Annotated in this window: 215 protein-coding genes, 4 tRNA genes and 1 other RNA gene (2 of these 220 only partly in view); 114 read left to right on the forward strand and 106 right to left on the reverse strand. The window is 59.7% G+C overall.

What is annotated here, in order from left to right; all coding sequences use genetic code 11:
• Positions 1-164, reverse strand: the beginning of a protein-coding gene (locus GbCGDNIH6_RS01510; RefSeq protein ID WP_072562608.1) for a biliverdin-producing heme oxygenase. It extends 388 nt beyond the left edge of the window; 164 of the gene's 552 nt are visible here — the first part of the coding sequence; it begins with the start codon at positions 162-164; its stop codon lies off the left edge, out of view.
• A gap of 189 nt (positions 165-353) precedes the next feature.
• On the opposite strand from GbCGDNIH6_RS01510, the gene GbCGDNIH6_RS12550 reads away from it, so the two are divergent.
• Complete coding sequence (locus tag GbCGDNIH6_RS12550) at positions 354-662, forward strand: hypothetical protein (RefSeq protein ID WP_072562609.1); 309 nt, start codon at positions 354-356, stop codon at positions 660-662.
• Between the two features lie 41 nt (positions 663-703).
• Here GbCGDNIH6_RS12550 and GbCGDNIH6_RS01520 read toward each other — a convergent pair whose 3' ends face one another.
• Positions 704-949: a hypothetical protein gene (locus GbCGDNIH6_RS01520; protein WP_011630994.1), complete on the reverse strand. Its 246-nt coding sequence runs from the start codon at positions 947-949 to the stop codon at positions 704-706.
• Positions 950-1,102: 153 nt separating this feature from the next.
• On the opposite strand from GbCGDNIH6_RS01520, the gene GbCGDNIH6_RS01525 reads away from it, so the two are divergent.
• The 7 genes from GbCGDNIH6_RS01525 to GbCGDNIH6_RS01555 all read left to right on the forward strand — a co-directional run bounded on the left by GbCGDNIH6_RS01525 (position 1,103) and on the right by GbCGDNIH6_RS01555 (position 7,691).
• Positions 1,103-3,211, forward strand: coding sequence for an NAD(+) synthase (locus GbCGDNIH6_RS01525; RefSeq protein WP_408874819.1), 2,109 nt, complete (start codon positions 1,103-1,105; stop codon positions 3,209-3,211).
• A gap of 65 nt (positions 3,212-3,276) precedes the next feature.
• A complete protein-coding gene (locus tag GbCGDNIH6_RS01530; protein ID WP_072548095.1) occupies positions 3,277-3,678 on the forward strand; it encodes a VOC family protein in 402 nt (133 codons plus the stop codon).
• A 63-nt stretch (positions 3,679-3,741) separates the two neighbouring features.
• Complete coding sequence (queA, locus tag GbCGDNIH6_RS01535) at positions 3,742-4,812, forward strand: tRNA preQ1(34) S-adenosylmethionine ribosyltransferase-isomerase QueA (protein WP_072562610.1); 1,071 nt, start codon at positions 3,742-3,744, stop codon at positions 4,810-4,812.
• Between the two features lie 18 nt (positions 4,813-4,830).
• A complete protein-coding gene (tgt, locus tag GbCGDNIH6_RS01540; RefSeq protein ID WP_072562611.1) occupies positions 4,831-5,958 on the forward strand; it encodes a tRNA guanosine(34) transglycosylase Tgt in 1,128 nt (375 codons plus the stop codon).
• The gene (queF, locus tag GbCGDNIH6_RS01545) at positions 5,951-6,412 is read left to right on the forward strand and encodes a preQ(1) synthase (RefSeq protein ID WP_025318100.1); all 462 of its coding nucleotides are present in this window, start codon (positions 5,951-5,953) and stop codon (positions 6,410-6,412) included. Before tgt ends, queF begins: the two co-directional genes overlap by 8 nt.
• Before the next feature lie 5 nt (positions 6,413-6,417).
• Complete coding sequence (locus GbCGDNIH6_RS01550; protein WP_072562612.1) at positions 6,418-7,209, forward strand: fumarylacetoacetate hydrolase family protein; 792 nt, start codon at positions 6,418-6,420, stop codon at positions 7,207-7,209.
• Between the two features lie 2 nt (positions 7,210-7,211).
• The gene (locus tag GbCGDNIH6_RS01555; RefSeq protein WP_081369904.1) at positions 7,212-7,691 is read left to right on the forward strand and encodes an acyl-CoA thioesterase; all 480 of its coding nucleotides are present in this window, start codon (positions 7,212-7,214) and stop codon (positions 7,689-7,691) included.
• Here GbCGDNIH6_RS01555 and wrbA read toward each other — a convergent pair.
• Positions 7,655-8,254 carry an NAD(P)H:quinone oxidoreductase gene (gene wrbA / locus GbCGDNIH6_RS01560; RefSeq protein ID WP_072562613.1) on the reverse strand — a complete coding sequence of 200 codons (600 nt, stop codon included), beginning with the start codon at positions 8,252-8,254 and terminating at the stop codon, positions 7,655-7,657. The two genes, GbCGDNIH6_RS01555 and wrbA, sit on opposite strands and share 37 nt — an antisense overlap.
• Positions 8,255-8,359: 105 nt before the next feature.
• Between wrbA and GbCGDNIH6_RS01565 the strand changes: the two genes are divergently transcribed.
• From GbCGDNIH6_RS01565 to GbCGDNIH6_RS01580, 4 genes are all read left to right on the forward strand, one after another.
• A complete protein-coding gene (locus tag GbCGDNIH6_RS01565) occupies positions 8,360-9,286 on the forward strand; it encodes a LysR family transcriptional regulator (protein ID WP_072562614.1) in 927 nt (308 codons plus the stop codon).
• A 28-nt stretch (positions 9,287-9,314) separates the two neighbouring features.
• Entirely contained in the window at positions 9,315-10,364 is a 1,050-nt protein-coding gene (gene queG / locus GbCGDNIH6_RS01570) for a tRNA epoxyqueuosine(34) reductase QueG (RefSeq protein WP_072562615.1), read from the forward strand.
• Positions 10,361-10,600, forward strand: coding sequence for a ribbon-helix-helix domain-containing protein (locus tag GbCGDNIH6_RS01575; protein ID WP_072562616.1), 240 nt, complete (start codon positions 10,361-10,363; stop codon positions 10,598-10,600). The genes queG and GbCGDNIH6_RS01575 overlap by 4 nt, the downstream gene beginning before the upstream one ends.
• A gap of 78 nt (positions 10,601-10,678) precedes the next feature.
• Complete coding sequence (locus GbCGDNIH6_RS01580) at positions 10,679-11,488, forward strand: nucleotidyltransferase domain-containing protein (protein ID WP_081369905.1); 810 nt, start codon at positions 10,679-10,681, stop codon at positions 11,486-11,488.
• A 7-nt stretch (positions 11,489-11,495) separates the two neighbouring features.
• On the opposite strand, the gene GbCGDNIH6_RS01585 is transcribed toward GbCGDNIH6_RS01580, so the two are convergent.
• On the reverse strand, positions 11,496-12,302 hold the full coding sequence (locus tag GbCGDNIH6_RS01585) for an AraC family transcriptional regulator (protein ID WP_072562617.1): 807 nt from the start codon (positions 12,300-12,302) through the stop codon (positions 11,496-11,498).
• A 118-nt stretch (positions 12,303-12,420) separates the two neighbouring features.
• Here GbCGDNIH6_RS01585 and GbCGDNIH6_RS01590 point away from each other — a divergent pair, with 118 nt between their 5' ends.
• On the forward strand, positions 12,421-13,206 hold the full coding sequence (locus GbCGDNIH6_RS01590) for a class I SAM-dependent methyltransferase (protein ID WP_072562618.1): 786 nt from the start codon (positions 12,421-12,423) through the stop codon (positions 13,204-13,206).
• 20 nt (positions 13,207-13,226) lie between these two features.
• Here GbCGDNIH6_RS01590 and thiM read toward each other — a convergent pair whose 3' ends face one another.
• Positions 13,227-14,051, reverse strand: a complete 825-nt coding sequence (gene thiM / locus GbCGDNIH6_RS01595) for a hydroxyethylthiazole kinase (protein ID WP_072562619.1) — start codon at positions 14,049-14,051, stop codon at positions 13,227-13,229.
• A gap of 162 nt (positions 14,052-14,213) precedes the next feature.
• Here thiM and GbCGDNIH6_RS12625 point away from each other — a divergent pair, with 162 nt between their 5' ends.
• A complete protein-coding gene (locus GbCGDNIH6_RS12625) occupies positions 14,214-14,687 on the forward strand; it encodes a CsbD family protein (RefSeq protein WP_081369906.1) in 474 nt (157 codons plus the stop codon).
• 161 nt (positions 14,688-14,848) lie between these two features.
• Positions 14,849-15,994: an AI-2E family transporter gene (locus tag GbCGDNIH6_RS01610; protein WP_072562621.1), complete on the forward strand. Its 1,146-nt coding sequence runs from the start codon at positions 14,849-14,851 to the stop codon at positions 15,992-15,994.
• Positions 15,995-15,999: 5 nt separating this feature from the next.
• On the opposite strand, the gene GbCGDNIH6_RS01615 is transcribed toward GbCGDNIH6_RS01610, so the two are convergent.
• Together GbCGDNIH6_RS01615 and GbCGDNIH6_RS01620 are read right to left on the reverse strand one after the other, a co-directional pair.
• Positions 16,000-16,389, reverse strand: a complete 390-nt coding sequence (locus tag GbCGDNIH6_RS01615) for a hypothetical protein (protein WP_072562622.1) — start codon at positions 16,387-16,389, stop codon at positions 16,000-16,002.
• Between the two features lie 7 nt (positions 16,390-16,396).
• Entirely contained in the window at positions 16,397-16,684 is a 288-nt protein-coding gene (locus tag GbCGDNIH6_RS01620) for a hypothetical protein (protein ID WP_072562623.1), read from the reverse strand.
• A gap of 271 nt (positions 16,685-16,955) precedes the next feature.
• Here GbCGDNIH6_RS01620 and GbCGDNIH6_RS01625 point away from each other — a divergent pair, with 271 nt between their 5' ends.
• Positions 16,956-17,342 (forward strand): DUF6481 family protein, encoded by a 387-nt coding sequence (locus tag GbCGDNIH6_RS01625; protein WP_011631013.1) that lies wholly within the window; start codon positions 16,956-16,958, stop codon positions 17,340-17,342.
• Positions 17,343-17,429: 87 nt separating this feature from the next.
• On the opposite strand, the gene GbCGDNIH6_RS01630 is transcribed toward GbCGDNIH6_RS01625, so the two are convergent.
• From GbCGDNIH6_RS01630 to GbCGDNIH6_RS01645, 4 genes are all read right to left on the reverse strand, one after another.
• Entirely contained in the window at positions 17,430-17,816 is a 387-nt protein-coding gene (locus tag GbCGDNIH6_RS01630; protein ID WP_072562624.1) for a helix-turn-helix domain-containing protein, read from the reverse strand.
• Between the two features lie 131 nt (positions 17,817-17,947).
• Entirely contained in the window at positions 17,948-18,286 is a 339-nt protein-coding gene (locus GbCGDNIH6_RS01635) for a hypothetical protein (RefSeq protein ID WP_072562625.1), read from the reverse strand.
• Positions 18,287-18,534: 248 nt separating this feature from the next.
• Complete coding sequence (hemA, locus tag GbCGDNIH6_RS01640; protein ID WP_072562626.1) at positions 18,535-19,788, reverse strand: 5-aminolevulinate synthase; 1,254 nt, start codon at positions 19,786-19,788, stop codon at positions 18,535-18,537.
• A gap of 237 nt (positions 19,789-20,025) precedes the next feature.
• Positions 20,026-20,535 carry a hypothetical protein gene (locus tag GbCGDNIH6_RS01645; protein ID WP_072562627.1) on the reverse strand — a complete coding sequence of 170 codons (510 nt, stop codon included), beginning with the start codon at positions 20,533-20,535 and terminating at the stop codon, positions 20,026-20,028.
• 98 nt (positions 20,536-20,633) lie between these two features.
• On the opposite strand from GbCGDNIH6_RS01645, the gene GbCGDNIH6_RS01650 reads away from it, so the two are divergent.
• The 3 genes from GbCGDNIH6_RS01650 (at position 20,634) to GbCGDNIH6_RS01660 (ending at position 24,309) form a co-directional block, all read left to right on the forward strand.
• The gene (locus GbCGDNIH6_RS01650; RefSeq protein ID WP_072562628.1) at positions 20,634-21,872 is read left to right on the forward strand and encodes a Zn-dependent hydrolase; all 1,239 of its coding nucleotides are present in this window, start codon (positions 20,634-20,636) and stop codon (positions 21,870-21,872) included.
• 216 nt (positions 21,873-22,088) lie between these two features.
• Complete coding sequence (gene gap / locus GbCGDNIH6_RS01655) at positions 22,089-23,102, forward strand: type I glyceraldehyde-3-phosphate dehydrogenase (RefSeq protein ID WP_072562629.1); 1,014 nt, start codon at positions 22,089-22,091, stop codon at positions 23,100-23,102.
• 16 nt (positions 23,103-23,118) lie between these two features.
• A complete protein-coding gene (locus tag GbCGDNIH6_RS01660; RefSeq protein WP_072562630.1) occupies positions 23,119-24,309 on the forward strand; it encodes a phosphoglycerate kinase in 1,191 nt (396 codons plus the stop codon).
• Positions 24,310-24,418: 109 nt separating this feature from the next.
• On the opposite strand, the gene GbCGDNIH6_RS12560 is transcribed toward GbCGDNIH6_RS01660, so the two are convergent.
• From GbCGDNIH6_RS12560 to GbCGDNIH6_RS01680, 4 genes are all read right to left on the reverse strand, one after another.
• Positions 24,419-24,706, reverse strand: a complete 288-nt coding sequence (locus tag GbCGDNIH6_RS12560; protein ID WP_198355789.1) for a DUF2165 family protein — start codon at positions 24,704-24,706, stop codon at positions 24,419-24,421.
• 327 nt (positions 24,707-25,033) lie between these two features.
• The gene (fdxA, locus tag GbCGDNIH6_RS01670; protein ID WP_025319559.1) at positions 25,034-25,366 is read right to left on the reverse strand and encodes a ferredoxin FdxA; all 333 of its coding nucleotides are present in this window, start codon (positions 25,364-25,366) and stop codon (positions 25,034-25,036) included.
• Positions 25,367-25,468: 102 nt separating this feature from the next.
• A complete protein-coding gene (locus tag GbCGDNIH6_RS01675) occupies positions 25,469-25,882 on the reverse strand; it encodes an RNA-binding S4 domain-containing protein (protein WP_081369908.1) in 414 nt (137 codons plus the stop codon).
• 22 nt (positions 25,883-25,904) lie between these two features.
• Positions 25,905-28,463, reverse strand: a complete 2,559-nt coding sequence (locus tag GbCGDNIH6_RS01680; RefSeq protein ID WP_072564240.1) for a helicase-related protein — start codon at positions 28,461-28,463, stop codon at positions 25,905-25,907.
• 166 nt (positions 28,464-28,629) lie between these two features.
• Between GbCGDNIH6_RS01680 and htpG the strand changes: the two genes are divergently transcribed.
• The 7 genes from htpG (at position 28,630) to GbCGDNIH6_RS01715 (ending at position 38,412) form a co-directional block, all read left to right on the forward strand.
• Positions 28,630-30,570, forward strand: coding sequence for a molecular chaperone HtpG (gene htpG / locus GbCGDNIH6_RS01685; protein ID WP_072564239.1), 1,941 nt, complete (start codon positions 28,630-28,632; stop codon positions 30,568-30,570).
• Entirely contained in the window at positions 30,567-32,015 is a 1,449-nt protein-coding gene (locus tag GbCGDNIH6_RS01690; protein ID WP_198355790.1) for a leucyl aminopeptidase family protein, read from the forward strand. Before htpG ends, GbCGDNIH6_RS01690 begins: the two co-directional genes overlap by 4 nt.
• A gap of 203 nt (positions 32,016-32,218) precedes the next feature.
• Complete coding sequence (locus GbCGDNIH6_RS01695; protein WP_011631026.1) at positions 32,219-32,602, forward strand: MarR family transcriptional regulator; 384 nt, start codon at positions 32,219-32,221, stop codon at positions 32,600-32,602.
• A 214-nt stretch (positions 32,603-32,816) separates the two neighbouring features.
• Positions 32,817-33,944, forward strand: a complete 1,128-nt coding sequence (gene dnaN / locus GbCGDNIH6_RS01700; protein WP_072562631.1) for a DNA polymerase III subunit beta — start codon at positions 32,817-32,819, stop codon at positions 33,942-33,944.
• 67 nt (positions 33,945-34,011) lie between these two features.
• Complete coding sequence (gene recF, locus GbCGDNIH6_RS01705) at positions 34,012-35,121, forward strand: DNA replication/repair protein RecF (protein ID WP_232449897.1); 1,110 nt, start codon at positions 34,012-34,014, stop codon at positions 35,119-35,121.
• A 128-nt stretch (positions 35,122-35,249) separates the two neighbouring features.
• Positions 35,250-37,682: a DNA topoisomerase (ATP-hydrolyzing) subunit B gene (gene gyrB, locus GbCGDNIH6_RS01710; RefSeq protein ID WP_072562633.1), complete on the forward strand. Its 2,433-nt coding sequence runs from the start codon at positions 35,250-35,252 to the stop codon at positions 37,680-37,682.
• Positions 37,675-38,412 (forward strand): YoaK family protein, encoded by a 738-nt coding sequence (locus GbCGDNIH6_RS01715; RefSeq protein WP_081369909.1) that lies wholly within the window; start codon positions 37,675-37,677, stop codon positions 38,410-38,412. The genes gyrB and GbCGDNIH6_RS01715 overlap by 8 nt, the downstream gene beginning before the upstream one ends.
• Positions 38,413-38,445: 33 nt before the next feature.
• Here GbCGDNIH6_RS01715 and GbCGDNIH6_RS01720 read toward each other — a convergent pair whose 3' ends face one another.
• The gene (locus GbCGDNIH6_RS01720; RefSeq protein WP_072562634.1) at positions 38,446-40,212 is read right to left on the reverse strand and encodes a hypothetical protein; all 1,767 of its coding nucleotides are present in this window, start codon (positions 40,210-40,212) and stop codon (positions 38,446-38,448) included.
• 318 nt (positions 40,213-40,530) lie between these two features.
• Here GbCGDNIH6_RS01720 and GbCGDNIH6_RS01725 point away from each other — a divergent pair, with 318 nt between their 5' ends.
• Positions 40,531-41,496, forward strand: coding sequence for a glycosyltransferase family 2 protein (locus GbCGDNIH6_RS01725; protein WP_072562635.1), 966 nt, complete (start codon positions 40,531-40,533; stop codon positions 41,494-41,496).
• A gap of 18 nt (positions 41,497-41,514) precedes the next feature.
• On the opposite strand, the gene GbCGDNIH6_RS01730 is transcribed toward GbCGDNIH6_RS01725, so the two are convergent.
• Both GbCGDNIH6_RS01730 and radA read right to left on the reverse strand, forming a co-directional pair.
• Entirely contained in the window at positions 41,515-42,489 is a 975-nt protein-coding gene (locus tag GbCGDNIH6_RS01730; RefSeq protein ID WP_072562636.1) for a retroviral-like aspartic protease family protein, read from the reverse strand.
• Between the two features lie 2 nt (positions 42,490-42,491).
• A complete protein-coding gene (gene radA, locus GbCGDNIH6_RS01735; RefSeq protein ID WP_072562637.1) occupies positions 42,492-43,874 on the reverse strand; it encodes a DNA repair protein RadA in 1,383 nt (460 codons plus the stop codon).
• Between the two features lie 88 nt (positions 43,875-43,962).
• On the opposite strand from radA, the gene GbCGDNIH6_RS01740 reads away from it, so the two are divergent.
• Positions 43,963-45,108: a glycosyltransferase family 4 protein gene (locus GbCGDNIH6_RS01740; RefSeq protein ID WP_081369910.1), complete on the forward strand. Its 1,146-nt coding sequence runs from the start codon at positions 43,963-43,965 to the stop codon at positions 45,106-45,108.
• A gap of 6 nt (positions 45,109-45,114) precedes the next feature.
• On the opposite strand, the gene GbCGDNIH6_RS01745 is transcribed toward GbCGDNIH6_RS01740, so the two are convergent.
• The 14 genes from GbCGDNIH6_RS01745 to GbCGDNIH6_RS01805 form a co-directional block, all read right to left on the reverse strand.
• Positions 45,115-46,044, reverse strand: coding sequence for a glycosyltransferase family 9 protein (locus GbCGDNIH6_RS01745; RefSeq protein WP_072562638.1), 930 nt, complete (start codon positions 46,042-46,044; stop codon positions 45,115-45,117).
• Between the two features lie 15 nt (positions 46,045-46,059).
• Positions 46,060-46,863, reverse strand: coding sequence for an NAD kinase (locus tag GbCGDNIH6_RS01750; RefSeq protein ID WP_269765630.1), 804 nt, complete (start codon positions 46,861-46,863; stop codon positions 46,060-46,062).
• Between the two features lie 29 nt (positions 46,864-46,892).
• Positions 46,893-47,738 carry a carbon-nitrogen hydrolase family protein gene (locus GbCGDNIH6_RS01755; RefSeq protein ID WP_072562639.1) on the reverse strand — a complete coding sequence of 282 codons (846 nt, stop codon included), beginning with the start codon at positions 47,736-47,738 and terminating at the stop codon, positions 46,893-46,895.
• 61 nt (positions 47,739-47,799) lie between these two features.
• Positions 47,800-48,309: a hypothetical protein gene (locus tag GbCGDNIH6_RS01760; protein ID WP_072562640.1), complete on the reverse strand. Its 510-nt coding sequence runs from the start codon at positions 48,307-48,309 to the stop codon at positions 47,800-47,802.
• Positions 48,310-48,399: 90 nt separating this feature from the next.
• The gene (locus GbCGDNIH6_RS12665; RefSeq protein ID WP_257786266.1) at positions 48,400-48,522 is read right to left on the reverse strand and encodes a hypothetical protein; all 123 of its coding nucleotides are present in this window, start codon (positions 48,520-48,522) and stop codon (positions 48,400-48,402) included.
• Positions 48,523-48,693: 171 nt separating this feature from the next.
• Positions 48,694-49,587 carry a hypothetical protein gene (locus tag GbCGDNIH6_RS01765; RefSeq protein WP_072562641.1) on the reverse strand — a complete coding sequence of 298 codons (894 nt, stop codon included), beginning with the start codon at positions 49,585-49,587 and terminating at the stop codon, positions 48,694-48,696.
• Positions 49,587-50,768, reverse strand: a complete 1,182-nt coding sequence (locus GbCGDNIH6_RS01770) for an OpgC domain-containing protein (RefSeq protein WP_157692291.1) — start codon at positions 50,766-50,768, stop codon at positions 49,587-49,589. Before GbCGDNIH6_RS01770 ends, GbCGDNIH6_RS01765 begins: the two co-directional genes overlap by 1 nt.
• 35 nt (positions 50,769-50,803) lie before the next feature.
• The gene (locus GbCGDNIH6_RS01775) at positions 50,804-51,946 is read right to left on the reverse strand and encodes a hypothetical protein (protein ID WP_072562643.1); all 1,143 of its coding nucleotides are present in this window, start codon (positions 51,944-51,946) and stop codon (positions 50,804-50,806) included.
• A 217-nt stretch (positions 51,947-52,163) separates the two neighbouring features.
• Positions 52,164-52,679 (reverse strand): adenine phosphoribosyltransferase, encoded by a 516-nt coding sequence (locus tag GbCGDNIH6_RS01780; protein ID WP_011631044.1) that lies wholly within the window; start codon positions 52,677-52,679, stop codon positions 52,164-52,166.
• A gap of 146 nt (positions 52,680-52,825) precedes the next feature.
• On the reverse strand, positions 52,826-53,254 hold the full coding sequence (locus GbCGDNIH6_RS12305) for a hypothetical protein (RefSeq protein ID WP_157692292.1): 429 nt from the start codon (positions 53,252-53,254) through the stop codon (positions 52,826-52,828).
• A gap of 99 nt (positions 53,255-53,353) precedes the next feature.
• A tRNA-Pro gene (locus GbCGDNIH6_RS01790) sits at positions 53,354-53,430 on the reverse strand.
• A gap of 221 nt (positions 53,431-53,651) precedes the next feature.
• A complete protein-coding gene (locus GbCGDNIH6_RS01795) occupies positions 53,652-54,992 on the reverse strand; it encodes a hypothetical protein (RefSeq protein WP_072562645.1) in 1,341 nt (446 codons plus the stop codon).
• A gap of 28 nt (positions 54,993-55,020) precedes the next feature.
• Entirely contained in the window at positions 55,021-55,632 is a 612-nt protein-coding gene (locus GbCGDNIH6_RS01800) for an LOG family protein (RefSeq protein WP_072562646.1), read from the reverse strand.
• 66 nt (positions 55,633-55,698) lie between these two features.
• Positions 55,699-56,397 carry a cytochrome b/b6 domain-containing protein gene (locus GbCGDNIH6_RS01805; RefSeq protein WP_081369911.1) on the reverse strand — a complete coding sequence of 233 codons (699 nt, stop codon included), beginning with the start codon at positions 56,395-56,397 and terminating at the stop codon, positions 55,699-55,701.
• 121 nt (positions 56,398-56,518) lie between these two features.
• Between GbCGDNIH6_RS01805 and GbCGDNIH6_RS01810 the strand changes: the two genes are divergently transcribed.
• From GbCGDNIH6_RS01810 to GbCGDNIH6_RS01820, 3 genes are all read left to right on the forward strand, one after another.
• Complete coding sequence (locus GbCGDNIH6_RS01810) at positions 56,519-57,568, forward strand: hypothetical protein (RefSeq protein WP_072562648.1); 1,050 nt, start codon at positions 56,519-56,521, stop codon at positions 57,566-57,568.
• A 66-nt stretch (positions 57,569-57,634) separates the two neighbouring features.
• Positions 57,635-58,330: a phosphatidylserine decarboxylase gene (locus GbCGDNIH6_RS01815; RefSeq protein WP_269765631.1), complete on the forward strand. Its 696-nt coding sequence runs from the start codon at positions 57,635-57,637 to the stop codon at positions 58,328-58,330.
• Positions 58,327-59,268 (forward strand): CDP-alcohol phosphatidyltransferase family protein, encoded by a 942-nt coding sequence (locus tag GbCGDNIH6_RS01820; RefSeq protein WP_408874825.1) that lies wholly within the window; start codon positions 58,327-58,329, stop codon positions 59,266-59,268. The genes GbCGDNIH6_RS01815 and GbCGDNIH6_RS01820 overlap by 4 nt, the downstream gene beginning before the upstream one ends.
• Here GbCGDNIH6_RS01820 and GbCGDNIH6_RS01825 read toward each other — a convergent pair.
• Together GbCGDNIH6_RS01825 and GbCGDNIH6_RS01830 are read right to left on the reverse strand one after the other, a co-directional pair.
• Positions 59,211-59,804, reverse strand: coding sequence for a DUF1643 domain-containing protein (locus tag GbCGDNIH6_RS01825; RefSeq protein ID WP_072562650.1), 594 nt, complete (start codon positions 59,802-59,804; stop codon positions 59,211-59,213). The genes GbCGDNIH6_RS01820 and GbCGDNIH6_RS01825 overlap by 58 nt on opposite strands.
• 67 nt (positions 59,805-59,871) lie before the next feature.
• A complete protein-coding gene (locus GbCGDNIH6_RS01830; protein WP_072562651.1) occupies positions 59,872-60,414 on the reverse strand; it encodes an SRPBCC family protein in 543 nt (180 codons plus the stop codon).
• 280 nt (positions 60,415-60,694) lie between these two features.
• Here GbCGDNIH6_RS01830 and GbCGDNIH6_RS01835 point away from each other — a divergent pair, with 280 nt between their 5' ends.
• From GbCGDNIH6_RS01835 to GbCGDNIH6_RS01890, 12 genes are all read left to right on the forward strand, one after another.
• Positions 60,695-62,572 carry a methanol/ethanol family PQQ-dependent dehydrogenase gene (locus GbCGDNIH6_RS01835; RefSeq protein ID WP_025285909.1) on the forward strand — a complete coding sequence of 626 codons (1,878 nt, stop codon included), beginning with the start codon at positions 60,695-60,697 and terminating at the stop codon, positions 62,570-62,572.
• Positions 62,573-62,653: 81 nt separating this feature from the next.
• On the forward strand, positions 62,654-63,547 hold the full coding sequence (gene moxJ, locus GbCGDNIH6_RS01840; protein WP_072562652.1) for a methanol oxidation system protein MoxJ: 894 nt from the start codon (positions 62,654-62,656) through the stop codon (positions 63,545-63,547).
• A 66-nt stretch (positions 63,548-63,613) separates the two neighbouring features.
• Complete coding sequence (moxG, locus tag GbCGDNIH6_RS01845) at positions 63,614-64,231, forward strand: cytochrome c(L), periplasmic (protein WP_081369912.1); 618 nt, start codon at positions 63,614-63,616, stop codon at positions 64,229-64,231.
• Positions 64,232-64,260: 29 nt separating this feature from the next.
• Positions 64,261-64,572: a methanol dehydrogenase [cytochrome c] subunit gene (locus GbCGDNIH6_RS01850; protein ID WP_011631055.1), complete on the forward strand. Its 312-nt coding sequence runs from the start codon at positions 64,261-64,263 to the stop codon at positions 64,570-64,572.
• A 26-nt stretch (positions 64,573-64,598) separates the two neighbouring features.
• Positions 64,599-65,630, forward strand: coding sequence for an AAA family ATPase (locus GbCGDNIH6_RS01855; RefSeq protein ID WP_072562653.1), 1,032 nt, complete (start codon positions 64,599-64,601; stop codon positions 65,628-65,630).
• Between the two features lie 8 nt (positions 65,631-65,638).
• Positions 65,639-66,502 (forward strand): DUF58 domain-containing protein, encoded by an 864-nt coding sequence (locus tag GbCGDNIH6_RS01860; protein WP_072562654.1) that lies wholly within the window; start codon positions 65,639-65,641, stop codon positions 66,500-66,502.
• Positions 66,503-66,596: 94 nt separating this feature from the next.
• Positions 66,597-67,472 (forward strand): nonribosomal peptide synthetase MxaA, encoded by an 876-nt coding sequence (locus tag GbCGDNIH6_RS01865; RefSeq protein ID WP_157692293.1) that lies wholly within the window; start codon positions 66,597-66,599, stop codon positions 67,470-67,472.
• Positions 67,469-68,458 carry a vWA domain-containing protein gene (locus GbCGDNIH6_RS01870; RefSeq protein ID WP_081369913.1) on the forward strand — a complete coding sequence of 330 codons (990 nt, stop codon included), beginning with the start codon at positions 67,469-67,471 and terminating at the stop codon, positions 68,456-68,458. The genes GbCGDNIH6_RS01865 and GbCGDNIH6_RS01870 overlap by 4 nt, the downstream gene beginning before the upstream one ends.
• Entirely contained in the window at positions 68,455-69,030 is a 576-nt protein-coding gene (locus GbCGDNIH6_RS01875; RefSeq protein WP_072562656.1) for a tetratricopeptide repeat protein, read from the forward strand. Before GbCGDNIH6_RS01870 ends, GbCGDNIH6_RS01875 begins: the two co-directional genes overlap by 4 nt.
• Complete coding sequence (locus GbCGDNIH6_RS12310) at positions 69,030-70,115, forward strand: VWA domain-containing protein (RefSeq protein ID WP_072562657.1); 1,086 nt, start codon at positions 69,030-69,032, stop codon at positions 70,113-70,115. The genes GbCGDNIH6_RS01875 and GbCGDNIH6_RS12310 overlap by 1 nt, the downstream gene beginning before the upstream one ends.
• Positions 70,042-71,478: an ATP-binding protein gene (locus GbCGDNIH6_RS01885; RefSeq protein WP_157692294.1), complete on the forward strand. Its 1,437-nt coding sequence runs from the start codon at positions 70,042-70,044 to the stop codon at positions 71,476-71,478. Before GbCGDNIH6_RS12310 ends, GbCGDNIH6_RS01885 begins: the two co-directional genes overlap by 74 nt.
• Entirely contained in the window at positions 71,475-72,119 is a 645-nt protein-coding gene (locus tag GbCGDNIH6_RS01890; protein WP_011631063.1) for a response regulator transcription factor, read from the forward strand. Before GbCGDNIH6_RS01885 ends, GbCGDNIH6_RS01890 begins: the two co-directional genes overlap by 4 nt.
• Positions 72,120-72,153: 34 nt before the next feature.
• On the opposite strand, the gene GbCGDNIH6_RS01895 is transcribed toward GbCGDNIH6_RS01890, so the two are convergent.
• Both GbCGDNIH6_RS01895 and GbCGDNIH6_RS01900 read right to left on the reverse strand, forming a co-directional pair.
• Entirely contained in the window at positions 72,154-73,641 is a 1,488-nt protein-coding gene (locus GbCGDNIH6_RS01895; protein ID WP_232449899.1) for a mannose-1-phosphate guanylyltransferase/mannose-6-phosphate isomerase, read from the reverse strand.
• Positions 73,642-73,759: 118 nt separating this feature from the next.
• Positions 73,760-74,026, reverse strand: coding sequence for a hypothetical protein (locus GbCGDNIH6_RS01900; RefSeq protein ID WP_232449901.1), 267 nt, complete (start codon positions 74,024-74,026; stop codon positions 73,760-73,762).
• A gap of 195 nt (positions 74,027-74,221) precedes the next feature.
• On the opposite strand from GbCGDNIH6_RS01900, the gene GbCGDNIH6_RS01905 reads away from it, so the two are divergent.
• The 4 genes from GbCGDNIH6_RS01905 to GbCGDNIH6_RS01920 all read left to right on the forward strand — a co-directional run bounded on the left by GbCGDNIH6_RS01905 (position 74,222) and on the right by GbCGDNIH6_RS01920 (position 78,726).
• A complete protein-coding gene (locus tag GbCGDNIH6_RS01905) occupies positions 74,222-74,635 on the forward strand; it encodes a DUF1491 family protein (RefSeq protein WP_408874826.1) in 414 nt (137 codons plus the stop codon).
• A gap of 216 nt (positions 74,636-74,851) precedes the next feature.
• The gene (locus GbCGDNIH6_RS01910; RefSeq protein ID WP_025319590.1) at positions 74,852-75,937 is read left to right on the forward strand and encodes an OmpA family protein; all 1,086 of its coding nucleotides are present in this window, start codon (positions 74,852-74,854) and stop codon (positions 75,935-75,937) included.
• A gap of 169 nt (positions 75,938-76,106) precedes the next feature.
• Complete coding sequence (locus tag GbCGDNIH6_RS01915; RefSeq protein ID WP_072562658.1) at positions 76,107-77,684, forward strand: circularly permuted type 2 ATP-grasp protein; 1,578 nt, start codon at positions 76,107-76,109, stop codon at positions 77,682-77,684.
• Between the two features lie 16 nt (positions 77,685-77,700).
• Positions 77,701-78,726: an alpha-E domain-containing protein gene (locus GbCGDNIH6_RS01920; protein WP_072562659.1), complete on the forward strand. Its 1,026-nt coding sequence runs from the start codon at positions 77,701-77,703 to the stop codon at positions 78,724-78,726.
• Positions 78,727-78,735: 9 nt separating this feature from the next.
• Here GbCGDNIH6_RS01920 and GbCGDNIH6_RS01925 read toward each other — a convergent pair whose 3' ends face one another.
• The 3 genes from GbCGDNIH6_RS01925 to GbCGDNIH6_RS01935 form a co-directional block, all read right to left on the reverse strand.
• Positions 78,736-79,857, reverse strand: a complete 1,122-nt coding sequence (locus tag GbCGDNIH6_RS01925) for a hypothetical protein (protein ID WP_081369915.1) — start codon at positions 79,855-79,857, stop codon at positions 78,736-78,738.
• A gap of 32 nt (positions 79,858-79,889) precedes the next feature.
• Complete coding sequence (gene pyk, locus GbCGDNIH6_RS01930; RefSeq protein WP_172822999.1) at positions 79,890-81,323, reverse strand: pyruvate kinase; 1,434 nt, start codon at positions 81,321-81,323, stop codon at positions 79,890-79,892.
• An 80-nt stretch (positions 81,324-81,403) separates the two neighbouring features.
• Positions 81,404-82,672: a glycerate kinase type-2 family protein gene (locus GbCGDNIH6_RS01935; protein ID WP_072562660.1), complete on the reverse strand. Its 1,269-nt coding sequence runs from the start codon at positions 82,670-82,672 to the stop codon at positions 81,404-81,406.
• A gap of 170 nt (positions 82,673-82,842) precedes the next feature.
• Here GbCGDNIH6_RS01935 and GbCGDNIH6_RS01940 point away from each other — a divergent pair, with 170 nt between their 5' ends.
• The 4 genes from GbCGDNIH6_RS01940 to GbCGDNIH6_RS01955 all read left to right on the forward strand — a co-directional run bounded on the left by GbCGDNIH6_RS01940 (position 82,843) and on the right by GbCGDNIH6_RS01955 (position 86,850).
• The gene (locus GbCGDNIH6_RS01940; protein WP_072562661.1) at positions 82,843-83,154 is read left to right on the forward strand and encodes a DUF1244 domain-containing protein; all 312 of its coding nucleotides are present in this window, start codon (positions 82,843-82,845) and stop codon (positions 83,152-83,154) included.
• Between the two features lie 141 nt (positions 83,155-83,295).
• Positions 83,296-83,571, forward strand: coding sequence for a DUF2312 domain-containing protein (locus tag GbCGDNIH6_RS01945; protein ID WP_025285929.1), 276 nt, complete (start codon positions 83,296-83,298; stop codon positions 83,569-83,571).
• 88 nt (positions 83,572-83,659) lie between these two features.
• Positions 83,660-85,495: a M3 family oligoendopeptidase gene (locus GbCGDNIH6_RS01950; RefSeq protein ID WP_072562662.1), complete on the forward strand. Its 1,836-nt coding sequence runs from the start codon at positions 83,660-83,662 to the stop codon at positions 85,493-85,495.
• Positions 85,495-86,850: an ABC1 kinase family protein gene (locus tag GbCGDNIH6_RS01955; protein WP_072562663.1), complete on the forward strand. Its 1,356-nt coding sequence runs from the start codon at positions 85,495-85,497 to the stop codon at positions 86,848-86,850. Before GbCGDNIH6_RS01950 ends, GbCGDNIH6_RS01955 begins: the two co-directional genes overlap by 1 nt.
• A 15-nt stretch (positions 86,851-86,865) precedes the next feature.
• On the opposite strand, the gene GbCGDNIH6_RS01960 is transcribed toward GbCGDNIH6_RS01955, so the two are convergent.
• Entirely contained in the window at positions 86,866-88,914 is a 2,049-nt protein-coding gene (locus GbCGDNIH6_RS01960; protein WP_232449904.1) for a transglycosylase domain-containing protein, read from the reverse strand.
• Between GbCGDNIH6_RS01960 and GbCGDNIH6_RS01965 the strand changes: the two genes are divergently transcribed.
• The 4 genes from GbCGDNIH6_RS01965 (at position 88,913) to GbCGDNIH6_RS01980 (ending at position 92,477) form a co-directional block, all read left to right on the forward strand.
• On the forward strand, positions 88,913-89,527 hold the full coding sequence (locus tag GbCGDNIH6_RS01965) for a hypothetical protein (RefSeq protein ID WP_198355844.1): 615 nt from the start codon (positions 88,913-88,915) through the stop codon (positions 89,525-89,527). The genes GbCGDNIH6_RS01960 and GbCGDNIH6_RS01965 overlap by 2 nt on opposite strands.
• A gap of 56 nt (positions 89,528-89,583) precedes the next feature.
• Entirely contained in the window at positions 89,584-91,824 is a 2,241-nt protein-coding gene (locus tag GbCGDNIH6_RS01970) for a TonB-dependent receptor (RefSeq protein ID WP_072562666.1), read from the forward strand.
• A gap of 111 nt (positions 91,825-91,935) precedes the next feature.
• Positions 91,936-92,020 (forward strand) — tRNA-Leu (locus tag GbCGDNIH6_RS01975).
• A gap of 40 nt (positions 92,021-92,060) precedes the next feature.
• Positions 92,061-92,477, forward strand: a complete 417-nt coding sequence (locus GbCGDNIH6_RS01980) for a metallopeptidase family protein (protein ID WP_072562667.1) — start codon at positions 92,061-92,063, stop codon at positions 92,475-92,477.
• A gap of 6 nt (positions 92,478-92,483) precedes the next feature.
• Here GbCGDNIH6_RS01980 and GbCGDNIH6_RS01985 read toward each other — a convergent pair whose 3' ends face one another.
• Both GbCGDNIH6_RS01985 and thpR read right to left on the reverse strand, forming a co-directional pair.
• Positions 92,484-92,822: an ArsR/SmtB family transcription factor gene (locus GbCGDNIH6_RS01985; RefSeq protein ID WP_072562668.1), complete on the reverse strand. Its 339-nt coding sequence runs from the start codon at positions 92,820-92,822 to the stop codon at positions 92,484-92,486.
• Positions 92,823-92,904: 82 nt separating this feature from the next.
• Positions 92,905-93,435, reverse strand: coding sequence for an RNA 2',3'-cyclic phosphodiesterase (thpR, locus tag GbCGDNIH6_RS01990; RefSeq protein WP_072562669.1), 531 nt, complete (start codon positions 93,433-93,435; stop codon positions 92,905-92,907).
• A gap of 286 nt (positions 93,436-93,721) precedes the next feature.
• Here thpR and GbCGDNIH6_RS01995 point away from each other — a divergent pair, with 286 nt between their 5' ends.
• Positions 93,722-94,495 (forward strand): Bax inhibitor-1/YccA family protein, encoded by a 774-nt coding sequence (locus GbCGDNIH6_RS01995; RefSeq protein ID WP_072562670.1) that lies wholly within the window; start codon positions 93,722-93,724, stop codon positions 94,493-94,495.
• 91 nt (positions 94,496-94,586) lie between these two features.
• Here the strand turns inward: GbCGDNIH6_RS01995 and GbCGDNIH6_RS02000 are convergent, their stop codons facing one another.
• Complete coding sequence (locus tag GbCGDNIH6_RS02000) at positions 94,587-95,366, reverse strand: DsbA family protein (protein WP_081369917.1); 780 nt, start codon at positions 95,364-95,366, stop codon at positions 94,587-94,589.
• A 297-nt stretch (positions 95,367-95,663) separates the two neighbouring features.
• Here GbCGDNIH6_RS02000 and GbCGDNIH6_RS02005 point away from each other — a divergent pair, with 297 nt between their 5' ends.
• Entirely contained in the window at positions 95,664-97,085 is a 1,422-nt protein-coding gene (locus tag GbCGDNIH6_RS02005; RefSeq protein ID WP_081369918.1) for a gamma-glutamyltransferase, read from the forward strand.
• Positions 97,085-98,245, forward strand: coding sequence for a pyridoxal phosphate-dependent aminotransferase (locus tag GbCGDNIH6_RS02010; protein ID WP_072562671.1), 1,161 nt, complete (start codon positions 97,085-97,087; stop codon positions 98,243-98,245). Before GbCGDNIH6_RS02005 ends, GbCGDNIH6_RS02010 begins: the two co-directional genes overlap by 1 nt.
• Before the next feature lie 18 nt (positions 98,246-98,263).
• Here the strand turns inward: GbCGDNIH6_RS02010 and GbCGDNIH6_RS02015 are convergent, their stop codons facing one another.
• Entirely contained in the window at positions 98,264-98,770 is a 507-nt protein-coding gene (locus GbCGDNIH6_RS02015; RefSeq protein WP_072562672.1) for a flavin reductase, read from the reverse strand.
• Between the two features lie 352 nt (positions 98,771-99,122).
• Here GbCGDNIH6_RS02015 and GbCGDNIH6_RS02020 point away from each other — a divergent pair, with 352 nt between their 5' ends.
• Entirely contained in the window at positions 99,123-100,685 is a 1,563-nt protein-coding gene (locus GbCGDNIH6_RS02020) for a trypsin-like peptidase domain-containing protein (RefSeq protein ID WP_232449906.1), read from the forward strand.
• A gap of 82 nt (positions 100,686-100,767) precedes the next feature.
• Here the strand turns inward: GbCGDNIH6_RS02020 and GbCGDNIH6_RS12710 are convergent, their stop codons facing one another.
• Entirely contained in the window at positions 100,768-102,090 is a 1,323-nt protein-coding gene (locus GbCGDNIH6_RS12710) for a TrmH family RNA methyltransferase (protein WP_081369920.1), read from the reverse strand.
• Between the two features lie 101 nt (positions 102,091-102,191).
• On the opposite strand from GbCGDNIH6_RS12710, the gene GbCGDNIH6_RS02030 reads away from it, so the two are divergent.
• Together GbCGDNIH6_RS02030 and GbCGDNIH6_RS02035 are read left to right on the forward strand one after the other, a co-directional pair.
• A tRNA-Tyr gene (locus GbCGDNIH6_RS02030) sits at positions 102,192-102,277 on the forward strand.
• Positions 102,278-102,381: 104 nt separating this feature from the next.
• Positions 102,382-102,455: transfer RNA gene (locus GbCGDNIH6_RS02035), tRNA-Gly, on the forward strand.
• Positions 102,456-102,536: 81 nt separating this feature from the next.
• Here the strand turns inward: GbCGDNIH6_RS02035 and GbCGDNIH6_RS02040 are convergent.
• Entirely contained in the window at positions 102,537-103,445 is a 909-nt protein-coding gene (locus GbCGDNIH6_RS02040) for a LysR family transcriptional regulator (RefSeq protein ID WP_072562673.1), read from the reverse strand.
• Between the two features lie 108 nt (positions 103,446-103,553).
• Here GbCGDNIH6_RS02040 and GbCGDNIH6_RS02045 point away from each other — a divergent pair, with 108 nt between their 5' ends.
• Genes GbCGDNIH6_RS02045 through rimI form a run of 3 tightly spaced genes read left to right on the forward strand, consistent with a single transcriptional unit; the run spans position 103,554 to position 105,229 of the window.
• Complete coding sequence (locus tag GbCGDNIH6_RS02045; RefSeq protein ID WP_232449908.1) at positions 103,554-104,003, forward strand: PACE efflux transporter; 450 nt, start codon at positions 103,554-103,556, stop codon at positions 104,001-104,003.
• A 45-nt stretch (positions 104,004-104,048) separates the two neighbouring features.
• Positions 104,049-104,720 (forward strand): tRNA threonylcarbamoyladenosine biosynthesis protein TsaB, encoded by a 672-nt coding sequence (locus GbCGDNIH6_RS02050; RefSeq protein ID WP_072562674.1) that lies wholly within the window; start codon positions 104,049-104,051, stop codon positions 104,718-104,720.
• Complete coding sequence (gene rimI / locus GbCGDNIH6_RS02055; RefSeq protein ID WP_072562675.1) at positions 104,717-105,229, forward strand: ribosomal protein S18-alanine N-acetyltransferase; 513 nt, start codon at positions 104,717-104,719, stop codon at positions 105,227-105,229. Before GbCGDNIH6_RS02050 ends, rimI begins: the two co-directional genes overlap by 4 nt.
• Here the strand turns inward: rimI and GbCGDNIH6_RS02060 are convergent.
• Positions 105,213-105,398 (reverse strand): sulfurtransferase TusA family protein, encoded by a 186-nt coding sequence (locus tag GbCGDNIH6_RS02060; protein ID WP_232449441.1) that lies wholly within the window; start codon positions 105,396-105,398, stop codon positions 105,213-105,215. The two genes, rimI and GbCGDNIH6_RS02060, sit on opposite strands and share 17 nt — an antisense overlap.
• A 186-nt stretch (positions 105,399-105,584) precedes the next feature.
• Here GbCGDNIH6_RS02060 and GbCGDNIH6_RS02065 point away from each other — a divergent pair, with 186 nt between their 5' ends.
• The 11 genes from GbCGDNIH6_RS02065 to GbCGDNIH6_RS02115 all read left to right on the forward strand — a co-directional run bounded on the left by GbCGDNIH6_RS02065 (position 105,585) and on the right by GbCGDNIH6_RS02115 (position 114,827).
• Positions 105,585-105,998 carry a Ros/MucR family transcriptional regulator gene (locus GbCGDNIH6_RS02065; protein ID WP_025285950.1) on the forward strand — a complete coding sequence of 138 codons (414 nt, stop codon included), beginning with the start codon at positions 105,585-105,587 and terminating at the stop codon, positions 105,996-105,998.
• 332 nt (positions 105,999-106,330) lie between these two features.
• Positions 106,331-106,771, forward strand: coding sequence for a Fur family transcriptional regulator (locus GbCGDNIH6_RS02070; RefSeq protein ID WP_025318155.1), 441 nt, complete (start codon positions 106,331-106,333; stop codon positions 106,769-106,771).
• Positions 106,768-107,604, forward strand: coding sequence for a GNAT family N-acetyltransferase (locus GbCGDNIH6_RS02075; protein ID WP_072562676.1), 837 nt, complete (start codon positions 106,768-106,770; stop codon positions 107,602-107,604). The genes GbCGDNIH6_RS02070 and GbCGDNIH6_RS02075 overlap by 4 nt, the downstream gene beginning before the upstream one ends.
• Before the next feature lie 65 nt (positions 107,605-107,669).
• Positions 107,670-109,181 (forward strand): apolipoprotein N-acyltransferase, encoded by a 1,512-nt coding sequence (gene lnt / locus GbCGDNIH6_RS02080; RefSeq protein WP_157692296.1) that lies wholly within the window; start codon positions 107,670-107,672, stop codon positions 109,179-109,181.
• A gap of 145 nt (positions 109,182-109,326) precedes the next feature.
• The gene (locus GbCGDNIH6_RS02085; protein WP_072562678.1) at positions 109,327-109,785 is read left to right on the forward strand and encodes a helix-turn-helix domain-containing protein; all 459 of its coding nucleotides are present in this window, start codon (positions 109,327-109,329) and stop codon (positions 109,783-109,785) included.
• A gap of 138 nt (positions 109,786-109,923) precedes the next feature.
• Positions 109,924-110,340 carry an HPr kinase/phosphorylase gene (locus GbCGDNIH6_RS02090; protein ID WP_232449910.1) on the forward strand — a complete coding sequence of 139 codons (417 nt, stop codon included), beginning with the start codon at positions 109,924-109,926 and terminating at the stop codon, positions 110,338-110,340.
• Positions 110,337-111,311 (forward strand): RNase adapter RapZ, encoded by a 975-nt coding sequence (gene rapZ, locus GbCGDNIH6_RS02095; protein ID WP_072562680.1) that lies wholly within the window; start codon positions 110,337-110,339, stop codon positions 111,309-111,311. The genes GbCGDNIH6_RS02090 and rapZ overlap by 4 nt, the downstream gene beginning before the upstream one ends.
• Before the next feature lie 13 nt (positions 111,312-111,324).
• Entirely contained in the window at positions 111,325-111,729 is a 405-nt protein-coding gene (locus GbCGDNIH6_RS02100; protein WP_072562681.1) for a PTS sugar transporter subunit IIA, read from the forward strand.
• A 24-nt stretch (positions 111,730-111,753) separates the two neighbouring features.
• The gene (locus GbCGDNIH6_RS02105; protein WP_011631105.1) at positions 111,754-112,035 is read left to right on the forward strand and encodes an HPr family phosphocarrier protein; all 282 of its coding nucleotides are present in this window, start codon (positions 111,754-111,756) and stop codon (positions 112,033-112,035) included.
• Complete coding sequence (gene ptsP / locus GbCGDNIH6_RS02110; protein WP_072562682.1) at positions 112,022-113,836, forward strand: phosphoenolpyruvate--protein phosphotransferase; 1,815 nt, start codon at positions 112,022-112,024, stop codon at positions 113,834-113,836. The genes GbCGDNIH6_RS02105 and ptsP (GbCGDNIH6_RS02110) overlap by 14 nt, the downstream gene beginning before the upstream one ends.
• A 58-nt stretch (positions 113,837-113,894) precedes the next feature.
• Positions 113,895-114,827: a hypothetical protein gene (locus GbCGDNIH6_RS02115; RefSeq protein WP_072562683.1), complete on the forward strand. Its 933-nt coding sequence runs from the start codon at positions 113,895-113,897 to the stop codon at positions 114,825-114,827.
• A gap of 33 nt (positions 114,828-114,860) precedes the next feature.
• Here GbCGDNIH6_RS02115 and GbCGDNIH6_RS02120 read toward each other — a convergent pair whose 3' ends face one another.
• Entirely contained in the window at positions 114,861-115,817 is a 957-nt protein-coding gene (locus GbCGDNIH6_RS02120; RefSeq protein ID WP_072564257.1) for an adenosine kinase, read from the reverse strand.
• Between the two features lie 134 nt (positions 115,818-115,951).
• Between GbCGDNIH6_RS02120 and GbCGDNIH6_RS02125 the strand changes: the two genes are divergently transcribed.
• Both GbCGDNIH6_RS02125 and GbCGDNIH6_RS02130 read left to right on the forward strand, forming a co-directional pair.
• Positions 115,952-116,680 (forward strand): EI24 domain-containing protein, encoded by a 729-nt coding sequence (locus GbCGDNIH6_RS02125; protein WP_072562684.1) that lies wholly within the window; start codon positions 115,952-115,954, stop codon positions 116,678-116,680.
• Between the two features lie 132 nt (positions 116,681-116,812).
• Positions 116,813-117,541, forward strand: a complete 729-nt coding sequence (locus tag GbCGDNIH6_RS02130) for a bactofilin family protein (protein ID WP_232449911.1) — start codon at positions 116,813-116,815, stop codon at positions 117,539-117,541.
• Positions 117,542-117,545: 4 nt separating this feature from the next.
• On the opposite strand, the gene GbCGDNIH6_RS02135 is transcribed toward GbCGDNIH6_RS02130, so the two are convergent.
• Positions 117,546-119,810: an FUSC family protein gene (locus GbCGDNIH6_RS02135; protein ID WP_072562685.1), complete on the reverse strand. Its 2,265-nt coding sequence runs from the start codon at positions 119,808-119,810 to the stop codon at positions 117,546-117,548.
• Positions 119,811-119,894: 84 nt separating this feature from the next.
• The gene (acnA, locus tag GbCGDNIH6_RS02140) at positions 119,895-122,588 is read right to left on the reverse strand and encodes an aconitate hydratase AcnA (protein WP_072562686.1); all 2,694 of its coding nucleotides are present in this window, start codon (positions 122,586-122,588) and stop codon (positions 119,895-119,897) included.
• Between the two features lie 155 nt (positions 122,589-122,743).
• Between acnA and ccmA the strand changes: the two genes are divergently transcribed.
• The 3 genes from ccmA to GbCGDNIH6_RS02155 are packed head-to-tail and all read left to right on the forward strand — an operon-like array spanning position 122,744 to position 125,314.
• On the forward strand, positions 122,744-123,469 hold the full coding sequence (gene ccmA, locus GbCGDNIH6_RS02145; protein ID WP_081370148.1) for a heme ABC exporter ATP-binding protein CcmA: 726 nt from the start codon (positions 122,744-122,746) through the stop codon (positions 123,467-123,469).
• A complete protein-coding gene (gene ccmB / locus GbCGDNIH6_RS02150; protein WP_072562688.1) occupies positions 123,466-124,125 on the forward strand; it encodes a heme exporter protein CcmB in 660 nt (219 codons plus the stop codon). Before ccmA ends, ccmB begins: the two co-directional genes overlap by 4 nt.
• 52 nt (positions 124,126-124,177) lie before the next feature.
• Complete coding sequence (locus tag GbCGDNIH6_RS02155; RefSeq protein ID WP_081369922.1) at positions 124,178-125,314, forward strand: AI-2E family transporter; 1,137 nt, start codon at positions 124,178-124,180, stop codon at positions 125,312-125,314.
• A gap of 32 nt (positions 125,315-125,346) precedes the next feature.
• Here the strand turns inward: GbCGDNIH6_RS02155 and GbCGDNIH6_RS02160 are convergent, their stop codons facing one another.
• From GbCGDNIH6_RS02160 to ptsP (GbCGDNIH6_RS02175), 4 genes are read right to left on the reverse strand one after another with little or no spacing between them, the layout of a single operon-like run.
• Positions 125,347-126,783 carry a carbohydrate porin gene (locus GbCGDNIH6_RS02160; protein WP_232449913.1) on the reverse strand — a complete coding sequence of 479 codons (1,437 nt, stop codon included), beginning with the start codon at positions 126,781-126,783 and terminating at the stop codon, positions 125,347-125,349.
• 35 nt (positions 126,784-126,818) lie between these two features.
• On the reverse strand, positions 126,819-128,564 hold the full coding sequence (locus tag GbCGDNIH6_RS02165; protein WP_072562689.1) for a PTS fructose transporter subunit IIC: 1,746 nt from the start codon (positions 128,562-128,564) through the stop codon (positions 126,819-126,821).
• Positions 128,561-129,580 carry a 1-phosphofructokinase family hexose kinase gene (locus GbCGDNIH6_RS02170; RefSeq protein WP_072562690.1) on the reverse strand — a complete coding sequence of 340 codons (1,020 nt, stop codon included), beginning with the start codon at positions 129,578-129,580 and terminating at the stop codon, positions 128,561-128,563. Before GbCGDNIH6_RS02170 ends, GbCGDNIH6_RS02165 begins: the two co-directional genes overlap by 4 nt.
• Positions 129,577-132,159: a phosphoenolpyruvate--protein phosphotransferase gene (gene ptsP, locus GbCGDNIH6_RS02175; RefSeq protein ID WP_072564261.1), complete on the reverse strand. Its 2,583-nt coding sequence runs from the start codon at positions 132,157-132,159 to the stop codon at positions 129,577-129,579. Before ptsP (GbCGDNIH6_RS02175) ends, GbCGDNIH6_RS02170 begins: the two co-directional genes overlap by 4 nt.
• A 243-nt stretch (positions 132,160-132,402) precedes the next feature.
• Between ptsP (GbCGDNIH6_RS02175) and GbCGDNIH6_RS02180 the strand changes: the two genes are divergently transcribed.
• Positions 132,403-133,428, forward strand: a complete 1,026-nt coding sequence (locus GbCGDNIH6_RS02180; protein ID WP_475689865.1) for a LacI family DNA-binding transcriptional regulator — start codon at positions 132,403-132,405, stop codon at positions 133,426-133,428.
• Between the two features lie 3 nt (positions 133,429-133,431).
• On the opposite strand, the gene GbCGDNIH6_RS02185 is transcribed toward GbCGDNIH6_RS02180, so the two are convergent.
• Genes GbCGDNIH6_RS02185 through mutS form a run of 3 tightly spaced genes read right to left on the reverse strand, consistent with a single transcriptional unit; the run spans position 133,432 to position 139,673 of the window.
• Complete coding sequence (locus GbCGDNIH6_RS02185) at positions 133,432-133,959, reverse strand: asparaginase domain-containing protein (protein WP_072564262.1); 528 nt, start codon at positions 133,957-133,959, stop codon at positions 133,432-133,434.
• A gap of 48 nt (positions 133,960-134,007) precedes the next feature.
• A complete protein-coding gene (locus tag GbCGDNIH6_RS02190) occupies positions 134,008-136,899 on the reverse strand; it encodes a [protein-PII] uridylyltransferase (RefSeq protein WP_072562692.1) in 2,892 nt (963 codons plus the stop codon).
• Complete coding sequence (gene mutS / locus GbCGDNIH6_RS02195) at positions 136,893-139,673, reverse strand: DNA mismatch repair protein MutS (RefSeq protein ID WP_232449915.1); 2,781 nt, start codon at positions 139,671-139,673, stop codon at positions 136,893-136,895. The genes GbCGDNIH6_RS02190 and mutS overlap by 7 nt, the downstream gene beginning before the upstream one ends.
• Positions 139,674-139,891: 218 nt before the next feature.
• On the opposite strand from mutS, the gene GbCGDNIH6_RS02200 reads away from it, so the two are divergent.
• Both GbCGDNIH6_RS02200 and puuE read left to right on the forward strand, forming a co-directional pair.
• Positions 139,892-140,326, forward strand: coding sequence for a hypothetical protein (locus GbCGDNIH6_RS02200; protein WP_072562693.1), 435 nt, complete (start codon positions 139,892-139,894; stop codon positions 140,324-140,326).
• Positions 140,327-140,351: 25 nt separating this feature from the next.
• Positions 140,352-141,287 carry an allantoinase PuuE gene (gene puuE, locus GbCGDNIH6_RS02205; RefSeq protein ID WP_072562694.1) on the forward strand — a complete coding sequence of 312 codons (936 nt, stop codon included), beginning with the start codon at positions 140,352-140,354 and terminating at the stop codon, positions 141,285-141,287.
• A gap of 15 nt (positions 141,288-141,302) precedes the next feature.
• Here the strand turns inward: puuE and ligA are convergent, their stop codons facing one another.
• From ligA to GbCGDNIH6_RS02330, 25 genes are all read right to left on the reverse strand, one after another.
• On the reverse strand, positions 141,303-143,405 hold the full coding sequence (gene ligA, locus GbCGDNIH6_RS02210; protein WP_072562695.1) for an NAD-dependent DNA ligase LigA: 2,103 nt from the start codon (positions 143,403-143,405) through the stop codon (positions 141,303-141,305).
• On the reverse strand, positions 143,402-145,099 hold the full coding sequence (gene recN / locus GbCGDNIH6_RS02215; RefSeq protein ID WP_072562696.1) for a DNA repair protein RecN: 1,698 nt from the start codon (positions 145,097-145,099) through the stop codon (positions 143,402-143,404). The genes ligA and recN overlap by 4 nt, the downstream gene beginning before the upstream one ends.
• Positions 145,100-145,139: 40 nt before the next feature.
• Positions 145,140-146,012: an outer membrane protein assembly factor BamD gene (locus GbCGDNIH6_RS02220; protein WP_072562697.1), complete on the reverse strand. Its 873-nt coding sequence runs from the start codon at positions 146,010-146,012 to the stop codon at positions 145,140-145,142.
• Between the two features lie 99 nt (positions 146,013-146,111).
• Positions 146,112-147,068 carry a UDP-3-O-acyl-N-acetylglucosamine deacetylase gene (gene lpxC, locus GbCGDNIH6_RS02225; RefSeq protein ID WP_408874853.1) on the reverse strand — a complete coding sequence of 319 codons (957 nt, stop codon included), beginning with the start codon at positions 147,066-147,068 and terminating at the stop codon, positions 146,112-146,114.
• A 227-nt stretch (positions 147,069-147,295) separates the two neighbouring features.
• Positions 147,296-148,939, reverse strand: coding sequence for a cell division protein FtsZ (gene ftsZ / locus GbCGDNIH6_RS02230; protein ID WP_072562698.1), 1,644 nt, complete (start codon positions 148,937-148,939; stop codon positions 147,296-147,298).
• A 55-nt stretch (positions 148,940-148,994) separates the two neighbouring features.
• Positions 148,995-150,293: a cell division protein FtsA gene (ftsA, locus tag GbCGDNIH6_RS02235; protein WP_072562699.1), complete on the reverse strand. Its 1,299-nt coding sequence runs from the start codon at positions 150,291-150,293 to the stop codon at positions 148,995-148,997.
• On the reverse strand, positions 150,290-151,204 hold the full coding sequence (locus tag GbCGDNIH6_RS02240) for a cell division protein FtsQ/DivIB (protein ID WP_232449918.1): 915 nt from the start codon (positions 151,202-151,204) through the stop codon (positions 150,290-150,292). The genes ftsA and GbCGDNIH6_RS02240 overlap by 4 nt, the downstream gene beginning before the upstream one ends.
• The gene (locus GbCGDNIH6_RS02245; RefSeq protein ID WP_072562700.1) at positions 151,192-152,115 is read right to left on the reverse strand and encodes a D-alanine--D-alanine ligase; all 924 of its coding nucleotides are present in this window, start codon (positions 152,113-152,115) and stop codon (positions 151,192-151,194) included. The genes GbCGDNIH6_RS02240 and GbCGDNIH6_RS02245 overlap by 13 nt, the downstream gene beginning before the upstream one ends.
• Complete coding sequence (murB, locus tag GbCGDNIH6_RS02250) at positions 152,112-153,038, reverse strand: UDP-N-acetylmuramate dehydrogenase (protein WP_072564265.1); 927 nt, start codon at positions 153,036-153,038, stop codon at positions 152,112-152,114. The genes GbCGDNIH6_RS02245 and murB overlap by 4 nt, the downstream gene beginning before the upstream one ends.
• Positions 153,038-154,483, reverse strand: a complete 1,446-nt coding sequence (murC, locus tag GbCGDNIH6_RS02255; RefSeq protein WP_072562701.1) for a UDP-N-acetylmuramate--L-alanine ligase — start codon at positions 154,481-154,483, stop codon at positions 153,038-153,040. The genes murB and murC overlap by 1 nt, the downstream gene beginning before the upstream one ends.
• The gene (murG, locus tag GbCGDNIH6_RS02260; RefSeq protein ID WP_072562702.1) at positions 154,480-155,634 is read right to left on the reverse strand and encodes an undecaprenyldiphospho-muramoylpentapeptide beta-N-acetylglucosaminyltransferase; all 1,155 of its coding nucleotides are present in this window, start codon (positions 155,632-155,634) and stop codon (positions 154,480-154,482) included. Before murG ends, murC begins: the two co-directional genes overlap by 4 nt.
• Positions 155,631-156,752, reverse strand: coding sequence for an FtsW/RodA/SpoVE family cell cycle protein (locus GbCGDNIH6_RS02265; protein ID WP_072562703.1), 1,122 nt, complete (start codon positions 156,750-156,752; stop codon positions 155,631-155,633). Before GbCGDNIH6_RS02265 ends, murG begins: the two co-directional genes overlap by 4 nt.
• Positions 156,752-158,140 carry a UDP-N-acetylmuramoyl-L-alanine--D-glutamate ligase gene (gene murD / locus GbCGDNIH6_RS02270; protein WP_072562704.1) on the reverse strand — a complete coding sequence of 463 codons (1,389 nt, stop codon included), beginning with the start codon at positions 158,138-158,140 and terminating at the stop codon, positions 156,752-156,754. Before murD ends, GbCGDNIH6_RS02265 begins: the two co-directional genes overlap by 1 nt.
• Positions 158,137-159,225, reverse strand: coding sequence for a phospho-N-acetylmuramoyl-pentapeptide-transferase (gene mraY, locus GbCGDNIH6_RS02275; protein ID WP_072562705.1), 1,089 nt, complete (start codon positions 159,223-159,225; stop codon positions 158,137-158,139). Before mraY ends, murD begins: the two co-directional genes overlap by 4 nt.
• Positions 159,225-160,604 (reverse strand): UDP-N-acetylmuramoyl-tripeptide--D-alanyl-D-alanine ligase, encoded by a 1,380-nt coding sequence (locus GbCGDNIH6_RS02280; RefSeq protein ID WP_072562706.1) that lies wholly within the window; start codon positions 160,602-160,604, stop codon positions 159,225-159,227. Before GbCGDNIH6_RS02280 ends, mraY begins: the two co-directional genes overlap by 1 nt.
• Positions 160,601-162,073, reverse strand: a complete 1,473-nt coding sequence (locus GbCGDNIH6_RS02285) for a UDP-N-acetylmuramoyl-L-alanyl-D-glutamate--2,6-diaminopimelate ligase (RefSeq protein ID WP_081370151.1) — start codon at positions 162,071-162,073, stop codon at positions 160,601-160,603. Before GbCGDNIH6_RS02285 ends, GbCGDNIH6_RS02280 begins: the two co-directional genes overlap by 4 nt.
• On the reverse strand, positions 162,060-164,099 hold the full coding sequence (locus tag GbCGDNIH6_RS02290) for a peptidoglycan D,D-transpeptidase FtsI family protein (protein ID WP_072562707.1): 2,040 nt from the start codon (positions 164,097-164,099) through the stop codon (positions 162,060-162,062). The genes GbCGDNIH6_RS02285 and GbCGDNIH6_RS02290 overlap by 14 nt, the downstream gene beginning before the upstream one ends.
• 4 nt (positions 164,100-164,103) lie before the next feature.
• On the reverse strand, positions 164,104-165,033 hold the full coding sequence (ftsL, locus tag GbCGDNIH6_RS02295) for a cell division protein FtsL (RefSeq protein ID WP_072562708.1): 930 nt from the start codon (positions 165,031-165,033) through the stop codon (positions 164,104-164,106).
• Complete coding sequence (gene rsmH, locus GbCGDNIH6_RS02300; RefSeq protein WP_408874832.1) at positions 165,030-166,034, reverse strand: 16S rRNA (cytosine(1402)-N(4))-methyltransferase RsmH; 1,005 nt, start codon at positions 166,032-166,034, stop codon at positions 165,030-165,032. Before rsmH ends, ftsL begins: the two co-directional genes overlap by 4 nt.
• The gene (gene mraZ / locus GbCGDNIH6_RS02305) at positions 166,031-166,501 is read right to left on the reverse strand and encodes a division/cell wall cluster transcriptional repressor MraZ (protein ID WP_025285991.1); all 471 of its coding nucleotides are present in this window, start codon (positions 166,499-166,501) and stop codon (positions 166,031-166,033) included. Before mraZ ends, rsmH begins: the two co-directional genes overlap by 4 nt.
• Before the next feature lie 391 nt (positions 166,502-166,892).
• Positions 166,893-167,344, reverse strand: an RNA gene (rnpB, locus tag GbCGDNIH6_RS02310) — RNase P RNA component class A.
• A 32-nt stretch (positions 167,345-167,376) separates the two neighbouring features.
• On the reverse strand, positions 167,377-168,129 hold the full coding sequence (locus GbCGDNIH6_RS02315) for an N-acetylmuramoyl-L-alanine amidase (protein WP_072562710.1): 753 nt from the start codon (positions 168,127-168,129) through the stop codon (positions 167,377-167,379).
• A 2-nt stretch (positions 168,130-168,131) separates the two neighbouring features.
• Positions 168,132-168,962, reverse strand: coding sequence for a TerB family tellurite resistance protein (locus tag GbCGDNIH6_RS02320; protein ID WP_072562711.1), 831 nt, complete (start codon positions 168,960-168,962; stop codon positions 168,132-168,134).
• 18 nt (positions 168,963-168,980) lie between these two features.
• Positions 168,981-169,532: a YdcF family protein gene (locus GbCGDNIH6_RS02325; protein ID WP_072562712.1), complete on the reverse strand. Its 552-nt coding sequence runs from the start codon at positions 169,530-169,532 to the stop codon at positions 168,981-168,983.
• Between the two features lie 11 nt (positions 169,533-169,543).
• A complete protein-coding gene (locus GbCGDNIH6_RS02330) occupies positions 169,544-170,782 on the reverse strand; it encodes a class I SAM-dependent methyltransferase (RefSeq protein WP_072562713.1) in 1,239 nt (412 codons plus the stop codon).
• A 134-nt stretch (positions 170,783-170,916) separates the two neighbouring features.
• Here GbCGDNIH6_RS02330 and GbCGDNIH6_RS02335 point away from each other — a divergent pair, with 134 nt between their 5' ends.
• The 7 genes from GbCGDNIH6_RS02335 to GbCGDNIH6_RS02370 all read left to right on the forward strand — a co-directional run bounded on the left by GbCGDNIH6_RS02335 (position 170,917) and on the right by GbCGDNIH6_RS02370 (position 180,142).
• The gene (locus GbCGDNIH6_RS02335) at positions 170,917-171,495 is read left to right on the forward strand and encodes an RNA methyltransferase (protein ID WP_232449920.1); all 579 of its coding nucleotides are present in this window, start codon (positions 170,917-170,919) and stop codon (positions 171,493-171,495) included.
• A gap of 97 nt (positions 171,496-171,592) precedes the next feature.
• Positions 171,593-172,132, forward strand: a complete 540-nt coding sequence (locus GbCGDNIH6_RS02340) for an invasion associated locus B family protein (protein WP_072562715.1) — start codon at positions 171,593-171,595, stop codon at positions 172,130-172,132.
• Positions 172,129-173,322, forward strand: coding sequence for a dual-specificity RNA methyltransferase RlmN (gene rlmN / locus GbCGDNIH6_RS02345; protein WP_072562716.1), 1,194 nt, complete (start codon positions 172,129-172,131; stop codon positions 173,320-173,322). The genes GbCGDNIH6_RS02340 and rlmN overlap by 4 nt, the downstream gene beginning before the upstream one ends.
• Positions 173,323-173,395: 73 nt before the next feature.
• Complete coding sequence (locus tag GbCGDNIH6_RS02350) at positions 173,396-174,577, forward strand: acetyl-CoA C-acetyltransferase (protein WP_072562717.1); 1,182 nt, start codon at positions 173,396-173,398, stop codon at positions 174,575-174,577.
• A gap of 239 nt (positions 174,578-174,816) precedes the next feature.
• Positions 174,817-177,435, forward strand: coding sequence for a cation:proton antiporter (locus GbCGDNIH6_RS02355; protein WP_072562718.1), 2,619 nt, complete (start codon positions 174,817-174,819; stop codon positions 177,433-177,435).
• Positions 177,436-177,568: 133 nt separating this feature from the next.
• Positions 177,569-178,291 (forward strand): acetoacetyl-CoA reductase, encoded by a 723-nt coding sequence (phbB, locus tag GbCGDNIH6_RS02360; RefSeq protein ID WP_072564267.1) that lies wholly within the window; start codon positions 177,569-177,571, stop codon positions 178,289-178,291.
• A 189-nt stretch (positions 178,292-178,480) separates the two neighbouring features.
• A complete protein-coding gene (locus tag GbCGDNIH6_RS02370; protein ID WP_081369925.1) occupies positions 178,481-180,142 on the forward strand; it encodes an OprO/OprP family phosphate-selective porin in 1,662 nt (553 codons plus the stop codon).
• Between the two features lie 60 nt (positions 180,143-180,202).
• Here the strand turns inward: GbCGDNIH6_RS02370 and GbCGDNIH6_RS02375 are convergent, their stop codons facing one another.
• From GbCGDNIH6_RS02375 to gloB, 3 genes are read right to left on the reverse strand one after another with little or no spacing between them, the layout of a single operon-like run.
• Positions 180,203-180,670, reverse strand: coding sequence for a cupin domain-containing protein (locus tag GbCGDNIH6_RS02375; protein ID WP_408874833.1), 468 nt, complete (start codon positions 180,668-180,670; stop codon positions 180,203-180,205).
• Positions 180,667-181,272: a glutathione S-transferase family protein gene (locus GbCGDNIH6_RS02380; RefSeq protein WP_072562720.1), complete on the reverse strand. Its 606-nt coding sequence runs from the start codon at positions 181,270-181,272 to the stop codon at positions 180,667-180,669. Before GbCGDNIH6_RS02380 ends, GbCGDNIH6_RS02375 begins: the two co-directional genes overlap by 4 nt.
• A gap of 27 nt (positions 181,273-181,299) precedes the next feature.
• On the reverse strand, positions 181,300-182,028 hold the full coding sequence (gene gloB, locus GbCGDNIH6_RS02385; protein ID WP_072562721.1) for a hydroxyacylglutathione hydrolase: 729 nt from the start codon (positions 182,026-182,028) through the stop codon (positions 181,300-181,302).
• Between the two features lie 115 nt (positions 182,029-182,143).
• On the opposite strand from gloB, the gene GbCGDNIH6_RS02390 reads away from it, so the two are divergent.
• From GbCGDNIH6_RS02390 to GbCGDNIH6_RS02400, 3 genes are all read left to right on the forward strand, one after another.
• Positions 182,144-182,971 (forward strand): methyltransferase domain-containing protein, encoded by an 828-nt coding sequence (locus GbCGDNIH6_RS02390; RefSeq protein ID WP_232449921.1) that lies wholly within the window; start codon positions 182,144-182,146, stop codon positions 182,969-182,971.
• A 68-nt stretch (positions 182,972-183,039) separates the two neighbouring features.
• The gene (locus tag GbCGDNIH6_RS02395) at positions 183,040-183,450 is read left to right on the forward strand and encodes a hypothetical protein (protein ID WP_157692297.1); all 411 of its coding nucleotides are present in this window, start codon (positions 183,040-183,042) and stop codon (positions 183,448-183,450) included.
• A 356-nt stretch (positions 183,451-183,806) separates the two neighbouring features.
• Entirely contained in the window at positions 183,807-185,213 is a 1,407-nt protein-coding gene (locus GbCGDNIH6_RS02400) for an autotransporter strand-loop-strand O-heptosyltransferase (RefSeq protein ID WP_072562724.1), read from the forward strand.
• A gap of 77 nt (positions 185,214-185,290) precedes the next feature.
• On the opposite strand, the gene GbCGDNIH6_RS02405 is transcribed toward GbCGDNIH6_RS02400, so the two are convergent.
• Complete coding sequence (locus GbCGDNIH6_RS02405; protein ID WP_072562725.1) at positions 185,291-185,773, reverse strand: nucleoside deaminase; 483 nt, start codon at positions 185,771-185,773, stop codon at positions 185,291-185,293.
• Positions 185,774-185,846: 73 nt separating this feature from the next.
• Between GbCGDNIH6_RS02405 and GbCGDNIH6_RS02410 the strand changes: the two genes are divergently transcribed.
• The 4 genes from GbCGDNIH6_RS02410 to GbCGDNIH6_RS12315 all read left to right on the forward strand — a co-directional run bounded on the left by GbCGDNIH6_RS02410 (position 185,847) and on the right by GbCGDNIH6_RS12315 (position 188,299).
• Positions 185,847-186,569 carry a gamma-glutamyl-gamma-aminobutyrate hydrolase family protein gene (locus tag GbCGDNIH6_RS02410; RefSeq protein WP_072562726.1) on the forward strand — a complete coding sequence of 241 codons (723 nt, stop codon included), beginning with the start codon at positions 185,847-185,849 and terminating at the stop codon, positions 186,567-186,569.
• A complete protein-coding gene (locus tag GbCGDNIH6_RS02415; protein WP_072562727.1) occupies positions 186,566-187,321 on the forward strand; it encodes a pseudouridine synthase in 756 nt (251 codons plus the stop codon). Before GbCGDNIH6_RS02410 ends, GbCGDNIH6_RS02415 begins: the two co-directional genes overlap by 4 nt.
• Before the next feature lie 9 nt (positions 187,322-187,330).
• Positions 187,331-187,879 (forward strand): 16S rRNA (guanine(966)-N(2))-methyltransferase RsmD, encoded by a 549-nt coding sequence (rsmD, locus tag GbCGDNIH6_RS02420; RefSeq protein ID WP_072562728.1) that lies wholly within the window; start codon positions 187,331-187,333, stop codon positions 187,877-187,879.
• A 258-nt stretch (positions 187,880-188,137) separates the two neighbouring features.
• Complete coding sequence (locus tag GbCGDNIH6_RS12315; protein ID WP_157692298.1) at positions 188,138-188,299, forward strand: hypothetical protein; 162 nt, start codon at positions 188,138-188,140, stop codon at positions 188,297-188,299.
• Between the two features lie 342 nt (positions 188,300-188,641).
• On the opposite strand, the gene GbCGDNIH6_RS12320 is transcribed toward GbCGDNIH6_RS12315, so the two are convergent.
• The 6 genes from GbCGDNIH6_RS12320 to ileS all read right to left on the reverse strand — a co-directional run bounded on the left by GbCGDNIH6_RS12320 (position 188,642) and on the right by ileS (position 196,502).
• Positions 188,642-188,809: a hypothetical protein gene (locus tag GbCGDNIH6_RS12320; RefSeq protein WP_157692299.1), complete on the reverse strand. Its 168-nt coding sequence runs from the start codon at positions 188,807-188,809 to the stop codon at positions 188,642-188,644.
• Positions 188,810-188,955: 146 nt separating this feature from the next.
• Positions 188,956-190,440: an ArnT family glycosyltransferase gene (locus GbCGDNIH6_RS02425; RefSeq protein WP_157692300.1), complete on the reverse strand. Its 1,485-nt coding sequence runs from the start codon at positions 190,438-190,440 to the stop codon at positions 188,956-188,958.
• A 4-nt stretch (positions 190,441-190,444) separates the two neighbouring features.
• Positions 190,445-192,304, reverse strand: a complete 1,860-nt coding sequence (gene mutL / locus GbCGDNIH6_RS02430) for a DNA mismatch repair endonuclease MutL (RefSeq protein ID WP_072562730.1) — start codon at positions 192,302-192,304, stop codon at positions 190,445-190,447.
• 45 nt (positions 192,305-192,349) lie between these two features.
• Positions 192,350-192,925 (reverse strand): DUF3035 domain-containing protein, encoded by a 576-nt coding sequence (locus GbCGDNIH6_RS02435; protein WP_157692301.1) that lies wholly within the window; start codon positions 192,923-192,925, stop codon positions 192,350-192,352.
• 127 nt (positions 192,926-193,052) lie between these two features.
• Positions 193,053-193,607 carry a signal peptidase II gene (gene lspA / locus GbCGDNIH6_RS02440; protein WP_232449922.1) on the reverse strand — a complete coding sequence of 185 codons (555 nt, stop codon included), beginning with the start codon at positions 193,605-193,607 and terminating at the stop codon, positions 193,053-193,055.
• A 36-nt stretch (positions 193,608-193,643) separates the two neighbouring features.
• Entirely contained in the window at positions 193,644-196,502 is a 2,859-nt protein-coding gene (gene ileS, locus GbCGDNIH6_RS02445; RefSeq protein ID WP_072562732.1) for an isoleucine--tRNA ligase, read from the reverse strand.
• Here ileS and GbCGDNIH6_RS12325 point away from each other — a divergent pair.
• The gene (locus tag GbCGDNIH6_RS12325) at positions 196,488-196,661 is read left to right on the forward strand and encodes a hypothetical protein (protein WP_157692302.1); all 174 of its coding nucleotides are present in this window, start codon (positions 196,488-196,490) and stop codon (positions 196,659-196,661) included. The genes ileS and GbCGDNIH6_RS12325 overlap by 15 nt on opposite strands.
• Before the next feature lie 43 nt (positions 196,662-196,704).
• Here GbCGDNIH6_RS12325 and GbCGDNIH6_RS02450 read toward each other — a convergent pair whose 3' ends face one another.
• A complete protein-coding gene (locus GbCGDNIH6_RS02450; protein ID WP_072564271.1) occupies positions 196,705-197,646 on the reverse strand; it encodes a bifunctional riboflavin kinase/FAD synthetase in 942 nt (313 codons plus the stop codon).
• Between the two features lie 158 nt (positions 197,647-197,804).
• Here GbCGDNIH6_RS02450 and GbCGDNIH6_RS02455 point away from each other — a divergent pair, with 158 nt between their 5' ends.
• Together GbCGDNIH6_RS02455 and GbCGDNIH6_RS02460 are read left to right on the forward strand one after the other, a co-directional pair.
• The gene (locus tag GbCGDNIH6_RS02455) at positions 197,805-199,523 is read left to right on the forward strand and encodes a M3 family oligoendopeptidase (RefSeq protein WP_072564272.1); all 1,719 of its coding nucleotides are present in this window, start codon (positions 197,805-197,807) and stop codon (positions 199,521-199,523) included.
• Between the two features lie 95 nt (positions 199,524-199,618).
• Positions 199,619-200,308 carry a phosphatase PAP2 family protein gene (locus tag GbCGDNIH6_RS02460; RefSeq protein WP_072562733.1) on the forward strand — a complete coding sequence of 230 codons (690 nt, stop codon included), beginning with the start codon at positions 199,619-199,621 and terminating at the stop codon, positions 200,306-200,308.
• Between the two features lie 338 nt (positions 200,309-200,646).
• Here the strand turns inward: GbCGDNIH6_RS02460 and purF are convergent, their stop codons facing one another.
• On the reverse strand, positions 200,647-202,125 hold the full coding sequence (gene purF, locus GbCGDNIH6_RS02465) for an amidophosphoribosyltransferase (protein ID WP_025319660.1): 1,479 nt from the start codon (positions 202,123-202,125) through the stop codon (positions 200,647-200,649).
• 66 nt (positions 202,126-202,191) lie between these two features.
• Positions 202,192-202,782, reverse strand: coding sequence for a CvpA family protein (locus tag GbCGDNIH6_RS02470; RefSeq protein WP_072562734.1), 591 nt, complete (start codon positions 202,780-202,782; stop codon positions 202,192-202,194).
• Between the two features lie 228 nt (positions 202,783-203,010).
• Here GbCGDNIH6_RS02470 and GbCGDNIH6_RS02480 point away from each other — a divergent pair, with 228 nt between their 5' ends.
• From GbCGDNIH6_RS02480 to GbCGDNIH6_RS02505, 5 genes are all read left to right on the forward strand, one after another.
• The gene (locus GbCGDNIH6_RS02480) at positions 203,011-204,717 is read left to right on the forward strand and encodes a Na/Pi cotransporter family protein (RefSeq protein ID WP_232449925.1); all 1,707 of its coding nucleotides are present in this window, start codon (positions 203,011-203,013) and stop codon (positions 204,715-204,717) included.
• A 48-nt stretch (positions 204,718-204,765) separates the two neighbouring features.
• Positions 204,766-205,476 (forward strand): septum site-determining protein MinC, encoded by a 711-nt coding sequence (minC, locus tag GbCGDNIH6_RS02485; RefSeq protein ID WP_198355792.1) that lies wholly within the window; start codon positions 204,766-204,768, stop codon positions 205,474-205,476.
• Between the two features lie 162 nt (positions 205,477-205,638).
• A complete protein-coding gene (gene minD / locus GbCGDNIH6_RS02490) occupies positions 205,639-206,454 on the forward strand; it encodes a septum site-determining protein MinD (protein ID WP_072562736.1) in 816 nt (271 codons plus the stop codon).
• A complete protein-coding gene (gene minE / locus GbCGDNIH6_RS02495) occupies positions 206,451-206,705 on the forward strand; it encodes a cell division topological specificity factor MinE (protein WP_072548186.1) in 255 nt (84 codons plus the stop codon). The genes minD and minE overlap by 4 nt, the downstream gene beginning before the upstream one ends.
• 367 nt (positions 206,706-207,072) lie before the next feature.
• Entirely contained in the window at positions 207,073-207,378 is a 306-nt protein-coding gene (locus GbCGDNIH6_RS02505; protein ID WP_072562738.1) for a hypothetical protein, read from the forward strand.
• Positions 207,379-207,402: 24 nt separating this feature from the next.
• On the opposite strand, the gene hmuQ is transcribed toward GbCGDNIH6_RS02505, so the two are convergent.
• A complete protein-coding gene (gene hmuQ, locus GbCGDNIH6_RS02510; protein ID WP_072562739.1) occupies positions 207,403-207,723 on the reverse strand; it encodes a heme-degrading protein HmuQ in 321 nt (106 codons plus the stop codon).
• 113 nt (positions 207,724-207,836) lie between these two features.
• A complete protein-coding gene (locus tag GbCGDNIH6_RS02515) occupies positions 207,837-208,889 on the reverse strand; it encodes a glycosyltransferase family 4 protein (protein WP_072564275.1) in 1,053 nt (350 codons plus the stop codon).
• A 469-nt stretch (positions 208,890-209,358) separates the two neighbouring features.
• On the opposite strand from GbCGDNIH6_RS02515, the gene GbCGDNIH6_RS02520 reads away from it, so the two are divergent.
• Positions 209,359-211,224 carry an ABC transporter ATP-binding protein gene (locus tag GbCGDNIH6_RS02520; protein WP_095413371.1) on the forward strand — a complete coding sequence of 622 codons (1,866 nt, stop codon included), beginning with the start codon at positions 209,359-209,361 and terminating at the stop codon, positions 211,222-211,224.
• Positions 211,225-211,515: 291 nt separating this feature from the next.
• On the opposite strand, the gene rpsU is transcribed toward GbCGDNIH6_RS02520, so the two are convergent.
• Positions 211,516-211,719, reverse strand: a complete 204-nt coding sequence (gene rpsU, locus GbCGDNIH6_RS02525; protein ID WP_043455061.1) for a 30S ribosomal protein S21 — start codon at positions 211,717-211,719, stop codon at positions 211,516-211,518.
• A gap of 265 nt (positions 211,720-211,984) precedes the next feature.
• Between rpsU and def the strand changes: the two genes are divergently transcribed.
• The 4 genes from def to GbCGDNIH6_RS02545 are packed head-to-tail and all read left to right on the forward strand — an operon-like array spanning position 211,985 to position 214,604.
• Positions 211,985-212,530, forward strand: a complete 546-nt coding sequence (def, locus tag GbCGDNIH6_RS02530; RefSeq protein WP_072562740.1) for a peptide deformylase — start codon at positions 211,985-211,987, stop codon at positions 212,528-212,530.
• The gene (locus GbCGDNIH6_RS02535; protein WP_072562741.1) at positions 212,527-213,174 is read left to right on the forward strand and encodes a COQ9 family protein; all 648 of its coding nucleotides are present in this window, start codon (positions 212,527-212,529) and stop codon (positions 213,172-213,174) included. The genes def and GbCGDNIH6_RS02535 overlap by 4 nt, the downstream gene beginning before the upstream one ends.
• 48 nt (positions 213,175-213,222) lie before the next feature.
• Entirely contained in the window at positions 213,223-214,101 is an 879-nt protein-coding gene (locus GbCGDNIH6_RS02540) for a transglutaminase family protein (protein ID WP_072562742.1), read from the forward strand.
• 5 nt (positions 214,102-214,106) lie between these two features.
• A complete protein-coding gene (locus GbCGDNIH6_RS02545) occupies positions 214,107-214,604 on the forward strand; it encodes an OsmC family protein (RefSeq protein ID WP_232450031.1) in 498 nt (165 codons plus the stop codon).
• 267 nt (positions 214,605-214,871) lie between these two features.
• Here the strand turns inward: GbCGDNIH6_RS02545 and aceA are convergent, their stop codons facing one another.
• A complete protein-coding gene (aceA, locus tag GbCGDNIH6_RS02550) occupies positions 214,872-216,176 on the reverse strand; it encodes an isocitrate lyase (RefSeq protein WP_072562744.1) in 1,305 nt (434 codons plus the stop codon).
• A gap of 167 nt (positions 216,177-216,343) precedes the next feature.
• On the opposite strand from aceA, the gene GbCGDNIH6_RS02555 reads away from it, so the two are divergent.
• Together GbCGDNIH6_RS02555 and GbCGDNIH6_RS02560 are read left to right on the forward strand one after the other, a co-directional pair.
• Complete coding sequence (locus GbCGDNIH6_RS02555; RefSeq protein ID WP_072562745.1) at positions 216,344-217,738, forward strand: helix-turn-helix domain-containing protein; 1,395 nt, start codon at positions 216,344-216,346, stop codon at positions 217,736-217,738.
• Between the two features lie 289 nt (positions 217,739-218,027).
• Entirely contained in the window at positions 218,028-218,345 is a 318-nt protein-coding gene (locus GbCGDNIH6_RS02560; RefSeq protein ID WP_072562746.1) for a hypothetical protein, read from the forward strand.
• A 5-nt stretch (positions 218,346-218,350) separates the two neighbouring features.
• Here the strand turns inward: GbCGDNIH6_RS02560 and GbCGDNIH6_RS02565 are convergent, their stop codons facing one another.
• The 5 genes from GbCGDNIH6_RS02565 to egtB are packed head-to-tail and all read right to left on the reverse strand — an operon-like array spanning position 218,351 to position 223,583.
• Positions 218,351-219,403: an aromatic ring-hydroxylating oxygenase subunit alpha gene (locus GbCGDNIH6_RS02565; protein WP_072562747.1), complete on the reverse strand. Its 1,053-nt coding sequence runs from the start codon at positions 219,401-219,403 to the stop codon at positions 218,351-218,353.
• A 4-nt stretch (positions 219,404-219,407) separates the two neighbouring features.
• Positions 219,408-221,168, reverse strand: coding sequence for an OPT/YSL family transporter (locus GbCGDNIH6_RS02570; protein ID WP_072562748.1), 1,761 nt, complete (start codon positions 221,166-221,168; stop codon positions 219,408-219,410).
• 51 nt (positions 221,169-221,219) lie between these two features.
• Positions 221,220-221,342 carry a hypothetical protein gene (locus GbCGDNIH6_RS12670; protein ID WP_269765627.1) on the reverse strand — a complete coding sequence of 41 codons (123 nt, stop codon included), beginning with the start codon at positions 221,340-221,342 and terminating at the stop codon, positions 221,220-221,222.
• Position 221,343: 1 nt separating this feature from the next.
• On the reverse strand, positions 221,344-222,327 hold the full coding sequence (gene egtD, locus GbCGDNIH6_RS02575; RefSeq protein WP_072562749.1) for an L-histidine N(alpha)-methyltransferase: 984 nt from the start codon (positions 222,325-222,327) through the stop codon (positions 221,344-221,346).
• A 20-nt stretch (positions 222,328-222,347) separates the two neighbouring features.
• A complete protein-coding gene (egtB, locus tag GbCGDNIH6_RS02580; protein WP_072562750.1) occupies positions 222,348-223,583 on the reverse strand; it encodes an ergothioneine biosynthesis protein EgtB in 1,236 nt (411 codons plus the stop codon).
• Positions 223,584-223,729: 146 nt separating this feature from the next.
• On the opposite strand from egtB, the gene GbCGDNIH6_RS02590 reads away from it, so the two are divergent.
• Together GbCGDNIH6_RS02590 and GbCGDNIH6_RS02595 are read left to right on the forward strand one after the other, a co-directional pair.
• Positions 223,730-224,026, forward strand: a complete 297-nt coding sequence (locus GbCGDNIH6_RS02590) for a phosphopantetheine-binding protein (protein ID WP_072562752.1) — start codon at positions 223,730-223,732, stop codon at positions 224,024-224,026.
• 6 nt (positions 224,027-224,032) lie between these two features.
• The gene (locus tag GbCGDNIH6_RS02595) at positions 224,033-225,316 is read left to right on the forward strand and encodes a hypothetical protein (protein WP_072562753.1); all 1,284 of its coding nucleotides are present in this window, start codon (positions 224,033-224,035) and stop codon (positions 225,314-225,316) included.
• A gap of 6 nt (positions 225,317-225,322) precedes the next feature.
• On the opposite strand, the gene bioD is transcribed toward GbCGDNIH6_RS02595, so the two are convergent.
• A complete protein-coding gene (bioD, locus tag GbCGDNIH6_RS02600) occupies positions 225,323-226,006 on the reverse strand; it encodes a dethiobiotin synthase (RefSeq protein ID WP_072564277.1) in 684 nt (227 codons plus the stop codon).
• Positions 225,999-226,198: the 3' portion of a cation diffusion facilitator family transporter gene (locus GbCGDNIH6_RS02605; protein ID WP_072562754.1), read on the reverse strand. Its footprint extends 835 nt past the window's final position; 200 of the gene's 1,035 nt are visible here — the last part of the coding sequence; the start codon falls outside the window, past its right edge; the stop codon is at positions 225,999-226,001. Before GbCGDNIH6_RS02605 ends, bioD begins: the two co-directional genes overlap by 8 nt.

Below are 226,198 nucleotides of genomic sequence, written 5' to 3' on the forward strand. Positions count from 1 at the left end.
TTCTTCTGATAGAGCGGAACGATATCCCTGTGAAAACAATACTGTGCTGTCAGAAAATGCCTGTATCCATCAAGGGTAATCAGAAGTTTTCTGACAATCCGGTCCAGCCTGTCGTGATAGGAATATGTCTGTTGTTTCAGTGTGATTGATAAATTGTCTTGCATTGCGAAAACTGAAAGAAAATATTTTTATCAATAACGATCTACCAACAACATGGTTTCTGACAGCCTTTCCCTGCATCCCTGTTGCAATTCGTCACGTTTGTGACGCCGGCCTGTTACGCAACCGGTGTTTCCTGTGGTTGTTGCCGCCTGTCGGGTGGTAATGGCCAGAATTCAGGAGGATAATTCACAATGCGCAGGATCATACTAACAGGTGCGGGCTTGCTGGCTTTTGGTGTGGCTGGTGCTGTCTATGCTCAGGGAGCCCCTCCGGTTCCAGAGGGGCCAGCGCATGGGGCTGCTGCCCCTATGCTGCCACCGGATCACCATCATCCGTTCGGGCCTCCTCCTCCGCCCCCGTCAAAGGCCGCATTTTTCAGGCTCCATCGCGGCGATCTGAGTGTCGCCGTCAAATGTGCCGAAGGAGAGAATACGAAAACATGTGTCGATGAGGCGAGCCGACTGATCGATCATTTCGCCTCGGTCGCGAATACGCATTGAGTTAAGATGCACTGGCCGGCATCCCCCACGCGCCGCAGGTTTCAGGCGTGTGGCAGGGAGGTCAGCAAGGTTTCGGCCAGATGGGACAGCGGGCCGTTTTTTCTGGCGCCGTTCATGCGATCATTGCGGCGCAGTGTCAGCAGACGCTCGTGCAGGGCGCTGCGTCCGTCATCAGCCAGATGCCGGTCGAGCAGGATCACCAGCTCCCTCAGCATGTCCGTGGCGGCATTCAGCTCATTGCTCAGGGCCAGAATGCGTGCGTCAGGCGTATGATGGCTGAATGGCATGGCAGCTCCGGTATGATTCTGATGGTCTGTTCAGGAACAAGACTGTTTGCATAAACCTGAATGATCCTCGGGAGATACGGAGAACTGTTCGCTGCTTTTTTCAACTTTTGAGCACCTGTCCGGCTGTTGCTGCTGCCGGAAACATAGCTGACCATGGAGATGGCCGTTACTTCATGCGATAATGGTGGGATGTCCCATGTCGAGCAGCGTCCGTTTGCCCCTTTCTCCTCCCTTTACAGCCATGGCCTGGTGAGGGTGGCGGCATGTGTGCCGCCTGTTCACATCGCCAATCCGGCCCGGAACGAGGACGAGATTGCGGCTTTGGCGATGCGTGCCGATGCGCAGGGCGTGGCGGTTGCGGTATTCCCTGAACTCTGCCTGAGCGGATATGCGATTGACGATCTGGTGCAGCAGGATGTTCTGCTGGATGCGGTGGATGCGGCGATAGGCACGTTGCTACGTCGTAGCGCGGGCTGGATGAGTGTGATCGTTGTTGGTGCACCGGTTCGGCAGGGCGGGCGTCTGTTTAATGCTGCCATTGTGCTGCATCGCGGACGCGTGCTGGGGGTGGTACCGAAATCCTACCTGCCGAATTACCGCGAATTTTACGAGCGCCGTCATTTCACGCCCGGGCTTTCGGTGCAGGGGCAGAGCATTCGCATCGGTGATGAGGATGCGCCTTTCGGCACAGACCTTCTGTTTGCAGCCGAGGATGTGGAGGGACTGATCCTGCATGTCGAGATCTGCGAAGACATGTGGATGCCGGTGTCACCGGCCACTCTGGGTGCGTTGAACGGGGCGACGGTGCTGGCCAATCTTTCCGGCAGCCCGATCACGATAGGGCGTGCCGACAGTCGTGCATTGCTGAGCCGTTCTGCCTCCATGCGCTGTATCGCAGCCACGGTCTATGCGGCGGCGGGTTGGGGGGAGAGCACGACTGATCTTGCCTGGGACGGGCAGGCGACGATTTATGAGAACGGAACCCTGCTGGCCGAAACCCCCCGCTTCGCGCAGGAAGCCACGATGGCGGTGGCCGATATCGATCCGGGCCTGCTGATGCAGGAGCGGATGCGGGTGCATGGGTTCGAGGAAAACCGGCGGGAAATGGTGGGCGCAGACATCCGCCGGATCGGTTTCCGGCTGGATCCGCCCTCCTGTGATCTGGGGCTGCGCCGTCGGGTAGAGCGTTTTCCCTTCGTGCCTGCCGATCCTGCCCGTCTGGCTCAGGATTGCTATGAGGCCTACAATATTCAGGTGCGCGGTCTGGCGCAGCGCCTGTCTGCGGCCAAAATCGGCAAGCTGGTCATTGGGGTGTCGGGCGGGCTGGATTCAACCCATGCCCTGATCGTGGCAGCGCGGGCGATGGATGTACTGCAGCGGCCACGCTCCGACATTCTGGCCTACACCATGCCCGGTTTCGCGACCGGGGATGAAACACGCAACAACGCGCTGGCGCTGATGCGGGTGCTCGGCGTGTCCGCGCATGAGCTGGATATCCGGCCGGCCGCGCGGCAGATGCTGGCCGATCTGGAGCACCCTTTTGCCGGAGGGGAACAGGTCTATGACATTACGTTCGAGAACGTGCAGGCTGGGCTGCGCACCGATTACCTGTTCCGGCTCGCCAATCAGCATAACGGGATTGTGCTCGGCACCGGTGACCTGTCTGAGTTGGCGCTGGGCTGGTGCACCTATGGCGTCGGCGACCAGATGTCGCACTACAACGTCAATGCCGGAGTGCCCAAGACCCTGATCCAGCATCTGATCCGCTGGGCCGGGGGCAGCGGCGATTTTTCCGATGAGGCAAGCGTGATTTTCGAGGCGATTCTGAACACCGAAATCTCACCGGAGTTGATCCCGGTTGCGGAAGGGGAGAAGCCGCAGAGCACGGAAGGCACCATCGGCCCCTATGCGCTGCATGATTTCACCTTGTTCCATGTCCTGCGCTACGGATTCCGTCCATCGAAGATTGCTTTTCTGGCCTGGCACGCCTGGCATGATGCACAGCAGGGCATATGGCCGCCCAACTATCCGTCAGATCAGCAGCGCTCCTACGATCTGGCCGATATCAGACAGTGGATGCAGGTATTCCTGAAGCGTTTCTTCGGCTTCAGCCAGTTCAAACGATCCGCCCTTCCGAACGGTCCGAAAATCTCTGCCGGGGGAGCATTGTCCCCGCGCGGTGACTGGCGGGCTCCGTCCGATGGCAGTGCGGAGATATGGCTGCAAGAGCTGGCTGCTCATGTGCCGGATGATTTTTCCTGACCAACCGCGTTCTGCCGGCACAGCTTCGGCTTGATTAGCGGCCCGTTTTCACGTCATCTGTCACAATGCGATTCACCATCGACCGCCTTGATCATCTCGTTATGAACGTCCGTGATGTGGAAATATCCGCATCCTGGTATCAGCGTGTGCTGGGAATGGAGCGGGAGGAATTCGGAACAGAGCGCCGTACCGCGCTGCGTTTCGGCGGCCAGAAAATCAATCTGCGTCCGTTCGATAATGAAACCCGTAGCTGGTCCACCGCGGCTCATCCGCAGATCGGCAGCGACGATCTGTGTTTCATCACGGCGGTCGGGCCGGATCAGGTGATCGAACATCTGCACGATTGCGGTGTCACGGTCGAGGAAGGGCCGGTGCGCAAACATGGTGCGCTGGGTCAGATTCATTCCATCTACTGCCGTGACCCTGATGGTAATCTGGTGGAGATCGCTTCCTACCTTGCTGAATAATCTGTCCTGCCTGGGCGCAGGCAGAGCTTGAAGCGCGGAGGCAGGCCCGGCAGATAGAGGGCCATGAGTACAGCCCCTCTCGATATTGCCGATTTCACTTTTGATCTGCCGCCGGAGCAAATCGCCCATGAACCGGCTCGTCCGCGCGAATCCGCCCGTCTGCTGCATGTGCCGGCAGGGGAGGAGGGGTTCCATGATCATCATATCCGCGATCTGCCCGACCTGCTGAGGCCGGGTGATGTGCTGGTGGCCAATGATACGCGGGTGATCCCGGCGCAACTCACGGCATGGCGCGGACAGGCGCGGATCGGCCTGACGCTCAACCGGCCTCTGCCGGATGGAAGCTGGCATGTGTTGGCCCGCAATGCGCGTCGCCTGCGCGCCGGGGACAGGCTGCGCTTTACCGAGGACGACACGCAGCCAACCGGCTTGCTGGCGGCCGAGGTGGTGGCCCGTGACGAAGATGGGGGTGCTATCCTGCGCTTTGTCGCGGAGGATTTCGATGCGGCGCTGGCGCAGTACGGGGCGCTGGCCTTGCCGCCTTATATCGATCGTCCGCAAGGGCCGACCGATCAGGATGCAGAAGACTACCAGACTGTCTTTGCCCGTCATCGCGGCGCGGTGGCGGCGCCGACGGCGGGGCTGCATTTTACTCCGGCCTTGCTGGACAGGCTGGCGGCAAAGGGGATCGAACGTGTCACGATCACCCTGCATGTCGGCGCCGGTACTTTCCTGCCGATGCGTGATGATACGATCGAGGCCCATCGTCTGCATGCAGAGCGCGGCGTCATCACGCCGGAGGCTGCCTCACGGATCAATGCGGCCAAACGGGTCATTGCGGTCGGCACTACCAGCCTGCGCCTGCTGGAAAGCGCGGCTGATGCTGAGGGAGGTGTGCGTCCTTTCGATGCCGAGACCGATATTTTCATCAAGCCGGGCCACCGGTTCCGCACCGCGCATGCGTTGCTGACGAATTTTCATTTGCCGCGTTCGACCCTGTTCATGCTGGTCTGTGCCTTTGCCGGAACAGCGCGGATGCGGGCGGCCTATGCGTATGCCATCGCTGAGGCTTACCGTTTCTACTCCTACGGCGATGCCTGTCTGATCGAGCGGGACTTGCGCGACAGGCATTAAGGCGGCACAGCGTTGCTCATGTCCCTTACCCTGTCTCTTCAGGCCGAGGATGGCCGGGCGCGAGCCGCCACACTGCATACTGCGCATGGTGACGTGCCGACCCCGACTTTCATGCCGGTCGGTACGGCGGCCACCGTCAAGGCCATGATGATGGATTCCGTCCGCGCCACCGGCGCCGGGATCGTGCTTGGCAATACCTACCATCTGATGCTGCGCCCCGGAGCTGACCGGGTGGAGGCGCTGGGTGGGTTGCACCGTTTCATGGACTGGCCCGGCCCCATCCTGACCGATAGCGGCGGGTTTCAGGTCATGTCCCTGTCCTCCCTGCGCAAGCTGGATAAGGATGGCGTGACGTTCCAGTCCCATATTGATGGCTCTCGTCATCGTCTGACGCCGGAAAGCTCGATCGGGATCCAGCACAAGCTGGATGCAACGATCACCATGGCATTCGATGAATGCACCAAATTCCCCGCCACGCATGCGGAGGCGGCTGCTTCCATGGAGCTGTCGATGCGCTGGGCGGCAAGGTGCCGGGATGCGTTCGTGCCGCGTGACGGGTACGGTCTGTTCGGGATCGTGCAGGGCAGCGTCTATAACGATCTGCGCACGCAATCCGTGACGGCGCTGGGCGATGATTTCCATGGCTATGCGGTGGGTGGTCTGGCGGTAGGAGAGGGGCAGGAGGCTATGTTCGCCACGCTCGACCATACCCTGCCGTTGCTGCCGCGTGGCAAGCCGCGTTACCTGATGGGGGTCGGCACACCAGATGATATTCTGGGTGCGGTCATGCGGGGTGTGGATATGTTTGACTGCGTGATGCCCACACGCGCTGGACGGACGGCCCGCGCCTACACCTCGCAGGGGGTGATGAACATGCGCAATGCCCGTTATGCGGATGATGGCCGCCCGATCGATCCGGCCTGCGACTGTCCTGCCTGCACACGTCACAGCCGGGCCTATCTGCATCATCTGTTCCGGGCCGGCGAGATGCTGGGACCGATGCTGCTGACATGGCATAATCTCAATTACTACCAGTCCCTGATGCGTGGCCTGCGCAGCGCGATCATGGAGGGACGGCTGGAGCAGCATGCCGTCAGGCTGCGCGCTGCCTGGGCGGCGGGAGATCAGGAGAAACAGGATGGCTGAAAATTATGCGGGCCTGACCCAGCTCGGCCAGACCGTTTCCCAGCCCGCCAGCCCTGATCAGGCGGTGCTGGAGAAAGTGCCTAATCCGACACCGGGCAAGGCGTATATGATCCGTTTTACCGCGCCGGAATTCACCTCTCTCTGCCCGCTGACCGGCCAGCCGGATTTCGCGCATATCGTGCTGGATTACGTGCCGCGTGACTGGATCGTCGAGAGCAAATCCCTGAAGCTGTTTCTGACCAGTTTCCGCAATGTCGGCAGTTTTCATGAAGCCTGCTCGATGAAAATCGCGGAGCGTGTGGTCAGCCTGCTTGATCCTGTCTGGCTGAGGATCGGTGCTTACTGGTACCCGCGCGGGGGTATTCCCATCGACGTGTTCTGGCAGACCGGCGCACCACCGGATGGCGTATGGATTCCGGCGCAGGATGTGCCGGGTTATCGGGGAAGAGGTTAAAGCATATGGCTCTGTGGGTCCGTTTTGCGCGGGATGGGGAAACCGGTTTCGGAACGTTGGCGGATGGGTTGATCACGGCCCATACCGGCACCATGTTCGGCGACAATGTACCCTCTGGCGAGGTCGTTCCGCTGGAGACGGTGCGTCTGCTGGCACCCGTTATGCCGCGTAAATTCATCGGGCTGTGGAACAATTTTCATGAGCTGGCGGCCAAGCTGGGCACCTCTGTTCCCGACCAGCCGCTCTGGTTCCTGAAATCGCCGGACAGCGTGGTGGGCCCGGATGCGGAAATCGTGCCGCCTGAATCCTGTCAGGGGAAAGTGCTCTACGAAGGCGAGCTGGGCATTGTGATCGGGCAGGACATCCATAACGGCGATGAGGCCGCCGCTGAGGCCGCAATTTTCGGCTATACAGCGGTGAATGACGTGACGGCGCTGGATATTCTCAATGCCGATCCATCTTTCCCGCAATGGGCGAGGGCCAAAAGCTGCGACACGTTCGGGCCGATCGGTCCCGCCATTGCTACCGGCCTGAACTGGCAAGAAGCGAGTATCCGTGTGGCCCTGAACGGGCGGGAACGCCAGAACTACCCGGCCGGCGACATGATTCTGTCTCCCGCACGGATCGTCAGCTTGCTATCGCGTGAAATGACGCTCCGTGCCGGGGATGTCATTGCCTGTGGCACCTCGGTGGGTGTGCTGCCGATGCGGCCCGGTATGGTGGTGGAGGTCACGATCGACGGGATCGGCACGCTGCGTAATACGGTCGCGCAAAAGGCCGATGCGGTCGCAGCCTGATCATGACGCAACGGGATCCTGCCTCCTCGGTCTGCTCTCCCGATGAATTTCATGCGTGGATCGAGGATGCGGTTCGTTTTGGGGATACGGATGCGCAGGGTCACGTCAATAACGTGACCTTCGCCCGTTACGCCGAGACCGGCTATGTGCCGTTCATGCGGGCGGCCGGGTTGCTGAGCGATCCGGGTCGCATGGCGGTTGCGGCCCGGATCGAGATTGATTTCCGCTCCGAGATTTTCTACCCGGCTGTGGTGCGAATCGGAACTGCACTGGACCGGATCGGGCGCAGCAGCATCACGCTGCGGCAAGGCCTGTTTGTCGAGACGCTCTGCGTGGCGACGGTGCGGCTGGTTCTGGTGCTGATCGACCGGAACACGCGCCGCCCGGTGGTGGTGGATGATGCCCTCATTGCGCGGCTGAGGGCGTTGTCCGAAGGTCTATCCGATCAGGAAACGAGTTTGGCCGCCAGCCGGGCGACGTGATCGCCCAGGAAGCGCGCGCCATCCAGCTCATTGGTGCTCGGCTGACGTGACCCATCGCCGCTGGCGATGGTGGAGGCCCCATAAGGCGTGCCGCCGGAGACTTCATCCAATCTGGTCTGCCCCTGAAAGGAATAGGGCAGGCCGGTAATCACCATGCCGTGATGAAGCAGATTGGTCAGCAGGGAGAACTGCGTGGTCTCCTGCCCGCCATGCTGGCTGGCGGTGGAGGTGAACGAAGCGCCGAGCTTGCCAATCAGGGCGCCTTTAGCCCATAGCCCGCCGGTCTGGTCCCAGAACTGAGCCATCTGAGATGGCAGACGGCCAAACCTTGTGCCTGCACCGACGATGATGGCGTCATAATTCGGCAGTTCCTCCGTTCTGGCAATCGGGGCAGCCTGATCGAGCTTGAAATGATTGGCGCGGGCGACCTCTTCCGGGACCAGCTCGGCAACGCGGCGGATATCGACCTCGGCCCCGGCGGCGCGCGCGCCTTCAGCGACGGCTTCCGCCATGGTTTCGATATGTCCGTAGGTGGAGTAGTAGAGAACCAGAACTTTGGCCATTCGTACGTTCCTTTGCTGTCAGATCGGCTTTCCGGCTTTAATGATCGGGCAGGCCGTAGAGTTCAGAAAGAGAAACAATGGAAATGCATCTTTTCCGGATCTGTGATGCCGTTTCTTCCTGATCTTGAAGGCTGGGCGGTCTTTGCCCGTGTGGCCGACAGTGGTTCTTTCGCCGGTGCGGCGGAGGAGCTGGGCCTGTCCAGAGCCACCATCTCCAAGATCATCGCCCGGCTGGAGGGGCGGATCGGCGCGGCGCTGTTCAACCGTACCTCCCGCCGCTTATCCCTGACCGAAGTGGGCCGTGCCTCTCATGAGCGCGCTCTGAGTATGCTGGAGCAGGCACAGGGGCTGGAGGAAAATGCACGTTCTTCTTCTGCCGCGCCGCGTGGGCTGGTCAGGATCTCGGCCCCGGTCAGTTTCGGGCTGATGCATGTGAGGCCGCTGATGCGCCAACTTCTGGCCGAGCATCCGGGGATTGATATTGATTTACGGTTGGATGATGCGATCGTTGATCTGGTGGCAGGGGGCTACGACATGGCGATCCGGATTGCGCAGATGCCGGATTCCGGTCTGCGGGTGCGCCGGATCGCCCAGATGCAGATGAAGATCGTGGCCGCGCCATCCTTGCTGGAACGTGGGCGCCCAGAGCATCCTCGTGATCTGGATATGGCCCTGTGTCTTGGCTACGGTCACGGCACCATGGCCGGGCGTTGGCGTTTGCGCCGTGAAAGCACGGGCGAAGAAGCCTCGCTGCTGCCTGCGGGCCGTTTGCGCACCAATAACGGTGAAGTCATGCTGGAGGCGGCACGGAGCGGTCAGGGGTTTGCGCTGGCGCCTGATTTTCTAATTTGGGATGATCTGACGGCAGGCACTCTGGTTCCGGTTCTGACGGACTGGTCACTGCCATTGTTGGAGCTGAATATCGTTTTACCACCTTCGCTTTTGCGCCCGGCCCGTATCGCGGCTGTAGCCAGTTTCCTGACCGGGCAATTGTCGAAATGCTGCTGGATTGTTCGTGACAAAGCCAGCTGAGCCTTCGCTGTCAGCGTCGAAGCTGACGATGCAGGAAAAAGCCAAACGGGATATTGCCGTCTATGCACGGGCGCTGGGCTTTGCCTCGGTCGGGTTTTCGTCAGCCACCCTGACGCAGACGGCGCAGGCCGGGTTGACGGCGTTTCTGGAGGCTGGTTTTCACGGCACCATGGGCTGGATGGCGGAGCGCAGCGATCAGCGCGCCGATCCCAAGGTATTATGGCCTGAAACTGGGACGGTTATCGCGTTGGGCATGTCGTATGCGCCGGTGGAAAACCCGCTTGCCAACCTTGATCGGCCTCAGATCGGCAATATCTCGGTTTATGCAAGAAACAGGGATTATCATGATATTATCAAGGGAAAATTAAAACAGATCGCACAGAGGATCGTCTCTCGACATGGGGGGATGGTGAAGGTTTTCGTCGATACCGCGCCGGTGATGGAAAAGCCGCTGGCACGGCAGGCGGGGTTGGGCTGGCAAGGCAAGCACAGTAATCTTGTCTCCCGCCAGCACGGATCATGGTTACTGCTGGGTGAGATTTTTACTACGCTGGTTCTGCCGGAAGATGATCCACACCCGGACCGGTGCGGCAGCTGCCGTCGCTGTCTGGATGCCTGCCCGACCAACGCCTTTCCCGCGCCATACCGTCTGGATGCAACACGATGCGTGTCATACTACACCATCGAATTCCATGGTCCGGTGCCGGAACCATTCCGGCGTGCCATGGGAAACCGTATTTATGGCTGTGATGATTGTCTGGCCGTATGCCCGTGGAACCGCTTCGCCGCACAGGCATCGGAGGCAAAGTTAAAGGCCCGCCCGGAACTGGTGTCGCCTCAACTTGATCAGCTTGTACAACTGGATGATGCGGGTTTTCGGCTGTTGTTTTCTGGATCGCCGGTGAAGCGCATCGGGCGGGATCGTTTTATCCGCAATGTATTATATGCGATCGGCAATAGCGGTGATTCGTCCCTGTTGCCAAAGGCACAGGCATTGACTGACGATGCATCAGCCATCGTTGCTGACGCGGCGCGTTGGGCTGTTGCCAGACTGGCAGAGGCACAGAGTCCGTCATGAGTCTGGTCAAACGCAGCTTCTCCTTATCCGGTCATCGCACCAGCGTGGCGCTGGAGCCGGAATTCTGGACGATGCTGACGAATATTGCTTCCAGTCAGTCGCAGACATTGGCGCAGCTGATTGCCATGGTCGATACGTCCCGCGATCCGGATCGTCCTTTGGCTTCGGCATTGCGGGTGCTGGCTTTGGAAGCAGCGCTGAGGATGGCAGGTGTCAAACAGGCAGAGCAGAGCTGAATTGTCTGGTCCAGAGATTGAATATCAAGCCATCCCGCGATGATGATGCGATATGTTGCTGTTTGATGAACAGGGTGTGTGACCGAAGTGCAAAATGAGGCCTTTATTCCCTCTCCTATCCGAAGCGTCATTCAGGAACGCCTTGAACAGATTGTGGCAGAAAATCATGTGCGTATTCTGCTGGCCGTTGAATCCGGCTCCCGCGCATGGGGGTTTCCTTCACCTGACAGCGATTATGATGTGCGTTTCGTTTATGTCAGGAACAGGGATGAGTATCTGCGTCTGCACGCGCCTCGTGATGTGATTGAAACACCTCTGCTCGACGAAATTGACCTGAATGGGTGGGATATTCGCAAGGCGTTGGGATTGTTGCTGAAATCGAATGCTGTGATTGGTGAATGGATGGTATCTCCTATCCAGTATTGCACCGCGCATCCGGTGATCGAACGGTTGAACGATCTGGCCGGCAAGGTTCTGAACCGGCATCATCTGGCCTGGCACTATCACAGCATCGGCCGCAAATCAGCGGAACGCTGGCTGACGAGGGATGAGCCGGTACCGGTCAAGCGATATTTTTACGCTCTGAGACCTGCCCTTGCTCTGCGCTATCTGCGGCTGCATCCGGGAAAGCGCCTGCCGATGCATGTCAGTGCCCTGATGGAAGCCTCCGAATTATCGCGGCCTCTGCTGGAACAGATTAACACTCTGATCGCGGCGAAACGGCTTACCAACGAACAGACGAACGGCGCACGCTATCCTGACCTTGATGCGCTGATCAGGCAGGAACTCGCAATCCTACCGGCATCGGAGCAGACACGTCCACATATGCTGGATAGACACCGCAGAGAGGCAGATCAGCTTTTTCTGGATCTGATCAATGCGTTATAAGGGAGAATTATGATTGCGTCTGGCGTGCCCTGAAAACCGAAGGATTTTCCCCTGCAACAGCGGCGAAGGCTTTTGCAAAGGCACTGAGCGAGGCATAGCCGCATTCGGCAGCCACTATGGTAACTTGTTGGCCTTCCATCAGCAGACTCATGGCGTGCAGCATACGTGCCTGCGTCAGCCAGGCCTGCCAGTTCATGCCTGCTTCCCGCTGAAAACTGCGCCGGAAACTGCGTTCCGACAAAGCTGCGGCGGCCATCGCTCCGGCCTGCGTGGCTTTTCCGGGTGCGGCCAGAGCGTAATCTATGGCGCGGGTAATGCGTGTACTGCGGGCACCAGGCAGAAACAAAGGCAATTCGTCCTCCAGCCATTCCCCGCAGAGCATTGCCAGAGACTGGAAAAAACAGCGCGCCAGAGGATCCTGTTCTGATGCGCCAACCGGCCAGCGGGTGGCGTAAAGGATCATTTCACGCATCAACGGATTTGCATGAAGAACACGGACCCGCTCTGCTCCACTGATTACACAGTCCGGTGAAAAATAGAGCGATGCACTGTCCATATCCATGATCGTGGTGCGATGACGGATGCTGGCCGGTATCCACACCGCCTGCCCAAGCGGCAGGATATGCTGCCCGGCTTCGGTTTCAATCCGCATGGCCCCGGAGGCAGCGTAAATCAGTTGATGATACGGATGGGTGTGCCAGTCATAGGTGGTGTTGCGTGCATGGTCCCGGAACGCAAAACCCGCTCCGTATGGTTTGTCGATACCGTAACGGTGGAGAATATCGGCTGTTTCGTCTGGGGTCAGGAGCTTCATGACGGCCCTTTCATGGTCGTGAGATGTGGCCGTTGTTCATTGAAATCTGGCCTGAAAGCGTTAGCCGGTCAATGATGTCTTTGCCTATCTTTTCCGCCCAAGCAGGAGAGAGAGAGCCATGACCCCATCAGACACCAAACACGACGGAGCTCGGCAGAGTCATGATCATGCGGTGATCGCACAATTTACACGATGGGCCGGGACTTTTGCCGCATTGCCCGTGCATGCGGAACACTCTGCCATGGTCCGTACGCTGGCCGCCTGTGCCCTGACCCCGACTTCCCGTGTGCTGGATGTGGCCTGCGGTCCGGGCATTCTGACATGCGCCATGGCAGAGCAGGCACAGCATGTATCCGGGATTGATCTGACCGAGGCGATGATCGGACAGGCAAGACGGCGGCAGAATGCAGCCAGTCTGCACAATCTGGAATGGCATGTCGGACATGCCGGATCACTGCCGTTTGAGGATAGGTCTTTCGACTGTGTGACCACGCGCTACAGCCTGCATCACATGACCGATCCGGGGCGCATCCTGGCGGAAATGAAACGGGTCTGCTGTGAAGGTGGCCGGGTGGTGGTGATCGATGCGACCCCTGCACCAGAGAGTCAGGCTGCTTATGACAGGATGGAACGGATACGCGATCCGTCACATACCTCTGCTCTCACTTTGATGCAGTTGCGGGAGGCCGGGCGGCAATGCGGCCTGATTGAACAATTGATTGACGGCTACCGTCTGGAAGCGAAACTGGAGGAGTTGGCCGATCCGGAGGCTATGCCCGCCCTGACGGAGATGTTCGAGGCAGATATCCGCTCCGGTGACGATCGCCTGGGTGTGCAGGCTTACCGTGCCGTCGATGGTCTGCGGCTGTTTTTCCCCATCTCGATTATCGCATGGCAGGTCTAGGGCCACGAGATAAGGAGTGATCAGGGCAGAACCCAGCGTGCGGCATCACGCAGAATGGCACTGTCCAGCGCATACAACGCATCCAGCAGTTCCACCTGCAACGATCCGGGGCCATCGGCGCGGATAGCGGCCAGTTCTCCGGCCAGACCGGTGGCGCATAAGCCGGCACAGGCGGCAATCAGCGGGTCTGGCTCCACCGCCGCAAAAGCGCCGATCAGCGCAGTGGCGGTGCAGCCGAGGCCGGTGACGCGGGTCATCATCGGGTGCCCGTTGGCGATGCCGATCAGGCGCGTGCCATCGGTCACGTAATCTGTGGCCCCCGTCACGGCCACCGCTCCACCGGTACGGCGGGCGAGTATAGAAGCTGCCTCCAGCGCCGCTGTGGAGGAGACGAGGCTGTCTACGCCGCGCCCACCGCCGCCATCTCCGGCCAGGGCAATGATCTCCGAGGCATTGCCGCGCACAATATGCGGCTTTGCCTCCAGCAGATCACGGGCCAGTTCGGTGCGATAACGCAGGGCACCGACCGCTACCGGATCAAGCACCACCGGCTTTCCGGCCTGGCGTGCAGCCGCCATGGCCAACCTCATGGCAGCGGCACGGGGGGAGGACATGGTGCCGAGATTGATAACCAGACTGTCGGCCATACGCGCAAAGGAGTCCACTTCCTCCACCCCCTCAACCATGGCGGGCGAGGCTCCCAATGCCAGCAATGCGTTGGCGGTGGTATTGGTCACCACCAGATTGGTGATGTTGTGCACAAGCGGTCGTTTTTCTCTCAGAAGAGTGAGCAGATAAATGGTCCGCTCTGTCAGCCAGGCAGCAGATAAAGGCTCGTCTGTCATCGCATGCGCTCCATCCTGTGCAACATATTCCCCCGGCAGAAGAAGGGAAACCCGATCCCGGCTGGGACGTAAAGACCAGAGACGGTCCCGCCATCGGTATGACGGTCCGAGATACGAAATGCGCGCCAGTCCGCGCGCCTCGCAGATCAAGGAGGATGTTGCATGGGTAATCGTGATATTGACGCTGCAGTCACCGATCTGAAGGGTAAGGTTAAAGACGCTGCTGGCGGCTTGACCGGTGATACCGGGCTGCAGGCCGAAGGCAAGCTGGATCAGGGCATCAGCAAGGCAAAGCAGTTTGCGCACGATGCTACAGATGCGGTTCAGGACGGTGTCGAGCATCTGCGGGATAAAGCGAACAGCGCTGAGGAGCATGCGCGCCAGCATGCGGAAAGCGTGACTGCCCGGCTGCGTGATCTTGCCGAGACAGCGTGGGAAAAAGCCGCCGATGCGGGTGGCAAGGTTTATGAATCCGGTGTGCGCGGCGGACAGAAACTCGGGGAAAGTCTTGAGCAGAAGCCGGTTCTTTCTGTCGCACTGGCCGGTGTGGTTGGGTATCTTGCGGCTTTCATGATCCATTCTCCCTCAAGCCCGCTGGCTCCGGAGCCTCCGCCGAAACGCCGTTGGCCGTTTTGATGATAGAGGCTTGATGGTGAGGATCTGTTTCTTTCCTGCCGTCATCCATCTGTGGACGGCAGGCGGAGGTGCAGTATAGTCGCAGACCCACCAGAGAAAGCGGAAACAGGGCTTTGAGCCAGTCAACACACTCTGCCGGGGATGGGATATCCCCGGCTTTCATGCATGATGTGTCTTATTCTGATCGTGAATCGACCCTGAAAATTTCGGGATCCGCCACGGATACCAATAATGGAGCAGGGATGCGGCAGGCTCGGGCTCTGGAGCGTATCGCACGTATTCTGGCCTGGGTGGCGGGTACTATTCTCGTTATTGCCGTGCTCAGCTTGCTCTCTGACGTGCTGCTGCTGCTGTTCGCGGCCATTCTGGCGGCCTGTCTGTTGCGTGGCGCAGCCAATGCTGCCGCCAGCCGGCTGGGCGGAACGCCGGGGTTGTGGCTGTCCCTGATCTTGTTGTTGTTCGTCGGGATCATCGCCGGTGCCATCTGGCTCCGCGGACCAACGCTGATCACGGAAATCGAGGCACTGGGTGGCAGGCTGAATGATCAGTTCAGTGCAGTCTGGGACCGGCTAGGCTCGCTCGATTATGCGCAGCAGGTGGTGCACAAGGCGCGTGCCTACCTGTCATCCGCAGGGGAGAAGATCGCCGGTCTTGCGGCGGGCGCGGCAACCAGTACGCTTGGTGGCATCGGCAGTCTGGCGGTGATCCTGATCGTCGCAATATATCTGGCCGCCTCGCCGGGCATCTACGTGCGTGGCACTTTACGGTGTCTGCCAAAATCATGGCGGCCGCGGGGGGCTGAAGTGATGCATGAAACGGCCCATGCGCTGCAATGGTGGTTTGTCGGGCAGGTGGTCGATATGGTGATGATCGGCGTCCTGACCTGGATTGGCCTGTCCCTTTTGGGAGTGAAACTGGCCGGCACGCTCGCCCTGATCGCGGCGCTGTGTAATTTCGTACCCTATGTCGGTGCTATTGCAGGCGCTGTTCCTGCTGTGCTGGTTGCGTTCGGTGAGGGACCGCAGACGGCGCTTTATGTGGGAATGATGTTCGCAGGCGTGCAGGCGCTGGAGGGCAACGTGATTGCGCCGATCGTGCAGAAGAGCACGGTCGATCTGCCGCCGGTGTTGACGATCCTGTCCCAGACCGTGCTGGGCACGATTTTCGGGCCCGTGGGCCTGATTTTGGCGACACCTATTTTCGCGGTTGGCATGGTCGCGGTCAGAATGATCTATGTCGAGAGCATTCTCGGTGACCACGATGGCGCCCTGCTGCCTCCGCTTGAGCAGACCCCGGATGGTCAGTAATAAGGTCAGTAATAGCGGGGCGCAGGAATGGTGCGGAGGATCTGGCACGCCTGCATCTGCTCAGGCGGTAAAGTGTCCGCTGTGTCACAGATCGCCTCTGCACCGGCCCGGCATGATCGTTCTGCGATCAGCCGGTTGCCTTCCATGATATCGACCGACACAGGGTCGGCCTTGCTGACGGTCTGGTTATTGATCACGAGATCAGCCGACGCATTGAAATCCTTCATAGCCTTGAGACAGTCGTTGCTGGCCTGGCCCTTATGAGCCTGCAACAGGTTAAGCTCCGCTGTCAGCCTGGCGGTGGCCGGATCCTTGGGGGCCGGGGCATCACACCCAGCCAGAACGGCGGGAAGGATCAATGAAGCTGCTGCCAGCCTGATCAGTCTGATATCCATCGTACTCTCAGGAATTCGTATTGCGGGTGGGTGTGATCGTGCAATGCTGGCTGCGATTGACGGTCAGGGAGCCGGTTCTGGTGCTGTCTACCGGATCGGGATAGGTCAGAATAATAGTTCCGTTTTTTGGCTCGGCGGCCATTTCAACGCGCGTGGCTCCCACCAGCACGACATTGCTGTCGCAGGTGATCGAGACCGTGTCGGCGGCCTTTGGCGTGTCACTTCCACAGGCACTCAAGGATACCAGCAACGGGGCTGCAATCATCAGGGCGCCATAGAGTGTTCTGGCCTGCATCAATTTTCTCCGTTGATTGCGAATCGGTCTGTGCCAACACAGACAGGAAAAATGCAATGCTCCGTGCTGGCAAGAGTGGACAGGGGCTCGTGCCGAATGTTTCCGCTTTTCGACTGATCTTCGGATTCTGGCCGTGGGGAGCAGATCGGGGCTGTTTTTGGTATGGCTGCCAAGGAGGAAGCGGCGGTGGTGTATCTCGTCAGTGGGTTCTATACGGGCGCACCATGCCTATTCCGGCCTGCAATGTGGATACTGCTAAGAGAAAGCGAGAATGAGCGCGTTTAAATTCAACGCCTTTAACGATCGACGTGAGGCTGCCGCAAAAGCAAAGGCAGCCATGCTGGACCGCTTCAAAAGTGCGCCGAGCCTTGATGATCCCGACATCAAGCAGAAGCTGGAGGAGCAGCGTATCGCCTATGAAGCGCGTGAGGCCCGTCTGGCCGAACGCAAGCGCCTGAAAGCGGAAGAGGCTGCTCGGATTGCCGCGGAAAAAGCCGCTGCCGAAAAGGCCCGTATCGAGGAAGAGCGTGCGCATGAAGCCGCCAAGGCGGCGGCGGCTGTTGAGGAAAAAGCCCGTGCCCTGGCTCTGCTGGCAGAACAGAAGGCCGAGCGGGACCGCCGCTATGCTGCGCGTAAGGCCCGCACCGGCCGTAAATAACCGACGGTCGCGAAAAGGATAGGCGGGACTATTCCCGCAACAGGAAGCGGCGCGAGGGGGGTATCCCTGCGCGCCGCTTTTTTCGCTTCAGCGTTTCGCCGCCGAATCGGCATGTGCCTTCAGCAGTGCTTCCAGCGGTAGATCAAGTGCGGGGCAAAGGGCCTCGATATGCGATGTCTGAAGGGGGATGTCCTTGCGCAGGATGGCGCTCAGCTCTTCTTCCGGCAGCCGGGTAATAGCGGATAGAAGGCGTGGCGGAATGGAGCGTTCAGCCATGGCATTGCGGATCAGAGCAATCGGATCAGTGCTTTTGGGATCAGCCTGAGAAGCGAGGTAGTGCCCGGTCAGGATGGCCCAGACACCCAGCATCTCATGTTCACGGCTACCTGGTTCCGGGTTGTTGTTCATCAGGCGATGCATTTCTACACGCGCCGCTTGCAGATCGGCTTCATCGCGGATCGGTTTGAAATCCATGCCCGACAGGCTCCCCAAAGATGATGACTATGTCTCGGGGGCGTTCTTAAAGCAGATGGGACAGTGAAGAAAAGCGGTCTGGACTGTTATGATGAGGTGAGGGCGATGCTTGAGTGAAAGAAAGGGCGGGATCAGTTATCGTCGCCGTGCAGGGGAACCTTGACCAGCATGGTAGGGGTCGGTTGGAGGTTACGCTCCATCACCACTTGCGACGAGTCTTTCCAGGTATAGCCATCCCCCCTGAACTCGTCCCTCGGCTGGTAAAGAGTGGCCGAAACATACGGTTTTGCGGGTTGGACCGGCTTGGTGGGCTCACCGACATCAAGATTAGGCATCGGGGCCGCGGTATAGTTTTCCTGGTGGGTGGCACTGATGGTTGTCTGTTCGGAAGGAGAAGCGGCAAAAGCTCCTGTGAAGGACGGGATACAAAGCACCGCCACCACCAGTCCTGCCGTGAATACCGGCTTCATGACTTTATTCTGCCTCCCAGCGCCAAAGCGCGTCTCCCGTCCTCATCTGTCTGTCGGACGGTTATCCGATATGCTTTGTAACTGTTCCAGAATTTGCTTGTCTTGCCGGACAATCAAGTAAAACCTGCAACCGCATTGATAAAAAAACGTTATGTTGCCCGTTCGCCGCATTCCGCGCCTGTCATGGAACGGAAGGGCAGAATATTGCAGCCATGAAAAAGGGCTGCCCTATTCTCCTTATTGTCTGATCAGCCGCCGGCACCGGTCCAGGCGGGTTGAGGACGATAGAGCCTGCTCTTGCATTCACTGGGTGGCAGGACGATCTGAAGTGCTTCTACCAGCCGGTCGATCATCTCATCCGTATGCTTCGGTGTCGCGGTCAGACGCAGCCGTTCAGCCCCTTTGGGTACAGTCGGGTAGTTGATCGGGGTAGCATAGATCCCGAATTCATCCAGCAGGCGTGCGCTGATGTCACGGCACAGCGCGGCATCGCCTACGAAAACCGGAACGATATGGCTTTCGGACTGCATACGGGGTAGCTGAGCCTCATCTAGCTTGCGCTTGAGCGTATCAGCCCGTTCGAACAGCTGGATACGTCTGGTGGGATCACTGCGAAGATGACGGATGCTGGCCAGCGCTGCTGCCACGACCATGGGCGGCAGAGCGGTGGTGAAGATGAATCCGGCCGCAGTGGAGCGCAGGAAATCAACGATTTCTGTGTTGCCGGTGATATAGCCGCCATGCACGCCGAAGCCCTTGGCCAGCGTGCCTTCGATGATGTCCACGCGATGGGCGACATCATCCCGTTCTGACACACCGCCACCGGTCGGGCCATACATCCCCACGGCATGCACTTCGTCCAGATAGGTCATGGCGCCGTATTTCTGGGCCAGATCGCAGATCGCGCTGATCGGGGCGATGTCGCCATCCATCGAATAGACGCTTTCAAAGGCGATCAGCTTGGGCGTTCCGGTGGGGGCGGCAGCCAGCAATTCTTCCAGATGCTCCATGTCGTTATGGCGGAAGATCTGCCGTTTCGCATTGGCGGCGGCCCGCATGCCGACGATCATGGAGTTGTGGTTCTTCTCGTCGGAGAAGACATGCCAGTCGGGCAGACTGTTCAGAATAGTACCCAGCGCTGCCTGATTGGAGACATAGCCGGAGGTAAACAGCAACGCAGCCTGCTTACCATGCAGGGCGGCCAGTTCGGCTTCCAGCGCATCATGCAGGGGATTGGTGCCGCTGATATTACGTGTGCCGCCCGCGCCTGCGCCCATCTCATGCGCGGCGGCAATGGCAGCCTGAATAGTGATCTCGGACGTGCCCATCGCCAGATAATCGTTGGACGACCAGACAGTGACTTCCTGCACGCGTCCTTCGTGTTCCCGATGGTAGACGGGGAATTTGTCGGCCTGCTTTACCAGAGGGGTGAACGTGCGATACCGGCCCTGTGCCTTGATGTCGTCGAGCGACCGGCGACAGAGATCATTGAAAGCGTGCATGATGTGGTCGTCTACTTCCTGCTAGCTCACGCCATGGCGTGCCGGTTTCAACCTGGTCCTGAGTAAGCGACGCTTCGCTGCCGATACGCCAATCCCTGGATCGCCCCTCGCTTAATCTTACCGGATATCTGATGGAGCGGGAACACACAATTGTTCTTTGGGGATGGAGACGTCAAGTTTTAGTAATCGTCACAAATGGATAGGGTGCATGGCGGAATTATCATGACCATGCCGGATTTAATCCTGGCCCCGTTTGACGAAGATTCTGATTTCCGAGGTCTGAATGGCGGGGTCTGTCATAGCGGCCAGACTGATCTGGTCGGCGTCGACTCCCATCAGCATCATGTCTTCGGCAACGGTGATGGCTTTCATGCGGGCGGCTTTGGCGCGTCCTATCTGCCGCGTGGGGTTGCCTGTCGCGGGTACGACGGTCGTCACGACATAGACAATCCCGGGATGAGAGATATTGGCCTGTTGCACAGCCGTTCTCAACGCATCCGTATAGCTGCGATCCGCATCGTCATAACCATCATAGCGGATGGTCAGCAGCGGAATGCGCCCTTCGGAGTTCAGGGCAGATATGAGCGCGGAGGGCGGCGGTTTGGCAGGGACCGCGCCGAAAGTGGTGCGATCCACCAGCTTGCACCCGCCAAGGCCGGGGGCCGCAGCAAGCATCAGAACCAGCAGGGATCCCGGCTTCACCCATGGATGCAGCGAGGAGGGTAATAATCTGTGCAGGAAAGGCATTGTGCTCCGGCTCCGCGATGCCCGCAGGCTTGCAGGGTTTGGCGGGCAGGGCAAGATCATCGCCGCACAGGACGCGCAGCAGACAGGAAGAGGGCAGCATGAGCGGCAGTAATCGGCGGATCAACGGTGAGCGTCTGTGGGACAGCCTGATGGAGATGGCGCAGATCGGGGCAACGCCGAAAGGGGGCGTGCGGCGTCTGGCCCTGAGCGCAGATGACCGGATGGGGCGAGACCGCCTGGCGGCGCTTGGCCAGGCGGCAGGCTATGCCGTCAGGACCGATGCGATCGGCAACATGTTCTTGCGGCGCGAGGGGCAGACTCCAGACAGGAAACCGGTTTTGTTCGGCAGCCATCTGGACAGCCAGCCAAGCGGCGGAAAATTTGACGGTGCGCTGGGGGTCATGGCCGGGTTGGAAGTGCTGCGCGCACTGGATGAGCATGGAATCGTCACGGAGGCCCCGGTCGAGCTGGTCAACTGGACCGATGAGGAAGGCAGCCGCTTTGGCCGGGGATTGCTGGGGTCTGGAGTCTGGGCAGGTGTGAACAAGCTGGAGGAGACTCTGGCCCTGCGTGACCATGCCGGTACCAGTGTGGCCGAGGCTCTGGAGGGGATTGCCGGAGATGCCCCGGCAGAGGCTTTCCCGGCGGATAGCTATTTTGAACTGCATATCGAGCAAGGGCCGATTCTCGAGGCAGAGAATGCCGATATCGGAATCGTTACCGGCGCACAGGCCCAGATCTGGTGGGATGTCACCGTCACCGGTCAGGATGCACATGCTGGCACTACCCCGCCTTCTGTGCGCAAGGATGCGCTGCTTTGCGCGGCCCGGATCATTGATCTGGTGGATCGGATGATGCGCGCACGGGGGGAGGCCGGGCGTGGCACGGTGGGGGAACTGCATGTGCTGCCTAACAGCCGCAATGTGATTCCGGGTGAGGTGCGCTTTACCGTGGAGTTCCGGCATCCCGATGATGCCGAGATTGCTCGCATTGCCGCCCAGTTCCCGCGAGAGGCTGGGTTCATTGCCCGGGACTGCGATGTCTCGCTGGCCTTGGAACCGGTGCTGAGGCTGGCATCCCAGCCCTTCGACCCGTCCTGCGTGGCATTGGTGGCGGAGGCCGCGGCGCGTCATGGCTATATAGCGCGCGAGATTGTCTCCGGGGCCGGTCATGATGCCATTTACGTGGCACGCAAGGTGCCGGTGGCGATGATTTTCGTGCCCTGCCTGAATGGCCTGTCGCATAATGAGGCCGAAAGCATCACCAGGGCTCAGGCGGAGGCCGGAACGCAGGTTCTGTTCGATGCGGTTCTGGCGCGGGCCGGGATCGCAGGATGAGCGTGGCGTGCATGGCTGAGCCCAGACTGTCGATTCTTCGCTGTTTCTGCCGGGTTCGCGGCTTCCGCACTTCGTAGGGGCCTGTATAACGAATGATCGCGAGAACCGGCGCGGAAGGCGCGCTGGAGAAAAAATGTTACGCCAGCCTGCCTGTTGCGCGAGATATTCTTGCGTTTCGGTAAGCTGGTGGAGCGCTTGAGGAAAAGGAAGAACGCCATGGCGGTCAAAATCGCGATCAATGGTTTCGGGCGCATCGGACGGCTGGTCCTGCGCGCCATCGTGGAAAGTGGACGCGAGGATGTCGTCCCCGTCGTCATCAACGATCTGGGCAGTGTCGAGGCGAACGCCCACCTGTTCCGCTATGACAGCGTCCATGGCCGCTTCCCCGGCGAGGTGCAGGTGGACGGTGACAGCATCATCATCCACCATAACGGTCGCACCTTCGGCCCGATCCGCGTGACGGCCGAGCGCGATCCTGCGAAGGTGCCGTTGCAGGGCGTGGATGTAGCGATGGAGTGCACCGGCCTGTTCACGAAGAAGGATACGGCAGGGCAGCTGATCACTGCCGGTGCCCGCAAGGTGCTGATTTCCGCGCCGGGCGACGGGGTTGATGCCACCATCGTCTATGGCGTGAATCACAACACGATCACCCCGGATATGACGGTGATCTCCAACGCGTCCTGCACCACCAACTGCCTCGCGCCGATGGCCAAGGTGTTGCATGACCGCTTCCGCATTCTGCGCGGCTACATGGTGACGATCCATGCCTATACTGGCGATCAGCGCACCGTGGACACGCTGCACAAGGATCTGCATCGCGCCCGTGCTGCCGCTATGTCCACCATTCCAACCAGCACCGGCGCGGCCAAGGCCGTCGGCCTTGTGCTGCCGGATCTGAAGGGCAAGCTGGATGGCACTGCGATCCGCGTACCGGTACCGAATGTCTCGCTGGTGTCGCTGGATGTGAACCTCGAAAAGACCGCGACCGTCGAAGACGTGAATGCTGCCATGAAAGCCGCCGCTGAGGGCGAGTTGAAGGGCATCCTCGATTACAACACGGAAAAGTTGGTCAGCATCGATTTCAACCATGCCCCGGCATCCTGCTCCTTCGATGCGACGCAGACGGCGGTGGTGGATGGCCAGATGGTGCGTGTGATGGGCTGGTATGACAACGAATGGGGTTTCTCCAACCGTATGTCCGACACCGCCGCGCTGTTCGGCAGCCTGTAAGAGACGGTCGCACAATATGTCGTTTCGCACATTGGACGGGCTTGATGTCCGTGGACGCCGGGTGCTGGTCCGGCTTGATTTGAACGTGCCGATGCGTAACGGGCGGGTGAGTGATCTCACACGCATCGAGCGTCAGGCCCCGACGGTGCGGGAACTGGCTGAAGGCGGCGCCCGTGTCATCGTCATGAGCCATTTTGACCGTCCGAAGGGGAAGCGGGTGCAGGAAATGTCCCTGCGTCCGATCGCCGAGGCGCTGGGTGAGGCACTGGGTCAACCGGTCGCTTTCGTGGATGACTGCATTGGCGGCGCGGTGGAAGAAGCTGTGGCCGGGATGAAAGATGGTGACGTTCTGGTGCTGGAAAACACCCGGTTCCACGCTGCGGAAGAAAAGAACGATCCTGAATTTTCCCGTCTGCTGGCCTCTCTGGCCGAAGTGTATGTCAACGATGCGTTCTCTGCCGCGCATCGTGCCCATGCCAGCACGCATGGCGTGACCGCGCATCTGCCCGCCTATGCGGGGCGGCTGATGCAGCGGGAGGTCGAGGCGCTGGAACTGGCGCTCGGCTCGCCCAGCCGCCCGGTGGCGGCGATTGTAGGTGGGGCGAAAGTATCCACCAAGCTCGATCTGCTGGGCAATCTGTCCACCAAGGTGGATGTGCTGGTGATCGGCGGGGCGATGGCCAACACCTTCCTGGCTGCGCAGGGCATCAAGGTTGGCAAGTCGCTTCAGGAAGCGGAGATGCATGATACCGCACGCGCCATTCTGGAGACGGCGAAAAAGGCCGGTTGCGAGATTTTGCTGCCGGTCGATGCGGTGACGGCTACCGAGTTCCGGGCCGATCCGCCGACCCGCACCGTCAGCATCAACGAAATTCCGGATGATGCGATGATGCTGGATGTGGGGCCGGAAACGGTGCGTCTTCTGACGGAACGCCTGTGCGGTGTCAAAACACTGGTCTGGAATGGCCCGCTTGGCGCGTTTGAGATCAGCCCGTTCGACAAGGCGACCGTTGCTTTGGCCCAGTCCGTTGCAGGGCTGACGGAAACGGCTGGGCTGGTCAGTGTGGCGGGTGGTGGTGACACTGTCGCGGCGCTGAAACATGCCAGTGTGGTTGAGCGTCTGACCTATGTTTCTGCCGCGGGAGGTGCCTTCCTGGAGTGGATGGAAGGCAAGGAACTGCCGGGTGTCGCGGTGTTGCGCGCCTGATAAATGCCGCTCTCCTGCCTGTTCCAATCGGGACAGGCAGGAGAACGAAGCATTTCTGGGCTAGTGAGGCCGAATTTCAGGATTTTTCCGTTGCAGCAGGCTGATGATATCAGGGGTCGAGCGCATCTTCGCGTTGCCCCAGCCAAAGCAGCATTGCCAGCAATAGAGCGGTGAAACGGAACGCACTGGCAATGCCGTTCCATTGGCTGGACATCCACATGCCGAACCACTCGCCGCCAATCACTATAAAGCCGCCCAGCCAGAGCAAGACGCCACCACTCAGCCCGAGCACGGCAAGGTGTTTGGCGTTGTGAAAAGCAGCTGCCGTCGCGTGACGTGCTTGCCATAAGCGCCCTATACCCAGCCAGCATAGCGTGGCAGCCAGCACCTCCACCATAATGATCAGAGCATAGGCTGCGTGTTACAGTAGCAGCGATTGAATGGCGCGATAATGGAACTGTGTGCATCCGGAAAAATCGTATCCATCATCAGCACGTGCTGCACGAATGCCAGTTAGTGCCGCTGTCAGTCAGATTATCGAAGGCGGCCAGCGTGATCCATAATGCGTCGATGCCAGCACTGCGATTTTGCACAGACATATGGTCATTGCATCACGCCCAGACCGCTCTTGACGCATGTCATGTCAGTCTTCAGGGATCAAACGCAAAAGACCTGATCGCTCAGGTCTTTTTGTTATCGATCCTGGAAGATGGAGGGCGAATTCTTACGCCTCACCCGGCTCGGTGGAGAACAGTTCGGCTTTGCCCGGCTTGTCCTTCCATTCCTCGGCATCCGCCGGAGGCTCGCCCTTGCGGGTGATGTTCGGCCAGACGCTGGCATAGGTACGGTTTTTTTCCGCCCAGGCGGTGGCGCGGTCGTCGCTGTCGGGGAAAATCGCTTCCGCCGGGCATTCCGGCTCGCACACGCCGCAGTCGATGCACTCATCCGGATGGATGACGAGCATGTTTTCACCGACATAGAAGCAGTCCACGGGACAGACTTCCACGCAGTCCATGAATTTGCAGCGGATGCAGTTCTCGGTGACCACGTAGGCCATAAAGTCACTCCCGATCGCCCAAAGCGGCATCGTCTTCTGATGCCGCGCTGAATATGTGGCGGGCATATGCCGGGCTTTCCACCCCGATGCAAGGATTGCCGCTCAGTTTTCGTCCGTTTCGGGCGGGATGCCGCTTTCCGCTGTCGGCATGGCCGGCAAGGAAGGCGGGGAGGCAGCCGTGTTGCCCCCGCCCGGAATATCCTCATACAGCCTGCGTGCCTCGCTGGGTGGCCCCCGGCGGGTCGCCAGTGAAAGCACCCGCAGCACCCGCACAGTCTGCCGCTCCGGCTGATCGCCGAGCGGGATGACCAGCACATCACCGATGCGGAGTCTGGCGTGCGGCTTGTTGGTGGCCTGTCCGTTCAGCCGGATCAAGCCGTGCTCGATCAACCTTGCGCACAGGGAACGGCTTTTCAGAAAGCGCGCGCACCACAACCAGCTATCCAGTCGCTGCCAATTCTGGGAGCTACCGGAATTGTGTGCGGAGATCTCGGGGAAGGCAGGCTTGCCGCTCATCGGTCCTGTGATCGTATGAAAGCTAGCGCCGCAGGGCGGCCAGCGCGGAGAAAGGATGGTCCGGCGCAACCGGTGTTGGCCTTTTTGGGGGCGGCGGTCGTCGGCTGGTCTCGCGACTGGTCTCCCGGTTTGAATCCCGCCGTGGCAGCGGCGCCAGCATAGGCGGGGAGGGTGGTCCATAGAAGGACGGTTCCAGTCCTTTGCTGGCAATTCGCAGGCCCAGCGCTTTCAGAACCATTGGCAGGATGGCGGTTGGAACGGACAGGCGTCCGGCCAGGCCGGCAGGCAGAGGCACTGGGCCGCGTCTTGCGGCGAACTTAAGCTCGGCGGCGATGCGTTCGGCAATGTCCAGCCGCAGATAGACCGGGCCTGTCCGGACCCATCCCATCGCTTCCGCAAAATCGGGTGGCCATCCAAGGCGGCTGGCCTCGGCCAGCGGCATCGATACCAGCGCCGGATGGGGCAGGGAGGGAACGGCATTCAGCCCACGGGCAATGCTCAGTAATCTGGCGCGTACCATGACGCAGGCAGCGTGGCGTAAAGCGGGAATGCTCAGGCCGAATCGTCCGGCCCGGACCCCGATCTGTTTCAGGGCGCTGCGTTCCGCCGGGGGAATGGCATCCTCGGTCGCGCCGGGCACCAGACCACCGTTTTCCATCAGACGGTGCAGATGTCCGCGCAGCATCGCATGGGGCCGGGCGGCTTCCTGCGCCTGAAACAGCGGTGCCATGGTGGTGGCAATTGTTTTGTCCAACCAGGCTTGCAGCCGCAGCCGGATACGTTCACGCAGGCTGCCGTCGAGAAACTCGCTGTCCGCCACCGCGATCATGGGGTTCAGAAAGCCAGGGCCGGGCCGCAACCGTGCGATCGGGTGGCCTTCCCACAGAATCTCCAGCCGGTCGGAGATGGACAGGGCCTGATCCGGTGTGGCTTCCAGACTGATGACCCGCCGCGGCATGGATTCGCGCAGGGCCCGCCTTGCGGCGCGCATGACCAGTTTTCTTTCTTCTCCGGCGATACCGGCTTCCGGTTCAAACCCGAAGCCCGTGATGTGACCGACCGCGTGGCCCTCCACGATTACCTGTCCCGCCTGCGTGACGGCAGAGAGCAGCGGGGTGTCATTCTGATCTTCCAGCCGTCGCAGCAAATGTGTGGCGCGGCGATCCACGAAGCGGGCGGTGAGTTTTTCATGCAACGCGTCGGAGAGCAGGTCTTCCACCTCTCTGGTCCGGCCCTGCCAGAACGGAGCATCATTGACCCAGTCCTGATGCGCGGCGATATAGCTCCAGACCCGGATGCCGGACAGGCGCTGCATCAGCGTGTCGATATCCCCATCGGCGCGGGCCAGATGGTCGATCTGACTGGCCAGCCAGTCAGCTTGCAGGGTTCGGCGCTGCAAGACCTGCAAAAAGACCCGGCCGCAGAGCTTGGTATGGGTGTCGTCTGCCAATTTGCGGAAATCGGGGATCTGGCAGGTCTCCCATAGCAGCCTCACCCGGCTGCGTCTGGTGCTGTGGCCGCAGACCAGTGTGCGGATCTCCTGATCCCGTAACAGCGCATCGAGGGTTTCGACATCGCTGGCATCATGCCCGCGCACCAGCCCGGTGCGGGGTGGCGGCGCATTGAGGCTGGCCAGCAGGGCATCGCCATCACTGAAATCGAGATCGGCATTGCGCCAGGCCAATTGGCCGATCGCCTCGAAACGATGGGTCTCCACCGCTTCGACCAGTTCTTCCGGCAGCGGTGGACAGTCGGCGGTGGTGCCGAAGGTGCCGTCCCGCATACCGCGACCGGCGCGCCCGGCAATCTGGGCGATCTCCGGCGCGGCCAGACGACGGGCGCGGTGGCCGTCGAATTTCGACAGGCGGGCAAAGGCGACATGGTCGACATCCATGTTCAGCCCCATGCCGATCGCGTCGGTGGCGACCAGAAAATCGACCTCTTTATCCTGATACAGCGCCACCTGAGCATTTCGGGTGCGGGGGGAGAGGCGTCCCATCACCACGGCGCAGCCGCCTTTACGGCGGCGGATCAGCTCGGCGATGGCATAGACGTCGCCAGCGCTGAACGCGACGATTGCACTGCGGGGCGGCAGGCGGCCGAGCTTGGCTGCCCCTGCATGACGCAGTTCGGACAGGCGGGGACGGGTCTCGATCTCGGCCTGCGGCACCAGGCTTTTCAGCAGCGGCCGGATTGTCTCCGCACCCAGAAACATGGTCTCGACCATCCCGCGCGCATGCAGCAGCCGGTCGGTAAAGACATGCCCGCGATCCGGGTCGGCGCAGAGCTGAATTTCATCCACCCCGATCCATTCGACCGCCCGGTCCAGTGGCATGGCCTCTACGGTGCAGGCAAACCACCGTGCTCCGGGCGGAATGATTTTTTCTTCCCCTGTTATCAGGGCGACGCGATCGGCGCCTTTGGAGGCCACCATACGGTCGTAATTCTCGCGGGCGAGCAGACGCAGGGGAAAACCGATGATGCCGCTTGCATGCGCCAGCATCCTGTCCATCGCCAAATGCGTCTTCCCGGTATTGGTGGGGCCGAGCACGGCCTTCACCCGGGGGAGTAACTGCGTCATGGATATATAGTCTGTGTGCAGGGAGACGGATTGCAAGCGGGCATCATGTGCGCCATCTCCATGACTGAAACGGAAGGGAATGCAAGAGGAGGTCCGTCCGCCGTCAGGGGCCGGTTCCTGTTCCCGCCGTGTTTGAGCATTTCTAACGATGGAGCGTACTCAGATCATGAGCGACCAGACAACAACCGGACAGGCTACCGCCGGAGAAACCGGGACCAGCGGTTCGGAGCAGCATCGTTTTGGGGCCGAAGTGGACCGGCTGCTGCACCTCGTCATTCATTCCCTGTACACCGAGCGCGAGATTTTCCTGCGCGAACTGGTTGCCAACGCTGCCGACGCCATTGAGCGCCGCAGATTCGAGGCTTTGTCCGACACCACCCTACTGGCTGGCGCGGATGAGGCGAAGATCCGTCTTTCCGCCGACAAGGCTGCCCGCACCCTGACCATTGCCGATGGTGGTATCGGCATGACGCGAGATGATCTGATCACCCATCTCGGCACCATCGCCAAATCAGGCACCCGCGCCTTTGGTGAGGCCCTGAAAGCCCGCGAGGAGCAAAAGGAAGGAGCTGAAAAGCCCACCACGATCGGCCAGTTCGGTGTCGGTTTCTATGCTGCTTTCATGGTGGCCGACCGGGTGGAGGTGACATCTCGCCGCGCCGGGACGGAGGATGCCTGGACATGGTCGTCTGAGGGAAACGGCACGTTCGCCATCGCGCCGGGCAGCCGGGATGCAGCAGGCACGACCATCGTGATGCATATCAAGGCTGATGCTGACGAATTCCTCGATTCCTGGCGTCTTGAAAACATTATCCGCAAATGGGCCGATTTTATCGCCGTTCCGGTACTGGTGGCACAGGAAGATGGCGAGGACAGGGCCGCCAATGATGGGGCCGCGCTGTGGCGCAAGAGCAAGTCGGAGGTGACGGAGGAGGACTATGAAGCCTTCTACCGTCATGTCGGCAGCTTTTTCGATCAGCCGTGGGCGACCCTGCACTGGCGGGCAGAAGGGGCGATTGATTTCTCCGCCCTGCTGTTCATCCCCGGCAGTCCCGGCTTTACGCCGATGGATGAGGAACGTGAAAGCCGCGTCCGCCTGCATGTGAAGCGGATGTTCATCACCGATCGTGCCGAGATCCTGCCTGCCTGGCTGCGTTTCGTGCATGGTGTGGTCGATACGGATGATCTGCCGCTGAATGTCAGCCGCGAGATGTTGCAGGCCACCCCGGTGCTGGCGCGTATCCGCAAGGCGGTGACGAATCGTGTGCTGACAGAGCTGAAAACCCGTGCCAAGGACGAGGAAAGCTACCGGACCTTCTGGCAGAATTTCGGCCGTGTGCTGAAGGAAGGCGTGTGGGACGATTCCGAGCATCGCAAGGATCTGCTGCCTTTGCTGCGTTTCGCATCCTCTGCCATTCCGGCGGATCAGGATGGCGGCCTGACCTCGCTGGATGCTTATGTCTCGCGTATGAAGGAAGGGCAGAAGGCGATCTACTACCTCGCCGGAGACCGGGTGGAGACGCTGCGCAACTCACCCCAGCTCGAAGGCTTCCGGGCGCAGGGCTACGAAGTGCTGCTGCTGGAAGACCCGATCGACGCATTCTGGCCGGAGCGTGCCGGGTCGTTCGCGGATAAGCCGATCCGTTCGGTGGCGCGCTCGGCGGAGGATCTGGCGGCACCGGAAGGCGACGTGCCGGATGTGTCGGCGCTGACCTCCGCCCTGAAAGCCGCGTTGGGCGAGCGCGTGTCGGAGGTGCGTGCCAGCACCCGTCTGGTCTCCAGTGCTGTTATTCTTTCCTCTGCGGGCGTGGGGCCTGACCTTCAGATGCAGCGTCTGCTGGCGCGTGCCGGACGTGGCTTGCCGCCCGCTCCGCCGGTGCTGGAAATCAACCCGCGCCACAAGCTGATCGCCTCTCTCGCCAGCGCTGCCGCGCAGGGTGAGGGCGAGGCACGCGGTATGGAAAGTGTCGCGGAAACCCTGCTCGATCTCGCGCGGATTCAGGAAGGCGAGGCCCCGGCCGACCCGACCGCCTTTGCAGGGCGGGTCATGAGCTGGATCGAGCAGGGTCTGCCCGGTCATCAGGCTGCGGAAAAGGCCTCCGCGTGAGCGGCGCTCCGGAGTGCCGCTCACGGGTGGTTGCTTCCCCGCATGAAATTGTCTGGGGGCGGCCTCTGGAGTGTTTCGTGGAGGGGGAGAGTCGTTCTCTCCCCATCTTTCCGTTGCGGCCGAAGGGTCTGGAGGCTTTTCTCGCCGGAGACGGGGCGCATGCTGCCGGGTTCCTGCGGGGGGCCGGGCTGACGGCGAAAGAGGGGCAGCTTCTGCTGTATCCGGCAGCGGATGGAACTGGTCCGGGCGGCGCGGTGCTGGGTCTTGGCGCCAGCCGTGATCCGTGGAGTTTTGGTGATTTGTCCAGTCGCCTGCCTGCCGATACGGTGTGGCATCTGGAGCCGGGGGATTATGCCCCCGATCAGGCGGCGCTTGGTTTCGCGCTGGGCGCTTATCGGTTCGACCTGTTCAAGGGGCGACAGGCTGCTCCGGTGCCGGCCCGTCTGGTTGTGCCGGCGGAAAGTGCAGGGGCGCTGGAAGAAGCCCGTGCCGTGTGGCTGGCGCGTGATCTCATCAACACGCCTCCTAACCGGCTGGGACCGCAGGAGCTGGCGGAAGCCGTGCGCCGGATTGGCCATGAGGCAGGCGCGGCAGTGGAAATCGTGACCGGTCCGGCGCTGGAGACAGCCTATCCGGCCATTGCCGCAGTGGGGGCAGGATCAGACCGGCCTCCCGCTGTGGCCATTCTGCGTTGGCAGGGTAGCCGTGCGGATGAGACTTCTCCGCTGATCGCGCTGTGCGGCAAGGGGGTGGTATTCGACACGGGCGGGTATGATCTGAAGCCCTCCGCCGCCATGCTGCGGATGAAGAAAGATATGGGCGGTGCTGCGGTGATGTTGGCGGCGGCGCGGCTGATCATGCAGCGCAATCTGCCGATCCGGCTGGTGCTGCGGATCGGATGCGTTGAAAATAGCGTCTCCGGTCGCGCTATGCGCCCATCCGATGTTTTGCGCACGCGCAGCGGACTGACGGTCGAGGTCGGCAATACGGATGCTGAAGGCCGTTTGGTCCTGTGTGATCTTCTGGCAGAAGCTGCTGAAGAATCGCCTTCCCTGTTGGTGGATGCCGCCACCCTGACCGGGGCGGCTCGTGTCGCAGCCGGTCCTGATCTGCCAGTGCTGTTTTCCAACGATCCGCTCTGGGCGGAGCGACTGGAACGGGCGGGCGGTAACGTCTCCGATCCGGTCTGCCGGCTGCCTCTATGGGACGGGTATGATTCATGGCTGTCCAGCGATGTGGCAGATCTGAATAGCGTGTCCAGCCGTCCGTTTGCCGGCGCGATTATTGCAGCCCTGTTTCTGCGCCGTTTCGTTCCGCCTGAGACTGCATGGGTGCATTATGACCTCTATGCATGGAACGATGAGAATAGGCCGGGTCGTCCGCGTGGTGGTGAAGGCCAGATATTGCGCGGCTTTGTAGGTTCATTGTCTTATTATTACAAATAATTCATTACGAGAAGTTTTAAGAACGCGATCGTCAATTTGATAGTATTTTCCTTTTAGCACAGACCATGCTGCATCGCAGATGTAGGGTCGGCTGCCATATAATCAGATAATATATGGCGGTTGCTGGATAAAACATTTTGTAACTCGGCTGTTGAAACGATTTCTGCGATTGTCGCGTTACAAGCAGGGAAAGGATCATTATTATGGCTAGTGTTAGCAATACGGATCAAATGGTCGGCATTCTGCGCGACACGGTTGTTGCAATGGTGCGTCGTGACGGTCCCGATCTCTCCGCCCGGCAGCTTGGCGTTTTTCTGACATGCTACATGCAGGATGGCGCTCATACGGTGCGTGGACTGGCGCAGGAACTGAATGTTTCCAAGCCCGCCATTACCCGTGCGCTCGATCGGCTGGGTGAGTTGGATTTGGCCCGTCGCAAAGTGGACCCGATGGATCGCCGCAGTGTGCTGGTGCAGCGAACCATGAAAGGCAACGCTTTCCTGCGCGATCTGCGTTCGATTATGGCCGAGGCAGCTGCCCCGCAGCGTCGCGGCAGCAACGAAGGACGACGCGTTGCGAATGGCTGATTTCTGCCCGCTACCTGTTTCCGACCGCTGCCATCAATTCTGACCCGATGGTATGCGGGGCGGGTGTCTGCCCGCTCATAAAGACATGAAAGCGGACTGATATAGGCGATCTGGGCAAGGCGGCCTTTTCCATCGGGAAAAGCGTTGCTAGTCTCGTCGCCCCCGCAGCCGGGCGCTCATGCATGGTGCTGTGGGCGCTGGCAGGATTGAAGCAATGAAGTTCAAGGCCGAACGCGCTGTGCTCCTTAAGGCGCTGGCGCATGTTCAAAGCGTGGTCGAGAAGCGGAACACCATTCCGATTCTGGCCAATGTGCTTCTTGAGGTGAAAGACGGTTCCCTTCGGTTCACCGCAACCGATATGGAAATTGCCATTGTCGAGGATGTTCCCGCAGAGGGCTTTCGTGATGGTGCTGTAACGGCTCCGGCTGGTACGCTCTACGAAATTGTCCGCAAGCTGCCTGACGGGGCGGATGTGGAGCTCGATCATCAAGCCGGTGATCAGCAATTGATGCTGAAATCCGGCCGCTATGCCACAAAGTTGGTGGTGTTGCCGACCGATGATTTCCCCAGCATGACCACGGGTGCACTGCCGCATCAATTCAAGCTGGCAGGCAATGTGCTGAGGGGGTTGATAGACCGCACACGCTTTGCCATCAGCACTGAAGAAACCCGTTATTATCTGAACGGTATTTATTTTCATGCGGCCCAGGGTGGCCCGGATGGAGCCGCCCTTCGTGCCGTTGCGACGGATGGCCATCGTCTGGCGCGCGTCGAGGAGCCTTTGCCGGAAGGCGCGCTCGGTATGCCGGGAGTGATAGTGCCACGTAAAACGGTCGCGGAATTGCGCAAGCTTCTGGATGAAGTAACGGATACGGTCGATGTCGCCCTTTCCGATACCCGTATTCAGTTTGTGGCGGGACCAGTCACCCTGACCAGCAAACTGATCGACGGTACGTTCCCGGAATATGAGCGTGTGATCCCCAAAGATAACGACAAGATTCTGCGGGTGGGGAAAAATGATTTCTCCGCTGCTGTGGCCCGTGTCGCGGCTATTTCTTCCGAGCGCTCCCGTCCAGTGAAAATGGCGCTCGACCGCAATCTGCTGGTATTGTCTGCCTCCAGCCCGGATCAGGGAACCGCGACGGAGGAACTGGATGGTGACCGCATCCAGTATGAAGCCGGGGCGCTGGAGATTGGTTTCCAGGCGCGTTATCTGAACGACATTACCGATCAGATCGCCGAGGAAGTTGAGTTCCGCTTTGCCGATGGCTCAGCTCCGACCGTGGTGCAGGATGCGGCGGATTCCAGTGCGCTTTATGTGCTGATGCCGATGCGCGTCTGAGGGGTCACCGCTGGCTATCTCTCTTCCCGCAGCTGCAGCGGCGGCTTTCTCCAGCGTGGAGGGGCCTTTGCCCCATATCCTGACGCTGACACTGACCAGCTTCCGAAATTATGCATCGCTGGCATGGTCTCCGCCGCCGGGGCTGGTGGGGGTTGTCGGCCCTAATGGCAGCGGCAAGACCAATTTGCTGGAGGCGATTTCCCTGCTTTCCCCCGGTCGCGGGCTGCGCAATGCCCGCACGGACCAGCTTGCAAGGCAGGGGGAGGGGGGAGATGGCAGTTGGGCAGTGCATGCCCGGATTCTGTCCCCGACAGGGCCGGTAGAACTGGCAACCGGCGTCCTCCCCGGCAATGAGCGTCGTCAGGTGCGGATTGATGGCGATGTCATGCGTGGTCAGGCCGAACTGGGCGAACATATCACCACAGTCTGGCTGACCCCGCAGATGGATCGGCTGTTTCAGGAGGGCCCTGCCGGACGTCGGCGCTTTCTCGATCGTCTGGTTTATGGGCTGGAACCGGCGCATGCACGGGAAGTCGCGGCTCAGGCGGCGAGTCTCACGGAACGGGCGCGGCTGCTGGCTATGTGGGCCGATCCGGCCTGGCTGGCAGCGGTTGAGGATTCCATTGCCCGTCATGCGACGGCGGTGACGGCTTCACGCCTTGCTTATGTCACACGGTTGAATGATGTTCTGGCTCAGGGAGGCGCAGGAGGTTTTCCGTCTGCAAGGCTGGATCTGAACTGCGCCATTGCCACCCGTCTTTCCCGCCATCCGGCGGTCGAGGTTGAGGACTGGCTGCGTGCCGCCTTGCGTGACAGCCGCGAGACTGATGGAAAGAGTGGCACGCAGGGAATAGGTGCCCATCGCAGTGATCTGCTGATGAAGGATGCGGCAACCGGCCGCTCGGCGTCGATTGCCAGTACCGGGCAGCAGAAAGCCCTGCTGATCGGGGTGACTTTGGGTCATGCCGTCCTGTTGCGGGCGGTGAGAGGGCGGCCGCCTGTGATGCTGCTGGATGAGCCTATGACCCATCTGGATGCCGAACGCCGGAAGCTTTTGCTGACGGCATTGAGGGGGCTGGGTGGACAAGGTTTTCTGACAGCGACAGACCGCGATGCGTTCGATGCGAATTTATCCTGTGTGACCTGTCTGGAAGGATGCCTGCACCCGGTATCCTAGAGGATAGACTCCTCTTTTCAGCCCGATGGGGCAGCTTGATGGGGCAAGCCTCGGTTAGGGCTGTCCCTCGGGGGGATAGTCGAGTATAAATAGGTGATTCCCGCGCTGTCCTGGAGCTTTTTGCCGGCATGTCCGATCCTACGCCGCTGCCGCCTGATTCTGATGCTTATGATGCGTCTTCGATTTCCGTACTCCGGGGGCTTGATGCAGTCAGAAAGCGCCCGGGCATGTATATCGGCGACACTGATGATGGCTCCGGCCTGCATCACATGGCGTTTGAAATTATCGATAATGCAGTGGATGAGGCTCAGGCCGGGTTCGCGAGCGAAGTCACTCTGACCCTGAATGGGGATGGCAGCGTGACTGTAACCGATGATGGGCGCGGTATCCCTACGGACATTCACGCCGAGGAAGGCATTTCCGCGGCGGAGGTCGTGCTGACCCGCCTGCATGCGGGCGGTAAGTTCAACCAGAATTCCTACAAGGTCTCCGGCGGTCTGCATGGCGTGGGAGCGGCCGTGGTCAACGCTCTGTCCGAATGGATGGAAGTGCGCATCTGGAGAGAGGGGCGTGAACATTTCATCCGCTTCCGTCATGGCGATGCGGAGGCTCCGTTGGTCGAGATCGGCCCTTCACCACGTGGTTCCGGCACGCAGGTCACGTTCAAGCCGAGCAACCTGACTTTTACCAGGGTCGAATTTGAATTTGCCACTTTGGAACGTCGCTTGCGGGAGCTGGCATTTCTGAATTCTGGCCTGAAGATCGTACTGCGTGACGAACGTCATGTTCCGGCTCAGGAAAGCGTGTTCTGCTATGAAGGTGGGCTGACCGCTTTCGTTGAATGGCTTGATCGCGGCAAGGTGGCGCTGTTTGATCCGCCGATCAGTGCGGGTGGCTCCGCCAGTGCCGACCAGGGAGACATCAAGGTTGAGTTTTCGCTGGTCTGGAACGACAGTTTCCATGAGACCATGCTGTGTTTCACCAACAATATTCCCCAGCGTGATGGTGGCACGCATCTGGCCGGTTTCCGTCAGGCGCTGACCCGCGTTGTTTCCAAATATGCTGAAGGGCTGGGTAAGAAAGAGCAGCTGGCTCTGGTCGGCGAGGATATGCGCGAAGGCATGACCGCCGTTTTGTCGGTCAAGGTTCCGGACCCGAAATTTTCTTCGCAGACCAAGGAAAAGCTTGTCAGCTCTGAAGTGCAGCCGGTGGTTCATGCGGCCGTCGCCGATGCGATCGGGCACTGGTTTGAAACGCATCCCAAGGAAACCCGCTCCATCATCCAGAAGGCGATGGATGCGGCCTCGGCCCGTGAAGCTGCCCGGCGGGCGCGTGAACTGACCCGGCGCAAGGGGGTGCTGGATATTTCTTCGCTGCCTGGCAAGCTTGCCGATTGTCAGGAGCGCGATCCTTCTAAATGCGAAATTTTCATCGTCGAGGGTGACAGCGCCGGTGGCTCTGCCAAGCAGGGCCGTGATCGTAAATTTCAGGCAATCCTGCCGCTCAAGGGCAAAATCCTTAATGTGGAGCGGGCACGTTTCGATCGTATGCTTGGGAGTGCCGAAATCGGTACGCTGATTACTGCGCTCGGTACCGGTATCGGTCGTGGAGAGCCTGAGCAGGGTGGATTCGATATTGCCAAGCTGCGTTACCATCGCATCGTCATCATGACAGACGCTGATGTGGATGGTAGCCATATCCGCACTCTGTTGCTGACTTTCTTCTTCCGCCAGATGCCGCAGCTTTTCACCAATGGACATTTGTACATCGCCCAGCCGCCTCTGTTTAAAGCCACACGCGGCAAGGATGAGCGCTATCTGAAAGATGAACGTGCTCTGGAAGAGTATCTTCTTTCCAAGGCGCTGAACGAGGCGCAACTGACTCTGGCGGATGGACGGGTGTTTGCCGGTGATGAACTGGCCGAGGAAGTCAACCATCTGCGTGATGTTGTTGCCCGGATGCGCAGGCTGGCCGGTGGTATTCCTCTGGCGCTGCTGGAACAGGCAGTGGTGGCGGGGGCGCTGCGTCCTGATGCTACGCCGGATACCCTGCAAACACTCAGCGCGCGGCTGAATGCTATTTCTCCCGCGTCTGAACGTGGTTGGATCGTCGCTTCGGAAGGTGAGGGGCTGACCATGCGCCGCACAGTACGGGGTGTCGCGGAGCGTCATACGCTGGAAGCCACTGCTCTGCGGAGTGCGGAAGCCCGCTGGCTGGCGGAGCGGACAGACCAGCTGGCAGCCCGCTATACGCAGCCGGTGAGTCTGGCGCTGGATGCAGCCCGGCTGGAGCTTGCCGGCCCGGCCTCGGTTCTGGAGCGTATTCTGGCCCATGGGCGCAAGGGTCTCTCCTTCCAGCGCTTCAAAGGGCTGGGCGAAATGAATCCCGAGCAGCTCTGGAGCACCACGCTCGATCCGGCGACCCGCACCCTGTTGCAGGTGAAGGTCGGCGATATCGAAGATGCAGGGCAGATTTTCAGCACGCTGATGGGCGACGTTGTCGAGCCACGGCGCGATTTCATCGTCGGTAATGCATTGAAAGTGGCTAATCTGGATGTATGACCGTGCAAAGGCGATCCTGTCAGCACTGGAACGCGTTGTTACGGAGCCGGAATCTCAATTGGGATTGACGCTGACTGCTGTCGCGGCGGCGGCGAATGCCTGTGGCTTCCTGGCGGTCGGCCGCTTTCTGTCGCATATGTCCGGCGTGGTCTCGACCATGGCCTTTCATGCAGCAGCCGGTGAGGTCGAGATTCTTCTGCTGATGGCAGGGGTGTTCACGTTGTTCGTGGCCGGCGCGGCCTGCTCTGCCATGATTGTGAATGAAGCTGTCCGTAGACGCTATCGGAATGTCTATATCTGGCCGCTGATTCTGGAAGCAATCCTGCTTGCAGCATACGGGATCGGTTCGACCATGGCGCTGCCGGAGTGGCGTTATGATGTCGTGATCGGTTTCAGCTTCCTGATGGGGCTGCAAAACGCGACGATCACCACAATCTCTGGCGCGCGGATGCGCACCACACATATTACCGGGGTGGTCACGGATATCGGCACTGAAATCGGTCGACTGCTCTATGAGCGGTCAGGGCGCCGCGTGATCCCCAGCCTGACCTCCAACCCTTACAAGCTCGTTCTGCTGCTCTGTCTGGTGACTTCGTTTTTTCTAGGTGGTGTGCTCGGTGTACTGAGTTTTACCCAGATCGGGTTACTAACCTGTGTGCCGCTGGCTCTGATCCTTGCCGTCGTGATCATGATCATGCACCGGTATTATCCTAACCGGCCGGAGAAATAAGACACAGGATCGACAGCAGCGGTTTTTTCCAAGCTACTGCATCAGCACGGCGTGGATCAGATTATCTCCTGACGCAAGCTTGGTTCCGTCCGATGTATAGATGTCGAGATATTTGCCGCTGTTGAGAAGATATCGCGTTGTCGTATCGCTTGTGGGATAGGTACGGGTGATGCCTTCCTGCTGACCGATCAGCGCAATACGATCGTGATTCGGGTCAAAATTGTTAATCGTCAGTGGCCCGGATGCCAGGCTGTTGACCCAGACGGTATCATCTCCTGCGCCCATCACGATGGAAACGGTACCCCCACCGAGAGCCGGTCTGGTGGCTCCAAAACCGATCGAGACAAAATCCCCGGCACTTCCCAGTTGCAGGCTGGCATCCTCGTGACCAAGGAAAATAGCGCTTTTCACGCCGCCCCCGACGAAATTCAGAGTCTGATCCTGGTTAAGACCATCGCCAATCACCCAATGGCGATATGTGCTGTCTCCCGCGGGCTGAAGAGTTGAGGCTTCCGTGCGATAGGAAAGCGTCCCGGCTGATCCCAGAAACACAAGCTGCTGACCGGTTCCTCCCGTCACGGTGTCATTCCCCGTGGACAGAACCGGCACGCTATAACCGCTGCCTCCGACCAGTTTCATGCCGGGACCATTGGCAAAAATGAAACCATCCGCCGATCCTGCGTAAACAGTATCGTTGTTGCTGATGACGACATTGGTATGAAGTGTCTGACCATTCATATCAATGGATGTGTTGCCGGATGGGGATGCAAACCACCACTGGGTTTTTGCCGTGCTGGCAAGCCCGGTATCGTACACTGTCTGATAGTTGTTGGAGAGGGTGACAAATTTTGAATTTGCCATGGAAGGGTCAAAATTCTGGTCGGTGTCACGGGAAATGACTGGATCGGCGATGTCGAAAGTCGCTCCTGAGCCATCAAGGGACTCACCGCCGTAGAAATATGAACCAAGATTCCAGAGAGACATGTTCATCAGGGATGATGAATACGATGAGTGTTCCAAAGCAAGATTTCTGGCCAGATCTACGACAGCGGAATTCAGATCAATTGTAATATGATGCAAGGCCCCCTGATCTTCTCCCCATTTCAGATAATCCCCGCCTGCATCAGAGGAAAGTGCATTCCAGGCAAAATTGGTGCCTGCAAAATAAAGGCGCCCCCATGAAGGTGGGGCACCACGGGAATCTGCCAGTGGAAACTGCAGAAAACCGTTCAAAGTCGGCAGAGTAGCATTATAATTCGGGTTGGACTGACTGTTAAAAGCAATCGTAAACGAATTCAGTCCAAAGGTTGCACCTTGTCCGCGGCCAGTCTGGAAAATCTCTGACAGGCGTTGTTGAGAAGAAAAAGTAATTTGTTTGTCGAAGGTGTAGTTTGATGCCGCATTAAGCGAGGTCGACAAAAACAGATTGCGGCCTCCGGGGGATGTATCGCCCATATTGGCGGAAGAACCGTCCTGCCCATCTATCGTCGTAATACGATACGTCCATTGACCAGGCGAACCATAGACGGACAAAGCCATTGTCGAGGCTTCGTTGGTCCATGTGTAATCAGCGGTCCCCAGAACATTGTCGGCATAAAGTGGGTTTCCAGCGGTATAGATCGAAGGATTCAGAAAACTTTCGGAGTGCCATTGGATGATGTCCCACTGAGAATTCACAGTATAGGGAAGCGCAGGAGGACGCGCATAATATTCTGCTCTGCCATTATCGACAGAGCCAGTATTAAACCTGAAGCGGGGAGAAAGGAGGCTTGGATTATTGAAAGCCGATATTTTGGGCATAAAAAATAAGGCTTTCTTTGAAAGGTAGGAATATTACGGATCAATCATCATTTTGTTGATGATTTTATTATATATATAAACTTATAGTTGAAAAACAACCAATTATTTTTAGAAATTTAAAGAATAGATTCATTTATTTATGAAAAAAATCTTTAAACTATAATTTATAGTATAAAAATGGAAATTTATAGTGTATGAAAATATTATTATGGTTTTTATTGTAAAAATATTTACTAAACTTAATTAAAATATTATTTTTTTGAAGCAGTCGTTAAACTGTCATATAAGCAGTGATATCTATAAAAATTTGTGGACAGTATGAATATTATTGGAATAACAAGAGTATTTAATGAAGATGATATTATTGAATCATTTGTCCGTCATCATTCTATTTTCTTTAATTCCCATATATTCATTGACAATGGAAGTTCAGATCAAACAGTTGATATATTAATAAAATTAAAAAATGAGGGATTTAATATTATTCTTTTTGAAAATAAATCTATTATTTTTCAGGAAATGCAAATCAATACAGAATTTTATAAATTTGCAAATAATATGAGTCCGGATTGGATTATGTATATTGATGCAGATGAATTTATAGACATAAGAAATAGTGAAAATCTGTTTTATGAAACGCTCAAAATTCAGAAAGAAGACATTGAAAGCGTTTTGTTTGAGCTGAACAATTATCAAAATACTTTTGAAGATGATCGTGATGAAATTGCAGTGCCTGTCAGAATTACCCATCGTCTGCCATATGGATCCAATGTCTGGAAAACCGCTGTCAGGGGACAAATCCGGTCAAATGTGGTTATCGAAGCTGGTAATCACGGGGTTATCATAGATGAGCGTTATGCTCGAGATTGCAAAAGCCATCAGGTAAAACTTGCCCATTTCAATAGACGCTCTGTCTGGCAGGAATTAACAAAGATTATTATCGGTCATCTGAAAGCAATCAGTACAGGAAAAGAAGCAAAAGAAAGAAACTGGTCTGCTCATTATAAACCATTTTACGAAAAAATTAAAAACAACCCGTGGGAAATATTTAAAAGTGATTATCTTTTATCGAAAGACAATAAAAATGGACAATATTTTTATGATCCCATGAACTATTTGGGCGGTGATTTGAGATATACGAATAAAACTGACTATGATATGAGAAGTATTATATCAATAATAAATTATTTTGAAAATCTTTCACAAAGCCATGGAGATATCGTTGATCTGTTAAGAGAAAATAATATTGAGAGCATGCATTCTGTCATCAGAAGAATATTTTAATTAAACAGCAGATCATAGCTATTTTTTACTTTCCTGCTGCTGAACAAAAATGGCTTTGTGCATGAAGGAAATCCATACTCGTCGGGTAGCCAGATAATCGGTTCCCAGCAGCATATCGCCCCCTGGTAATGTGATATCGCCGACAGCGATGGGCTGGTTCAGGAATTCCTCCCTACCGACGGTCAGTCTGTCAAAGGCATGGCGATAGATGGAAACTGGATGCATATCCATGCCTGATCCATGATTCAGCACGTCATCCGGGTGGAGGGTTTCTCCAGCCTTATGGGTGCTGGCCAGGGTGATGACGGATATCGAGGCTCCACTATCAAGAATAGCTGTCAGAGAGGTGTTATCAACGTACACCGGCAGTCGAACCAGCGCGTTCCGCCAGTCGGTATGCAGGGGTAAGGCGGCATATTGACCTTTCCATGGCAGAAAAGCACCGCTGCATGCTTCGCTGTCGTAAAGATCCAGCGTGCGATGAGGAATATCGAGCGCAATGTCATATTGGCCCAGTATATCGAGGCCGAGCAGGCCCACTGCCGGAGAGGCAGTACCCTCGATCTCCGGAACACCTGCGACCGCCAGGCTGATATCATGGATGCTGGCCTGACCGAGTTGCAACGTATGCAGCTGAACATTGGCATGGCTGTACAAACCACCGATGCCCTGGATGATGGAGGACTGGGTCGGATCAGGCGCCAGATGCAGTTTCTGAATGGCATTGACGGCAATGACAGTTGCGGCTGCACCCGTATCCACGATCATCGTTGCTGGCTGATCGTCAATGATGACTGGTACGGCGAAAAGATGTCCATACGGGATCAGCGTCAGATGGGCATGGCGCGTCAGTTCGCAACGGGATCCAGCTGAGGCATCGCAGGCGGACAGTAACAAGGGCAGCCACCACCACCCACCACGCCGCATGCCGATAGCTTTCAGCAAGGATCTGATCAGGCTCTGTGCTGTATAACGCAGGGTGTGGCTCCACATGATCAGGGCTGGTCGGGAACAAAACGCCTGACCAGATCAGACAGATGCCCGATTTCCTCCAGCTTCAGCCCTTCTGGCGGGGAGGGGCGATTCTTGCCGCGTGCCACCCGACGCGGTCGGCAGGCCGCTTCGAAGCCAAGCTTGGCGGCTTCTTTCAGCCGTGCTTCCGTTTGCGGTACTTGTCTGATTTCGCCGGACAGGCCGACTTCCCCAAAAAAGACTTCATTGGCGGCAACGGGCTGTTCTGTTGCGGCTGAGATCAGCGCGGCGGCAACGGCCAGGTCGGCGGCTGGTTCAGTGATGCGCAGCCCCCCTGCGATATTCAGATAAACGTCGTTCTGCGCCAATTTCAGTCCACAGCGCGTTTCCAGAACCGCCAGCAGCATGCCCAGCCTTGCACTGTCCCAGCCGACTACAGCCCGACGTGGCGATCCGCCTGCATTGGGAGCCAGCAGGGCCTGCACTTCCAGCAGGACCGGGCGGGAGCCTTCCATCCCTGCGAAAACCGCGCTGCCGGCGATATTACCGCGTCGTTCGGCCAGAAACAGGGCGGATGGGTTGGCGACTTCGGACAGACCCAGATCGGTCATCTCGAACACGCCAATTTCGTCCGTGGCACCAAAGCGGTTTTTGACGCCGCGCAGAATGCGGAACTGATGACCCCGGTCACCTTCGAAATACAGCACGGCATCCACCATGTGCTCCAGCACGCGCGGCCCGGCGATGGCGCCTTCCTTGGTGACGTGACCAACCAGCACCAGCGCGAAGCCGACGCTTTTGGCCAGCCGGATCAGCTCGAAACCGCAGGCACGGACCTGCGCGACTGTGCCGGGGGCGCTGTCCAGACTGTCCAGCCACATGGTCTGGATCGAATCGATCACTACCAGTGCCGCATCACGGGCCGTTTCCAGCGTGGCGGCGATGTCGCGCACATGGCCGCTGGCGGCGAGTTCCAGTGGAGCATCGGCCAGATGCAGGCGGCGCGCCCGCAGGCGTACCTGCTCCACCGCTTCCTCACCGGAGACATAAAGCGCCCTGCCGCCTGCCCGGGCCAGCGCCGCCGCGGCCTGCAACATGAGGGTGGATTTGCCGATGCCGGGATCACCCCCCACCAGAATGACAGAGCCAGGCACCAGACCGCCCCCTAACACACGATCCAGCTCCTCAATCCCGGTTGCAATGCGAGGGGGAGGGGCGGCATCCGCGCCACTGGCGGGCAGGCTGACGAAAGCCAGCCTGCGACCCGGCGTGACCCGCACCGGAGCAGAGGAGGGCGCTTCCTCGACAATGCTGTTCCATTCGCCACAGGCTTCGCAGCGGCCGGCCCATTTGGGATAAACGGCTCCGCAGGCCTGACATACATAGCGGGCGCGATCTTTGACCATCCCCGATCAGAAACAGGTGGATGGCGTCATCGTCAAGCCGCCATTCTGAAAGCTGGAGGTCGGTGCAGGGTCTTGCTATGTCCAGGCTGTGCCCCAGATCCGATCGAATGCCTCCCGTTCTGCCCGCGGTCCGCTCGTTGCCGTCGTCCTGCCGGGCAATGAGCGTTTCCAGCCGTCAGCGGCAGGAGCCATTGCCTTGCTACAGGCTCAGCTGGCCCCGCACGCTTATCATACACGCCCGATTATTTTCGCGACGGAACCAAAGAAAGAGGCAGCTTTTCCCGGCATTCCGTTCTGGCCGATCAGACCTTTGCCTCTGCCCATTCCTCGCTCCGCGCGCTATTTTCAGGCCCTGAAAGCGGCTCTGGCGCAGGCACAGCCCGATCTGATCGAGGTGCATAACAGGCCACGCCTTGCAATTGACCTGGCAAGGCGCTTTCCGGGCTGTCCGGTAAGCCTGTTCCTGCATAACGATCCTATTGCCATGAAAGACGCGCGGACAGTCGAAAAGCGGATCAGGCTCAGCCGGGTACTGGCCGGTGTGACGGTGGTCTCCGCTTTTCTGCGGGATCGCTATACGGGTGGTCACGAGGATATTACCGCCCCGGAGGTTCAGCCCAACTGTCTTGATCTGGCGGCCTTGCCACCTTCTTTGCCGCCGGAGCAGCGGGAGAAGCTGATCCTGTTTGCCGGCAGGCTGGTGGAGGAAAAAGGTGCCGACCGTTTTGTGGCGGCGTGCCGCGCAGTCTTGCCGCAGAGGCCGGGATGGAGGGCAATGATGATCGGCGCGTCACGTCTGCGACCCGGCAAGGATCTTCCCTATGCATGTAGCGTGCGGGCGGAGGCAGAGGCGGCAGGCATCATGGTCGATGGTTATCAGCCGCATGGTGCCGTGCTGGCGGCCATGGCGCGGGCTGCCATTCTGGTTGTACCGAGCATCTGGGAAGAACCGTTCGGTCTGGTGGCGCTGGAGGGTATGGCCTGTGGGGCTGCTGTCCTGTCCAGTAACCGGGGGGGGCTGCCGGAAGTCACGGGCGATGCCGCGATCCTGATCGACCCGGAACAGCCGGAGCAATTTGCGTCTTCTCTCCTGGCTCTGACCAGTGATGACACGCGCCGGGCTGCCGTGTCGGAAGCCGGACGGGTGCAGGCAGCGGGATTTGACGCACCATTGGCCGCGGCCCGGCTGGATGCGTTGCGCCTGAAAACTATCCGCACTTGGGGGCAGCGCTGAGATTGGTCAGCGCGGCCTGATGGCAGGCAGAGCGGCCAGGACCTCTTCCGGCGGCAGCGTGGAAAGATCGTCGCGCTTGATCCAGCGGGCGTCTTTTCCCCATGGCGCGGAAATCACCGGGTCGGTATGCGCGGACATCAGCATCAGGGTTGGGGTGCCAAGGGCAGAGGCAAGGAAAGTCGCACCGGTATCGTTGCCGACAGCTAGGGTGCTGCGTCGCGCTACCGCCGCCAGAGCAGGCAGGGACGTGCGGCCAGCCAGATCGATCAGAGCGGGAAATTGCTGACGGATAGCATGAATGGCATCCCGATCCGCCTCTGTTCCTACCGTGACGGAAGCCAGTCCCTGTTGCTCCAGGGCCTTGGCCAGCGCGGCATAGCCCGGTGCAGGCCAGCGTTTCCAGGGCAGATGTGGAGAGCAGCCGGGAATCAGCAGGGCAAAGCGCGATGGCAGTGCCAGCGCATCAATATTCGCATCCAGCCAGTCCATCGGTGCGGGTGCAGACGGGGGCAATCCGGCGGTGCGGAGCTGTGCCGCCATTTTAGCCCGGTTGGAAAAGGTGCCGATGGAAAAATCCGGATTGGGATGAGACGCTCCCCGTGCCGCACCGATCCATTCTGGCCGCTCGCGATGAGGGATCAGCGCGAAGTAGCGCGCCGTCCGGCTTGAGCACTGTAAATCATACACGCGCTGAAACCGCATCCGGCGGAACCATTGCCGCCGTGATAGCAGGGCATCCAGCCGCCACCATGCCGGGCGCGGATCAAAGACGACGTCATCGAACCATGGAATCAGGCTGGTCAGCCCGCGATAGGCTGGTGCAGTCAGCAAGGTGATCCTGGCGGCGGGATGATGAAGCCGAATGGCATGAAATGCATCCAGCGCCTGCACCAGATCGCCGAACGCACCATGCTTGATGACCAGAATCCGTTCCATCACTGTCGCGGGTGGCTAGACGGTGAATTGCTCGGCGATGATCCGCTCGGACAGGTTGTGATCCGGATCGAACAGGACGGTCAGCGACATGGAGCGATCTTCGCTGACTGTGACGGAGACGACATCCCGTACTTCGCGTGAATCGGCAACCGCGGCCACGGGGCGCTTTTCGGCCTCCAGCACCTCGAACACGACATGGGCATCGCAGGGCAGCAGCGCACCGCGCCAGCGGCGGGGTCGAAACGCGCTGATCGGCGTTAAGGGCAGTAAATTGGCCGACAGCGGCACGATGGGCCCGTGGGCTGACAGATTATAGGCGGTGGAGCCAGCCGGGGTGGAAACCAGCACGCCATCGCAGATCAGCTCCTCCAGACGGACCCGATCATCGACCAGAATGCGGATTTTTGCGGTCTGGCTGCGTTGCCGCAACAGGGAGACTTCATTGATCGCCACAGCTTCCTCTACGGTGCCATCCTGCGTGACGGCCCGCATGCGCAGCGGATGCAGATGGGCCGCATGAGATTTCCGCAGGTGCTCCGGCAGGTGGGAGGCCACCGTCGGGTTCATCAGAAACCCGACCGACCCGCAATTCATGCCGTAAACCGGCAGATCCTTGCCCATGACATGATGGAGTGTCTCCAGCATAAAGCCATCACCGCCCAGTGCTACCACACAGACGGCATCTTCCAGCGGGCAATCCCCATACTGGGCGACCAGCCGGGCGCGGAATTCCTCCGCCAGCAAGGTCGGTGCAGCCATAAAAGCGATCCGCCCGGGGGCTGCCTCGGCTGCACGGCAGCTGAAAGCGGCTTCCGGTATCAGCGGGGCGGAAGGGAGCGGATGGGGACTCAAGCCAGAACCCGATGAGTCAGGACCGGCATGGATTGGCGGACTCGCGCGCTCAGGGCGGTGTCGATCCGCGTGGTGGCCCAACCCGTGCCATCAGACACGCGGGCCACCACCATGCCCCACGGATCGGCGATCATGGAATTGCCATAGGTAAAGCGTGACTCTCCTTTTTCTTCATGCCGGCCATAGGTACCGGATGCGGCCAGCCAGCACTGGGTTTCAATAGCGCGGGCACGGATCAGGGTTTCCCAGTGATCCTTGCCAGTCAGCAGGGTAAAGGCGGCTGGCAGCATGATCAGATCCGCGCCCTGTCGTCGCAAGGCCAGAAACAGTTCTGGAAAACGCACATCATAGCAGATCGCACATCCCACGGTCAGCGGACCAGCGCGATAGGTGACAATCTCCCGTCCTGCGCCATAGGTGGCGCTTTCCAGATATCCCACCCCGTCCGAAGTCTGGACGTCGAACAGATGAATCTTGCGGTAGCGGGCCAGTTCGCGCCCCTCTGGATCAAAGGCGAGTGTGGTGTTGAACAGGCGTTCTTCCGATCCTGCCGGATCACGCTCACCGATGGAGCCGCCATGCAGATAGATGCCATGGCGACGGGCCGTATCACGCAGAAAAGCATAGGCAGGGCCGGTCTCCGCATTGCTGCCGGGGGCCGGCAGATATTCTGCCTGAGCGAATTTATCGGCCCGTTCTCCGCCCAGACAGGCCCACATTTCCGGCAGCACCACCATTTCCGGCCGTTCTGCTGCGACGGCAGCCTCGATCAATGTGGCCGCCTGTGCGATATTCGCAGCCCGATCATGGCCGGGATTCATCTGGATGACGGTGATGCGCATGGGCAGCTTTCTTCCCGGCTCTGTATAAGAGATGCCTTCTATAGCGGCAAACAGTTCAGGCTCACTCCCGGTCGAAGCGCGGCTCTGATCTGCTGAAACGGGTTGCCCCGTCCCGTGGCCGGCTGTTCTGGCGGGGTGTCCGCATATCATCCGCCCGTCGCCTGGACTCTCCACGCATCTGGCCATGCATCTGGGGCAGGTCATTCTCATAGCTGGGCGTGTCATAGGCCGATGGAGGAGGAAAATACTCCGCTTCCTGTGGGGCTGGCGGAATTGGCGGACGCGTGTATGCAGGGCGATCCTGCTCCTTTCGGGTCACGGGAGGAGACAGATAGTTCAGCGCCATGTCGTCATATTGTCCGCGTATCGGCTCGGGCAGGCGCAGGGTCAGAGCACGAATTTCCCCCTGTATCTCGTCCAGCCGGGCTTCCAGATTATCCAGTCGGCTTTTGACGCCGAAAACGCTGAACGGCATCAGCAGAAAAACCAGCATATACAACAGCGCCGGGACCAGAACCGCGAAGGTCAGCCAGGGAGGAGCCCAGTCGGGCAGGGAGAAAGGTATCGTCATGCGGTTGAATGTATCTGGAAATCAACCGTCTTTGCACCTCGTTTCAGAGGAACCGACAGGTTTTTACGCTCTTGATGAGTGCCGCGCCGGTTACTGGTGGGTCAGTTTCTCTACAAGCTGACGCAATTCATCGGGAAGCGGCTCTTCCAGAACACTGGCCAGACTGCCCTTGAGAGAGCGGCTGACCCATAGATCAAGGACATCCTGAGCCATTTTCGGTTTCCTGACACCACCCGAGGGGCGGGCAGTGCCTCCTTGCTGTAAAGGGTAGTGCGCCATCATAGGGTGATAAGTGCTGCCGATACAGTCGGTTGCACCCGACACTTTATTTCCTTGGCACGTTACATCAATCACATGATTAACCCGCCGAGGATGACAGATGCTTCATTTTCCGGGGGGCTGATAGGGTGTTGAGGGGTTTTCCGGTTTGATGCCGGCCCCCTGCAGGATGAAATGCATCAGGCTGCGGGCAAGGCATACACGATGTTGCAGGGCGATGTCCTTGATACGCATATTACCCTCAGTATGCCGAGACATCGCCCCTGTCGTGACCCATCGCCGCATGATGTCGAAGCGCGGATACAGCGCGACACCATCCGGCACGGCGGCCTGCTCCAGCGCGTCCTCGTAAAGGGCAGGATCGGCATAGGTGTTCAGCAGGTGGCTGTAGGGCAGGTCAATCAGCACAATATCGGTATTGGCAGACAACAGACGACTAACCCCGTCCTTCAGCGCATCATAATAGGCTGAAGGCGGCATATTCCGTTCCGCTTCCACAGTGCCGCTCTGCCACAGTGCAAGATCGTAATGGGCATCCTTCAGGATACTGGGTAGCCGGTCAGCGGTCGTCTGTGCCTGTTCGCCGCGTGCGCCTTGCGGGCTGAGAAAAATCGTAACCTGCGGCAGGGCCTGTTTCAACATGACCGCCGTCAGCCATGGGACGGCAGGCATGGCCTTGCCGGTCCGGCTGGCTGGTGTCCCCCATGGTCCCAGCGTGACGATACGAAGAAGATGGCCGGTCTGTATGGCCTGCCGCACATGGGCAAGTTCATCCGGATATTCTGCCCCGGCATCCGGGGGGCATTCGGCCGGTCCAGAGGGCAACAGGGCCACATCCTGCGGGGTGATTTCCACTATGGTGGCCGGAAGACCTGCCCCGTGCGGAGCATCGTTCCCGCCCAGAGCAAGGGGCATCGTGAAGAGCAGACTGCTACCGGTGGCCAGCAGCAGCACTGTCCAGCGTGCGGCCGGGAAGGAGAGAGAGAAAGCCTGTTTCATCACCGGATTCCTTCAGCTTCCTGCGCGGGTTTGGCAGCCTGGGCATTGCGGGTGGAGCGATTGCGGCTTTTGGCCTGATACCAGGCGGCGACCATCGCAATTCCCGCCAGAATCAGGGTGCCGGAGGCATTGACCCAGATCTGACGCCACAGGCCGCTTTCCTGCTCCATCAGCAGGCGCCCCATGAAAGACAGGAAAATACCGCTACAGAAGACCGGCAGGGAATGCTGCCCTGCCAGAATGAACGGTGCGGCGATCCCTCCCCGCAGCCAGTTGGCCGAGGCCGGAATCAGACGCGCCGCCAGCCATGCCATAGCGAGAATGGAGGCGAGGCGCAGCGGATGCAGGCTTTCCTTGTCAATGGAGAAGAGCAGATGTGGCAGCGTGGCAGAAAGATCGTGGACCGTATCCGGCCAACGGGAAAGAATTTGCAGGCCTAACCCCAGAATCAGCATGATGGCAGCCAGCGCATCAAGGCCGATTTGAAGGCTCCGCTGCCGGGGATGCGGAATAGTGGAGGGCGCATAGGCGACGATTGCGCCAATCATGAACAGCACCTGCCATGCCAGCGGATTGAAATACCACCCCCCACCGGTCCAGTTCGGCAGGATCAACCCATCAAGGCGGGTGGCAGCATACAGCGTCAGAGACAACCCGCCCAGCAGCCAGGGTCGTCTCAGAAGAGGCATCAGAACTGAAAAAGCCAGTAGTAGAACCACATAGACCGGCAGGATATTCATGTAGGCAGGCTGATAGTGCAGCAGCAGCACATGCAGCAGCGCCCCGTAAGGGTCTGCCCCCAGCACATCCAGATTGATCTCATCCAGATAATCGGTACGGTCCATGAACTGGGCGGCATAGGTGACCTGCGCCGCGAAGACCACGAACAGGAAGATATGGGCGATATAAAGCGTCCAGGCCCGCCGGGCGCACTCGGCGGCGGCATAAAGCCAGCCGCTGCGATCCATTGCCTTTCCGTACGCCAGTCCGGCTCCGTATCCGGCCAGCATGACAAAGACTTCCATCGCGTCGGACAGAGCGATGTTTTTCAACGTCAACTCGCCCAGCACATTGCCTGGCATGTGATCGACAAAGATCATCCAGAGTGCCACCCCCCGGAAAAAGTCGATCCTGAGGTCACGATTGAAGCGGATCAGATCCATGGCGGTGTCTTGTTCCACATGGCGGGGGCCTCAGAAATGTTGGCCCATCCGTGTCAGGCGGGCCGCCAGTTCATCCGGCGGCCCAACCACTGACGAAGCTGTAGCAACGCTTCCGTGGTGGGAATGGTGGCCAGTGTATTGCTGGTGGCGGCCCCATGGGCCAGCAGGCTGATGGCTCTGGTATCTGCGAAAGTGGCCAGATCGGTCGCTGTGACGGCCTCCCCGGAGGCCCTACGCCACAAGGCAATCGTTGCTGCCGGGGAAAGATGAGGCAGAACCAGCGTAAAGCTGAGGCGTGATGCCGCCATGGCGGCATTCAACGCGAGCAGCAAGGCCGGGCTCGAAACTCCCCTGACACCGTATTGCGCCAGAATTTCGCCGCATCGTGGAATACCTGCCAGAGCCGGATCGCGTTCTGGCGCGCCATCCTCGGTCACGCAGTCGAGCGTAAAAAGAGGCTGCGCGACATTGCTCAGGGCTGGTAGAGACTTATGGATCGCCGGCCCACGTAACAGAATGGCATCCACTGAACCATTGGCCAGAACCGAACTGGCGGCTGCTGTATCCGTGATGCCCAGCACCGGCACGGGGTCAAGACCGAGCAGATCCAGCGCAAGCACAACCGGCATTTCCGGCCCGACAGAACCGGAAACGGCAATACGGGGGCGGCTGCCGGATTTCAGCGAGAAACTGTCGCGCCGGCAGAGGACAACACCGGATACCGTTCCAGCCATAACCGGAACCCAGCGTGATGCATCGAAGTGAACCCGTGTATCGCCGGCAAGCCATGCGAGGGCGGCGGCACCGGGTGCCAGCAGAGCGGTCTGCCCATCCGGTGCGGTGCGGGCTTCAAATTGATTGGCGCCCGTTACGCCATCGGCTGCGCCTTGAAACACAATGGCGGGTCGTGTCGATCCGTTCAGATGCCCGCCAAGAGCATCCGCGACAGCATGCGCCAGCGGGGCCAGTGCACCGTTTTCGGTTCCGGCAACCAGAATGGCCTGAGGATTTGAAAGCGTGCCCTGGGCACGGCCATAGCGGGGAATGGCGAGCACAGACCCCGGAATCGCCCCCATAGCGGCGCAGGAAAAAAGCTTGATCAGGAAGGAGCGGCGGGCCTGCTCGGTCAGCAGGGAGTCAGGAGATCCTTCCCTGTTTCTGATGCCTGACAATAACGGCTGATTGGTCTGTGGCACAGGGTTCCCCTACCTTCATGCCTGAGGTGGAGGAGGGCCGGCCCAGCCCGGTCTCCTCACGGCCCGAAGTATTTGCCTTAACCGAGTTGGGTGGTGACAGCAAACGCTCCGGGGAACGCGAAAGATATTTTTATCCGTTTTCAGGCGAAAACACGGCGCATATGCCATGAATTTGCCTGAAATCGGGATATAAATGACACATCATCAGAAAGTGGGATCAGTCCTGATAATCAACCAGCGTTTCGCATGGAACGTTCAGCCGCTCGCGGCCTTTCAGGAAACTGAGTTCGATGATGGTGGCGGCAGCGGCGACGTCAGCGCCGATTTTGTGTAGCAGGTCGATGCCGGCAGCGAGTGTCCCGCCTGTTGCCAGCAGATCATCCACAATGACTACGCGCTGTCCCGGCTTGATCGCACCTTCCTGAATTTCCAGACGGTCGGTACCATATTCCAGCGCGTAATCCAGACCGATGGTCTTGCCCGGGAGTTTGCCGCGTTTGCGCAGCATGACGAAGCCGCAACCCAGTTTCAGCGCCAACGGGGCGGCCAGCAGGAAGCCACGGCTTTCAACCCCGGCCAGTATATCAGGATGATGAACGCGCACTCGGTTGGCGAGTCGGCCCATGGTGACCTGCCAGGCATCGGCATCTGCCAGCAGGGTGGAGATGTCGTGGAACAGAATGCCGGGCTTTGGAAAGTCCGGAATATCCCGAATATACTTCTTGAGATCCATGCGCGCGGGTCCTGCTTTCGTCCAAAATTTTACCTGCCCGGACGGTCGCATGGCGCGGATGCGCCTCTCTAGCGGTAACCACGGGCGCGCTTCTATAGCGGTAACTGTCAGGCGTTTAAATGCAGGATGTGATCCTGTCAGACCAGTTATTGCTCTCCGATCAGTCGGCAATGAACAGGAATGGTCTGCCCGTTCTGTCTGGGCAGCGGACCCTCGTGGCTGGGGCAGTCGAGAAGATTGTCGGGGCCTGCTCGTCTGGCCGAATAGACGTTGATCAAAATCCTGGCAGAGTCCGGCATGATCTTGTCGAGATCTTTCTGCCTGAAGCCGCTTCGGGAAATGGTAGTGCGCCCGCCAGTTGCAGGGAGGGTCGTTTTTTCCTGACCCAGAGCAATTTCCCCTTCCGTGGCTTCTTTTTGAGTCGCTGGGGTGGGGAGGCCATCATAAAAGACGGCAACGGTGATAACTTCATGGCGCTTGAGCAGCATTTGCCGCGCCAATGGCGAAAGGGTGACATCAACCGCAAAGGGAACAAGAGGCTCAGGGCCCTTTGCATTGGCCAAGCTACCGGCCATCAGGCACAGCAACGTCATAGCTTTGATGGGATATATTATCATAGGAGAAGCCCGAACCATGTGATGGGGTTCATCAGACATGCGGGAAAGAAAATCGGCTGGTCGGAGTGAGAGGATTCGAACCTCCGGCCCCTGCGTCCCGAACACAGTGCTCTACCAGGCTGAGCTACACTCCGGCCGAGGCCGGGCGTATAACCAACCTCCTGTGATCATGCAAGATGCCTGAGCATAAAAGGTGATCGTAAATCTCTCTTGTCCTGCCCCTTTCTGGATGTCGTTGCTATGCGAGTTTAAAGACAAGCCTCCGCTATGGGCATTCACATGCGGCGGTGGATATCACGGCGAACAAGGGAGGCACCATCACTGGCCCTGACCAGTGATGGTGCTGCCATTGAGATCAATGATGGTTCAGGTTGGCTCGCAGGTCTGGTATCCACTTTGATACATCCCCGGCATGCTGGCACATCTTGGGTACAAAATGTACTGTTTCATCATAGATGTAACCGTAATCATCAAGAATGCTCAGCCGGAGTAGATCCTTGCGGGGAATAGCTATGCCTGAGCAGTTAGCTGCTGCTGCGCGGTTGGAGAGAACACGCATTTCTACTGATCGAGCATGTCCCCAGGACGCCCCCGTGATAAGTGGAACGATTATGAAAGCCGACGCTACAGAAGGCGCAAATTGTCCGGGAAGGCAGTCCAATGCATATATTGCGATGCCGATAAAGAAAGGCACCAACATAGGTGCTTCGTGAAAATCGTCAAATGCCCATGCGACTCCCAGGTTTTCTCTGCCAACGGTAAATTCTGCCGTCCACAATAACGGTATTACGGTTAATACAGCACCAAGGCGTTTTTCTATTGTGTTAAAGCTCAGGGAAAGGGTGAATAGAAACGCCCAGATTATAAGTGAGATTGCTCCTGCAATGAGGGCAAACGACTCATTTTGATTTCCAAATCCACCCCCGATCATTTTGGTGAAATAAATCAGGTGTTCAAAAATGCTGGTAACCTTTTCTGATTTTGTAATATGTATATTAGGCACAAGCATAGTCAGCCATACAGCAACAAGAAAAAGAATGGCATGTAACAAGCCAATCAACAGGCCCTTGCGTATTTCTTTGGAGCGTAGCGAGATCATGATAAAATGTGCGCCACTTGCAAGCCACAGAGCGCCGCCCTGAGCTTCAGATCCTGTTGCAAGCAGGCATATAATGAAAATGGCAGGGTAGGCGCGGAAACCATAGCGTTCGATCAATAGAAGCGAGCATGCCAGCATAGCTAGATCTAGATACCACCATATCTGGAAGCTCCATAGCAGGTAGCTTGTCTGTGATGGATTGAGAAGTGGCAGGGTAACGGTCAGAATGGTCAGGAATGGATAGGTCTTTATGATGGTTGATTGACGAAGTGCAAACCAAAGCATGATACCACTCGACAGCAGAAGAATAGCATTTTCATAAATAAGGGCTTTCATCCAAATTCCAGTCGCTTTCAAAGTTGCTAAAGCGACAAATAGATGAAAAGCAATGAGATGTTCGTTGCTGCGGGCCTTGATAAGATCAATTATGGTTCCATTTTCATTAGAAAAGAAATTTATATATCGCAGAAAACCATAAGAATCATTTGATGGCCATATCGGCCCATAATGATAAACCCATGCAAATAAAATAATTCCGGTGATAGAAAAAGAACTTAAAAATATTATTTTATGGAATTTATTTTCTATTTGATTCATTTTCTATGCCTTCCTAATTCTAAAAAAGTCATAAACGGCCTGAAGGACCATTTTCTTTTTCTGGAAGTTGTTTCAATGCTTCTAGCAAAGTGGTCACATCTGGCACGACCTCATATAATCGCTGGCAACTGGCATCGGCGAAGCCGTCTTCTATGGCGGTGTCCAGCACCTTAATCAGGGCATCGGCCCAGCCATCAATGTTACAGATCAGGATCGGCTTATCGTGGAGGCCCAGCTGCCTCCAGGTCACGATCTCGAACGTCTCATCGAATGTACCGAGGCCGCCGGGCATGGTGACGAACGCATCCGCCAGATCGAACATGTGGCGCTTGCGTGTATGCATGCTGTCAGTCACGATCATGTCCATGACCTTTTCATGCATGACCTCCTTCTGACGCAGGAAGTCGGGGATCACGCCCGTCACTCTGCCGCCTTCTGCCAGCACGCCATTCGTGACGGCCCCCATCAGACCGATCTTGCCGCCGCCATAAATCAGCGTGATCCCGGCCTTGGCCAGTCCACGTCCCAGCGCCAGGGAGGCTTCGTACCAGACCGGACGATTGCCAGTGCGGGAGCCGCAGAAAACGGCGACCGCTTTCGCAGTGGGGTACGGAGTGGCGGTAAGAGGAAGCCCGTTCATTCCGGCGTCTTTCAAGAGTGGCTCCTGTATTGCGCGATGCCCAAAAGGAATAAATCGAAGGATCAATCAGGCCCCGAATTGCCGCAAGAGCAGCAGGGTGAGCAGCAGGGCGCACAGAAGCACCAGCGCTGCCATGCCTGGTCCGGCAAGTTTTGGTGTTCTGGTGGCGGCGGGCAGGCGTTTTTTACCGCTGATGAACTGCCGTAGCGGGCTTTCCCCGGAGATACGCCCGGCGATCAGGAGCAGGAGCAGATGCAGCGCAAACAGTGCACCAAGCACCATCAAGGCAACACTATGCGCAAAAGCGGCGTTGGCCGCTGCCTCCGACGGGAGCAGATGGAAAAAAGGATCCGATGGTGAGGCACATAATCCCGTCAGGCAGGCCCCTGACAGGGCTAGCAATATCACCAATATGAGCCATCCCCCTGCAGCACCATGGCCGAAATCGGGGCGTGTGGCCTGACCGGGTCGCGGAGCTGTGAGGCGGGTTGTTGTGTGGCGTTTTGCATCCCGCTTTTCCACCCCGCTCAGTGGCGCGACGAGGAATGCACTGAATCGGGAGGTCTCGCTTCCCGCGAATCCCCAGCCAAGACGGAACAGCAGAAGAAGAAGCAGCGTCTCTGCGGTCCAGCGGTGAATATCAGGCCAGCCCTCGACCCAGCTCAATGCCAGCAAGGCCGCCAGCAGGGTGGAGGCCCCATGAAACAGGCGCAGAGGCGCATCCCAAACCCGCATCGATAACCGAATGCCACTCGCCGATTTCATGCTCTATCCGTTTGTTCAAGCCGATTATTCAGGGTCGAAGCCGCGGCACCTTGACGCAAGGCAGCGCATCACGCGATCCCCTTTTGCGACAAGTTGACCGTTTTGTGGAGGCCAGCACCGCATGGCAATCGCGGCATCCCAACCGCCGGGCCTGCTTCAGACGATACCGGGTGGTCCGGTGCCCTATGCGCTGGTTCTGGCGGCCCTGATACCATGGTTGTTGAGGCGGGGGGCAGCATGGTCCGGCCTGAACGGTCTGGCGACGATCAGGGGTGGTGCCGCCATGCTGGCGGGCTGGCTGCTGTTGGCACCCGTACCGGCGCCTTCTCATGCAGGTGGCAAAGCGGTTTCATTATTCGAGTCGCTGCTGCTGTTGGCGGTTGTGTCTACTCTGCTGTTGCCATGGCGATTACCCTCCTTTCTGTCCCGTGCTGTGACCGCTGTCAGTGCAGGGAAAAGCGGGGTGCCGCTTATTTCCTGTGTGCTTCTCCTGCTGGCAGCAGGCTGGTGGCTGACCCGCGTGACCGGGATTCCTGTGGGTATCCCCAGATGGGTGACGTTTGCATTGGCTGGTACTGGCGCCGTTCTGTTGCTTGACCGCTCCATGCGTCAGAGGACAGCGGGGCTGGTAACGGCAGCGTCCTGTCTGGCTCTGACGCTGGACGCATGTCATGTGACAAGCCCGGTGGGGCTGCGATGGTCCGGTCTGGCATGGGTCGTGGCGGCGGCCGCGCTTGGAACATGGTTCGGCGGGGGAGGGGAGCGGCCTGCCGTCGTCAAACGCCCGGCTACGGGCAAAAAAACGTCGGGCGCTTCTCATCGCACCGGGAAAAAAATCGTGCCGACCAAACAGCCTGCCTTGTCCCTTGGGGCGGATCGGGCGGAGCAGGCCGATCATCCTCTGCTGCCGCTTCAATATGCCGCGGCGACACTGATACTGGCCGTGGCGCTGGTCGCCCTGCATCCGGGCGGGGCATCTGTTTCTTCGCTTTCCCGAGCCGGATATGCAACTGGGCTGATCTGGTTGCCTCCCTGGATAGGCCTGTCCTTATACAGCCGTTTCCAGCGGAGAGGACGGCTGCTGAAGCCGGAGCCGGTTGCAGCCACCATAGCTGTCCTGCTGACTGCGTTGGCAACCTATTCAGCTGCAGCCCTGACCGGATTGCGATAGGCCGGAGCAAGGTGAAACCTCTCTCGCTTGCCCCTCTATTCAGAAGGTTTCATAACCGCATGTTCCATCCCCAAAGGGAAGTCTGCCCAGATGTCCATGGTTCAATCTGTCAAAATGGTCCTTGCCCCTCCGCATCCGGCGGCGCGGCCATTCCTGATCGGCGGTGTGGGTGTCGCGCTGGTCGGACTATTTCTGTCTCATTGGATTGTCTGGCTGGGTGTGGCCTTCACCCTGTTCTGCCTGTTCTTCTTTCGCGATCCGGAGCGTGTGCCACCGGGCCGGACGGGGCTGGCGCTGGCACCGGCCGATGGTCATGTCGTATCCGTGGCCCCCGCCGTTCCTCCGCCTGAGCTTGGACTGGGGGATACGCCGCGCTGGCGGGTGGCGACCTTCCTGTCTGTGCTGGATGTGCATGTAAACCGTATGCCGGTGGATGGGACGGTCACGAAAATCGCCTATCGACCCGGCAAATTTCTCAATGCGAGCCTCGACAAGGCCAGTGAGGATAATGAGCGCAATGCGCTGGCGATCCGCATGCCGGATGGGCGCAAAGTGGCGGTGGTGCAGATTGCGGGGCTGATTGCCCGCCGTATCCTGTGCGATGCGCGGGAGGGCGATATGGTGAATGCCGGAGCACGTTTCGGCATCATCCGCTTCGGCAGCCGTACGGATCTGTATCTGCCTGAGGGCGTATTACCGCTGGTCACGGAAGGCCAGACCATGATCGGGGGCGAGACCGTGATCGCCGATCTGACGCCATGAGCGGCGACGAAACACCAGCGACCCCGCATGGAGACGCACCAAGGCATCCGCGTTTTGCCAAATCGCTTGGCATGCGCCGCCGCCGTCGGTTGCGTCGTCGCCCGCGTTTCGCGGGGCCTTCTTTCAACCGGATCATTCCCAATCTGCTGACCCTGCTCGGGTTGTGTGCCGGGTTGACCTCGATGCGGCTGGCGCTGGAGGGGCGGTTCGGATGGGCGGCGGTGGCCATCTGTGTCGCTGCCTGTATTGATGGTCTGGATGGCAGGTTGGCCCGGCTGCTGCGGGCCACCACGCGCTTTGGGGCTGAATTCGACAGCCTGTCCGACTTTCTGTGCTTCGGGGTGGCTCCGTCTTTCGTGATGTATCTGTGGTCGTTACGCCCGGTTCATGGATTCGGCTTTGTGCCGTGCCTGATGTTTGCGGTCTGCATGGCTCTCCGTCTGGCACGGTTTAATGCTGCGCTGGATGAGCCGAAGGACTCCAGCGTCAGCAAACCGGCCTATGTGCAGAATTTCTTCACCGGTGTGCCGGCTCCGATGGGGGCTGCACTCGTGTTGTTCCCGCTGTTCATCGGGCTGGAAGCGCGGGAAATGGAGTGGCCGGCCCTGCTGGCATTGTCTCATTCCCCGTTGTTCTGCGCCCTGATCCTGATCGGCACGGCGTTGCTGCTGGTGTCTACGCTGCCGGTCTGGAGTTTCAAGAACTTCAAGGTGCCGTCGCAGTATGTGCTGCCGCTTTTGCTCGGCCTGACGGTCTATATTGCTTTCCTTGTGGCGGATCCATGGGCTGCACTGGCCGCGTTTGGAGTGCTCTATGCCGCCATGCTGCCCTTCAGCGCCCGCAGCTTCCGACGTTTACAGAACGAGGCGCTGCTGGAGGATCAGGAGGTGACGGAGGCGGACGGGCAGGGGAACGGCGTCAGCGATTCAGGCAGATAAAGCGGATGGTGGGGGCAGCCATCGGCTGACAGGCGCAGGACATGGGGCACGATTCCCGCATCACGCAGCAGGCGCATGACGGCAGGCCCACGTGACTGGAGCGGTTTCAGCTTTGGCCGACCATAAGCGAGAACGACCAGATCGGCTTCATCGGCCATGCGCAGCAAGGCTTCATCATTGCCGGGCCCGACAGGATCATTGACCGCGGCCAGTTGAAGCTGATCGGTCGCACGATAACCGAATGTATTGCCCACCAGCAGCGTTCCATATCCCCAGCGCCGGGCATAGCGGCCGCATTTGGCGACACTCGGGTCATCATGGGTGGGAATGGCGGTGGAGGGGTTCATCATAATGAACATGACCGCAGGTGCAGCCTTGTCCCAGCACCGTCGCAATTCGTAACGATAGCAATTGCCGGGGCCATCAAAAACAGCATTGCCGATGGTGCCGGATGGCAGGGGCAGCAAACGTTTCCCGCCTGGATCATGCTCCGGCAGGGAAGAAGAGGCTGGAAGACGGCGAGCGGTGATAGTCATGGCCCTGTTCTGCCATGCAAAGCGGCCGTAAAAAAGGGGGCTGTGCGCCCCCCTTTACCGTTATGTTTTATTTTACATTTTTACTGATATAATCTTTGAGATTACCAAGACCGGCCTTGATCATCGAGGTCATGGCACTGACGGCGGCGGCATCGTTCAGATTATCCGGCGGCTCATTGCCGGTATCGCCACGGTAGAAGCGGCCATCCCAGGTGATTTTCGATCCGTTGCCATCCGGCGTGACCGTCAGCTTCACGTTATAGGAGCTGACCGGCAGAGCGGTAACATCGTCATCGACGCGCCGCCAGCCGATCTGTTTGGCATTCTCGTCAATGAAATCCAGACCTTCGACAATCTTTTTGCCGGATTTCAGGGTCAGGGTGCGCTCCTGCCCCTGATCCTTGTCGTTTTTGAAAGTGACTGCGGTGAACTGGGAATCCCATTTACCGACTCCACCGAAGTCCTTGACGATCGCCCACACCTTGTCAGGCGGGGCCGACACGGTGACGGATTCGTCCACCTTTTGCGGCGTGGGGCCGTGCGCATGCGTGGTGAGGGGCGAAATCAGGGAAACGCCGAGAATCGCGCCCATAAAAAGCCGTCTTTTCATCGAATAACCCTCTTGCGAAGCATGTGAGCAACACGGCTGTACGCAAGCTCGAAGAGCCCGCAAACCTCATGAAGAGGGTTGTTATTGAAAAGCAGAATAAATCGGTGTTTTTTCTATTATTTTATGCATATTATGCAATTATGTGTTCTTATTTATAACTTGTTAAAAACACTATATGCTTGATTTAGACAATAAGTCCTTAATTGAATTTTGCCTCTAGGAAGTCGACGAAACCCGTTCATACGATCCGCCCAACGAAACGGGAGGAGACGAAAAGTCGATGCGCAAATCCAAAACAGGACTGCTCGCGTCTGCATCGCTCTGTGCGGTGTTGGGCGTTGCCGCTGGCGCTACGTCCGCCATGGCCGAGGACAAGCTGATCGAGCTGTCCAAGAGCAACGAAAACTGGCTGATGCCGGGCCGTACGTATGAGGCCCAGAACTACAGCCCGCTGAAGCAGATTACCACGAAGAACGTGAAGGATCTGAAAGTCGCGTGGACTTTCTCTGATGGCGTTCTGAACGGCCATGAAGGTGCGCCGCTGATCGTCAACAATACGATGTATGTCACGGGTCCGTTCCCCAACCGCACTTTTGCGCTGGGTCTGGACAATCCTGGCCGCATCATCTGGGAAAACAACCCGAAGCAGAGCGCCAATGCCCGTTCTGTAGCATGTTGTGACGTTGTCAATCGTGGCATGGCTTACTGGCCGGGTGACAGCAAGACCCCTGCTCTGATCTTCAAGAACCTGCTCGATGGTCGCCTGACGGCGATGAACGCCAAAACCGGCGATGTCGTTTGGCAGATGGAAAATGGCGATATCAAGGTGGGTCAGACCGAGACCCAGGCTCCTTATGTCGTGAAAGATCTCGTGATCACGGGTAGCTCCGGCGCTGAGTTGGGTGTTCGTGGTTACATCACCGCCTATGATGTGCACACCGGTGCGCAGAAATGGCGCGCTTATGAAACTGGACCGGACTCTGATCTACTGCTGGCGAAGGATTTCAACATCCACAACCCGCAATACGGTCAATTCGGCCTCGGCACAGAGACCTGGCAGGAAGAAACCTGGAAGATCGGTGGCGGCACAAACTGGGGCTGGTATGCATATGACCCCGGCACCAACCTGATCTACTACGGCAGCGGCAACCCGGCTCCGTGGAACGCGACGATGCGCCCGGGTGACAACAAGTGGACGATGACCATCTTCGGTCGCGATGTTGACACCGGTGAAGCCAAGTTCGGCTATCAGAAGACCCCGCACGATGAGTGGGATTATGCCGGCGTCAACGTGATGATGCTGTCCGAACAGAAGGATAAGGACGGTAAGCTGCGCAAGCTTCTGACCCATCCTGACCGTAACGGTATTGTCTACACCCTCGACCGTACAAACGGCGATCTGGTTTCCGCCAACAAGATCGACGACACCGTCAACTGGGTGAAGCATGTCGATCTGAAGACCGGTATCCCGGTTCGCGATCCTGAATACGCGACCTATATGGATCACAAGGGTCGTGACATCTGCCCGTCCGCGATGGGCTATCACAACCAGGGCTTCGACAGCTATTCTCCGGAAAAGCAGCAGTTCTTCCTGGGCGTGAACCATATTTGCATGGACTGGGAACCGTTCATGCTGCCGTATCGCGCTGGTCAGTTCTTCGTCGGTGCGACGCTGAACATGTATCCGGGTCCGAAGGGTAATCGTCAGACCTACGAAGGTCTGGGTCAGATCAAGTCCTACAACGCGATCACCGGTCAGTTCAAATGGCAGAAGATGGAACGCTTCGCTGTTTGGGGCGGCACGATGGCTACGGCCGGCAACCTGGTATTCTATGGAACGCTTGATGGTTTCATTAAGGCTCGTAATCAGGATACCGGTGAGCTGCTGTGGAAGTTCAAGCTGCCGTCCGGCGTGATCGGTTACCCGATCACCTATGAACACAAGGGCACGCAGTATGTCGCCATCTACTACGGTGTTGGTGGCTGGCCCGGTGTTGGTATGGTGTTCGACCTGAACGATCCGTCTGCCGGTCTCGGTGCGGTTGGCGCCTTCAAGGAACTGGCACACTATACCCAGCAGGGTGGTGGCGTGTTCGTGTTCTCCCTGGGTGGCAAAGGCCCGTATGACGATCCGAAGGTTGGCGAGTACGCCAACTAATCGGGTTCGCCTGTGAAGAAAGACCCGCCATGATATTCTTCGTGGCGGGTCTCACAGCTTCAGCAATCGAATGGTTTTACGATGCGCTATCGTCCTATGAACAACCGGCGTCGCTACGTTGCGGCAGCAGCTTTTGGTGCATTGTTTGCAATGTCTGCCACAGCGCGGCCCGCATGGTCTGATACGACTGGAAGCGCGTCTTCCGGCCAGGATACGCAGAAGACCTTGCGCATCTGTGCCTCTACCAAACAGGCTCCGTTCTCCGAACCTGGAGCAACAGGTATTGAGAACAAGATTATGACTGCGGTTGCGGAGGCAATGGGCCGCAAACCGGTTTTTGTCTGGACTGATCGGCCTGCTATTTATGCTGTGCGTGACCAGCTTTACAAAAATACCTGCGATGTGGTTGCGGGCCTGGATGAAGGCGATGATCGTGTTCTGACGACGAAGCCCTATTATCGGTCCAGCTATGTTTTTATCACTCGTGAGGATGGTAAGGCGCAGCCCAAGGACTGGAAGGATCCAGCGTTCGAGCATATCTCCAAAATTGCCGTTGCGTTTGGCTCGCCCGGCGAGCTGATGCTGCGTCAGATCGGTAAATACGAAGATAATCTCAGCTATCAGCAGTCTTTGGTTGGTTTTAAATCTCCTAGAAACCAGTATATTCAGGTTCCATCCGACAAAATCGTTTCCGAGGTTGCATCCGGTCATGCTGATCTCGGAGTTGCGTTTGATCCGGAGGTAGCACGCTACGTCAAGGCGTCTCCGGTAAAGCTGCGCGTGACTGTCATTCCCGATAATGCCACTCGCTCTGATGGCCAGAAAGTGCCGATGCATTATAGCGAGGTCATGGGCGTGCGCCGGGATGATGCGGCGTTGCAGGCAGAGCTCGATGGTGCTCTGGAAAAGGCGAAGCCACAGATCGCCAATATTCTCAAGGACGAGAATATTCAGACTCTCGCGCCTAATTCCTGAGAACTCTTAAAGACCGATAGCTGTGTAATATCGAGACGCACAGCCGAGAAGAAATGGAACGAACCCTTGACGTTTAAACATATCCTGAATGGAACTCTGGCTGCCTCCCTGTTAGCGGCTGCTATTGCGGTTTCTGTGCCTGCGCATGCGGGTGATACGCCTGTTCCGCCCAGCGCCCTCAAATTCACCAACACAGTCAGTGGTGATCCACTAGATTTGAACGACTCCTTGCCAGATGGGCGTGATACGCCTGCCGTCAAGCAATTCCTTCAGACCGGGCATAACCCGTATAATCTGATTGAATCCTGCCTTCCCAATGGCAAAAGCCTGTGGCTTTCTGCCTGTTCCGGTTGTCATGGTGGAGAGATGGAGGGCAAGGTTGGTCCCTCTCTGGCTGATGACTACTGGACTTATGAGACGAACAAGACCGACCAGGGCTTGTTCTCCACGATCTTCGGTGGTGCGAACGGTATGATGGGTCCGCATAATCAGGATCTGACCATGGATCAGATTCTGCGCGTGATGGCCTGGATTCGTTTCCACTATGAAGGCCCGAAGCACACGGATGAAGACATGCCGTGGCTGACGGACGCTCAGCGCAAGAGCTTCAAGCTCTTCAAGAAGGAAGATGAGGCCAAGTTCCCCGCGAGCGAGGACGCAAAAGCCTGCAAGCTTCCCGGCTAACCATCCAAACCAAATCAGGAGGAAGTCATATGTTCAAGAGAATCATCCAGGGAACCCTGGCAGCGGCCCTGATCGCCGGTGCGGCTGGTGCTTCCGTTGCTCATGCCGCTTATGACGGCACGCATTGCAAGGCGCCGGGCGTGTGCTGGGAGCCGGAACCCGGTTATCCGGCAATCCTGAAAGGGTCCAAATATGACCCGCATCATGATCCGAAAGAACTGGCGAAACAGCAGGCTGCTCTGGACGCTCAGGAAGCCCGCAACAAGTTGCGTGTCGAAAACTTTGTCAAGACCGGCAAGTTCGAGTTCGATGTGAACAAGCTACAGGGTCAGGGTAACTGAGGTCTCTGACTTTTATGTCAGGATCAATGGCCGACGCCAGCGCCGAGGCTTTTAGCCTCGGTGGTTGGCGGGAGCGTGCGATTGCGTTCGAAGCGGCAGTGTCTGGTGCCGTTCTGGGGCAGCAACGTGTCGTTCGTCTTATGACCATCGCTATTTTGGCACGGGGCCACGTGCTGCTCGAAGGCGATGTGGGTGTCGGTAAAACCACTCTTTTAAGAGCCGTTGCAAGAGCGATTGGCGGTCCATACGAGCGTGTCGAAGGCACGATCGATCTGATGCCTGGCGATCTGATTTACCATGCCGCCATTGGCGATGACGGTAAGCCCAGGCTGGAGCCGGGGCCGGTGTTGCATCATGGTGAAGATCTTGCCGTTTTTTTCTTCAATGAAATCAATCGTGCCCGTCCGCAGGTGCATTCCCTGCTGCTGCGTCTGATGGCTGAGCGAAGTGTAACGGCTTTTAATCGCGAAATTCTGTTGCCTCATCTTCTGGTTTTTGCAGACAGAAACCGTCTGGAGCGTGAAGAAACCTATGAGCTGCCTGCCGCGGCCCGCGATCGTTTCTTTATGGAAATTCCAGTTGAAACCCCTGCCGATGATACCATTCGGCGACAATTGATCTTCGATCGTCGTTTCCATGATGTGGACAATCTGATCGGTTCGGTTGAGACCAATATTCTGCCTCATACCACACTGGATGGGGTGGCAAGGGCTATTCAGGCCCGTATCCATTCTTCAGATGCGTTCGAAGCGTATGTGGTACGGCTCTGGAATGCTCTGCGTTATCCTGGTCAGCATGGCATCATGCTGGAGGGTGTCGATATAGATCGTCTGGTGCAGGGAGGCGCCAGCCCGCGTGGTCTCAGCTATCTGGTGCGTGCGGCCAGGGTCAATGCTTTCCTCAATGGGCGCGATATGGTCGTGCCGGAAGATCTGCGTGCCGTGTTTATGGAATCGATGGCGCATCGCATCTTCCTTGATCCACTCTATGAACTTCGACGGGAGACTCTGGTGCCGGCGCTGTGCCGCCAGGTGCTAGAGCGCGTGCCGGCCCCGTGAGCGACGCAATGCCGGCGTTCGATGACGCCGCGTTGCCTGATCTGGCCTATAAAGTGCGTTGGCGAGTGCCGGGGGCTAGACCCGGCAGTCACCGGGGCCGCCAGAATGGCAGCGGAGGGGAGTTGAGGGGATATGTTCCCTTCTGGTCCTCCCCGGACACACGGCGTATCGACTTTGCCCGCTCGGCGAAGGAGCCGGATGGCACGCTTATGGTCCGCCAGATTGAGCAGCGCAGCGCCATTGATGTCTACGTTATAGCCGATCTGTCGGCGTCGATGGATCCGACCGAGGATGGTGCACGCCGCGCCGAAATTGCCAAACTGGTGAAGGTTCTGTCACAATCAGCCCGCAGAAGCGGGGATGCGTTCGGCTTTATCGGTTTCGGAGAAACTGTAATGCGGGACGGCCTTCTCAAGGCTTCCCGCGTCAGGGGAGCAGAGCAGGCTGTTCTTGAGCGTTTGCAGACGGAGCCGCTGACGGCACGCAACATCAATGGCCTGAAGGATGTCGCTGCCTACCTGGGTACCCGTCGGCGTCTGGTGTTGCTGGTGTCTGATTTTCATGCCCCCCGATCAGTGCTGGAACCGTCATTGGCGGCGTTGGGGCGTCATGACATCGTCCCCATTGTTTTGCGGGATCGGCGCGAGCACGAATTGCCATCGGGTTTTGGCTTTATCCATGTGCGGGACGTGGAAACCGGGCAGCCGCGCAGTCTGCTGTTGCGTCCGGCTTTGCGTCGACGATGGTCGCAGGCGGCAGCCGAGAATATGCGGATGCTGGGACAGTTGTTGTCTACATATGGCCGGCCTCCTTTCTTCGCTTGGGACCGGATCAATTATGAACGCTTGAGCGAACATTTGCTGGCAGGCTGAGATGAATGCATTTTCGCACAGATCGGCGGTTGCGTTGCTGTTGGCAATAACAGCTGCGACCGTACATCCATCCTGTTCCGTCGGGGCCGCCGACATGGCGCATCATGATGCCGCCATAAAAGGTGCCTCTCTGGCATTTCATCCACCTGGCCGTCTGTTCGGCTATTATATTGGGGATGTTCTGGACAGTACGGTCGATATAACCCTTGCAAAGGGTGAGATACTCGACCCGTCTACTGTGCCGACACCCGGTGATATCAATTACTGGCTGACACTGCGCAGGGTCGATGTCATCCGGCATAAGCTTGCAGATGGTGGAGAACAGGTTCGGCTGACTCTACAATATCAGACGTTTTACGATCCGTTGGAACCAAAGAAGTTGCCGGTTCCCGGCTTTACGCTCGTGATCCATGGGGCGGGAGCGGACAGAAAACTCAGCACGCCGACATGGCAGTTCTTAAGTTCACCTATCCGCGAAGTCAGCCCTGGCGAAGATGTCGATGCAAGTTTTCTCCAGCCGGACCACTGGCCGCCATTGCCGGATGTCACCATCCCACGCAGGGCTACGCTGGCGGCGCTGGGTGTGGCGCTGCTGTCTCTGATCTGGCTCGGCTGGCTCTCGGGCTGGTTCGGCACGGTGTTGCGTCGACGGTCACGGCCTTTTGGATTTGCGGTCCATCAGATTCGCCGGGAGCGTGGTCGGGAGGAAAGCGAAGCGTATCGCAACAGCCTAAAAGCCTTGCACGAAGCTTTCGACCGTACCGAAGGCGGTCTCGTTCTGGCCGAGGATGTGCCGGGTTTCGTCACCCGTCATCAGCGTTTTGTCGGATTGAAAGCAGAGATCGAGCAATTTTTTGAGGCATCAAGATGCTGCTTTTATGCCTCCGATGTTGTGCAGGCGATGCAATCTTTTCCACCGCAAGCGGTCCTGGCACTGGCGCGTCAACTCAGCCGGTCTGAACGCGCATGATGCATCTCGCCATTGATAGACCATGGGTCTTGCTGGCGGGATTGCTGGCATTGTGGCCGTTATTGGGCGCTGGCTTCCGCCGGGTCGCTTTTCCATCTGTCATGGTGGTTCCGGCGGATCGTCTCTCTGCTGTGGTGGCCTGGGTTCTGCGGGTGCTGGGGGCGATTGCGATCATTGCGGTGGTATTGGGGCTGGCAGGTCTGCATCGGGAAAAGCTGACGATCCAGAAAGTCGGCCAGGGTGCACAGATCATGCTGTTGATTGATCGCAGCATCAGCATGGACCAGACCTTCGATAATCAGACACCGAATGCAGCCAAGGAATCGAAGACGGATGCGGCCATTCGGCTGGTGAAAGATTTTTTCCGTCAACGCCAGCATGACCGTTTTGGTGTTGTCGCTTTTTCAACGTCTCCTATTCTGGCAATGCCTTTGACCGAGCATCGTGCAGCGGTAGAGGCTTCTCTGGATGCCATGCGGCGTCCGGCCATTGCCCGCACCAATATCGGTCGTGGCCTGTCGCTAGCTTTCGCGCAGCTTCAGAACAGTTCTCCAGATGCGGCGCGTGTGGTTCTGTTCGTATCAGACGGCGCAGGTGTCATCGATGGAGAATTGGAGCCTCGGCTTCATGCCGAGGCCGTAAAGCTCGGCGTACATATCTATTATTTATATCTCCGCACGGAAGGCGATCCAGGCTTGCATGCGACAGGCGAAACGGCGGATGCCGATGCCCCTGCCGCGTTGGATGCATGGTTTTCCGGTCTGGGTGTGCCATACAAAGCGTTCGAGGCTGATAATCCGAATGCCCTGAAATCCGCTGTTGATACCATCAATCGACTGGAAGCAGCGCCTATCGTCTACAATGAATATGTGCCGCGTGAGGATTACAACCGCTTCTGCTACGGTATTGCAGCGCTGGTTCTCGCGGTTTTATGCATGGCACGATTTCTGGAACGCGATCTGTATCGCGGCAGGAGGGCGGCATGACAAGCAGAATACAATGGTTGACGCCCGGCAGAATCAGAATCGCTTTGGCATGGCTGGTGTTCGGCGGAGCTTTAGGGGTTACTGGATGGCAGGGGATGCACTGGCAGCGTGCCCTGCGTGATACGCATCTTATGAAGCAGTTGCGGTATCGCAATGATGTGACCATTCCCGCCAATGCGGCTCCCGAGGTGTATGTAGCCCGGGGACACTATCTGCTGGAAATGGGCAAATACGAGGATGCGCGGTCGGTACTGGAGCATATGCAGCATGCTCCCCCGCATCTGCGTGCGATGCTGTCTTATGATATTGCCAATACCATGATGCGACGGGCTATCGACGAGATTGACAATGATGCTCTGGAGAAAAGCATTCCGCTGGTGATCAGTGCCAAGCAGGATTATCGTCGCGCGTTGAAAGATGATCCCCTGAACTGGGATATGAAGTACAATCTGGATGTGGCCATGCGGATGGTGCGGGATTTCCCCGCTGCCGAGCAGGAAGAAGGTGATTCCTTGCCTGCGACCAAAAAATTGTGGCCCAACATGCCGGGTCAGCCGCAGGGATTACCCTGATGGGAAGGGCGCGCATTCTTTCCTGGCCGGCCGCACGTGATCCACGGTTCTGGTTGAGCGCGGGTGCTATTTTTCTGTTGGTGTTGGCAGTCATTTTGCCGCGGGTTTACCATACAGGCCCGTCTTACCGCATGGTTGCCGTGGTCGATATCACGGGCAGTATGAATACGCGGGATCAGATGCTGAATGGTCAAGTCGTCAGCCGTCTGGACAAGGTGCGGCATGATCTGAGTGATTTTGTCGGGCGACTGCCGTGTGGATCCCAGTTCGGGCTGGCGATTTTTACCGAGCGTCGCCCCTATCTGGTGGTTGAACCCGTTGAAACCTGCGCGAATTTTCCAGCCCTGGACGATGAGATCACGCATTTGGACTGGCGCATGGCGTGGGAAGGAGACAGCCATATTACAGAGGGGCTGTACCGCTCGCTCGTTCTTGCGCATGATCTGAATGCCGATCTGATGTTCATGACGGATGGGCAGGAAGCCCCCCCTCTGCCATGGACTGGGCCGCCGCCTTTCGACGGAAAGAAAAGCATTGTCAAAGGGCTGATCGTCGGTGTCGGGGGGCTGACGCCTACACCGATTCCCAAATACGACGACCATGGCCGTCAGGTCGGATTCTGGAGACCGCAGGATATTCCGGCAGAAAACGAGGCGGCACCGCCGCCGCCGGATGCGGAAAACCGTGAAGGATACAACCCCCGTAATGCGCCTTTTGGCAATGTTGGCGGTAATGCATCCGGCTCATTATCAGCGGTGGATGAAAAACACTTGCAATCACTGGGAACAATTACCGGCCTCGACTATTTTCACCTCGGCGCAGGTGATCTGAATGGTGTCGCCGAAAAGTGGATGACGAAACGTCCGGTCAGGCAACTGGTGGAAATTTCGTGGATTCCTGCCCTGCTGTCGCTTGTGGCGTTGGGTTTATGTTATCTTGTCCTTCCCGTATGGGGCGTGGTCGCAGTCTGGCGATCCCGTGCGCAGGCCCGGCGGCGGCTGGAGGACAGAAATGCAGGACGAGACAGCAATAAGGCGTCCTCTGTGGCGGTCAATCCTGCTCCCCAGGCCCTTTACCGCGCTTAAGCATTCTATCAAGGCCCGTCTGATCGTGCTGCCGCTGGTTATTCTCGCGGCAGCAATCCTGTTTGTCATCGGCGTGGTCCTGTTCGATTCCAACCAGCGGATCGAGCAGGAAATTCAGTCCGGCACAGAATTGGGCGACATGCTGATTCACTATGCGTTGCGTAGCCTGGGCCATTCTGGCGATCAGGATGCTGAGATCGAGCATTTGATTTCTGATCTCTCGAACATTCGCCATGTGATTTTTATCTATGTGCCTTCCGGTGCTACGCCGCCTCATGCGGCTCCACCGCTTGTGGGGAGCGGGGCACCCGCATGGTTTGCGGGGTGGTTTCATGTTCCACGTCCCGTTCGTTCCTTCCCGGTGCAGATTGAAGGCGTATTTCGTGGCGATATCGTTATGGTCGGCGATCCTCACAACGAAATTGCCGAAATCTGGGAGGAGCTTAAATTTCTGCTCGGATTACTGGCGTGTGTATCCTTGATGATCATGGCGGCCATGTTCTGGACCGCCCGCTATGCGCTGAGGCCGATCAGCACGCTGGCGGAGGGGTTGCAGCGTATGCGAGCCGGGCAGTTCGACGCGCTTCCACCTCTTTATGTGACGGAGCTGAAGCCGATTGGGGAGCGCTTCAATCAGCTTGCCGAAACGCTCCGTGCGGTGCGCGGCGATAATGAGCGTCTGCTGGAACAGATGGTTTCGTTGCAGGAAACGGAACGTCGTGAACTGGCTCGTGAACTGCACGATGATTTTGGCGCTACCTTGTTTGGCGCTCGTGCAGAGCTGGCTACCTTGTTGCTGGAAGCCCGCAGGCAGGGCGAGGCAGGGCAACTCATTATCGAGCGCGCTCATGCTGTCGCAAGATTGATCGATCAGATTCAACAGCAGAATGGCCGTATTCTGGAACGGCTGCGCCCGATGGCGCTGGATCACATGGGGATTGCCGATGCTATTCGGGATCTGATGACCCAATGGCAGGATCGCTATCCAGAGATGGAGTGGTGGCTTTCCATGCCACGTGATCTCAGGATAGAAAATGATCAGATCAACCTGGTTCTCTACCGGACTGTGCAGGAATGCCTGACCAATGCGGTGCGGCATTCCTCTGCCGAGCAGGTCAATGTCACTCTGTCATGGCATGATGGAGTGTCAGGACAGGGCTCATCGCGCCGTCTGCAGCTTCTGGTAACAGATGATGGCACTGGCCTGCCGGAGCATTTCCGGATGGGATTTGGATTGTTGGGAATGACGGAGCGGTTGCGGCAATGCGGGGGCGAGTTGAAAGTGCGGAACAATCATCCGCATGGCACCGTGGTGGAAGCAGTTATGCCGGTTGCAGCCGTGCAGAAGGAAACAGCGGAATGACGCAGCCGATGATCAAGGTTCTGGTTGTGGAGGATCATCCGCTGGTGCGTGCCGGATGCCATCGCGTGCTGAGCCGCCGGGACACGCTGGAAGTGCTGGAGGCCAGTTCCGGTCAGGATGGTGTTGCCATCAATGCTGCACAGAAACCGCATGTCATCATCCTCGACATTAACCTGCCGGATAGCAATGGCTTCGATCTGCTTGATGATCTGCTGAGTGATAATCCTGATGTGCGTATTATCGTTCTCAGCATGTATGGCGATACGCATTTCGTGCGCCGTGCCCTTGATCGGGGCGTCAAGGGATATGTCACCAAGAACGACGATCCGGAGACAATCCTGCTGGCCATTGATCAGGTGATGAATAACGGCGTCTATCTGGGGCAGGTGGTGGCGCAGTCTCTGGCTCTGGGAAGGCTGATGCCGGATTCCAATGTTGCAGCTGAGCTGTCTGTCAAAGAAAAGCGTGTGCTGGAACTGCTCGGCGATGGGTTGAGCCTGTCGGAAATCGCTTACGAGCTGGGCGTCAGCTACAAGACAGTGGCCAATATGAGTGGCGCTCTGCGCACCCGGCTTAAAATTCGCACCGGGGCTGCGCTGGTCAAGTTCGCAGTGGAATGGAAGGCGCGTACCCAGCCGTAAAGGCAACGGTGTTGCGCCTGCCTGACATGGAAAATTATTGCCGCCCGTATGTGTCTTCCAGGCGGACGATATCATCTTCACCCAGATAGGCGCCGGACTGTACCTCGATCAGGGCCAGCGGGATATGACCGGGATTGGACAGGCGATGCACAGTGCCGAGCGGCAGATAGATGCTTTCGTTCTCCCGCACCAGAATGTCTTCCTCATCGCGGGTCACGATGGCTGTGCCTGCGACAACGACCCAATGTTCGGCCCGATGGTAATGTTTCTGAAGGCTTAGACGATGACCGGGGGAAACGACAATACGCTTCACCTGGAAACGGTCACTCTGGATCAGGCTCTCATAAAAGCCCCAGGGGCGATAGATACGGTTATGGCTGGCTGCTTCGGGTTTGCCTGAGCGTTTCAGGCGATCGACGATCTTTTTCACATCCTGCGCATGATCGCGATGCATGGCCAGCACGGCATCTTTTGTCGTGACGATCACCGCATCTTTCAGCCCGATCACGGCGGTGACGATGCCGTCAGACCGCACATAGCAGTTGCTGGCGCTTTCCAGCATGGCATCGCCCTGAACGACATTGCCGTGATCATCCTTATCGCCCAGTTCCCATAATGCGCTCCAGCTGCCAACATCGGACCAGCCGATATCGGCCGGAACCACGGCAGCACGGCTGGTTTTCTCGGCGACGGCATAATCAAGGCTGATATCCGGGCATGCCATGAACGGTTCCCGGGCCAGTCGCAGGAAATCGAGATCCTGCGTACGCCCGGCCACGGCGGCGGTCACGGCTTCCAGTACGGCGGGGGCGTGCTGGCGCATTTCTTCGATCAGTGTGCGGGCCGTAAAGACGAACATCCCTGAATTCCACAGATGCTGGCCGGAACTGACCAGTGCCTGAGCGGTGGTGGTATCGGGCTTTTCCAGAAAGCGGCGCAGGCGATGCACACCGGAAAGGTCAGTGATCGAATCGCCGACTTCGATATAGCCATATCCGGTTTCCGGAGCGGTAGGCTGCATGCCGAATGTGACGAAATATCCGGCCTTCGCCGCAGCCACGGCCTTGCCAAGCGCCGCAAGCAGAGCATCCGGCCGGGTGACGGAGTGATCGGCTGCCAGCATCCACAGCACCGAATCGGGATTGGTTTCAGCGGCAAGCAAGGCAGCTGCCAAAATCGCCGGTGCACTATTGCGCCCGCATGGCTCCAGAACGATGCGTACGTTCTCGACTCCGGCCGATCGCGCCTGCTCGGCAATCAGAAAGCGATGATCCTGATTACACACCAGAATGGGAGGGGCGAATTGCGGTCCTTGCGCCCGGTGCATGGTGTCCTGGATCAGGGAATGGTCCCCTGTCAGATTCCAGTATTGCTTGGGAAACGACTCGCGGGAGACGGGCCACAGACGGGTTCCTGTGCCTCCCGACAGGATCACCGGGATAATGGCTTCCGGCGGAGAGAGCGGCTGGAAAGGCGCTTTGAGGGAGTCCGGGCCGCTTTCAGTCTGATCCATGGGAACCATTATCCTGCATCAATAAAGGCTTGGGCCGGAAAAAGCGGGTGCAGGCCGATGGCCTTTGGGGCGGTTATTCCGACAATCACGGGATTACCGTTGGCATAGTCCGGGAGCAACGTTTCTCTCACAGCGGCCGACGTGCACGTTCCAGCAGGCGTCCCAGAAAACCGGGTTTACGCGGTTCCGTTGGAGCGTACGCAGGTTGGGCTGCTTGCTGACGGGCGGCCTCGGCTTCTGCCCGTTTTACTGTCAGCCATTTGTCCAGTGACATACCGGCCTTGGCGGCGCGCCGCTCCTCATAGGCACGCTGGCCTGCGGACAGGGACTGCGCTGCCTGCGGGGATCCGCTGGCGGTCGTTCTGGTAGAGGAAGCAGAAGAAGATCTGGTCATGCGGTTCCCGGTGCATACTGAAATAAGGAGGCGTGGTCTGGCTTGCCTGTTGAAAGGCAATTTTATCCGAACCTCCACGATTCTCCTGCTTGTGCCAAAGCCGCTGAAGGCCAGCAAGCCAGGGTATAGGCAGGTAAAGGAGAGAAGCCGGAGGAAAACCCATCGGGATTGTCTGGTTGGCGGGAGCGTGGTTTCATGACGCAATCACAATCAAGTGATGTCGACCATCAGTCGACCATCAATTGGCATGATCGGATTGGAATGGCTGCCATGAGTGAGGCAAGGATCAAGGCCAGACTTTGGGTGCAGGCTGCACTTCGTCAGGCTGATCTGACAGGCCGCCCGGGGATGGTTCTGCGTCATGGCGATGATGATGCCGGTGGAATCGCAGCTGTTCTGCGGGGGCGCGATGGATTTTGCGTGCTGATGCAGACGCGGGCGGCGGATGGAAGTCCCGCCTGGATGCGTGCGGGAGGAGGAGCAGGTTCCCTCACACAGGATCAGGTCGATCAATATCTGACCCGCCAGACCTCCATAGACTCCGACCTGTGGGTGGTTGAATTCGATTCCCCCGATCTGACTCCACCATTCGAGGCAAAAATATTGTAGGAAACAGACGCTTTTATCGTGAGAAGCTGACAAACTTCCCAGTGGCAGAAGGAATCTGTGTCCGTGCTGCCACAGTGATGGATAAAGGCATCATCCCCACCTGCAACTGTGCGACTAACCTGCTACGTTCTCGTTTACCGAGCACAGGCGAACGGGCAAGCCCAGCCCCGTGCCTTGGCTGCGCAAAAGCGCAGGTTTTGAACGAGGAGAGATAGAATGAAGCTCCGGAGTGCGCTCCTGGCTGCGACCGTGCTTGCAGCACCTGTCGCTGCGAAGGCTCAGCCCGTCACCGGCCTGTATGTCAGCGGCGGCGTTGGTGTTAATCTTCAACAGAACCAGACCGTCAATGCCGGCGGCATCTTTTCCGGCGCCGGTTTCAACACCCGCTCTGAACCCGGTGTGACCGGTCAGGCCAGTGTTGGTTACGGTCTCGGCAATGGTCTGCGCGCAGAACTCGAAGGGTTCTACAGCTGGAACGACCTCCGCTCTATCAAGAGCAGCGGCCCGACCAGCAGCAGCGGCAAGAACGAGAAGGCTGGCGCTTTCGTCAACCTGCTCTATGACTTCGACCTGGGTCTGCCGGTCTACCCGTATGTCGGCGTTGGCGCCGGCTACGTTTGGAACCACAACGTGATCAACTCCGTGGGTGCCGGTGGCAATGATGCTCTGCACTACGACAAGAGCACCGACAATTTCGGTTACCAGGGTATCGCTGGTCTGTCCTACCCGCTGCCGGTTCCCGGCCTGTCTCTGACGGCTGAATACCGCTTCATGGGCCTTCTGGACCCGCAGCCTGCCGCTGGCGGTGCTGTTTACGGCCTGACGAACGGTGCTGTCACCAGCCAGGCGCGTGGCAACATGAAGTTCGGCAACGACTTCAACCACCAGATCCTGATCGGCGTTCGTTATGCGTTCGGCGTTACCCCGCCGCCGCCGCCGCCGGCCCCGATCGTGGCGCCGAAGCCCACCGCCGCCCGTACCTATCTGGTGTTCTTCGATTGGGATCGTGCCGATCTGACCGCCCGTGCGCGTGAGATCGTTGCCGAAGCCGCCCGCGCTTCCACGCAGGTTCAGGCAACCCGCATCGAAGTCAACGGCTACACCGACAAGTCCGGCACGCCGCAGTACAACCAGCGTCTGTCCGTCCGTCGCGCCCAGAGCGTTGCGGCCGAGCTGGTCAAGGACGGCGTTCCGCGTAACGTCATCTTCATCCATGGTTTCGGTGAAACCCACCCCCTCGTGCCGACGGCACAGGGCGTGCGTGAGCCGCAGAACCGCCGCGTGGAAATCATCCTCCACTAAGCGTTTCGCACTCTGGATGGAAAGGGAGGGGCATTTCGGTGCCCCTCTTTTTTTGCTTATTTTCCGCAATGCGACATTTTAAGGGGACTTGCCCGTTGCGTTTTTGTCGTAAAGCAGCCGGAATAGCTTCCTGACATCGTATGATACGTCTGTCCGTCACGGAGCGCCCATGCAGGTTCCTCTCGCTGTTTCAGTCGACTCCGCACCCCATCCGGATCCGTTCCTTGGATACGATCCAGGACAGTATTTCTGCGAACTGACTACGCACAGGGAGGGCGGTAGTCAGGCCGGTGAGAAAGTGCGTCAGCGTCTGGCGAAGATTGGCCTGGATAATCTTCGTCAAAGGGCGGCAGCGGCGGAGAATGATCTTATCAATCTGGGGATCACTTTTACAGTCTATTCAGAGGCGACGGCGATAGACCGAATCCTGCCGTTCGACTGCATTCCCCGTATTATCACCAGTGCCGAATGGGCCCAGCTTGAGGCAGGCGTGAAACAGCGTGTCACAGCGTTGAATGCCTTCCTGCACGATGTTTATCACGAGCAGCACATCCTGAATGACGGCACCATTCCGCGTGATCTGGTGCTGGGCAACAGCAATTACCGTCCCGAAATGGAGCATTTCCCGATTCGTTTCGGCACCTATGCCCATATCTGCGGGATCGACATTGTGCGTGATGAAAGCGGTGCGTTTCGTGTTCTGGAGGATAATGCGCGCACGCCGTCCGGGGTGTCCTATGTGATTGAAAACCGTCATCTGATGCTGCGGGCCTTCCCTGATCTGATGTCGGGTATGCGCTTGCGTCCGGTGGATGATTACGGACACCGGCTGAGGGAGGCGATGGCGGAAATCGCGCCGGAGGGTGTGGATGATCCGCAGGTCGTGCTGCTGTCACCCGGAATTTATAATTCAGCCTATTTCGAGCATGTGTTTCTGGCCCGCGAGATGGGCGTGCCGCTGGTCGAGGGTGCTGATCTGACGGTCGAGAATGACCGCGTCTATATGCGCACGACTGCCGGACTGAAGACGGTGCATACGATCTATCGCCGCATCGGTGACGATTTTCTGGATCCGACCGTGTTCCGTCCAGAAAGTCTGCTGGGTGTTGCCGGTCTGATCGGCGCATGGCGGAAGGGCAATGTCACTCTGGCCAATGCAGTCGGTACCGGCGTTGCCGATGACAAGGCGATCTATGCCTACATGCCCCGGATCATCCGTTATTATTTGAACGAGGATCCGATCCTGTCGAATGTGGATACCCATATCTGCCGGGAAAAAGACGGGCTGGCCTACACGCTGGATAATCTGGACAGGCTGGTCGTCAAACCGGTTGGTGAATCAGGCGGCTATGGCATCACCATCGGCCCGCGGGCTACGCGGGAGGAACTGGATCATGCGCGTGCCGCCTTGCTCGCGGATCCGGCCAATTGGATCAGCCAGCCGGTGGTCAATCTCTCGGTTGCGCCGACCCTGACACCGGCGGGTATTCAGCCCCGCCACCTCGATCTACGCCCCTTTGCAGTGACTGGCAGGGATACCTGGGTTCTGCCGGGTGGTCTGTCCCGGGTGGCGATGAAAGCAGGCAGTCTGGTGGTCAATTCTTCCCAGGGCGGTGGGTCGAAGGATACCTGGGTGCTGGAGGATCCAGTGACGGCCCCCCCATCCTCTTCCGGTCTTGTGGAGCCCGGGGCCATTGGTAGCGATGCTCAGCCAATGGGCGAAACCAAACCTGTTACACTGATCTGACGAGAAAGGTTTTCTCATGCCCTCCCGTCACGTGCCGCTGCTTGCCCGTTATGCCGAATCCCTGTTCTGGATGGCCCGTTATCTGGAACGTGTGGAAAATCTGGCCCGTCTGATTGATGTCATCCAGAACTTCGAAAGTCCGGGACGGGAAACGGAATCCTGGTACAGCCTGATCTGCATCAATGGGGACGAGGCCAATTTCCGCGAGAGCGGTTTGCAATCCGATGCTGAAGGCATCAAGCGTTTCTACCTTTTATCACCTGATAATCCGACCAGCATGCAGGCCAGCATCGAGGCAGCCCGGACCAATGCGCGGGCTTTGAGGCCATTGATCAGCACGGAAATGTGGCTTCAGCTCAATATGTTCCATCGCGACGTCATGGCGATCCGTGACAGTGACCTGGAGGGGGATCATCTCTCACGTCTTTGCACCCGTCTGAAGGAAGGAGTGCAGGCACATACGGGAATTACCGAAGGCACGTTCTTTCGTGATGAAGGATGGCATTTCTATCAGTTGGGACGGCAGATCGAACGGGCTGACCAGTCTACCCGCCTGCTGGATATTAAATATAATCTGTTGATGCCCAAAAACCTGGAGGAGCGGCGGGTTAAGGAACTGACGCAGTGGATGGCTATATTGCGTGCTGCAGCCGGGTATCATGCATTCCGGCGCATTTCTTCGCCTTCATTTCTGCCGGGTGATATTGTCGCCTTTCTGCTGAATGACACGTCTTTTCCGCGTAGCGTTGCGGTCTGTGTTTTGCAGATCGAATGGCATGTGACCCAGCTTCGTCGCCAATATGGGTTGAAGGGGACAGCACCTGCATTGGAACAGGTCGAGACCCTGCGTGATTGCGTGATGGTGCCATCCATCGCTGATATTCTGGCCAGCGGACTGCATGATTTTCTGGATGGATTACAGGATGGGCTGAGCAACCTTTCCTTCGAGATCGGGCAGGCATTTTTCCGGGATTGGCCGCCCCGTTTAACCGAGGAGCCGACCGTGCCTGCTTCGCAGAGCCAGATGCAGACTCAAAAATAGTCCCCGCGTTTACCTCCGATGTGGGCGGAAACCTGCCCAGCCATTGGCGGCGTCGTATAGATAGTCATATCCGTTGAGGAAGTGCACACCGGTATTGACAAAGATCGGTCGCTGCTCATGTCCGTCGGTGCGGCCTTCAACCAGTATCACGGCAGAGGGGGTCATCAGGCCGGGATCCCCGGTGATGAAGCTGTATTGTGCGGCTGAGTCTCCTGCTGTGATCGTGACAGGGGTTCCGGTGGCCAACTCTTCCCCGTTGCGGGAGAGATCAGACAGCCAACTGACGGGAACCGTCGCGAACATGCGTGTGACGCCGGTATCCATCAGCAGGGTGCCGCCGCATGCAGGCGAATGAGAGGCGACGCCGATACAGGCCGGGATTGGTCCCCACTCGCCCTCAATATTGGAATGGGGCAGTCTGACCAGGGAAAATCCCCTTTTAGCCAGGGTCATCTCACCACCAGACGGCAAGCCTATCCGAACCGAACGGAAGGTGATGACGTAGCCGGGCGTGCCTGTATCGCCCACCATCCCGGGGGAGGGATTGAGGAATGGATTGTGAGAGGGGCCACTCTGTTGCTGGTGGTCGCCTTCGCGGGCAAATCCGATTCCCAGCATGGCGACGTGGCGAGGATGATCGCTTGGCGTACAGCTGCGGGCTGTCGGCTGACAGGCGATGTGCGTGACGGCCAACACGGGGATCGGGGAGGAGATAAATTGATGCCCGTGTGCGCCGGTTACGGTCACGCGCGTCAGTACCCACCGCCCGATCATGATGCGGCCTGAGCTGCTGTAGGTCAGTTCGGCTGGCCCCAGATCGCGCACTGTTGCATTCTCCGGCAGGGCTGTCGCACTGATCACGACGCCGGTCGACCCGGTATCCATGACGGCCTGCATCCGGACACCCCCCACCGAGACAAACAGAGAGGGCGACTCTCTCCGTGCCTCTCCCGGTGGTGGATTGTTCAGGAATGTCAGCTCTACACTGCCATCGTTATTGTTTGTGAAGCGTTCGGAATGGCCTGTATGAGGTGCGCAGGAGGCCGCAATGAGCGCTGTGCAGGCAGTTGTCACGCGTGCCAGCCATAATAAAGCAGCCTGCCTGCTTGCGTGGTGCTGATCGATCGACATGGACCGTGACCTTGCGCTGAAGAAACCGATCCTCAAATAACGGAGGCAACCCGTATTGCGTTGGTGCCGCCTTTCAGACCCAGCGGAATACCGGCGGTCACCACGATTTCCTCGCCAACGGAGGCAAATCCTTCCGACTGTGCATGTCGTATGGCGCGGCTGACCGTATCGGTCATGGATTGGGTGGGTGGTGTGACCACTGCATGTACTCCCCAGGCCACGGCGAGACGACGGGCCGTGTTTTCCTCGGTCGTCAGGCCGATCACCGGGCATTCCGGGCGTTCCCGGGCTACGCGCAGGGCGGTGCGTCCACTGGCGGTGTAGGCGGCGATGGCGCGGGCCTGAATGGTCTGTGCAATCTGCCGGGCCGCGGTGGCAATGGCATCGGCGGTTTTCGGCTCGGGCGCGGGGCGGTTGGAGTCGGTAATGGCGCGCCAGCCCGCATCGCGCTCTACGCGGGCAACGATTCGGTCCATGATGTTGACGGCTTCATACGGAAATTGCCCGGCGGCGGTCTCCGCCGAGAGCATCACCGCATCCGCGCCATCAAACACGGCGGTGGCGACGTCGGAGGCTTCGGCGCGGGTCGGGGCGGGCGCATTGATCATGCTTTCCAGCATCTGTGTTGCCACGACCACGGGCAGACCCAGTTTCCGGGCGGCGCGGATGATGTTTTTCTGCGCCAGCGGCACTTCTTCCGGCGGGAGTTCAACGCCCAGATCGCCACGCGCCACCATCACTGCGTCGGAGGCTTCCAGAATGCCTTCGAGGTTTTCCAGCGCCTGCGGCTTTTCCATTTTTGTCATGATCCAGGCGCGGTCGCCAATCAGGGCACGCGCTTCCAGCACATCCTCGACCCGCTGCACAAAGGAGAGGCCGATATAGTCGACTCCATGGTCCAGTGCGAAAGCAAGATCGGCGCGGTCTTTCTCGGTCAGGGCGGGAATCGGCAGCACCACATCCGGTACGTTCACACCCTTGCGGTCTGAGAGCGGACCACCGACCAGCACGGTGCATTCCAGATGATCACCCCGGTTGCGGTCCACATGCAGCCGCAGCTTGCCGTCATCCAGTAGCAGGGTGGTGCCGTAGGTCGCAGCCTCGATAATTTCCTTGTGGGGCAGCTGCACCCGTTCGCGATCCCCGGGGGTCGGACTGAGATCGAGACGGAATTTCTGTCCTGTCTGAAGATGCGCCCTTCCACCGCCGAACATGCCGACACGAAGCTTTGGCCCCTGTACGTCTGCCAGAATGCCGATGGGGCGGCGCATTTCGGCCTCCAGCTCCCGGATCGCACGAATGCGCTCGGCGTGATCGCTGTGGGAGCCGTGGCTGAAATTGATGCGGAACACATCGGCCCCGGCCTGAAACAGGCGGGCCAGCATCTCGGGCGAGGAGCTGGCCGGTCCAATGGTCGCGACGATCTTGGTACGCCGCTGGCGGCGGAGACGGGAACGAATGGCCATTGATTTGATCCGGCGTAGTTTTTTGCAATGGTGGTTGGCGGGACCGGTGGTGACTGAGTTTGTCACCACCGGTCTGATACTCAAAGGATAACGATGGCCCGAATGTCGTTGACGTTGGTCAGGGTGGCGCCGGTTTTGATCAGATCACCGACCGCATCGAACAGCGAGTAGCTGTCATGGCCATCGAGGAAGGCGCGGGGATCGAGTCCTTTCGCCTGGGCGCGGGCGAGCGTATCGGGGGTCACGATGGCCCCGGCGGCATCCTCGGTTCCGTCGATACCGTCCGTATCGCCTGCCACGGCATAGATGTTGCTGGCGCCGTTCAGGGTCAGCGCCAGGCTCAGCAGGAATTCGGTATTGCGTCCACCGCGTCCGGCGCTTTGTCCCTTGGCGATAGTCACGGTGGTTTCACCACCGGATAGGAGCACGGCAGGGGCTTTGAGTGGATAGCCATGTTGACGGACGCTCTGGGCGATTCCGGCCAGCAGGGTACCGGCGACATGGCTTTCACCTTCCAGACTGTCGCCGAGGATCAGCGGGGTCAGCCCTTCGGCACGGGCGGCGGCGGCGGCGGCCTCCAGCGCCATCAGCGGTGCTGCGATCATGCGGAAATCGCCTTTCGGCTGAGCCGGTTTGGCTGCTGCGGCACGGTCCAGCAGCGCGGAGACTTCCGGAGGAACCTCGATCCTGTAACGCTTCAGAATAGCCTTGGCATCCTCGGCGGTGGTTGGATCGGGGACGGTCGGTCCGCTGGCGATCACGGCGGGCTCGTCGCCCGGGACGTCGCTGATGCCCAGTGTGATGACCCGCGCCGGAGCTGCGGCCGCAGCCAGACGGCCACCCTTGATACCGGAAAGCTGACGGCGCACCGCGTTCATTTCGCTGATCGTAGCGCCGGAGCGCAGCAGGGCACGGTTGATATCCTGCTTGTGGGCGATGGTCAGCCCTTCACCCGGCAGCACCATCAGGGAGGAGCCGCCTCCGGAAATCAGCGCGATCACCATATCATCTTCGGTCAGCCCGGACACGGTCTCCAGAATACGGCGTGCAGCGGCTTCGCTGCGTGCGTCGGGAACGGGGTGGGAGGCTTCCAGAACGTCGATACGCTGTGTCGGGCAGGTATGTCCGTCCCGCGTGACCACGACGCCGGACAGGTCCACATCGGGCCATGCGTTTTCAAGCGCTGCCGCCATCGCTGCCGCCGACTTGCCGGCACCGACAACGATGCAGCGCCCGCGCGGCTTTTCGGGCAGATGCGCGGCCAGAACCTGATGCGGATCGGCAGCCTTCACCGCGGCGGTAAAAATTGTGTTCAGCGCACGGCGGGCGCGGTCCTCGGTCCATTCCATCGTTGCTCTCCCCCTCCCGGATACCTGTATTGATCAGGTGGCCGGTGTCATGGCGTCCTGGCAGTTCTAGTCCGTCGGGTATGGCGCAGTGACCGGGGCGATGCCATCTCTGTCAGCCTGCCATAGCACCATCTGTGCCGTCCTTCTGGACTGCATGAGGAGAAAAGCCAATGCCCGTTCCCGATTTCGATGCACAAACCCGCCTTGAACTGGAAGCAGCCGCCTTTCGCAGGCTGCGTGATCATCTGCGCGAACGCAGCGATGTGCAGAATATCGATCTGATGATTCTGGCCGGATTCTGCCGCAACTGTCTCTCCCGCTGGTACAGGGAGGCCGCAGAGGAGAAAGGACTGACGCTGGCGGATGCCGATGCGCGGGAGATCGTTTACGGGATGCCTTACAAGGAATGGCAAGCCCTGCATCAGAAACCGGTGACCCCGGAGCAACAGGTCGCGTTCGAGAAGGCGCAGAAAGCACACTGACTGCAAGCCCATCTGGATGTACCGGGCTTGATCCGGTGGCCTGCGCGGGCGTATGCCCGCCGGCCTGACGGCGTGGTGCATCCGTGGGCAGCCTGCGGGATAATGACGCGCAACAGGTATCTAAGGAAGGAGCCGGGGATCATGGCCTTGGACGATACGGACAGAAAGCCGGATGACGTGAACAGTGGCGGCATCGCCGCAGACCGTCTGCGCAGCATTATTGAGCGTATCGAGCGGCTGGAAGAGGAGCGCAAAGCCCTCGGCAGTGACATCAAGGATATTTATTCCGAAGCGAAATCCGCCGGATTCGACGTCAAGGTGATTCGCCAGCTGATCCGCATTCGCAAGCAGGAACCTGCGGAAGTGGAGGAGATGGAAAGCCTGCTGGACGTTTATCGCCGCGCTCTGGGCATGTGAGACATACGCGCCTGGTGTGGGAACGGTTTGACGCCGCCGCCCGGGCGCTTAAATGCTGGAGCCTGACGAATGACAAGGATGGCTCCGCATGCGTTATCGACTTCAGTGTGTCCATACACCGGACGGGCAGGCTGTCACCGCCGGGTCCGGCAGTGATGCGGGTGGACAGCTTCCGGCATGGGATCTGTCCGATCTGTATCCCGGTCCGGACAGTCCGGCGCTGGAGGCTGATATTGCCGCGGCGACCCGCGACTCGGTCCGGTTCGCGGAGCGCTATGCCGGTCAGCTGGCCAGTCTGGACGGGGCGGGGCTGGATGAGGCCCTGCGCGACTATGAGCGGATCGAGGAAATTCTCGGACGCCTGATGTCCTACGCCCAGCTTCGCTTCAGCGAAGACAGTTCCGATCCTGAAATTGGCCGATTCTACCAGTCGATGAACGAGCGTGTGACGGGGATCAGCAGCCACCTGATCTTTTTCACGCTGGAACTGAACCGGCTGGATGACGCAACACTGGAACGGCAACTGTCCGATCCAAAGGCGGCACGGTGGCGGCCCTTCCTGCGTGATCTGCGTGTGTTCCGTCCGCATCAGCTTTCCGACGACGTCGAGAAAGCCCTGCATGAAAAGGATGTGACCGGCCATTCCGCCTGGACCCGTCTGTTCGATGAGACCATCGCCGCCATGCGCGTCACGGTGGGCGGGGAGGAACTGACGGTCAGTGCCGCGTTGAACCGCCTGTCCTCAGGCAACCGTACGATGCGGGAGGAAGCCGGAAAGGCGATCGGGGCTGCGTTCGGTGCTCAGAAACGGCTGTTCTCCTTCATCACCAACACGCTGGCGAAGGATAAGGAGATCGTCGATACGTTGCGCCATTACGAGCGTCCGGGCAGCTATCGCAACCGGGCCAATATGGTCGAGGATGAGGTGGTGGATGCGCTGGTCTCCGCCGTTCGTGCCGATTACGGGCGGCTGTCGCATCGGTATTATGCCCTGAAAGCGAAATGGCTGGGGCTGGACAAGCTCAGTCACTGGGATCGCAATGCCCCCCTGCCGGGCGATGATGACCGGGAGATTCCCTGGCCGGAGGCGAAACGCCGGGTGCTGGATGCATATGGTGCGTTCTCACCGGAGATGGCGGAGATAGGCAGCCGGTTTTTTGATCACCCATGGATTGATGCCCGTTTACTGCCGGGCAAGTCGGGCGGGGCTTTTGCACACCCGACCGTGCCTTCGGTGCATCCCTATATTCTGCTGAACTATCATGGCCGTACCCGGGACGTCATGACGCTGGCCCATGAGTTGGGACATGGGGTGCATCAGGTGGTGGCCGGGCAGGCACAGGGTTATATGCTCTCCAACACGCCGCTGACGCTGGCGGAAACGGCCTCTGTCTTCGGGGAGATGCTGACTTTCCGCGCCATGCTGGAGGCCGAGACCGATCCTGCGCGCCGCCGTCTGATGCTGGCCTCCAAGGTGGAGGATATGCTCAACACCGTGGTGCGCCAGACCGCGTTCTACGAGTTCGAGACGCGGGTGCATAACGAGCGTCGCTCCGGGGAGATCCTGCCGGAGCGGCTGGGGGAAATCTGGCGTCAGGTGCAGGTGGAAAGCCTCGGCCCGGTCTTTGACTTCACGCCGGAATATGATGTGTTCTGGGCCTATATTCCGCATTTCATCCACACGCCGTTCTATGTGTATGCCTATGCGTTCGGCGATTGTCTGGTGAATGCGCTGTATGCAGTGTTTCAGGATGGGCATCCCGATTTTCAGCAGAAATACATGGATATGTTGCGGGCCGGGGGAACGAAGCGACACCGTGAGCTGTTGGCTCCATTCGGGTTGGATGCCTCTGATCCGGCTTTCTGGAAGAAGGGGCTGGATGTGATTGCCGGCTTTATCGACGCGCTGGAGGAGAGCGCCTGATGGCGAATGACGAGCGGCGCAGCCTGTTCGGGGAGGTGCGGCGTCTTGCCCGTACCTCCGGCGCGGTTGGCGGTATCGCCGCGCGTGTGGCGGGGGAGCGCGTATTCGGTATCAAAACCGATCGTTCGGCCCATGCCGATGATCTGCGGGTGATTCTCGGCGGGCTGAAGGGACCGCTGATGAAAGTGGCGCAGTTTCTCTCCACCGTGCCGGATGCGCTTCCGGCGGAATATGCCGCGCAACTGGCGGAGTTGCAGTCCAATGCGCCGCCGATGGGGCCTGCCTTCGTGCGACGCCGGATGAGCGGTGAGCTTGGACCGGACTGGCGATCCCGCTTCGAATCGTTCTCTGAAACGGCGGCTGCGGCGGCCAGTCTGGGTCAGGTGCATCGCGCCCGGCTGCATGACGGACGCGATGTGGCCTGCAAGCTGCAATATCCGGACATGACCAGCACGGTGGAAGCCGATCTGCGTCAGCTTCGCATGGCCATGGCCGTTTACCGGCGGATGGATAACGCCATCCAGCAGGAGGATATTTACGAAGAACTCGCCGATCGTTTCCGGGAGGAACTGGATTACGAGCGTGAGGCGAAGCAGATGCGGCTTTATGCCTCACTGCTGTCCGGCACGCCGACGGTGCATGTGCCGGAGCCGGTGCCTGAACTCAGCTCCCGCCGTCTGTTGACCATGACATGGCTCAACGGGCGTCCGCTGTTGCAGCGTCTGAAGGAAGACCCGCCGCAGGAGGAGCGCAACCGCATCGCCGAAGCGCTGTTCCGGGCTTGGTACATCCCCCTTTATCGCTATGGCGTGATCCATGGCGATCCGCATCTCGGCAATTATCAGGTGACAGAGGAAGGCCACGTCAACCTGCTCGATTTCGGGGCGATCCGCGTGTTTCCGCCGCGTTTCGTGCGGGGGGTTATCGCTCTCTATGAAGCGGTGCGGGATGGCGATGACGAACGTGCCATGAACGCTTATCGCACATGGGGCTTCACCGATCTGAATAACGAAAAACTGGCCGTCCTCAATGAATGGGCGCGCTTCCTGTACGAACCTTTGATGCAGGACAGGGTGCGTCCGATTCAGGAAACCGATGATCCGAATTTCGGCCGTGCGGTGGCGGAGCGTGTGCATCAGGGGCTGAAGCGCACCGGCGGCGTGCGTCCGCCGCGTGAATTCGTGCTGATGGACCGCTCGGCGATTGGACTCGGCAGCGTGTTCCTGCGGTTGAAGGCGGAGCTGAACTGGTATCGGCTGTTTCAGGAAATGATCGAAGGCTTCTCCAGCGAGGATATGGCACGCCGTCAGGCCGAGGCGCTTGCCGCGGTCGGGTTGGAGATACGGCAGGATTGAGGCGAGGGTAACGTCTCAGCTACGGCTGGGCGGCAAGGCGGCGGCGATGTCATGGAACAGGCGTGCGGGCAGGCTGCCGCCGGTAATGTTTCGCATAGGCATTCTGTCGTCATTGCCGACCCACACCCCGATGACTGTGCGATCATCAACGCAGCCGATAAACCACGCATCACGGTAATCCTGTGTGGTTCCGGTCTTGCCACCCACCACATGCCCGGGAATGGCGGCGGCCCGGCCGGTGCCTCGCGCTACCACGGCCTGCAGCATGCGGGTCATGTCCTTTGAGACTTCCGGCGTCATCACTGCTTCCCCGACCGGGGCGGTGATCTGGATCGGGCGATGATCGGCGGTGCCTGTCTCGATGGCACGGGGTGTTACGCGATATCCGCCATTGAAAAAACTGGCATAGGCGGCGGTCATTTCCAGCAATCCAGCATCGGCTGTTCCCAATGCGATGGAGGCATTGCGGGGGAAATTATCCTCCACCCCCAGACGATGCGCGGCCTCGATCACGGCGGCGGGTCCGCCATCGCGCAGCAGCAGACGGACGGCTGCCGTATTGACGGAATGGGCCAGCGCCGTTTCCAGTGTGATGTCACCTACCGAGCCGGGTTCGTAATTGGAGGGGCTCCAGTTGCCGACCTTGATGGGGGCATCCGACACGGTATCATCCGGTTCCTCGCCATTTTCCATCGCCACCAGCCAGACGAAAGGCTTGAAGGATGAGCCGGGCTGACGCCGCATGATCGTGGCGCGGTTGAAGGAGCTGTGTCGATAATCGGCCCCGCCTACCATGGCGCGCACAGCCCCGGTGCGGGCATCCATGACCACCACGGCGGCCTCATGCACATTGGCCGCAACACCGGGGCCGGCCAGCATGGCGGTCAGGCGCGCTTCGGCAATGCTCTGGATATGGCTGTCCAGCGTCGTTCTGATGACGGCATCGGCCCCTTGCGGCAACAGGCTCTGTGCCCGTTCCGCCGCCCAGTCGGCAAACCATGGGGCTCCGGTCGGGGCTTGCTGACGGAAAGAGATTTTTGCGGTTTCGGCGCTCGCCTGCGCGGCGGTTAGTACGTGGGTTTCCACCATGGCCTGAAGAACTTCCCGGGTTCTTGCAATGGCGGCGGCGGGATCGACCCGTGGGTTAAACCGGGATGGTGCGCGCGGTAATCCGGCCAGCATGGCAGCCTGCCAGATGTTCAGATGACGGGCGGAGATGCCGAAATAGACATGCGCCGCCGCATCCACCCCCCATGCGCCCGCACCGAGATAGACGCGGTTGAGCCATATTTCGAGAATTTCCTGCCGCGTGAAATGCTCGGACAGCCATATGGTCAGCATGAGTTCCTGCACCTTCCGGCGCAGGGTGCGCTCGTTGGACAGGAACAGGGTTTTTGCTACCTGCTGGGTAATGGTGGAACCACCCTGCCGCAGACGGCCGGAGCTGAGATTGACCCATATTGCCCGGGCGATACCGATCGGGTCGATGGCGCCATGGGACCAAAAGCGGCGGTCTTCCACGGAAACGGCTGCATCCTGCATGGCGCGGGGCATGTCGCCCAGACGCAGGCTTTCCCCTACCACATCGCCATAGGTGGCGAAGGTCAGCCCTTCCTGATCGCGCAGGATCAGGCTGGGTCGGCGGGGCGCATCAAGTGCTTCCTCGGGACGCGGCAGATCCCAGGCGAAATAGACCAGAAACACCGCCGCTGTGAGACCACCCCAGATCAGGACCATGATCCCCCAGCGCAGCCAGCGCCATTTTTTCCGGTTGGAAACCGTTTCTTTCGCAGTCTCTCCCTTGCGCCGGGAGGAGGGGGGAGGGGAAGAAGGCCGCCGCTTTGCACGACCCGGCGGCGGGCCACGGCGGATGAAGTCTGGATCCTGTACGGCGTCCTGATCCGCCCGATATCGGGCATCCGGGCGGGCGGTACGGCTACGGGGCTGGTCCTGACGCGGCATGAGGGGCGTATGGATGAACCCGCGTTGTGCGGGCGTCAACAGTCGTGGCAGGCCGGGCTGTACCGATGCAGGTACCACAGCAGCCGGCAAAACAGACCTCATGGCTGATGAAATGGGTACATGGTCCTTGCAGTGGCAGGGAGCCGACGTTACGCACGCCTCCATCATGATCCAGTTGCGGTCCTTGTTCCGCCCGCCCCGCATCCGTCAGTACCGGCTGTCTCTCCGGCTGATGCAAGGTGTACTGACGCGGGCGCTGGTAATTCTGGTCATCGTGGGAATGCTGGCGCAGATGGCGCTGATGGCATTGTCCCGTCCCGGCGAGGTCCCGAGGGCCGCGTTGGAGCGTCTGACCGGACTGTTGCTGACCGATCCGGTGAATGTGCCGGCAGATGCCTCGTTGGGGGAAGGTGACTGCCTTGATGCTTCCCACAAGGCGGATATGTCTGTCACGGTGCCGCATGAACTGATGGTGCACATGCATCATGGGGGGCATGAGCAACGGGACCATGACCAACCGGGGCATGATCAGCATCAGGCCTGCTCCATCTGTGTGTTTCTGGCCATGGCAGCAGCATTGCTGGTCATGCCCGTGTTGCCCCCACTCTCTTCCGGCATATGGGTGCGCATTATCCGGCGCGTCATGCAGCCACGGGCACCACCCGGTTCGGTGTGGCTGTCCGCCTATGCACGAGGCCCTCCTGTCCCTGTCTGAAAGCGACGCGTCGATCGTGTGCGCATCTTTTCAAACATCAGGTCAGGATTTTTCATATGATCAGGCATCTTCAAGGTCGGGCAGGGCGTGCTGCGCTGCTCGCCTCCGGAACCATTCTTGCTGGCAATATGCATGCTGCAGGATGGCTTTTTTCTCCCGCATGGGCGCAAGGCGCTATTTCCGCTCCCAATGCCGCGGCTGGCTCCACCTCTCTGCCCACCTTGCGTGTGCTGGGGGACAGTCCGCTTTCGCTGATCGAGGAGCCACTGGATAAGACGACAGTGTCGCAGACCATGATGGATCGCAACCGCTTGAACAGCCCGGATACCGCCGAACTGTTCAAGGGGGTGGCTGGCGTCAGTTTCTATCAGGCTGGTCGTGTCTCGGCTCTGCCGGTCATCAACGGCATGAATGATGATCGTGTGGCGACTGAGGTAGATGGGGTGCGGATCAGCGCGGCCTGTCCCAACCATATGAACCCGGCCCTGTCCTATGTAGACCCCGGCATGGTGAAAACCGCGAGCGTGATTGCCGGGATCACTCCGGTCAGTGCGGGTGGCGACAGCATTGCCGGTACCGTTTCGGTGGAACGGGCCGATCCGATCTTTTCGAAGGACAAGTCCATTCTGGCGACCGGCCATGTCACAGCCAGTTACCGCAGCAATGGTAACACGGTCGGTACGTCCGGCGCGGTCACGGTCGCCAATGATACAGTCAGCCTGCGTTACGAAGGATCATGGTCGCAGGCCGGTAACTACGAAGGCGGCGGAGACGCTGGGATCGTTCGTTCCACCAAATATCAGAGCTTCAATCATGCGGTGACGCTGGGCCTGAAGCGGGACAATCATCGTCTGACACTGGCTGCGGGACAGCAGGACATCCCGTATGAGGGCTTTCCCAATCAGTTCATGGACATGACCAATAATCGCTCCACCTTTGTGAACGGTCATTACGAAGGTGATTTTTCATGGGGTGAACTGGATGTGCGTGGCTACTGGCAGCGCATTACCCATGTCATGAACATGCTGGATGACAAAGGCGGCCATTCCGCCACTACCGGCATGCCAATGAATTCGGATTCCCGTCTGGCCGGTTATGCCATCAAGGCGACCATTCCACTGGGAAGCTGGAACACGCTGCGCCTTGGCAGTTCTTTCGATCATCAGGGGCTGAACGACTGGTGGCCGCCGTTAATGGGCAGCATGATGATGGGGCCGGATACCTATCACAACATCAATAACGGGCATCGTGACCGGTTGGGTCATTTTGCGGAGTGGGAATCCCGCTGGACCAACCGGTTTTCCTCCCTGCTCGGTTTCCGCAACGATATCGTGATGATGAATACCGGGGAGGTATCACCCTATTCTTCCGGTGGGATGATGATGGGTATGGGTGGCATGATGGGCGGCATGAGCAATCCCGATGCCGCCGCCGCCAAGGCCTTCAACGCCATGTATCGGGGGCGGACCGATGTGAATTTCGATGTCACGGCACTGGGACGTTACCGTGTGTCGGACATGATCAGCCTCGAAGGCGGTTACGCCCGCAAGACGCGCTCCCCCAACCTGTATGAACGCTATGCCTGGGGGCGGAGTGCCATGACCAGCCAGATGATCGGATGGTTCGGAGATGGGAATGGCTATATCGGTAATCCGGATCTGAAGCCGGAAATCGCACATACGATCAGCACCACCGTCCTGTTCCGTGATCCGGAGCAGGAACGCTGGAAAATCAGTATTCAGCCCTTCTACACCTACGTAGAGGGTTTCATTAACGCCAATCTGCTGAAATCCCTGTCGAGCGACTTCAATCAGCTGCAGTTCGCCAACCACAATGCGCAGCTCTATGGCGTCAATGTGTCGGGTTCGGCGCGGCTGTGGCATTCCGCGCGTTGGGGCCATGGTGAACTCGGCGGTACGCTGAGCTATGTGCGGGGTGAGGATCTGGAGACCCGTCACAGCCTGTACCACATGATGCCGATTAACGGGCTGATCGGCCTGTATGAGACGCGCGGCAACTGGAGTGGACGTGCCGAGGCTACGTTCGTCAACAGCAAGACCATCATTGACCCGACCAGAAACGAACCGCGTACACCGGGTTATGCGCTGTTCGGTCTGGGGGCTGGCTACAGCTGGAGAAACGTGAAAGTGGAAGGGGGGATCGAGAATATGTTCGATCAGAAATATTATCTTCCGCTTGGTGGTCTGTCGCTGGGTGACTTCGATGACACAGGCGTCCTGCGTGCCCTGCCGGGACTGGGGCGGTCATACAACCTGTCGATGACCGTTTCCTTCTGATTGACGAGCATGGATCTGATCCCATCCCGCTTTCTGCGGGATGGGATCAGCATCCAAAAAATGAAAGGCCGGGTTCCGCCGTAAAACAAGTTACGCTAGAAGGCTGCCGGACCGGGCGTGGCGGAACGGTATACGCATTCGACTTAAAATCGAACGCCTTTATGGCTTACGGGTTCAAATCCCGTCGCCCGGACCAGCACATATGCCCTGACCGGCTTTTGGGAAACAGTCTCTGCATGTCCGACTATGGCTTGCCGCCCGGCCTGAACGATATTGCGGCGCTCGCCGAACGCGCCTTGCATGAAATTCCTCTCGGTCAGTTTCCCAGCATCCGGGAATTGACCATCGCGGTGGAAGATTCACCGGATGACGACATGCTGGCCGAGCTTGGCCTGTCCTCCCCGTGGGAGTTGACGGGGCTTTACAAAGGGATTCCACTCGATCAGCGCGGGATCGCAGAGTGGGGGCAGGAGCCTGATCAGGTCGTCCTGTTCCGGGAGCCAATCCTGCTGGAATGGATCGAAACCGGGGAATCGCTGCCTGAGCTGGTGCGGACCGTGCTGATCCACGAGATCGCACATCATTTCGGCTTCACCGATGAGCAGATCGAGGCGCTGGAGCAGAAAACCCGCGACGGTGCCGCCCGACACTGAGACAGCTCAGTCTTCGTGATCGTGCAAAGGCTTTCCTTCGGCGTCCTCTTCGTCATGTGGTTCGGTCATGTGGTCGATCATGGCGGTCAGCATATCCCGCACATGGCCGTCGGCGATGGCATAGAACACCTGTCGCCCCTGCCGTGCCGCTTTCAGCAGCCGTGCCGCCCTCAGCAGGCGCAGATGGTGGGAAACCAATGACTGGCTCAGCGCGGTTCGTTCCGCCAATGTCCCGACATTCAGCGGTTGTTCGAGGCAGGCAACGACGATCATCAACCGGTTTGGCTCGCCCAGCAGACGGAATGTTTCCGCCAGCTGGCTATATTGATCTTGTGGAAGGTCCATTGCCGCGCCGCACCTGATCTACCAAACGAAGACATGCTCTAGCCTATCCGCTGTAACGTGCCAAAGGGGCCGCCTCATTTCCCTATGCCAGAGCGTAATCCGCTTCCACGGTGTAAACCGACTGTTCCTTGCCCAGTTGAGAGCTGAACAGGGTGAAATGCTCCATCGGGATGGGGTCGGTACGGAACAGATTATGGCTCTGGACATAGGAAGCCAGACGATTTTCTGCCGTGCCATCCAGGCGTGCCAGCGTGACATGGGGCATGAAGCGGCGGCGTTCTGCGGGCAGGCCCACGCGCTGTAACCCGGTTTCGATCTTGTTCTGAAGATGGTCCAGCTGCGGATTCTTTTCCACGCCGACATACAGTGTGGAGCGTCCGGCCCGCTCGAAAATACCGATCCCTGTCAGCACCAGAGAGAAACCACGTGCCCGCAAGGAGGACAGGGCCAGATCGAGCTCATCGGCACGATGGCCCGGCACCTCACCGATGAAGCGCAGGGTCAGATGGTAATTTTCCGGTGAAATCCAGCGTGCTCCCGGCAGACCGTAGGCAATCCCGTAGAGTTCATCTTTCAGAATCCAGGGAAGATCGAGCCCGACAAACAGTCTCATGGGTGCTCTCCCGGGGGGAGGGGGTGGCGGGGGCAGCATGTGCGAGGCAATCCGGCTGGCAGGACCAGAGCAACGCAAGACGGTGCCCGGTAATATCAGCCATGGTCAACCATGACGGATCATGACCGATTATTCATTTTCCATGCAGGGGGGCAGGCGGTCAAAGGCGTTTCTTTTACATCTTGTCATAAACGCAGAGCTTGATCGCTTTTTGCCCTGAAACAAGATAATGTGACATCAAGATCCATGGCCGGGCTTTGTTCCGACCGTTACAGGAGAATCGTGTATGGCCTTTCGTCCAGATAACAGCGTCCGCCCGGGCGTCTGGGGTGCCGCCGACACCGCATCCATGGATGCCGGTCTGCGCGCCTACATGCTGCGTGTGTTCAACTGGATGGCATCAGGTGTCGCTCTGACCGGCATTGTGGCCTACGCCATTGCCCATACCAGCCTGATAAATGCTTTCTATCATCCGGTGATGACCGAGCAGGGTGTGAGCATTCAGCCCACGGCGCTGGCCTTCATCTCCATGATTTCGCCGCTGGCTTTCGTGCTGGTGCTGAGCTTCGGCATCAACCGCCTGAGCCTCGGTACGGTGCAGGCGCTGTTCTGGTTGCTTTGTGTCGCGATGGGCGCCAGCCTGACCAATATCTTTCTGGTTTATACCAATGCCTCGATCGTGCAGACCTTCTTCGTGTCTGCGGCGACATTCGCGGCGATGAGCCTGTATGGCTACACCACGCGCTCCGACCTGACCCGCCTCGGCAGTTTTCTGATGATGGGGCTGATCGGGATCGTCATAGCCTCGGTGGTCAATCTGTTTGTCCATAGCGGCATGATGGGCTTCGTGATCAGCGTGATTGGTGTGCTGGTGTTCACCGGGCTGACCGCCTACGACACCCAGCGTATCAAGGTGGATTATGCGCAGTTCGCCACTCAGGGAGGCAGCGATTTTGCGGCTCGTCGTTCGGTGTTCGATGCACTTCAGCTTTATCTGAACTTCATCAACCTGTTCATGATGCTGCTTCGCCTGCTGGGTAACCGCGCCAGCAACGACTGATCCAACCCACTGTCAGTCCTGAATCAGAACCGGCCGGGAATTACGTCCCGGCCGGTTTTTTTGTGTCTGCTGGAGGAAGAAACAATCCGGCTCAGCGGGCTGCCGGAGCGATGGCGTTTTCCAGGGTCGGCAGATCGACTGCACCGGGAAACAGCTTCGACCCGATGACATAGGCCGGTGTGCCTTCCAGCCCCAGCGAGCGCCCGAGAGCAATATTATCCGCCAGTCGCTTTTCGATGGCCGGGTCCTGCATGTCCTTGTGAAGTCTGTCGACATCCAGCCCCAGCGTGCGGGCCTGCCGGTCGATGTCCTCCTGCGTCAGGTCGGGAGAGCCATGCATCAGGGCGGCCCGCAGCTGCACATAGCCACCCTGTTTCTGTGCTGCCAGCAAAGCACGGGAGCCGAGTTCACTTTTGTCGCCGAGAATGGGCATGTCTTTATAGACAACGCGGAGCTCGGGGTGTTTGCGGATCAACTCATCCATGACCGGCACCATCCGGCGGCAATACGGGCAGCGCACATCATAGAATTCTACGATGGAGGTGGATCCTTTCGGATTGCCCGCAACGGGATCGGCCGGATCGCTGGTCAGACGTGACGCATTGGCTGCAATGGCGCCTTCCCGGGCGGAGAGGGCGCGGCGGTTTTCATCCTGTTGCAGGGCGGTGATAGCATCTTTCAGAATCGTTGGATCTTTGACCAGAGCCTGACGCAGGATGGTCACGATTTCCGCGCGTTGGGCCGGTGTGAAGGTTTCGCTGTGGGCGTCACCGGGCAGCAGCAGGCCGGCAAGGATGGGCAGGGCAAGCAGGCCATGCCGCCGAAAAGACTGGCGCGGGGCACGGGAATAAAAGAGCGGAAGGCTGGACATAAGGCTGTTTCCTGCACTGCTTTTCTGCCCGAAGCCGGGCGTGGCGGCCTATCGATTGGCCGTGATACGCAAGCTTTGGCGGATCGGGGCGGTAACGTCCAGTTACGGTCAGGTCAGGATTGGCAGAGGAAAGCCGCCAAGGGGCAGACCAAGGGGGCAGACCAAGGGGGCAGATAGGCATGCGGTGCGACGTTATGATCCCGCTCCGCGTTGCCCGCAGCGGGAAGCTGTTTTAAGCCTTGACTGATTGCGGCATCATAGCGGTGCCGCCGAATCAATCATGAGGGGTCGCAGTCTGTGAATTCCGCCCGGATACGATGGACACACCGTCTGCGGCAGGGTGTCGCATTGTCGGCCGCCCTGATGATGGCAGGCTGCTCGACAGTCAGCGGCATGAGCGATCTCGTGTTCGGCTCCGACAAGCCTGTTGGTCCCCAACCGGGTTATATCAAGGGGTTTGTTGGCGGAGTGGCCGCTGATGAGCCGCGCGCGGCCCTGGTGGCGCGCGATGTGCTGTCTTCTGGCGGCAATGCGGCCGATGCGGCGGTGGCGCTCGCCATGATGCTGACGGTCACGCTGCCATCCCGTGCGTCGCTGGGCGGAGGCGGTGCCTGTCTGGCCTATCGCCCTGATGGCAAGGGAGGGCTGAAGGAACCGCAGGCAATCATGTTCCTGCCGCAGCCCGCATCGCAGATTGGCGGTTCTTCCCGTCCGGCAGCCATCCCGGCCATGGCGCAGGGCTTTCAGCTTCTCAACAGCCGTTTCGGCAGCAAGAGCTTTCGCAGTCTGGTTCTGAAAGCCGAAGAAACGGCCAGGTTCGGCTTTCCGGTTTCGGCTGCGCTGGCGGCGGATTTTCAAGTGGTTGGCGGGGCTTTGCTGGAAGATGCCGGCAGCCGTGCGGTGTTCGGTGGCAATGGCTGGCTGCCCGGGATTGGTGATCAACTGGTTCAGCCCGAACTGGCCAACAGTCTGTTGCGACTGCGTGGGTTTGGCGATCAGAGTTATGAAGCGGCCATTGAAGCTGCTGCTCCGAAGCTTGGCCTGAGACTGACGATCGACGCATCACAGGCCAAACTCGTGCCTCCGGTGGTGGTGCAGGCAGGGCGGGACAGTGTCGCTTTTCTGCCGCCACCTGCCGATGGCGGGATCGCTGCCGCCGCCGCGTTCAAGCTGTTGCAATCTGATCCGGGTCAGTGGCGCCGGGCGCAACAGCGTGCAGAAGCTGCCGCTTCCGCATGGCGGAGTGGTCATGCCTCGGTGGAAGGGGTTCTGAACGGGGCTGGCAGCAGCCGTGCCCTGCCGCCTCTGCCGGCCTCAACCAGTTTTGTAACCATGGATCGGGACGGCAATGCGGTTTCCTGTGCCCTGACGATGAATAATCTGTTCGGGAATGGGGAAGTCCTGCCGGGAACCGGTATTCTGCTTGCCGCTTCGCCTGATCGTGGTCCGCAGCCGCTGTTGTCGGCGGCACTGGCATGGAATCCTGCGAAAGACGCCTTTCGTGCGGCAACGGCGGGATCGGGTCAGGAAGGCGCCCCGCTCGCCGCTGGCGCCGCGATGGCCAATGCCCTGCGCAGCCGTGAAGCCATTGCGACAAAACTGCCGGAACCGGCGCGGATGAATGCCATCGGCTGTGCCGGTTATCTGCCCGGTAGTAGCGGAAGCTGTGGCTGGGTGACCGATCCCAAAGGGGCGGGAGTCGCCTTGGGAGCACGCTGATGGCTTTGAAAATCGGGCGGGGTGGTTTGACTCCTCCTTTCATCGTCATGGATGTGATTTCAGCTGCCAATGCGCGGGCGCAGTCTCTGCCTCCCGGCATGCCGGGAGTGATTCGTATGGAGGTTGGTCAACCCTCCACCGGCGCCCCTGCCCGAGCGATCGAGGCCGCGAAGCAGGCGCTGGGGAGTGGTGATCCGCTCGGCTATACCGAAGCGTTCGGCCTGCCGGTGCTGAGGGAGCGTATCGCTGCGCATATTCGTGACTGGTATGACATTGAGGTGCCTGTTTCCCGTATTGCGGTCACGGTCGGTGCTTCCGGTGCTTTCCCGCTGGCTTTTCTGGCTGCGTTCAATCCGGGGGATCGGGTGGCATTGGCGGCACCCTATTATCCGCCTTACCTCAATATCCTGAAGGCGCTGGGGCTGGAGCCGGTCGTTATCGAAACCGGACCTGATACACGCTATCAGCCCGATCTTGCGGCGCTGGAGGCGCTCGATCCGCGCCCTGATGGGCTGATCATCGCCAGCCCCTGCAATCCGGCGGGAACAATGCTGCTGCCGGATGAGCTTAAAGCACTGGCGGAGTGGTGTGAGCGGGAAGGGGTCAGATTGATCTCGGATGAGATCTACCATGGACTGCAATATGAGACATCGCTTTCGACCGCTTCGGCTTTTTCGTCCTCTGCGATCGTCATCAACAGTTTCAGCAAATATTTCAGTATGACCGGATGGCGGGTCGGCTGGATGGTGCTGCCGGAGGATCTGGTTCGTCCGGTGGAGCGCCTGGCACAGAATCTGTTCATCAGCGCGCCGCATATCAGCCAGCGTGCGGCTTTGGCGGCGTTCGACTGTACGGCAGAGCTGGAAGCGAATCTCGACCGCTTTCGCTGCAACCGGTTGGAACTTCTGGCCAATCTGCCCCGCTGCGGTTTTGCCCGGCTGTCGCAGGCACAGGGCGCTTTCTACATCTATGCCGATATTTCAGGCCGGACCGGGGACAGCGCTGCCTTCTGCACCCGTATGCTGGACGAGCTCGGCATTGCTGTCACACCGGGACTGGATTTTGACGCTGCGCGCGGGCATCGTACGATGCGCTTCAGCTATTGCGGTGCGGAAAGCGATGTCAGAGAAGCCGTGGAGCGACTCTCCGGCTGGCGCTGATCCTGAAAGACTGGCGGATCAGGGAAGCTTGATAATCTTGTGATAGCCGCGTCCGAAATAGATCAGCCCTTCATGGGATGGGCCAGTACGAATGGCCTCTACTTCACAGAAAAACACGGTGTGGGTGCCGACATCCGTAGTCTGCGCAATGCGGCAGTCGAAGGAAACGACGGCTCCGTCCAGCATCGGCGCGCCTGTTGCCAGAGTGGTCCATTCAGCCTGTGCAAAGGCATCATCGGCTGCATGATCGGAGGACGCAAAAATATTGGACAGCGCTTCCTGATTCGCAGACAGCACGTTGACGCACAAAATACCGTTCCGGGCGAAAGTGGCATGACGCTGGCTGGAGCGGTTCATACACACCAGCAGGGTCGGCGGATCATCCGTCACACTGCACACGGCGGAGGCGGTGAAGCCGCACCGCTCCTGTCTTTGCCCTGGGCGCAATGGAGAGGCTGTCGTGATGACGTTGACGGCTGCACCCAGCCGGGCCATCGCGTCCCGGTATTCCTGTCTGGATACCATGATTGATCTGATCCTGCCTGATACGCTTTCCGGTCGTCAGACCGGGAGATGATTGAAACCGTTATCACGCGGAGTTTGGCGTGACATACGATCCTGCCATGTGAGTTAAGCCGCGGGGCGGCCTTTTTCCAAGAGATGTGGTCGCAATTTCTGCCATGCAGGCGGAGCACGATTGGTTACAGTATCAATCCGTATGAACAGGGTTTCACCCCGCCGCTTTGTTCCTGTCACGTGTTGTGGGGCATAGAAGAGACACACAAGATTTTTCGGCGTCGGATTGGCCGGAAAACGACATTGTCAAGCTGATCTTTGTTCACTGTCATCTTTCGGTCACACCAAAAGGATTCGCTGTATGTCTCTTCGTCAGGATCAACCTGAAATCCATGTGGCACCCGATTATTCGGCTTCTGCCACCATTCTGCACCATGCCCCGCGTCGCGCCCGCATGTTCCTGGCGGCGGCGCTGCTGGCTGCCACGGCACTGACCGGCTATGGCATTGAGCATGTTACCCAGGCTGAAGAGTTGACGAAATCGGTTCCCGTCGCTGCGCCGATGGGTGATTTTTCTGCTCTGGTGCAGCATGTGCGCCCAGCGGTTGTTTCCATCACCGTGAAGATGGTGCCTCGTCAGGTAGCGCAGGAAGTGCCGGGCGGCATTCCTTTGCCTTTCGGTATGCCGGGTGCTGGTCCGGACGTTGAAGACGGTGGGCGGCCTGCCCCCCGCATGGCGGAGGCTCGTGGTTCTGGTTTTATTATCGATGCCAATGGCACGATCGTGACCAATAACCATGTCGTAAAAGACGCGAAAACCGTCTCCGTCACTCTGGATGACGGAACGGAGCTTCCCGCCACCATTGTCGGTCGTGACCCGCGGACCGATCTGGCCGTGTTGAAAGTTTCGGCTGGTCATCCACTACCGTATATTGAACTGGGTGACAGCGACCGTGTCCTGCCGGGGCAGTGGGTGGTGGCTGTCGGCAATCCGTTCGGGCTTGGCGGCACTGTGACGGCCGGGATTGTCTCGGCGCGGGGACGGGATATCGGCTCAGGCCCCTATGACGACTACATTCAGGTTGATGCGCCGATCAATCAGGGTAACTCGGGCGGCCCACTGTTTTCTCAGGATGGCAAGGTGATCGGCGTGAATACGGCGATTTTCTCACCGACCGGTGGCAGTGTGGGTATCGGCTTTGCCATTCCTTCCAGCATTGTTCGCAATGTGGTCAGCCAGCTTGAGAGTGGTGGCAAGGTCACACGCGGCTTTATTGGGGTGACGGCCCAGCAGGTGGACAAGGATATGGCGGCGGCGCTGAACCTGCCGCTGGCGAAGGAAGGATCGCCCAAGGGTGCGCTGATCTCCTCTATTGAGCAGGACAGCCCGGCGGCAAAAGCCAGCCTGCGCCCGGGTGATGTGGTGCAGACTGTGAATGGTCAGGTTGTCGGCTCGCCGCGGGATCTGGCGCTGAAAGTTTCTTCCCTGAAGCCGGGCAGCAATGCGACGCTTTCTGTGGTGCATGACGGTACGGCGCGGGATGTCACGGTGACTATCGGTGCCATGCCGTCCACAGAAACTGCCAGCCTTCAGAGTGGCACCGGTGCGGAAAGCGGGCAGGGCCGGATTGGTGTGGCGTTGCAGCCGCTGACGCCGGAGCTGCGCAACGAGCTTGAAATCCCCGCTGAGGTCAAGGGAGCGGTGATCGCCAATGTGCAACCGGGATCAGCTGCCGAGCAGGCCGGGATCAAGGCTGGCGATGTGCTGGTAGGGGTCAATACGACAAGCGTGAGCAGCCCCTCGCAGGCGGCTTCCGCTATTCATGCGGCCAGCAAGCGTAACACAGTGGCGCTGCGTATCATGCGGAATGGCCAGATCGGCTTTGTCGGAGTAAATCTGAAGGGTGACACCACCGACGGCTGATCAGATAGGAAGGATGGCTGGTTATCCCGGCCATCCCCCTGTTAGTCCCTTTGGCAGTGCTGGCTTGTTCAGCCGGAGCGGATCATCCGTTCCGGCTGATTTCATACAGAGCGATGGCGGTGGCGACGGAGACATTCAGGCTCTCCATCCCCTCAGCCATGGCGAGGGATACGATTTCATCGCAGTTTTCCCGCGTCAGGCGCCGCAGCCCGTCCCCTTCTGCGCCCATCACCAGCGCCACGCGGCGCTTGCCCAGTGCCGGGCCGGATAAGGGGGCGCCTTCCGCATCGAGACCGACCACCCATAGATCGGCGGCTTTCAGCGCCGCGAGGGTGCGGGCGATGTTGACCACGCGCAGCATCGGCAGCCGGTCCAGCGCACCGGAGGCAGCCTTGGCCATGGTGCCGCTTTCTTCTGGAGCGTTCCGGTCCTGCACGATGACGCAGCAGGCCTGAAAAGCTGCGGCAGAGCGGAGAATGGCGCCGACATTGCGAGGATCGCTGACTTGATCCAGCACCAGAACCGGGCCGGGACGCTGCGCCAGAATCTCATCCAGCGGCGGGGAGGGCAGCTTGTCCGCCAGCAGGGCAATGCCCTGATGCACCGATTCGGTACCGAGCAACTGATCCATATGTGCGCGTTCCGTGCGCTCCGGTGCCAGTGCCCAGGGTGGCGGCAGGCGTTCGGCAAGGGTTGCCTCGGCCTCTTCGGTCAGCAGCAGGCGACGGAGACGACGTGCCGGATTACGCAGAGCGGCCTCGACCGCGTGCAGGCCATGCAGCCAGACTGCGCCCACCGGTGCCTGCAATGCCCGTCCGCCGGAGCGGGAAGGACGCTCTGCAGCGGGTTGCGCATGCGCGGTGGTGTCCGATCTGGAATGGTCGGAACGCGGGCGGCGCTCGGCATGCTCATCGGAGCGGTTGGCTCCATCACGCGGACGGAAAGAGCGTCCTCCTGACGGTCGTTCACCGCCCTGCCGATGACGGGTGGGGCGTTCCGTGCGTTCCCCGAAACTCTGCTCATCCCTGGGAGCATCGAAACGCGGACGCCGTTCCGTGCGCTCGCTGGAATGATGGCCGGATTGGGAGGCTCCATCATGGGAACGAAAAGAGGGTTTGCCGCTTGCCGGGCGTTCTCCGCCCTGATAGGGGCGCTCCCCACGCTCGGCGAATCGCTGTTCACGCGTGGGCCTGTTGCCCTCGAAGCGCGGCTTGTCGGAGCGTGAGCGGTATTCCCCGCCCTGTTCGCTGCGTGCGGCCCCCTCACGGGATCGGAAGGATTTTCCTCCCGATGGACGGGCACCGCCGCTTTGATCGCTGCTGGAGCGTCCTGAGCGGGAAAAACCGCTGGAGGATGCGTTTTTTGTGGGCCGACCACGGCCCGTATGTTTTGAAGGTGGCTTCATTGCGCTGGTATAATCTGCTTTCGCGGGGCTTTAAATATCCAGAAATGCGTATCGGATACGTTGACAAGGCTGCCTTTTGGCTCTAGTCCGCACCCCGCTCCGGAGGGGTGCCCGAGTGGCTAAAGGGGACGGACTGTAAATCCGTTGGTTAACGCCTACGTTGGTTCGAATCCAACCCCCTCCACCATCCTTTCTCTTTGACAGGTCACAGGCCCGGATATCAGGGATGGAAAGCAAGGTACGGTTAAGGCTCGACGCCGTTCACGTCTTGCGCTAATCGGTTTCAGGGCTGCGGGTGTAGCTCAATGGTAGAGTTCCAGCCTTCCAAGCTGGCTGTGCGGGTTCGATTCCCGTCACCCGCTCCAAAATTTCCCTGATTAATCAATAGCTTGTGTGCGCTGGCGCGGCCTTCTGGACCCAGCGCCCCCTCTTTGAAGCTGTCGCAATTATGGGCCGCAGCCAGCGGCGCTCATCACCCCGATTTTTTCGCTGATAAACCGCTTCGCCAGCCATTGAGACGCCGGTCCCTGTGGCCGCTGCTTGTGCCAGATTAATTCCATGGCGACTGGCCAGTCCGCCGTGTCGAAGGCGAGGCGCGGAATGACGAGGTCACTGGCGGCGCTGGATGCGGCAATGATGTGATCGGAGACGAACGCCCAGCCGATTCCCTGTCTGGCCAGTTGCAGGATGACCCACTGGCTTTCCACCCACCAAACATCGGCTGCAATGCGCAGACGGCGCTTTTCCTCACTTTCGCTGCGGGTGGCGACCATCAATTGCCGGTGCCGCTTCAGTTCCTCCCACTCGATTACCTGACTGGCGAGGGGGTGATCACGTGCGCAGACCAGTTGCAGCGGCACCCAGCCAAGTGTGTGAAAGCCCAGCACGGCCGGCAGCGTTTCCTGCCGCCACATAATGCCCAGATCGGCCTGACCATCGAGGACAAGGCGGCTCACATCCTCCATGAATGGAAACAGGATTTCCAGTTCTACGCTGGGGAAAGCTTCGGCAAAAGAGTACAGAAGGCGCGCGAGGACTGGTTCCGGGTATAATTCGTCAACGGCCAGAACCAGCCTTGTCTCGACATGTTTTTCCAGACTGCAGGCAACGCCGATGAAATGGGCATGACGATCCAGCACGACCCGCGCCTCTGCCAGCAGGCGGGTGCCGGCTTCGGTCAGGGATGGCGTGCGCCCGGCCCGCGAAAACAGCGTCACACCCAGATCAATTTCCATATTGCTGATCGCGGTGCTGATGGCCGACTGGGCTTTTCCCAGATGACGCCCGGCAGCCGAAAAAGAGCCTGTTTCGGCTGTGGCGACGAAAATGGTCAGTTGCTCAAACGATATGTCCATGGCTGAACGCAGGCCTATCTGAAAAATAGATAGTATCTAACTTTATCTACTGAATTCTACTGATAGATAGAGCCAAGTCGCCTGTTCAGCGGGCTTAATGAAGTGAAAATGGTGACCATCATGCGTTCGTCGTGGGATCGTATCCGGCATGCCATCCTGTTCGAGGTGATCGGTCTTCTGTTGCTGATTCCGATCGGTCATGCCGTACTGGGTGTGGATACGGGGACTTTCGGTAGTCTGAGCGTCATTGTCGCAGTGACAGCTGCGATCTGGGCTTATCTGTTCAATCTTGGTTTTGACCAGGTGATGCTGCGATTGACTGGCTCTACCCGCAAGAACACGGCTGTGCGCGTGCTGCATGCGGCATTGTTCGAGGGGGGGATGCTTGCCATGTTTCTGCCGCTCACCGCCTGGTATTTGTCGATGAGCCTCTGGGCGGCGCTGATGACCGATATTGGCATTTCCGGATTCTATTTCGTCTATGCGTTTGCTTATAACTGGATCTACGATCAGGTATTCCCCGTCTCCCATACACGCATTTGCGAGGCTGGTCGCTGAGGCGGTCGCATTGGTAACGGCCCCGTATTCGGCTATGGCGGCATCATGAACACATTGGTTTTCAACAGCCGGTCCGCCGGTGCTGATGTCGCATGGATGGCGGATGGTACCGTGCTGGCCTGTCGCTCGGCTGAGGCTCAGGATGCCGCATCACGTCTGCCGGTGCTGGCTGCGGAGGTTGTGGAGGAGGTGGAGCGGACATATCCGGCTGGTCGCCAGCCTGATGCAGTCATCGCTTCCATCGGTCCGGGCAGTTTCACTGGTATTCGTGCAGCTTTGGCAGTGGCGCAGGGCTATGCGTTGGGAGCCGGGCTGAGGCTGGCCGGTGTTGCAGTGGACGAGGCACTTGCCATCATGGAGCCGCCTGAGCCGGGTCATATTCTCTGGACGGTCATTCCTGCCCGGCGGGATCACGTCTATCTGAACAATGGATCCGGTTTTGGGGTGGTGCCGCTTGAGGGCATCGCTGGATTGCCGGTGCCTGGCAGTCGGATCTGGCTGATGGGGGCAGCCGCAGAGTCATGTGCCGGGTTGCTGTCCGGCCGGACCGACCTCCATCTGCGTGTCGGTGCAATGCGGGAGCCGGATGTAATGGCACTGGATCGGGTTGGTCGTGCACGCTTATCCGGGGAGATAGCATCTCGCCCGGCATTGCCTGTTTATGCGGAAGAAGCACGGATCAAGGCTGGAACAGTCCGTCCCGCTCCCCGGACATGACGGCGCCTTTGCCGGATGATCATGATGCCGTGATAGTGGTGGGTCCTGGTCATGCGGCGGTATTGGCGGTCCTGCACGAAGCGGCTTTTCCGCCGGAGGAGCAGTGGGATGAAGCGTCTTTCATTGTACAGCTTCAGCAACCGGGGACTGTGGCTCTGATGGCGGTTGCGGGGGAGCACGCAACTGAGCCGGTGGGTTTTGTGTTGTTCCGGACCATTTTCGAGGCGTGTGAGATCCTGACCCTTGCCGTTGCACCGTATTGTCGCAGGCAGGGGATAGGTGATTTGCTGATGCGGACTGCCATGAAGCGTGCCGCCGATCAGGGTGCAGAGCATATGTTGCTGGAGGTGGAGACCACTAATCTCCCTGCCCGCACATTATATGACCGGCTCGGTTTCAGCGCGATTGGGTTGCGTCGTCATTATTACCATGGCGGCGGTGATGCGCTGGTTCTCCGCCGTTCTTTGGGCCGTTCTCTGGACAGCACAAAGATTACTGGCGGCGAATAAGAATACGCGTCTGCCCGGGCTGCGGATGTTCGATAGCGATGATTTCGTGGCCGAGTGCGGCGGCACTGTGTGGTACGTTACGCGATGCTTCGTCTCCGGCCGTCAGCACGGACAGCAATGCTCCGGATGGAAGCTTGTCCAGTGCGATCCGGGTCCGGACGAAGGTCATCGGGCATATATCCGCAGTGACATCCAGCATTGTCATTGTTTCGCTGGTTCTTTCCGGTATTGAAAAGGGATATGATTCATACTGGTGCATATAGATACCATTATTTTAAGAAACACCCTGTTGATTAAACAGCGTTGACAAGTATAATAATGCGATCATTTTGTTTTTTAACAAGGCTGTTTCTTGATGTCCAATTCAGAGGCGTCTGCTGATTTACTGGCGTTGACTGCACAGATTGTTTCCGCCCACATCTCCAATAATGCGATTCAGACCGAATCACTTCCTGGATTCATTCAGGAAGTCTATCGTGCGATCTCGAATCTTGGGCATGAGGAACAGGTTCCGGTCGAAAAGCCACAGCCTGCCGTTCCTGTCCGCAAATCCGTTTTTCCAAATTATATCGTCTGCCTGGAAGACGGCAAGAAGCTGAAAATGCTGAAGCGGCATCTGAAGAGCGTCTATAACATGACCCCGGAACAATACCGGGAGCGTTGGGGCCTGCCGCCGGACTATCCCATGGTGGCACCTGAATATGCGACGCATCGCAGTTCCCTGGCCAAGAAAATCGGCCTTGGGACCAAGCCCAGGGTGCGGGACTGAACTGCACAATTGTAGTCGGAAAAGGCGGCCGGATCATGTCCTGCCGCCTTTTTTGTGCATGCTGCGATTATAAGCATGGTGATCTGGCTGTCTTTCATGGCATCGTCATGATACCGGTTATCGACACGCTATGTCTGATCGGCTACCTCGCAACAGATCAGCAACCTGTCTGAGTGATCGGGCCGGGCTGAATGGGATCAATCGGACGTTAAGGATCGATGGGAAGCCGCCCGATGGAACGCCGCTCTTCTGAGCCTTCTCCGGTTCGCCGTACTCCGGCAAACCATTCCCCCCATGCGCCAGAACGGCAGGGTGGCAGCAGCATAGAGCGGATGTGCGTTGAGCGGGGCCTCAAAATGACCGGCCAGCGCCGTGTGATCGCCCGCGTTCTGTCGGAAGCCAGTGATCATCCGGATGTGGAGGAGCTGTACCGCCGCGCCTCCGCCCTTGATGCCCGTATCTCCATCGCGACGGTCTATCGCACTGTGCGGCTGCTGGAAGACAAGGGAATCCTCGCCCGCCGTGATTTCGGCGGTGGACGTGCCCGCTACGAGGCCAGCGAACATGGGCCTCATTATCATCTGATCGATGTCGAGACCGGCAAGGTGATCGAATTCGAGGATGAGGAACATGAACGCCTGATGCGGTCCATTGCGGCCCGGCTGGGGTTCAGCCTCGTTTCACTACGTCTGGAACTGTTCGGTCGGAAACTGGTCGACCCTGCAGCCGCAGATCAGAAAACGGCTGCTGCAAAACGAAAGTCAGGCCGATGACCGCTGAGACCCCCTTAGGAATTGCGACACGAAGCGAACGAAGCTTCGGAGAACTCCGTGCCGGCAATCTGGGGGTCCGTATTGCGGAAAGCCCGTCTGAAATCATCGCGGCTCAGGCGCTGCGGTATCGCGTATTTTACGAGGAAATGGGAGCCGAGCCAGCCCCCGCCATTCGCCGGGACCGGCTGGACCGGGATGAATTTGATCCCGTCGCCGATCATCTTCTGGTAATCGACCATGAGCGCGGCAGCGGACCGGAGGCCATTGTCGGCACATACCGCCTGATTCAGGATGCGGATGCGCGCAAAGTCGGGCGTTTCTATACTTCCAACGAATATGACATTTCCATCCTCACCTCCTTTCCGGGCAAGCTGCTGGAGTTGGGTCGCTCCTGCATTGCCTCCGATTATAGGGGGCGTGCCGCCATGCAACTGATGTGGCGTGGCATTGCCGCCTATATCTTTCTGCACCGGATCGACCTGATGTTCGGCTGCGCCAGTCTGCCGGGTACCAATGTCGAGGCACTTTCGACTGAGCTGACTTATCTCTATCGCAATCATCTGGCTCCCCCGGGTCTACGCCCCCGTGCGCTGGAAAGTCGGTATATCGACATGCGCCGGCTTGATCCGGTTGAGCTGGATATCCGGCGGGCACAGGCGATGCTGCCGCCCCTGATCAAGGGTTACCTTCGGTTGGGCGGGTTTATCGGTGATGGGGCAGTCGTTGATACCGAATTCAACACCACTGATGTTGCAGTCGTGGTCAAGACGGATCTGATCACGGATAAATATTACCGCCATTACGAACGTCAGCTGCGTGATGCACTGACTTGATTGCATCGCCTGTAATGGCTGTACCTGCTTCTTCTGCCGGCCCCGCTGCGCGCTGGTATTTGTACTTGCGCGATCTGACAGGCTGGCGGGCTGATGGCACTGGGGCTTTGGCCGGTGCTGCGGCGGCCCTCGCCCTGCCGCCCTTCTTCTGTATTCCTCTTTTGCTGCTTTCCTTTCCCACCCTGATGGCGCTGATCGGAGGGGCGGCTAATCGGCGTGCGGCGTTCAGGCGGGGCTTCTGGTTCGGTTTTGGGCTCAATGCCGCCGGTTTGTATTGGATTACAGAAGCCATTCTGCTGGAGGCGGCGCGGTACTGGTGGTTCGTGCCGATTGCGGTGCCCGGATTGTCCGCCCTGATGGCTCTGTTCATTGCCGCCGCCTGTGCATTCGCCAAAGGTTTTCTGCGTGGCCTGCCCCGTCTGCTGGCCTTTGCCGCCGCATGGACAGCAATGGATCTGCTGCGCCAGTTCCTGTTAACCGGCTTTCCATGGAATCCACTGGCCAGCATTTGGGCAATCCCCGGGCTAGCCGGAGATATCATGCTCCAACCGGTTGCCTGGATTGGCACACCAGGTGTGACTGCGTTGACAGTGTTTCTGGCGTGTCTGCCGGTGCTGCGTCCTTTTGCATGGGGCGTAGGGGTCTGTGCCATGGTGGTGTGGGCTGCTTTGGGGTGGATGCATCTGTCTGAACATCCGGACCGGGCCAGTGCCCTCAATGTGGTGCTGGTGCAGGGGAATATTCCGCAGGGCCAGAAATTTGACCGGCGTTTCCTGCGCACAACGTGGGACACTTATCTGCGCTTGACCCGTGAGGGCGTGGAGGCTGCGCATAAGGCGATGCCTGGCGATCCTGTGGTTGTCGTCTGGCCTGAAACAGCGAGCGTCGCGCTGTTGGCTGATGATGCAGCTGCGCGTCAGAGCATCGCCGAGGCCGCAGAAGGCAATCCGACCCTCATTGGCTCCGTGCGGTTTGGCGAAGATGGTCGTCCCCGCAACAGTCTGATCGCGATGGATGGCCAAGGGGGCGTTCAGGATTTTTATGATAAATGGCATCTTGTTCCGGGCGGTGAGTTTGCGCCGGGCTGGCTGCCTTTCGCGGTGCAGCTTGTGCCGGGTGGTGGCTTTGTCCCTGGTCCGGGACCACGCACCCTCGACCTGCCCGGTCTGCCGCCTTTTGCGCCGCTGATCTGTTATGAGGCCATTTTTCCCGCACAGATCGTCAATGAGATCCAGCGCCCTGCCTGGATCGTGAATATCACCAATGATGCATGGTTTGGGCAGTCGACAGGACCACATCAGCATCTTGCCGCTGTCAGGATGCGTGCGGTGGAGGAAGGGCTGCCGATCATGAGGGCAGCCAATACCGGTATTACCGTGGGCTATGATGCATATGGGCATCAGGTGGCGCGTATGAATCAGGGGCAGGCCGGTTTTCTGCTGGCCAGGCTGCCCGGCCCGTTGGCCCCTACTTTTTTCAGCCGATACGGACTGATCATTCCGGTCTTTTTGGCGATCCTGCTGCTATTGGCGGCCATTATTTGCGGGCGCCATAAAATCCGAGCATGGCCATTATGAGCGGCCCAAAGAGATAATCGCACAATAGTTTCTGGATAAGATTTATTTTTTTATATTGCCTATCAACATAACAGACTTGAAACCGATCTGTGTTCATATGATGTTCGATAGTTTCCACTTTGTAATGTGAAGGCAGATTATCCAGTTGTCGGAAAGTCACATCGGTATCGGCCAGAATTTTGAAAAAGATGGTCAGCCCAATGCGCTGGATCTTCACGTGGGCAGGCGGATTCGTCTTCGGCGTGCTTTTCTTGGTGTGTCCGAGCAGAAACTGGGTGATCTGATCGGTATCAGCGCATCACAGATTCAAAAATATGAGACAGGCACCGTACGGGCCGGAGCGATCAGATTATTTGATCTGGCCCGCGCCATGGATGTGTCGATCAGCTTCTTTTTCGACGAAATGCCGGAGCAGGAAGTTGCCAATCATGGCGTAGCCGCTATCTCCCGGCTGGGCGGGTTTGCGGAACCTCAAGAGGGCTTTGGCGATGGTGATACCATGCGGCAGGAAGCGCTGGAGCTGATCCAGGCCTTTTTCCGCATCACTGATCCGGCCGTGAGGGAACGTATTCTGGAACTGATAAGATCACTGTCGAAAGAGTGATCTGTCCACCTCATATGTAAGCGGCATGACTGTGGAACGGGCTTCCCTCACGGCGATGAAGGTTGCAAAGTCCTTCCTATGAATGCATCGGTGCAGTTTCGGGGCCAGAGATACGCAAGCTGTGCTGCAAGGCCGGAGATGGATGCGGCATTCCCGCCTCCTGCTGTACTGATTATCGGACCGGCAGGGGCGGGCAAGTCAGATCTCCTGCTGCGCCTGATGGATCGCGGTTTCCGGCTTGTTGCTGATGACCGGGTTGATATATGCGATGGTCTTGCCAGCCCGCCGGCGGCGCTGGCCGGGCTGATTGAAATCCGCGGCCTCGGGATCATGGTATCTTCCTTTATACCGGTGGCGAAGCTGTCGCTGGTTGTCTCGCTGGAGACGGAGGAACGTCTGCCATCCCCCCGCCGCGATACTGACCTCGACCTTCCCTTGATTGACATTAATCCTCGCGCTGCTTCCGCGCCCTGTCGTGTGGAATGGGCTCTTGAATGCGCGTTGGGGCGCCGTGCCAGCAGGGCAGGTGCCTTCGCGCGGGAGGAAGCAGTATGAGCACTGACCAATACCGCAGGGTGGTCGTGATCACCGGCCTGTCCGGCGCAGGCAAATCTACAATCCTCCGGGCTCTGGAAGATGCGGGATATGAAACGGTGGATAATCCTCCGTTGCCGCTGGTCCATGACCTTGTGGCCCGAGGGGAAGGGCCTCTGGCTTTCGCGGTGGATGCACGCAGCCGTGGGTTCACCGCGGATGGGCTGGCCCTGGCCATGGAACGCATGAGGCAACTGCCTGGTGTCAGGGCGGATCTGGTTTTCGTGCGGGCTGATACGGCGGCTCTGCTGTCCCGCTATACGGAAACCCGCCATCGCCATCCGCTGGCTTCAGGAGTGGGGGTTCGGGATGGCATCCGGGCCGAAGAAGTCCTGACCGCATCACTGGTGGATGTGGCGGATCTGGTTGTTGATACCACCGATCTTCCGGTCACAAGGCTGAGGGCAATGATCGCCGAACGCTATGGGCCGGAGGAAACCGGGCAGGGAATGGTCGTATCCCTGATTTCCTTTGCCTATCCCAAGGGATTGCCGCGGGAGGCCGATCTGGTGCTGGACGCACGGTTTCTGCGTAACCCCCATTACGATCCCACCCTGAAGCCGCGCACCGGTCAGGACAGGGATGTGGCGGCCTATATTGAAGCAGACCCGGATTATGCCATTTTCCATGACAGGATCGATGCGTTGCTGAGGCTTTTGCTGCCGCGCTTCGTTCAGGAAGGAAAGAAATATGCCACCATCGCCATTGGTTGTACCGGCGGACGGCATCGTTCGGTTCATCTGGTGGAGATGCTGGGTGAAGAGTTGCGCGCTCAGGGCTGGTCCGTCCTGCGTACGCATCGGGAATTAGGAATCAGTGATGATGCTCCGCAGGCGGGAACCGCCAGAGCAGCCTCTGTCGATATGAGTGGAAGACCGGAAGAGTACGGCAGCCCACAGGCGCCGGATGCACTCTCCCACACAACATCATAATGGAATACATGCCATGATCGGTTTGGTTCTGGTGACGCATGGACGGCTCGCGGATGAGCTGCGCCGCGCCATGGAACATGTGGTTGGCGCGCAAAGCAGCGTGGTGACCGTGTGCATCGGCCCTGATGACGATATTGAGGGCAGGCGCTCTGATATCCAGGCCGGGATCCAGCAGGTGGATAGCGGGGATGGTGTCATCCTCCTGACCGACATGTTTGGAGGTACGCCCAGCAATCTGGCCATTTCCATGATGGACCGACCGGGTGTCGAGGTGATCGCCGGTGTCAACCTGCCCATGCTGGTCAAGCTGGCGAAAATCCGCTGCACACAGCCATTATGCGAGGTGGTGGAAGGGGCTCAGACGGCCGGGCGTAAATATATCGCTGCTGCCTCCCATGTACTGCACGGCTGCCGATAAACAGAACCACAGGTAAAACGCGCCATGGAAAACTCTGTGCTCAGCCGCCGCCTGACTGTCTGCAACCGGCGTGGCCTGCATGCCCGTGCAGCTGCCAAATTCGTCACGCTGGCAGAACGTTTTGGGGCTTCGGTGGAAGTGGGGAAAGATGGGCAGTTCGTCTCCGCCCGTTCCATTATGGGGCTGATGATGCTGGGTGCGGGTAAGGATTCCGAAATCGAGCTTCGGGTCGAGGGCTGGGATGCCAAGGAAGCGCTGGAAGCGCTGACCGAGCTGGTCGAGGCTGGTTTCCATGAAACAGATTGAGCCGCCTTTGGCGGGTCCGTGTTCTGCTGATTCGCTTTCTGCCGGGCCCTCTGGTCTGGGGCAGGATATTCGGCTGGAAGGGATTGGCGTCAGCCCTGGCATTGCCATCGGCCCGGTTTTCGGGGTGGTGGAAATCGAGGCTCCACAAGAACGGCGGGACATTCCCGCGCATGAGGTGGAGCATGAGCGTGCGCAGCTTAGCCGTGCGGTAGAGGAATCCAGACGTCAGCTTGAAAAGCTGCGGCAAGGGCTGCGGGAACTGCCGGAGGCCGGGCAGGAGGAATTATCGGCCCTGATCGATGTGTATCAGCGCATGCTGGCCAATTCACGTCTGGTGCGGGGAGCGCATCGGCGGATCGAGACCGCGCTGGTCTCCGCCGCGACAGCCGTGGTGGATGAGGTCGAGGCGACTGTTGCCGCCGTGCTGGCCCCCGGCGGAGAATGGGCAGAGCGCACCATGCGGGCCCGGCAGGCCTCGGAAATTCAGGAGGTAGGACAGCGTCTGCTTCGTACCCTTGCTTCCACGCCATTTCGCAGCTTCAAGGCCGCGCCGCGCGGGGCAGTGCTGGTGTGCGAGAAGCTGCGCCCGTCCGATGCGGCGCTGCTGGATCCGGCCATGATCGCAGGCGTGGTGACGGAGGAAGGCGGTGCGGACGGGCATGTGGCGATCATGCTGCGTGCGCTCGGGATTCCCTCTGTGCTTGGGGTTCCGGCACTGATGCATACGATCCGGCAGCTGACTTTGCCGGGCCTGGTCCTGAATATGGTGCTGGACGGAGATCAGGGTGTGGTTACGGTCAACCCATCCGACCACACACGACAGCAAGCGAAGCAGGGCCTCGCCGCCCATCAGCAGGAAACATTGGTGCTGGCTCAGCTCAGCCGCCTGCCTGCCGTGACGACGGATGGCGAGGCAGTGATATTGCAGGCGAATATCGAATTGCCCGCCGAATTACCCCAGATGGTGCGGGCCGGTGCCAGTGGGATCGGACTGTTGCGGACCGAATTCCTGTTTATGAACCGGGAAAGTCTGCCCGATATCGCAACCCAGATAGAAACCTATTCCCATGTGATCTTGGCGGCAGAGGGGGAACAGGTCACGATCCGTGTGCTCGACTGGGGTGGCGAGAAAGAAAGCGAGGCTCTTCGCACCGCCGGTCTGTTGCGCAGCGAGACGGAACATAATCCGGCGCTGGGTCTGCGGGGGATCAGGCTGTTGCTGGCCCATCCCGAGTTGCTGGAAACCCAGTTCACGGCGATTTTACGGGCATCGCGTGGGGTGAAGGCAGAAAGCTGTGTGCGTATTTTGCTGCCGATGATTACGACCTTGCAGGAAATGCGCGAGGCACGGAAGATCTACACCCGGATTTTGCGTCAGGAGGCATGGGATGGGGCTGCCCTGCCGTTGGGGGCGATGATCGAGACGCCAGCCGCGGCCCTGATTGTGGAGGAACTGGCGAAGGAGTCGGATTTCCTGGCGATCGGCACCAATGATCTGGCGATGTATACGTTGGCCGTTGATCGTGGGGATGCGGGGCTGGCGGGTCTATATGATCCCCTTCATCCGGCCTTGCTGCGCTTGATTGCCGCCTGTGCCATTGCGGCGGCGCGGGCCGGTAAATCTATGTCACTCTGTGGCGAGATCGCGGGTAATCCGGCAGCGATTCCTGTTCTGCTCGGGCTTGGTTTCCGGCAGTTCAGTATGGGGGCGGGTGCAGTGCCGCGTGTGAAAAAGGCGATCCGGGCCACCTCCCTTGATCAGGCAAGACGTGCCGCTCAGGAAGCGCTGACGATCATCTGATTGTTCATGACGCCTGTTATCGGGTCTGATCGTATCAGCGTATCAGAAGGACAGGGCTATGAAAGTGGTGCTCGATGTCGACCGTCTGCTGCGGGAAGGGCAGATCACACCGGGGGAGCGGGACAGGCTGATCCGGCTTGGCAAGGTCCAGACAGGGTCTCTGTTCGTGAACGTGCTGGTCGGTTTCGGAGCGGCTGCGGTGTGCGCCGGGTTGTTTGCGCTGGCGCCTGATCCGCTTCTGGGCCTGCTCATGGGGGTGGTTGCCATCGGGGCAGCGGTGTTGCTGCGGCATGAGCGGGCGCAGCAATGGGGCATCCTGTCGGATATTTTCGCTCTGCTCGGCGTGTTGACCACCGGCATGAGCCTTTACTGGATTGGCCAAGGACCCTCTTCAATGCTGCTGCTGGCGCTTTGCTGTGCCGGTGGAGCCCTGTTCGCCCGTAGCGCGATGCTGAGCGTTCTGGCCGTTCTCGCCTTGGCGGCCTCGCTCGATACCTCGTTCGCTTATGTGCATGCCACCTATATGCTGGGGGTGGAACGGCCGGCACAGACGATTCTGGTGTTTACCGGTCTTGGCCTTGCGTTGCTGTTCGCCTCGACCCGTGTGTCGCCTGTGCTGGAGGGTGTGGTACTGGCGGCCGCCCGTTGTTCGGCCTGGATGGTCAATTTTGCTTTCTGGGTCGGCTCCCTCTGGGGAGAGGAGCAGATGCTGTTCAATGATAACAGGGGTGCAGTTCTGTTATCCGCCGATACTTTCAGTATCGGCTGGGCCTTGGTACTGGTGGCTGCGGCTGCATGGGGGGCATGGAGCGGTCGCCGCTGGCTGATCACCACAGCCGCGATTTTCGGGGCGATCCATTTCCAGACTCAATGGTTCGAGCGTTTGGGGGCGACCCCGACCAGCGTGTTGACGGCAGGCATTCTGACATTGCTGCTGGCAGCATTGCTCTGGCGGGTGCTGTACGCCCGCAAACCGTCAGTGCCTGCATAAGGCGCTGACGGTTTCTTCCGATAACGGAGCGTATCAGCGGGACAGGGGACGCGGACCGATCTGGGCGATGATTTCCGCTGCGGCCCGGCTGCCCTGGAGGCCGCAGTTTTTCAGATCCTGTCCCTGTGCGAAGCTGGCAAGGAACCCGGCTGCATAGGCATCGCCCGCACCGGTCGTATCCAGCACCTTCGTGGAGACAGCCGGAATCTGGATTGTATCTGAACCGTGAAGAATGACGCTGCCAGCCTCGCTGCGGGTCAGGGCAGCGAGTGCTACGTCAAGCCGTGCCAGTTCAGCGGCTTCCTCGAATGTATTGCGTTCGTACAGCGAGGTGATCTCCGTTTCATTGGCGAACAGGATGTCCACGTGCGGCAGCAGAGCAAGGAAACCATCACGATGGCGATGCACGCAGAATGCGTCGGACAGGGACAGGGCTACCTTCCGGCCCGCCTCATGCGCGGCAGTGGCGGCCTTGCGGAAGGCTGCCTGCGCAGCCGGCGGATCGAACAGATAGCCTTCCAGATAGGTGATGGCGGAATCAGCCACCAGAGACGTATCCACATCCTCGGCGGAGAAGGTGACGCAGGCACCGAGATACGTGTTCATGGTCCGTTGCCCGTCAGGCGTGACGGCGATCAGGCATCGCGCGGTTGGCGCGCCGCCCTGAAGGCTGGGAGTGGGGAAATGCACACCGGTTTCCGTGATATCGCGGCGGAATGCCTCCCCCAGTGCGTCGTCTGCCACTTTGCCAAGGAACGCAACCTTGATCCCCATGCTGGCAGCCACGGCGCAGGTATTGGCCGCAGAGCCGCCGCTGACTTCCGTGCCACGGGGCAGTGCCGCATAAAGTGAGGCTGCCTGTTCCGCGTCGATCAGCGCCATGCTGCCCTTGTGCATGTCATGGCGACTGAGAAAGGTGTCATCGGTCAGCGCAATGACATCGACGATCGCGTTGCCGATGCCGAGCAGGTCGAAGCGGGGTGCAGTCATGCGGAGAGGCTCCAGAATGTCCATCAAGGGGCGGCGGGCGACCTGCCCGATACCGACGCTCGCAGGTATCACCGTGAGGGGCTTGCCACAATGGCGGTCTGGTCAAATTGGCTTCTCCGGCGGACTATCCGCCTATGAGTGATGATCAATTGTCCATTGTCGAGCGGGCTTCTGTCCTCCAACCGCTCCAGCGGGCGATCACTCAGTTGGAGGATGCGCCGTTTCGGGCTGTGGTGATGCGGTCTCTCGGCTGGGCCCTGCTGCTGCTGTGCCTGTTAGTGTGGCTCAGTTTCAAGGGGGCAGGCTGGTTGCCCGTGCATTGGTGGCATGGCGACCATTGGGGCGGATGGGACTGGCTTGCTGGAATCGTGGGAGCGATGGCGATTGCGGCACTCGGCCTGTGGCTGTTCGTGCCGATCAGTGCGGCGATCGGCGGGTTGTTTGCTGATACGGTGGCGATCTGTGTGGAGCGTCGCTGGTATCCGGAATGGCAGCCCGCCACACCGGCCTCACTTCAGATGCAGATATGGGACGGTCTGGCGCTGGGTCTGCGTGTGCTGGTGGTCAGCCTGATCACGCTGCCTGTGGTTCTGTTGCTGCCGGGTGCTGGATTTGTGTTGGGATGGCTGGTTTCCGCCTGGGCACTGGGGCAGGGGCTGTTCGTCAGTGTCGCCATGCGCCGGATGAGCCGGGCTGATGCCAGACGTCTTTATCGCGCATGGCGCGGCACGGTACTCGTGCAGGGGGCAATTCTTGCCGCGATTGGGATGATCCCGGCTATCAATCTGCTTCTGCCCGCCCTTGGGCCGGCTGTCATGGTGCATGTTCTGACCCGGATTACGATGCATCGCCGGGCCTTTTAACAGCGGGACAGCAGGCACGCCCGGATTGATCTGTATGCGGAATGTCCTGCAACATATTGAGGAAGCGGGTTGTTCTGCTTCTCGGAGCATGTTAGCGAATCGAATCGTGACGTCCAGAATGATGGAGTGCACGTGTTTAAGCGACGCAAACCCGACGACCAGCCTCCCGAGGCTGGGGATATCAAATCAGCGGCGGGAGCTTCCCCCGGCGCGGGAACGTCACCCTCTGACGGCCCGGTTCGTCTGGGCGTGCCGCCTGCTCCATCCGGCACTGCCCCCGGCCAACAGGTCGAGAGCGGTTTCGGCGTTCCCCCTTTCCGACCAAGCCATCAGAAGGAGGCCGAAGCCGTGAGTCGTGCGCCTTTCGCCAATACCCCGTCCTCTACCGCTGTGCCGCCCCGCCCTGGCGCACCCGCTGCCACAGGCTCATCCCGCCCGCCCGGCAAAGATACGCCCGAGCGCCGCACGCTGGTGGTGGGCCGTGGCATTTCCGTTCAGGGCACGGTTCAGGATGCCGAACGTCTGGTGGTTGAAGGCACGGTCGAAGCGACCATGATCCGGGCGACCGAGCTGTCGGTTTCACTTGGCGGCGTTTTCAAGGGTGAGGTCGAGGTTGAAGATGCGGAAGTCGCCGGCACCATTGATGGCACTCTCACCGCGACCGCCAGCCTCATTGTGCGGGCCTCTGGCAAGGTGCTGGGTACGGCGCGCTGCCGCCGCCTGCAAGTCGAAGATGGTGGCCAGATCACGGGCAGCATCCAGATGCTGACCGATGGCGCCCGTCCGGTCGATGCCCCGCGTCCAGATGCGTCTGCTCCCAGACCAGCGGTAGATCCGATACCGGGCCAGTTAGGTGAATAAGCCTTCAGGAAACTGAATGTTCTGCATGAGCCTGTCCGGTCTGATGAAAAGCCGCTCCGCCCAACGGGGCGGTTTTTTCGTTCCTGCGGTCGATTCCAGCCATGAGTTCAAGCTGTCCGGCGATACGGTGCAGGGCTTCCTGTAAAGCCTCGGCGCTATCCTCGACCGCTGGCCGGGGCGGCAGAGATGATACTGGAACTGCAGGAGCGCAGGGGGCATCAAGACGAGCTTCGATAATGTTGAATGCGATGGCAATCCAGTCTTTCCAGATGATTAACTGATCTCGATCAATCCTGTCCCTGCTGGCCAGATGCAGCACGCTCAGTCGCCCGGCGATGCGACGCAGGGCAGCGTCGGCCAATATCACCGGTTCAATGTGTGCTGCAATGCTGGAGCGTCGCGGTTCCAGCATGGTGCGGGACAGGCTGGCCTCCAGATTATTGCTGGTGAGACCGGCCTGACGTCTGGCCTGATGCGCCATATCTTGTGGAGCTTCGCCGATCAGGGCGGACAGGGTCAGGTTGGCATAATGCGCATGGGCCTTGATGCTCTGGCGCAAAGCGGTATGCAACCGTCCCGGTTCCCAGCTCGGCCACAGCAGCAGATTGCCAACCAGAGCTGTTAAACCGCCGAGCACCGTGAACAGCGCCCGCATCGCGGCAATATGCAGGTCATTTTCCGATCCCTGCTCATATTGGGTCAAGAGTACGATCATGGGCGTCAGAAAGACAATGAACAGGGCATAGCTTGCCGGCCGAAGCGACAGGGCAAGAACGGCCAGCGGAAACAGCGCTATGGCGGTTGCCAGCGGACCATGGATCAGGAACGTCAGCACGCCTGCCAATGCTCCGCCTGCCAGTGTACCGGCGACTCGCTCAAATGTGCGCTGCATGGTCATCGCGTAGTGTGGTTGCAGGGTCACGATCAGGGTGATGATCAGCCACTGATGATACGGCATCGGATGAAAGGAGCATGCGGCAAGCGCAAGCATCACGAGCAGGCTGGTGCGTGTGGCATGGCGCAGCATTGCGGAGGACCATGCCAGATTGGAGGCCAGAGGAGTCATAATGACATCCCGCCCCGTCGCAGGGCGCGTCTCATCGCCGGGCAGACGGGTTGCGGGCGTCTGAACGGCGATAATGACCCTCAACCGCTCCTGTATGACGGCTTCCAAAGCCGCCAGCGTGGCTTTGGTTTCTGCTCGGCCACGTGTCAATGCCGGAATGATGCGGGACAGGCGCTGTTCGGGTAAAGCGGTCTGGCTGTGTATACGGCGCGCCAGCATCGCCAGCACAGGGCGAAGGCGGCGCAGGAACACGGCGGCATGCGCGTAGCGTGTTGAGGAGGCAGCGGTGACAGGGCTGCTGCCTTCTGCGGCCTCCAGAATGTCGCTCATGGCGATCAGGGCGCCGAAGATCTGGTCGGCTGCCTCCAACCTCGCCAGCAGCATGGTGCCTAGTTCACTCCCCACACCGCGCCGATGCCGCATATCGACCAGCAGCCCGCGTGCCCGTTCGATCATGTCCCTGATCCGGGCGCGATGCATGCGTGCCATGTTGGACCATAGAAGGACATGGTCGTAATCGGCCAATCGGGCATCCAGTGGGGCAGCCAGTTGAGAGGAGGAGATGGACAACACCTCCACCATCTCCCCCACCATGTCAGCGAGAGAGGAAAATACGGCCGAGACCGCGCGTTTGGCCGGGATGAACGGACGGATGTTCCAGACCCCCAGTGCGATCATCTGCGTCCACAAGCTGCCGGCGAGAAAGGCGGCGGCTCCAGCCCAACCCAAAAGGCTGGTATCGTGATCCGGCACGGCGGCACGTCCCATGCAGAGAGCGACGACAACACCCAGCAGATTGCCGACACTTTGTGCTGAAAGACCGTAAATCCTTGCGAAGCTGGTCATGAAGACGATCATCCCCGCGACAGGAATGGAAATCTCCGGCCAGGGAGCCAGCGTGCCGAGCAGCAGTGTGATTGTCGCCCCGAGTACCCCGAAAATCGACAATGGCCTGATGCGTTGCTTGGTAGGGCCGCCTGGATCGCAGTAGGAACTCAGCAGCGCCCCCAGCGCGGCTTCCAGCAGCAGGGGCTGATCAAACCATGCATTCGCAGCCACCCATGGGGCGGTGGCAAAAGCGGCGCGCAGGCCTTCGGCCACGCTGATCGCCCAAGGATCCATAGACAGCGAAAGCCGCCCAAGATCCTTGGGCGGCTTTGCCGATAACAGGGAGGTCGGCAAAAGGCTGTAACGGCGCGTCATGGTCTTTTCCCATGCTCATTCCCCGGACAGGGAATGATTTGGTCGTGCCGTATGGCCTGTTTACCCGCCTCTGGCGGAGTGTTCTTACGCCGCGCGGGCCATGCCGCGCAGCACGTAATGCAGAATGCCGCCATGCTTGTAGTAATTGACTTCGTCAGCCGTATCGACACGGCATAGCAGCGGTACCTTGTCGACCGTACCGTTGGCACGATGGATGACCAGGGTCAGGTCCATACGCGGTGACAGATCATCCAGCCCGACGATGTCCAGCGTCTCGCTGCCATCCAGCCCCAGCGTGTGGCGCGTCATGCCGTCCTTGAACAGCAGGGGCAGCACGCCCATGCCAACGAGGTTGGAGCGATGGATACGCTCGAAGCTTTCCGCGATCACCGCCTTCACGCCCAACAGCAGGGTGCCCTTTGCTGCCCAGTCGCGGGAGGAACCGGTGCCGTATTCCTTGCCGCCGAAGACGATCAACGGCACGCCATCGGCCTTGTATTTCATGGCGGCGTCATAGATCGGCATGACCTCGCCGGAGGGCTGATGGGTGGTGACGCCACCTTCCGTGCCTGGTGCCAGTTCGTTCTTGATGCGGATATTGGCGAAGGTGCCGCGCATCATTGCTTCATGGTTACCACGACGGGCACCATAGCTGTTGAAGTCCTTTTCCAGCACCTGCCGCTCCAGCAGATATTGCCCTGCCGGAGAGGATTTCTTGATGCTGCCGGCCGGGCTGATATGGTCGGTGGTGATGGAGTCACCCAGCAGAGCCAGTTCACGCGCGCCGAAAATATCGGCGACACCCGGCGGCTCCATGGTGATGTTGGTGAAGTAGGGCGGGTTGCGGACATAGGTGGAGCTGTCCGACCATTTGTAGGTGTCGGAACTGCCATCGATCTCGATCGCCTGCCACTGCTCCGGCCCCTTGAACACTTCAGCGTAACGGGATTGGAACTGTTCGCGGGTCAGATTGGCATGGACCGTATCGGCCACTTCCTGTGTGGTTGGCCAGATATCCTTCAGATAGACGGGCTTGCCATCCTTGCCGGTGCCGAGCGGAGCGGTGGTGATATCTTCCCGGATATTGCCGAGGAAGGAATACGCCACCACCAGCGGCGGGCTGGCGAGGTAGTTGGCGCGCACGTTCGGATGGACGCGGCCTTCGAAGTTACGGTTGCCGGACAGTACGGAGACGGCCACCAGCTTTCCATCCTCGATCGCATCGACGATGGTGTCGTCCAGCGGGCCGGAATTGCCGATACAGGTGGTGCAGCCATAACCGACGGTGTTGAAGCCGACGGCATCCAGATCGGCGGAGAGGCCGGAACGATCCAGATATTCCGTCACCACCTGTGATCCGGGGGCGAGGGAGGTCTTGACCCACGGCTTCGGCGTCAGGCCGAGTGCACGGGCCTTCCGCGCCACCAGACCGGCGGCCACCATCACATAGGGGTTGGAGGTGTTGGTGCAGGAGGTGATGGCGGCGATCACCACGTCACCATGACCGATCTCGTAGTTCTTGCCCTTCACGGCACTCTTGCGGGCAACATCACCGGCGGTGACGCCCAGGCTCCTGGTCAGTTCAGCATTGAACGCGCTGGCGGCTTCTTTCAGCAGCACGCGGTCCTGCGGGCGCTTCGGGCCGGCCAGGCTCGGCTGCACGGTGGACAGGTCGAGTTCCAGCGTGTCGGTAAAGATCGGCTCCTGCATGGTCTCGTCGCGCCACATGCCCTGCGCACGCAGATAGGCCTCGACCAGGGCGATACGGTCTTCGTCACGGCCGGACAGGCGCAGATATTCGACGGTCGCCTTGTCCACCGGGAAGAAGCCGCAGGTTGCACCGTATTCCGGAGCCATGTTGGCGATGGTGGAGCGGTCGGCGACGGGCAGATGATCCAGCGCCGGGCCGAAGAATTCGACGAACTTGCCGACCACGCCCTTTTTACGCAGCATCTGGGTGACGGTCAGCACCAGATCGGTGGCGGTGGCGCCTTCCGGCAGGCGGCCGGTCAGACGGAAGCCGATTACGTCCGGGATCAGCATGGCGATGGGCTGGCCGAGCATGGCGGCTTCAGCCTCGATCCCGCCGACGCCCCAGCCCAGTACGCCCAGACCATTCACCATGGTGGTATGGCTGTCCGTGCCGTACAGGGTGTCGGGATAGGCATAGGTCGCGCCATCCACATCGGCGGTCCACACGGTCTGCGCCAGATATTCCAGATTGACCTGATGGCAGATGCCGGTGCCGGGTGGCACCACGCGGAAATTCTCGAACGCTTCCTGACCCCAGCGCAGGAACTTGTAGCGCTCGCCATTGCGGTCGAATTCGATATCGACATTGGTCTTGAGCGCACTCGGCGTGCCGTAGGTATCGACCATCACGGAGTGATCGATCACCAGATCGACCGGTACCAGCGGGTTCACTTTCTGCGGATCGCCACCCAGACGGGTGATGCCGTCGCGCATGGCGGCCAGATCCACCACGGCGGGGACGCCCGTGAAATCCTGCATCAAAATGCGTGCGGGCTTGAACGGAACTTCCTCGGTCGAGGAGGCTTTTTCAACCCAGCGCACGACGGCCTTTGCATCCTCGACGGTGTAGGAAGTGCCGTCCTCGAAACGCAGGACATTTTCCAGCAGGATTTTCAGCGTCACCGGAAGACGGCTGATATCACCGATTGTCTTGGCTGCTTCGGGAAGGGAGAAATAATTGTAGGTCTTGCCGCCGACAGATAATGTCCGGCGTGTTTGCAGGGTGTCCCGACCGACTGACTTCATAGTGCTTGCCTCATCAATGGCACGCCTGCCCGCCCCCGCGGATGGCTGCGTTGCAACACGGCACCGCTTAGAGCATAGGCAGCATCAGGACAAGGATGCAGGGATGCCGTCAGCGTGAAAGCGATAAAATCTGCACGAGAGATGGGCCTGGCGGGATGCTGACTGCAAGGGGTCTGGCTGTTTTCCGAGCGGAGCGTCTGGTGTTCCGCGATCTGGATTTTTCCCTCGCGCCGGCCACTTTGCGACCGGCAGGAGAGGGGGCACCGGATGCCCTGACCCTGATCGGACCGAACGGATCGGGCAAGTCGACGCTGCTGCGACTGCTGGCTGGTTTCGTCCGTCCCGCCGCAGGGACCGTGTGGTGGCAGGAGGAGCCTCTGCCGGCGGATCCCGCTGATCGCGCCCGGATTGTCACCTATATCGGGCATCAGGATGCGGTCAAGCCGGGGCTCACGGCGGCGGAAAATCTGCTGTTCGATGCGTCATGGCACCCGCGTGGCCGACGACGGGAAGCCATTTTGAACGCGCTGGAGGCAGTAGGCCTGTCGGCGCTGTCGGCCCTGCCGGGCCGGATGTTGTCGGCAGGGCAGAAGCGACGCTTGGCCCTGTCGCGGCTGATGCTGAGGGAAACTCCCGTCTGGCTGCTGGATGAACCCACTCTGGGGCTGGACGATGCGTCGATTGCCCTGTTCGGTGATATGTTGCGTGTCCATCGCGCCCGGGGGGGCGTTGTGATGGCGGCCACTCATGTGCCGCTGCCTCTACCGGGTGCGGGTGTGCTGTCGCTACATCCTCATGCACGGGCTGCTGAAGCGGGGCAGGCCGCGATGGAGGAGGCCGGGGATGAGTGGGATGGGGATGACTGGATGATCACATCATGATCGCGGCATTGCTGGCCCGCGAGTTGCGTCTGTCCCTGCGTCACGGGGCCGATACGCTGGCCGTGCTGCTGTTTTTCTTCGTGACTGGTAGTCTGTTCCCGTTGGCGATCGGGCCGGGGCCGGAGATGCTGGCGCGGATGGCGCCCGGGGTGGTGTGGGTGTGCGCCTTGCTGGCGGCGTTGCTTCCGCTGGAACGGTTGCTCGGCGCGGATCAGGAGGATGGATCGATGGACCACCTGTTGCTGTCCAGCCTGCCTGCTTTCGGAGTGGCACTGGGCAAGGCGATGGCCCACTGGCTGGTCACTGGCCTGCCGCTGCTGCTCTGTGCCGGTCCACTTGCCATGATGCTGCGCATGCGGCCGGAGATCGTCCCGGTTCTGCTTGCGGGATTGCTGCCGGGGACGATGGCGCTCTCCCTGCTCGGCACAATGGGGGCTTCGGTGGTGCTGGGGGCACGCAGGGGCGCGGTGCTGTTGCCGCTGCTGGTGCTGCCGCTGACAACGCCGATCCTGATTTTTGGTGCGGCGGCGGCCGATGCAGCGGCGGGAGGTCTCTCCCCACGTCCGCATCTTCTACTGCTCTGCGCTGTTGCTGTGGTGGCGGCGTCCCTGTGTCCGTTCGCTGCCGGCGCGGGCCTGCGTGCCGCGGCGGAATGAGTATGCCATATTCTGCCACCACCCGAGATTTTGAGCGTATTAAAGGTCATCCATGATCCAACCCCTCTCTCCGTCTTCTCCGCCCGTCTGGTCCGAAGAGGATGTGATCCGGCAGGATTGTGAGGATGGCGGCAACCAACGGCCCGGCCAGAAGATCGCTTTCAGCGTGCTTGCCCTGATCATAACTGCAGGCGCACTTTGGACGCTGGGCAGTTTTATGCCTGCGCTGGCGTGGGCCGCGGTGTTCGCCATTGCGACCTGGCCGCTTTATCGACGCGCGCGCAATGCTTGGCCGGGCGGCGGACGCGTGTTGCTGCCGTTGTTGTTTACCGTGGCGGTCACGCTGCTGTTTCTGGGGCCCTTGACCCTGGCGGGGATTGAGGTCGCCAATGATGCGCGCGGTGTGATCGACGGGGTCGAGCATGTGCTGCATAATGGTCTTCCAGTGCCATCAGCCCTGTCCTCCCTGCCATTCGGCAGCCCGGTGGTGGAGTGGTGGCAGGATAATCTCGGCAGTGGTGAAGGAGCGGCCCGCCTCGCCAGACATATCGACCGTTCCCAGCTGGTGGCGATCAGCCGTCATCTGAGCGCCGTGCTGGCACATCGTGTGGTCCTGTTCAGCTTTATGCTGGTGACGCTGTTTTTCCTGTACCGTGATGGGGATACGCTGACGGCTCAGCTTTCCCGCGCCAGTGCCCGTGCCTTCGGCCCTCATGGAGCACGTGTCGGACGGCAGGTGATCGCCTCGATCCATGGTACGGTAGATGGGCTGGTTCTGGTCGGGCTGGGCGAGGGAATTTTGATCGGTATCGGGTATGCCATTGCGGGTGTGCCACATCCCACTTTGTTCGGTGCGGTTACGGCGATTGCCGCGATGATCCCGTTCGGCGCACCGGCGGCGTTTCTGCTGGCTGCCCTGCTGCTGGCCGCGAATGGTGCACTGCTATCTGCTGCGATCATTGCCGGATATGGTTGTCTGATCGTGTTCATTGCGGATCATTTCGTGCGCCCGGTCCTCATCGGTGGGGCAACGCGACTGCCGTTTATTCTGGTCCTGCTCGGTATTCTGGGCGGTGTAGAGTGTTGGGGATTGTTCGGCCTTTTTCTCGGCCCGGCACTGATGGCCGCTGTGACCCACCTGTGGCGCGAATTCAGCGCTGTGGGACCGGATATGATTGATCCGATCTAAGCAATCTGCTGAATCTGATATTGATCAGGGCGTTAGAATGGATGTCCCTTGATCATGTTATCAACCAGATTGGCAATGCTCACGGTTAATTTCATCCCGATTACGAAAGCATCCGGGATGGATTTCGGACGGGTTGGATAGCGAAGCTGATCCGGGTTTACAATATATTGCAGGTTCGGAGTGATTCTTACCGTTTCCAGCGCCTGAAATGTATAGTTCAATTCCATCATGATCTGGTTGCGGTTGGTTTCGGGCGACAGTCCGGCCAGTGTTCTGGCTTCGCTGACGCCTTGAAGGGCTGCACCGCTCAGAGATTGATTGTTGATCATGAAACCCATCGTATCGTAAGGACGCTTCTTGAAAGGCGCCGTCATCACCATGCCTGCTTCCAGAAAGTAATCCTCGCCCAGCCGGCCGGATATGCCGGTCATCGCCACCCCGAACACGGTCAGTCCGCGTTGCGAATGACCAGGGCGCCATACCATCTGATCAAACCGAATATAGGCGCCTGAACGGCCATACAGCGATTGGGCTGGAAGGCCGCTTACCTGCACATAGCCCCCTTGTATGTCCCGTGACGGATCATCGTAATGGGTGGCATCATACCATCCGCCAATCTGATAATGACGTGGCAGACGGTCATTTTCAAACGTCGTGGCATATCCGAGCTCGAACGGCACAATCACGCCATTGGCACGGTTGGTGGACCAGTTGAGACCGTGGTCGTTATTACCCTGAAAACTGCGGTTCACTTCATAAGCACCGGCATGCAGATAGATGCGTGGCGTCATCCAGACTTTGACGCGGCCCATCCAGCTGGATGCAGGCCACCATGTCAGGCTGCTGGTGCGGAATACGAAAGTAGGACTGCCGCAGACGGAATTTGACTGAAACTGGCAATAAAGCGGTGATGAGAGAAATTCGGGGTTGGCAATGCCACGGCCTGCTTCAAGAATGAGCCTGTCATTGAAGGCTTTTTTTTCGATGGTAAGCTGTGTGAGTCGTGTCGTCTGGCCTCCGCCCCAGATTTCCTGAACCGACGTGCTGTTGCCAATGGCATCGCGGGACAGGCTACGCCCCTGACGGTTGGTGATAGCGAGATGCACGCTGACGCCGTTTAACCGAGCCAATTTGTTCATGTCAAAATCGGCACCGACCAGAATCTGCCCGGCATAAGCTGCTTCCTGTTTGATGCCACCCACCGGATTAGAGGCCATTTCCGCCGTATAGGCGGCGATGAAATTGACCCCATTCGCCAGTGAGACATGATCAGGAAGATTGGGAGGTGTTGCGTCGATACCCAGTCTGCTTACATCCATGACGATATCGTCGGCTGAATTTTCCTGTACCCGCCATGGATCATGGCTGGGCGTTGCAGGCTTTGCCGGAGGAGAAGCAGTACTTGGTACAGGAGCCAATAGGGCTGCTATTAAAAAGGAAAAAGTAAAATAAAAACGGGACATGGTCATTCTGTTTTGCTAGTGGAATGATTTTGTGAGCCTAATCATGTCGTTCGCTTTTTTTTAAACAGTCTGGCAAGGAAGGAAGTGACGATTGTCCCCGCTGCAAGCGCGACCAGATACCAGAATGGCTGACTGATGGCGTTCGGGATCGGCAATACGAACACGCCCCCATGGGGTACGCGCATCTGTACATTGCAGGCCATGGAGATGGCTCCGGCGATGGCGGCACCCCCTGCTGTGGCCGGAATGACGCGTAAAGGGTCAGCGGCGGCAAAGGGAATGACGCCTTCCGTGATAAAGGCCAGTCCCAGAATGGTAGCGGCTTTGCCAGCCTCTTTTTCCTGTGCTGTAAAACGGTCCGGATAAAGGCGCGTGGCCAGCGCCATGCCGAGCGGCGGCGTCATTCCTGCAATCACCACTGCCGCCATGGGCGTATAGATCCCGCTTGCGACTAATCCGACGGCGAAAGTATAGGCGGCCTTGTTGATCGGGCCGCCCATGTCGATTGCCATCATGCCGCCCAGCAGAAGACCGAGAAGAATGGCACTGCTGCCCTGAAGAGTTTGCAACCAGTGCGTCAGAGCAGAGAGCAGGTGGGCTGCCGGATCGCCAACGCCGTACATCATGGCGAGGCCCGTTACCAGACTACCGAGCACGGGCAGGATCAGAACCGGTTTCAGACCATCCAGATTACGACCAAGCTTGATCCAGCGATTGAAAAAAGCCGTGCTGTATCCAGCGATAAACCCTGCGAGAATACCGCCGAGAAATCCGGCGCCCATTGAGGACGCGATCATGCCGCCGGTCAATCCAGGAGCAATACCGGGACGATCAGCAACAGAATAGGCGATATATCCTGCCAGAACCGGCACGATCAGTGGAAAAGCCGATTTCGCACCGATGAGAAACAGGGCATGTGCCAGTGTGCCTGCCTGCGATGCATCGGTGACATTGACGCCGCCCAGTGCGAAGGCCATGGCGATCAGAATGCCGCCTGCCACCACGACGGGCAGCATGAAAGAAACACCGGTCATCAGATGTTTATAGGGGCCTGTGCGGGGCGGCGTGGCGTTATCTTTCGACCGGTCGGAGGTGGAGGGAGCAGCCTGCTCTCTGTTGTCCTGCCCCCATATGCCGGCCTGATCAAAAGCTTCTGTAATCAGGGCGGCTCCATCCCTGATGGCCGCTTTGGTGCCGGTTTTAAAAAGTCGCTTTCCGGTGAAGCGGGATAGATCAACCTGTGTATCGGCTGCAATAATCACCAGATCGGCAGAGGCAATTTCTTCAACACTTAGCGCATCCCGTGCCCCGACTGATCCCTGCGTTTCCACCCGGATCATGCAGCCATGCGCGGCAGCACCCTGTTGCAGTCCCTCGGCGGCCATGAAAGTATGGGCGATGCCAGTGGGGCAGGAGGTGATGGCAACGATCTTGCCTCCCTTTACAGGTTTTCCATCCCGTGATGCAGAGGGTGAATTTTGTACGTCTCCAATATTATCCAGAACAAGATCTGCATCAGCCAGAATAGTATCTAATGTAGTCTTATGTTTTGGAAAAGCTGAGAGCTTGTCTGCTATATCCAGATGTGTGCTATCGCTTTCAGCTTCACCAACCAGCAACAGGGTGGAGATCATGCGTGTGTCTGGCTCAGGTGATGCTGAGCCAACGACACGCAGATCGATTTCAATGCTACGGTTACGGTTGGATGCAGCTTTGCGCAGTGCTTCGGCAGCCAGTAATGCATGTGTGCGGCGTGCCTGTCCATCGATGATGGCGAGAATGGTCATGACGGCAACACTCCCGCGGTATGGTCGGTATTTCGAAAATGGCACGCATTATCTTGCAGCTTCTGAACGATCAGGCGGCTTTCAAGCGTTAGCACCAGATCAGGTCCCGGCAGGGATGCGCCCGGTAACGTCAATTTGGCGGAGGCAAGGGCCACGGCGCGGCGTGCCAGCTGTTCCAGTGGCAGATCGTCATGCAGCGCCGTGACAATCCCGGCAACCAGCGCATCACCCGCGCCAACAGTGTTCAGCACCTGCATGGGGGGATGCTGCACATGGACAGCCTGATCGTCAGTGACAAACAGGGCACCCTCTGCTCCTAATGAAATAGCGGCGAGGGTTACGCCACGCGCTGTCAGCTCACGCCCTGCACGCAGGAGATCGGTCACATGGCCCAGCGGGGTACCCGCCCATTCTTCCAACTCATGTCGGTTGGGTTTCAAACAAAAGGGCAATGTCTCCGCTTCGTTCAGCACAGCTCCCAGCGCGGCTCCGCTGGTATCCAGTACTGTGCGGAGACCTTGACGGTGCAGCATGTCCAGCAGCGTGACATAGATATCGTGCGGCATTGCGCTGGGGACACTGCCGGCCAGTACGGCAATATCTCCGGCCTGTGACACTGAAGAGATATGCGCGATGATCGCCGCACCTTCATCATTGCAGGGCAGGCCCGGCGTGTTGATGTCGGTGGTCTCTTCGGCTGTATGATCGATCAGTTTCAGGTTGCGGCGTGTATGACCGGGTACGCGGAGGAACAGATCCTCGATCCCGCGCTCGGCAAAAAACGTCGAGAACAGTGCATCATTGGCCTCCCCCAGAATGCCGCAGGCTCTGACGGGCGGCGCATTTTCATCTCCGGCCGCGAACCAGTCCGCAAGGCAGCCTGCGACATTGACCCCTTTCCCACCGGGATAGGAGGCCGCAGCCAAGGCCCGGTTGACCTGTCCGGGATGCAGGGCCGTCAACTCCACTGTTTCGTCGATGGCGGGGTTGAGGGTGATGGTTAGAATCGCGCTCATATGGCTTCTCCAAAGCCGGTATCAGCATGAAAGGTAGTTTCCAGCGCTCTCACTTCAGCCGGAGAGGAAGCTGCCAGAGCGCGCTCGGCCAATGCCTTCAAATCGTCCATGCGGTACTGGCGCAGGCAGGCTTTGACACCGGGAATGTCGCGGGGCGTCATTGACAGCTCGGTAACACCCAACCCGGCCAACAGCGCCGCACCGAACGGATCACCGGCCAGACCACCGCAGACCCCGACCCAGCGGCGCAGAGGGGCGGCGGCTTCGGCCGTGCGGCGGATCAGCGCGAGCACGGCAGGGTGTAATCCGTCCACCTCCGCGGCCAGCCCGGAATTCTGCCGGTCCATGGCCAGTGCGTATTGTGTCAGATCATTGGTGCCAATGGAAAAGAAATCGACATGGGGAGCGATTCGGTCGGCCAGCAAAGCCGCTGCCGGGACTTCCACCATGATGCCTAATGGCACTTCCGGAGCTTGCAACGCGGTGCGGACCCGGTCGCAGACGGCACGGAGTCCGGCAATTTCCGCCAGTGACGTGATCATTGGGAACATGATTGACAGTGGTGCTTCTGCGGCGGGTTCCGTCTCTGCCTGCCAGCGCCTGACATGACCGGCGGCACGGTACAGCGCACGCAGCTGAGGCTCCAGCAGATCAGGGCGACGCAGCAGAAGTCTGGCACCACGCACGCCGAGGAAAGGATTTTCCTCGTGCGGAAGGTTCAGATGCGGCACCTGTTTGTCACCGCCAATATCCAGAGCGCGCACAACCAGCGGCCTGCCATCCAGTGCTTCCAGCATCGCACGGTAGGTTTCAAACTGCTCTTCCTCATCCGGGGCGTGGTCACGCTCCAGAAACAGGAATTCGGTCCGCATCAGGCCGACACCTTCCCCGCCCTGTTCCAGCGCGAAAGCCACCTGATCGGGGCGATTGACGTTGGCGGCCACGGTCAGGTGATAACCATCCGTGGTACGGGCCGGTCGGCTCCGCTGCGCAGCTTCTTCATTGCGCAGCTCGGTCTGGCGCAATGACCAGTCCTGTGCCGAGGCAATGGCTGTCTCATCCGGGTGCAGATGCACCACACCGGCACGGCCATCAAGAATGACCATGTTGCCCGACGTCAGTTCCATCACATCCGGTCCCGCTGCCGCAATGGCGGGAAGGCCCAGCGTCCGGGCAAGGATGGCAGTGTGGGAAGTCGGGCCGCCCAGCGCCGTGATCAGCCCCAGCACGCGCTCCGGGTCCAGCCCCGCCGTATCGGAAGGGGCGAGATCATCAGCCACCAGAATACAGGGATAATCCGGCAGGGTCATCAGCGATCCCCCGGCCTGGGACGGATCAAGCTGGGCCAGAACCCGCCTGCCGACATCCCGCAGATCGGCCGCGCGCGCGGCCAGAACCGGGTTGCCGAGTGCAGCCATACCCTCGGCTGTCTGTTCGACGGCATGATGCCAGGCCCAGGCCGCGCCATGTCCATCCACCATCAACTGACAGACGCGGGTGATCAGATCGGTATCATCCAGCAAACCTGCCTGCGCCTGAAAAATCGCGGCATCCGCGACCCCCAGGCGGCGGCCTGCGTCATCGGACAGGGCATGAAGCTGCGCGCGTGTGACGCGCAATGCCTCATTCAGCCGATCCGCCCCCTCCCGCAGATCCTGCGGATGATCAGTCACGGATATGCTCTGCCCTTTCAGGACATAGACCGGCCCGATAGCCAGTCCCGGGGCGGCGGAAACACCATCAATCCGCATCAGCGCATGGGGCGGCGTCCAGCCTGCGACGGGCCGGGCAGCCCGCATGGCTTTTTCAGCGGCGGCGCGTTCTGCGGCAGTCAGGCTGTCCATGGTGGATTTCAGAGCCTGCAACGCCTGTTCTGCATCGTCCCCATCGGCGGAGATGGTAATGCGGTCGCCCTGTTTCAGCCCAAGCTGCAGCAGGCCAATCAACTGGCGCGGATCGGCAATTTCAGCATCATGCCTGATCTGAAGCCGAGCCCGGAAGCGTTTTGCGGTTTCAGCCCACGCTGATGCGGGTCTTGCATGCAGGCCGCTTGGATAGGGGACGCTCCATTCAAAGTGATGGCGGAGATCGGTTATCACCGTATCAGAGGACATGCTGACGGCGGCAGGATGTGCATCCTCGCTCAGGGCAGCTTGCAACAGTGTGGCATCGCCAGTCTGGAACAGTGTTTTCAGGCGCTCCTCATCCTGCAACAGCCGGGTCAGACGACGGAGAATGGCGATATGTGCGTCAGATCGGGCGGCGATCCCGACCACCAGATGAGCGATCTGTCCCGGATTCCACAGGACGCCTTGCGGCACCTGCAGCACCGCGATGCCATCGGTGCGCACCATGGCGCGATCATCCACCATGCCGTGAGGAATGACGACGCCATGGCCGAGCCATGTATTGGCGACATTTTCCCGCTTCAGCATGCTTTCGGTGTAGGCGGGATCAACATGACCGGCAGCAGCCAGAAGCTGGGCGACTTCCTCAATCGCCTGTTGCTTGTCTGCCGGAGCCGCTCCCACGCGCACCATGGCACGCGGCGCGGTCTGTGCGCTCGCGATTGCATTCATCTCGCGGCGTTCTCCCCAATCCATTTTGAACTGCCGGTCTCTATGCCGGATGTAAAGACTATATGAAAACGTTTTCAGAGCTGCGTCAAAGAATTTATTTCGTAAAATTGATTTATTCCGCATTCTATCTTTGCTGCACCTGCGAAAAACTTGCTGAAAGTTGCTTATGCAGATAGCTTCCAAAGAGGATAAGGAAAACGTTTTCCAGATGATTTTGTCGCTGGTAGAACGACGGAGAAAGTCTTGAACCATTTAGCGGATGGAACTTCCTCCAGGATGCGAGCTGTCGGCATCAAGGACGTGGCAGAGGCGGCGGGTGTTTCACCTGCAACGGTCTCCCGCGTGTTGGCTGGTGGCAAGGTCAGTGCAGCCCTGAAGGCGCAGGTGGAGGACGCTATTGCCCGCTCCGGCTATCGCCCCAATTTGTCGGCCCGCCGCCTGCGCTCCCGCAATACCCAGACGATTGGTCTGATTGTTGCGGATATCCGGAATCCATTTTTCACCGCTGTCAGCCGTTCTGTCGAGCAGATTGCCTTTGCGTCTGGCATGCGGGTGATCCTGTGCAATACGGATGAAGATCCGGAACGCGAAGCCATGTACCTGCAATTGATGGAGGAGGAGCGCGCAACCGGCCTGATCCTTGCCCCGACTCTCCCTGCGATAAGCCGTCTGGCGATACACAAGCCTTCGTTACCGGTGGTTCTGATCGACCGTGAAGGGCCTGCCGGCTGTCTGGACTCCGTTGTGCTGGATAACCGGGAGGCCAGCCGCACCCTGACCCGCCATCTGCTGCAAAATGGATATCGCCGTATCGGCGGCCTGTTCGGGATGGCCAGTACCACGGCGGTGGAACGTCGGGAGGGCTATGAACAGGCAATGCGTGAAGCGGGATTGGCTTTTGAATCCCGGCAGTCTCCCGCCACGATCCCGGACAGCGAGCAGACAGCCCATGCCTGGCTGGGCAGTCCTTATCCGCCAGAGGCATTGCTGGTCAGTAACAGTCTGACCCTGATGGGGGTTACGCGTGCCGCTCGCTCGCTCGGCCTGTCGATTCCCCAGCAACTGGGGCTGGCTGGATTCGATAATGATCACTGGACCGAACTGGTAGGGCCAGGCATGACCGTCATGGCCCAGCCGGTCGAGGAAATCGGGCGCATGGCGATGGAGATGCTGTTCAGCCGCTTGCGTGAGCCGGATCAACCGGTGCGCAAAATCGTGCTCAGTGGCCGTCAGATTACCCGTGGGTCTTCTGTCCGGACAGCCGCCTAGCCTTCAAAGCTGGCGAAACGTGCCGATCGTCCGATCTTTTTCGAACTGCGTACCGCTCAGAACCTGATCATGGAATGCCAGATGCAGCCCCGGTGGCAGCAGGCGCAGCGCCGTCAGCGCGGCTGACAGGTTCTGCACGGCATCCGAGCCATCAATATGCAGGGGCGCCATGGCCCCCGTAAACACGACAGGGCGCGTCAGGACGCCTTTTCCGGCCGCGACGCGGGCTTCCAGGTGACGCATCGTCTCGCGCACCGTATCGGTGCCATGAGTGACAAGAATGCCGCCAAAGCGGCTCTCTGCACCAAAAACCGCGTCTGCGACCGCATCACGATCCGCGTCGGTGAAGTCCAGACTGTCCTTCAGCACCGGCTGCACCATGGTGATCTCTGTCTGTGGCAGGCGCAGTCGCGGACCAAGCGCCCCGAGCCAGTCCGGATGTGGGTCCAGTGCCCCGGTTGCTTCGACATAACGCTTGGATATTGTCCCGCCGGTGGACACGATCAGAACGGAAAGAGGGCCGCTGCGCATCACAGGCTCCAATGGCAATAAGATGTTGGAATCGATCAAAACGGGTCGTTAAAAATCATCACCGGTGGCATGTGTGCGACGCATCGGTGGAGGCAAGGGCATGGGGCCGGTATCATCGGGGGAGGTCAGTGCCCCCAGCAGAGCCTGTCTCAACTTGGCGAGCTTGCGTTCGTTTTCGACTTTTAGCCCGAACACGTCTTTCACATAGAAGACGTCCACCGCCCGCACACCGTAAGTGGTGATGTGGGCGCTGGCAATTTGAAGGCCCTGCTGTGCGATCGCGGCGGCAATATCATGCATCAGTCCGGGGCGGTCACGCCCGTTCACTTCCAGAACCGTATGGGTATGGGAGGCGTGATTATCGACGACCACCCGCGGCGGCACATGGATCGCCCGCATCCGTGTACCAAGCAGAGGATTGGAAGCCTTGCGGATTTCCTCGTCAATATCGAGCTGACCAGACAGGGCCTGTTCAATCAGCACGGCGATTTTCGCCAGCCGATTCGGCTGATCGAAGGCTTCACCGGACGTGTCCTGCACCCAGAACGTATCCATGGCCATGCCGTTGGTCATGGTGTGAATACGGGCATCGACGATCGAGGCTCCGGCCACGGCCAGCGCACCGGCGATCTTGCCGACCAGACCGGGCGTATCGGCGACATAGACGGTCACTTCCGTCACAGCGCGGGCAGGTAAAGGCTGGGTATCGACGGTCAGAAGCTGCGTGCCTGCGGCACGGATCATGCGGGCATGACGCGCATGGGTCTCGGGGTCGAAGGACAGCCAGTACCCGGGATAACCAAGCGTCAGGAAGGCTTCCCGCTGCTCCTCCGGCCAGTCATAGAGCAATTCGGCGGCCGCTTCCTTGGCACGGGCGACGCGGGTGTCGCGTTCTGTGGTGGCCAGCCCGCCCGCCAGAACCTCGGCCACGCGGGCATAGAGTTCACGTAGCAATGTTGCTTTCCAACCGTTCCAGACCTTTGAGCTGACGGCCCGCATATCCGCGACCGTCAGCACCAGCAGCAGCTTCAGCCGCTCTGGTGACTGGATGGTGTCGGCCAGATCGAGAATGGTTTTCGGATCGTCTATATCGCGCCGAAACGCGGTCTGGCTGAGCAGAAGATGATGCAGCACCAGCCAGGAGACCATTTCCGTCTCTTCTGAATCCAGCCCCAGTGCCGGGCCGATCTCCAGCGCCAGTTCGGCCCCGAGTTCGGAGTGATCGCCGCCCCGTCCCTTGGCGATGTCATGCGTCAGCATCGCCACATACAGGGCACGGCGGGACTGAAGGTGATCAACCACCCCAGTGGCGACCGGGGCTATATCGGCCAGATCGCCATGTTCAAGCTGGTTCAGAACACGAATTGCCTCGATCGTGTGCTCATCCACGGTAAAGACGTGGTAAGTGTCGAACTGCATCTGTCCGACAATACGCGCCCATTCGGGAATGAACCGGCCCAGAAAACCGGTTTCATTCAGGATCGACATCCAGCGTGCGCCGCTCGGCCGCTGGGTCGGGCGCTGGACGCCATCGGGTACTGTATTGCCGCACAGCAGATCAAGGAACAATTCGGCAGCGCGTTGATCGTCACGCAGGGCGATGGCGCCCCGCTCATTGCGGATCAGGCTGCGAATGGCGAGAGGATGGATTTGCAGATCGCGATCACGCGCAAGCTTCATGATGCGCAGCATCTGAATCGGCTCGCGCTCGAAATCGTGAGAAGGGGCAGGCAGGAGTTTGCCTTCCGCCAGCACGAAGCCTGCATTGATCAACGCTATATCGGTTTCAGCGGCGATAGCGGGTGGGCCGAGCGCAGCACGGATCAATGCCGGTTCAAGCACGCGGGTCAGGCGCAGGACTTCGCGGGCGGTCAGAAAGTAGTGGCGCATGAAACGCTCGACGCCATTCTGGCGACCATGGCGCGTATACCCCATCCGTGCGCCAATCACTGGCTGGACATCGAAGGTCAGGCGTTCCTCTGCCCGTCCGGCGACGTAATGCAGATGAAATCGCAGCGTCCATAGGAAATTCCAGGACCGTTTCGCCAGCCTGGCTTCGTTTTCCGTGATCAGGCCGCCGCCAGGTGCGCCTGTGCCTACCAGATCGGCCAGTTTGCGGGTACCGAAGACATAGCGGGACAGCCAGTAAAGTGTTTGCAGATCCCGCAGGCCGCCACGGCCTTCCTTGATATTCGGCTCGACGAAAAACGGACTTTCGCCATAACGCAGATGGCGTGCATGGCGCTCTGCCTGTTTCGCGGCGATGAAATCATGTTCGCCCGCCTCGGTGCAGGCTTCCCGGAACGCGGTAATGAATGCGTCGAACAGGGGCTGGTTACCGGCCAGATGGCGTGTATCCAGCAGGGTGGTGCGGACGGTGGTGTCTTCGGTTGCGGCTTGCAGGCTCTGGCTGATGGAACGGGTGGCGTGCCCGACCTTCAGCCCCAGATCCCACAGGAAATACAGCATGAACTCAACCACGGCGAGCGTGCGGGCTGAAGGGGTATCCGCCGTGATGAACAACAGATCGATATCACTGAACGGTGCCAGTTCCTGCCGTCCATAGCCCCCCGTGGCGGCGACTGTGACGGGTTCAGTCTGCTGTGTGGCAGAGGCCGGAATGGCGATACTGTCAGCATATTGGTACAGTGCGGCGACAAGTCCGTCGGTCAGGTCAGACAGCAGATGGGCAGCTGTCAGGCCAGCCAGTCTGCCCTGTTCAAACGTATCCCGCACCCGGCCCTGAATCCGCGCCAGATGGCGACGGAACACACCCAGCGCGGCATTACGTTCCAGTTGCGATAAAGGCCCCTTGCGGGGGCCGGGGCCGAACTCTTCCTCCAACGCCGTCAGAGCACGATCTAGTTCCAGGGCGGCAAGCTCGGATGCCGTCTGTCGAGGCGCTTTTTGCGCAAGGCCGGGGGAGGAAGATGTCACCATGATTCCGCTTCTACATCGCCATTGTGCGCCTGCGAAGAAAGCATAGACTTAAAATGATATATAAGATCGAGTGCTTCGCGTGGGGTGAGTTTATCCGGTTCCATCTGATGCAGTGCCTCGATCAATTCCGGCGGTAGGCAAGCGGGTTTTGCTTCATGAATACCTTCTGCCGGTTCTGTCACTGTTTCGCTGCCATGGCTGGCGGCGAACAGGGGCAGAGTCGCGTTATCGGTCAGCCCGGCGGAACGTTCCTCCAGTGCCGTGAGCAACTGCCCGGCCCGGCGGACTGTGGCGGTAGGCACCCCAGCCAGTTTCGCGACATGGACACCCCAGCTTCGTCCTCCGGCTCCTTCCGCCACTTCATGCAGAAACACGACCTTACCACGCCATTCCTGCACTTTCATTGTACAGGGGCGCAGCATCGGCAATTCCCCTTGCAGGCGCGCCAGTTCGTGGAAATGGGTGGCGAAAATCGTGCGTGCGCCGATACGGCTATGCAGGGCTTCCAGCACTGCCCATGCAATGGCCAGACCATCCAGCGTGGAGGTACCACGCCCGATTTCATCGACGACGACCAGGGAACGGGGGCCGGCCTGATGCAGAATGGCGGCGGTTTCAGTCATTTCAACCATGAAAGTCGATTGCCCGCGGGCCAGATCGTCCGATGCGCCGACCCGGCTGAACAGGCGATCTACAATACCGATATGGGCTTCTCTGGCCGGAACCGGTAGCCCTGCCTGCGCCAGAATCACGATCAGGGCGTTCTGCCGCAGATAGGTGGATTTTCCCGCCATATTCGGCCCGGTCAGCAGCATGACGCGTCTGCTGGCCGACAGATCCGTATCGTTGGGCATAAAGGGGGTGGGACTGCCTTCCAGAGCGGCTTCCACCACGGGATGGCGTCCCGCCTCGATGGTCAGTGTCTGGTCATCGGTCATGACGGGGCGGCACCATGTGCCGTTTTCCGCCAGACGGGCAGCGGATTGCAGGACGTCCAGGCGGGCCAGCGCCTCGGCGCAGGCGGCGATGGAACCGGAATGGGTCTCCACCTTCTGCCGCAGGGCGGTGATGACGATCATTTCCCGCTGCCGGGCGCGCTCGGCGGCCTCGGTAATACGGCGGTCCAGCTCGGACAGGTCCGGATGGGTAAAGCGTGCCCCGTTGGCCATGCCCTGCCGCAGGATCAACTCCGGCACCGTCCGCAGTGTTTCCACCGCTACGGCAGGCACTTCGATCATGTAGCCGAGTTGCGCGTGATGACGGATCTTGAGGCTGGCGACGCCATAGCGCTGGGCGTATTCGGTCTGAAGTGCGGCGATGACCTTGCGGCTGTCATCCCGCAGCCCGCGTTCGGCATCCAGTTCACCGTCGAAGCCGCTGGCGATCACGCCGCCATCCTCGATGCGAGCGGGTACTGGATCGGCGAGCGCCGCCTCCAGCATCTCCGGCAGATCGGGCGGCAGATGCAGGGCGGCGTGTAATTCAGCCAGTGCGGAGGGCAGGATGCCTTCCAGCAATCCGGCGGCTTTCATGGCAATGTGTGCACCATCGCGAATGGCGGCCAGATCGCGTGGCGTGCCGCGTCCCAGCGCGATACGCCCCAGTGCGCGGGCCATATCGGGGCAGCCGCGCAGCGTCTCCCGCAGGCGCATGGACAGAGTTGGCTGTTCCAGCAGCCAGCCCCATCCATCCTGTCGGGCGGTGATGACTGTTCGGTCGGTCAAGGGAGCACCCAGCCATGCGGCGAGCATTCTGCCGCCAGCCGGGGTCAGGGTGCGCTGAACAGCGGACAGCAACGTGCGTTCGGTGCCGCCATCGCGGGCACGGTCGATCTCCAGACTGGCGCGGGTGGAGGCATCCATGGCCAGTCGCCCGGCCTCGCCCACCGGCACGGGATGACCGAGGCGAGGCAGGGCACCCATCTGTGCATCCCGCACGTAATCCAGCGCCTGCATGGCCGCCATGGCCTCGGCATCGGTAAAGCTGCCGAATACGTTGATATGGCTGACATCGTATGCTTCAGCGAGTCGTGCCCTGGCATTGGCCGGGTCGCTCACCGGTTGTTCCGGTCCCCTCCTTGCGTCCCACATTTCCAGATACAGGGAAGAGGGGCATAGAATTTCCGCCGGATCGAGCCGGCCCAGCAGTGCGGTCAGGCCGGATTCGTTCAGCGATTCCGTCTCGAACAGCCCGGTCGAGATATCCAGCCAGGCTGCCCCCAGTTGATTCCCGGACTGTGCAATGGCCAGCAGCAGATTGGGACGGCCCGCATCCAGCAGAGTTTCCTCGGTAATGGTACCGGGTGTTACCAGACGTACGACATCGCGGCGGATCGGGCCTTTTCCGGCGCGGTTTTTGGGATTTTCCATCTGTTCGACAATGGCAACACGCCAGCCGCGGCGGATCAGCCGGGACAGATACATCTCGGCGGCATGGACCGGCACGCCACACATGGGAATCGGTTCGCCTTCATGCAGCCCGCGCTTCGTCAGCTGAATATCCAGCGTGGCGGCGGCATTTTCCGCATCCTGAAAAAACAGTTCGTAGAAATCGCCCATGCGGAAAAACAGCAGCGCATCGGGATGCTGGTTTTTCAGGACGAACCATTGCGCCATGGCGGGTGTAGCGCCTGCCGGAACGGCGGCAGCCGTTTCACTGCCGGCCCCGTTGGAGGCACGGGCGGCATTGCTTCCGGGAGGGCGGCCCCGGCGTGTGGGAGTCGATGCAACGGACATGCAGTGCAGTGTAATGGCTCCCATTTTTTCGGCCAGCATGCAGAGATGGCGGAGCATAGGCTGTTGTATAATCGCAACATCTTTTTGATGGTCAGCCGTAAGCTTGATCTGTGGTCGGGCAAAGAAAGCCGACTCTGTTCCAGTTTATGCAGCCTGTCAGAGGCGCCCTCTTGAAAATCAGGATATTGTCTCTAGTTGCGGTTGATCCCGCCAGAGTCTGATGCGACTGGGGGCGGTATGGAAAGGAACGGCAGATCGTGGCGGCGCTGATCTTCGGCGTATTTTATCTGGCCGCGATTATCGTGATCGTGGCGTCGCACGGCTTTGCGACCTCCCGCTATCAGCGTGAAATGCGGCGCTGGGGCGATGAGGAAGCCGCATTTTTCGGCTGCTTTACCCGGCTGGCAAGCGATACGGTCAGTGGCTGGCTGCTGGACAGGCGGGTTGATCGCTCGCAAGGGCCGATTGTCGTTTCTGCTCATCGCCATGGCCGGATGATCGGTCTGACGACACTGGCGATGCCGCAGGACGGTGATTCTCCCCTCGATTTTACGCTGACTCTCGAAAACCCGGTGACAGAGAGCGATCTGTTGAGCGAACGTGTCGTTCTCTGGGCAAGGGATGGCCATCTGGTGCGGCAGGTTGTGATGGATGCCATGTTGCAGCGCCGCCTGATCGGCAATATCCATTGATACAGACTGCATTGGGAGCGGGCGCATGGCTCTGGATAATGAGACATATCCGCGTGATCTGATCGGCTACGCCAAAACGCCGCCCTTTGCGCGCTGGCCGGGGGGCGCCAGAATAGCAGTCAATTTCGTCGTGAATTATGAGGAGGGTGGGGAGAACAGCATCCTGCACGGCGATCCGGCATCGGAGGCCTTCCTGTCGGAGATTATTGGCGCACAGCCCATTCCCGGCCTGCGCCACATGAATATGGAAAGCCTGTACGAATATGGCAGCCGGGTGGGTTTCTGGCGGTTGATGCGTCTGTTCGCCTCATACAGGCTACCCTTCACCTGTTTCGCTGTAGGCATGGCGCTGGAGCGTCATCCGGAAGCGGCGCAGGCAATGATGGCAGCAGGCCATGAGATCGCGAGCCATGGTTATCGCTGGATCGACTATCAGTTCGTGACCGAGGACGCAGAACGGGCCGATCTGGCGCGCGCGATCGAGGCACATCACCGTGTGACGGGCAAGCGCCCCCTCGGCTGGTATCTGGGCCGCTGCTCCCCGCATACGCACCGCCTGATCGCGGAAGAGGGCGGCTTTCTCTACAATGCCGATACCTATGCCGATGATCTGCCGTACTGGGATCTGCACCATGAGCGGCCGCAACTGATGGTGCCGTATACGCTGGATGCCAACGATATGCGTTTTGCTACGGCACAGGGATTCAATACCGCCGAGCATTTCTTCACCTATCTGCGCGACAGTTTCGATACTTTGTATGAGGAAGGGGCCATGACCCCGCGCATGATGTCGATCGGGCTGCATTGCCGTCTGGTCGGGCGACCGGGACGTCTGCCGGGGCTGAAGCGCTTCATCGACCATGTGCTGGCGCATGACGATGTGTGGATCTGCCGTCGCGAGGATATCGCTCGCCACTGGCATGAGACCCATCCTCCCCCGGCCCAATGTGTGCCGGGATAGCAGGCCGGACTGTTTTCAGCCTCCTCCGGCGAGTGCCAGCCATTCCCCTTCAGACAGGGTGCGGATACCGAGTTCTGCGGCTTTTTTTGCTTTGGAGCCGGCATCCGCCCCTGTTACCACAAAGTCGGTCTTTTTGGAGACGCTGTCTGTCACTTTCGCGCCCATTGATTCGGCCCGGGCTTTTGCTTCAGGGCGGGTCATGGCCTGAAGCGTGCCGGTGAAGACGATGGTTTTCCCATTGAGAGGAGAGTCCAGCGTCGCAGAGGACAGGCCGCCGGACGGGGCGGTGATGGTCAGCATCCTGGCCAGTTCATCCAGCGTGTCTATATTGCGTGGCTCGGCGAAGAAATCCACCAGCTCCTCGGCGATGGTGGGCCCGATTCCGGTGATGCTGCCCAGCGCCAGCCTTTCGTCAGAGCCGATTTGTCTGGCGGCCAGCATCTGGGTTCTCCATTCCGTGAAGCTGCCGTAATGGCGGGCCAGCAATCTGGCATTGGTCTCGCCGATGCGCCTGATTCCCAGCGCATAAAGAAAACGGTCGAACGGGATGCTGCGCCGCGCCTCGATCGCCTGGGAAAGATTGCGGGCCGACAGGGATCCCCAGCCGTCACGATGGGAGATCTCTTCCTCGCGGGCGGGGAGGCGGAAAATATCAGCGGGGCCGGAGACCAGCCCGTCACGGTGAAATTCGAGGATGCTTTTCTCACCCAGTCCGTCAATGTCGAAGGCAGGACGAGATACCATGTGGATCAACCGTTCCACCACCTGTGCTTCGCAGGTCAGGCCGCCAGTGCAGCGGCGTACGACCTCTCCCGGTGGCCGTACCGCCAGACTGCCGCAGACCGGACAGTGCTCCAGTGGCGCGAAAGGCCGGGCACCGTCCGGGCGTTTTTCCAGCACGACCGAGACGATCTGTGGAATGACATCGCCCGCTCGTTGCAGAATGACGGTATCGCCTTCCCGCACATCCTTGCGGGCGATTTCATCCTCATTGTGCAGAGTGGCGCGTGTGACCAGAACACCGCCGACATTGACCGCCTGCAGATGGGCCACCGGGGTCAGCGCGCCGGTGCGGCCGACCTGAATGTCGATTTTCTCCAGCACGGTCGTCGCCTGTTCGGCGGGGAATTTCCACGCCGTCGCCCAGCGCGGGGCACGCCCGACAAAACCGAGTCGTCGTTGCAGAGGCAGATCGTCGATCTTGAACACGACGCCGTCGATATCGTAGGGCAGCGTGGAACGCTCCGCCGCGATCCGGGTGGTGAACGCCGCGGCACCGTTTTCATCCTCGATCAACTCCGACAACGGATTGACGACGAATCCCCACTTTTTCAGACACGCCAGATAATCCCAGTGCGTTTCCGCGACCGGTGCGCTGCTCTCTCCCTGCGCATAAGCGAAGAGCGCCAGCGGACGGCTGGCAGTCACGGACGCATCCAGCTGTCGCAGTGATCCGGCGGCTGCATTGCGTGGATTGGCAAAAATCTTTTGCCCCAGCCGAGCCTGCGTTTCGTTCAACTCCAGAAACGCGGCCTTGCTCATGAAGACTTCGCCGCGAATTTCGATGAAGGCGGGCGCTTCTCCATGCAGGGTTTGTGGCACGTCGCGCAGGGTGCGGACATTGGCCGTGACATCCTCCCCCTCCATCCCGTCACCGCGTGTTGCCGCTCTGGTCAGGATGCCGTTTTCATAGGTCAGGGAAATGGACAGACCATCGATTTTCGGCTCCGCCACGAAGCGGGGCGAGGCTGGTAAATTCAAAAACCGTCTGGCGCGGGCGCAGAATTCGGCAAACTCTGCTGCATCGAACACATTGTCCAGCGACAGCATCGGCACGCGATGCCGGATTTTCGCAAAGGCGGAGGAGGGGGCCGTGCCGACGCGGTTGGCGGGGCTGTTTTGCAGAATGGCATCGGGGAACAGACGCTCGATCTCGGCATTGCGCTGCCGGAGGGCATCGTATTCTGCATCCGTCGCCAGCGGAGCGTCATCGCCATAATACGCTTCGTCCAGCTCGGCGATACGGCTGGCGAGCCGTACCAGTTCCGCCCGTGCTTCCTCGGGTGACAGAGCGTCTGGGGCAGTTAGGGAAAGAGAGGGAAAATCCGGATTTTTCATGGTCTTGCCAGCAGATCGTCAGCGGCGGCACGGGCTGCCTCGGTAATGGTTTCGCCTGATAGCATCCGGGCAATTTCCTCACGCCGTTCGGCTCCGGTCAGAACCTCGACCGTGGTGGTGGTGCGGTCTTTGGTCACCGATTTGGCCACACGAAGATGCGCCTGACCGCGCGCGGCCACTTGCGGGCTGTGTGTCACGACCAGCACCTGACTGTGCCGGGCCACCTGCGCCAGCCTTTCGCCGACAGCGGCGGCGGTCGCCCCGCCAATGCCGGAATCGACCTCATCGAAGACCAGTGTCGGCACGGTGGAGCGACTGGCCAGCACCACTTTCAAAGCCAGCATGAGCCGGGACAGTTCCCCGCCCGAGGCGACTTTCGCCAATGGTCCCGGCGGCTGACCCGGATTGGCGGCAATCAGGAAGGCGATGCTGTCCTGACCGGCTTCTCCCCATTGCCGTTCCGGCAGGGTTTCGATCCGGGTAAAGAAACGGGCGCGTTCCAGCTTCAGCGGTGGCAGTTCGGCATTGATGGCCTGTTCCAGCAGGGTGGCTGCCTGTTGCCGTGCCGTGCTCAGAACGGCGGCCGCTTCCAGATAGGCGTGGCGTGCCCGGTTTTCCTCCGCCGTCAGTACGGCGACGGCGTGATCGCCGCTTTCCAGTACGGATAGTCGTTGGCGCAGCGTTTCCAGCAGGCCCGGCAGTTCCAGCACTGTTACATTGTGCTTGCGGGCCGCGGCCCGGAGCGCGAAAAGGCGTTCCTCGATATTTTCGAGTTGCCGGGGATCGGCATCGGAATCGTTGATCAGACGGCTTAGCAGCATCTCCGCTTCGGCGAGCGCTTCTTCCGCCCTTTCCAGTGCGGCCAGAGCCGGGGCGGTCGGCAGGTCTGCTCCCTGATCCTCACCATGAAGGGTAGTGGAGGCCCGTTGCAGAGACCGTGTCGCCGCCCGCAAGGCGGCGGCAGGACCAGCCGAGCGCCGGTCCCGTGGTGTCAGCTCTGCCAGAGCGGCGGCGATCGCTTCTCCTCGCCGTTCCGCCTGCTGAAGCCGGGTGCGCTCGGCGGCAAGTTGAATGTCCTCTCCTTCCTGTGGGGCGAGTGAAGACAACTCGTTGGCGGCGTGCGTCAGCCAGTCACGATCCCGTTCTGCTTCTTCCAGTGCGATGCGGGCTTGTGAAAGACGCTCGATCACCGTGCGCCAGTCGGCCCAGCAGGCGGCGACTGCTATCCGCAGGGGCGGATCGACGCCGAACGCATCCAGCATCGGCCCATGCAGTGCGGGATCAGCTAGACCCATCTGCTCATGCTGACCCTGAACTTCGACCAGTAAAGCACCCATACGGCGCAGCAACGCAATGCTGACTGGCTGGTCATTGACGAAGGCCCGCGACCGTCCATCCTTGCCGAGGATACGGCGCACGACCAACTCATCTTCTATCTCCAGCTCATGCTCGGCCAGCAGGGCTTCGACCGGATGGGATGGCGGTGGAGCGAAACACGCCGTTACTGATGCCTGATCCGCCCCGGCGCGCAGCAACCCGGCCTCGGCCCGTGCGCCCAGCGCCAGACCGAGACTGTCGAGCAGGATGGATTTACCGGCCCCGGTCTCGCCGGTCAGAACGGTCAGCCCGGTGCTGAACGTCAGATCAAGACGTTCGATCAGCACCACATCCCGGATCGAGAGCGCCGTCAGCATCGGGAGGAACCCCGTTCAGGAAACGCCAGCCACCATTCCGTCAGAATACGGAGTGCCACATGCGGGAGAAGAAACCGGAACCGGTGGCGCCGGAGCGGGGCACCGGCTCCCCCTTCACCAGATTTTCGGCGGCCAGATCATCCCAACTACTCTGATACCAGGAACTGCCGGGATAGTTGTGTCCCAGCACCGCAGCGGTGCGGCGTGCATCGCTGCGCAAACCCAGCAGCAGATAAAGTTCGGTCAGGCGGTGCAGGGCTTCGGGAACATGATTGGTCGTCTGATATTCCTTGACGACGGTCTGGAACCGGTTGATTGCGGCGGCATAGAGATGCTCCCGCTCATAATAACGCCCGATTTCCATTTCCTTGCCGGCCAGATGGTCACGGCAGAGATCAATTTTCAGGCGGGCATCGCGGGCATAACCGCTGTCCGGGAAGCGGGAAACCACTTCCTGAAGAGCAGTCATGGCATCCTCTGTGCCTTTCTGGTCACGCTGGATATCCGCGATCTGCTCATAAAAAGACAGCGCGCGAAGATAGTAGGCGTAGGCAATGTCCCTATGAGTCGGATGCAGCTGGATGAAACGGTCGAGCGAACCGATCGCATCCATATATTTATGTTCCAGATACTGGGAATAACCCTGCATCAGCTGGGCATTCGCCGCCCATGATGAGTAGGGATAATATTGCTGGACGGCATCGAATTGCTGGGCCGCCGTGTTGTAGCGGTGGTCCTGCATGGCATCGACGCCGGTATTGTAGAGTTCTTCAACCGACATTTTCGCCGGATCGAGTTTGGCCAGTTCGTCATCTTTGCTACTGCCGCACCCGCTGGCGAGCAGGGGAAGAAGCAGGGCTGCGCCGATGCGGCGAGCCGCCTTTGCGCGCGCGAAGGATGAGAGAAGCACCATGGACACCGACTGATCTGTGAGACGCACCTTACCGCGCTTATAGCACGGACCGGCGCGGGGCAAGCTGTTGTCGCAAGACAAGGACCAGCGGAAGGGGTATCAGGCGGCAGAAAGCCAATCCATTGTATTGGTTGAAACGGTCTGCCAGGCGGATGCGTCACTCAACAGCGCACGCAGCAGGCGGTTATTGAGGGCATGGCCGGTACGATGCCCAACGAAACGACCGATCAATGGGTGCCCTGCCATAGCCAGATCGCCCACCACATCCAGCAGCTTGTGGCGGACGAATTCATCCGGCATACGCAGGCCTTCAGGGTTCAAGACCTGATCGCCATCGACAACGATGGCATTATCGAGGCTGCCGCCACGGGCTAGCCCGGCCGCGCGCATGGCCTCGATTTCTTTTGCCATGGTGAATGTGCGTGCACTGGCCAGATCATGACGGAAATTATCTGTGTCCATCGTCATGGTCAGAGCCTGTCGCCCAATGGCAGCGGCATCGAATTCGATAGACAGCGAAAGGGAAAAGCCGCTTTCCGCAGGATGCAGCTCGGCGAAGGCACTCCCTGCCTCGACGCGAACAGACTTCAGGATTTTGATGCTGAGACGGGATTCGGATTGTTCTTCGACCCCGGCGCAGTCGATCAGGAACATGAATGGTGCGGCGGAGCCATCAAGGATCGGTACTTCCGGCCCGTCAATTTCGATCAGCAGATTGTCGATACCATGCGCGGCCAGTGCCGCCATCAGATGCTCGACTGTTCCGACATGCGCATCAGGGCAATCCGGCGCAGTCAGCAGAGTGCACAGGCGTGTATCTGTCACGTTGTCGAAAGCGGCTGGAATATCAAAGCCGAGATCAGTGCGGCGAAACACAATACCGGTTCCCGGTGCCGCGGGGATCAGCCGCAGCCTGACCGGTGCACCACTGTGCAATCCGTGGCCGACGCAGTCGATCGGTGATTTGAGGGTCACCTGTTGCCTGCCCGGTGGGGAAAAAGGGTTGGAAAGGGAGGCAGGCGAAAAACCGCTCGGCATTCCCGTCATTCCATCCATTCCTTTACCCTTTCCTGTCATCCCTGTCCCGCCCGGCTGGTTACGCACATAGCTGCGCAGGAAGGATTGAAGCCCACGCCCACCCATCATGAAAATGGCCGGCAGGGGGAAGCTAACGCGCTTTGCCCTGCCGGCCAATTCAAGGATTATTTCTGACTATTACGCTACAAGCTACTGATTTTCAAAGATTTTGTAGCAGTTTGTTACACTTGGCCAGACTTTGTTATTCAGGAGGACTGACGACGCAGGAAGGCCGGAATATCCAGTCCTATTTCTTCGGTTGCCGCTGGCCGAACAGAGGGGCGGGCCTGCTGGTCGGGCGAGGCATGATTGTCGGCGGCATGCTGAGCATCATGCAACACGGGTTCGGTACGGGGCGGCTGCGATGTAACCGGGGCTTCATGGGCGGGGGCGCTGCCCCCCCCCATGCTGCGACGGATGGCGCCGGTCACCACATTGAAGATGCTGCTGCGCGCCGGTGCTGCCTGGTGGGCAGGCTGTGGCGTATAGGCAGGCTCCTGCGTGAACAGGCCACGCGGTGCGCTGGCGGGTAGCGGCGCACGGGGTGCTTCAGTGTCCGTTCCGGCATAGCCATGCCCATGGCCGGCCGAAGGCGGCGGCGACTGCACGAAAGGCGCCCGGGCCGGAGCGGTGGGGGAGGGAGCGTGCGGAGCCTGATACTGCTGAGTCGGTGTAACACCCTGCGCAGGGAAAGGGGCCGTTTCTGCCGGCGCATAATGGCCGGGCTGATAGGCGGCGAAGGCGGCTGCCTCAGCCTGCTCGGCAGACTGTGCCGACAGGGAAGGACCGGGCGAGACGGCATCGACCGGCATGGCCGCACCACCGCCGACCGCCACCAGACGGGGACGTTCGGAAGACAGGGAAGACATATGGTTGGCCGGGCTGTCGATGCCGGTGGCCACGACTGAAACCCGCACCTTGCCGTTCAGGCTTTCGTCAATGGCGGAGCCGAAGATGATATTGGCTTCCTCATCCACTTCCTCGCGGATGCGGTTGGCAGCCTGATCGACTTCGAACAGGGTCATGTCCTCGCCGCCGGTGATGTTGATCAGCAGGCCGCGCGCACCGCTCATCGACGTATCTTCCAGCAGAGGATTGCTGATGGCCAGTTCAGCGGCGCGGATGGCACGGTTTTCACCTTCCGCCTCGCCTGTGCCCATCATGGCCTTCCCCATTTCGGCCATGACGGTGCGGATATCGGCGAAGTCCAGATTGACCAGACCCGGTGCCACCATCAGATCGGTCACGCCGCGCACGCCCATATAAAGGACATTGTCGGCCATCTTGAACGCTTCTTTCCAAGAGGTGCGCTCATTGGCCAGGCGGAACAGGTTCTGGTTGGGGATGACAATCAGCGTATCGACGTATTGCTGAAGCTCCTCGATCCCGGCCTCGGCTGATTTGGCGCGGCGGCTGCCTTCGAAGCTGAACGGCTTGGTGACGACGCCGACAGTCAGGATGTTGCGTTCCCGTGCCATCCGGGCGATCACCGGGGCAGCTCCCGTGCCGGTGCCACCGCCCATGCCGGCGGTGATGAACACCATATGGGCACCGTCCAGATGCCGGTACAGCTCATCGGCGGCTTCCTCGGCGGCGGCGCGGCCGATTTCCGGCTTGGCTCCCGCGCCCAGACCCTGTGTGATGTGCGGGCCAAGCTGCACGCGGCGATCGGCGCGGCTGTGCATCAACTGTTGCGCATCGGTATTCGCAACGACGAAATCGACACCGGCCAGATTGAGCGCGATCATGTTGTCAACCGCGTTCGTGCCACCGCCGCCTACACCGATCACGGTAATGCGCGGGGTGAAATCTGTGTGCATCTGCTGCGGGATGGTCAGGTTCAGAGTCATGGGCGGTCTCCCCCCTTGGGCGCTGGCTGTACGAAATGGGTGACAGGAACAGGCATCAGACCCGCTCCTTCAGAAAATTGACGAAGCGGCGCACCAGGCCGGTCGGGCGCTCCGCCTCAAGATCGAGATCATGCATGCTGCGACCCTGCCCGGCGGCCCAGGCGAGCAGCCCGGCTGCGGTGGCGAAGGCCGGGCCGGATGCATTATCGGGCAGGCCGCGCAGATTATGTGGCCTGCCCTGCCTTACTTGCTTGTTCAGGATGGCGGCTGCCATTTCCCGAACGCCGGAAAGCTGGCTTGCGCCGCCCGTCAGCACGACACGGGCACCGGAGGCACGACCCAGGCCTGAGCTTTCCAGCCTTTCACGCACCAGCTCGAACGTTTCTTCGAGCCGGGGCTTGATAATGGAGACGATGGTGCTGCGCGGCACCTTCGTAATGTGTTCTTCGTCTTCCCCGACCAGAGGAACCGGCAGCATTTCTCTCTCATCGTCGGGGGATGCTTGCGTGCTGCCGTACAGCGTTTTCAGCCGCTCGGCATGCGCGACCGTGGTGGACAGCAGTCGGGCAATGTCGTTGGTGACATGCACGCCGCCAATCGGCAGCTGGGCGGTATGCAGCACCTGTCCTTCTGCAAAAACAGCCATTCCCGTGGTCCCGCCGCCCATATCGATGACGGTGGCCCCCAGTTCACGCTCATCATCCACAAGGGTTGACATGGACGCTGCCATCGGTGCGGACACCAGTTCGGCAATGTCCAGATCGCACCGCCCGATGCAGGCGCTGAGATTACGCAGCGCGGTGTTGGTGGCATCGATCACATGCAGCCGTGCGGTCAGTGTATCGCAGTGCATGCCTCTGGGATCGGCCACCCCCCCCATCTCATCCACTGCAAAATTGAGCGGTATCGCATGGAGCGTTTCCCGTCCTTCCGTCATGGCGCGGGAGCGTCCTTCCTGCACCACGCGGCGAATATCGGCATCGTTTACCGGTCTGCCGCCCACGGGCCACTGTACGTTGAACAGCCTGCTCTCCGGCTGACCACAGGAGAGGTTAACGGTGACACTGCGCAGCCTTGTATCGGCCATATCCTCGGCCTGACCAACCGCCGCGCGAATGGCGCGTTCGGCTTCATCCAGATCGGTCACGCCGCCACCGCGCACGCCCCGTCCTTTCTGCCAGCCGAAGCCCAGCACACGCAGGGTGCCGTCGGCCTCGGCACGACCGATCACGCAGGCAATCTTGGTGGTTCCGATATCGAGCACGCCAAACGGTCCGCTACGGAAATGGCGATTCCGTGGCAGTGTTTCAGGGCCAGCCGAGGGCTGGTGCAGATGGCGTGCGCTGTTGCTCACGTCTGCCTCCGCACGGTCCGGATTGCGGGTTTTTCCGTGATCGCCTCGGAACGGGGACGCAGCACCATGCGGTCAGGCAGTCGAAGATCCACCGATTGCAGGGGGCGGTCGAGCAGTTCATGCTCCTTATGAAGGGCCGCCAGACGTCTGATAGCCTCCAGCGGATGATCCTCCGGCAGCAGCACGTCGGTTCCGTTCTGAAGCCGGAGATTCCAGCGGCGCTCATTGACCCGGACGGCGGCGATGACGTGGGCTTTCACCTCCGGCTCGGTTTTCAGCGCATCCAGCAGCGTGGTGGCGGCGGCAGGGGCGCCCGCTCCGACCACCAGAGGCAGGGTGCGGAAGGTGGCGACATCCTGATCGGCCACGATCTGACCGTCACGGTCGATCAGCACGAACTTGCCCTGATTCTGCCAGATGGCGAAGGGACGGCGTTCGGTCAGCTTGACCACGATGGTACCGGGCAGTCGCCGCTCCACCGAAGCATTTTCAACCCAGGACAGAGTTTCGATGCGCTGCCGGGCTTCAGCCACCGAGAAACCAAGCAGCGGATCGCCTTTACGCACCCCAAGCGCCGCATTCAGCAGCGGTTCCGGCGTGTTGGAACGGCCTTCGATCACGATGTCCTGAATGCGCATGCCAAGGGTGGCCGTATGATCCCCCAGCGTTTTGCGCAGGCTGGCCAGTGTGGCGGAGGCTCCGTTCCCGTTGATATTGGGTTGCGGTGCAGCGGCATGCAGCAGCACGCCAATGCCCACGACGGCGCTGATTCCCAGCACCCCCCAGCCCAGCGGGCGCAGCAGCCTGCGTTGCCGCCGCAGCAGGATGGTCATGCGCGCAGGCCGGTCCTGCATGCGTCGATTTTTGGGAGAGGATGCGCGCCGTTCGCGCGTCTGGGTCACGCGCGACATGTTGCCTCCTCCACCATCCACCGGCACAGGGAGACGAAGTCCATCCCCATCAGGGCTGCCTGTTCCGGCAGCAGGGAGGTCGGCGTCAGACCTGGCTGAGTGTTGACCTCCAGCAGCACCAGCCGTCCCGGCTCGCCCCGTGTATCGTCATAGCGGAAATCCGAACGGGTCGCGCCCCGGCATCCCAGCGCATGATGCGCCGCCAGAGCCACATCCAGCGCCTTCTGGAATGCATCCGGGTGCATCTGGGCGGGCAGGATATGGCGGGAGCCGCCTTCAGCATATTTGGATTCGTAGTCATAGAAAGCGGAGCGCGGCCTGATATCCGTGACCGTCAGGGCGCGATCATTCAGCACACCCACGGTCAGTTCCCGACCGGGGATATATTCCTCGACCAGAGCCTGTCCGCCGAAGCTCCAGCGATGGGCAATTTCTGTGCGCCGGTTATCGCCTTCATGCAGGATATGGACGCCCACCGCCGAGCCTTCATTGGCCGGCTTGATCACGAACGGGCGTGGAAGCGGATCCTGTTCCGCCAGTTCCTCGACCGTGACCAGCCTGCCTTCGGCCACCGGTAGACCGGCGGCCAGAAAGGCGGTCCGTGCGGCGGCCTTGTCCATCGCAATGGCGGAAGCGCGAACCCCGGAATGGGTATAGGGAATACCGAGCCAGTCGAGCACACCCTGAATGGCGCCATCCTCGCCGAAACGGCCATGGAGCGCATTGAACACCACATCCGGCGCGGGGGTCAGGGCGGCGATGGTATCGCGCAGATCGGTCCGGACTTCGACAGGTGTGACCTCATAGCCCGCTTCCCGCAGGGCAGCGACGACCTGTTGACCGGAGACGAGGCTGACGGCCCGTTCTTCGGAGATGCCACCGTACAGAACCGCAACGCGTCTGACGCTCATGACTGACACTCCGGCTGATGGAACGGGATTCCGATCCGTTTGATTTCCCAATGCAGGGTCATGCCACAGCTGCTTTGTACCCGTTGCCGGATTTCCTCACCCAGCCCCTCCAGATCGGCGGCGGTGGCTTCGCCCGTGTTCAGCAAGAAGTTGCAATGCTTTTCACTGACCTGCGCACCGCCGCGGGTCAGACCACGGCAACCCGCTGCATCGATCAGCTCCCACGCTTTTTGCCCGTCCGGATTGCGGAATGTGGAGCCGCCGGTACGCGCCCTCACCGGCTGGGTGGCATCACGGGCGGCGCGTATGTCCTGCATGCGGGCGATGATGTCGGTGGTATTGCCCGGTCGGGTTCGCAGGCGCGCCCGTACTACGGCACAGCCCGGTGGCAGGGCGGCATGGCGATAGGACAGCGACAGGCGGGACGCTTCCAGCCGGACGATGTCGCCATCCAGCGCCAGTTCCACCCAGTCCAGCACGGATGCGATGTCGCTGCCATAAGCGCCTGCATTCATGGCGATGGCGCCGCCAATCGTCCCGGGAATGCCACACAGAAATTCCAGCCCGGCCAGACCTGCCTGGGCTGCATGTTCAGCGACGGTTGCATCCAGTGCTGCCGCCCCTGCGATCATCCCGTCACCATCGGTCGTTATCTCACTGAAACCGCGTCCCAGTTTGACAGTAATCCCCGGCAGCCCGCCATCCCGGATAATCAGGTTGGAAGCCGCGCCGATGATCGTCATCGGAACCAGATTGCTGACACGCCGCTGCAGGGCGCACAGATCATCCGCATCGGCGGGACGAAACAGGGTTTCGGCCTGGCCGCCTACCCGGAACCAGGTTTGCGGTGCCAACGGCGCAGTATGCGTCACCCGCCCGCGCAGGGCGGCGAAGACGTCCGGGTTCTGCTGCGCCGAAACGATCATCCTCCGCTCCCTGTCCTGCGGATTTTGCCGCTTTTCGCCTGTAATGTGGCGAGTTCTTCCGGCAGGGTCTGCGCCCATGCGGTGATGTTGCCTGCGCCGAGGCAAACCACGAAATCACCGGGGCGTGCTATGGCATGGATCATCTCGGCAAGATGCTCCGGACCGGGGAGCGGTACAACACTTTTGTGCCCGCTGGTGCGCAGGCCATCGACCAGACTGTCACGATCCACACCCTCGATCGGAGATTCGCCCGCATTATAGACATCCGCAACGATGACGGTACCAGCATCATTCATGCAGGTACAGAATTCGTTGAACAGACTGGCAAGACGGGAATAGCGGTGCGGCTGTACCACCGCGATCACATCGCGGGCGCCGGCCTGCCGGGCGGCCCGTAACACGGCGGCAATTTCCACCGGGTGATGGCCGTAATCGTCGATGATGGTGATGCCGCCGGTTTCCCCGGTTTTCGTAAAGCGCCGCTTCACGCCCTTGAACGATGCAAACGCGCTTTGCAGCACGGAATCGGAAATCCCCATTTCCACTGCGACAGCAATCGCGGCCAGCGTATTGGCGATATTGTGCTCGCCGAGCATGGGCAGGCGCAGCGGTGGCGTGCGGCGGGTGCGGCGTGTCTGCCGGTCGGTGATCACGACCTCGAAAGTCGCCCCGAATTTATCGGTCTTGATACGCTCGGCCCGCACATCGGCCTGCGGCGAGAACCCGTATGTGATGATGCGATGATCCGAAAGCTGCGGGATCATTTTCTGCACGGTCGGATGATCGATACACAGAACCGCAAAGCCGTAGAACGGGATATTGCTGACGAATTGCTGGTATCCGGCCTCCATGGCCTCGGCGGTGCCCCAATGGTCCAGATGTTCGGGGTCCATGTTGGTTACCACGGCGATGACGGCAGGCAGACGCAAGAAGCTGCCATCGCTTTCATCGGCCTCGACCACCATCCATTCGCCTGCTCCGAGCCTGGTGTTGGTGCCGTAGGCATTGATGATGCCGCCATTGATGACGGTGGGATCAAGCTGGGCCGCTTCAAGCACCGCAGCGATCAGGGAGGTTGTGGTGGTCTTGCCATGGGTGCCGCCTACGGCCACCGCCCATTTCAGCCGCATCAGCTCCGCCAGCATCTCCGCGCGGCGTACCACCGGGATCAGCTTTGCGCGGGCGGCGGCGACTTCGGGATTGTCACGCCCGACCGCGGAGGAAATCACCACCACCTGAGCAGTGCCGAGATTGGCGGCCTCATGCCCGATCATCACCTGAATGCCCGCTTTCCGCAGCCGTCGCACATTCTGGTTGTCGCTGATGTCGCTTCCCTGCACGGCATACCCAAGATTGTGCAGCACTTCTGCGATGCCGGACATGCCGATGCCGCCGATACCGACGAAGTGAATCGTGCCGATGGTCAGTGGCAGCGCTCTCATGACTTAGTCTCCCCCTTGTAGTCGCCCTGGGGCGCACGGGCTGTATCCAGACTCTGTTCCACCGTGTCGGCCAGCCGTGCCACGGCGTCTTGCATACCAAGGCGGGCCGCGTTGCGGGCCGCATCGGCAAGGGTGCCGGGTTCGGCCAGCAGCGCGGCGATGCGGGCGGCCAGCGTATCCGGGGTGAAATCCGGCTGACGGATCATCCAGCCACCCTGCGCATCCACGAGGATGCGGGCATTGGCGGCCTGATGGTCATCAATGGCCCCCGGCAGAGGCACCATGATGGCCGGTCGCCCGATTGTCGCCAGTTCGGCGACGGTGGATGCTCCAGCACGGGCGATCACCAGATGCGCGTCTGCGATCAAGGCTGCGACATCGGTGAAAAACGGCGCCAGAGTAGCCTCGATTCCGCAGGCCGCATAGGCTGTCCGCACGCGATCGATGTCTTCGGCACGGCATTGCTGTGTCACCCGCATGCGCTGCCGTAGAGCCGGGGGTAACAGCGCGAGAGCGGCAGGTACCACATCGCTCAACACGCGTGCGCCGAGTGACCCGCCCAGTATCAGCAGATTGATGCCCCCTTCAGCGCCGGGCGGTGTGTAGGATGTGCCTGCCAATGCGGCTATGGCGGGCCGGACCGGATTGCCGGTCACCAGAGTTCTGGTGCCTGCCGGCACATGGCTGGTGCTGGCGAAGCTGAGCGCCAGACAGTGTATTTTGCGGGCCAGCAACCGGTTGGCCCGTCCGAGCACGGCGTTCTGTTCATGGAGGATGACCGGGACGTTGCGGGCGCGCAGCCTGGCCCCCAGCACGGGCGGAATGCAGGGATAGCCGCCGAAACCGACGATGCAGCCAGCCTCCAGCCTGCCCAGCAAAGCTCCGGCTTTCACAATGCCGCCCCCCAATGCGATCACCGCTTGACCGGCACGCCGGATGCCGCGCCCGGCAATGCCGGCCCCCGGCAGCACGAAACGATCTGTATCGGCAAACACGGCGCTGGTCAGTCCGCCGGAGCGGGCATCCGTCATCAGTATGATCCGCCGTCCGCGTCTTTTCAGTTCGGCGGCCAGCGCCTCGGCCGGGAAGAAATGGCCGCCGGTACCGCCTGCGGCGATGACGACCGGGCACTGTGCCTGATCGCGCCTCATGACACGTCTCCATGATGGCGCGTGCGGGTCAGGGCCAGCAGCATGCCCATGCCGAGCGAAATCGCGATCACAGAGGAGCCGCCATACGAAACGAAAGGCAGCGTCATGCCCTTGGTCGGGATCAGATGCAGGGTGGATGCCATGTTGACGAAAGCCTGCAGCCCGAAGCTGGTTACCAGCCCGGCAGAGGCGAGCACGATGAACAGATCCTGCTCCCGCATCAGACGCAGCAACTGCCTGATGACGATGAAGGCAAAAATCAGCACGATGACGCTGCATATCACCATGCCGAATTCTTCACCCGCCACCGCGAATACGAAATCGGCATGGGCATCGGGAAGCTGGTTTTTTACATACCCTTCGCCGGGGCCGCGCCCCAGCAGGCCACCATTGCCAAACGCTTCCAGCGCCTTATCCACCTGATAGCTGTCGCCGGATTGGGGATGCAGAAAGCGCTCCACGCGGCTACGCACATGGGGGAATAATGTGTACGCCGCCAATCCCGCCCCGGCAAAGCCGCCGACGCCGATCAGCACCAGCAGCATGTTCAGCCCCGCAATGAAAAGCTGGGCGAAAAACACGGAGGATAGCACCGCCAGCATGCCGATATCCGGCTGTGATTTCAGCAGCATGGCCATCACCAGAAACAGTCCGACCGCCACCAGCGTGCCGGGAAAACCACGGCTGCGCTTGCCCTCCGCGATCAGCCATGCGGCCACCACAGCAAAGGAGGGTTTCAGGAATTCGCTGGGCTGCAAGGCCATCCCGGGCAGGGCAATCCAGCGTCGGGCCCCCTTGATCTCCACCCCATGCACCAGTGTCATGGCGGTGAGCAGGATGGCCCCCGCACAGGCCACCAGTGCCAGCCTGCGGATATTGCGCGGGGTCAGTAGCGAGGTGGCCACAACAGTGACCGATGCGAGCCCCAGAAAGATCACCTGCTTCAGGATGAACATATCGCGGTTTTCACCGATGCGCTCTGCTACGGCGGGGCTGGCGGCGAGCATCATGACATAACCGAATCCGATCAGCGTGCTGACCGCCAGTAATGTCCAGCGATCAACCGTCCACCACCAGCGGCCCAGCAGGGATGTGTCGGTGCGGGACAGGCTCGGCATCAGGCGCCTCCCCCGATCTGGTGCTGCACCAGGCTGCGGAAATGATCGCCGCGGGCCTCGAAATGCGCGAACTGGTCGAAACTGGCGCAGGCAGGCGAGAGCAGCACGACGTTGCTGCCACTTTCTTTCGCGATGGTGGCTGCCATGATGACGGCGTTGTCCAGCGTGCCAAGCTCGGTATGCGGAACACCATGTGCCCGCAGCGTTTCGGCCAATATCGGCGCATCCCGCCCGATCAGCAGTGCATGCGTCACGCGTGGTAGCAAGGGGGCCAGATCCTCGATGCCACCTTCCTTGGCGATGCCACCGGCGATCCAGATGATCCGTTCATGGCAGATCAGGGCGCGTGCGGTAGAATCCGCATTGGTCGCCTTGCTGTCATTGATCCACAGAATGCCATCCGCCTCGGCAATGCGTTCCTGACGGTGGGGCAGCCCGGGGAAGCTGGCGATGCCTGCCGCAACCTGCGCACGCTTCACACCCAGAAAAAGCGTGATTGCCGCTGCTGCCGCCGCATTCTGGGCATTATGCGCTCCTGGCAGCGCCGCAGCCTGCGGCATGGGCAGGATTGATCCCTGCGTGTCGGTCAGGGTGCCGAACTGCATGCCGTATTCGGCTTGCGTATCGCCGCAGAGAGCCCCTGAAACCAGTGCTATGCGGGCGGGATGCCCGCCCTGCCGGAGCGTCTCGGCCATCGCGGCGGAAAGCGGATCGTCAATGCCAAGTACGGCAAGATCAGCCCCGGTCTGGCGCTGGAAAATCTCCTGTTTGGCCGTTTCATAACCCGCCATATCGCCATGACGATCGATATGATCCGGGCTGAGATTCAGCATGGCAGCCGCCTCGAAGTGCAGGGTCTGCAACCGCTCCAGCATGTAGCTGGACATCTCCAGCACATAGACACCGTTATCAGGCAGCAGGGGCAGAGCCAGCGCGGCAGGCCCCAGATTGCCGCCGGCCGCAACCGGGCAGCCCGCCTCCCGCAGGATATGCGCGGTCAGCGCGGTAGTGGTGGATTTGCCGTTGGTGCCGGTGATGCCGACAAAACGGGCGCGGGATCCGCTCAGGCGCACGGTTTGATACAGCAGCTCGGCATCCGATAGTACCGGCACACCGGCCTGCAACGCTGCTACAGCGACAGGGTGTGGTTTCGGCAGGCGATGTGGAATGCCGGGGGACAGGATCAGCGCATCCAGCCCCTCGACCGAAAAAGGGGAGACGGTCAGTCCGGCATTGCCCGCTTCGCTCCGAGCGGCTTCGCCGTCATCCCAGACGGTGACATCTGCACCCATCGCCGTCAGTGCTTGCGCGGCTGGCAGACCATTCCGGCCAAGTCCGAGTACGCCGTAGCGCTTGCCGTGCAGCAGCATGTCGGGAAAGCCGCTCATCGGATTTTCAACGTCGCCAGCCCGGCCAGAGCCAGGATGAAGGAGACGATCCAGAAGCGGATCACGATGGTGGATTCAGGCCAGCCTTTCTTCTCGAAATGATGATGCAGAGGTGCCATCAGGAACACGCGCCGACCGGTGCGCTTGTACCAGAACACCTGCACGATGACGGAGATGGTTTCCACCACGAACAGGCCGCCGACAATGGCCAGCACGATTTCATGTTTGGTGGCGATGGCGATACCCCCGAGTGCGCCACCCAGCGCAAGGCTGCCGGTATCGCCCATAAAGACGCGGGCCGGTGGGGCGTTGAACCAGAGAAAGCCCAGCCCGGCGCCGATCAGGGCGGAGCAGAATACGGTCAGCTCCCCGGTGCCGGCGACCTCGTTCAGTTGCAGATAGGTGGCGAAGACGTGATTGCCGACCAGATAGGCGATCAGCGCAAACACACCGGCGGCGATGATGGTGGGGACAATGGCCAGCCCGTCCAGCCCATCGGTCAGATTGACGGCGTTGGAGGCCCCCATGGCGACCAGCATGCCAAAAAGCGGGAAGGCAAAGCCGAGCGGAATCAGCACGTCCTTCAGCAGCGGAATGGCCAATCCGGTGGAGAGCGGATCACGCGTCAGCGACATGATCCAAATTGCTGCTACCAGCCCGATGACGGCCTGACCGATCAGCTTGACGCGGCCGGGCAGCCCCTTGGTGTTGCGCTTGCTGAGCTTCAGGTAATCATCCGCAAAGCCGATCCCGCCATAGCCGAGAGTCAGCAGCAGGACTGCCCAAACATAGCCATTCCGCAAATCGGTCCAGAGCAGGGTGCTGATGCCGGTGGCGGCAAGGATCAGTACGCCCCCCATTGTGGGAGTGCCCTTTTTCTCCAGCAGATGGCGTTCCGGTCCGTCCTCGCGGATCGGCTGACCGCCCCGTTGTACGCTTTTCAGCCAGCGAATCAGCGCAGGGCCAAGCAGAAAGCTGACGATCAGCGCGGTCATACATGCAGCGCCGGAGCGGAAGGTGATGTAGCGGAACAGGTTGAACAGAAAGAATTGCTCTGCCAACGGATGCGCGAGATCGTACAGCATCAGCGTGCTCCCTCGCGAATAGAATGGGTCAGGGCATCCAGCGCTGCCGTCACGATGCGCATGCGGCTTCCGAAGGAGCCTTTGACCAGAATGGCGTCACCATCCCGGATAGCGGCGCTTACCACGGGGGCAAGGGAAACAGAATCGGCTTCATGTGCTCCCCGGAAAGAGGCAGGCAGGGCATCGAACAGGTGGCGCATCATGGGTCCGCAGGTAAAGGCAAGATCGGCACAGGCGGCGATGTCTTGCGCCAGCCCGGCATGTTCGGCAACCGCCTGATCGCCCAATTCGAGGATATCGCCCAGAACGACGATACGCCGTCTGGCCGGGGTCAGTCTCAGCACGTCCAGAGCGGCACGAATGCTGGCGGAGGAAGCGTTATAGCTTTCATCCAGTAACACGGCCTGCCCGTCATTGAGGAGGAGGGAGCGCTTCGCGCCACGTCCTGCCAGTGCATGGAAATTTTCCAGCATGGAGGCAGCCGGGTGTGGGTCAAACCCCGCCGCATCCACGGCGGCGAGCGCCGCCAGCGCATTCATGGCCATATGACGGCCCGGTGCGCCGATGGTGCAGGACAGGCTTTGTCCACGCAATACAAGATCGAGTCTTGAACTGTCCGTTGCCGCCTCGATCTGTCGCAGCCGGACCATGCTGCGGGCGTCAGTGCCGAAGGTCATCACGCGATGAGGAGCAGCCTGCGCCATCAGGCGCGGCAGCATCTGGCTGTCGGCGGGCATAATGGCCACGCCATCCGCTGTCAGCCCGCAGAAAAGAGCCGCTTTTTCGTCGGCGATGGCCTCGATACTGCCGAGGTGACCGATATGGGAGCGTTCGACCGTGGTGATGATGGCCACATGCGGACGGGCCAGTGCTGCGAGCGGTGCGATTTCTCCGGCATGGTTCATGCCGATTTCGACCACGCAGCTCCGGGCACTTTCCGGCAGTCGGGCGAGGGTCAGCGGCACGCCCCAATGATTGTTGTAGGAGGCATAGGCCGCATGTACTGGCCCGAATGGAGCCAGTGCGGTGCGCAACATTTCCTTGGTCGTGGTCTTGCCCACGCTGCCGGTCACGGCGAAGACGGTGCCGTGGAAGCGGTCGCGTGCAAAGCGGCCCAGCGCCTGCAAGGCACTCATGGTATCGTTCACCAGCAGGCGTGGGCCGGGACCGTCACGATGGGCTAAAATACCTGCCGCACCGCGCGCCAGTGCCGCCTCGGCATGGTCGTGTCCGTCGCCATTGTCTCCTTGCAGCGCCACGAAAAGATCGCCCGGCTCCAGCGTGCGGGTATCAATCGAGACGCCATGTGCATCGAAGGGCATGGAGAAGCGGCCACCGGTTGCGGCCAGCAGGGCCTCACGGGTCCAGAGTGCGCTCATGACACCACCTGAGCGGCGATAGTGCGGGCGACCGAGACATCGTCGAAAGGATGCACCGTTTTGCCGATGGTCTGGCCCTGCTCATGCCCCTTGCCTGCAATGGCCAGCACATCCCCCGGCCGCAGGCTGCGGATGGCATGGGCAATGGCTTCGGCCCGGTCGCCGATTTCCTCCGCATCGGGGCAGGCAGCGAGAACGGCAGCACGTATTTTCGCCGGATTTTCCGAGCGGGGGTTGTCGTCGGTCACGATCAGACGGTCGGCATGGGTGCGGGCCGCTTCACCCATCAGCGGTCTTTTGCCGGGATCGCGATCTCCGCCTGCCCCGAACACGACATGCAGCTTTCCGGTGGTATGCGGCCGCAACGCATCCAGCAGACGCTTCAGAGCATCGGGCGTATGGGCGTAATCGACATAGATCGCAGCCCCGTTGGGCAGGGTGGCGGCCTGTTCCATCCGTCCGCGCACGCCGGTCAGGCGCGACAGCAGAGGCACAATGCCACGTTTGCCGAGCGAGGCGGCAATCGTGGCGGCGGTGATGATATTGTCCGCCTGAAAACGGCCTGGCAAAGGGACATTGATGCGGTGTGTGGTGCCCTCTTCCCGGATGGTCAGATACTGCCCGCCAGCATGCGGCTCGATCGCCAGCAGCGGCAGCGGAGAGTCTGGCGAACCCGCGATGATCAGCCTCAACCCACGCCGTCTCGCAATGCCGCGCAGCGCCTCCAGCGTGACCTGATCGAGCGTGGGGGAGGCAATGGCAGGTGCGCCAGCGGGCAGCAGATCGGCGAACAGTCGCAGCTTGGCGGTACGGTAGGCGCCTTCGGTCCCGTGATAATCCAGATGATCGCGGGTGAGGTTCGTGAAAGCAGCAGCTGATAACCTGACGCCATCCAGCCGGAACTGGTCCAGACCGTGAGACGATGCTTCCAGCGCGGCATGCTGAATCCCGGCCCGTGCCAGCATGGCCAGAGTTTGGGCCAGTGTCACCGGATCAGGCGTGGTCAGGCTGTCCTGCGGGGGAAAGCCTTCCGCGATCAGGCCGAGTGTGCCGAGGCTGGCAGCAGAACGACCCAGCATAGTCCAGATCTGCCGCAGAAAATCCGCCGTACTGGTTTTCCCGTTGGTGCCGGTGATGGCCGCGATAGTGTGGGGCTGTGCTCCGGCCAGCCGTGCCGCCATCAAGGCCAGCAATCGGCGCGGTTCAGCATCCTGAATCATCGGGCGGGGCGGAACGCCGGGCGGCCAGGCAGTGCCGGCGGGCGCCAGAATGGCGGCCGCGCCACGCTCCACCGCATCGGCGATAAAGCGTCTTCCATCCGTTTTCTGGCCGGGCAGAGCGGCAAAGACCCAGCCGGGCATAACCTGACGGCTGTCGGCCGTAATCCCGCTGACATGAACGCCAGCCATGCCGGTCAGGCTCGTGACCGGGGCGGCGGAGGTATCTGCCAGGAGATTACTCAGCATCATCATGACCCGCCGGTACGTCGAAGCGTGCCTGATGGCGCAGATCCTTGATATGCTGCTCCTTGAGTTGTCTTTCTGTTGGGGTGGAGGCCTCCGGAGAGGCCTGCTCGCGTGCGTTGCGCTTTTCGGCTGCCAGAGCGGCCTTTTCACGGGCAGCATTGGCTTTTTCTTCGGCGGAGGACACCATGGTGCGTCGTGCGCCCGCAGGGACGCCGGGTTGCAGGGGGATGTCCAGACTGGCCTGAATGGCGGCGCGCTTGTCCTCTGGTGCCGGCATCAGGCCCAGCATCGGCCCGATACGGGCGATGACACGCCCCGCACCCGGCGCACTGACCTGCCCGGCGGTGGAGTAGCCACCGGTTTCCTTGGTGCCGTGCGGTTCATCGAGCATGAAATAAACCGCATAGCGCGGGGCATTCATCGGAAACACGCTCATGAAGGCGCTGACATTGGCGTGTTTTTTATAACCATGCGCACCGATCTTTTCCGCCGTGCCGGTTTTGCCGCCGACGAAATAGCCCGGCACGTCCGCGGCCTTGCCGTATCCTGCCGTCACCACCAGCCGCATCAGCTTGCGCAAGGTAGCCGAGGTTTCCGGTGCCATGACGCGCGTGCCGACGGCTTCCCCGACCGGAGCCTCTTCCGGGGCTGCGAGAATGGTCGGTTTCACCAGAATGCCGCCATTGGCCAATGTCGCCGTGCCACGCACAACATGCAGCGGAGAGACCGCGATGCCGTGGCCGAAACCCACCGTCATGGTGGTCAGCTCTTTCCAGCGGGAGGCGGGTGGAACAATCGGCAGACCTGCTTCCGGCAATTCAATGCCGATCCGCTGGAACATGCCCATGGCGCGGAGCCAGGTGCGCTGTTTTTCCGCCCCTGCCGTCATCGCCATATGGGCGGCGCCGAGATTGGAGGAGTACGCCAGCACTTCGGGAAAAGCCAGCGCACGATGCTTGCCCTTGAAGTCCGTGATCGTGAAGCGACCGATACGGATGTTGTTGGCCGCATCGAAATAATCCCACAGATGGGCAGAGCCGGTATCCAGCGCCAGCGCGGCAGTTTGTAGTTTGAAGGTTGATCCCGGTTCGTACATGCCGGTGACCGCCCGGTTGAATCGGTCATTGGCCTCGGTCTGGCCGAAGGCGTTGGCGTCGTAATCGGGCAGGCTGACCATGGCGATGACTTCACCCGTCCGCACATCCATCACGATTCCGCATGCGCCGATCGCGGTGAAGGTGGTCATGGCGGATTGGAGTTCTTCACTCAGCACGGCCTGCACGCGCACATCAATGGACAGGCGCAGCGGTGTTGTGTCCTTGCGCAGTCGATCTTCGAAAGCGCGTTCGACGCCGGCCACCCCGTGTTCATCCACATCGACGCCGCCCAGAATCTGGGCCGCCACGCGTCCCAGCGGATAGTGCCGCTTTTCCGAAGGCTGGAAATAGACACCGGGAATGCCCAGCGCATTCACCTTCAGCACATCGCGGGGTGTAATCTGGCGGGCGATGTAGACGAACTGTTTCTGGCTGGCCAGTCGTGCCTTCACGACGTCTTCATCCAGTTGCGGCAGCACGGTCTTGAGTTTGTGGGCCGCTTCCGCCGTGTCGATCATTTCGCGGGGATTGGCGTACAGCTCGGAAGTCGGCAGAGAAATCGCCAGAATCTGGTTGTTCCGGTCTACAATGGTCGCGCGCTGCACAAAGGCGGTGGGTGCGTCGGATTTATGCTCGTCTTCCCCTGATTTATAGGCGGTGTGGACCGGGATATGCGGCAGCATCGGCTGGAGTACGGTCGCATCTGCCAGCTTCAGCATGACGGCCGTGTAAAGACCCAGAAATCCGACAGCGGCAAACAGCAATCGCCCCCGCGTACGGTCCATCAAGGCGCGGCGCGCAAGATCGGGTGCCGTGATGCGCACTGTTTCAGATGGCAGGCCGGACGGATCGGGCTGTACAAAACCTAACCCCGCCGGACGGCGGGGGGCAGAATCGGGTGGGGGTGCCTGGGTGCCGAAATCGTCAGTCATAGGGTCAATAGCCGCCTCCTACCGGAACCGGAGGAGGCAGGCTGGAGCCCCGGTTCATCCCGAGCGCGGACGCCATCAGCGGGGCAGTGGACGCAACCGGCGCGGCGCGGGCCACGACCAGATTGCCGGATAAAGCGCTCTTGGCCTGGTATCCGCCGGTGTTACGCGGCGCGCCATGAGCGGCGGTCTGTAACAGAACCGGCTTGGGGGCGGTCATGGCGGACCGCGCTGAGGGCTGGGCGGGTGAGACGTCAAAGCCTGTGCTGGCGGAAGCCGTTACGGTACGCGGCGTACGGGTGTGGTTCGTGGAAGTCAGCTTCAGTTTCGCGCCATCACGCGATGAGGCTTTGCTGGCCTTATCCTGGTTCGCCTCTCTGGTCACCGTGCTGTCCATATCGTCCCCGGCATAGCCAGGTGTGGACAGCGAAGCCATGCCACGCGGAGCAATGTTGCTGGCATCCTTATGCGGCTGGGTATGGCCCGGTTCTGCCGGTTCCATATTGGTGCGGGCCATCTGCGGATGCGGCGTCCGGTCCAGACGTGCCATCGGTACGGCTGTCGGTGCTACGGTCGGGCCGGACGGCACCTGAAGATCGCTCTCTGGTGGCAGCAGGTCAGGCGGTGTGGCGGGCTGGCTGCCCGGCGGCACAACGGCAGGCAAGCGGGTGTTCAGATCGGCAAGGGAGGCAAACTGCGTCGGTGCGGTCGGCTTCAGGTTCAGATAGCGCGTGGCCAGTTCGTTCAGGCGGTCCGGCGTGTTCAGCAGCGCCCATTCCGCTTTCAGCGTGTCGATGCGCGCACGCACCTGGCGGGTATCGCGCTCGATTTCGGTGATCTGGCGATCCAGCATGCGGGTACGATGCTTGGTCTGATACAGATACAGGCCGGAGATACTCGCGGCGAGCATGCAGATGCAGGTGATGGGGCGAATCATGGAGTCGTCTCCCTGCGCAGGCATTCTATTGCGCGCAGCCGGGCGCTTCGGCTGCGTGGATTGGCGTTCTGCTCGGCTGTGCCGGGACGCACTGCCTTGGATGTGATCAGACGAAAACGCGGTTCAGTGCGTGCAACCAGGCCACGTGGATCGTAACGGGAGGGGGAAGGGGCATTGCCGGCGGCATCGTTCATGAAACGCTTCACGATACGGTCCTCCAGCGAATGGAAGGACACGATGACCAGCCGCCCGCCCGGTTTCAGCAGGTTGGTTGCCTGTTGCAACGCCCGTTCCAGCTCACCGAGTTCGTCATTCACGGCAATGCGGAGCGCCTGAAAGCTGCGGGTCGCCGGATCAATGCCGGAGCGATCAGGCGGCACAACGCAACGGATGATGGAGGCGAGACGACCGGTGGTCGTGATCGGTTCTTCTGCCCGTGCACTGACGATGGCGCGAGCGATCTGGCGGGATTTACGTTCCTCACCCAGTTCGTACAGAATATTGGCGATTTCTGCTTCCGGCAGACGTGCGATCAGATCTGCCGCGGACGTGCCTTCCCCTGCCATCCGCATATCCAGCGGGCCATCGGTGCGAAAACTGAAACCGCGGTCCGGATCATCGATCTGGAAGGAAGAGACGCCAATATCCAGCACGATTCCGTCCAGCGCGTTGACACCCCGGTCGGTCAGCAGGCTTGCCATCTGGCTGAAATTGCCCTGGACCAGATGAAGCCTGCCTGGATACCGTGCGGCCAATGCTTCACCGCGGGCAATGGCGGCAGGGTCACGGTCGATGGCCCAGACCATGCTGTCTTCTGCCGTATCGAGAATGGCGCGGGTATAGCCGCCCCCCCCGAACGTGCCATCCAGAAACACGCCGCCCGGAGCAGGAGAAAGGGTTTCCAGGACCTCGTTCAACAGAACCGGGACATGGGTTCCCGTGGAGGAATAGCCGCCGGAATGTCCTGAAGGAGCGGCTGTACGCATGGGAAGGGCGTTCATGCGGCACCTCCACGCGGTGTGCCGGGCAGGGTCAGCCCGCGCGCGCGGGCACGTTCGCGCGCCTCCGCCCGACGGCGCTCTGCGGCGGCAGGCTCCCAGATCTGGAAGGTGCGGCCCAGCCCCATGAACACGACGCTGTCAGTCAGCCCGGCATGCGCGGTCAAGCTGTCGAGCAGGATGATGCGGCCTTCCTTATCGGCATCGACCGGGAATGCATCGGCATAAAGGGCTGCCGCAAGATCATCATGGGTTTCGCTGAACATATCCAGTTGATCGAGCGGGGTCGCAAGTGTCTGGAAAACGGGCAGTGGCCAGGCCTCGATGCAGGGATGGGTGTGGGAGGGGCGCAGGATGATCTGTCCATTGCCTTCGCCGAACGCCCTTAAGGCCGCACGGAAGGGGGCAGGGACGGAAACTCGTCCCTTGGCGTCCAACCTGTTCTGGTGGGTGCCAAGAAAGTGGCTCATCCGCCCAGGAACCGCCCCTCGTTGATGCGCACCCGAACCGGACCGGGCGTGCAAGGTTTATTGTTACAAAGCACCATCCCCTGACCGAATGTCGGAGGTGGCTGCCGTCTTACGGATGCTGATGCCCCCGTCCCCATCACTGCGGGCCCCCCGCCTTTTCTGGGATGTCATGGGTTACCATGGGATAATATGGGCGTCAAAAGATATTCTGCGCCAAAACCATGGTGATGGGCTTAAATTCTTATTATTTTCCAGTTTCTTAGCGATATCTCCGGGCGCAGGGGCCATACTTGATCCGGCCTTCACGGCTTTGTGCGAAATAGAGAGGGCCTGTTCGGCTCAAAAGACGGCACATCGGTTCAATGCGCCGCGCATAGCTATGTGGAAAAGAAGCGCCAGACGGCCTGTAAGCCGGGTTCTGTCCACCCGTTTCCAAAGAAGCGGATGAGACGGCCATTCCTCTGGGACGTACATTGCTGCACGCCTCACGCGACCAACCCGGGCAGCGGAGCGGAAATGCTCCTGCGCCGGCCCATGAAATCCCATGACCTTGCGGTCCTGAGCGTACGGGCCTCGCTGGCCGCCCCTATTCGGTCTTGCTCCCGGTGGGGTTTGCCCTGCCACCCCCGTTGCCGGGGGCGCGGTGCGCTTTTACCGCACCGTTTCACCCATGCCCTTCGGATCATGCCGAAGCAATGCGGAAGGGCGGTTTGTTTTCTGTGGCACTATCCCTGGGGTCGCCCCCGCCGGCCGTTAGCCGGCACCGTATTCCCGTGGAGCCCGGACTTTCCTCCAACCCCTCCGCCCGAAAGTGGGGAGATCAGCGGCCGTCCGACCGTCTGGCAGGGGGTAGGTCGCGCAGCGGACAGGTTCTGTCAACTGTACGATGCCGCACGGTCTGCCATTTCAAACGCATGGGCGATGGTGGCGAGACGGGAAAGGGTAGCCGCATCTGCGCTTCCATCGGGCCGGTCAGGCAGGAAACGTCGTTGAAAAGCACATAATACCACGTCCAGCGGAAGATCGGTCCGGTAGCCGATGCGGCGCAGAAAATCCCATGGATCGTTTTCCTGCTTCGGCCTGTCCTGCACCGGAGTTGCATCGGGCCAGAGACCGATCCCGTGCTGCGCCAGCCAACGCCAGTCGAACAACTCGCCTGGATCCTGCTTGCGGTCCGGCGCGATATCGCTATGGGCCACGATGTGGGAGGTGGGAATCGAATGTTGACTGACAATGGCATGCGACAGGGCCAGCACCGAGCGCATCTGGGCCTCGGGGAAAGCGCGATACCCCCATTCATGGCCCGGATTGACGATCTCGATACCGACCGAAAAATCATTCAACCATGATCGCCCCCGCCAGTGGGAAATACCGGCATGCCAGGCCCGGTAATGTTCCGGCACGAGTCGCCAGACAGTGCCGTCTTCCTCGACCACATAGTGGGAAGAGACTCGCGCCTCCGGATCACACAGCCGGTCGATCGCTGCCGCTGCGCTGGTCATGCCGGTATAATGCAGGACCAGCATATCGACGGCTCCAGGCGTTCCATCCGTGGCAGAGGGTCTTGCATCGTAATTGGGGCTGGGCCGTTCCCGGATGGGTGGCAGGGGGAAAGGTTCCACCGGCATGTTTACAATCCTCGCTCCCGCTTGATCCGGTCCCATGCTGCATTGACGACGGCCGCCTGATCGGAGGCTGCCGCGATCTCTGCCGGTGTAGCACCGCGTGCAGCCATGCTGTCAGGGTGAAGATCCCGCATCAGTGTCTTCCATCGCTGCCGCAGCGTCGTATCATCCGCACCGCGACTGGTTCCCAGCACCGTATAGGGGTCCGGTTCATCCGGGCCGGGGCGGGCTGATCGGGCTGCGTCCGGATCGCGGGCGCGCTCCCACGCAGCGTCATTCAGGCGAAAACCCTGCCTGACACGCAGCAGAAACGTGTTTTCGGCCCGATTGACCGGCCCGTCAGACCGGGCAATGGCAAAAAGGGCTGACAGCGTATCTTCCAGACGGCCCTGATCATCCGCAAAGCTTTCCCCCAGTTGATCAGCATAGAAAGCAAAGGATTCGCCACTGTCCCGGGCCTGATCGAACAGATGGCCGACCTGTTTCACAGCTTCCGGCGGGATACGGAACAACTGCCTGAAGGTGTCGATTTCCACGCGTTTCACCGGCCCGTCTGCCCGGGCCAGCTTGGCCGACAGCACGATGATGGAAAGGGCGTAAAGCTGTTCTTTCTGTCCGAGCAGGGCCGCAATGCGGGCCGGTCCCTGCGTGGAAAGACCACCCAGCACTTGACCGAAAGGCAGCTTGAAACCGTTCATCCCCTCTTTGAACTGCCCCGCTCCCGGCAAGATGCCCTTATCGGCTGCATGGCCGAGCGCCGCCCCCATCATGGCACCGAACGGACCGCCTACTGCGAAACCGGCGACACTGCCGAGGATTTTACCCCAATAACTCACGTGATTCCGTCCAAGGTTTCAACCGGTGGCGCTGTGACGGGAGCATGTCATCAGCTGATTGAGTCGCCATGCAATCATGAGCATGACGTCGTATGGCCAGGCGAGACAGTCCCTCAGCCACCATTTCCATTCGCCGGATGCGCGGAAATCGGGGGCGATCCCGGCGCTTGCGGCAATCCCGGCCAGCCGGAGCAGCGTCACGCAACGCCCCATATGGTAGCGTGAGGTCGCCACGAAAACCGGAGCATGACACGCACTATCCTTCCGCAACAAGGCTGCGACGGCTTTTGCGGAGGAAAGCGTATCCGTGCCGGTCGGTTCCATCAGAATCGCGGCATCCGGCACGCCGAGTGTCAGCAGAAGACGACGCATGATTTCCGCTTCGGCAGGCCCATGACGGCCGACGCCGCCTGTTGGCATGAACATGACATCTGGCATCTTCCGCCCCAGATCATGAGCCGCCTCTACCCTGCGCCGGAGCGTCGGGCTTGGAATGCCGCCCGGATGCACGGCGGCACCGAAGATGACGATGCAGGGACGCTGGCCGGGCCGGGGAGAAAGGTGGGTCATGCCCGGCCTGATCAGTCCGGTGCCCGCAGAAGGAGGCGGTTGGCACGTTCCAGAGCGTTAAAGGTGGTGCTCCAGACCCGGTCAAAGGCCTCGCCGGCGAAGCGAATGCCCAGCATATCGCGGAGATCACCAACGCTGCGTGTGCCGTCGATCAGCTTGAGAATTGAAGCTGCCTGTGGCGGCAGGGCCAGCGGCACGGTCAGCCCGTCAAAGGTCAAAGGCAGCACACCATCCGGTCTGATGGCCCGGGCCAGCTCGGGGACGGGCATTTCACGCGCAATCGGAATGGCTGCCGGGTCGAGCGGATCGGCGCGGGCTGGAACCTCCCCTTTGCGAACGCAGTAGACCACATGCGTGCTCATGTTTCCGGCCAGGTTTTCTGCCAGAGCCGCTTTTTCCAGCGGAGTCATGTCGGCCATTCTCGCCCGAAGTTTCGGGTCCGGCAGCCAGACGGAGGGATCATACCGAAGCGGCTCCATCCAGGCGCGGACTTCCAGACCGGCGTCATCGAGCAGGGCGTGCAGGACTGGCACCGTGTAGGCGCGATCGCGCGGGTTGAGCAGCAGATCATACAGCCCGGCATCACCGCCCTCAAAATGGTCACCGAAATACAGGTTGCGGCGCAGCCATGCCGTCTCCGGCAGGTGGCGCATGACCCGTTTGGCGACATCCAGACGCTGGCGAGGCTCTTCCTCCGGCGGGGCGAGGCTGCGGAGGGCATCCTGAAGCATATAGACCCCGGTTCGGCCATGCGGGGCATAAACCATCAGCCCCATCCCGCCCCCGGGGGCAAGGACCGAGGTCAGGGCGCGCAATCCTTCAGCGGGGTCCGGCAGGTGATGCAGCACCCCGCAGCAATCAATGTAATCGAAGGGTCCGGGTGCGATGCCTGGCAGATCAAGGATCGAGCCAGCCCTGAAATCGACCGTCAGATTGCGTACCTCCGCCCGCGCCTGCGCGGTCTGGATGGCTGCTCGGGAACGATCGAGATAGGTCACGCCACCGGGTCGCCCGTCACGCGCCAGATGCGTCGCCAGCATGATCGTGCCGTCTCCGGTGCCGCCCCCGGCCACCAATGCGCGTAGCCCTGCGGAGCGGGGGCGGTTGGCCCCGAACACCCAGTAATCAATTTCCTTCAGATGGCTCGGGCTGCCGATGATCAGGCGTTTGGCCTCGTCACGCGGATCGCGTTGCGGATAGGGAAAAGCTTCGTACTGATCGGCCAGATGGCGGTCGGTGCTGTCATTCATGAATGTGGCATAACCTGTCCGGAGCCGGTCGTGCAGGGGGCTGTTGGAGCATACCGCATCCTGTTCGGGACTTGCATCGCAGGCTGCAACGCCGCAAAGCCTGACGGGATGACAGCATGGGAGCAAGCGGGCGTATGACGGCACTGTCTTCGCGGGGGTATTTCGGCATCGGAGTGGAGGGGATTTCAAAATCCGCCAATGTCGGCGCGTTATTGCGCACCGCGCACGCCTTCGGAGCGCATTTTTGCTTTTCCATTGCTGCCGGATTTGATGCCCGGGCTGGCAGAAGTGCGGATACTGCCGATACGCCTGCTCATATACCGTTTTACCGCTTCGATTCTGTCGAGACGGTAGTGCTGCCCAAAAACTGCGCGCTGGTGGGGGTGGAAATCACCGATGATGCGTCCCTGCTGCCCAGTTTTCGTCATCCGGCCAATGCCGCTTATGTGCTGGGGCCTGAGCGGTCCAGCCTCTCTCCTGCGCTGCTGGAACGTTGTACGCATGTGGTGCGGATACCGACGCGGTTTTCCCTCAACCTGTCGGTGGCCGGGGCATTGGTACTGTATGATCGTCTGCTCCAGCATGGGCGCTATGCCGAGCGCCCGGTGATGGCGGGTGGAGCGGCACAGCCTTCTGGGCCACGCGGCGGGCATGGCAGTCCGGTTTTTCGGCGCACCGTGCCAGAATGGTTGAAAAACACCGACCAGACATGATGTTGGGTTCCTCATACCATCCTGGCCTGCTTCCCTGCGCGGGTGCATTGAGCATGCAACGCTTGCTCCGCCGGAGCGGGTTCCGTATCTACCTGCAATGTCCCGCGTTTTACCCTGTCTGACCGTCCTTGTTCTGGTTGTTGCCGGCTGGATGCCTGCCGTTTCGGCAGCATCGCATCGCCATGGCGCGAAACCGAGGGCTGATGGTGCGCATGTGCTGGGGCATTTTGATGACTGGACGGCCGCCACACACATCGAAGCCGGGGAAACGGTTTGCTACGCTTTTACCTACGCCCATGCTTCCGATCCAAAATTGTCGGGGCGTTCCCGTGTCGTGCTGACCGTGACTGAACGCGTGAAGGACCGCGATGCCGTCGCGATCAGCGCTGGATACACTTACCCCCCCAATGCCACGGTGCATGTGACGGTGGATGGGGCGGCCTTTGATTTCTATACCGCCCAGCGATCTGCCTTTGCGCGTGAGGGTAGCAAGGCGGTGGCGGCATTCCGTAATGGCAGGCAGGCCGTGGCGCATGGTCCCGGTCCACGTCAGCAGACGGAGGTTGCCGACACGTTCAGTCTGCGCGGTTTTTCGGCTGCTTACGCCACTATTCTGAAAGCCTGTCCGTCATCATGACCTCCGCTGCCCAGGCCGTCCCTGTCACCCTTCCTGTGATGCCGGATGCGGAAGATGCCCGCATCATGGCGAAGGCTGCCCTGTTCGCTCCGCCGCCTTCCGTGCTGGAGGACGGGCGCAAGGATCTGGTTGGTCTGTCGCGGGAGCAACTGACGGAGGCGCTGGCGGAGATTGGTTTTCCAGCTTTTCGTGCGAAACAGCTCTGGCATTGGATCTATCATCGTGGTGAGACCGATTTCCGGGTCATGTCCAGCATCGCCAAGCCACAGCAGGAGACACTGGCCGAGCGTTTCGTCATCAGCCGCCCGGCCGTGACTGAATGCCTGACCAGCGTGGATGAGACCCGCAAATGGCTGTTCCGTTTCCGCGACGGGCAGGAAGCGGAGACGGTTTACATCCCCGATCCGGTCGAGGATCGCGGCGCGGTGTGCATCTCCTCCCAGGTGGGTTGCACACTGTCGTGCCGTTTCTGTCATACCGGCACGCAACCTCTGGTGCGTAATCTCGGCCCGGCGGAAATTGTCGGTCAGTTCATGGCCGCCCGTGATGCCTACGGGGAGTGGCCCAGCCCGAAAGGGGAGACGCCGCGGCTGCTATCAACCATCGTGCTGATGGGCATGGGCGAGCCACTCTATAATTACGAAAACGTGAAGCAGGCGATGCGCATCGTGATGGATGGCGATGGCATCGCCCTGTCACGACGTCGTATCACCCTGTCCACCAGCGGCGTGGTGCCGATGATGGATCGCTGCGGGACGGAACTGGCGGTTAATCTGGCCATTTCCCTGCATGCCGTCACTGATGAATTGCGGGATGAGCTGGTGCCCCTGAATCGTAAATATCCGATCAGGGAGCTGATCGCCGCCTGTCGTCGTTATCCGGCCGCGAGTAATGCGCGCCGCATCACCTTTGAATACATCATGCTGGATGGCATCAATGACAGTGAGGCCGAAGCACGCGAACTGGTGCGTCTGATCGCGGGCATTCCCGCGAAGGTGAATTTGATCCCCTTCAACCCATGGCCGGGCAGCCAGTATACGCCGAGCCGCCCGAAGGCGCTGGAACGATTCTCCCGGATCGTGATGGAGGCGGGCTTTGCTTCCCCCATTCGTACACCGCGTGGCCGGGATATTCTGGCCGCCTGCGGGCAGTTGCGGACGGACAGCAGGAAAGAGCGCCGGATCGACTGATGACTTGCCTGCGCCGGCCCCTGTAAAACAAAATAATAAAAACCAACAATAAAGCTGGGGAAGAAAGCCAATCATGGAGCAGCCCGTTATCCTGAGCGCGGCCCGGACCGCCATTGGCCGCTTCGGGGGCGGCCTGTCCTCTGTTCCCGCCCATCAACTGGGGGCGGTTGCAATCAAGGCGGCGCTGGAACGCTGTGGTTTGACACCGGAGGATGTAGAGGAAGTCATTCTCGGGCAGGTGCTGACAGCGGGGCAGGGACAGAATCCTGCGCGTCAGGCCGCGATCGCTGCCGGTGTTCCGGTCGAACATACCGCCTTTGGCGTCAATCAGGTCTGTGGCTCCGGCTTGCGGGCGGTGATGCTGGCAGCGCAGCAGGTCATGACCGGACAGGCCCGGCTGATAGTGGCGGGTGGTCAGGAAAACATGAGTCTGGCCCCTCACATCGCCCATCTTCGGAACGGAACCAGGTTCGGTGATACCCAGCTTGTCGATACGATGATACGGGACGGGCTGTGGGATGTGTTCAACGGCTATCATATGGGCATCACGGCGGAGAACGTGGCATCGGCCCACGGGATCAGCCGCGAGAGGCAGGATCTTTTTGCCCTTGAAAGTCATGGCCGGGCGACGCGGGCCACGCAGGCGGGAATTTTCAGGGAGGAAATCGCCAGCGTGTTCCTGCCCGGTCGTCAGGGCATGGTGGAAGTCAGCGCAGATGAACATATCCGTCCTGATACCACGCTGGAGGCCCTTGCGGCCTTGCGACCCGGCTTTTCCGAAACCGGCACCGTGACGGCAGGCAATGCCAGCGGCATCAATGACGGCGCTGCGGCGCTGGTGATTGCCAGTGCGGTGGAGGCGTCCCGTCGGGGACTGCGTCCGCTGGCGCGGATTGTCTCCTTTGCCTCCGCAGGGGTCGATCCGGCCATGATGGGGCTGGGACCGGTTCCGGCCAGCCGCAAGGCGCTTGATCTGGCCGGATGGCGGGTCGCCGATCTGGATCTGATCGAGGGTAACGAAGCTTTTGCCGCGCAGGCCTGTGCCGTGAACGCGCTGATGGGGTGGGATACCGCCCGGGTCAATGTGAATGGAGGCTCTATCGCGCTCGGGCATCCGATCGGGGCATCCGGTGCGCGCGTGCTGGTGACGCTGTTGCATGAAATGCAGCGACGGCAGGTTCGGCGAGGCCTCGCCACACTCTGCATCGGCGGCGGCATGGGTGTGGCCATGTGCATCGAGAGACTCCATAGCTGAAGCAGAAGCAGGGTGGACAGAAAGCGATCATTCGTTGAATCTCCCCCTCCCTGTTCGGCGGCCTGTTTTCTGGCAGGGTGAGAATCTGTCAAAAGATTCATTTCTCTGGTCCCGTCAGTGACATTTTTTCACTTTCTTTTGTGAAGAACGTGACGGAGGTTGTTCAGCCTTCAGGAAAATCCTGTTGCGCACCATGGAGAGACCGGCTCAGCCGAATGCCTTTTTCGTAAGGGAGAACGATGCTCGACCTGCCACACATCCTGCTCGCCATTTCCGGCCTTCTCATTGTTGTCAGCGCAATTCAGCCACTGGCCCGGCATTTGGTGATTTCAGATGCGGTGCTGCTGGCCGTCGTTGGGGTGGCAATCGGTGTCGGAGCGACGGTGGTGATGGAAACCAATCATCACACCCCGCTTGATCACGTGGCGAGCACGTTGCTGGCAATTCCTGTCGACAGTGAGGCCTTCCTGTTCGTGTTTCTGCCGCTGTTGGTGTTTCATGGCGGTTTGTCGATTGATGTGCGCGGTATGGTGCATGACGCGGCGCCGATCCTGCTGCTGGCTGTGGTGGCCGTGTTTCTGACCACAGCAGCAATCGGATTTGCGCTTTGTCCTTTCGCTCCTGTACCGCTGATCGTGTGCCTGATGGTGGGTGCCATCGTGGCGACGACCGATCCCAGCGCAGTGGTCGGCGTTTTCCGGGAGATCGGGGCCGATGCGCGGCTGACCCGGCTGGTGGAAGGGGAGGCGCTGCTGAATGACGCGGCCGCGATTTCCCTGTTCACCATGCTGATGACCACTCTTGTCAGACATCAGGTGCCGTCGGTCATGGGGGCTGCCTCCAGTTTCGTGCTGGCCTTCATGGGTGGCCTGCTGGTGGGGTACGGCTTTGCCCGCATCATGCTGGCCGCTATTCCGCGACTGAACGGGATCATCGCCGCAGAGGTGACACTAACTCTGGCGCTGCCCTATCTGGCCTATATCGTTGGCGACGAATTTCTGCATGTGTCCGGGGTGGTGGCGGCCTCCGTGGCCGGGTTGACCGTCAGTTCCATTGGTCCCTCGACTTTTCGTCCGCAAAGCTGGTCCTTTTTGCAGGATATCTGGAAGCAGATCAGCTTCTGGGCCAGCTCCATGGTGTTTATCCTCGCCTCGATGCTGGTGCCGCGCCTGATGATCGGGGTCACCAGATCGGATCTGTTACTGGTAGCCATCGTTGTGGCGGCCGCCATGGCGGCGCGGGCGCTGGTGCTGTTTGGATTGCTGCCAGCCCTGGCCACGTTGAAACTATCCCAGCGTGTGCCGGCCAAATTTCAGGTCACGATCCTGTGGGGTGGTCTGCGGGGTGCCATCACGCTGGCGCTGGCGCTGTCAGTGACCGAGAACTCCTTCATTTCTACTGACGTGAAGCGGATGGTTGCCATTCTCGCTACCAGTTTTGCCCTGATTACCTTGCTGGTGAATGGTACCACGCTCCGTTATCTGGTGACGTGGCTCGGGCTGGATCGGCTGTCTCCGGTCGATCAGGCGCTGCGTAATCAGGTGGTTGCCATCGGCCTTCAGGATGTGAGGGATGCGATCGAGGAACGCGGGCAGGACTATGGTTTTTCTCCGCAATCTGTTGATCACGTGCTGCGGATCTATAATCGCCGCATTGCCGAGGAAACGGCCGCCAACACCTTCGATACCGCCATTACCGACCGGGAGCGCGTGTTGATTGGTCTGTTGACCTTCGCCAGTCAGGAAAAAGCGACCCTGCTGGAAATGTTCAAGGATCGCGCGATTTCCCGTCATGTGATGGAAAACCTGCTGCGTGCGGCAGAAAGCATGGTGGACGGGGTCCGTTCCGATGGGCGCCTCGGTTATATCCGCGCAGCCCGGCGGCGGCTGCGCCCGACCCTGAAATTCAGGGTCGCCCAGTGGATGCACAAGCATCTGCGCATCAACAAGCCGTTGATGTACCGTATGATGGAGCGGTATGAAATTCTGCTGCTCAGCTATCTGGTGTATCTTACCATGATGCGCTTCATGAAGCGGCGGATGGAGCCGGTGCTGGGTGAGCGCGTGGCCGAGATCGTGTCCGAGATTGTCGGTCGCCGGCGGGAATTGCTGTCCGAGGCGCTTGATACACTCCGTGTGCAGTATCCCGGCTATGCGGAGGCGCTGGAGACCCGCATGCTGCGGCAGATCGCCCTGCGTCTTGAAGCCAATGAATATGCCGAATTGCACCGTGAGTCGTTGATCGGTGAGGAGCTGTATGAAGAATTGCAGCGCGATCTTGAGGCGCGGCGTGATCGGCTGTCCCAGCCTCTGCGCTTTAACCTCCAGACGGGGATGGATAACCGCATCCGCGAATTCCCGCTGCTGAGTGAATTGCAGCCTGCTGTGCTGCATGACCTGTCGATGAATTTCAGTATGCGTTTTCCGGTGCCGGGAGAGGCGGTTTTCAAGCGTGGAGCGGTTGCCCGATCCGTGTTCTTCATCAGCTCCGGCACGGTGGAACTGGTGGATGGTAATCATGTCATCACGCTTGGGGCAGGTGATTTCTTCGGTGAGGATGAAGTGCTGAAAGGTGGCCGCCGTCACGCTACGGCGCGTTCACGTAGTTTCGGCCAGTTGCTGGAGCTGAAGGCCGATGTATTCCGTGATCTTGTGGCGGAGCAGCCTGATCTGCAATCCCTCATCGAACGTATCGTCTCCTCCCGTCATCCTCGTTCTATAGTGGAGGAACCTCAGATCGTTGAGGAAAAAGCCAGGCATGATATCACCGGGCAGCCTTTGATCAGCTTTGATCGCAAGCGGCTGGCGGAGAAAGGGCAGCCGGCGAAGGCCTCGGCCCCTTATCCCGCGGCTGAATAGGGTGGAGGCTCGATAAAATCTGCCGCCTCTGCACTTTGGCGTGACGGTAGCAGATGATTCCCTTTAGGCTTCTGGCGATAGAGAATGGACGTCATCAATAATGGCCTCGGAAGAAGGCTGGTTGGGGGGAAGTATGGCAAGAGTGGCGCTCGTAACAGGCGGTACCCGCGGCATCGGTGCATCTATCAGCAAGGCCCTGCAGGCACAGGGTCATCGTGTCTTCGCGAATTACCTCCATAATGATGTGGCGGCACTCGATTTTGCGGAGGAAACCGGAATCGAGACAATCCGCTTTGATGTGGCCGATTACAGTGCCTGCGAGGCCGCCATTGCTGAAATCAGCGCAAGGGCGGGGCGGGTGGAGATTCTGGTGAATAATGCCGGGATCACAAGGGATGGCACCATGGCCCGTATGACGAGGGATATGTGGGATTCGGTGCTGGATACCAATCTCGGGGCCTGTTTCAACCTCTGCAAACTGACCTTTCCCGGAATGAGGGAGGGAGGATTCGGCCGGATCGTGAATATCGGCAGCATCAACGGTCAGGCGGGGCAATATGGCCAGGTCAACTATGCGGCCGCAAAATCCGGCATTCATGGTTTTACGAAGGCGCTGGCTCAGGAGGGCGCGCGCTATGGTATCACGGTCAATGCCATCGCACCGGGTTATGTCGATACAGAGATGGTCCGTGCCGTTCCTGCCGATGTATTGGAGAAGATCGTAGCCCGTATCCCGGTCGGCCGGCTTGGGCGGGCGGAGGATGTAGCCCGTGGCGTATGTTTCCTGACCGACGAGACAGCAGATTTCATCACTGGCTCCACCCTGTCCATCAATGGCGGTCAGCACATGTATTGATGATGCGAATGCAGTCAGAAAGAAATATTTTGTAACAAAATAGAAATAAAAATAAACAAAAAAGAAACAATAAATAATAGTCTTATATAAAAAGAAATCTTCTTGAAACTGACATAGAAGATTTCTGATCCTGTTTCTAAACCCCGCCCGTTCATCTGATTGAAATGATGGAAGCAGGGGTCTTCTTTAATGGTTTTTTCTATTGCGCTGCGTCGTGCCTTACTGGCAGGCGTCGCCACTGCCTGCATGTTGTCGCCTGCGATGGTGCAGGCTCAGGATTCTTCCGATCGCATTCAGGAGCTGGAACGTCAGATCCGCGCTGTCCAGATGCAGCAGGCGCGTCAGATACAGCAGTTGCAGGCTGAACTGCGCCATATGCGCGCGCAGGTGGCAATCCATGCCCAGAAGGTAGAAGTTGCTCATCAGCGGGCTATTGCTGCCGCCACGCAGGCTCATGCGGAGGCCCAGAAGGCCCATCAGGAGGCGCTCGTCGTTCATCACGATGCCGAGCACATTACCGATGCTTTTTCCAGATTGCCGCCTCCGCCGCAGGGGTCGCCTATTGGTGGTCCTGCCTTCACGCAGGTTGAAAAAGGCGCCCCTGGGGTCCGTGTCGGGTTTGAGCGCGGCCGTCCCACTCTGTCGGCCATTGACGGTCGTTACGCCTTCGCGGTCGGTCTGGCGCTGCATTACGATATGGGCGGATATATCATGCCCGATCCAGCCCCAGGCACCCGCCCGGCGGTGACACGTCTGACCTCGTTCGGCACCAATCTGCGTCGAGGGCGTATCCCTTTCATGTTCCGGTATGGAAACGTAACCGCCAATATCACACCGGAATTCGGCAGCTCGGTGGATGGTGCAGCAGGGCTTTATGAAGCCAACCTGAACTATTCAGGTATTCAGCCCTTTGTGTTTACGCTGGGTTATTTCCAGCCGCGCGTGACGCTGGAGGATTCAACAAGCTCCAACGAATTCCTGTTTCTTGAGCGTCCGTCAATTGTTGATATAGCCCGTAATATTGCTGCCGGTGATGCACGTGCGACGGTCGGCGGAAAAGCCAATGGCAAGCGTTGGTATGCAGCACTGTATGGCACTGGTTCGAGCTATGGCTCCCAGATGACCGAGACACTCAGCGGCAACCAGACTGGTGGTGTCGTGCGTGTGGCAACCCGGCCGATCGCAGCCAAAGATGTTGATGTGCATGTCGGCTTTTCGGCCAGCAAGGCGTTTAACCTTGATGATGTGAATGGCAACACGACGCTTCGTCTGCGTGATCGACCGGAAGTCCGTGTTGCTAATATCCGTCTGATTGACACGGGTAATCTGTCTGCAACCAGTGCCTATGAATACGGGCCTGAATTTGGTTTCCGCTATAAAAACCTGCTGATCCAGGGTGAATGGATTGCAATTGGAGTGGATCAGAAGCCTTCAGGTGTTCTGCCGCGACCGTCGCTCGGTTTTGGTGGTGGTTATGCTTCGATCAGCTATGTGCTGACGGGGGAGGTGCGGCAGTACGATCCCAGTGCAGCGGCCTTCCGTGGCCCCAGCCCGGTGCATAATTTTGATCCGTCGCATGGACATTGGGGTGCGTTCGAACTGGTCGCACGCTACAGCATTGCCGATCTCAACAGCAATGTGACGCCGGGGATTGCGGCCTCTGTGACGGGTGGTACCTATGGTGGGCGTCAGGCGGTGTTTGCGGCAGGCGTCAATTGGTATCTGAACCGGCATTTCCGTTTTATGCTTGATTACAACTACATTGATGTTGATCGGATGAACTCTGCGGGCAAGGTTCAAATCGGCCAGACCCTGCATTCAATCGTCGGACGGGCACAGGCTGCGTTCTGATACTATCGGCCATACTCTGCTGATGAACCCGGATGTCTGTGCATCCGGGTTTTTCAGGCATCACCCTGGTTGCCAACCGGGTGGGGCAAGTTCGAAGCCCTCAAACCGGAAAGCAGGGGCTACGATGCAGCTGACCAGACTCCAGTTTCCGAGACTTTCCGCTGCCTGCCATGCATGTGGCCTGACCACACCCTGAAGCGTTTCGCCTTGACTGAGATCAGGCCCGATCCGCAAGCGTGTGGTTGATGATCCATCTTCTGACAGATGCAGATGAAGCGGCGCACCGCCCTGCCATAGCCAGAGCTCCGATGCGTCCACCCTGTGCCAGTGGCTGCGTTGCCCGGCAGCCAGCAGGAACAGGATCGCGGTTCCGGCTTCTCTCTCTCCCGGTCCTGACGCTGCGGCACGCCAGGTTTCGCGGTAAAAACCGCCTTCCGGATGAGGGGCAAGATCAAGATGCGAGATCACCGCCCCCACCGGGAGGGAAGTGTCGCGCAGATCAATCCCAGGCAGAATATTGCCGGTCACGCGGGCTTTGGCGCGCTGAGGGCAAGGGCTGGTTCCTGAGAAATGGTCTCGAACCATTGGGCAAGGCGCGGATGGTCTGAACGCCAGTCCTCATGGCTGAAACGCAGATCGAGATATCCCAGCGCGCAGGCGACCGAGATGCTGCCGATGTCCAGCAAAGTATGGGGGAGTGCCGTTTCCAGAAAATCCAGCCCGCGCAGCACGGCCTGACGCTGGCGTTCAATGACTGCATCACGGGCCTCCTCTCCGGGGCGGGTTTCCTCGCCACGCCGCAGGACCGCAGCATCCATGATACCATCTGCCAGCGCCTGTTGCCGCAGGACGACCCACCGCGCCGGGCTTTCCAGACGGGGAAACAGCTTCATGCCACCATCCTGGATGCTGTCCAGATACTCGCAGATCACCGGGCTGTCATAGATCGCCAACCCGTCACTGGTCAGCAGGGTGGGTATCTTGGACAGGGGATTGGCGGCCAGCAGTTCCGGCGGTGACGCATGGGGGCTGGTTGGGATCAGCGTGATCTGCTGATCAATTTCGCGCGCGATCGCACAGGCGATGACTTTGCGTGCGAACGGGCTGAGTGTGGAATAGAACAGTTTCACGAGGCCGCACTTTCAATGAAATAAAGATCAGAACCGATCTTTCATCTGCCTCAACTCACCAAGGACATGGGGGGTTGAGGCCCGGAGAAACGGGTTGGTGGCCAGTTCCTGCGCCAGAGGAACGGGCAGGGATGGCTCCCCTGACGCCCTCATCCGCGCGACATCGGTGGTTCGTTGCTGCAAGGCCGTGTTGTCCGGATCAACATGCAGCGCAAAACGGGCATTGGCAGACGTATATTCGTGGCCACATGCTATCAGTGTATCGGGTGGTAGAGTAGCGATTCTGCGCAGGCTTGTGAACATATCTTCTGGCGTGCCTTCGAACAAGCGGCCGCATCCCAGGCTGAACAGGGTATCGCCACAGAACAGGAACGGTCCCTGTGGCATGAAATAGGAGATATGCCCCCGTGTGTGGCCGGGCGTGTTGATCACCTGGAACTCGGCCAGCGTTCCAAAGGGCAGCCTGTCGCCCTCATGCAGGGCATGATCCAGCCGGGGCAGCCTGTCTGCATCTGCGGCGGCCCCGGCGATCAGGGCACCGGTCCGATCCCGCAGGGCGGCGGCGGCGGCAATATGATCATCATGGTGATGGGTCAGCAGGATCAGAGCCAGATGTCCGCCACCTTGGCGGAGTGCTTCCAATGCGGGCTGTTCCTCGCAGGGGTCAATGATCGCGCGGAGATCGCTTTCCGTGTCGCTGACCAGCCACGCATAGTTGTCGGTGCGCATAGGAACAGGATGGAGTGCCAGTGTCATGGTGTTAGTGTACCATGGCTGAGAGGCTGCGGAAATACACAGGCCATGCCCATAGGCAAAGCCATGTCTGTGGCAGGGTCTGTAGCAGATGGGGTTTGTGAACCGGATGCGGCGGATGGAAAAACTACCCGATATGCAGCAGGCCGCCGCGTTTTATGGCACTCTGGCGGGGGAGGTGGTGGCCAGTCTGCTGCGGGCGCGACTGCGTCTGTTATGGCCGGGTGGAGAATGCGAGGGCCAGACCTTGCTGGGGCTGGGCCATGCCGCCCCGTATATGCGATGTTGGCGCAGCACGGCGTATCGCTGTGTTGTCGGGTCTTTGCAGCCCTCTGCCGGCCAGGTATGGCCCCCTGCCGGTCGCACACTCAGTTGTGATGCGACTCCATCGGCATTACCGTTTCCGGATCTCAGTATCGACCGCATCGTGCTGGTGCATGCGCTGGAGATGACGGATCACGCACGCGGTCTGCTGCGGGAGGTATGGCGTATCCTGAAAGATGACGGACGGCTGATGGTGGTGGCACCGAACCGGACCGGGTTATGGGCGCATCTGGATACCAATCCGTTCGGGCAAGGGCAGCCATTTTCTCACGGCCAGATCGAGCGTCTGCTGGCCGCTTCCCTGTTCCGGGTGGAACGCCGGGATGCCGCGCTGTATATGCCTCCCGTGTTTCATAGCCGTGCGCTTCTGCGTGCTGCATGGCTGTTTGAATCAACTGGCCGCCATCTGATACCCGGGCTTGCAGGCGTCACGATCAGTGAGGCCGTCAAGGATGTGTATGCGGGTGTGCCGCTGCGCCCGACCATCCGTAAGCGATTGATGGTACAGGATGCGGCGGAGCATCTGGTATCACAGAAGGCATTTACAGCCGTTTCTCACCCCTCTACGACTTCTGACTGCGGGGTAGTATCCCCGGATCGATCATCAGTCGGAAACTCATGATAACGCGCCCTATCGGATCTACCCCGGCTTCGTGCGCAGGAGATATCGTTTTGCGGCGTGTCCGGATTTTGACTGTATCCCTGCTGGTTCCGGTCGTGCTCGGGCTGAACGCCTGCGGTTCATCCAATAGTAATCCCTCTCCATCCCCGGTTGCCGCCGCTACGTCATTGGATGCCTATGATGGTAGCTACACTGGCAGCCGTACAATCTCCGCAGTGAAAGGCAGTCGGGCCAAATGCGGGCAGGATTTTGATCAGGCGGCCATCAGGGTAACCCATGGCATGGCCATTCTGCGCTTCATCGCGCACCGGCATCCTGTCGTATTCCGCACTCCCGTCGCGCCGGATGGCACGTTCATGTCTACCTTCAAGGGAAATACCCTGGACGGTCATTTTACCGGAGACAGTTTTGAGGGGGTTGTTGATACGCGGGCTTGCACCTATCAGGTGCAGGCAAAGCGGGATGAGACTGTTCGCTGAAATAATGATCTGCTTTTGCTTGAAACAGGGCCTCAGCATGGGTCTATAAGGCCCTGCGATAGAACGGAGATCGTCCGGTCTTGCGCTGTGCTGTCTCGGTCAATGCTGAATGGCATTGCCAATCTTCAGCTGTGTTGTATAGTCTGCAGACTATCAACCAATGCGACAGATCTGCCTTTAGGTTGCATGCTGGAGCAGGTCGATGAATTGATTTTTAATGTTACTTATACAGCCGATTCTTTAACAGCACAAAAATATTAGAGTATTGAGAATATAAAGTTTACTTTTGGGACAACACGTTAATTATTTTTTCTTACAATTTTTAATGCCTTAAACCCAGCGGCGAGATCAGACATTTGACCGACATCTCTTCTTCTTCTTCTTCTTCTGCACAGGACGCTTCTGCATCTGTTCCTGTTTCGCATATTCCAGCCTCCTCGACCGAATCTGCCCCGACAAAGCAGCCTGCTCCTGAGGTCAAATCGCCTTATCCTGCAGTGGCTGATATTCCGACGCAGGAAGGACCGCGCGGTATTCGTTATGATTTCAATCTCGGAGCACGGGTGTCACTCCCTGAACGTCAGGAGAAGCCGTTTATTGTCTGTCTGAGGGATATTGATACCGGGAACATCCTGTTCCTGTCCTCTGGTCCTGCGACATTCATCAATTCTGCAAAGCGGTTTTTCGTCCGCTTCCGGATCGAGGTATGGGACTCTCCCGATGGCGGTCCGGCGAGTGGGAAGGAGCCATTTTTCGTGCATGATTACGATGCACGGGGCCGTGATATCCTGGTCCAGTTTCCGGTCGGCACGCTCGGCGATATCATGGCGTGGTTTCCCTATGCTGCCCGCTTTGCCGAGAAGCATGGCTGCAAACTGACCTGTGCCCTGTCGGAACTCATCATTCCGGTTCTGGAAAAAGCCTATCCGCATATCACCTTCGTCACGCATGACGAGATGAAGGAAAAGAAGCTGGCGGAGACATTCTACGCCACATATTCGCTGGGTCTGTTCTTTGATGATATCGACTGTGCCTGGCAGCCGACTGATTTTCGCTTTGTAGGGCTGCATCGAACGGCGGGCTATATTCTTGGTGTGGATCCGGAAGAGGAAGCACCCCGTCTGGCCCTGCCGGATGAAAGCCGCCCCATCCCGGAGCCTTATGTCTGTATTGCTGTCCAGAGTTCGACCCAGTCGAAATACTGGAATAATCCGACCGGCTGGCGCAGCGTCATCGCTGAGTTAAAGCGTGCTGGCTATCGCGTGATCTGTATCGACCAGAAAGCCGTTCATGGAGTGGGTCTGGTCTGGAATCATATCCCCAACGGTGCGGAAGACGAAACCGGCAATCGCCCGCTGACGGAGCGTGCCCGCTGGCTGCGTCATGCGGATTTCTTCGTCGGTCTGAGTTCCGGCCTGTCCTGGCTGGCCTGGGCAGCCGGAACGCCAGTGGTCATGATCAGCGGCTTTACACACCCGACCAATGAGTTTCACACGCCTTACCGTGTTCACAACTGGCATACCTGCAACAGCTGCTGGAACGATGCCAGTATTCGCTTTGATCATCACGATTTTATGTGGTGCCCTCGCCAAAAGGACACACCGCGTCAATTCGAATGTACCAGGCTGATTTCTGCGGATTATGTGATTGATAAGATCCGTATGATCCCAGCCTTCCAGAAGCAACTGGCGCGGGTGGAAGCCAGCGCAGCGGTCAAAAAGAGTGAAACAGCTTCCCATCCGAAAAAACTTCAGAAAGCCTGAAACATTGGCTGACTGCTCATCCCGTTCATCCCGGCAGAGCTAGCGGATGAGCGGGATTGTCTCTTCAAGATGCTGGTTTACCGCCGAGCCTGAAAAAAGCCGCGCAGCAAAGCGACTGCTTCTGTCTCTCGCACGCCGCCGATGATTTCCGGCTGGTGATGGCAGGAGGAAGCATTGAGCACTCTGGCGCCATGCTCGATGCCGCCCCCTTTTGGATCGTATGCGCCGAAAATGATCCTGCGGATGCGGAAATGGCTGGCTGCCTGGGCACACATCGGGCAAGGCTCCAGCGTCACGTAGAGATCACAGCCGATCAAGCGTGTTGAGCCGAGTTGTTTTGCAGCTTCACGCATGGCCAGCATTTCGGCATGAGCGCTGGCGTCATGATTGGTCTCAGTCAGATTATGCGCCTGCGCCAGCAGATATCCTTCCGGGCTGATCACCACGGCACCGACCGGCACCTCCGCCGCGGCCGCGGCGAGACGGGCCTGTCTTAGGGCATGTTCCATAGCCTCACCCGGACCGGGGCGAAACAGGAAAGGGGGACAGTTTTCCTGCATGCTCAGTGCATTGTGCCGTATATGCCGCGTATAACGTGTTTCATCCGCCGTCGATCCGCTTTAGCTAGAGACCATGAACAATACGACTCGTCCCCTGATTGGCGTAACCCTGGATACCGAGCAACCTGGCGGGTATTCGAAATATGACTGGTACGCCTTGCGTGCAAATTATGCTGGTGCGGTCATTGCAGCGGGGGGGCTGCCGGTGGCATTGCCCCACGATCCGGTACTGGCTGAAGCCTATCTGGAGCGGATCGACGGTCTGGTGGTGACGGGCGGTGCCTTCGATGTCGATCCGGCGCTGTATGGTGACGGTGCAATGCATGAGACCGTCACTCTCAAGGAATCCCGCACGGCCTCTGAACTGGCCCTGACCCGAGGGGCATTGGCGCGGAATATGCCGGTGCTCGGCATTTGCGGTGGCCAGCAATTGCTTGCTGTGGCACTGGGTGGCACCCTGATTCAGCACATTCCCGATAGCATTGAAAACGCCCTGGAGCATGAGCAACCCAACCCGCGGCATCAGCCGGGGCATGAGGTCACGATCCTGCCTGGCACTCTGTTGCACAGGATTGTGGGGGCAGAGCAGATGCAGGTGAATTCCGCTCATCATCAGGCGGTTCGCACGCCGGGGCCTCATGCATGTATCAATGCGGTTGCACCGGATGGGGTGGTCGAGGGGATCGAGGATACGCGTTATCGCTTCTGTCTCGGCCTGCAATGGCATCCCGAATTTCTGATCGACCCCGGTGACGCCCGTATTTTTGCGGCCTTCATCGCGGCCTGCGCATCATGACGGAGGAGCGGATGGAAGACGCTGATGCAGGGGCGCCGCGTGGTGAGCGCATTGCGAAATGGCTGGCACGGGCGGGGGTGGCCAGCCGCCGTGACGCGGAAAAGCTGGTAGAAGATGGTCGGGTCCGCCTGAATAACCAAGTGGTGACCCATCCCGCGACATTTGTGGGATCGGGTGATCTGGTCACCGTTAATGGCTCTCTGGTGGAAGCGCCGGATCGCACGCGGCTGTGGCGCTATCACAAGATTGATGGGGTGATGACCACCCATCGCGATCCGCAGGGCCGCCCGACCGTGTTCGAAAAGCTGCCTTCGAGCATGCCGCGTGTGGTGAGTGTGGGGCGGCTTGATCTCAACAGCGAGGGGCTGTTGCTTCTCACCAATGATGGCATGCTGGCCCGCAGGCTGGAACTGCCGCAGACCGGCTGGATCAGACGCTATCGCGTGCGGGTGCATGGTGATGTGACGCAGGAGATGCTGGATAGTCTGGCGCGTGGCGTCACCGTGGAAGGTGTCCGTTATGGCTCGATCGAAGCCGGGCTGGACAGCAGCAAGGGCAGCAATTCCTGGCTGACTGTTTCCCTGAAGGAGGGGAAGAACCGTGAAATTCGTAAGGTCATGCGCCATATCGGGCTGCATGTGACCCGGTTGATCCGTATCGCTTACGGCCCGTTCCAGCTTGGTCAGCTTGGCAAAGGCGAGGTGGAGGAAGTGACCGGCAAGGTGCTGCGTGAACAGCTTCCCCGAGACTGAGACATATTCATGAGAATCGTCGCCGGGCAATGGCGAGGCCGTGCGTTGATTGCCCCTCCCGGACAGGCAACCCGCCCGACGGCGGACCGGGTTCGGCAGGCTTTGTTCGATATGCTGCTCCATGCACCATGGGGTGGACGTGGCCTGCTTGATGGCGCCACTGTGCTGGATGGATTTGCCGGTACCGGTGCGCTGGGGCTGGAGGCTTTGTCACGCGGCGCCAAGGAGGCTGTGCTGATTGAGCGCGATCCTGTGGCGCTCCAAGCCTTGCGGACCAACGTCACCGCGCTGGGGGCAGGGGAGCGGGCAAGAGTGCTGGCGGCTGATATGCTGGTTCCTCCTTTGGCGTCTTTCGCATGCAACCTTGTTTTTCTTGATCCGCCCTATCGTCAGGATCTGGTGCCGAAGGCGCTTGCGGCCTTGAAATCACGGGGCTGGATTGCTCCGGATGCCCTGATCGTTGCTGAATATGCGCGTGATGAGTTCCTTCCAGCTATGACAACATTGGCTGAAAGGGAGCAAGGTGCGGCCCGCATCGTGATCTGGCGGTCTGTCTGAAGTAGCATTCCAGCCGACCGGCATTCAGCCCGTTGACCGGCCAAATGGCTGGCTTATATGAATATTTTCAATGCCGCTTATGGCTCTGTTGCGGAGGAGTGGGGCGATATTTGAAGAGCAATCCCGTCAACTGGGGCTGCATGGCATTTTCTTAAATAAAAGCAAATTTTTATGTTGTATGGATTCGGTAAGAATGTGTTTTGATGCTGGAGATTGATTTTTCGCGTGTATTCGACAACTGAGCGTGGAAGATATGAAATGAAAGATGATGCTGGCCAGCCCAAAGCTTCTGACGTGCAGGAGCAGAATGAAAAAAACCTGAACCAGGTTCAGGAAGGTATTGCTGATAAAATGCTGGAAGAGGTCAATGGTGGGGGAGGCAATTCCCGATTCCTTCCACTTGAAATACAACCATTATAATCTGCTTTTATCCGGGAACTGGCATGTATCGATGGGATCGCTGCTTCATTTCAGTCAGCGCTCCACTAAACTATACACAGTTGATGCTATTGTTTTGATGGCATCAGCATCCCCAGTAAACTTTATACTGCATGCATGTATAAGAACAGATACAATATAGCGACAAGATAATTCAGTCTATCACTATTTTTATCATGTGAAAACTGCTTAAAATATAGAAATTTAGTTCCGAGTCCACACGTGCAGTTCTGCGTTTATTACAGGACATAGCATTAAAATTGACATTTTAATCCAAAATTGACTTTGGATTGCCGCAATTATGCGTAAAACTGGATATCAATTTTATGATTTTACTAACATGCCCACAGATGTGATTGGATAACGACGGCGCGGCTTCTGGGGTGATGCATTCTGGGTTGAAGGCGCGGCTTCTGCATTTCGGGCGCCACCACACACTTCTTCCAGCTGCTGGTCAGAAATTTTTTCGTTCTGGTCTAGTTTTTCGGTCATGTTTTCTACTTCCATATATAATGAGCAAATTGAAACTCACTTGCCCTTTAGTTAATTTTTCGATCTAGGGTACCAAAATGCAAGTGAATTTTATTTAAAACGTTTGAGCAGCATTATTTAGGGGGGCTGGGCGATCTTTGATAAGATCAACCCTTATGATCCGGCCCTGCTGGTCGTGGAACCATGATTTCCCAGTGCTTCTGGCCCAGATCAAGAGGCATATAAATCTGTTCGATGAGTGATGGCAGTGGGCTGCTGATTTCTCCGGCTTTGGTTGAGTGTTTGGATTGCTCCAGAAGGATGGCGCTGAACTTTCTGCTCCGGAGTGCTTCTTGTAAAAGATGATTATCCCCGGATAGGGCGACGTGCTGCCCATACAGGAAAAAATCGAGGACGAAATCCTTACCCGCCCAGAAGCATAGAGCGGGCATTTCACAGGCGACAGGCCCGGGCATCGCCGCGATCCGGGTTTCCATGAAACGCCAGGCATGCAGATCGTTAGCGAGATGGCGTCGTTCGCTGATGATTTTTGGAATGGCAACCAGTCCGACGATCAATAATGGCGCGGCGATAAGCACGCGCATGCGCCACGGATTGTCTGTCGGAATGGGGGCCGTGCCAGAAACGGCAACGGACAGGCAGAGCGCAATCACGGCCTCGATATGGGCATTCACATCCACGCCTTGCCCGCTGCGCTGAAAAATGCCGAGTGGCAGGGCGATCAGGGCGAAAATCATGATCAGATCGAGCCGATCATCTTGCCACCGCATCTGCAATAGTGGCCGGGAGGCAATGGCCATAGGCAGTAGCACCAGCAGAGGCACGATGGATTTATCGGCCATGCGAAGGATGGAGAGATGCCGTTTGGCGTCGGCAATGTCGCGCATCATATCCGGCCCGTACATCATCAGACAGAGTGCGGCCCCCCCTGCCAGGCCGACCAGTGCGGTGATGCACCAGATACGCCATGCACGGCGGTGATACAGCAGCAGCCATATCCCTACTGCGAGCGGTGCGGCCAGCAGATTATGCTTGATCATCCCGCCTCCCAGCAGCAGCAGTGCAGAGCCGACAGAGCAAGCCGCCGAGGGTGATTCTCCGGCCTGTTTTGGCAGGATCAGGGCCATCCCGGCCATCATGACTGCATCCGCCATCCATTGCGGGTCATCCAGCCCGACATAGCGTCGCAGCAGGGTGGCATTGAGCGCCATGAACAACAGCCCACCCAGCCATGGTGCATAAACAGCCGGAGATGCAGCTCTGATCACCAACCGCCTGATCATCCAGACGATGATCCCGCCTACGGTAAGCATCGACAGCAGCGCCAGCAGTCGCCCGGCAAGAATAGGGTCACCGGTCAGTTTTGCAGTCCAGCCAACGATATAAAACGAGAGTGGTGGATAGTTGTTGCCGGTCAGCCCATCCAGAGGCGGGTACAAAGCCTGTCCGGACAAAATCTGCCGGGTCTGAAACGCATTCCATCCCTCATTGGGATCGCGTGAGAGATGATCCCCCAGACTCAGTACCCGTTCCGCAATCAGACCGAATGACAGCAGCCCAAGCAGCCATAAAAGCACATGGCAGGCGCGTCCCCACCATGATGATGGGCGTGAGGTAAGGGATTGGTCCATGATTTCACCGCCGCCCGAACAGGGTCTCGATCTCGGCTTTGCTGAGGCGCAACACGGTGGGGCGGCCATGGCTGCATGTGGCGGCACGTGGCGTGGCCTCCATCTGCCGGAGCAGGGCGTTCATCTCCGGCACGGTCAGACGCCGTCCAGCGCGGATGGAGCCATGGCAGGCCATGCGGGCAATGACGGCATCCAGTCTGCTTTCCAACGCGATGCTGGCGCCCAGCTCGGCCAGTTCCTCGGCGACATCCCGCAGCAGGGCAGAGACGGATTGTGGTTTCAGCAGAGCAGGTAAGGCACGCACCAGAACAGCCCCGGTGCCGAAGGCTTCGATATCCAGCCCCAGTTTTGCGAGCGAAGAGGCCGCATCGAGCAGATGGGCCGCTTCCCGTGGCGGCATCTCCACCACTTCAGGCATCAGCAGCGCCTGGCTGCTTACGGTGCCATTCAGCAGGGCGCTGCGGAGAGCCTCATGGGTCAGTCTTTCATGCGCGGCATGCTGGTCGACGAGCACCAGCGCTCCGTCCGCCGCGACGGCAATCACATAGGTATCGAGCACCTGCGCCACCGCGGCCCCCAGCGGATAGGCGGGATCAGGGAGCGGTGGTGCGGGTGCCGATCCATCCTGAACCGTCTCGGGGGCAGAGGACATGGCGCCACGGGCGGCTGGCGCATCCTGAAGCGGTAACTGGGCCTCCGCGAAGCCGAAGCGCGGGCGTGCCGGGGGCGTGGCAGCGTAGCCGCCACCGCGCGCAGGTGTGTAGCTGGGCCGGGAAATATTCAGCCGAGGGGGCGGAATGCTAAGGGTGGAAGATGCCTCTCCACCATTCTCTGTTTGTCCGACCGGTCCGCCGACCCCGGCTGCAAGAGTGCGGCTGATCGCGCCGATGATCAGCCCGCGCACAGCGGCGGCATCGCGAAAACGCAGTTCCGTCTTGGCCGGATGGACGTTCACGTCCACATCTTCCGGCGGCACGGTCAGTTGCAGCGCCACAACCGGGTGGCGGCCATAGGGGATCACATCCCGATAGGCCACGCGCAAGGCCGTGCGCAGCATTGGATCGGCAACCGGGCGTCCGTTCACCACGAAACTCTGGGAGGCCCCAGTGGCGCGGGTCACGGTAGGGGCGCAGATGAAACCACCCAGCAGAAGCGTGTCACGCTCGGCAGAAACGGGCAGGATGGCAGCGGCGGCTTCTTCCCCCAGCAGCGCGGCGATGCGCGCCTGCGGTGTGGCGGTGGGAAGGTCGAAGATTTCCCGGCCATCGATTTCACAGCGGAACGCGACATGGGGGGCAGAGAAAGCCAGCCGCCGCACGGCGATTTCAGCCTGATCGGCCTCACTGCGAGGTGTTTTGAGAAATTTGCGGCGGGCGGGGGTCGCAAAAAACAGATCCCGCACCACAATGCGGGTTCCTTGCGGACCGGAGGCCGGTATGACCGCCCCGACCCGGCCCCCTTCAACGGTGATGCTGTGGGCATGGTCACAGGCGGCGGTGCGACTGGTGATGCTCAGCCGTCCGGCAGCCCCGATCGAGGGCAGGGCCTCCCCCCTGAAACCAAGCGTAGCGATGCGAATCAATGAGTCATCGGTCAGTTTGGAGGTGGCATGACGCTGGATGGCCAGAGTCAGCTCTTCCTCCGTCATGCCGCTGCCATCATCCCGAACCTCGATCCGGGTGATGCCGCCGCCTTCCAGCACCACGACGATGCGGGTCGCTCCGGCATCCAGAGCGTTTTCCACCAGTTCCTTCACCACGGCGGCGGGACGCTCGATCACTTCCCCGGCGGCGATGCGGTTGATCGTCGCATCAGGCAGCAGGCGGATGCGCGGCGAGAGGGAGGAAGCGGCAGACTCTGTCATGGATCGGATAATAGACCGAAACGGCCCGATCCAGAAGAAACCGGCTCAGAAGATCCCGAGGAAGCTGCTTTTTTTCTGCGGGGCCTGTGTGCTGGCAGTTGTCGGGGGTGGAGGAACCGTGATGCCCTTCTGACGCAGGCGGGCAGCTTCCTCGGCAGCGTTCAACGTGGTGGGAACGGTGTCGTCCTGCCAGAACATCAGCTTGTCCATCAGCCCGGATTTTTTGGTCTGCCCCGGTAAGGGCTCGGCCTGCATATGTTGCGGCTGTCTGGACGGGCCGGCGGCAGTGAGCAGGGCCTTTTGTCCAGACCTGGGCATGTTGCCCGGATCGGCCAGCGCTGCGGAAGGACTTAGTGCGGCTTCAGCACTGATCTGCTCATTCTGTTCCTGCGGACGAGGCGCACCGGGGCGCGGTGGCTGCAACGGTCCATCCAGAGTGGGGGGAATGTCCAGTGGCGCGCGGGTCGTGACCTTGAATTCATCGGGCGCATCGTGCACCAGCCCGAACGTGCGGAGCGTGCTTTCGCCGCAGCCGGACACAGAGCAAAGGATGGCAATGGCGGAAAGGGAGCGGAACAGTCTTGTGAAGCAGGCAGTCGGGCGGCGCGGAAAGGTGGTCATGGGTGCAGTGCTCATCATCCGGGCTGGGTCACGGCACTGGCGGCCGGGACTGGCGCATTCTTGAGAGGGAAGAATAGCGGGAACGATGCCATCTGTCTGCACCGGCCATGCCATAACGGGGGCTATATCAGCCTTCTCCGGTTCGGGTTTCCCTTTGGGTCCGCCCGATCAGCGTATCGATAATCAGCAGGGCAACGCCGATCACGATGGCTGCGTCGGCCACGTTGAACACAAACCATGACAGATCGCCTATATGCGCATGGATGAAGTCTACGACCGCGCCGAAGCGAAACCGGTCAATCACGTTCCCGATCGCCCCGCCGCCGATCATCCCCAGCGCAATGGCAATCAGCCGGTTTTCCGCACGCCGCATCCACAGCAGCAATCCGGCGACGATCAGGATCGCTCCGCCGCCCAGTATCCAGATACCGGCAGGCCCAAACCCGTTCAGCAGACCGAAAGTGACCCCCCGGTTCCATACCATGGTCAGGTTCAGGACGGGCAGCAGCACAATCTGATGCTTCTCCGGCAAGTTCACTGTTTCAAGAATGAACCATTTGCTGCCCTGATCGGCCAGCAGCACGATGAGGGCGGCAAGAATACCGATCGGCATATAAAATCCCGGAAACCGCCGTGCTTTCTCGGCGGCTCCGGCGCGGCGGAGGGCGGCAATGCTGCTCATGACGTGTATCCTTCGCCTATTCCTGTAACCCCGATTTCAGGCGCTGCGGCAGATCAGACCACTCTCGACCGCATCCGCGCAGCGTACACACAGGGCCGGGTGTGCGGCAATGCTGCCGACTTCCGGAAGGACTTTCCAGCAGCGCGCGCATTTCTGGCCGGGCGCGCGGGTGATGGAGACCTCCATCTGTGTACCATCCAGCACGCCTTTGCTGGCTCCATCGGCATCGCGGATAGGATCATAGACCTGTTCCAGTGCCGAAACGATGGTGATGTCCGCCCAGTCCGCTTCCGGCAGTAAATCCATTTCCTCCAGCGACAGCGGCAGGCGGACGGCAGCCTGCAGAGAGGCACCGATCTGATTGGCCCGGCGGGCTTCCTCGATCGGCGCTGTAACACGGCGACGGATGCTACGGATTTCCTCCCAGCGCCGGGCAAGAACCGGATCGTGCCAGTGATGCGGCAGGGTGGGCAGGGTCTGGAGATGCACACTGTCCTGCTCGCCGAAGTGGGCGGTCCAGGCTTCCTCGGCCGTGAACACCAGTACGGGAGCCAGCCAGATGGTCAGGCAGCGATGCAGATGATCGAGCACAGTCCGCGTGGCGCAGCGACGCGGACTGTCGGTGCGGTCGCAGTAGAGCACGTCCTTGCGGATATCGAAGTAGAACGCAGATAGATCAGAGGCGCAGAAATTGTGCAGTTCCGGGTAAAGTCCGGTCCAGTCATGGCTTTCCACCGCTTGCCGGAAGCGTGTGTCCAGCTCGGTGAGGCGATGCAGCACCCAACGTTCCAGCTCCGGCATGTCTGCCTCGCTGACCCGCTCTTCCTCGGCGAACCCGTCGAGGCTGCCCAGAATCCAGCGCAGGGTGTTGCGCAGGCGGCGATACAGTTCGCCCTGCTGCTTCAGGATTTCCTTGCCGATCCGCAGATCGTCCCGCGTGTCGGAGGACATGACCCAAAGCCGGAGAATATCCGCGCCATACTGGTCGATCACTTCCTGCGGCGCGGTGACGTTGCCGAGGGACTTGCTCATTTTCCGTCCCTGCTCGTCCAGCACGAAGCCATGCGTCAGCACCGCCTCGAACGGAGCCGATCCGCGCGTGCCGACGGCTTCCAGCAGGGAAGACTGGAACCAGCCGCGATGCTGGTCGGAGCCTTCCAGATACAGATCGGCCGGCCATTTCATGTCCCGTGCTTCCAGCACGAAAGCATGGGTGGAACCGCTTTCGAACCAGACATCGATCACGTCGAACACCTGTTCGTAATCCTCGGGATTGCGATCGTTGCCGAGGAAGCGGGAAGGCGGAGAGGAATACCATGCATCGGCCCCTTCCTCCCGGAAGGCGGAGACGATGCGCTCCATCACGGTAGCGTCACGCAGCACCTGTCCGGTGGCTTTTTCCACGAACACAGCGATGGGCACGCCCCAGGCGCGTTGGCGGCTGATGCACCAGTCCGGGCGGTTGGCGACCATGGAGCCGATCCGGTTGCGGCCCTGATCGGGGATAAAGCGGGTGCGGTCGATCTCGGCCAGTGCCTGCCCGCGAATATCTTCGGGCCCGTCCATGCGGATGAACCATTGCGGCGTGGCGCGATAGATCAGCGGTGCTTTGGAACGCCATGAATGCGGGTAGGAATGCACCAGCGTGCTGCGGGCCAGCAGCATGCCCGCTTCCGACAATGCGGCGCAGACCGGCTCGGCGGCCTTGTAGACATGCAGGCCGGCAAACAGGGGAACGTGTCTGTAGTAGGTGCCGTCATCCCCCACCGTTTCCGGCACCTCAATGCCATGGGCGCGGCCGAGCTGGAAATCTTCCTCGCCATGCGCGGGGGCGGTGTGCACCAGCCCGGTGCCTTGCTCGGTGGTGACATGATCGCCCGGCAACAGAGGAACGTCGAACTCATAGCCACGGCCACGCAGCGGATGGGCGGCGATGGCACCTTCCAGCGCAGCCCCTTTGAACTGGCGGAGCACGCGATGCTCCGTGAGACCGGCGGCAGCCAGAGTCTGCGGCAGCAGGGCTTCCGCGACAATCAGGGTTTCAGTCCCGCCGGAGCCGGTGGGGGTCTCCACCAGCACGTAATCGATCTCCGGACCGTAGGCGACGGCACGGCTGCCTGGCATGGTCCATGGCGTGGTGGTCCAGATTACCACATAAGCCCCGATCAGATCAGCCTCACGGGCGCTCAGCACCGGGTAGCGGACATGAATCGTGGTGCTGGTATGGTCGTGATACTCGATTTCGGCTTCTGCCAGAGCGGTTTTCTCCACCGGACTCCACATCACCGGACGCAGGCCGCGATACAGTGCTCCATTCAGCAGGAATTTGCCGATCTCGCCCGCAATGGCGGCCTCGGAGCCGAAATCCATGGTGGCGTAGCGATTGCTCCAGTCGGCCTCCACCCCCAGACGGCGGAATTCGGCAGACTGGATATCGAGCCATTTACGGGCGTAATCGCGGCACTCGGCGCGGAACTGAAGAACCGGCACCTCATCCTTGTTGCGTCCCGCTTTGCGGTATTCTTCCTCGATCTTCCATTCGATCGGCAGGCCATGGCAGTCCCAGCCTGGCACATAGGCGGCATCGTATCCGGCCATCTGCCGGGCGCGGTTGATCACGTCCTTCAAAATCTTGTTCAGGGCGTGGCCGATATGCAGATGTCCATTGGCATAGGGAGGGCCGTCATGCAGCACGAACGGCTCCGCCCCGATGCGGGCATCACGCAGCTTCCGCCCCAGCCCCATGGCCTCCCAGCGGGCAAGAATGCCGGGCTCTTTCTTCGGCAGGTCCCCGCGCATAGGGAAGGAAGTCGCCGGCAGGAAAACCGTATTCCGGTAATCCGGGGTCTGGTTCTCTTGGGTCTGGGGATCGCTCTGGTCTTGACTATGAGACATGATGGTCCGCCGCTGCAGGGCCGTCAGGATACGGCCCGGGAAGAAAAGAAGAAAATGGAAATCGCCGCGTCTGGCTGGCCGTCACAACAGGGCACGCAGGAAGGTGCCCGGGCGGCCAGCTACCTCATTCGCAGGCAGGATCGGGTGGAGATGGACTGAAACGGTCTGGACGACATGGCTGCATTCTGCATCGGGGGGCGGACTATGCTTGGCGTGCAGGAAGCTGGTCAAGCAGCTTCCGTGCTTCATTCGCATCCTGGGCAATCTGGCCGCGTAGATCGTCGAGCCCTGCGAATTTTCGTTCCGCTCTCAAAAATGCGTGCAGGCTGACGGTGATATCCTGATCGTACAGATCGCCGCTGAAGTCGAACAGATGTGCTTCCAGCCTGCTTTCCGGCCCTTCATTGACGGTCGGGCGGCGACCGATATTGGCAACCCCCGGATATGCGGTGCCGTCCGGCAACCGGGCCGTGACGGCATAGACGCCGCGGGCCGGCTCCAGATGCCGACCGAAGGGGATATTCGCCGTGGGAAAGCCGATGGTGCGTCCGCGTTTGTCCCCGTGGGAGACGATGCCGCGAATTCCCCATGGCCGTCCGAGCAACTGTGCCGCACGCTCCGGATAGCCATCCTGCAACAGGCGGCGGATGCGGGTGGAGGAAAGCGGCCCTTCTGCATCCATGATGGGTGGTACAATGGTCAGCCCGATCCCCAGCGCCTCGCTGCGGGTGGAGAGCAGGGTTATATCGCCGCCGCGCCGGTGGCCGAAGGCGAAATCGGCCCCGCAGGCCAGATGTTTTGCATCCAGCCCGGCCAGCAGAACGCCGGAAATGAATTCCTCGGCTTCCATCAGGCTGAAAGCCTCGTCGAAAGCCAGTTCGACCACCCATGTCACGCCCAGCCGTGCCAGCGCATCGGCGCGCTCGGCAGAGAGGGTCAGGCGGAAGGGCGGATCATAGGGACGGAAGAACTCCCGCGGATGCGGCTCGAAGGTCAGCGCCATCAGGGGGGCGGTTGGTCTGGCCGCATGGGCGGCACGGATAACGGCCTCATGCCCGAGATGCACGCCGTCGAAATTGCCCAGTGCGACGCTTGCGCCGCGGGCTTCGGGGGGAATGTGTCGCCAGTCCGTGATGATCCGCATGCCGCCGTTTGTGCGCGAAGGCTGCGTCGGGATCAATCGTTCAGTGCAGCAGAAACAGACAGGGCACCATGAGAGGCGGGGCACCATGACAGGCGGGCATGAATGCGGCAGCCTGTGTTTTCTTCCATCCTATTGACCGCAACGGGAGTCTCCCTCTGATGGCCGCACGTTTCGAAAACATATCTGCGCCGAGGCCCACACGGGAAAGCCTCGCCGCCGAACGGGACGCCGTGCTGGCCCTGATGGAAGCAGGAGCATGGGCGCAGGCCCTGTCCACCATGGATCAGGATCGGCGGGATTATGCACGCTGGTCGGCACTGGTACATCTGGCTTTCTCCCGCAACACGGCGGACGTGGAGGCGAAAGCGGAGCGCAGTTATGCGGATTCGCTGGCGCCTTTTGCTCAGGATTGTGAAGTTACGCTGAAGCGGCGCGTGCTGGCCCATCCCGACCGCGCGTCGATTTTGCCTTTGCTGTCACCGCCTTATGGCGAGCATGTGCTGGCGCTGTGGGAGGCGGATATCACCACCTTTATCCCTGCCATTGCTGACGATCTGGAACAGGAATCGAAGCTGGAGGCGGACTATACCGAGCTTCTGGCGGCGGCCCGGCTGGAGATCGGCGGCCAAACCGTCAATCTCTCCGGCCTTGCCCCTTATGCCGAGCATGAGGATCGCGCGATCCGTCATGAGGCGGAGGCAGTCCGCTGGCAGTATTTTGCTGATCATGGCGAGAGGCTGGACGGAATTTACGATGCTCTGGTCCGGCTGCGGCATGGCATGGCCCGCAAGCTGGGGGATGAGAACTTCATCGCTCTGGCCTACCGGAGGCTGCGTCGCACCGATTACGGGCCGGAGGATGTCGCCCGCTATCGCGATGCCGTGGCGGAGAAGGTGACCCCGCTGGTTGCCCGTCTGCTGGAAGCAAGGCGGCAGGAGCATGGCTGGGACAGGCTCCGTTTCTGGGATGAAGCGCTGGTCGATCCGCGCGGCAACCCCAAACCGCTCGGCGGGGTGGAGGTGCTGGGCGAGGCTGCTCAGGGCATGTTCGATGCGATGGATGCTCATTTGTCCGGAGGAGACGCAAAAGGCATCGGAGTCTGTTACCGGTTGATGCGTGCCGGCGGCTTCATGGATCTGGATAACCGTTCCGGCAAGGCGGGTGGGGGATTCTGCACCTCCTTTCCTACGCAATCGGACGGGATGCCGTATATTTTCGCGAATTTTACCGGCACGCATCACGATATCGGCGTGTTCACCCATGAAATGGGCCATGCCTTCCAGAATTATGCCAGCCGCACTCTGCCGGGTATCGATTTGCTCTGGCCGACCTATGAAGCGGCGGAAATCCATTCCATGAGTCTGGAATTCCTGACTTGGCCCGGAATCGGCAAGCTGGTGGGAGAGGACGAAGCCGAGCGTTACCGGCGCATGCACCTGATCCAGTCGCTGGCTTTTCTGCCGTATGGCGTCTGCGTCGATCATTTCCAGCATGAGGTCTATGCCCGACCCGACGCCACCCCGGCAGAACGCCATGCGATATGGCGGCGGCTGGAAGCCCGTTACATGCCATGGACTGATTACGGTGATCTGGGGTGGCCGGCGGCGGGCGGGCGCTGGCAGGCGAAGCAGCACATCTACAATTCGCCATTCTATTACATCGACTACACGCTCGCCTTGTGCTGTGCGCTGCAATTCTGGGTGCGCATGCGGCAGGATTATGCCTCGGCACTGACGGATTATGTCGCTCTGTGCGGGCGTGGCGGCGCGGCCCCTTTTACCGCTCTGGCACGTTCAGCCGGTCTGGCCAGCCCGTTTTCCCCCGGTGCCCTGGATGCGGTGGTGGATGAGGCGGCGAAAACACTCGGGTTGATATGATTTTTCTGTGATAAAAACAGAAAATAATCCAGAATATCAGTAAGGACGGTATCAAAAGGGTTGGTCGGCAAAGAGGCCGGCCGGGGGTATCAGGGATGAAAATTATCTCCCGGATCGGGGTTTTTACAGTCTCGTTGCTGCTCTGCCTTCTGCTCGGCCCCGCCACGGCCAGCCGTGCCGATCTGGGGCAGTCCGAGTTTGATCAGGCTCTACGAGCTCTGCAGGGCATTGATCTGGCCAGCCTGCTGCCGCCTCCGCCTGCCCCCGGCAGTCAACAGGAGCAGATGGATATGGAGGCGGTTCGTCAAGCCGTCGCCGCCCGCACGCCGGCGCAGGAGAAGAAAATCCGCGCCGATCATGAGTGCGTGATGGAGCAGTTCGCCTCTGTGATCGGGCCGGATTTTGACCATCAGCATTATCCGCGTCTCGCCGCCATGCTGGATCGTGTCTATCGCGTGGAGGCCCAACTGGTCGCGCAGGCCAAGGCGAAGATTGGCCGTCCTCGGCCCTATACGCTGGATCCCACACTTAGAACGTTGGAGACACGCTCGGCGCAGGCTTCCTATCCGTCAGGGCATGCTACCTTCGCCTGCATGACAGCTGCCATTCTGGCCCGGATTTTCCCGGAGAAGCGGGAGGCGCTCTACGCACGTGCCGCGGTCTTTGCTCGTAATAGGGTGGAGGCGGGGTCGCATTTTCCAAGCGATCTGGAGGCAGGGCAAATTTTGGGAGAATTGATTGGACATGAGCTTGAGAAGGCTAGATTAGCAATACCATTGACTTAAGCTCACATGCTCGATATAAAGAGCTTCCTGATTATTCAGGACGTCCATATGCCCCCTGACCGGAAAGGAGAATGAGTGAAGATTACCTTAGAGGTTAATCAAACAACTGTCTATCTCTTCCTAATAATCTTGGAAAAATATTTTCTTTAAAAACTTGAAAGGGCTGATCCAAAGTTTTGGGCCAGCCCTTTCAAGTATATTTACATCCCCGTATGCACGGGGGAGCAGCTTTCTTTGAGGCCGAGCTTGAGAACGCTAGCGGGCTATCTCCATTAATATGGAGGTATATAATTTTACCTTTTAAATACTAGAACGGAAAGCAAATTCTGCCAACAGCGCTATCGCGGATCACTCATCTGTGGCTGCCGCATAGCGTTTTCGGAAAAATCCGGAATCGGCACCGGATATTCACCCGTAAAACACGCATCGCAATAATAAGGCTTGCTGTCATCGCGTCCGGGCCGCCCGAGCGCGCGATACAGCCCGTCCAGAGAAATGAACGCCAGAGAGTCCGCTCCGATCAGCTTGGCCATTTCCTCGACGTTGTTGCGGGCGGCGAGCAGCTTGCTGCGCTCCGGCGTGTCGATGCCGTAGAAGCACGAATACGTGGTGGGCGGAGACGAAATACGCATATGGACTTCGGCGGCTCCGGCCTGACGCACCATCTCCACGATCTTGCGGCTGGTGGTGCCGCGTACGATGGAGTCATCCACCAGCACCACGCGCTTGCCCTCCAGCGCGGCGCGGTTGGCGGAGTGTTTCAGCTTTACACCCAGATGACGGATCTGGTCGGTCGGCTCGATAAAGGTGCGACCCACATAGTGATTGCGGACGATACCGAGTTCGAACGGCACGCCCGATTCCGCCGCATATCCCATCGCGGAAGGAACGCCGGAATCCGGCACAGGCACGATGACATCGGCCTCGACATGGCTTTCGCGGGCCAGCTCGCGCCCGATGCTCTTGCGGGCATCATAGACGGAAATGCCTTCCAGCACTGAATCCGGACGGGCGAAATAGATGTATTCGAACACGCAGAAGCGGGAGGTCGTACGGCCGAAGGGACGGATGCTGTGCACACCCTGATCGTTGATGACGACGATCTCGCCCGGCTCCACATCCCGCACGAATTCCGCACCGACGACATCCAGCGCGCAGGTCTCGCTCGCCAGTACCCATGATCCCGGCGCACCGGCGGCGCCGGGAATACGGCCCAGAATCAGGGGCCGAACCCCCATCGGATCACGCACACCAAGCAGCGCATCGGTCGACAGGGCCACCAGAGAGTAGGCCCCCGTCACCTGCTTGATGGCATCAATCAGCCGGTCCACCACAGTGGAATAGAGGCTGATCGCGATCAGATGGACGAAGACCTCGCTGTCTGTAGTGGACTGAAACAGACAGCCGCGCCGGACCAGCGCCTTGCGCAGGGTCAGGGCGTTGGTCAGGTTGCCGTTATGGGCGACGGCCAGACCGCCGAACTCGAAATCGGCATAAAGCGGCTGCACGTTGCGCAGCAGGGTCTCGCCGGTGGTCGCGTAGCGGTTATGCCCGATCGCGTGCGGGCCGGGCAGGGAGGCCATGATCCGTGCATCGCCGAAATTATCGCCGACCAGCCCCAGACCCTTATGCGTATGATGGCGCTGCCCGTCATAGCTGACGATGCCGGTCGCTTCCTGTCCACGATGCTGGAGCGCATGCAGGCCGAGTGCGGTAATGGCAGCGGCATCCGTGGCATTCCAGATGCCGAACACCCCGCATTCCTCATGCAGTGTATCGTCCTCGGCCCGATCGACCAGCAGGGTCTGAGGCGTCATAGGACCGGTTCCGCCGGAAGAGGCGGCGGCATCGTGAAGCTCGTCGGAACGGGTCGGCTGCGCCATTTATTTACTCTCCTGCCCCTCGCTGGGCCGTCTTCCGGTGGCATAGCCGCGGGGGCTTGCCTGCATATAGTCCTGCGCCCTGGTTTCCACCTTTTCAGGGGCGGCCAGTTTCGGGCGGTATTCTTCCGGGACTTCTTCGGTCAGGCGGACCGCTCCCGCATAGATATAGGGTAAGGCGCGCGCTTTCAGTACCGGCTCCGGCCAGTTTTGTACAGGAATCAGCAGCCCTGCCGCGATATAGGCGCAGAGCATCAGGGCAAAGCCGCGCACGATGCCGAACACCAGTCCCAGCGTGCGATCCAGCCCTCCGAGAACGGAGCCACGGACCAGCTTCCCGATCATGGAGGCGACAACGGACAGCACGATCAATGCCACCACAAAAACGATGGCAAAGGCGGCCGGATCGGCCAGAGCATGATCCGGGATCAGGTTGCGAATCTGCGGTGTAACGGAGGTAAAGCCCCGCGCCGCGATCCAGGCGGCCCCCACCCATGCACCAATGCCCAGCGCTTCGCGCACAAAGCCCCGCGTAAAGGCCAGCATGGCCGATACGGCCAGAACCGCCAGCACGGTCAGGTCGACCCAGTTCATAGCGGCTGGATCAAGGCAGGGCGCATAACAGCGCCATGGAGGGTGGCCTGATTCAAGGTCATCATCATGTCACGAAAAGGTGCAGCGAGGCGCATATATCGGCCCTCCCGCTCTGATGCCAGCGCGGAGGCTGCATTACAGCACATCCTCGCAAAATAAGTGACCATCATGTCACGCTTTGTGCCAGGCCGGTATAGTGGCATAAGGCCGGTCAAGCATGCCCGGACGTTGACAGAAACCGATCCGTCACTGGCGGCACAGGATCGAACAGGGCAAGGTGCCGGCATGGATGTGTCGATGGCATTGCTGAATCTGGCGGGCTCCGTGGCGTTGCTGCTGTGGGGCGTGCACATGGTTCAGACAGGCATTCAGCGTGCTCTGGGGGCGCGGCTGAATATTTTTCTCACCCGGGCGCTGCGTAACCGTTTCAAGGCCTTTCTGGCCGGCATGGGCGTCACGGCTATTCTTCAAAGCAGCACCGCCACCGGGCTGATGCTGACCGGATTCGCGGCAGGCGGGTTGGTGGAACTTGCTCCGGCGCTGGCGGTCATGCTGGGGGCCAATGTCGGCAGCACGCTGATTGTCCAGCTTTTGTCTTTCGACATTGCCGCCGTGGCGCCCGCGCTGATCCTGATCGGGGTCATGATGTTCCGTCGTGGGCAGGCGGCTACACGGGATACCGGGCGCATCATGATCGGGCTTGGCCTGATGCTCATGGCGCTGCACAGCTTTGTGGCGCTGCTGGAACCCTATGAGCACGCAGGGCAGGCGCGGGAGCTGCTGGGCGTTGTGGCCAGCTGGCCGTTGCTGGACCTGCTGCTGGGGGCCGGGTTGACCTGGGCGGCCCACTCCAGCGTGGCGACAGTACTGCTGATGATGAGTTTCGCACAAAAAGGCGCGATTTCCCCCGATGCCGCTTTTGCCATGGTGCTCGGCGCGAATATCGGCACCGCGATCAATCCGGTGCTGGAAGGGGCATCGGGAGAAGACCCCGCGGCCCGTCGGCTTCCGTTGGGTAACCTGCTGCTCCGCACGCTGGGGGCGGTGGTGGCAATGGTGGTGCTGGGGCCTGTTGGTCGTCTGATTGTGCAGATCGAGCCGGATGCGGGCAGGGCCGTCGCGGATTTCCATACCGCCTTCAACCTTGTGCTGGCGATTGTGGCGTTTCCCCTTCTGGACGCATTCGCAAACCTGCTGAAGCGGATGCTGCCCGCCAGACAGGATGAGGATGATCCGGCCCGCCCGCTCTATCTGGATGGAGCAGCCGTGGAAAGCCCGCCCGCCGCGCTCGGCGGAGCCGCGCGGGAAGCGCTGCGGCTGGTCGATGTGCTGGAGAGGATGTTGCAGGGGCTGAAGGAAGCATTCGCCCGTGGTGGCCGAAAGGGAATCGCCGATACCAGACGGCTCGATTCGGTGCTCGACCGTCTCAATGCTGCGATCCGCTCCTATCTGACCCGGATCGATCCGGAAGCCATGAGTGAGGCCGACCACCGCAGGGTGCGGGAAATCCTTTCCTTCGGCACGAATATCGAGAATGCAGGGGATGTGATCGAACGTAATCTGCTGTCTCAGGCAATGAAGAAATTCAAGGGCGGGATTGCCTTCTCCCCTGAAGCGGATGCTGAGATCCAGACATTGATCGAACGCTGCACTACCAATCTTCGCAACGCTGCGGCCCTGTTCATGACCGAGGATGTGCGTCTTGCCCGCCGTCTGGCAGCGGAGAAGGAAGTGTTCCGGGATGCCGAAAACAGTGCCACCGAACAATATTTCCGGCGTCTGCGGACGGAAGGGAAAGCGGCCGAGCCGGAAAACCTGTATCTGGATGTGCTGCGTGACCTGAAGCTGATGAACACGCATCTCGTGGCCGCTGCCGCCTATCCGGTGCTGGAGGCGCATGGGGAACTGGCCGCCAGTCGCCTGCGGGTTGAATGAGGTTTCCTTCTGCGGTCCTTGTTGACGTCGGACCGTTTCCGATTGTACGTGAGCAGCGTGACATCAGAAGTCAAAACCCGTCCTTTTTTCCGCGTGCGCGGTCGGTCCTTCATTGCTGTCGTCCTGGTGCCGGAACAACCGGTGCATGACTGGCTGGGGGAGCTTGATGCGCAGATCGTGCGGTCACCGAGCTTTTTCGACCGTCGGCCGGTGGTGGTGGACCTGTCTGTTGCCGGGTTGCAGGAACCCGGCCTGATGGCACTCTTCGCCGAGCTGGAAGCCCGCAACATCCGTCCTATCGGCATTGAGGGGCTGGATGAGGCCGGAGAAGAATGGAGCGACAATCTGCTTGCCACTCTGCCGCCGGTGATTCGCGGCAGCCGTGCTGCGGGCGATCTGGATATTCCCGAAGAAACCCCGCCGGAAGAAATGATGGCCCTGGTCGTAGAGCGCCCGGTGCGCTCCGGCCAATCTGTCGTGCATGACAAAGGGGACGTGATCGTGATCGGCTCCGTCGCATCCGGGGCGGAGGTCGTCGCCGGCGGTTCCATTCACGTCTACGGCACGCTCCGTGGCCGTGCAATTGCCGGATTGATGGAAGACGGAACCCCCCGTATCTTCTGCAGCAAGCTGGAAGCCGAGCTGGTGGCGATCGAAGGCGTCTGGAAAACTGCCGACGATATGGAACCATCCCTGCGCGGCAAGCCGGTGCAGATCATGCGTGACGGTGAAACGATCAAGATCGTCGCGTTCGACTAAGCGGCCTCTTACACTGGCCAGATATGTTGGCTATCGTCGAAACGATAAAGCATCCGTGTGTCTGTGGCCCTGATTCTCATGGCATGCTGCGGATGACCGGGTCATGATCTACGGTGGAGCATCCCCAATGTGGATGCGGTTGAGCGCCTGAGGGAGGCTTAAATGTCTAAGGTTTTGGTTGTGACCTCGGGCAAGGGCGGTGTCGGCAAGACGACATCGACTGCCGCGCTGGGTGCGGCGTTGGCCCAGCTGGGCAAGACCGTCTGTGTCGTCGATTTCGATGTGGGCCTGCGCAATCTTGATCTGATCATGGGTGCGGAACGTCGTGTGGTGTTCGACCTGATCAATGTGGTGCAAGGCGATGCGCGCCTTAGCCAGGCCCTGATCCGTGACAAGAGGGTTGAAAATCTCTCCCTGCTGCCTGCCAGCCAGACCCGTGATAAAGACGCGCTGACCCCGGAAGGTGTGCAGACCGTGATCGAGGAACTGCGCACACGTTTCGACTGGGTCGTCTGCGACAGCCCCGCCGGGATCGAAAAAGGTGCCACTCTCGCGATGCAGTTTGCCGATGTCGCGGTGGTGGTGACCAACCCCGAAGTGTCATCCGTGCGCGACAGTGATCGCATCATCGGTCTGCTGGATTCAAAAACGGACAAGGCGCAGAAAGACGAGCGCATCGACAAACATCTGTTACTGACCCGTTACGACGCTGCCCGGGCGGCGAAGGGCGAGATGCTGAAGGTCGATGACGTGCTGGAGGTTTTATCGATCCCTCTGCTGGGCATCATTCCGGATAGCGAAGAAGTGCTGAAAGCCTCCAATGTCGGCTCACCTGTGACGTTGAATGCGCCGCAGAGCGTGCCGGGCAAGGCCTATTTCGATGCTGCAAGGCGCCTGCTGGGTGAGGATGTGCCGATGGTGGTGCCGTCCGAGAAGCGCGGGCTGGTTGGTCGTCTGTTCGGCAGGAGGGTTGCGTGAGCTTATTCGGCTTTCTCCAACGTAAACCGACGGCTCAGGTCGCCCGCAACCGGCTTCAGATTCTGCTGGCGCATGAGCGCGGGCTGGAGGGTAATACTGACCTCGCCGCCATCCTGCAGGAAGAGATTATTGCGGTCATCGCGAAGCATGTCGAGATTGACCGGGAAAAGGTGCAGGTCAAACTTGATCGCGGCTCTGCTTTTTCCACACTGGAAATCGATGTCGAGATGCCAAATGGAAAGAAGGCTTGAGCATCCAGGCAGGCCATTCAGGGTGAGGTCATCCTGCCTGTTGCTTCCCTTCAGTCTGGCCTTATGTCTGGGTTTGGCAGGATGTGGCTCTTCACATCATCGTTATACAGGCGGCGGTACGCCTTATACCGGTGGAGCCTCTTATGAGGATTCCCCTTATCCTCAAGCGGGGCAGACGCTCGATTTCCGGACTCGTGCACAGGTGAACTGTGCTGCCGGAGATGCTGGCTCCTGCAAAATTCTCCGTGCCATCCGCTGAGATTTTTGGGATGGCAGGCAAAAACACGAGACAACTGATCGCTTCGTGAGGCGTTGCATGCGGTGACCCGAAATTTGTCGGAGACAATTACAGCCAGAGGGACGCGCCATGACCGGACCGCTTTATCGTGACCGTCATAACCTGACTGGAGCAGCTATCCTGTTGATCAGTCTTATTGTCAGCGGGGCAGCCTTTGCGAGTGAGCATGGTGCTGAAGCACCGGCAGGCTCTATTGCAGCGGCCAAGGCCGTGCATGTTGGTTTGGGCATTGGCAGTGGTGTCGGGTCACAATACTGGTATGTACCGGGTGCCCCTTACAGTGCGGGGGATGCGGACTCATCCGAGCATGAAAAGGGCAGCCTGCGTCAGATGTCGGACGGTGTGGAACCGCCCTGGTATCCCATAAAAAAATAAAGCTGCCCTGTAGCGTGGTTGGTATCAGGGTTTTTGCTGAAGGGTCTGGATAATCTCGAACCCCTCAAATTCAGGATGCCCGAGATAAAGCGGTCGATTGCTGCCGGCATTTTTATGAGCTGCGCGGAAAGCTTCTGATCTGGTCCAGGCTTCGAAGGTATCCCGGCTGGCCCATATGGTATGCGATGCGTAGAGGACGTGATCTTCACGTACCGGGCCTTTCAAAAGATGAAATTCGATGAAACCCGGTACAGTCTCCAGAAAACTGGGCCGATTGGCCCAGACTTCCTCAAATGCCTGTGTGGCATCCGGCAGAACCTTGAACCGGTTCATGGCAATAAACATGAGCACTTCTCCTGCTGCCGGTTGGCCAGCCTGATATAGCGGGCCGCCCCTTGTATCCGACGATCGTGCAATTCTGACGGATAGGCGGCAAGGGGGTTGGAATATGCCGGATTTCAGGTAATGACGCGCAGGGCAGGCCGTGCGTCAACACCCAGCTTGCGATAGATCGCCAGGTAATCCTCTGCCATGCGGCGTGCTGTGAAGCGTTTTTCAAACATGCTACGCACACTGGTCCGGTTTAGCCGATCGAGCTTGCGCGCAGCAGCGATGGCGCTTTTTTCATCCTCGACGATAAATCCGGTCACACCATCATCCAGAATTTCCGGCACCGAGCCGCGATTCATGGCAATGACTGGTGTGCCGCAGGCCATGGCCTCGATCATTACCAACCCGAACGGCTCCGGCCAGTCGATCGGCATCAGCAGACCAAGGGCGCCGGAGAGAAATTCCGCTTTTCGGTCATCCCCGATCTCGCCCACCATTTCGACGCCTCCGCCCGGCAGCATCGGTTTGATCACGGTTTCGAAATAGTCCTGATCGGCCTTGTCCACTTTGGCGGCAATGCGCAGAGGGATACCTACTGCACGGGCGATGCGGATGGCCGTATCGGGCCGTTTTTCCGGGCAGATGCGGCCCAGAAAGGCCAGATAATCATGTTTGCCGGGCTGAGGTGTCAGCAGCTCGGCAGGCAGACCATGCAGGACTGTGCCAATGAAATGGGCATTCGGCAAAGGGCGGCGCTGGGAATGGGAGATGGAAATGACCGGCGTATCCGGGAAGGCATCATAAATCTGGGACAATTCCGGCAAATCCAGCCGCCCATGCAAAGTGCTGACGAACGGGGTCGGTTGGCGGGAAAACAGGCTGAACGGCATGTAATCATTATGAAAATGCAGCACGTCGAACTGATCTGCCATCTGCCGCACGCGTTCCATTTGCAAAATCTGAGGTGCGAGTGTGTCGCGGATCGTCTGATCCAGCCTCAGCGCCTGTGGCCACGTGGCTGCCAGCTTTGCATCGGTAATGGAGTCTCCGCTGGCGAACAGGGTAACGTCATGTCCCATTGCGACCAGTTCCTCAGTGAGGAAGGAGACAACCCGTTCCGTGCCACCATAAAGCTTGGGTGGAACGGCTTCGTGTAACGGGGCAATCTGGGCAATACGCATGGCGATGAGCTCCATTTGTTGCGGATAACGATCTGGATGCCGGTGTCGCTGCGTGAAACATGCATCCTGATACAGGCAGCAATAAGACAGGTTTGCCTTAGTGCTGCCGCAATGATCGGTAAAATGTGCTGACCAAAGGCAACCGTCTGCGAATGCCCGACCTTATGGTTCAGCATTTCTGCCGGGACCGAAACGGATCAGCTCGTGAAAGGTTGCTGCCATGATGCCTCCCGGTAACGGCCTGTGCTGATAGCAGGAAGGAAGATTCTCGTTTTGAAGAGGTGCCGCTTCTGTTGAAAGGGCAGTTTTTCTGGCCTGAGCAGCAACAGTAAACTTATTGACGATAACGGATGCGCATCGTGGGTGACGGATCGATCAATATCACGTATCCGGGATTACTCATGTCCAGTAAACCCGTCACGATCACTCTTTCAGCCCATTCTGGGCAGACCATTCCGGGATGTGCGCAATGGTTGCAAAAAGACTGGGTGGTGCAGCAGATGGCAGGATCATGAAACACCTGCGGCAAATGCTGTCAGTGAAGCCTTTTGAGACAGTCCCCGGGGGGCGTGTGAACAACGACAACCAAACCCGCAGCCTGCCGACCCGGACGCTGCCATTTATTTTTCACTACGTTCGCCGCCATCCTGTCGGGCATCTGACTGTCCTGTTATCCGTGCTGATGGCGGTGTCCTTTGCAACGTTCTCCCAGTACGGCGTCAAGAATCTGGTGGACGTGCTTTCCGGCAATCGTGTGGATGAGGTCTGGAGCGCATTCGCCATTCTCGCCGGGTTGATCGCCGCCGATAATATGAGCTGGCGTATCGGGGGATGGGTCTCCACCCACACATTCGTTGCGGTCACAGGCGATCTGCGCCGTGATCTGTTCGAACATCTGACCGGACACTCCCCGGCCTATTTTGCGGATCGTCTGCCGGGCATGCTCGCCGGGCGTATTACGGCCACCGGGAATGCGATCTTTCAGCTTGAGCAGCTTTTTTCATGGAACGTGTTACCGCCGACTTTTGCGGTTGTGCTGTCCGTAGCGATGCTGGCCCTGGTCAGCCCGCTGATGTCCGCGACACTGGCTCTGATCTCGCTGGGACTCGGGGCTGTGCTGATGATCTGGGCAGCACGCGGCAACAGGTTGCATGAACGTTATGCAACCGATGCGGCAAGGGTGGATGGCGAACTGGTCGATGTCATCAACAATATGCCGCTGGTGCGTGCTTTCGGTGCGACGCTGAGGGAACGGGAGCGATTTGCGGCCCGTGTTCAGGATGAAATGTCAGCGCGTGGCCATTCCCTGCGCTATCTGGAGCGGTTGCGGCTGTTTCATGCGGTGTTTACGGCGGCGTTGACAGCCGGGCTGCTGGTCTGGGCAATCCTGTTGTGGCAGCACAAGATGGCGAGCACCGGTGACGTTGTTCTGGTGACTACGCTCGGCTTCAATATCCTGCATGGTACCCGCGATCTGGCCGTGGCGCTGGTGAATATGGTGCAGGATGTGGCCCGTCTGTCAGAAGCTCTGGCAACATTGTTGCTGCCGCATGATCTGCGTGACCAGACGGATGCGCATACCCTCCCTTCTGCTGTAGGGGCGGTCGAATTCAGGGATGTCACCTTTGCCTATCCGGGTGCCAGCCCTGTTCTGAAGAAGTTCAATCTTGTCGTCCCTGCCGGGCAGCGTGTCGGGTTGGTTGGGCGCTCCGGCTCTGGCAAGACCACGGTTTTAACCCTGATGCAGAGGCTGCGTGAGCTCGGGGAGGGACAGATCCTGATCGACGGGCACAATATCGCGACCATGACGCAGGAAAGCCTGCGTGATGCGATCAGTATCGTGCCGCAGGATGTCATGCTGTTCCATCGCTCGGTGATCGATAATATTCGTTATGGCAAGCCTGATGCGAGCTTTGCCGAGGTGGAGGCGGCTGCGGAAGCTGCGTGCTGCCGTGACTTCATCGACGACCTGACCGAAGGATACGATACGATCGTGGGTGACCGCGGGGTGAAGCTTTCCGGGGGCCAACGGCAGCGGTTGGCCATCGCCCGGGCTTTCCTGCGTAATGCGCCTGTGCTGGTGCTGGATGAAGCAACCAGTGCGCTCGACAGTGAAAGCGAACGGGCCGTTCAGAGGGCGCTTGATCGCTTGATGCAGGGTCGAACCGTGATTGCCGTGGCGCATCGTCTGTCCACGCTGAAGAACTTCGATCGGATCGTGGTGATGCAGCATGGCCGTATCCTGCAGGATGGCTCGCCGACCGAACTGGAGCGTAACGAAGGACCGTTCCGGGATCTGTTGCTTCAGCAGACCATGATGATTGCCGCCGAATAAGCGGCCAGATTGCGGCTCAAACAGGGACAGAGGCTGGGCACTGCAGAAGGGTGTCCAGCCTTTTTATACACGTCACTGCGATGAGAAGCAAAAAAGAAGGGGAAGCCGGCGGGGGTAGTCCCCCGCTGCGGTCTCCAACCCGGTTCCGTCAGAATGAAGGTGCTGCCCGATTGGGCGGCAGGGACGGAAGCGGTTTTCAGGCGGGCTGGTTATCACCATCCCTGTCCGGCCGCCCTATGGCTGGCCGGGTATATGTGCGGGACCGTTGGGCCCGGCTTGGCGGAAGGTGTATCAGAACCCTTCACGCTCCAGACGCTTGCGCTCCAGCTTACGGGCGCGGCGAACGGCTTCAGCAGCTTCACGAGCCTTGCGCTCCGACGGCTTTTCAAAGTGCCGACGCAGCTTCATTTCACGGAAAATGCCTTCGCGCTGCATCTTCTTCTTGAGCGCCTTGAGCGCCTGATCGACATTATTGTCACGAACCAGAACTTGCACTGGGTAGTCATCTCCTTTCTCTGGACGGTCTGAACCCGGGCCGCACGAACGGGTCCCGCTGGAGACTCCAACGGAAGGCGGGGCCTATAGCACAGTTTTGCCGAAGAAAACAAAGCTTGTTTCTGTTGCCTGATATTTTCTGGCTCTGGCGGGTCGAAACAGGTCTTTCTGATACCGTTTCGTGCCTTGCGGCGTCCAGTTTCGTAACGGACAATACGATCAAGATCAGGCCAGGTGGCAGCGGTAAATACGGGAGAGGCGCGCAATGTCGATTCTGAAGATCGCACGTATGGGGCATCCCGTGCTGCTGCGTCGTGCTGATCCTGTGCCCGATCCAACCGCGCCGGAGATAAAACGCCTGGCTCTGGATATGATTGAAACCATGATCGATGCCCCGGGTGTGGGGCTGGCGGCACCACAGGTTTATCAACCCCTTCGTATGTTCGTATTTCGTGTGCCTGTCTCCCGCGGTGGCGAGGAAGTCCCTCCCACCGTGCTGATCAACCCTGAGCTTGAACTGGTGGGGGATGATATCCAGATGTGCTGGGAGGGATGCCTCTCCATTCCCGGCTTCCGCGGGGAGGTGCCACGTGCCATGCGCGTCCGTTACCGTGGTATCGGACTCGACGGGGCTGTCATTGAGCGTGAAGCCAGCGGCTTTCACGCGAATGTCATTCAGCATGAATACGACCATCTGGACGGTATCCTGTATCCTATGCGGATGAACGATCTCGGGAGGCTGGGCTTTGAGGAGGAAATTGCCCGCGCACAGGCGGCCCTGGCAGCGGAACAGAAGGATGATGCAGAATGATTGCCCCGCTGGACTCTCTGGTAGCCGATCCTGAACAGGATAGGGTTATTGCGGCGCTGCTGCCCCATGTTCCTGTTCTGGGGTGGACCGAGGCCGCTTTGCGCAGAGCCTTGAGCGATCTGTCCCTGCCTTCCGAAGATGCGCCTTTATTCTGGCATGGTGGGGCTGCTGGCCTGATCGAGGCATGGTCCGACTGGTTGGATCGGGCCATGACGGCAGAGGTCGGCGAGCAGGCGTGCGGTATCACGAAACTGAGCGCCCGTGTCCGTCTGGCCATTGTGGCCAGGCTTTCTCTGATGGGGCCGCACCGTGAGGCCGCACGCAGGGCCGCTGCGGCATTGGCTTTGCCGGGCCGAGCCCGTATTGCGGCGCGCTGTCTGGCGCAAACGGTGGATGCAATCTGGTATGCTGCAGGAGATCGTTCTGCGGATATCAGTTGGTACACAAAACGCATTATTTTGACCGGAATATGGAGTGGAACATTGCTGGTCTGGTTGCGGGAGCGATATGATCATGATGAAGCCGCGCTGGCTTTTCTGGATCGCAGGCTTGCCGGTGTCGCACAGTTCGGACGCCTGAAGGCACGGATCACGGAAGGACTGGCAGGCGGCCCGTCAGCCTTTCATTCCCAGCCAGGCGCATAACCCTTCGTAAAAGGGTATAGGAATGCCAATCAGGATGAGCACAGTTTTATGCCCCGCGTCCTGATCACCCATATCACTACGTATCGCTATCATCAGCCGGTTTCGCTGGGAAGGCACCGGCTGATGATGCGTCCGCGTGACAGTCATGATCTGCGTATGAACGATGCGACCCTGACATTCTATCCGCCCCCCGTGGAGACACGCTGGGCCCATGATGTTTTTGGAAATTCAGTCTGCTATGTGCAGCCTGACCCGGCAGAGTCCGATCGGTTTGAAATCACATCACGGCTTGATCTGGATCATTTCCCCAGCAATGAAGATCTGCCGATTGATCCGGTGGCGCGCACATACCCGTTCGGTTACGCGGCCGAGGAATTACCGGATATCGCGCGTCTACAGGAGCGGCATCATCCCGATCCGGATCACAGGCTGGAACTGTGGGCGCGCAAATTCGTCCGCAAGGGTCGTGCTACCGGGACGATGCGACTGCTGATGGATATGACGCGCGCGATTCAGCGAGACTTTACTTACGAAGCGCGCGATACACAGGGCACCCAGGCTCCGCTCAAGACGCTTGATCTTGGCAGAGGGGCATGCCGTGATTTCGCCCTGCTGATGATGGAAGCTGTGCGATCGCTGGGTTTCGCGGCCCGTTTCGTCAGCGGGTATCTGTACGACCCGGACATAAAAGGTCCCGCCATGGTTGGAGGCGCTACCACCCATGCCTGGTGCGCCGTCTATCTGCCGGGCGCGGGGTGGGTGGAGTTCGATCCAACCAACGGGCTGATCGCCGGGCGTAACCTGATCCGTATCTGCGTGGCCCGCACCCCCTCCCAGGCAGTACCGATTGCCGGGAGCTATATGGGACGTTCCGGTGATTTCGCCACATTGTCAGTTGATGTGCAGATCAAGACGGAAACGGCTTGACCGCAGTGCCGTGCCTTATATTGGGCGAGGTGTTTTCTTATGAGCCATTCTTACTCTCCCGGATTGTCTGGACCGGCAATCGCGGGCAGGGTACATCGGGCTATTGCGATTATGATCACAGCTGGGATATTGCCGTACCGGGCAAGCCGGTGATCCATTGCTCCAACGATTCGTTGCTCGGTGGTGACACCACCAGAATGAACCCTGAAGATCTTCTGCTGTCGGCCTTAGCCGCGTGCCATATGCTCTGGTATCTGCATTACGCTTCAGAGTCGGGCATTGTGGTTACGTCCTATGAAGATCAGCCCGTCGGCATTGCCGAGGTGGTGGCGGGAGGAGCCGGCCAGTTTGTGTCATCGACCCTGCACCCTCGTGTCACGGTTCATGCACAGGCCGATCTTGCCATGGCCGAGGCCATTCATCACCGGATTCATGAAGTGTGTTTGATCGCCCGTTCGATGAAATTGCCGGCTTATTGCGCGCCTGAATTTATATCCGGCTAAGTTGGGCCGGGCAAAAACAGTCTGCAACATTGCCTTCAAACGGAAAACGGCCCCGCAGGGCGGGGCCGTTCCAGACGCCAGCCCGGGGGTGCCGGCGTCTCATCGCGTCGATTGGTCCGAGCCGAGGGGCGACGTCGAACCGATCGGCGCATCCCTGTCGCGGTGTCTGGAAAGCAGTGTTGCGGAAAGGGGACTCTCCAGCGGTCAGGGACCAGTTCCGGCTGCCCTGTGTTAGGGGGCAGGACAGCCGGATTTCGTTGTTCCGTATTAGTGGAACTGCTCTTCTTCCGTGCTGCCGGCGAAGGCAGTGGTGGAAGACTGACCCTGAGACACCGCCATGGAGATCGCGTCGAAGTAAGACACGCCCACTTCGCGCTGATGGCGGGTGGCGGTGTAACCGTCGGCTTCTGCCTCGAACTCGGCCTGCTGCAGTTCGGAATACGCTGCCATGCCACGGTCCTTGTAGCCACGGGCCAGCTGGAACATGGAGTAGTTCAGGGTATGGAAGCCCGCCAGCGTGACGAACTGGAACTTGTAGCCCATCGAACCGATCGCGCGCTGGAATTCGGCGATCTTCTCCGGCGGGAGCTTCTTCTTCCAGTTGAAGCTGGGGGAGCAGTTGTAGGCCAGCATCTTGCCCGGGAACTGCTTGGCGATCGCGTTGGCGAACTGCTCGGCTTCTTCCAGGTTCGGCTCGCTGGTTTCCCACCACAGCAGGTCGGCATACGGCGCATAAGCCAGAGAGCGAGCGATCGCGTAATCGACGCCCACGCCTTCCTTGATGCGATAGAAGCCTTCCGGGGTGCGCTCACCGCTGATGAACGGATGGTCGCGCTCATCGACATTGGTGGTCAGCAACTGGGCGGCATGGCTGTCGGTGCGGCACAGCAGAACGGTCGGCACGCCTTCGACATCGGCGGCCAGACGGGCTGCGTTCAGGGTGCGGATGTGCTGGCTGATCGGCACCAGAACCTTGCCACCCAGGTGGCCGCACTTCTTTTCGGAAGCGAGCTGGTCTTCGAAGTGAACGCCGGCGGCGCCCGCATCGATCATGGCCTTCATCAGCTCGTAGGAGTTCAGCGCGCCACCGAAGCCGGCTTCGGCATCGGCCACGATCGGGGCCATCCAGTGAATGTCGCCATCACGGCCGGCCTTGGCGCCTTCCATGTGGGCGATCTGGTCGGAGCGACGCAGCGCGTTATTGATGCGGCGGACAACGGCCGGAACCGAGTTCGCGGGATACAGGGACTGGTCGGGATACATTTCACCGGCCAGGTTGGCATCGGCGGCAACCTGCCATCCGGACAGGTAGATGGCCTTCAGGCCGGCCTTGACCTGCTGAACCGCCTGGTTGCCGCTCAGGGCGCCCAGCGTGTTCACGAACGGCTCATTACGCAGCAGCGTCCACAGACGCTTCGCGCCCATTTCGGCAATGGTGTGCTTGACGCGGAAGCTGCCAGCCAGCTTCTCCACATCGGCCTGGGTATAGTCGCGCTTAACGCCAGCGAAGCGTTCTTCCATATCGAAGGGAACGCTGCCGGCGCCGTCCGGCGCGAAACAGATGGAGGCCATGTGACGCATAATTATTACTCCCTCGGCTCTTAACTGCGCAACATTTGGCACTTTTTTCCGGCTTTGACACCCCTAAAATTAAAAATTTGCTGAAATTTAGTAAATTTGTTTACGGCTTGGTTGTAATTTTGCAAACTGTGTAAATTACAACGCGTGAAAATAATGTCATGTCTCGTCCTCTGATCGGGCGCACCGTTCGCCGGTTGCGACAGGAACGTGGAGAGTCTCAGCAATCGCTTGCAGTGAGGCTGGGGATTTCTGCGAGCTATCTGAATTTGATCGAGCATGACCAGCGTGGCGTGACAGCGTCGTTGCTGATCAAACTGGCGGAAACGCTGCGGGTTGATTTGCGTGCTCTGTCCGGCCAGCAGGAGCGACATCTCCAGACTGGATTGCGAGAGGTTTTCGCCGATCCGATGCTGGCGAACGAGAGCGTGTCGGTGGAGGAGGTGGAACAGCTTGCCGCCGCCAGTCCCAACGCAGCCCGGGCAATTCTCACGCTTTATCGGTCCTGGCGTGTCGCACGGGAGGATGCGGGCGGCATCGCACTGCCGTCTGGTCGCCGTATCCTGCTACCGAACGAGGAGGTACGCGATCTGTTTGCCGAGCGGCAGAACTACTTCGCAGAACTGGAGGCAGCCGCCGGAGCGATCTGTGCCGATCTGCGCACTACCCCGGCAGAGGCCAATCATGCCATTGCCGAGCGGCTGCGCGCCCGCCACGGGCTGACCATCCGGGTCGGCCCTTCAGAAGGCGTACACCGGCGTTACGATCCTTCTGGTTCCAGCCTGTTTCTGTCAGAACAACTGCCGCGCGAAAGCCGGGGTTTCCATATGGCCTTCCAGCTAGCCTTGATGGAAATCAGAGAGGCGGTGGAAGGGGTGATCACGACCTCCCGTCTCAGCACGCCGGAGGCCGAGGGAGTGCTGCGAATCGGGCTGCTGAATTATTCCGCGGCCGCGATTCTGATGCCTTATGAAGCGTTCCGGCATGCGGCCCTGGAATTGCGACACGATATGGATTTGTTGGCGGCACGCTTTTGCGTCAGTTTCGAGCAGGCCTGTCAGCGTCTGGCCTCGTTACAGCGGCCGGAAGCACGTGGGGTGCCGTTCTTTTTTCTGCGGACGGATGCGGCGGGGAATGTGTCGAAGCGTTTTTCCGCAGCCGGCTTTCCATTCGCGCGTTTCGGTGGCTCCTGCCCCCGCTGGGTCGTGCATGAGGCGTTCACTTCCCCCGGTGCCATCCGGGTGCAGGTGGCACGGCTGCCGGATGGTGCGACTTTTCTGTGTTTCGCGCGCTGTGTGCGTGGGGTGGCAGAGCGATGGGGAGATCCTCCGCCGCTTCATGTGGTGGCAATGGGCTGCGACATCGCTCATGCACCGGACATTATCTACGGCGATGGCATCGACATCGAACGGGCGGCCGTGGGAATCGGGCTGTCCTGCCGCCTCTGTGACCGACAGGATTGCCGCAGCCGAGCCTTCCCGCCGCTGGAACACCGCATTGCGCTTGACCCCAACACAACGGCAGAAAGCCCGTATCGTTTTCAGGAGCAGCATTAGGACTGATTGCCGATGCTCTTTCGGATCGGTGCGACTGCGTATTTTTAAGCTCACGTTACAGGCTGATATCGTCCCGTAAGACTCTGACACAGAATATTTTTAGTTCTTTCGATCACGAATCGTTGATAGTGGGTCTTCGGCTGTGCCCCAAAAGACACAGTTTTTTGGACAGAGTGTTGCTAAAAACTCGTTCATTCTTCCTCATACCGACGGTGCGCCCATGACAACATTGCAGTCCGGTGCGACTATCATCCCGTTTCCTTTTCGGCCTTGCGTCGTAAAGCGCCTCATGGCCCGTTCCGGGTTCGGCGAGGCTTATGAAAGCGATTTTGCCGCCCGCTGGGGATTTGCCCGTGTCACTGTGGTCGATGGCGAGGCTGATACCGATCCCTACATCGCTCTGTATCGGGAGGGGGAAAGCTGGTCTGCCTGGGGCATCGCCTATGTGGATCAGAAATATATGCCCTGGCATGGCGCCACCGGGCGCGATCTGGGAGAATTTAATACGCTTGATGATGCTATGTCTGCTGTCACGATGCATGCCACTCTGCCGCCCACTGCGCCGCGGCAAGCCGATGCGGGGCAGCTGGCAGTCCGCAGCAAATAAAGGCTTCAGAAGGACAGAAGCCTGCCACGTCTGGCGAGCAGATCCTGAAGCGCCCGAATGACTGGAAACGGCTCCTGATTCATGTTTCCACCCAGCACATCATGGGCTGCCTGTTCCTGTTCGACGATCCAGCGATCCTCGCTGAAGATGCGCTCGGTGAACCAGCCCAGTAAAGGCCAGGCCACGTGCAGCAGAAAGGCTGCACGTGGCTTCTTGACCGATAACAGGCCAAAAGTCCGAATGCGTTTCTGATCCTTGTCCACCGGCACATAGACGATCCACAACTGCATCACCCGGTCCGATTTCAGGTCGATCGTCAGGCGTTGATAAGGATAATCGGTGCGGATTGTCATCAGGCTGTCATTCGGTTCGGCCTTGCCTTCCCGCGTTCCGAAAATCAGTCTTTCCCCCAGCGGTTGCCGCCCCGCCGTTCGGGCGAAACTGTATCGCACTTCCAGCCAGTCTTCGCCGGTATCATGGCCCAGATAACGCGGCCTGATCTGTCCCATCTGTTTCCGGTGTAAAAACTGATGGTTCATATCAATCAGGTTTTCATGCATGAAGCTGTAATGGCAGGCCACCTCCCGCCCGAAACGCCGTGTCCGATAGGCTGGGTCGCTTATTGATGGCAGCGCGGGAAGCGGGGTCATTTCAGCGCGGGCCGCATCGCCCGGAAAGATGAAAACCAGCCCCTCTTTCTCCTGACAGGGATAGGCGCGAACACCGTTGGGTAGTTTATCCTTGCCCAGATAGGGTACGTCGATGCACCGGCCTGACATATCGTAAGTCCAGCCGTGATAGCAGCAGCGCAAACAATCACCCTCTACAACACCGGCATGCAGCGGTACCTGACGATGGGCGCAGCGGTCTTCCAGCGCGTAGACATGCCCTGATTCCCCACGCACCAGAACAATGGGGTCTCCGGCGAAATGGCGGCCTGTTGCCTTGCCTTTTCTGATTTCTCCGGACCAGGCGAGGGGATACCAGTAGTCGGGATCAATGCCAGTGCGGCGCAGATTGAACAGGTCCGGTCGGGATCGCTCAAAAGAATCGGGCAAGAGGTCAGGCTCCTTTGATGGAAGCAACGCGTACGGAGCCGGAATGGTTGACCGGCTCCGCATGTTGCTGACCATGCGGGGTCGACATCTGGACAATCGAACTGGTGAAAGAGAGCAGCGCGTCGCCGGCGATCAGGCCGCCTGCAAGGACTTCCAGGCCGGCAGTCCCTTTTTCCCTTCGAAGTGTCACGGCCAGCCTGATGACCAGCCCGGCGAGTACAGCCCACCCGGCTGCACTGTTGTTAATCAGCAGTCCCGTGGCAAACATGATACCAAGCTGGCGGTGTGGTCCACCACCGCCTTGAAGAGCAACACCGATCAGCAGCCACGGCCAGATCCGCCCGATCAGGCCGGGGGCAAGGCCTGATTGGATCAGCCCAGCGAAGACATGATCGACCGGGGGGAGTAACCCGGCTTTCAGATAGTCTTCGCCATGCAGCGCCACGAGTATGATGGCGACCCCGAATGCTGTCATGGCGGCCAGAAACTGTTGCCAGCGTCCATCCCGCTCGAAGGCGGGATCAGTCCCTTCGCCACGCAGCAGAAAACCGGCCCGCAGGTCGCAGCCCATATCTCCGAAAGCGGGGCCTGTTGCAGCGGAAAAACCGACCAGCAGAGCCAGCGCTATCGGCGGAAAGCCGATGATCATGCCCCCCAGCAGGGTCACAACGGCGGCAGCGAAAGCGGGAAACCACCCGGAATGCATGGCGGCCAGTCCGACAATCAGTTCATGCATGTAGGCGGCGAAAGCGGCGAAGATTACAAAGCCCAGCATCATGGCAGGCGGCATATGCGTATACAGCCCTCCCAGCAGCGCCAGCAGCAGGGCGATGCCCAGATAGCCAGCCATGCCCAGTCCAAGCATGCGCCGCAGAGAAGGGGTGTCGGTCGCGGTGTCGGGTGAAGGCGGTCGCCTGCCATTGCGGATCAACAGCGCGACAACCTGTACCAGTGCCGCGAGACCAGCGCCGAGCATGGCGGCATGGGGTGCACTGGCGGCCGCCAGATCACGGCCCGGCAGCAAGGCATGCAGGTGCGGAAGCGCAAAGACGGCATGCTGATAGCCGCGTGTCAGTAATCCGATAGCAAAGAAAAGCAGCGCCCATGGATTGCCGATAAAAGCGACGCCTATGGCAGACATCGGCAGGCCCAGCCATGATCCGGTGGCACCGGCGGCCATTCCGGCTCCGAGGGTGACGGCCTTGCGACCGCCTTCATCACCGGCCCTGATGGCTTCTGCGGCGGCGACACCGGGCGGCCACGGTGCTTCTGCTGGAAAAATGGCCGTTCCGAAGGTGCTGTACATCAGCCAGGCATCCAGCAACATCGCAAGAGCCGCCCCGGCCAGCATCGGCCAGACAAGGTCCGGCATGCCGAGGGCCCATGGAATCCCGATGGGTAAGAGAAGCGCATTGGCCGCGCCGAAGGTGGCGGCGGAGATGGCGCTCTGCACCAGATTCTGGCGATGGATGGAGCGGAATCCAAGCAGGGGCTGCCACGGGATGCGCCCCAGAATCATGGCTGTAACGGCGCCTATGATGGCGGTGTTGGGGGTAACCCCCAGCCGCACCAAAATCTGCATTCCGACAATGCCGCCCAGAACCGAGAGGATCAGAATGACCAGCAGCGTCGGCAGTTCACTGACGCGAGGATGCGCTTCGCCGCATGGGGGAGAGACTGTCCGGGTGTACTCTGCGTGGATAACCGCCTCAGCCGGGGTGTAGGCGAGCCGTTCAGGGTTCTGCTTCAGATCAGGAAGAGGCACTGTCAGGGGATCACGAACATTCTGCCTGAAACAGGGCTATGCGGGGTTTATTTACCCGGCGCACAGCAGCATGACCACAGCCAGCATCAGCCCCGTCAGTCCCATCCAGTAAAAAGTGGTCTTCTGATTGCTGATGGCGATGCTACGGGCTGCAGTCCGGGGGCGACGCTGCATATCAGTGGTCCTTCCTCAAGAGGTGGATCGAAAACAGATGATCAGAGTCGGTCCAGGTGGCGGAAGCATGCCACCCGGCCTGCCCTGCCAGAGTATGAAACCCTTTTACCGTATGTTTGTAGCTATTTTCTGTGTGAATAGTTTCTCCTTGATGGAAATGAATGATTCTGGAGCCAATCCGGGCCTTTTGCGGGCGGCGGCTGACCAGATGCATCTCGATCCGGCTTTCATGATCATTCCATACGGCGCGATGGGTAAACCCGTCCGGGTCGAGATCGGCGCCGATCGCATCATTGATATGGTTGAGAATATTGCGATTGAACGCGGCAGTCACGCCGGCCTGATCATTATAGGCCGGTAGCAGGATGGCAGGATCCTTGCGGAGATCGGCCCCCACCAGGAAAAACGCATCCGGTCCGGTCAGAAGACGGACATCCCGCATAAAGGCAACAGCCTGCGCCGGTGAGAGATTGCCGATGGTGGAGCCAGGGAAAAACGCCAGCTGCGGGCGGTTGGCGACGGAAACTGGCAGCGATTCGAGTGTTGTGAAATCCGCCACCATCGGCTGCACGGTCAGAGCGGGATGGGAGACGGACAGCCTGCGCGCCAGCGCTGACAGAGCCTCTGCCGCGACATCAATGGCGACATAGGTATTTATAGGCTTTCCCGCCTCAAGCAGCGTTTCCAGCAGCAGGACAGCCTTGTCCTCCGAACTTGCGCCGAACTCGATCAGGGCAGGACAGTCCGGGAGATGGGATGCCAGATCGGTCCCTATACCCCGCAGCAAATGGCGTTCAGTACGGGTCAGATAATATTCCGGCAGTGTGGTGATCGCCTCGAACAGGCGGCAGCCTTCCGTATCATAGAACAGCTTTGCAGGAAGGGTTTTTCTGATGCGGGACAGACCATCCAGAACCTCCTGCATGATCTGGGGAACCGGTTGGACGGGGGAAGGCTGGACCAAATCATGACTGACACTCGGCATGTGTTCTGGTTCCTGATTGTTCAAGGAAATGAAGGGGAAGGGGCCAGAGGGGGAATCGCCTGTTCGATATCGCGGGCCAGCCTTAGACCGCTGAACTGCCATCGCCTGTCAGGATGGAAGAAATTCCGGTAGGTGTTTCTTGCGTGCGACGCGGGCGTGGCGATGGAACTGCCACGCAATACCATCTGGTTGATCATGAATTTGCCGTTGTATTCGCCGATCGCGCCCGTCGGCGGCTGAAAGCGTGGGTAAGGACGATAAGCGCTGGCGGTCCATTGCCATACCCGACCGTGCATATCATTCAGCCGCTGGTCGGAAGCCGCAATTTCCCATTCCTGTTCGGTCGGCAGTCTTGCACCAGCCCATCGTGCATAGGCATCAGCCTCGTACCAGCTGATATGACGGACGGGGGCCGTGTTTTCCAGCGGCAGCAATCCGCCCGGGCCCATCTGCATCCAGCGTCCGTTCTGCTCGACCCAGTAAAGCGGGGCTTGCCAGTGTCGGGCGATTTCATAGCCTTCCATCATCCAGAAGGTGCTGTTGCGGTATCCGCCCGCGGCGATAAAAGCTTTCCAGTCTCCATTGGTGACCAGATCGGTGGCCAGTTGATAAGGCTGCACAAACACGTCGTGGGCGGGGGTTTCGTTGTCGAAGGAAAATCCGGGCTGGCTATGACCGATGGGCCTCAAGCCGCCGCCAAGCGTGATGAAGCCGTCTGTGCTGGTGCCTGGCCTGGGGGGTGGCGCTGGCCTGTCCTCCCAGCCTGGCAGCACGGCCGGGTAAAGGGGACTTTGTGCAAAAGCATGCAGCATATCTGTGACCATCAGCTCCTGATGCTGCTGTTCATGTTGCAGGCCCAACTCCACCAGATCGGCCAGTTCCCTCGAGAGTTCCTCCTGTCCCAGCAGGCGTAGCATCGCCATGTCGATGACATGGCGGTATTCGCGGATGGTGATACAGGATGGGCGGCTCAGCACACCGCGTTGCGGGCGCGGATGGCGTGCCCCCACGGCCTCGTAATAGGAATTGAACAGCAGATTGAAGGCGGGAAAGCGATCTTCGTAGTCGGGGTCGTACGGTTTCAGGATGAAGGTCTCGAAAAACCAGCTTGTATGCGCGCGGTGCCATTTGACCGGGCTGGCATCAGGCATGGACTGGATACACTGATCCTCGTCATCCAGATGGCTGCTCAGCCGTTCGGTTTCTGACCGGACCTGCCGAAAGCGGCGTGTCAGAGGAGGCTCAGAGCCAGACATGCATCCTCCATCTTTCTTCTTCCGAGGAGGATGCAAAACTCCTGGTTGCCCATGAAGTTCCGGCTTCTGCTGTGCTGTGAAGCCGCTATCCGATCATGGGCAGCCATGCTATCCGGAGACATCGATTTAAAGATGAATGGCTTTACATGACTGATCATACTCAAGCTGTGCCTGATACAGGGCCTGGGCAAAGCCGGTTCGAGCAGGAAATGGCGTCCCTTATCGTCGAAACCCTGCACCTGGAAACCAGCCCGCAGGATATCGCGCCGGAGGCGCGGCTGTTCGGAGAAGGGCTGGGTCTCGACAGTATCGATGCGCTGGAGCTGTCACTCGCCATCAGCCGCGCCTACGGCGTCAATCTGAAATCCGACGATGCGGAAAATCCGGCTATTTTTGCCTCCCTGCGGGCGCTGGCGGCTCACGTTTCAGCTCATCGCGCCTGATTTTTCATGACGTGGCGGGATGTGCGACGGCGGGCTGCCCTGCTCCTGCTGATCACGATTCTGTGGGGATGTGCTGCGGAGGATTTCTCCCGCCTGCATCCCCATACAGAGGCGGAGGAGCAGACCTATACACGCCTGTTCCCATATTATGTGGATATCTGCGCGACGTCCCAGATAAAGAAAAAGCCGGGATTTGGTGCATCTGATCGCGGTGGTGTGGGCGGCCATATGGGTTTCTTCCTCCGGGGGGCTTGTGCGGATCGTGAAGCGCATTACCCGGTACTGCATCTTTGTCGCCCCGGTGAGGAAGATGGCGTTGGCATCGGTATGGATGCTCATTTCAGCTCTGCCAAATGGTCTGCGGCACGGGGGCGCAGCTTTTTCTTCCATGGCGGGATGAGTCCCGACGAAACGCTGACACCGGCGCGGTATACGCAGATCCTGCAACAGGCACGGCAGGATGGGGTGCTGGACGGTATTTCCTTTCACGATGACCGATTCGATGAAAAACCCGCCGTTGTTTCAACGGAGGATTGGAAATATCAGCTGACGGCCGGAACCGATTTCGCGCTCGGCATGGGGCGCGGCAGCTATTGTGCGCGCGTGCCGGTTTCGCAGCAGGATATGCTGCGGATTATTGATTTTATGAATGCACAGAACGCGCCTTACCGATCCGGCAAGGACGTGTTCCGGTGGAGCGTCTTTACGGATAATTGCGGTCATCTGGCCCATAATGCGCTCAGCGCAGCCGAGTATTGGCCGGAATGGCCGATTGACAAGCCTTTGCTGCTGGCGATCTTCGACTTTCCGGTTCCGAAGAATGAGTATGTGAATGTCATGATGCGGTCACAGTCTCTGCCGCTTGATGACGTGGCTGCCCTGTATCGTGATGATGATATCCGGACCATGCTTCTGAGCGAAAATCGCCTGCCTCCCGGTCCGGGGGTGCTATCGGTGTTCGAGCCTCCGCAGGCGCGGAATCAGGTCTACGATGTCGATGAATTGATGTTGCTGTTTTATGATGATGCCATTATCGGGCGGTACCGCCACCGTTTGCAGGATATCCAGTCCGAGCCCCGTTTTTACGATCTGCACGATAATATTCGCTGGTGGCATGATCGATATGAACAGTTGATTGCATCCCGCTACCCGGCAGAGTGGTGGTTGCAGCGTCTGACCTTGACTCCGACCGGGCGGGCCGATTTCAGGATTTTTTATGATCGATACTACGCGTATCTCGATCGCCAGCTTGATTGGACCACGCAGGCACTGCACCAGCTGGAAAACTAAGTCTGATCAGGGTCTGCGTTCAGCCGTGATGATCCTGAAAAGCTGATCGAATGTCGCCTCTTCGGCCTGTCGGGGCAGAATGAACGGTGGAGGCGCACCAAATCGTGTCAGGGTGGAGGCGGTTTCCTCGGCAGGAACGGGCTGGGACGGACTTTCGTTCAATACCAGCCAGTCGGCATTCAGCCCTCGCGCCTGAAGGGCGGAGAGAGCGGTCAGCGTATGGCTGATTGTGCCGAGATAGGTTCCGGCAACCAGCAGAATGCGCGGCTGTAATGCTGCGATCCAGTCCAGCACAGTGTGAGAATGGTCCAGCGGCACCATCACGCCACCAACACCTTCAATCAATACCTGCCCGGTACGTGGTTTCGCGCAGTGACGGATCAGGGCATCAAAGGGGATGCTCCGCCCCTCCTGCTCTGCCGCCATATCCGGGGAGAGAGGGGCTGAAAATCGCCACGGCGCAATCTCATCAAGGTCGAGGTCATCCGCATCCGGCCCTTCCTGTAGCGCTTTCATCAGCAGATCGGCATCGGTGGGGGGATGGGCCGTGCCGCTGAGTACCGGCTTTAACGCCTGCACCTGCTGTCCGGCCCGGATGAAAGCTCTGACCAACCCGGCCGTGACATAGCTTTTGCCAATATCCGTGCCGGTAGCCGTGATGAAAACCGGCTGCCTGGCGGGATCAGTCATGGTTGTGATCATGGTCCGCATGGTCGATCTGGCCCGGGAGAGGAGAGAGACCGCATGGATGGTCGTCGGAACGTAAACCGGTTTCCATCTGCACTGTCGCATGCGAGATGCCGAACCGGTCGCTCAACCGGTGCTGGATAGCATCGAGAATACGATCCCGGTCTTCGCTCGTCTCCTCTCCGGCTCCGGTCA

The sequence above is a fragment of the Granulibacter bethesdensis genome, assembly GCF_001889525.1.
Lineage (GTDB): Bacteria > Pseudomonadota > Alphaproteobacteria > Acetobacterales > Acetobacteraceae > Granulibacter > Granulibacter bethesdensis_C.

Bases quoted from the DNA above. Each gene is read 5' to 3' on its own strand.
- GbCGDNIH6_RS12550 (WP_072562609.1), top strand. From the start codon at position 354: ATGCGCAGGATCATACTAACAGGTGCGGGCTTGCTGGCTTTTGGTGTG.
- GbCGDNIH6_RS01520 (WP_011630994.1), bottom strand. From the start codon at position 949: ATGCCATTCAGCCATCATACGCCTGACGCACGCATTCTGGCCCTGAGC.
- GbCGDNIH6_RS01525 (WP_408874819.1), top strand. From the start codon at position 1,103: ATGGAGATGGCCGTTACTTCATGCGATAATGGTGGGATGTCCCATGTC.
- GbCGDNIH6_RS01530 (WP_072548095.1), top strand. From the start codon at position 3,277: ATGCGATTCACCATCGACCGCCTTGATCATCTCGTTATGAACGTCCGT.
- queA (WP_072562610.1), top strand. From the start codon at position 3,742: ATGAGTACAGCCCCTCTCGATATTGCCGATTTCACTTTTGATCTGCCG.
- tgt (WP_072562611.1), top strand. From the start codon at position 4,831: ATGTCCCTTACCCTGTCTCTTCAGGCCGAGGATGGCCGGGCGCGAGCC.
- queF (WP_025318100.1), top strand. From the start codon at position 5,951: ATGGCTGAAAATTATGCGGGCCTGACCCAGCTCGGCCAGACCGTTTCC.
- GbCGDNIH6_RS01550 (WP_072562612.1), top strand. From the start codon at position 6,418: ATGGCTCTGTGGGTCCGTTTTGCGCGGGATGGGGAAACCGGTTTCGGA.
- GbCGDNIH6_RS01555 (WP_081369904.1), top strand. From the start codon at position 7,212: ATGACGCAACGGGATCCTGCCTCCTCGGTCTGCTCTCCCGATGAATTT.
- wrbA (WP_072562613.1), bottom strand. From the start codon at position 8,254: ATGGCCAAAGTTCTGGTTCTCTACTACTCCACCTACGGACATATCGAA.
- GbCGDNIH6_RS01565 (WP_072562614.1), top strand. From the start codon at position 8,360: ATGCCGTTTCTTCCTGATCTTGAAGGCTGGGCGGTCTTTGCCCGTGTG.
- queG (WP_072562615.1), top strand. From the start codon at position 9,315: ATGCAGGAAAAAGCCAAACGGGATATTGCCGTCTATGCACGGGCGCTG.
- GbCGDNIH6_RS01575 (WP_072562616.1), top strand. From the start codon at position 10,361: ATGAGTCTGGTCAAACGCAGCTTCTCCTTATCCGGTCATCGCACCAGC.
- GbCGDNIH6_RS01585 (WP_072562617.1), bottom strand. From the start codon at position 12,302: ATGAAGCTCCTGACCCCAGACGAAACAGCCGATATTCTCCACCGTTAC.
- GbCGDNIH6_RS01590 (WP_072562618.1), top strand. From the start codon at position 12,421: ATGACCCCATCAGACACCAAACACGACGGAGCTCGGCAGAGTCATGAT.
- thiM (WP_072562619.1), bottom strand. From the start codon at position 14,051: ATGACAGACGAGCCTTTATCTGCTGCCTGGCTGACAGAGCGGACCATT.
- GbCGDNIH6_RS12625 (WP_081369906.1), top strand. From the start codon at position 14,214: ATGGGTAATCGTGATATTGACGCTGCAGTCACCGATCTGAAGGGTAAG.
- GbCGDNIH6_RS01610 (WP_072562621.1), top strand. From the start codon at position 14,849: ATGCATGATGTGTCTTATTCTGATCGTGAATCGACCCTGAAAATTTCG.
- GbCGDNIH6_RS01615 (WP_072562622.1), bottom strand. From the start codon at position 16,389: ATGGATATCAGACTGATCAGGCTGGCAGCAGCTTCATTGATCCTTCCC.
- GbCGDNIH6_RS01620 (WP_072562623.1), bottom strand. From the start codon at position 16,684: ATGCAGGCCAGAACACTCTATGGCGCCCTGATGATTGCAGCCCCGTTG.
- GbCGDNIH6_RS01625 (WP_011631013.1), top strand. From the start codon at position 16,956: ATGAGCGCGTTTAAATTCAACGCCTTTAACGATCGACGTGAGGCTGCC.
- GbCGDNIH6_RS01630 (WP_072562624.1), bottom strand. From the start codon at position 17,816: ATGGATTTCAAACCGATCCGCGATGAAGCCGATCTGCAAGCGGCGCGT.
- GbCGDNIH6_RS01635 (WP_072562625.1), bottom strand. From the start codon at position 18,286: ATGAAGCCGGTATTCACGGCAGGACTGGTGGTGGCGGTGCTTTGTATC.
- hemA (WP_072562626.1), bottom strand. From the start codon at position 19,788: ATGCACGCTTTCAATGATCTCTGTCGCCGGTCGCTCGACGACATCAAG.
- GbCGDNIH6_RS01645 (WP_072562627.1), bottom strand. From the start codon at position 20,535: ATGCCTTTCCTGCACAGATTATTACCCTCCTCGCTGCATCCATGGGTG.
- GbCGDNIH6_RS01650 (WP_072562628.1), top strand. From the start codon at position 20,634: ATGAGCGGCAGTAATCGGCGGATCAACGGTGAGCGTCTGTGGGACAGC.
- gap (WP_072562629.1), top strand. From the start codon at position 22,089: ATGGCGGTCAAAATCGCGATCAATGGTTTCGGGCGCATCGGACGGCTG.
- GbCGDNIH6_RS01660 (WP_072562630.1), top strand. From the start codon at position 23,119: ATGTCGTTTCGCACATTGGACGGGCTTGATGTCCGTGGACGCCGGGTG.
- GbCGDNIH6_RS12560 (WP_198355789.1), bottom strand. From the start codon at position 24,706: ATGGTGGAGGTGCTGGCTGCCACGCTATGCTGGCTGGGTATAGGGCGC.
- fdxA (WP_025319559.1), bottom strand. From the start codon at position 25,366: ATGGCCTACGTGGTCACCGAGAACTGCATCCGCTGCAAATTCATGGAC.
- GbCGDNIH6_RS01675 (WP_081369908.1), bottom strand. From the start codon at position 25,882: ATGAGCGGCAAGCCTGCCTTCCCCGAGATCTCCGCACACAATTCCGGT.
- GbCGDNIH6_RS01680 (WP_072564240.1), bottom strand. From the start codon at position 28,463: ATGACGCAGTTACTCCCCCGGGTGAAGGCCGTGCTCGGCCCCACCAAT.
- htpG (WP_072564239.1), top strand. From the start codon at position 28,630: ATGAGCGACCAGACAACAACCGGACAGGCTACCGCCGGAGAAACCGGG.
- GbCGDNIH6_RS01695 (WP_011631026.1), top strand. From the start codon at position 32,219: ATGGCTAGTGTTAGCAATACGGATCAAATGGTCGGCATTCTGCGCGAC.
- dnaN (WP_072562631.1), top strand. From the start codon at position 32,817: ATGAAGTTCAAGGCCGAACGCGCTGTGCTCCTTAAGGCGCTGGCGCAT.
- gyrB (WP_072562633.1), top strand. From the start codon at position 35,250: ATGTCCGATCCTACGCCGCTGCCGCCTGATTCTGATGCTTATGATGCG.
- GbCGDNIH6_RS01715 (WP_081369909.1), top strand. From the start codon at position 37,675: ATGTATGACCGTGCAAAGGCGATCCTGTCAGCACTGGAACGCGTTGTT.
- GbCGDNIH6_RS01720 (WP_072562634.1), bottom strand. From the start codon at position 40,212: ATGCCCAAAATATCGGCTTTCAATAATCCAAGCCTCCTTTCTCCCCGC.
- GbCGDNIH6_RS01725 (WP_072562635.1), top strand. From the start codon at position 40,531: ATGAATATTATTGGAATAACAAGAGTATTTAATGAAGATGATATTATT.
- GbCGDNIH6_RS01730 (WP_072562636.1), bottom strand. From the start codon at position 42,489: ATGTGGAGCCACACCCTGCGTTATACAGCACAGAGCCTGATCAGATCC.
- radA (WP_072562637.1), bottom strand. From the start codon at position 43,874: ATGGTCAAAGATCGCGCCCGCTATGTATGTCAGGCCTGCGGAGCCGTT.
- GbCGDNIH6_RS01745 (WP_072562638.1), bottom strand. From the start codon at position 46,044: ATGGAACGGATTCTGGTCATCAAGCATGGTGCGTTCGGCGATCTGGTG.
- GbCGDNIH6_RS01755 (WP_072562639.1), bottom strand. From the start codon at position 47,738: ATGCGCATCACCGTCATCCAGATGAATCCCGGCCATGATCGGGCTGCG.
- GbCGDNIH6_RS01760 (WP_072562640.1), bottom strand. From the start codon at position 48,309: ATGACGATACCTTTCTCCCTGCCCGACTGGGCTCCTCCCTGGCTGACC.
- GbCGDNIH6_RS12665 (WP_257786266.1), bottom strand. From the start codon at position 48,522: ATGGCTCAGGATGTCCTTGATCTATGGGTCAGCCGCTCTCTCAAGGGC.
- GbCGDNIH6_RS01765 (WP_072562641.1), bottom strand. From the start codon at position 49,587: ATGAAACAGGCTTTCTCTCTCTCCTTCCCGGCCGCACGCTGGACAGTG.
- GbCGDNIH6_RS01780 (WP_011631044.1), bottom strand. From the start codon at position 52,679: ATGGATCTCAAGAAGTATATTCGGGATATTCCGGACTTTCCAAAGCCC.
- GbCGDNIH6_RS12305 (WP_157692292.1), bottom strand. From the start codon at position 53,254: ATGGCCGGTAGCTTGGCCAATGCAAAGGGCCCTGAGCCTCTTGTTCCC.
- GbCGDNIH6_RS01795 (WP_072562645.1), bottom strand. From the start codon at position 54,992: ATGAATCAAATAGAAAATAAATTCCATAAAATAATATTTTTAAGTTCT.
- GbCGDNIH6_RS01800 (WP_072562646.1), bottom strand. From the start codon at position 55,632: ATGAACGGGCTTCCTCTTACCGCCACTCCGTACCCCACTGCGAAAGCG.
- GbCGDNIH6_RS01805 (WP_081369911.1), bottom strand. From the start codon at position 56,397: ATGAAATCGGCGAGTGGCATTCGGTTATCGATGCGGGTTTGGGATGCG.
- GbCGDNIH6_RS01810 (WP_072562648.1), top strand. From the start codon at position 56,519: ATGGCAATCGCGGCATCCCAACCGCCGGGCCTGCTTCAGACGATACCG.
- GbCGDNIH6_RS01820 (WP_408874825.1), top strand. From the start codon at position 58,327: ATGAGCGGCGACGAAACACCAGCGACCCCGCATGGAGACGCACCAAGG.
- GbCGDNIH6_RS01825 (WP_072562650.1), bottom strand. From the start codon at position 59,804: ATGACTATCACCGCTCGCCGTCTTCCAGCCTCTTCTTCCCTGCCGGAG.
- GbCGDNIH6_RS01830 (WP_072562651.1), bottom strand. From the start codon at position 60,414: ATGAAAAGACGGCTTTTTATGGGCGCGATTCTCGGCGTTTCCCTGATT.
- GbCGDNIH6_RS01835 (WP_025285909.1), top strand. From the start codon at position 60,695: ATGCGCAAATCCAAAACAGGACTGCTCGCGTCTGCATCGCTCTGTGCG.
- moxJ (WP_072562652.1), top strand. From the start codon at position 62,654: ATGCGCTATCGTCCTATGAACAACCGGCGTCGCTACGTTGCGGCAGCA.
- GbCGDNIH6_RS01850 (WP_011631055.1), top strand. From the start codon at position 64,261: ATGTTCAAGAGAATCATCCAGGGAACCCTGGCAGCGGCCCTGATCGCC.
- GbCGDNIH6_RS01855 (WP_072562653.1), top strand. From the start codon at position 64,599: ATGGCCGACGCCAGCGCCGAGGCTTTTAGCCTCGGTGGTTGGCGGGAG.
- GbCGDNIH6_RS01860 (WP_072562654.1), top strand. From the start codon at position 65,639: ATGCCGGCGTTCGATGACGCCGCGTTGCCTGATCTGGCCTATAAAGTG.
- GbCGDNIH6_RS01865 (WP_157692293.1), top strand. From the start codon at position 66,597: ATGGCGCATCATGATGCCGCCATAAAAGGTGCCTCTCTGGCATTTCAT.
- GbCGDNIH6_RS01870 (WP_081369913.1), top strand. From the start codon at position 67,469: ATGATGCATCTCGCCATTGATAGACCATGGGTCTTGCTGGCGGGATTG.
- GbCGDNIH6_RS01875 (WP_072562656.1), top strand. From the start codon at position 68,455: ATGACAAGCAGAATACAATGGTTGACGCCCGGCAGAATCAGAATCGCT.
- GbCGDNIH6_RS12310 (WP_072562657.1), top strand. From the start codon at position 69,030: ATGGGAAGGGCGCGCATTCTTTCCTGGCCGGCCGCACGTGATCCACGG.
- GbCGDNIH6_RS01885 (WP_157692294.1), top strand. From the start codon at position 70,042: ATGCAGGACGAGACAGCAATAAGGCGTCCTCTGTGGCGGTCAATCCTG.
- GbCGDNIH6_RS01890 (WP_011631063.1), top strand. From the start codon at position 71,475: ATGACGCAGCCGATGATCAAGGTTCTGGTTGTGGAGGATCATCCGCTG.
- GbCGDNIH6_RS01895 (WP_232449899.1), bottom strand. From the start codon at position 73,641: ATGGTTCCCATGGATCAGACTGAAAGCGGCCCGGACTCCCTCAAAGCG.
- GbCGDNIH6_RS01900 (WP_232449901.1), bottom strand. From the start codon at position 74,026: ATGACCAGATCTTCTTCTGCTTCCTCTACCAGAACGACCGCCAGCGGA.
- GbCGDNIH6_RS01905 (WP_408874826.1), top strand. From the start codon at position 74,222: ATGACGCAATCACAATCAAGTGATGTCGACCATCAGTCGACCATCAAT.
- GbCGDNIH6_RS01910 (WP_025319590.1), top strand. From the start codon at position 74,852: ATGAAGCTCCGGAGTGCGCTCCTGGCTGCGACCGTGCTTGCAGCACCT.
- GbCGDNIH6_RS01915 (WP_072562658.1), top strand. From the start codon at position 76,107: ATGCAGGTTCCTCTCGCTGTTTCAGTCGACTCCGCACCCCATCCGGAT.
- GbCGDNIH6_RS01920 (WP_072562659.1), top strand. From the start codon at position 77,701: ATGCCCTCCCGTCACGTGCCGCTGCTTGCCCGTTATGCCGAATCCCTG.
- GbCGDNIH6_RS01925 (WP_081369915.1), bottom strand. From the start codon at position 79,857: ATGTCGATCGATCAGCACCACGCAAGCAGGCAGGCTGCTTTATTATGG.
- pyk (WP_172822999.1), bottom strand. From the start codon at position 81,323: ATGGCCATTCGTTCCCGTCTCCGCCGCCAGCGGCGTACCAAGATCGTC.
- GbCGDNIH6_RS01935 (WP_072562660.1), bottom strand. From the start codon at position 82,672: ATGGAATGGACCGAGGACCGCGCCCGCCGTGCGCTGAACACAATTTTT.
- GbCGDNIH6_RS01940 (WP_072562661.1), top strand. From the start codon at position 82,843: ATGCCCGTTCCCGATTTCGATGCACAAACCCGCCTTGAACTGGAAGCA.
- GbCGDNIH6_RS01945 (WP_025285929.1), top strand. From the start codon at position 83,296: ATGGCCTTGGACGATACGGACAGAAAGCCGGATGACGTGAACAGTGGC.
- GbCGDNIH6_RS01950 (WP_072562662.1), top strand. From the start codon at position 83,660: ATGCGTTATCGACTTCAGTGTGTCCATACACCGGACGGGCAGGCTGTC.
- GbCGDNIH6_RS01955 (WP_072562663.1), top strand. From the start codon at position 85,495: ATGGCGAATGACGAGCGGCGCAGCCTGTTCGGGGAGGTGCGGCGTCTT.
- GbCGDNIH6_RS01965 (WP_198355844.1), top strand. From the start codon at position 88,913: ATGGCTGATGAAATGGGTACATGGTCCTTGCAGTGGCAGGGAGCCGAC.
- GbCGDNIH6_RS01960 (WP_232449904.1), bottom strand. From the start codon at position 88,914: ATGAGGTCTGTTTTGCCGGCTGCTGTGGTACCTGCATCGGTACAGCCC.
- GbCGDNIH6_RS01970 (WP_072562666.1), top strand. From the start codon at position 89,584: ATGATCAGGCATCTTCAAGGTCGGGCAGGGCGTGCTGCGCTGCTCGCC.
- GbCGDNIH6_RS01980 (WP_072562667.1), top strand. From the start codon at position 92,061: ATGTCCGACTATGGCTTGCCGCCCGGCCTGAACGATATTGCGGCGCTC.
- GbCGDNIH6_RS01985 (WP_072562668.1), bottom strand. From the start codon at position 92,822: ATGGACCTTCCACAAGATCAATATAGCCAGCTGGCGGAAACATTCCGT.
- thpR (WP_072562669.1), bottom strand. From the start codon at position 93,435: ATGAGACTGTTTGTCGGGCTCGATCTTCCCTGGATTCTGAAAGATGAA.
- GbCGDNIH6_RS01995 (WP_072562670.1), top strand. From the start codon at position 93,722: ATGGCCTTTCGTCCAGATAACAGCGTCCGCCCGGGCGTCTGGGGTGCC.
- GbCGDNIH6_RS02000 (WP_081369917.1), bottom strand. From the start codon at position 95,366: ATGTCCAGCCTTCCGCTCTTTTATTCCCGTGCCCCGCGCCAGTCTTTT.
- GbCGDNIH6_RS02010 (WP_072562671.1), top strand. From the start codon at position 97,085: ATGGCTTTGAAAATCGGGCGGGGTGGTTTGACTCCTCCTTTCATCGTC.
- GbCGDNIH6_RS02015 (WP_072562672.1), bottom strand. From the start codon at position 98,770: ATGGTATCCAGACAGGAATACCGGGACGCGATGGCCCGGCTGGGTGCA.
- GbCGDNIH6_RS02020 (WP_232449906.1), top strand. From the start codon at position 99,123: ATGTCTCTTCGTCAGGATCAACCTGAAATCCATGTGGCACCCGATTAT.
- GbCGDNIH6_RS12710 (WP_081369920.1), bottom strand. From the start codon at position 102,090: ATGAAGCCACCTTCAAAACATACGGGCCGTGGTCGGCCCACAAAAAAC.
- GbCGDNIH6_RS02040 (WP_072562673.1), bottom strand. From the start codon at position 103,445: ATGGACATATCGTTTGAGCAACTGACCATTTTCGTCGCCACAGCCGAA.
- GbCGDNIH6_RS02045 (WP_232449908.1), top strand. From the start codon at position 103,554: ATGGTGACCATCATGCGTTCGTCGTGGGATCGTATCCGGCATGCCATC.
- GbCGDNIH6_RS02050 (WP_072562674.1), top strand. From the start codon at position 104,049: ATGAACACATTGGTTTTCAACAGCCGGTCCGCCGGTGCTGATGTCGCA.
- rimI (WP_072562675.1), top strand. From the start codon at position 104,717: ATGACGGCGCCTTTGCCGGATGATCATGATGCCGTGATAGTGGTGGGT.
- GbCGDNIH6_RS02060 (WP_232449441.1), bottom strand. From the start codon at position 105,398: ATGACCTTCGTCCGGACCCGGATCGCACTGGACAAGCTTCCATCCGGA.
- GbCGDNIH6_RS02065 (WP_025285950.1), top strand. From the start codon at position 105,585: ATGTCCAATTCAGAGGCGTCTGCTGATTTACTGGCGTTGACTGCACAG.
- GbCGDNIH6_RS02070 (WP_025318155.1), top strand. From the start codon at position 106,331: ATGTGCGTTGAGCGGGGCCTCAAAATGACCGGCCAGCGCCGTGTGATC.
- GbCGDNIH6_RS02075 (WP_072562676.1), top strand. From the start codon at position 106,768: ATGACCGCTGAGACCCCCTTAGGAATTGCGACACGAAGCGAACGAAGC.
- GbCGDNIH6_RS02090 (WP_232449910.1), top strand. From the start codon at position 109,924: ATGGATGCGGCATTCCCGCCTCCTGCTGTACTGATTATCGGACCGGCA.
- rapZ (WP_072562680.1), top strand. From the start codon at position 110,337: ATGAGCACTGACCAATACCGCAGGGTGGTCGTGATCACCGGCCTGTCC.
- GbCGDNIH6_RS02100 (WP_072562681.1), top strand. From the start codon at position 111,325: ATGATCGGTTTGGTTCTGGTGACGCATGGACGGCTCGCGGATGAGCTG.
- GbCGDNIH6_RS02105 (WP_011631105.1), top strand. From the start codon at position 111,754: ATGGAAAACTCTGTGCTCAGCCGCCGCCTGACTGTCTGCAACCGGCGT.
- ptsP (WP_072562682.1), top strand. From the start codon at position 112,022: ATGAAACAGATTGAGCCGCCTTTGGCGGGTCCGTGTTCTGCTGATTCG.
- GbCGDNIH6_RS02115 (WP_072562683.1), top strand. From the start codon at position 113,895: ATGAAAGTGGTGCTCGATGTCGACCGTCTGCTGCGGGAAGGGCAGATC.
- GbCGDNIH6_RS02120 (WP_072564257.1), bottom strand. From the start codon at position 115,817: ATGACTGCACCCCGCTTCGACCTGCTCGGCATCGGCAACGCGATCGTC.
- GbCGDNIH6_RS02125 (WP_072562684.1), top strand. From the start codon at position 115,952: ATGAGTGATGATCAATTGTCCATTGTCGAGCGGGCTTCTGTCCTCCAA.
- GbCGDNIH6_RS02135 (WP_072562685.1), bottom strand. From the start codon at position 119,810: ATGACGCGCCGTTACAGCCTTTTGCCGACCTCCCTGTTATCGGCAAAG.
- acnA (WP_072562686.1), bottom strand. From the start codon at position 122,588: ATGAAGTCAGTCGGTCGGGACACCCTGCAAACACGCCGGACATTATCT.
- ccmA (WP_081370148.1), top strand. From the start codon at position 122,744: ATGCTGACTGCAAGGGGTCTGGCTGTTTTCCGAGCGGAGCGTCTGGTG.
- ccmB (WP_072562688.1), top strand. From the start codon at position 123,466: ATGATCGCGGCATTGCTGGCCCGCGAGTTGCGTCTGTCCCTGCGTCAC.
- GbCGDNIH6_RS02155 (WP_081369922.1), top strand. From the start codon at position 124,178: ATGATCCAACCCCTCTCTCCGTCTTCTCCGCCCGTCTGGTCCGAAGAG.
- GbCGDNIH6_RS02160 (WP_232449913.1), bottom strand. From the start codon at position 126,783: ATGACCATGTCCCGTTTTTATTTTACTTTTTCCTTTTTAATAGCAGCC.
- GbCGDNIH6_RS02165 (WP_072562689.1), bottom strand. From the start codon at position 128,564: ATGACCATTCTCGCCATCATCGATGGACAGGCACGCCGCACACATGCA.
- GbCGDNIH6_RS02170 (WP_072562690.1), bottom strand. From the start codon at position 129,580: ATGAGCGCGATTCTAACCATCACCCTCAACCCCGCCATCGACGAAACA.
- ptsP (WP_072564261.1), bottom strand. From the start codon at position 132,159: ATGAATGCAATCGCGAGCGCACAGACCGCGCCGCGTGCCATGGTGCGC.
- GbCGDNIH6_RS02185 (WP_072564262.1), bottom strand. From the start codon at position 133,959: ATGCGCAGCGGCCCTCTTTCCGTTCTGATCGTGTCCACCGGCGGGACA.
- GbCGDNIH6_RS02190 (WP_072562692.1), bottom strand. From the start codon at position 136,899: ATGGTGACATCTTCCTCCCCCGGCCTTGCGCAAAAAGCGCCTCGACAG.
- mutS (WP_232449915.1), bottom strand. From the start codon at position 139,673: ATGCTGGCCGAAAAAATGGGAGCCATTACACTGCACTGCATGTCCGTT.
- puuE (WP_072562694.1), top strand. From the start codon at position 140,352: ATGGCTCTGGATAATGAGACATATCCGCGTGATCTGATCGGCTACGCC.
- ligA (WP_072562695.1), bottom strand. From the start codon at position 143,405: ATGAAAAATCCGGATTTTCCCTCTCTTTCCCTAACTGCCCCAGACGCT.
- recN (WP_072562696.1), bottom strand. From the start codon at position 145,099: ATGCTGACGGCGCTCTCGATCCGGGATGTGGTGCTGATCGAACGTCTT.
- GbCGDNIH6_RS02220 (WP_072562697.1), bottom strand. From the start codon at position 146,012: ATGGTGCTTCTCTCATCCTTCGCGCGCGCAAAGGCGGCTCGCCGCATC.
- lpxC (WP_408874853.1), bottom strand. From the start codon at position 147,068: ATGGATGGAATGACGGGAATGCCGAGCGGTTTTTCGCCTGCCTCCCTT.
- ftsZ (WP_072562698.1), bottom strand. From the start codon at position 148,939: ATGACTCTGAACCTGACCATCCCGCAGCAGATGCACACAGATTTCACC.
- GbCGDNIH6_RS02240 (WP_232449918.1), bottom strand. From the start codon at position 151,204: ATGTCGCGCGTGACCCAGACGCGCGAACGGCGCGCATCCTCTCCCAAA.
- GbCGDNIH6_RS02245 (WP_072562700.1), bottom strand. From the start codon at position 152,115: ATGAGCGTCAGACGCGTTGCGGTTCTGTACGGTGGCATCTCCGAAGAA.
- murC (WP_072562701.1), bottom strand. From the start codon at position 154,483: ATGAGAGCGCTGCCACTGACCATCGGCACGATTCACTTCGTCGGTATC.
- murG (WP_072562702.1), bottom strand. From the start codon at position 155,634: ATGAGGCGCGATCAGGCACAGTGCCCGGTCGTCATCGCCGCAGGCGGT.
- GbCGDNIH6_RS02265 (WP_072562703.1), bottom strand. From the start codon at position 156,752: ATGCCGAGCCTGTCCCGCACCGACACATCCCTGCTGGGCCGCTGGTGG.
- murD (WP_072562704.1), bottom strand. From the start codon at position 158,140: ATGAGCGGCTTTCCCGACATGCTGCTGCACGGCAAGCGCTACGGCGTA.
- mraY (WP_072562705.1), bottom strand. From the start codon at position 159,225: ATGCTGTACGATCTCGCGCATCCGTTGGCAGAGCAATTCTTTCTGTTC.
- GbCGDNIH6_RS02280 (WP_072562706.1), bottom strand. From the start codon at position 160,604: ATGAGCGCACTCTGGACCCGTGAGGCCCTGCTGGCCGCAACCGGTGGC.
- GbCGDNIH6_RS02285 (WP_081370151.1), bottom strand. From the start codon at position 162,073: ATGATGCTGAGTAATCTCCTGGCAGATACCTCCGCCGCCCCGGTCACG.
- GbCGDNIH6_RS02290 (WP_072562707.1), bottom strand. From the start codon at position 164,099: ATGACTGACGATTTCGGCACCCAGGCACCCCCACCCGATTCTGCCCCC.
- ftsL (WP_072562708.1), bottom strand. From the start codon at position 165,033: ATGATTCGCCCCATCACCTGCATCTGCATGCTCGCCGCGAGTATCTCC.
- rsmH (WP_408874832.1), bottom strand. From the start codon at position 166,034: ATGAACGCCCTTCCCATGCGTACAGCCGCTCCTTCAGGACATTCCGGC.
- mraZ (WP_025285991.1), bottom strand. From the start codon at position 166,501: ATGAGCCACTTTCTTGGCACCCACCAGAACAGGTTGGACGCCAAGGGA.
- GbCGDNIH6_RS02315 (WP_072562710.1), bottom strand. From the start codon at position 168,129: ATGCCGGTGGAACCTTTCCCCCTGCCACCCATCCGGGAACGGCCCAGC.
- GbCGDNIH6_RS02325 (WP_072562712.1), bottom strand. From the start codon at position 169,532: ATGACCCACCTTTCTCCCCGGCCCGGCCAGCGTCCCTGCATCGTCATC.
- GbCGDNIH6_RS02330 (WP_072562713.1), bottom strand. From the start codon at position 170,782: ATGAATGACAGCACCGACCGCCATCTGGCCGATCAGTACGAAGCTTTT.
- GbCGDNIH6_RS02335 (WP_232449920.1), top strand. From the start codon at position 170,917: ATGACGGCACTGTCTTCGCGGGGGTATTTCGGCATCGGAGTGGAGGGG.
- GbCGDNIH6_RS02340 (WP_072562715.1), top strand. From the start codon at position 171,593: ATGTCCCGCGTTTTACCCTGTCTGACCGTCCTTGTTCTGGTTGTTGCC.
- rlmN (WP_072562716.1), top strand. From the start codon at position 172,129: ATGACCTCCGCTGCCCAGGCCGTCCCTGTCACCCTTCCTGTGATGCCG.
- GbCGDNIH6_RS02350 (WP_072562717.1), top strand. From the start codon at position 173,396: ATGGAGCAGCCCGTTATCCTGAGCGCGGCCCGGACCGCCATTGGCCGC.
- GbCGDNIH6_RS02355 (WP_072562718.1), top strand. From the start codon at position 174,817: ATGCTCGACCTGCCACACATCCTGCTCGCCATTTCCGGCCTTCTCATT.
- phbB (WP_072564267.1), top strand. From the start codon at position 177,569: ATGGCAAGAGTGGCGCTCGTAACAGGCGGTACCCGCGGCATCGGTGCA.
- GbCGDNIH6_RS02370 (WP_081369925.1), top strand. From the start codon at position 178,481: ATGGTTTTTTCTATTGCGCTGCGTCGTGCCTTACTGGCAGGCGTCGCC.
- gloB (WP_072562721.1), bottom strand. From the start codon at position 182,028: ATGACACTGGCACTCCATCCTGTTCCTATGCGCACCGACAACTATGCG.
- GbCGDNIH6_RS02390 (WP_232449921.1), top strand. From the start codon at position 182,144: ATGGAAAAACTACCCGATATGCAGCAGGCCGCCGCGTTTTATGGCACT.
- GbCGDNIH6_RS02405 (WP_072562725.1), bottom strand. From the start codon at position 185,773: ATGCAGGAAAACTGTCCCCCTTTCCTGTTTCGCCCCGGTCCGGGTGAG.
- GbCGDNIH6_RS02410 (WP_072562726.1), top strand. From the start codon at position 185,847: ATGAACAATACGACTCGTCCCCTGATTGGCGTAACCCTGGATACCGAG.
- GbCGDNIH6_RS02415 (WP_072562727.1), top strand. From the start codon at position 186,566: ATGACGGAGGAGCGGATGGAAGACGCTGATGCAGGGGCGCCGCGTGGT.
- rsmD (WP_072562728.1), top strand. From the start codon at position 187,331: ATGAGAATCGTCGCCGGGCAATGGCGAGGCCGTGCGTTGATTGCCCCT.
- GbCGDNIH6_RS12315 (WP_157692298.1), top strand. From the start codon at position 188,138: ATGAAAGATGATGCTGGCCAGCCCAAAGCTTCTGACGTGCAGGAGCAG.
- GbCGDNIH6_RS12320 (WP_157692299.1), bottom strand. From the start codon at position 188,809: ATGACCGAAAAACTAGACCAGAACGAAAAAATTTCTGACCAGCAGCTG.
- GbCGDNIH6_RS02425 (WP_157692300.1), bottom strand. From the start codon at position 190,440: ATGGACCAATCCCTTACCTCACGCCCATCATCATGGTGGGGACGCGCC.
- mutL (WP_072562730.1), bottom strand. From the start codon at position 192,304: ATGACAGAGTCTGCCGCTTCCTCCCTCTCGCCGCGCATCCGCCTGCTG.
- GbCGDNIH6_RS02435 (WP_157692301.1), bottom strand. From the start codon at position 192,925: ATGACCACCTTTCCGCGCCGCCCGACTGCCTGCTTCACAAGACTGTTC.
- lspA (WP_232449922.1), bottom strand. From the start codon at position 193,607: ATGAGCAGCATTGCCGCCCTCCGCCGCGCCGGAGCCGCCGAGAAAGCA.
- ileS (WP_072562732.1), bottom strand. From the start codon at position 196,502: ATGTCTCATAGTCAAGACCAGAGCGATCCCCAGACCCAAGAGAACCAG.
- GbCGDNIH6_RS02450 (WP_072564271.1), bottom strand. From the start codon at position 197,646: ATGCGGATCATCACGGACTGGCGACACATTCCCCCCGAAGCCCGCGGC.
- GbCGDNIH6_RS02455 (WP_072564272.1), top strand. From the start codon at position 197,805: ATGGCCGCACGTTTCGAAAACATATCTGCGCCGAGGCCCACACGGGAA.
- GbCGDNIH6_RS02460 (WP_072562733.1), top strand. From the start codon at position 199,619: ATGAAAATTATCTCCCGGATCGGGGTTTTTACAGTCTCGTTGCTGCTC.
- purF (WP_025319660.1), bottom strand. From the start codon at position 202,125: ATGACGCCTCAGACCCTGCTGGTCGATCGGGCCGAGGACGATACACTG.
- GbCGDNIH6_RS02470 (WP_072562734.1), bottom strand. From the start codon at position 202,782: ATGAACTGGGTCGACCTGACCGTGCTGGCGGTTCTGGCCGTATCGGCC.
- minD (WP_072562736.1), top strand. From the start codon at position 205,639: ATGTCTAAGGTTTTGGTTGTGACCTCGGGCAAGGGCGGTGTCGGCAAG.
- GbCGDNIH6_RS02505 (WP_072562738.1), top strand. From the start codon at position 207,073: ATGACCGGACCGCTTTATCGTGACCGTCATAACCTGACTGGAGCAGCT.
- hmuQ (WP_072562739.1), bottom strand. From the start codon at position 207,723: ATGTTTATTGCCATGAACCGGTTCAAGGTTCTGCCGGATGCCACACAG.
- GbCGDNIH6_RS02515 (WP_072564275.1), bottom strand. From the start codon at position 208,889: ATGCGTATTGCCCAGATTGCCCCGTTACACGAAGCCGTTCCACCCAAG.
- GbCGDNIH6_RS02520 (WP_095413371.1), top strand. From the start codon at position 209,359: ATGGTTGCAAAAAGACTGGGTGGTGCAGCAGATGGCAGGATCATGAAA.
- def (WP_072562740.1), top strand. From the start codon at position 211,985: ATGTCGATTCTGAAGATCGCACGTATGGGGCATCCCGTGCTGCTGCGT.
- GbCGDNIH6_RS02535 (WP_072562741.1), top strand. From the start codon at position 212,527: ATGATTGCCCCGCTGGACTCTCTGGTAGCCGATCCTGAACAGGATAGG.
- GbCGDNIH6_RS02540 (WP_072562742.1), top strand. From the start codon at position 213,223: ATGCCCCGCGTCCTGATCACCCATATCACTACGTATCGCTATCATCAG.
- aceA (WP_072562744.1), bottom strand. From the start codon at position 216,176: ATGGCCTCCATCTGTTTCGCGCCGGACGGCGCCGGCAGCGTTCCCTTC.
- GbCGDNIH6_RS02555 (WP_072562745.1), top strand. From the start codon at position 216,344: ATGTCTCGTCCTCTGATCGGGCGCACCGTTCGCCGGTTGCGACAGGAA.
- GbCGDNIH6_RS02560 (WP_072562746.1), top strand. From the start codon at position 218,028: ATGGCCCGTTCCGGGTTCGGCGAGGCTTATGAAAGCGATTTTGCCGCC.
- GbCGDNIH6_RS12670 (WP_269765627.1), bottom strand. From the start codon at position 221,342: ATGCAGCGTCGCCCCCGGACTGCAGCCCGTAGCATCGCCATCAGCAAT.
- egtD (WP_072562749.1), bottom strand. From the start codon at position 222,327: ATGCCGAGTGTCAGTCATGATTTGGTCCAGCCTTCCCCCGTCCAACCG.
- egtB (WP_072562750.1), bottom strand. From the start codon at position 223,583: ATGTCTGGCTCTGAGCCTCCTCTGACACGCCGCTTTCGGCAGGTCCGG.
- GbCGDNIH6_RS02590 (WP_072562752.1), top strand. From the start codon at position 223,730: ATGACTGATCATACTCAAGCTGTGCCTGATACAGGGCCTGGGCAAAGC.
- GbCGDNIH6_RS02595 (WP_072562753.1), top strand. From the start codon at position 224,033: ATGACGTGGCGGGATGTGCGACGGCGGGCTGCCCTGCTCCTGCTGATC.
- bioD (WP_072564277.1), bottom strand. From the start codon at position 226,006: ATGACTGATCCCGCCAGGCAGCCGGTTTTCATCACGGCTACCGGCACG.